At 73.3% G+C, this 222,187-nt stretch carries 217 protein-coding genes and 9 pseudogenes (2 of these 226 only partly in view); 113 read left to right on the forward strand and 113 right to left on the reverse strand.

The window, feature by feature from the left end; genetic code table 11:
• The 4 genes from ACFY0O_RS00885 to ACFY0O_RS00900 form a co-directional block, all read right to left on the reverse strand.
• Positions 1-2,645 carry the 5' portion of an NHLP bacteriocin export ABC transporter permease/ATPase subunit gene (locus ACFY0O_RS00885; RefSeq protein ID WP_388941031.1) on the reverse strand. 244 nt of this gene lie to the left of the window's left edge, so 2,645 of the gene's 2,889 nt are visible here — the first part of the coding sequence; it begins with the start codon at positions 2,643-2,645; its stop codon lies off the left edge, out of view.
• A gap of 1 nt (position 2,646) precedes the next feature.
• Positions 2,647-4,764 (reverse strand): NHLP family bacteriocin export ABC transporter peptidase/permease/ATPase subunit, encoded by a 2,118-nt coding sequence (locus ACFY0O_RS00890; protein WP_388942213.1) that lies wholly within the window; start codon positions 4,762-4,764, stop codon positions 2,647-2,649.
• A gap of 110 nt (positions 4,765-4,874) precedes the next feature.
• The gene (locus tag ACFY0O_RS00895) at positions 4,875-5,681 is read right to left on the reverse strand and encodes a hypothetical protein (protein ID WP_388941034.1); all 807 of its coding nucleotides are present in this window, start codon (positions 5,679-5,681) and stop codon (positions 4,875-4,877) included.
• 82 nt (positions 5,682-5,763) lie between these two features.
• Positions 5,764-5,982, reverse strand: coding sequence for a hypothetical protein (locus ACFY0O_RS00900; protein WP_388941036.1), 219 nt, complete (start codon positions 5,980-5,982; stop codon positions 5,764-5,766).
• A gap of 528 nt (positions 5,983-6,510) precedes the next feature.
• On the opposite strand from ACFY0O_RS00900, the gene cutA reads away from it, so the two are divergent.
• Positions 6,511-6,858 carry a divalent-cation tolerance protein CutA gene (gene cutA, locus ACFY0O_RS00905; protein ID WP_388941039.1) on the forward strand — a complete coding sequence of 116 codons (348 nt, stop codon included), beginning with the start codon at positions 6,511-6,513 and terminating at the stop codon, positions 6,856-6,858.
• Positions 6,859-6,941: 83 nt separating this feature from the next.
• Here cutA and ACFY0O_RS00910 read toward each other — a convergent pair whose 3' ends face one another.
• Together ACFY0O_RS00910 and ACFY0O_RS00915 are read right to left on the reverse strand one after the other, a co-directional pair.
• Positions 6,942-7,514, reverse strand: a complete 573-nt coding sequence (locus ACFY0O_RS00910) for an AAA family ATPase (RefSeq protein WP_388941042.1) — start codon at positions 7,512-7,514, stop codon at positions 6,942-6,944.
• A 796-nt stretch (positions 7,515-8,310) separates the two neighbouring features.
• On the reverse strand, positions 8,311-8,991 hold the full coding sequence (locus ACFY0O_RS00915) for a hypothetical protein (protein ID WP_388941044.1): 681 nt from the start codon (positions 8,989-8,991) through the stop codon (positions 8,311-8,313).
• Between the two features lie 403 nt (positions 8,992-9,394).
• Here ACFY0O_RS00915 and ACFY0O_RS00920 point away from each other — a divergent pair, with 403 nt between their 5' ends.
• From ACFY0O_RS00920 to ACFY0O_RS00935, 4 genes are all read left to right on the forward strand, one after another.
• The gene (locus tag ACFY0O_RS00920) at positions 9,395-10,411 is read left to right on the forward strand and encodes an MBL fold metallo-hydrolase (RefSeq protein WP_388941047.1); all 1,017 of its coding nucleotides are present in this window, start codon (positions 9,395-9,397) and stop codon (positions 10,409-10,411) included.
• Between the two features lie 81 nt (positions 10,412-10,492).
• Positions 10,493-11,029: a metallophosphoesterase family protein gene (locus tag ACFY0O_RS00925; protein WP_388941050.1), complete on the forward strand. Its 537-nt coding sequence runs from the start codon at positions 10,493-10,495 to the stop codon at positions 11,027-11,029.
• 318 nt (positions 11,030-11,347) lie between these two features.
• Entirely contained in the window at positions 11,348-11,986 is a 639-nt protein-coding gene (locus ACFY0O_RS00930; protein WP_388941053.1) for a ClpP family protease, read from the forward strand.
• Between the two features lies 1 nt (position 11,987).
• The gene (locus ACFY0O_RS00935) at positions 11,988-12,590 is read left to right on the forward strand and encodes a ClpP family protease (RefSeq protein ID WP_388941055.1); all 603 of its coding nucleotides are present in this window, start codon (positions 11,988-11,990) and stop codon (positions 12,588-12,590) included.
• Between the two features lie 84 nt (positions 12,591-12,674).
• Here the strand turns inward: ACFY0O_RS00935 and ACFY0O_RS00940 are convergent, their stop codons facing one another.
• Positions 12,675-13,094 (reverse strand): helix-turn-helix domain-containing protein, encoded by a 420-nt coding sequence (locus ACFY0O_RS00940; protein ID WP_388941058.1) that lies wholly within the window; start codon positions 13,092-13,094, stop codon positions 12,675-12,677.
• A 203-nt stretch (positions 13,095-13,297) separates the two neighbouring features.
• Between ACFY0O_RS00940 and ACFY0O_RS00945 the strand changes: the two genes are divergently transcribed.
• From ACFY0O_RS00945 to ACFY0O_RS00960, 4 genes and pseudogenes are all read left to right on the forward strand, one after another.
• Entirely contained in the window at positions 13,298-13,798 is a 501-nt protein-coding gene (locus ACFY0O_RS00945; RefSeq protein ID WP_388941061.1) for a VOC family protein, read from the forward strand.
• Between the two features lie 339 nt (positions 13,799-14,137).
• Positions 14,138-14,536 (forward strand): annotated as a pseudogene (locus tag ACFY0O_RS00950) (hypothetical protein); the annotation flags it as partial.
• 645 nt (positions 14,537-15,181) lie between these two features.
• Positions 15,182-15,676, forward strand: coding sequence for a DUF4232 domain-containing protein (locus ACFY0O_RS00955; protein ID WP_388941063.1), 495 nt, complete (start codon positions 15,182-15,184; stop codon positions 15,674-15,676).
• Between the two features lie 903 nt (positions 15,677-16,579).
• Positions 16,580-17,164, forward strand: coding sequence for a DinB family protein (locus ACFY0O_RS00960; RefSeq protein WP_388941065.1), 585 nt, complete (start codon positions 16,580-16,582; stop codon positions 17,162-17,164).
• Positions 17,165-17,286: 122 nt separating this feature from the next.
• Here ACFY0O_RS00960 and ACFY0O_RS00965 read toward each other — a convergent pair whose 3' ends face one another.
• From ACFY0O_RS00965 to ACFY0O_RS00985, 5 genes are all read right to left on the reverse strand, one after another.
• Entirely contained in the window at positions 17,287-17,700 is a 414-nt protein-coding gene (locus tag ACFY0O_RS00965; RefSeq protein WP_388941067.1) for a DUF6924 domain-containing protein, read from the reverse strand.
• A 126-nt stretch (positions 17,701-17,826) separates the two neighbouring features.
• A complete protein-coding gene (locus ACFY0O_RS00970) occupies positions 17,827-19,386 on the reverse strand; it encodes a mucoidy inhibitor MuiA family protein (protein WP_388941070.1) in 1,560 nt (519 codons plus the stop codon).
• An 8-nt stretch (positions 19,387-19,394) separates the two neighbouring features.
• A complete protein-coding gene (locus ACFY0O_RS00975; protein ID WP_388941073.1) occupies positions 19,395-21,542 on the reverse strand; it encodes a DUF4139 domain-containing protein in 2,148 nt (715 codons plus the stop codon).
• Between the two features lie 271 nt (positions 21,543-21,813).
• On the reverse strand, positions 21,814-22,494 hold the full coding sequence (locus ACFY0O_RS00980; RefSeq protein ID WP_388941077.1) for a response regulator: 681 nt from the start codon (positions 22,492-22,494) through the stop codon (positions 21,814-21,816).
• A complete protein-coding gene (locus ACFY0O_RS00985; protein ID WP_388941080.1) occupies positions 22,491-23,729 on the reverse strand; it encodes a sensor histidine kinase in 1,239 nt (412 codons plus the stop codon). The genes ACFY0O_RS00980 and ACFY0O_RS00985 overlap by 4 nt, the downstream gene beginning before the upstream one ends.
• A gap of 396 nt (positions 23,730-24,125) precedes the next feature.
• Here ACFY0O_RS00985 and ACFY0O_RS00990 point away from each other — a divergent pair, with 396 nt between their 5' ends.
• Positions 24,126-25,652, forward strand: coding sequence for an alpha/beta hydrolase family protein (locus ACFY0O_RS00990; protein ID WP_388942216.1), 1,527 nt, complete (start codon positions 24,126-24,128; stop codon positions 25,650-25,652).
• Here the strand turns inward: ACFY0O_RS00990 and ACFY0O_RS00995 are convergent, their stop codons facing one another.
• Both ACFY0O_RS00995 and ACFY0O_RS01000 read right to left on the reverse strand, forming a co-directional pair.
• Positions 25,653-26,084: a pyridoxamine 5'-phosphate oxidase family protein gene (locus ACFY0O_RS00995; protein WP_388941082.1), complete on the reverse strand. Its 432-nt coding sequence runs from the start codon at positions 26,082-26,084 to the stop codon at positions 25,653-25,655.
• Positions 26,085-26,124: 40 nt separating this feature from the next.
• Positions 26,125-27,171, reverse strand: coding sequence for a saccharopine dehydrogenase NADP-binding domain-containing protein (locus ACFY0O_RS01000; protein WP_388941085.1), 1,047 nt, complete (start codon positions 27,169-27,171; stop codon positions 26,125-26,127).
• Between the two features lie 71 nt (positions 27,172-27,242).
• Here ACFY0O_RS01000 and ACFY0O_RS01005 point away from each other — a divergent pair, with 71 nt between their 5' ends.
• From ACFY0O_RS01005 to ppk2, 4 genes are all read left to right on the forward strand, one after another.
• Positions 27,243-28,193 carry a helix-turn-helix domain-containing protein gene (locus ACFY0O_RS01005; protein ID WP_388941088.1) on the forward strand — a complete coding sequence of 317 codons (951 nt, stop codon included), beginning with the start codon at positions 27,243-27,245 and terminating at the stop codon, positions 28,191-28,193.
• Between the two features lie 218 nt (positions 28,194-28,411).
• Positions 28,412-28,639, forward strand: a complete 228-nt coding sequence (locus tag ACFY0O_RS01010) for a hypothetical protein (protein ID WP_388941090.1) — start codon at positions 28,412-28,414, stop codon at positions 28,637-28,639.
• A gap of 897 nt (positions 28,640-29,536) precedes the next feature.
• Positions 29,537-29,755 (forward strand): hypothetical protein, encoded by a 219-nt coding sequence (locus ACFY0O_RS01015; RefSeq protein WP_388941092.1) that lies wholly within the window; start codon positions 29,537-29,539, stop codon positions 29,753-29,755.
• Between the two features lie 9 nt (positions 29,756-29,764).
• Positions 29,765-30,811, forward strand: coding sequence for a polyphosphate kinase 2 (gene ppk2, locus ACFY0O_RS01020; RefSeq protein ID WP_388941095.1), 1,047 nt, complete (start codon positions 29,765-29,767; stop codon positions 30,809-30,811).
• A gap of 102 nt (positions 30,812-30,913) precedes the next feature.
• Here the strand turns inward: ppk2 and ACFY0O_RS01025 are convergent, their stop codons facing one another.
• The 3 genes from ACFY0O_RS01025 to ACFY0O_RS01035 form a co-directional block, all read right to left on the reverse strand.
• A complete protein-coding gene (locus ACFY0O_RS01025; RefSeq protein ID WP_388941098.1) occupies positions 30,914-31,756 on the reverse strand; it encodes a hypothetical protein in 843 nt (280 codons plus the stop codon).
• A gap of 50 nt (positions 31,757-31,806) precedes the next feature.
• Positions 31,807-32,346: a DM13 domain-containing protein gene (locus ACFY0O_RS01030; RefSeq protein ID WP_388941101.1), complete on the reverse strand. Its 540-nt coding sequence runs from the start codon at positions 32,344-32,346 to the stop codon at positions 31,807-31,809.
• A gap of 112 nt (positions 32,347-32,458) precedes the next feature.
• Positions 32,459-33,103 (reverse strand): LysE family translocator, encoded by a 645-nt coding sequence (locus ACFY0O_RS01035; protein ID WP_388941104.1) that lies wholly within the window; start codon positions 33,101-33,103, stop codon positions 32,459-32,461.
• A 234-nt stretch (positions 33,104-33,337) separates the two neighbouring features.
• Between ACFY0O_RS01035 and ACFY0O_RS01040 the strand changes: the two genes are divergently transcribed.
• Positions 33,338-34,213 (forward strand): DUF4253 domain-containing protein, encoded by an 876-nt coding sequence (locus tag ACFY0O_RS01040; RefSeq protein WP_388941107.1) that lies wholly within the window; start codon positions 33,338-33,340, stop codon positions 34,211-34,213.
• A gap of 1,378 nt (positions 34,214-35,591) precedes the next feature.
• On the forward strand, positions 35,592-36,245 hold the full coding sequence (locus tag ACFY0O_RS01045; RefSeq protein ID WP_388941109.1) for a hypothetical protein: 654 nt from the start codon (positions 35,592-35,594) through the stop codon (positions 36,243-36,245).
• Between the two features lie 192 nt (positions 36,246-36,437).
• Here ACFY0O_RS01045 and ACFY0O_RS01050 read toward each other — a convergent pair whose 3' ends face one another.
• The gene (locus ACFY0O_RS01050; RefSeq protein ID WP_388941111.1) at positions 36,438-36,998 is read right to left on the reverse strand and encodes a DUF6817 domain-containing protein; all 561 of its coding nucleotides are present in this window, start codon (positions 36,996-36,998) and stop codon (positions 36,438-36,440) included.
• Positions 36,999-37,107: 109 nt separating this feature from the next.
• On the opposite strand from ACFY0O_RS01050, the gene ACFY0O_RS01055 reads away from it, so the two are divergent.
• The 3 genes and pseudogenes from ACFY0O_RS01055 to ACFY0O_RS01065 all read left to right on the forward strand — a co-directional run bounded on the left by ACFY0O_RS01055 (position 37,108) and on the right by ACFY0O_RS01065 (position 40,020).
• A complete protein-coding gene (locus tag ACFY0O_RS01055) occupies positions 37,108-37,569 on the forward strand; it encodes a hypothetical protein (RefSeq protein ID WP_388941114.1) in 462 nt (153 codons plus the stop codon).
• 205 nt (positions 37,570-37,774) lie between these two features.
• Positions 37,775-39,423: pseudogene (locus ACFY0O_RS01060) on the forward strand (purine-cytosine permease family protein).
• A gap of 231 nt (positions 39,424-39,654) precedes the next feature.
• On the forward strand, positions 39,655-40,020 hold the full coding sequence (locus tag ACFY0O_RS01065) for a hypothetical protein (protein WP_388941117.1): 366 nt from the start codon (positions 39,655-39,657) through the stop codon (positions 40,018-40,020).
• Positions 40,021-40,263: 243 nt separating this feature from the next.
• Here the strand turns inward: ACFY0O_RS01065 and ACFY0O_RS01070 are convergent, their stop codons facing one another.
• On the reverse strand, positions 40,264-40,860 hold the full coding sequence (locus ACFY0O_RS01070; protein WP_388941120.1) for an NADPH-dependent F420 reductase: 597 nt from the start codon (positions 40,858-40,860) through the stop codon (positions 40,264-40,266).
• A gap of 46 nt (positions 40,861-40,906) precedes the next feature.
• Positions 40,907-41,749 (reverse strand): inositol monophosphatase family protein, encoded by an 843-nt coding sequence (locus ACFY0O_RS01075; protein WP_388941122.1) that lies wholly within the window; start codon positions 41,747-41,749, stop codon positions 40,907-40,909.
• A gap of 146 nt (positions 41,750-41,895) precedes the next feature.
• Here ACFY0O_RS01075 and ACFY0O_RS01080 point away from each other — a divergent pair, with 146 nt between their 5' ends.
• Together ACFY0O_RS01080 and ACFY0O_RS01085 are read left to right on the forward strand one after the other, a co-directional pair.
• Positions 41,896-42,822: a LysR family transcriptional regulator gene (locus tag ACFY0O_RS01080; RefSeq protein WP_388941125.1), complete on the forward strand. Its 927-nt coding sequence runs from the start codon at positions 41,896-41,898 to the stop codon at positions 42,820-42,822.
• 438 nt (positions 42,823-43,260) lie between these two features.
• Positions 43,261-43,989 (forward strand): SDR family oxidoreductase, encoded by a 729-nt coding sequence (locus tag ACFY0O_RS01085; RefSeq protein WP_388941128.1) that lies wholly within the window; start codon positions 43,261-43,263, stop codon positions 43,987-43,989.
• Here ACFY0O_RS01085 and ACFY0O_RS01090 read toward each other — a convergent pair.
• From ACFY0O_RS01090 to ACFY0O_RS01115, 6 genes are all read right to left on the reverse strand, one after another.
• Positions 43,968-45,377: an amidase gene (locus ACFY0O_RS01090; RefSeq protein WP_388941131.1), complete on the reverse strand. Its 1,410-nt coding sequence runs from the start codon at positions 45,375-45,377 to the stop codon at positions 43,968-43,970. The genes ACFY0O_RS01085 and ACFY0O_RS01090 overlap by 22 nt on opposite strands.
• Positions 45,364-45,582, reverse strand: a complete 219-nt coding sequence (locus ACFY0O_RS01095) for a hypothetical protein (RefSeq protein WP_388941133.1) — start codon at positions 45,580-45,582, stop codon at positions 45,364-45,366. Before ACFY0O_RS01095 ends, ACFY0O_RS01090 begins: the two co-directional genes overlap by 14 nt.
• A 54-nt stretch (positions 45,583-45,636) precedes the next feature.
• Complete coding sequence (locus ACFY0O_RS01100) at positions 45,637-46,575, reverse strand: MBL fold metallo-hydrolase (RefSeq protein ID WP_388941135.1); 939 nt, start codon at positions 46,573-46,575, stop codon at positions 45,637-45,639.
• Between the two features lie 114 nt (positions 46,576-46,689).
• Positions 46,690-47,271: a TetR/AcrR family transcriptional regulator gene (locus ACFY0O_RS01105; RefSeq protein ID WP_388941138.1), complete on the reverse strand. Its 582-nt coding sequence runs from the start codon at positions 47,269-47,271 to the stop codon at positions 46,690-46,692.
• Positions 47,272-47,320: 49 nt separating this feature from the next.
• A complete protein-coding gene (locus tag ACFY0O_RS01110; protein ID WP_388941141.1) occupies positions 47,321-47,917 on the reverse strand; it encodes a TetR/AcrR family transcriptional regulator in 597 nt (198 codons plus the stop codon).
• Positions 47,918-47,975: 58 nt separating this feature from the next.
• Positions 47,976-48,854, reverse strand: coding sequence for an SDR family NAD(P)-dependent oxidoreductase (locus tag ACFY0O_RS01115; protein WP_388941144.1), 879 nt, complete (start codon positions 48,852-48,854; stop codon positions 47,976-47,978).
• Positions 48,855-49,253: 399 nt separating this feature from the next.
• Between ACFY0O_RS01115 and ACFY0O_RS01120 the strand changes: the two genes are divergently transcribed.
• The 4 genes from ACFY0O_RS01120 (at position 49,254) to ACFY0O_RS01135 (ending at position 52,396) form a co-directional block, all read left to right on the forward strand.
• Positions 49,254-50,147, forward strand: a complete 894-nt coding sequence (locus ACFY0O_RS01120) for an SDR family oxidoreductase (protein WP_388941147.1) — start codon at positions 49,254-49,256, stop codon at positions 50,145-50,147.
• A 231-nt stretch (positions 50,148-50,378) separates the two neighbouring features.
• Positions 50,379-50,939, forward strand: coding sequence for a hemerythrin domain-containing protein (locus ACFY0O_RS01125; protein ID WP_388941149.1), 561 nt, complete (start codon positions 50,379-50,381; stop codon positions 50,937-50,939).
• Positions 50,940-51,114: 175 nt separating this feature from the next.
• A complete protein-coding gene (locus tag ACFY0O_RS01130; protein ID WP_388941152.1) occupies positions 51,115-51,618 on the forward strand; it encodes a hypothetical protein in 504 nt (167 codons plus the stop codon).
• Positions 51,619-51,754: 136 nt separating this feature from the next.
• Positions 51,755-52,396: a nucleotidyltransferase domain-containing protein gene (locus ACFY0O_RS01135; protein WP_388941155.1), complete on the forward strand. Its 642-nt coding sequence runs from the start codon at positions 51,755-51,757 to the stop codon at positions 52,394-52,396.
• An 87-nt stretch (positions 52,397-52,483) separates the two neighbouring features.
• Here ACFY0O_RS01135 and ACFY0O_RS01140 read toward each other — a convergent pair whose 3' ends face one another.
• The 3 genes from ACFY0O_RS01140 to ACFY0O_RS01150 form a co-directional block, all read right to left on the reverse strand.
• The gene (locus ACFY0O_RS01140) at positions 52,484-54,439 is read right to left on the reverse strand and encodes a fructose-specific PTS transporter subunit EIIC (RefSeq protein WP_388941158.1); all 1,956 of its coding nucleotides are present in this window, start codon (positions 54,437-54,439) and stop codon (positions 52,484-52,486) included.
• A gap of 125 nt (positions 54,440-54,564) precedes the next feature.
• On the reverse strand, positions 54,565-55,509 hold the full coding sequence (gene pfkB / locus ACFY0O_RS01145) for a 1-phosphofructokinase (protein ID WP_388941161.1): 945 nt from the start codon (positions 55,507-55,509) through the stop codon (positions 54,565-54,567).
• Positions 55,506-56,267, reverse strand: a complete 762-nt coding sequence (locus ACFY0O_RS01150) for a DeoR/GlpR family DNA-binding transcription regulator (RefSeq protein WP_388941164.1) — start codon at positions 56,265-56,267, stop codon at positions 55,506-55,508. Before ACFY0O_RS01150 ends, pfkB begins: the two co-directional genes overlap by 4 nt.
• A gap of 340 nt (positions 56,268-56,607) precedes the next feature.
• Between ACFY0O_RS01150 and ACFY0O_RS01155 the strand changes: the two genes are divergently transcribed.
• From ACFY0O_RS01155 to ACFY0O_RS01165, 3 genes and pseudogenes are all read left to right on the forward strand, one after another.
• A complete protein-coding gene (locus ACFY0O_RS01155) occupies positions 56,608-56,880 on the forward strand; it encodes an HPr family phosphocarrier protein (protein ID WP_388941166.1) in 273 nt (90 codons plus the stop codon).
• On the forward strand, positions 56,877-58,535 hold the full coding sequence (gene ptsP / locus ACFY0O_RS01160; RefSeq protein WP_388941169.1) for a phosphoenolpyruvate--protein phosphotransferase: 1,659 nt from the start codon (positions 56,877-56,879) through the stop codon (positions 58,533-58,535). Before ACFY0O_RS01155 ends, ptsP begins: the two co-directional genes overlap by 4 nt.
• 173 nt (positions 58,536-58,708) lie before the next feature.
• Positions 58,709-59,008 (forward strand): annotated as a pseudogene (locus tag ACFY0O_RS01165) (endo-1,4-beta-xylanase); the annotation flags it as partial.
• On the opposite strand, the pseudogene ACFY0O_RS01170 reads toward ACFY0O_RS01165, so the two are convergent.
• Both ACFY0O_RS01170 and araD read right to left on the reverse strand, forming a co-directional pair.
• Positions 58,951-60,550, reverse strand: a pseudogene (locus ACFY0O_RS01170) (glycoside hydrolase family 9 protein); the annotation flags it as partial. The pseudogenes ACFY0O_RS01165 and ACFY0O_RS01170 overlap by 58 nt on opposite strands.
• Positions 60,551-60,833: 283 nt before the next feature.
• Positions 60,834-61,571 carry an L-ribulose-5-phosphate 4-epimerase AraD gene (gene araD / locus ACFY0O_RS01175; RefSeq protein ID WP_388941172.1) on the reverse strand — a complete coding sequence of 246 codons (738 nt, stop codon included), beginning with the start codon at positions 61,569-61,571 and terminating at the stop codon, positions 60,834-60,836.
• Positions 61,572-61,804: 233 nt separating this feature from the next.
• On the opposite strand from araD, the gene ACFY0O_RS01180 reads away from it, so the two are divergent.
• On the forward strand, positions 61,805-62,881 hold the full coding sequence (locus ACFY0O_RS01180) for a LacI family DNA-binding transcriptional regulator (RefSeq protein ID WP_388941175.1): 1,077 nt from the start codon (positions 61,805-61,807) through the stop codon (positions 62,879-62,881).
• A gap of 83 nt (positions 62,882-62,964) precedes the next feature.
• On the opposite strand, the gene yjfF is transcribed toward ACFY0O_RS01180, so the two are convergent.
• The 4 genes from yjfF to ACFY0O_RS01200 all read right to left on the reverse strand — a co-directional run bounded on the left by yjfF (position 62,965) and on the right by ACFY0O_RS01200 (position 67,779).
• The gene (yjfF, locus tag ACFY0O_RS01185; protein WP_388941177.1) at positions 62,965-63,987 is read right to left on the reverse strand and encodes a galactofuranose ABC transporter, permease protein YjfF; all 1,023 of its coding nucleotides are present in this window, start codon (positions 63,985-63,987) and stop codon (positions 62,965-62,967) included.
• Positions 63,984-65,084, reverse strand: coding sequence for an ABC transporter permease (locus ACFY0O_RS01190; protein WP_388941180.1), 1,101 nt, complete (start codon positions 65,082-65,084; stop codon positions 63,984-63,986). Before ACFY0O_RS01190 ends, yjfF begins: the two co-directional genes overlap by 4 nt.
• A complete protein-coding gene (locus tag ACFY0O_RS01195; RefSeq protein ID WP_388941183.1) occupies positions 65,081-66,652 on the reverse strand; it encodes a sugar ABC transporter ATP-binding protein in 1,572 nt (523 codons plus the stop codon). The genes ACFY0O_RS01190 and ACFY0O_RS01195 overlap by 4 nt, the downstream gene beginning before the upstream one ends.
• Positions 66,653-66,768: 116 nt before the next feature.
• Positions 66,769-67,779 (reverse strand): ABC transporter substrate-binding protein, encoded by a 1,011-nt coding sequence (locus ACFY0O_RS01200; protein ID WP_388941186.1) that lies wholly within the window; start codon positions 67,777-67,779, stop codon positions 66,769-66,771.
• A 285-nt stretch (positions 67,780-68,064) separates the two neighbouring features.
• On the opposite strand from ACFY0O_RS01200, the gene araB reads away from it, so the two are divergent.
• The 3 genes from araB to ACFY0O_RS01215 all read left to right on the forward strand — a co-directional run bounded on the left by araB (position 68,065) and on the right by ACFY0O_RS01215 (position 72,105).
• Complete coding sequence (gene araB, locus ACFY0O_RS01205; RefSeq protein WP_388941189.1) at positions 68,065-69,759, forward strand: ribulokinase; 1,695 nt, start codon at positions 68,065-68,067, stop codon at positions 69,757-69,759.
• Between the two features lie 76 nt (positions 69,760-69,835).
• Positions 69,836-71,347: an L-arabinose isomerase gene (araA, locus tag ACFY0O_RS01210; protein WP_388941192.1), complete on the forward strand. Its 1,512-nt coding sequence runs from the start codon at positions 69,836-69,838 to the stop codon at positions 71,345-71,347.
• A gap of 119 nt (positions 71,348-71,466) precedes the next feature.
• Entirely contained in the window at positions 71,467-72,105 is a 639-nt protein-coding gene (locus tag ACFY0O_RS01215; protein WP_388942219.1) for a cellulose binding domain-containing protein, read from the forward strand.
• 116 nt (positions 72,106-72,221) lie between these two features.
• On the opposite strand, the pseudogene ACFY0O_RS01220 reads toward ACFY0O_RS01215, so the two are convergent.
• Positions 72,222-72,641 (reverse strand): annotated as a pseudogene (locus tag ACFY0O_RS01220) (LacI family DNA-binding transcriptional regulator); the annotation flags it as partial.
• 208 nt (positions 72,642-72,849) lie between these two features.
• On the opposite strand from ACFY0O_RS01220, the gene ACFY0O_RS01225 reads away from it, so the two are divergent.
• Both ACFY0O_RS01225 and ACFY0O_RS01230 read left to right on the forward strand, forming a co-directional pair.
• Entirely contained in the window at positions 72,850-73,851 is a 1,002-nt protein-coding gene (locus tag ACFY0O_RS01225; protein ID WP_388941193.1) for a carbohydrate ABC transporter permease, read from the forward strand.
• A 106-nt stretch (positions 73,852-73,957) separates the two neighbouring features.
• Positions 73,958-74,665 (forward strand): annotated as a pseudogene (locus tag ACFY0O_RS01230) (glycoside hydrolase family 1 protein); the annotation flags it as partial.
• 20 nt (positions 74,666-74,685) lie between these two features.
• Here the strand turns inward: ACFY0O_RS01230 and ACFY0O_RS01235 are convergent.
• On the reverse strand, positions 74,686-75,906 hold the full coding sequence (locus ACFY0O_RS01235; RefSeq protein ID WP_388941195.1) for an ROK family protein: 1,221 nt from the start codon (positions 75,904-75,906) through the stop codon (positions 74,686-74,688).
• The gene (xylB, locus tag ACFY0O_RS01240) at positions 75,903-77,351 is read right to left on the reverse strand and encodes a xylulokinase (RefSeq protein ID WP_388941198.1); all 1,449 of its coding nucleotides are present in this window, start codon (positions 77,349-77,351) and stop codon (positions 75,903-75,905) included. The genes ACFY0O_RS01235 and xylB overlap by 4 nt, the downstream gene beginning before the upstream one ends.
• A gap of 93 nt (positions 77,352-77,444) precedes the next feature.
• Here xylB and xylA point away from each other — a divergent pair, with 93 nt between their 5' ends.
• The 4 genes from xylA (at position 77,445) to mmsB (ending at position 82,831) form a co-directional block, all read left to right on the forward strand.
• Positions 77,445-78,617 (forward strand): xylose isomerase, encoded by a 1,173-nt coding sequence (gene xylA / locus ACFY0O_RS01245; RefSeq protein WP_388941201.1) that lies wholly within the window; start codon positions 77,445-77,447, stop codon positions 78,615-78,617.
• A gap of 295 nt (positions 78,618-78,912) precedes the next feature.
• Positions 78,913-79,974, forward strand: a complete 1,062-nt coding sequence (gene chvE / locus ACFY0O_RS01250; protein WP_388942222.1) for a multiple monosaccharide ABC transporter substrate-binding protein — start codon at positions 78,913-78,915, stop codon at positions 79,972-79,974.
• 70 nt (positions 79,975-80,044) lie between these two features.
• Positions 80,045-81,592, forward strand: a complete 1,548-nt coding sequence (mmsA, locus tag ACFY0O_RS01255; protein ID WP_388941204.1) for a multiple monosaccharide ABC transporter ATP-binding protein — start codon at positions 80,045-80,047, stop codon at positions 81,590-81,592.
• Positions 81,593-81,595: 3 nt separating this feature from the next.
• Positions 81,596-82,831 carry a multiple monosaccharide ABC transporter permease gene (mmsB, locus tag ACFY0O_RS01260; protein WP_388941207.1) on the forward strand — a complete coding sequence of 412 codons (1,236 nt, stop codon included), beginning with the start codon at positions 81,596-81,598 and terminating at the stop codon, positions 82,829-82,831.
• A 24-nt stretch (positions 82,832-82,855) separates the two neighbouring features.
• Here mmsB and ACFY0O_RS01265 read toward each other — a convergent pair whose 3' ends face one another.
• Together ACFY0O_RS01265 and ACFY0O_RS01270 are read right to left on the reverse strand one after the other, a co-directional pair.
• Positions 82,856-84,121: a hypothetical protein gene (locus ACFY0O_RS01265; protein ID WP_388941209.1), complete on the reverse strand. Its 1,266-nt coding sequence runs from the start codon at positions 84,119-84,121 to the stop codon at positions 82,856-82,858.
• Positions 84,122-84,334: 213 nt separating this feature from the next.
• Entirely contained in the window at positions 84,335-85,243 is a 909-nt protein-coding gene (locus tag ACFY0O_RS01270) for a LysR family transcriptional regulator (RefSeq protein WP_388941212.1), read from the reverse strand.
• A 250-nt stretch (positions 85,244-85,493) separates the two neighbouring features.
• Here ACFY0O_RS01270 and ACFY0O_RS01275 point away from each other — a divergent pair, with 250 nt between their 5' ends.
• The 5 genes from ACFY0O_RS01275 (at position 85,494) to aspA (ending at position 91,054) form a co-directional block, all read left to right on the forward strand.
• Complete coding sequence (locus ACFY0O_RS01275) at positions 85,494-86,285, forward strand: gamma-glutamyl-gamma-aminobutyrate hydrolase family protein (RefSeq protein WP_388941214.1); 792 nt, start codon at positions 85,494-85,496, stop codon at positions 86,283-86,285.
• A gap of 85 nt (positions 86,286-86,370) precedes the next feature.
• Complete coding sequence (locus ACFY0O_RS01280; protein ID WP_388942224.1) at positions 86,371-87,048, forward strand: FadR/GntR family transcriptional regulator; 678 nt, start codon at positions 86,371-86,373, stop codon at positions 87,046-87,048.
• Positions 87,045-88,484: an amino acid permease gene (locus ACFY0O_RS01285; protein ID WP_388941217.1), complete on the forward strand. Its 1,440-nt coding sequence runs from the start codon at positions 87,045-87,047 to the stop codon at positions 88,482-88,484. The genes ACFY0O_RS01280 and ACFY0O_RS01285 overlap by 4 nt, the downstream gene beginning before the upstream one ends.
• Positions 88,485-88,567: 83 nt before the next feature.
• Positions 88,568-89,584 (forward strand): asparaginase, encoded by a 1,017-nt coding sequence (locus ACFY0O_RS01290; RefSeq protein ID WP_388941220.1) that lies wholly within the window; start codon positions 88,568-88,570, stop codon positions 89,582-89,584.
• A gap of 60 nt (positions 89,585-89,644) precedes the next feature.
• On the forward strand, positions 89,645-91,054 hold the full coding sequence (aspA, locus tag ACFY0O_RS01295; RefSeq protein ID WP_388941222.1) for an aspartate ammonia-lyase: 1,410 nt from the start codon (positions 89,645-89,647) through the stop codon (positions 91,052-91,054).
• Positions 91,055-91,074: 20 nt separating this feature from the next.
• Here aspA and ACFY0O_RS01300 read toward each other — a convergent pair whose 3' ends face one another.
• Positions 91,075-91,599 carry a peptidylprolyl isomerase gene (locus ACFY0O_RS01300; protein WP_388941225.1) on the reverse strand — a complete coding sequence of 175 codons (525 nt, stop codon included), beginning with the start codon at positions 91,597-91,599 and terminating at the stop codon, positions 91,075-91,077.
• A 344-nt stretch (positions 91,600-91,943) separates the two neighbouring features.
• Between ACFY0O_RS01300 and ACFY0O_RS01305 the strand changes: the two genes are divergently transcribed.
• From ACFY0O_RS01305 to ACFY0O_RS01325, 5 genes are all read left to right on the forward strand, one after another.
• Complete coding sequence (locus ACFY0O_RS01305) at positions 91,944-92,972, forward strand: YihY/virulence factor BrkB family protein (protein WP_388941228.1); 1,029 nt, start codon at positions 91,944-91,946, stop codon at positions 92,970-92,972.
• 28 nt (positions 92,973-93,000) lie between these two features.
• On the forward strand, positions 93,001-93,417 hold the full coding sequence (locus ACFY0O_RS01310) for a phage holin family protein (RefSeq protein ID WP_388941230.1): 417 nt from the start codon (positions 93,001-93,003) through the stop codon (positions 93,415-93,417).
• Entirely contained in the window at positions 93,414-93,731 is a 318-nt protein-coding gene (locus tag ACFY0O_RS01315; protein ID WP_388941233.1) for a DUF3618 domain-containing protein, read from the forward strand. The genes ACFY0O_RS01310 and ACFY0O_RS01315 overlap by 4 nt, the downstream gene beginning before the upstream one ends.
• Positions 93,728-93,994: a DUF4235 domain-containing protein gene (locus ACFY0O_RS01320; RefSeq protein ID WP_388941235.1), complete on the forward strand. Its 267-nt coding sequence runs from the start codon at positions 93,728-93,730 to the stop codon at positions 93,992-93,994. Before ACFY0O_RS01315 ends, ACFY0O_RS01320 begins: the two co-directional genes overlap by 4 nt.
• Positions 93,995-94,120: 126 nt before the next feature.
• A complete protein-coding gene (locus ACFY0O_RS01325; protein ID WP_388941238.1) occupies positions 94,121-94,624 on the forward strand; it encodes a hemerythrin domain-containing protein in 504 nt (167 codons plus the stop codon).
• An 88-nt stretch (positions 94,625-94,712) separates the two neighbouring features.
• Here the strand turns inward: ACFY0O_RS01325 and ACFY0O_RS01330 are convergent, their stop codons facing one another.
• The 16 genes from ACFY0O_RS01330 to ACFY0O_RS01405 all read right to left on the reverse strand — a co-directional run bounded on the left by ACFY0O_RS01330 (position 94,713) and on the right by ACFY0O_RS01405 (position 106,039).
• On the reverse strand, positions 94,713-95,108 hold the full coding sequence (locus ACFY0O_RS01330; RefSeq protein WP_388942227.1) for a gas vesicle protein K: 396 nt from the start codon (positions 95,106-95,108) through the stop codon (positions 94,713-94,715).
• Positions 95,045-95,317 carry a gas vesicle protein gene (locus tag ACFY0O_RS01335; RefSeq protein WP_388941241.1) on the reverse strand — a complete coding sequence of 91 codons (273 nt, stop codon included), beginning with the start codon at positions 95,315-95,317 and terminating at the stop codon, positions 95,045-95,047. Before ACFY0O_RS01335 ends, ACFY0O_RS01330 begins: the two co-directional genes overlap by 64 nt.
• The gene (locus ACFY0O_RS01340; protein ID WP_388941244.1) at positions 95,314-96,126 is read right to left on the reverse strand and encodes a GvpL/GvpF family gas vesicle protein; all 813 of its coding nucleotides are present in this window, start codon (positions 96,124-96,126) and stop codon (positions 95,314-95,316) included. The genes ACFY0O_RS01335 and ACFY0O_RS01340 overlap by 4 nt, the downstream gene beginning before the upstream one ends.
• Entirely contained in the window at positions 96,123-96,548 is a 426-nt protein-coding gene (locus ACFY0O_RS01345; RefSeq protein ID WP_388941246.1) for a gas vesicle protein, read from the reverse strand. Before ACFY0O_RS01345 ends, ACFY0O_RS01340 begins: the two co-directional genes overlap by 4 nt.
• A 40-nt stretch (positions 96,549-96,588) precedes the next feature.
• Positions 96,589-97,533, reverse strand: coding sequence for an SRPBCC family protein (locus ACFY0O_RS01350; RefSeq protein WP_388941249.1), 945 nt, complete (start codon positions 97,531-97,533; stop codon positions 96,589-96,591).
• Positions 97,526-98,071, reverse strand: a complete 546-nt coding sequence (locus ACFY0O_RS01355) for a hypothetical protein (protein ID WP_388941252.1) — start codon at positions 98,069-98,071, stop codon at positions 97,526-97,528. Before ACFY0O_RS01355 ends, ACFY0O_RS01350 begins: the two co-directional genes overlap by 8 nt.
• Positions 98,072-98,111: 40 nt before the next feature.
• Positions 98,112-98,369: a gas vesicle protein GvpG gene (locus tag ACFY0O_RS01360; RefSeq protein WP_388941254.1), complete on the reverse strand. Its 258-nt coding sequence runs from the start codon at positions 98,367-98,369 to the stop codon at positions 98,112-98,114.
• A 53-nt stretch (positions 98,370-98,422) separates the two neighbouring features.
• Positions 98,423-99,136 (reverse strand): GvpL/GvpF family gas vesicle protein, encoded by a 714-nt coding sequence (locus ACFY0O_RS01365; RefSeq protein ID WP_388941256.1) that lies wholly within the window; start codon positions 99,134-99,136, stop codon positions 98,423-98,425.
• 3 nt (positions 99,137-99,139) lie between these two features.
• A complete protein-coding gene (locus ACFY0O_RS01370; RefSeq protein ID WP_388941258.1) occupies positions 99,140-99,577 on the reverse strand; it encodes a gas vesicle structural protein GvpA in 438 nt (145 codons plus the stop codon).
• 54 nt (positions 99,578-99,631) lie between these two features.
• Positions 99,632-99,928, reverse strand: a complete 297-nt coding sequence (locus ACFY0O_RS01375; RefSeq protein ID WP_388941259.1) for a gas vesicle protein — start codon at positions 99,926-99,928, stop codon at positions 99,632-99,634.
• 213 nt (positions 99,929-100,141) lie between these two features.
• On the reverse strand, positions 100,142-100,513 hold the full coding sequence (locus tag ACFY0O_RS01380; RefSeq protein WP_388941261.1) for an STAS domain-containing protein: 372 nt from the start codon (positions 100,511-100,513) through the stop codon (positions 100,142-100,144).
• Positions 100,514-100,521: 8 nt separating this feature from the next.
• Positions 100,522-100,980, reverse strand: coding sequence for a response regulator (locus ACFY0O_RS01385; RefSeq protein WP_388941262.1), 459 nt, complete (start codon positions 100,978-100,980; stop codon positions 100,522-100,524).
• A complete protein-coding gene (locus ACFY0O_RS01390) occupies positions 100,977-102,527 on the reverse strand; it encodes an ATP-binding protein (protein WP_388942229.1) in 1,551 nt (516 codons plus the stop codon). The genes ACFY0O_RS01385 and ACFY0O_RS01390 overlap by 4 nt, the downstream gene beginning before the upstream one ends.
• A gap of 104 nt (positions 102,528-102,631) precedes the next feature.
• Complete coding sequence (locus ACFY0O_RS01395) at positions 102,632-103,924, reverse strand: PP2C family protein-serine/threonine phosphatase (protein WP_388941264.1); 1,293 nt, start codon at positions 103,922-103,924, stop codon at positions 102,632-102,634.
• Positions 103,925-104,108: 184 nt separating this feature from the next.
• Entirely contained in the window at positions 104,109-104,681 is a 573-nt protein-coding gene (locus ACFY0O_RS01400) for a MarR family winged helix-turn-helix transcriptional regulator (RefSeq protein ID WP_388941266.1), read from the reverse strand.
• A 143-nt stretch (positions 104,682-104,824) separates the two neighbouring features.
• A complete protein-coding gene (locus ACFY0O_RS01405) occupies positions 104,825-106,039 on the reverse strand; it encodes a PP2C family protein-serine/threonine phosphatase (RefSeq protein WP_388941268.1) in 1,215 nt (404 codons plus the stop codon).
• Between the two features lie 101 nt (positions 106,040-106,140).
• On the opposite strand from ACFY0O_RS01405, the gene ACFY0O_RS01410 reads away from it, so the two are divergent.
• On the forward strand, positions 106,141-106,641 hold the full coding sequence (locus ACFY0O_RS01410) for a MarR family winged helix-turn-helix transcriptional regulator (RefSeq protein ID WP_388941270.1): 501 nt from the start codon (positions 106,141-106,143) through the stop codon (positions 106,639-106,641).
• A 6-nt stretch (positions 106,642-106,647) separates the two neighbouring features.
• Here ACFY0O_RS01410 and ACFY0O_RS01415 read toward each other — a convergent pair whose 3' ends face one another.
• Entirely contained in the window at positions 106,648-107,085 is a 438-nt protein-coding gene (locus ACFY0O_RS01415) for an ATP-binding protein (RefSeq protein WP_388941273.1), read from the reverse strand.
• Positions 107,086-107,152: 67 nt separating this feature from the next.
• A complete protein-coding gene (locus tag ACFY0O_RS01420; protein ID WP_388941276.1) occupies positions 107,153-107,500 on the reverse strand; it encodes an STAS domain-containing protein in 348 nt (115 codons plus the stop codon).
• 318 nt (positions 107,501-107,818) lie between these two features.
• Here ACFY0O_RS01420 and ACFY0O_RS01425 point away from each other — a divergent pair, with 318 nt between their 5' ends.
• The 3 genes from ACFY0O_RS01425 to ACFY0O_RS01435 all read left to right on the forward strand — a co-directional run bounded on the left by ACFY0O_RS01425 (position 107,819) and on the right by ACFY0O_RS01435 (position 111,020).
• Positions 107,819-109,405 carry a PP2C family protein-serine/threonine phosphatase gene (locus ACFY0O_RS01425; protein WP_388942232.1) on the forward strand — a complete coding sequence of 529 codons (1,587 nt, stop codon included), beginning with the start codon at positions 107,819-107,821 and terminating at the stop codon, positions 109,403-109,405.
• A 146-nt stretch (positions 109,406-109,551) separates the two neighbouring features.
• On the forward strand, positions 109,552-110,583 hold the full coding sequence (locus tag ACFY0O_RS01430) for a B12-binding domain-containing protein (RefSeq protein ID WP_388941278.1): 1,032 nt from the start codon (positions 109,552-109,554) through the stop codon (positions 110,581-110,583).
• The gene (locus ACFY0O_RS01435) at positions 110,580-111,020 is read left to right on the forward strand and encodes an STAS domain-containing protein (RefSeq protein WP_388941280.1); all 441 of its coding nucleotides are present in this window, start codon (positions 110,580-110,582) and stop codon (positions 111,018-111,020) included. Before ACFY0O_RS01430 ends, ACFY0O_RS01435 begins: the two co-directional genes overlap by 4 nt.
• A 154-nt stretch (positions 111,021-111,174) precedes the next feature.
• Here the strand turns inward: ACFY0O_RS01435 and ACFY0O_RS01440 are convergent, their stop codons facing one another.
• Entirely contained in the window at positions 111,175-111,480 is a 306-nt protein-coding gene (locus ACFY0O_RS01440) for a hypothetical protein (protein WP_388941282.1), read from the reverse strand.
• A 102-nt stretch (positions 111,481-111,582) separates the two neighbouring features.
• The gene (locus tag ACFY0O_RS01445; RefSeq protein ID WP_388941285.1) at positions 111,583-112,275 is read right to left on the reverse strand and encodes a VC0807 family protein; all 693 of its coding nucleotides are present in this window, start codon (positions 112,273-112,275) and stop codon (positions 111,583-111,585) included.
• Between the two features lie 219 nt (positions 112,276-112,494).
• Between ACFY0O_RS01445 and ACFY0O_RS01450 the strand changes: the two genes are divergently transcribed.
• Entirely contained in the window at positions 112,495-113,259 is a 765-nt protein-coding gene (locus ACFY0O_RS01450) for a formylglycine-generating enzyme family protein (protein ID WP_388941287.1), read from the forward strand.
• A 172-nt stretch (positions 113,260-113,431) separates the two neighbouring features.
• A complete protein-coding gene (locus tag ACFY0O_RS01455; RefSeq protein WP_388941288.1) occupies positions 113,432-113,782 on the forward strand; it encodes a DUF1330 domain-containing protein in 351 nt (116 codons plus the stop codon).
• 91 nt (positions 113,783-113,873) lie between these two features.
• On the opposite strand, the gene ACFY0O_RS01460 is transcribed toward ACFY0O_RS01455, so the two are convergent.
• The 5 genes from ACFY0O_RS01460 to ACFY0O_RS01480 all read right to left on the reverse strand — a co-directional run bounded on the left by ACFY0O_RS01460 (position 113,874) and on the right by ACFY0O_RS01480 (position 116,220).
• Positions 113,874-114,047 (reverse strand): CsbD family protein, encoded by a 174-nt coding sequence (locus ACFY0O_RS01460; RefSeq protein ID WP_388941291.1) that lies wholly within the window; start codon positions 114,045-114,047, stop codon positions 113,874-113,876.
• A gap of 81 nt (positions 114,048-114,128) precedes the next feature.
• Positions 114,129-114,656 (reverse strand): DinB family protein, encoded by a 528-nt coding sequence (locus ACFY0O_RS01465; protein ID WP_388941294.1) that lies wholly within the window; start codon positions 114,654-114,656, stop codon positions 114,129-114,131.
• Positions 114,657-114,777: 121 nt separating this feature from the next.
• Positions 114,778-115,182: a DUF2267 domain-containing protein gene (locus ACFY0O_RS01470; protein WP_388941296.1), complete on the reverse strand. Its 405-nt coding sequence runs from the start codon at positions 115,180-115,182 to the stop codon at positions 114,778-114,780.
• 87 nt (positions 115,183-115,269) lie between these two features.
• Entirely contained in the window at positions 115,270-115,665 is a 396-nt protein-coding gene (locus ACFY0O_RS01475; protein WP_388942234.1) for a DUF2267 domain-containing protein, read from the reverse strand.
• Between the two features lie 120 nt (positions 115,666-115,785).
• Positions 115,786-116,220 carry an Hsp20/alpha crystallin family protein gene (locus ACFY0O_RS01480; protein ID WP_388941297.1) on the reverse strand — a complete coding sequence of 145 codons (435 nt, stop codon included), beginning with the start codon at positions 116,218-116,220 and terminating at the stop codon, positions 115,786-115,788.
• A gap of 129 nt (positions 116,221-116,349) precedes the next feature.
• On the opposite strand from ACFY0O_RS01480, the gene ACFY0O_RS01485 reads away from it, so the two are divergent.
• The 6 genes from ACFY0O_RS01485 to ACFY0O_RS01510 all read left to right on the forward strand — a co-directional run bounded on the left by ACFY0O_RS01485 (position 116,350) and on the right by ACFY0O_RS01510 (position 121,853).
• Positions 116,350-117,012: an HSP18 transcriptional regulator gene (locus ACFY0O_RS01485; protein ID WP_388941299.1), complete on the forward strand. Its 663-nt coding sequence runs from the start codon at positions 116,350-116,352 to the stop codon at positions 117,010-117,012.
• Positions 117,013-117,096: 84 nt separating this feature from the next.
• Positions 117,097-117,480 (forward strand): STAS domain-containing protein, encoded by a 384-nt coding sequence (locus tag ACFY0O_RS01490; protein ID WP_388941302.1) that lies wholly within the window; start codon positions 117,097-117,099, stop codon positions 117,478-117,480.
• A gap of 98 nt (positions 117,481-117,578) precedes the next feature.
• Entirely contained in the window at positions 117,579-119,507 is a 1,929-nt protein-coding gene (gene htpG / locus ACFY0O_RS01495; protein WP_388941304.1) for a molecular chaperone HtpG, read from the forward strand.
• A gap of 233 nt (positions 119,508-119,740) precedes the next feature.
• Positions 119,741-120,103: a PRC-barrel domain-containing protein gene (locus tag ACFY0O_RS01500; protein ID WP_388941306.1), complete on the forward strand. Its 363-nt coding sequence runs from the start codon at positions 119,741-119,743 to the stop codon at positions 120,101-120,103.
• 86 nt (positions 120,104-120,189) lie between these two features.
• Positions 120,190-120,840 (forward strand): VanZ family protein, encoded by a 651-nt coding sequence (locus ACFY0O_RS01505; protein ID WP_388941309.1) that lies wholly within the window; start codon positions 120,190-120,192, stop codon positions 120,838-120,840.
• 281 nt (positions 120,841-121,121) lie between these two features.
• Complete coding sequence (locus ACFY0O_RS01510; RefSeq protein ID WP_388941312.1) at positions 121,122-121,853, forward strand: dienelactone hydrolase family protein; 732 nt, start codon at positions 121,122-121,124, stop codon at positions 121,851-121,853.
• Positions 121,854-121,950: 97 nt separating this feature from the next.
• Here the strand turns inward: ACFY0O_RS01510 and ACFY0O_RS01515 are convergent, their stop codons facing one another.
• The 5 genes from ACFY0O_RS01515 to ACFY0O_RS01535 form a co-directional block, all read right to left on the reverse strand.
• The gene (locus ACFY0O_RS01515) at positions 121,951-122,511 is read right to left on the reverse strand and encodes a TIGR00730 family Rossman fold protein (protein ID WP_388941315.1); all 561 of its coding nucleotides are present in this window, start codon (positions 122,509-122,511) and stop codon (positions 121,951-121,953) included.
• 92 nt (positions 122,512-122,603) lie between these two features.
• The gene (locus tag ACFY0O_RS01520; protein ID WP_388941317.1) at positions 122,604-122,960 is read right to left on the reverse strand and encodes a hypothetical protein; all 357 of its coding nucleotides are present in this window, start codon (positions 122,958-122,960) and stop codon (positions 122,604-122,606) included.
• 123 nt (positions 122,961-123,083) lie between these two features.
• Complete coding sequence (locus tag ACFY0O_RS01525) at positions 123,084-123,722, reverse strand: hypothetical protein (protein WP_388941320.1); 639 nt, start codon at positions 123,720-123,722, stop codon at positions 123,084-123,086.
• Positions 123,723-123,923: 201 nt separating this feature from the next.
• The gene (locus tag ACFY0O_RS01530; RefSeq protein ID WP_388941323.1) at positions 123,924-124,247 is read right to left on the reverse strand and encodes a DMT family transporter; all 324 of its coding nucleotides are present in this window, start codon (positions 124,245-124,247) and stop codon (positions 123,924-123,926) included.
• Positions 124,244-124,438, reverse strand: coding sequence for a hypothetical protein (locus ACFY0O_RS01535; RefSeq protein WP_388941325.1), 195 nt, complete (start codon positions 124,436-124,438; stop codon positions 124,244-124,246). The genes ACFY0O_RS01530 and ACFY0O_RS01535 overlap by 4 nt, the downstream gene beginning before the upstream one ends.
• 113 nt (positions 124,439-124,551) lie before the next feature.
• On the opposite strand from ACFY0O_RS01535, the gene ACFY0O_RS01540 reads away from it, so the two are divergent.
• Together ACFY0O_RS01540 and ACFY0O_RS01545 are read left to right on the forward strand one after the other, a co-directional pair.
• Positions 124,552-125,112 carry a TetR/AcrR family transcriptional regulator gene (locus ACFY0O_RS01540; RefSeq protein ID WP_388941326.1) on the forward strand — a complete coding sequence of 187 codons (561 nt, stop codon included), beginning with the start codon at positions 124,552-124,554 and terminating at the stop codon, positions 125,110-125,112.
• Positions 125,113-125,261: 149 nt separating this feature from the next.
• Complete coding sequence (locus ACFY0O_RS01545) at positions 125,262-127,784, forward strand: MFS transporter (protein ID WP_388941329.1); 2,523 nt, start codon at positions 125,262-125,264, stop codon at positions 127,782-127,784.
• 155 nt (positions 127,785-127,939) lie between these two features.
• On the opposite strand, the gene ACFY0O_RS01550 is transcribed toward ACFY0O_RS01545, so the two are convergent.
• A complete protein-coding gene (locus ACFY0O_RS01550; protein ID WP_388941331.1) occupies positions 127,940-128,095 on the reverse strand; it encodes a hypothetical protein in 156 nt (51 codons plus the stop codon).
• 114 nt (positions 128,096-128,209) lie between these two features.
• On the opposite strand from ACFY0O_RS01550, the gene ACFY0O_RS01555 reads away from it, so the two are divergent.
• Entirely contained in the window at positions 128,210-128,725 is a 516-nt protein-coding gene (locus ACFY0O_RS01555) for a DUF1203 domain-containing protein (protein ID WP_388941334.1), read from the forward strand.
• 351 nt (positions 128,726-129,076) lie between these two features.
• On the opposite strand, the gene ACFY0O_RS01560 is transcribed toward ACFY0O_RS01555, so the two are convergent.
• From ACFY0O_RS01560 to ACFY0O_RS01575, 4 genes are read right to left on the reverse strand one after another with little or no spacing between them, the layout of a single operon-like run.
• Positions 129,077-129,424: a VOC family protein gene (locus ACFY0O_RS01560; RefSeq protein WP_388941337.1), complete on the reverse strand. Its 348-nt coding sequence runs from the start codon at positions 129,422-129,424 to the stop codon at positions 129,077-129,079.
• A gap of 30 nt (positions 129,425-129,454) precedes the next feature.
• On the reverse strand, positions 129,455-130,129 hold the full coding sequence (locus ACFY0O_RS01565; RefSeq protein ID WP_388941340.1) for a response regulator: 675 nt from the start codon (positions 130,127-130,129) through the stop codon (positions 129,455-129,457).
• Positions 130,126-131,340 carry a sensor histidine kinase gene (locus ACFY0O_RS01570; RefSeq protein ID WP_388941343.1) on the reverse strand — a complete coding sequence of 405 codons (1,215 nt, stop codon included), beginning with the start codon at positions 131,338-131,340 and terminating at the stop codon, positions 130,126-130,128. Before ACFY0O_RS01570 ends, ACFY0O_RS01565 begins: the two co-directional genes overlap by 4 nt.
• A 2-nt stretch (positions 131,341-131,342) precedes the next feature.
• Positions 131,343-131,870: a hypothetical protein gene (locus ACFY0O_RS01575; RefSeq protein WP_388941344.1), complete on the reverse strand. Its 528-nt coding sequence runs from the start codon at positions 131,868-131,870 to the stop codon at positions 131,343-131,345.
• A gap of 263 nt (positions 131,871-132,133) precedes the next feature.
• Here ACFY0O_RS01575 and ACFY0O_RS01580 point away from each other — a divergent pair.
• The 4 genes and pseudogenes from ACFY0O_RS01580 to ACFY0O_RS01595 all read left to right on the forward strand — a co-directional run.
• A pseudogene (locus ACFY0O_RS01580) lies at positions 132,134-132,388 on the forward strand (oleate hydratase); the annotation flags it as partial.
• A gap of 65 nt (positions 132,389-132,453) precedes the next feature.
• The gene (locus ACFY0O_RS01585) at positions 132,454-132,747 is read left to right on the forward strand and encodes a hypothetical protein (RefSeq protein ID WP_388941346.1); all 294 of its coding nucleotides are present in this window, start codon (positions 132,454-132,456) and stop codon (positions 132,745-132,747) included.
• Positions 132,748-132,776: 29 nt separating this feature from the next.
• Positions 132,777-133,247, forward strand: coding sequence for a hypothetical protein (locus ACFY0O_RS01590; protein WP_388941348.1), 471 nt, complete (start codon positions 132,777-132,779; stop codon positions 133,245-133,247).
• 171 nt (positions 133,248-133,418) lie between these two features.
• Positions 133,419-134,213, forward strand: a complete 795-nt coding sequence (locus ACFY0O_RS01595) for a maleylpyruvate isomerase N-terminal domain-containing protein (protein WP_388941351.1) — start codon at positions 133,419-133,421, stop codon at positions 134,211-134,213.
• A 90-nt stretch (positions 134,214-134,303) separates the two neighbouring features.
• On the opposite strand, the gene ACFY0O_RS01600 is transcribed toward ACFY0O_RS01595, so the two are convergent.
• Together ACFY0O_RS01600 and ACFY0O_RS01605 are read right to left on the reverse strand one after the other, a co-directional pair.
• Positions 134,304-134,930 (reverse strand): hypothetical protein, encoded by a 627-nt coding sequence (locus tag ACFY0O_RS01600; RefSeq protein WP_388941354.1) that lies wholly within the window; start codon positions 134,928-134,930, stop codon positions 134,304-134,306.
• Positions 134,931-135,278: 348 nt separating this feature from the next.
• A complete protein-coding gene (locus ACFY0O_RS01605) occupies positions 135,279-135,899 on the reverse strand; it encodes a nucleoside/nucleotide kinase family protein (RefSeq protein ID WP_388941356.1) in 621 nt (206 codons plus the stop codon).
• A 414-nt stretch (positions 135,900-136,313) separates the two neighbouring features.
• Here ACFY0O_RS01605 and ACFY0O_RS01610 point away from each other — a divergent pair, with 414 nt between their 5' ends.
• Both ACFY0O_RS01610 and ACFY0O_RS01615 read left to right on the forward strand, forming a co-directional pair.
• Positions 136,314-136,523 (forward strand): hypothetical protein, encoded by a 210-nt coding sequence (locus tag ACFY0O_RS01610; protein ID WP_388941358.1) that lies wholly within the window; start codon positions 136,314-136,316, stop codon positions 136,521-136,523.
• Between the two features lie 2 nt (positions 136,524-136,525).
• Positions 136,526-137,866, forward strand: a complete 1,341-nt coding sequence (locus ACFY0O_RS01615; RefSeq protein WP_388941360.1) for a cytochrome P450 — start codon at positions 136,526-136,528, stop codon at positions 137,864-137,866.
• A 39-nt stretch (positions 137,867-137,905) separates the two neighbouring features.
• Here ACFY0O_RS01615 and ACFY0O_RS01620 read toward each other — a convergent pair whose 3' ends face one another.
• From ACFY0O_RS01620 to ACFY0O_RS01635, 4 genes are all read right to left on the reverse strand, one after another.
• Positions 137,906-139,441 (reverse strand): FAD-dependent oxidoreductase, encoded by a 1,536-nt coding sequence (locus tag ACFY0O_RS01620; RefSeq protein ID WP_388941363.1) that lies wholly within the window; start codon positions 139,439-139,441, stop codon positions 137,906-137,908.
• A gap of 147 nt (positions 139,442-139,588) precedes the next feature.
• On the reverse strand, positions 139,589-142,672 hold the full coding sequence (locus ACFY0O_RS01625; protein WP_388941366.1) for a patatin-like phospholipase family protein: 3,084 nt from the start codon (positions 142,670-142,672) through the stop codon (positions 139,589-139,591).
• Between the two features lie 95 nt (positions 142,673-142,767).
• Entirely contained in the window at positions 142,768-144,156 is a 1,389-nt protein-coding gene (locus ACFY0O_RS01630) for a hypothetical protein (protein ID WP_388941369.1), read from the reverse strand.
• Between the two features lie 59 nt (positions 144,157-144,215).
• Complete coding sequence (locus tag ACFY0O_RS01635) at positions 144,216-145,922, reverse strand: thiamine pyrophosphate-binding protein (RefSeq protein WP_388941371.1); 1,707 nt, start codon at positions 145,920-145,922, stop codon at positions 144,216-144,218.
• Between the two features lie 293 nt (positions 145,923-146,215).
• Between ACFY0O_RS01635 and ACFY0O_RS01640 the strand changes: the two genes are divergently transcribed.
• From ACFY0O_RS01640 to ACFY0O_RS01660, 5 genes are all read left to right on the forward strand, one after another.
• A complete protein-coding gene (locus ACFY0O_RS01640) occupies positions 146,216-149,062 on the forward strand; it encodes a peroxidase family protein (RefSeq protein WP_388941374.1) in 2,847 nt (948 codons plus the stop codon).
• 89 nt (positions 149,063-149,151) lie between these two features.
• Positions 149,152-150,597 (forward strand): hypothetical protein, encoded by a 1,446-nt coding sequence (locus ACFY0O_RS01645; protein WP_388941376.1) that lies wholly within the window; start codon positions 149,152-149,154, stop codon positions 150,595-150,597.
• 112 nt (positions 150,598-150,709) lie between these two features.
• A complete protein-coding gene (locus ACFY0O_RS01650; protein ID WP_388941377.1) occupies positions 150,710-151,987 on the forward strand; it encodes an AAA family ATPase in 1,278 nt (425 codons plus the stop codon).
• Positions 151,984-153,312: a VWA-like domain-containing protein gene (locus tag ACFY0O_RS01655; RefSeq protein ID WP_388941380.1), complete on the forward strand. Its 1,329-nt coding sequence runs from the start codon at positions 151,984-151,986 to the stop codon at positions 153,310-153,312. Before ACFY0O_RS01650 ends, ACFY0O_RS01655 begins: the two co-directional genes overlap by 4 nt.
• Before the next feature lie 93 nt (positions 153,313-153,405).
• A complete protein-coding gene (locus ACFY0O_RS01660; RefSeq protein WP_388941382.1) occupies positions 153,406-154,470 on the forward strand; it encodes an NAD-dependent epimerase/dehydratase family protein in 1,065 nt (354 codons plus the stop codon).
• A 118-nt stretch (positions 154,471-154,588) separates the two neighbouring features.
• Here the strand turns inward: ACFY0O_RS01660 and ACFY0O_RS01665 are convergent, their stop codons facing one another.
• Positions 154,589-155,701, reverse strand: coding sequence for a sensor histidine kinase (locus ACFY0O_RS01665; protein WP_388941385.1), 1,113 nt, complete (start codon positions 155,699-155,701; stop codon positions 154,589-154,591).
• Positions 155,698-156,441, reverse strand: a complete 744-nt coding sequence (locus ACFY0O_RS01670) for a response regulator transcription factor (RefSeq protein WP_388941387.1) — start codon at positions 156,439-156,441, stop codon at positions 155,698-155,700. Before ACFY0O_RS01670 ends, ACFY0O_RS01665 begins: the two co-directional genes overlap by 4 nt.
• Positions 156,442-156,565: 124 nt before the next feature.
• On the opposite strand from ACFY0O_RS01670, the gene ACFY0O_RS01675 reads away from it, so the two are divergent.
• Genes ACFY0O_RS01675 through ACFY0O_RS01700 form a run of 6 tightly spaced genes read left to right on the forward strand, consistent with a single transcriptional unit; the run spans position 156,566 to position 162,002 of the window.
• Complete coding sequence (locus ACFY0O_RS01675) at positions 156,566-157,279, forward strand: glycosyltransferase family 2 protein (RefSeq protein ID WP_388941390.1); 714 nt, start codon at positions 156,566-156,568, stop codon at positions 157,277-157,279.
• Positions 157,276-157,905 carry a DUF2064 domain-containing protein gene (locus ACFY0O_RS01680; RefSeq protein WP_388941393.1) on the forward strand — a complete coding sequence of 210 codons (630 nt, stop codon included), beginning with the start codon at positions 157,276-157,278 and terminating at the stop codon, positions 157,903-157,905. Before ACFY0O_RS01675 ends, ACFY0O_RS01680 begins: the two co-directional genes overlap by 4 nt.
• A complete protein-coding gene (locus ACFY0O_RS01685; RefSeq protein WP_388941396.1) occupies positions 157,902-158,648 on the forward strand; it encodes a class I SAM-dependent methyltransferase in 747 nt (248 codons plus the stop codon). Before ACFY0O_RS01680 ends, ACFY0O_RS01685 begins: the two co-directional genes overlap by 4 nt.
• Complete coding sequence (locus ACFY0O_RS01690; protein ID WP_388941399.1) at positions 158,645-160,051, forward strand: glycosyltransferase 87 family protein; 1,407 nt, start codon at positions 158,645-158,647, stop codon at positions 160,049-160,051. The genes ACFY0O_RS01685 and ACFY0O_RS01690 overlap by 4 nt, the downstream gene beginning before the upstream one ends.
• Before the next feature lie 32 nt (positions 160,052-160,083).
• Positions 160,084-161,457 carry a molybdopterin-dependent oxidoreductase gene (locus tag ACFY0O_RS01695; protein ID WP_388941402.1) on the forward strand — a complete coding sequence of 458 codons (1,374 nt, stop codon included), beginning with the start codon at positions 160,084-160,086 and terminating at the stop codon, positions 161,455-161,457.
• Complete coding sequence (locus ACFY0O_RS01700; protein WP_388941405.1) at positions 161,454-162,002, forward strand: hypothetical protein; 549 nt, start codon at positions 161,454-161,456, stop codon at positions 162,000-162,002. Before ACFY0O_RS01695 ends, ACFY0O_RS01700 begins: the two co-directional genes overlap by 4 nt.
• A 19-nt stretch (positions 162,003-162,021) precedes the next feature.
• Here ACFY0O_RS01700 and ACFY0O_RS01705 read toward each other — a convergent pair whose 3' ends face one another.
• The 3 genes and pseudogenes from ACFY0O_RS01705 to ACFY0O_RS01715 form a co-directional block, all read right to left on the reverse strand.
• Positions 162,022-162,561, reverse strand: a complete 540-nt coding sequence (locus ACFY0O_RS01705; protein ID WP_388941408.1) for a GNAT family N-acetyltransferase — start codon at positions 162,559-162,561, stop codon at positions 162,022-162,024.
• 290 nt (positions 162,562-162,851) lie between these two features.
• Entirely contained in the window at positions 162,852-163,505 is a 654-nt protein-coding gene (locus tag ACFY0O_RS01710) for a maleylpyruvate isomerase N-terminal domain-containing protein (protein WP_388942236.1), read from the reverse strand.
• 141 nt (positions 163,506-163,646) lie between these two features.
• A pseudogene (locus tag ACFY0O_RS01715) lies at positions 163,647-164,042 on the reverse strand (PPOX class F420-dependent oxidoreductase); the annotation flags it as partial.
• 202 nt (positions 164,043-164,244) lie between these two features.
• Here ACFY0O_RS01715 and ACFY0O_RS01720 point away from each other — a divergent pair.
• Together ACFY0O_RS01720 and ACFY0O_RS01725 are read left to right on the forward strand one after the other, a co-directional pair.
• Positions 164,245-164,537: pseudogene (locus tag ACFY0O_RS01720) on the forward strand (hypothetical protein); the annotation flags it as partial.
• Positions 164,538-164,685: 148 nt separating this feature from the next.
• Complete coding sequence (locus ACFY0O_RS01725; RefSeq protein WP_388941411.1) at positions 164,686-165,606, forward strand: DNA/RNA non-specific endonuclease; 921 nt, start codon at positions 164,686-164,688, stop codon at positions 165,604-165,606.
• A gap of 120 nt (positions 165,607-165,726) precedes the next feature.
• Here the strand turns inward: ACFY0O_RS01725 and ACFY0O_RS01730 are convergent, their stop codons facing one another.
• Positions 165,727-166,299 (reverse strand): type 1 glutamine amidotransferase domain-containing protein, encoded by a 573-nt coding sequence (locus ACFY0O_RS01730; RefSeq protein ID WP_388941413.1) that lies wholly within the window; start codon positions 166,297-166,299, stop codon positions 165,727-165,729.
• A gap of 320 nt (positions 166,300-166,619) precedes the next feature.
• Here ACFY0O_RS01730 and ACFY0O_RS01735 point away from each other — a divergent pair, with 320 nt between their 5' ends.
• From ACFY0O_RS01735 to ACFY0O_RS01745, 3 genes are all read left to right on the forward strand, one after another.
• On the forward strand, positions 166,620-167,096 hold the full coding sequence (locus ACFY0O_RS01735; RefSeq protein ID WP_388941415.1) for a hemerythrin domain-containing protein: 477 nt from the start codon (positions 166,620-166,622) through the stop codon (positions 167,094-167,096).
• A 50-nt stretch (positions 167,097-167,146) separates the two neighbouring features.
• Entirely contained in the window at positions 167,147-167,554 is a 408-nt protein-coding gene (locus tag ACFY0O_RS01740; RefSeq protein ID WP_388941417.1) for a hypothetical protein, read from the forward strand.
• A gap of 83 nt (positions 167,555-167,637) precedes the next feature.
• Positions 167,638-168,333, forward strand: a complete 696-nt coding sequence (locus ACFY0O_RS01745) for a DUF6766 family protein (RefSeq protein WP_388941420.1) — start codon at positions 167,638-167,640, stop codon at positions 168,331-168,333.
• 21 nt (positions 168,334-168,354) lie between these two features.
• Here ACFY0O_RS01745 and ACFY0O_RS01750 read toward each other — a convergent pair whose 3' ends face one another.
• Positions 168,355-168,732: a hypothetical protein gene (locus ACFY0O_RS01750; RefSeq protein WP_388941421.1), complete on the reverse strand. Its 378-nt coding sequence runs from the start codon at positions 168,730-168,732 to the stop codon at positions 168,355-168,357.
• Between the two features lie 173 nt (positions 168,733-168,905).
• Here ACFY0O_RS01750 and ACFY0O_RS01755 point away from each other — a divergent pair, with 173 nt between their 5' ends.
• Positions 168,906-169,319 carry a cytidine deaminase gene (locus ACFY0O_RS01755; protein WP_358894088.1) on the forward strand — a complete coding sequence of 138 codons (414 nt, stop codon included), beginning with the start codon at positions 168,906-168,908 and terminating at the stop codon, positions 169,317-169,319.
• 8 nt (positions 169,320-169,327) lie between these two features.
• Here the strand turns inward: ACFY0O_RS01755 and ACFY0O_RS01760 are convergent, their stop codons facing one another.
• Positions 169,328-169,729: a cupin domain-containing protein gene (locus tag ACFY0O_RS01760; RefSeq protein ID WP_388941423.1), complete on the reverse strand. Its 402-nt coding sequence runs from the start codon at positions 169,727-169,729 to the stop codon at positions 169,328-169,330.
• 52 nt (positions 169,730-169,781) lie between these two features.
• Here ACFY0O_RS01760 and ACFY0O_RS01765 point away from each other — a divergent pair, with 52 nt between their 5' ends.
• Entirely contained in the window at positions 169,782-170,777 is a 996-nt protein-coding gene (locus ACFY0O_RS01765) for a GlxA family transcriptional regulator (RefSeq protein WP_388941426.1), read from the forward strand.
• A gap of 646 nt (positions 170,778-171,423) precedes the next feature.
• Here ACFY0O_RS01765 and ACFY0O_RS01770 read toward each other — a convergent pair.
• The gene (locus ACFY0O_RS01770; protein ID WP_388941428.1) at positions 171,424-171,879 is read right to left on the reverse strand and encodes a hypothetical protein; all 456 of its coding nucleotides are present in this window, start codon (positions 171,877-171,879) and stop codon (positions 171,424-171,426) included.
• A gap of 89 nt (positions 171,880-171,968) precedes the next feature.
• Positions 171,969-172,316, reverse strand: a complete 348-nt coding sequence (locus tag ACFY0O_RS01775) for an STAS domain-containing protein (protein WP_388941430.1) — start codon at positions 172,314-172,316, stop codon at positions 171,969-171,971.
• Between the two features lie 209 nt (positions 172,317-172,525).
• On the opposite strand from ACFY0O_RS01775, the gene ACFY0O_RS01780 reads away from it, so the two are divergent.
• Positions 172,526-172,876: an STAS domain-containing protein gene (locus ACFY0O_RS01780; protein WP_388941433.1), complete on the forward strand. Its 351-nt coding sequence runs from the start codon at positions 172,526-172,528 to the stop codon at positions 172,874-172,876.
• A 61-nt stretch (positions 172,877-172,937) separates the two neighbouring features.
• On the opposite strand, the gene ACFY0O_RS01785 is transcribed toward ACFY0O_RS01780, so the two are convergent.
• Positions 172,938-173,546, reverse strand: a complete 609-nt coding sequence (locus ACFY0O_RS01785; RefSeq protein ID WP_388941436.1) for a phosphatase PAP2 family protein — start codon at positions 173,544-173,546, stop codon at positions 172,938-172,940.
• Positions 173,543-174,226: a DedA family protein gene (locus ACFY0O_RS01790; protein WP_388941439.1), complete on the reverse strand. Its 684-nt coding sequence runs from the start codon at positions 174,224-174,226 to the stop codon at positions 173,543-173,545. Before ACFY0O_RS01790 ends, ACFY0O_RS01785 begins: the two co-directional genes overlap by 4 nt.
• Before the next feature lie 125 nt (positions 174,227-174,351).
• Between ACFY0O_RS01790 and ACFY0O_RS01795 the strand changes: the two genes are divergently transcribed.
• The gene (locus ACFY0O_RS01795; protein ID WP_388941442.1) at positions 174,352-174,729 is read left to right on the forward strand and encodes a BlaI/MecI/CopY family transcriptional regulator; all 378 of its coding nucleotides are present in this window, start codon (positions 174,352-174,354) and stop codon (positions 174,727-174,729) included.
• A 27-nt stretch (positions 174,730-174,756) separates the two neighbouring features.
• On the opposite strand, the gene ACFY0O_RS01800 is transcribed toward ACFY0O_RS01795, so the two are convergent.
• Together ACFY0O_RS01800 and ACFY0O_RS01805 are read right to left on the reverse strand one after the other, a co-directional pair.
• Positions 174,757-175,623, reverse strand: a complete 867-nt coding sequence (locus ACFY0O_RS01800) for an NAD(P)H-binding protein (protein ID WP_388941445.1) — start codon at positions 175,621-175,623, stop codon at positions 174,757-174,759.
• Positions 175,620-176,060, reverse strand: coding sequence for a nuclear transport factor 2 family protein (locus ACFY0O_RS01805; RefSeq protein ID WP_388942239.1), 441 nt, complete (start codon positions 176,058-176,060; stop codon positions 175,620-175,622). The genes ACFY0O_RS01800 and ACFY0O_RS01805 overlap by 4 nt, the downstream gene beginning before the upstream one ends.
• Positions 176,061-176,176: 116 nt before the next feature.
• Between ACFY0O_RS01805 and ACFY0O_RS01810 the strand changes: the two genes are divergently transcribed.
• The gene (locus ACFY0O_RS01810) at positions 176,177-176,758 is read left to right on the forward strand and encodes a TetR/AcrR family transcriptional regulator (RefSeq protein WP_388941448.1); all 582 of its coding nucleotides are present in this window, start codon (positions 176,177-176,179) and stop codon (positions 176,756-176,758) included.
• Positions 176,759-176,800: 42 nt separating this feature from the next.
• Here the strand turns inward: ACFY0O_RS01810 and ACFY0O_RS01815 are convergent, their stop codons facing one another.
• Complete coding sequence (locus ACFY0O_RS01815; protein WP_388941451.1) at positions 176,801-177,757, reverse strand: protein kinase family protein; 957 nt, start codon at positions 177,755-177,757, stop codon at positions 176,801-176,803.
• Positions 177,758-178,099: 342 nt separating this feature from the next.
• On the opposite strand from ACFY0O_RS01815, the gene ACFY0O_RS01820 reads away from it, so the two are divergent.
• The 5 genes from ACFY0O_RS01820 to ACFY0O_RS01840 all read left to right on the forward strand — a co-directional run bounded on the left by ACFY0O_RS01820 (position 178,100) and on the right by ACFY0O_RS01840 (position 185,389).
• Positions 178,100-179,635, forward strand: coding sequence for an aldehyde dehydrogenase family protein (locus ACFY0O_RS01820; RefSeq protein WP_388941454.1), 1,536 nt, complete (start codon positions 178,100-178,102; stop codon positions 179,633-179,635).
• Positions 179,632-181,224 carry a GMC family oxidoreductase gene (locus ACFY0O_RS01825; RefSeq protein WP_388941457.1) on the forward strand — a complete coding sequence of 531 codons (1,593 nt, stop codon included), beginning with the start codon at positions 179,632-179,634 and terminating at the stop codon, positions 181,222-181,224. The genes ACFY0O_RS01820 and ACFY0O_RS01825 overlap by 4 nt, the downstream gene beginning before the upstream one ends.
• On the forward strand, positions 181,221-182,276 hold the full coding sequence (locus ACFY0O_RS01830) for a glycine betaine/L-proline ABC transporter ATP-binding protein (RefSeq protein ID WP_388941459.1): 1,056 nt from the start codon (positions 181,221-181,223) through the stop codon (positions 182,274-182,276). The genes ACFY0O_RS01825 and ACFY0O_RS01830 overlap by 4 nt, the downstream gene beginning before the upstream one ends.
• Before the next feature lie 73 nt (positions 182,277-182,349).
• The gene (locus ACFY0O_RS01835; protein ID WP_388941462.1) at positions 182,350-184,419 is read left to right on the forward strand and encodes an ABC transporter permease subunit; all 2,070 of its coding nucleotides are present in this window, start codon (positions 182,350-182,352) and stop codon (positions 184,417-184,419) included.
• A 1-nt stretch (position 184,420) separates the two neighbouring features.
• Positions 184,421-185,389, forward strand: coding sequence for an ABC transporter substrate-binding protein (locus ACFY0O_RS01840; RefSeq protein WP_388941466.1), 969 nt, complete (start codon positions 184,421-184,423; stop codon positions 185,387-185,389).
• Between the two features lie 97 nt (positions 185,390-185,486).
• On the opposite strand, the gene ACFY0O_RS01845 is transcribed toward ACFY0O_RS01840, so the two are convergent.
• Together ACFY0O_RS01845 and ACFY0O_RS01850 are read right to left on the reverse strand one after the other, a co-directional pair.
• Positions 185,487-186,086, reverse strand: coding sequence for a hypothetical protein (locus ACFY0O_RS01845; protein ID WP_388941469.1), 600 nt, complete (start codon positions 186,084-186,086; stop codon positions 185,487-185,489).
• Between the two features lie 85 nt (positions 186,087-186,171).
• On the reverse strand, positions 186,172-186,621 hold the full coding sequence (locus tag ACFY0O_RS01850; RefSeq protein ID WP_388941472.1) for an SRPBCC family protein: 450 nt from the start codon (positions 186,619-186,621) through the stop codon (positions 186,172-186,174).
• A gap of 213 nt (positions 186,622-186,834) precedes the next feature.
• Between ACFY0O_RS01850 and ACFY0O_RS01855 the strand changes: the two genes are divergently transcribed.
• Positions 186,835-187,029, forward strand: a complete 195-nt coding sequence (locus tag ACFY0O_RS01855) for a DUF6381 family protein (RefSeq protein ID WP_358894071.1) — start codon at positions 186,835-186,837, stop codon at positions 187,027-187,029.
• 12 nt (positions 187,030-187,041) lie between these two features.
• Here ACFY0O_RS01855 and ACFY0O_RS01860 read toward each other — a convergent pair whose 3' ends face one another.
• Positions 187,042-187,548 carry a GNAT family N-acetyltransferase gene (locus ACFY0O_RS01860; RefSeq protein ID WP_388941475.1) on the reverse strand — a complete coding sequence of 169 codons (507 nt, stop codon included), beginning with the start codon at positions 187,546-187,548 and terminating at the stop codon, positions 187,042-187,044.
• 124 nt (positions 187,549-187,672) lie between these two features.
• On the opposite strand from ACFY0O_RS01860, the gene ACFY0O_RS01865 reads away from it, so the two are divergent.
• From ACFY0O_RS01865 to ACFY0O_RS01875, 3 genes are all read left to right on the forward strand, one after another.
• Entirely contained in the window at positions 187,673-187,795 is a 123-nt protein-coding gene (locus ACFY0O_RS01865) for a hypothetical protein (RefSeq protein ID WP_388941477.1), read from the forward strand.
• 363 nt (positions 187,796-188,158) lie between these two features.
• A complete protein-coding gene (locus ACFY0O_RS01870; RefSeq protein WP_388941479.1) occupies positions 188,159-189,598 on the forward strand; it encodes a cryptochrome/photolyase family protein in 1,440 nt (479 codons plus the stop codon).
• A gap of 60 nt (positions 189,599-189,658) precedes the next feature.
• Positions 189,659-190,276 carry an RNA polymerase sigma factor gene (locus tag ACFY0O_RS01875; RefSeq protein ID WP_388941482.1) on the forward strand — a complete coding sequence of 206 codons (618 nt, stop codon included), beginning with the start codon at positions 189,659-189,661 and terminating at the stop codon, positions 190,274-190,276.
• Positions 190,277-190,392: 116 nt separating this feature from the next.
• Here ACFY0O_RS01875 and ACFY0O_RS01880 read toward each other — a convergent pair whose 3' ends face one another.
• A complete protein-coding gene (locus tag ACFY0O_RS01880) occupies positions 190,393-191,448 on the reverse strand; it encodes a MerR family transcriptional regulator (RefSeq protein ID WP_388941485.1) in 1,056 nt (351 codons plus the stop codon).
• A 156-nt stretch (positions 191,449-191,604) separates the two neighbouring features.
• Between ACFY0O_RS01880 and ACFY0O_RS01885 the strand changes: the two genes are divergently transcribed.
• Both ACFY0O_RS01885 and ACFY0O_RS01890 read left to right on the forward strand, forming a co-directional pair.
• Positions 191,605-192,840 carry an NAD(P)/FAD-dependent oxidoreductase gene (locus tag ACFY0O_RS01885; RefSeq protein WP_388941486.1) on the forward strand — a complete coding sequence of 412 codons (1,236 nt, stop codon included), beginning with the start codon at positions 191,605-191,607 and terminating at the stop codon, positions 192,838-192,840.
• Between the two features lie 164 nt (positions 192,841-193,004).
• Positions 193,005-193,949, forward strand: coding sequence for an AraC family transcriptional regulator (locus tag ACFY0O_RS01890; RefSeq protein ID WP_388941489.1), 945 nt, complete (start codon positions 193,005-193,007; stop codon positions 193,947-193,949).
• Positions 193,950-193,997: 48 nt separating this feature from the next.
• Here the strand turns inward: ACFY0O_RS01890 and ACFY0O_RS01895 are convergent, their stop codons facing one another.
• Together ACFY0O_RS01895 and ACFY0O_RS01900 are read right to left on the reverse strand one after the other, a co-directional pair.
• Complete coding sequence (locus tag ACFY0O_RS01895; RefSeq protein ID WP_388941492.1) at positions 193,998-194,540, reverse strand: hypothetical protein; 543 nt, start codon at positions 194,538-194,540, stop codon at positions 193,998-194,000.
• Between the two features lie 145 nt (positions 194,541-194,685).
• A complete protein-coding gene (locus ACFY0O_RS01900) occupies positions 194,686-195,603 on the reverse strand; it encodes a MerR family transcriptional regulator (protein WP_388941495.1) in 918 nt (305 codons plus the stop codon).
• Positions 195,604-195,737: 134 nt separating this feature from the next.
• Between ACFY0O_RS01900 and ACFY0O_RS01905 the strand changes: the two genes are divergently transcribed.
• Positions 195,738-197,435 (forward strand): carboxylesterase/lipase family protein, encoded by a 1,698-nt coding sequence (locus ACFY0O_RS01905; protein ID WP_388941497.1) that lies wholly within the window; start codon positions 195,738-195,740, stop codon positions 197,433-197,435.
• 160 nt (positions 197,436-197,595) lie between these two features.
• Here ACFY0O_RS01905 and ACFY0O_RS01910 read toward each other — a convergent pair whose 3' ends face one another.
• Positions 197,596-199,800, reverse strand: coding sequence for a helix-turn-helix domain-containing protein (locus ACFY0O_RS01910; RefSeq protein ID WP_388941500.1), 2,205 nt, complete (start codon positions 199,798-199,800; stop codon positions 197,596-197,598).
• A 183-nt stretch (positions 199,801-199,983) separates the two neighbouring features.
• Here ACFY0O_RS01910 and ACFY0O_RS01915 point away from each other — a divergent pair, with 183 nt between their 5' ends.
• Entirely contained in the window at positions 199,984-200,508 is a 525-nt protein-coding gene (locus ACFY0O_RS01915) for an EF-hand domain-containing protein (RefSeq protein ID WP_388941503.1), read from the forward strand.
• A gap of 16 nt (positions 200,509-200,524) precedes the next feature.
• On the opposite strand, the gene ACFY0O_RS01920 is transcribed toward ACFY0O_RS01915, so the two are convergent.
• The gene (locus tag ACFY0O_RS01920) at positions 200,525-201,736 is read right to left on the reverse strand and encodes a D-alanyl-D-alanine carboxypeptidase family protein (protein ID WP_388941506.1); all 1,212 of its coding nucleotides are present in this window, start codon (positions 201,734-201,736) and stop codon (positions 200,525-200,527) included.
• Positions 201,737-201,832: 96 nt separating this feature from the next.
• Positions 201,833-202,678: a dienelactone hydrolase family protein gene (locus ACFY0O_RS01925; RefSeq protein WP_388941508.1), complete on the reverse strand. Its 846-nt coding sequence runs from the start codon at positions 202,676-202,678 to the stop codon at positions 201,833-201,835.
• Positions 202,679-202,824: 146 nt separating this feature from the next.
• Here ACFY0O_RS01925 and ACFY0O_RS01930 point away from each other — a divergent pair, with 146 nt between their 5' ends.
• Entirely contained in the window at positions 202,825-203,832 is a 1,008-nt protein-coding gene (locus ACFY0O_RS01930; protein ID WP_388941510.1) for a GlxA family transcriptional regulator, read from the forward strand.
• A 128-nt stretch (positions 203,833-203,960) separates the two neighbouring features.
• A complete protein-coding gene (locus tag ACFY0O_RS01935; RefSeq protein ID WP_388941513.1) occupies positions 203,961-204,830 on the forward strand; it encodes a 4Fe-4S domain-containing protein in 870 nt (289 codons plus the stop codon).
• A 165-nt stretch (positions 204,831-204,995) separates the two neighbouring features.
• On the opposite strand, the gene ACFY0O_RS01940 is transcribed toward ACFY0O_RS01935, so the two are convergent.
• Positions 204,996-205,895 (reverse strand): GNAT family N-acetyltransferase, encoded by a 900-nt coding sequence (locus ACFY0O_RS01940; RefSeq protein ID WP_388941516.1) that lies wholly within the window; start codon positions 205,893-205,895, stop codon positions 204,996-204,998.
• A gap of 316 nt (positions 205,896-206,211) precedes the next feature.
• Here ACFY0O_RS01940 and ACFY0O_RS01945 point away from each other — a divergent pair, with 316 nt between their 5' ends.
• The 4 genes from ACFY0O_RS01945 to ACFY0O_RS01960 all read left to right on the forward strand — a co-directional run bounded on the left by ACFY0O_RS01945 (position 206,212) and on the right by ACFY0O_RS01960 (position 210,457).
• Positions 206,212-206,655 carry a peptidase inhibitor family I36 protein gene (locus ACFY0O_RS01945; RefSeq protein ID WP_388941518.1) on the forward strand — a complete coding sequence of 148 codons (444 nt, stop codon included), beginning with the start codon at positions 206,212-206,214 and terminating at the stop codon, positions 206,653-206,655.
• A gap of 35 nt (positions 206,656-206,690) precedes the next feature.
• Positions 206,691-207,128, forward strand: a complete 438-nt coding sequence (locus tag ACFY0O_RS01950) for a peptidase inhibitor family I36 protein (protein WP_388941520.1) — start codon at positions 206,691-206,693, stop codon at positions 207,126-207,128.
• Positions 207,129-207,158: 30 nt separating this feature from the next.
• Complete coding sequence (locus ACFY0O_RS01955; protein WP_388941523.1) at positions 207,159-207,596, forward strand: peptidase inhibitor family I36 protein; 438 nt, start codon at positions 207,159-207,161, stop codon at positions 207,594-207,596.
• A gap of 140 nt (positions 207,597-207,736) precedes the next feature.
• The gene (locus tag ACFY0O_RS01960; RefSeq protein WP_388941526.1) at positions 207,737-210,457 is read left to right on the forward strand and encodes an ATP-binding protein; all 2,721 of its coding nucleotides are present in this window, start codon (positions 207,737-207,739) and stop codon (positions 210,455-210,457) included.
• 47 nt (positions 210,458-210,504) lie between these two features.
• Here ACFY0O_RS01960 and ACFY0O_RS01965 read toward each other — a convergent pair whose 3' ends face one another.
• Both ACFY0O_RS01965 and ACFY0O_RS01970 read right to left on the reverse strand, forming a co-directional pair.
• A complete protein-coding gene (locus ACFY0O_RS01965; RefSeq protein WP_388941529.1) occupies positions 210,505-211,569 on the reverse strand; it encodes an alpha/beta fold hydrolase in 1,065 nt (354 codons plus the stop codon).
• 82 nt (positions 211,570-211,651) lie between these two features.
• The gene (locus ACFY0O_RS01970; RefSeq protein ID WP_388941532.1) at positions 211,652-214,480 is read right to left on the reverse strand and encodes an AAA family ATPase; all 2,829 of its coding nucleotides are present in this window, start codon (positions 214,478-214,480) and stop codon (positions 211,652-211,654) included.
• 386 nt (positions 214,481-214,866) lie between these two features.
• Between ACFY0O_RS01970 and ACFY0O_RS01975 the strand changes: the two genes are divergently transcribed.
• On the forward strand, positions 214,867-215,841 hold the full coding sequence (locus ACFY0O_RS01975) for an LLM class flavin-dependent oxidoreductase (RefSeq protein WP_388941535.1): 975 nt from the start codon (positions 214,867-214,869) through the stop codon (positions 215,839-215,841).
• Positions 215,842-215,903: 62 nt separating this feature from the next.
• On the opposite strand, the gene ACFY0O_RS01980 is transcribed toward ACFY0O_RS01975, so the two are convergent.
• A complete protein-coding gene (locus ACFY0O_RS01980) occupies positions 215,904-216,641 on the reverse strand; it encodes a CAP domain-containing protein (protein WP_388941537.1) in 738 nt (245 codons plus the stop codon).
• 481 nt (positions 216,642-217,122) lie between these two features.
• Here ACFY0O_RS01980 and ACFY0O_RS01985 point away from each other — a divergent pair, with 481 nt between their 5' ends.
• Positions 217,123-218,082 carry an aminoglycoside phosphotransferase family protein gene (locus ACFY0O_RS01985; protein ID WP_388941540.1) on the forward strand — a complete coding sequence of 320 codons (960 nt, stop codon included), beginning with the start codon at positions 217,123-217,125 and terminating at the stop codon, positions 218,080-218,082.
• A gap of 16 nt (positions 218,083-218,098) precedes the next feature.
• Here the strand turns inward: ACFY0O_RS01985 and ACFY0O_RS01990 are convergent, their stop codons facing one another.
• On the reverse strand, positions 218,099-218,389 hold the full coding sequence (locus tag ACFY0O_RS01990) for a DUF6296 family protein (RefSeq protein ID WP_388941542.1): 291 nt from the start codon (positions 218,387-218,389) through the stop codon (positions 218,099-218,101).
• 81 nt (positions 218,390-218,470) lie between these two features.
• Positions 218,471-219,139 (reverse strand): hypothetical protein, encoded by a 669-nt coding sequence (locus tag ACFY0O_RS01995; RefSeq protein WP_388941545.1) that lies wholly within the window; start codon positions 219,137-219,139, stop codon positions 218,471-218,473.
• Between the two features lie 388 nt (positions 219,140-219,527).
• Here ACFY0O_RS01995 and ACFY0O_RS02000 point away from each other — a divergent pair, with 388 nt between their 5' ends.
• Both ACFY0O_RS02000 and ACFY0O_RS02005 read left to right on the forward strand, forming a co-directional pair.
• Entirely contained in the window at positions 219,528-219,698 is a 171-nt protein-coding gene (locus tag ACFY0O_RS02000; protein WP_388941548.1) for a hypothetical protein, read from the forward strand.
• A gap of 362 nt (positions 219,699-220,060) precedes the next feature.
• Entirely contained in the window at positions 220,061-221,590 is a 1,530-nt protein-coding gene (locus ACFY0O_RS02005) for an MFS transporter (protein WP_388941550.1), read from the forward strand.
• 170 nt (positions 221,591-221,760) lie between these two features.
• On the opposite strand, the gene ACFY0O_RS02010 is transcribed toward ACFY0O_RS02005, so the two are convergent.
• A protein-coding gene (locus ACFY0O_RS02010) for an NCS1 family nucleobase:cation symporter-1 (protein WP_388941553.1) crosses the window boundary here: on the reverse strand, positions 221,761-222,187 show its 3' portion. 1,106 nt of this gene lie beyond the right edge of the window; 427 of the gene's 1,533 nt are visible here — the last part of the coding sequence; its start codon lies off the right edge, out of view — the gene reads right to left on this strand; it ends in the stop codon at positions 221,761-221,763.

Genomic DNA, 222,187 nt, shown 5'->3' on the forward strand with positions numbered 1-222,187 from the left:
CGCGGCTTGCGTATGAGGGCCTGGGCGATCATCAGGCGCTGGCGCTGGCCGCCCGAGACGGTGCCGCCGCCGTCGGAGAGGATGGTGTGCATGCCCATCGGCATGGCCTTGATGTCCGCCGCCAGGCCCGCCATCGCGGCGGCCTCCCACGCTTCGTCCGGCGAGTACGTCTCGGCACCGCTGATGCAGTCGAGGATCGAGCCGGAGAAGGGCTGGGCGTTCTGCAGGACGACCCCGCACTGGCGGCGGACGGCCGCCTGGTCGAGGGCCGCCAGGTCCTGGCCGTCGTACAGGACGCTGCCGGCGGTCGGCCGGTCGAAGCCGATGAGCAGGCGCAGCAGGGTGGATTTGCCGCAGCCGCTGGCTCCGACGATCGCGACGAACTCACCCGGGCGAATGTCCAGCGACACGCCGTCGAGGACCAGGGGGCCGTCGGCGCTGTAGCGGTAGGAGAGGTTCCTCGCCTCGATGGCGCCGCTCAGCTCGCCGGGCATGGTGGAGGATCCGCAGACCTCGGGGGGCTCGGCGAGGAGCGGCCTGAGCTGTTCGAACATCGGCTGTACGGCGGCGGCGGAGAGGAGCGCGCCGGTCAGCTGCGTGACCGAAGCCAGCATCATCGTCACGGCGGTGCTGAAGGTGAGGAAGTCACCGGCGGACATGCTGCCCCGGGCCGGCCCGGCCAGCAGCATGAACATCACGAGGGTGCACAGCGGCAGACAGACCGCGTTGAGCACGGTGACGGCGTTCTTGATCCGGCCGATGCGCTGCTGGAGCTCGCGGGTGCGCGCGAACTCCTTCGCCCAAGCGGCGTAGGCGAAGCTCTCGGCCATCGCCACGCGTAGCTTGGGCAGCCCGCGCAGGGTCTGGAACGCCTGGTTGTCGAGCCTGTGCCCGAGCTCGATCAGCTGTCGCTGGTAGCGGAGCTGCCACAGCCCCAGGCCCAGGAACACGGCGGCGATGACGAGCAGCATGGCGATCGCCGCCAGCGCCAGCGGCACGCTGAACGCGAGGAGCAGCGCGAGGTTCACCGCGGCGACGGCACCGGCCTGGACGCACACCGAGCCGATGCCGGACAGGGCGCTGCGGATGGCGCCGATGCCCAGGGCGGCGCCGGCCAGTTCGCCGGTGGAGCGGCCGGCGAAGAAGCTCACCGGCAGCCGCAGGAGCCGGTCCCATACGGCGGGCTGCAGGGTGGCCTCGATACGGCCCTCCATACGCAGGACGGAGACGTTCTGCAGCAGGATGAACGCGGCCGAGACGAGGCTCGTCGCGATGAGCGCCAGCGCGGTCTGCACGATGAGGCCGCCCTCGGCGCGGGGTACGTACTCGCCGAGCACCTTTCCGGTGGCGAGGGGTACGAGGGCGCCCAGGCCGACCGCGACCACCCCGCCCAGGAGCAGTCCGCGCAGCTCCCTGCCGGTCCCGCGCAGGCTGAAGCGCAGCAGCCGCGGCAGGCTCGGCTCCCCCTCGGGCAGCGGACGGTAGAACATGAGGCCGCGTGCTTCGAAGGCGGACGCGGTGTCCTCGTCCACACGCTCGCGCGTTCCGCGGGCCGGGTCGACGGCCTCGTAGCCGCCGCGCCGCCACAGCAGGGCCACCGGGGTCCCGTCCGCCTCACGCCGGCCGACCAGGGGCCCGCTGTCCTCCCGCCACCACCGGCCGCCCAGGCGGACCGTACGGGTACGGATCCGCGAGGCGAGCGCGAGCTGCTCGACGGGGTCGGTACGTCCGGAGCCGGAGGCGGCGGCGCCCGTCGCACGCCCCTCGGACAGTGCGATGCCGGCCGCGGCGGCGACCAGTCGGCACACGGCGAACGTCGCGTCGTCGCTCGCGCCGCGCCGCGGGCCCCGGCCCGAGCGGCCGATGGACGCCAGCAGCGTGCGGTCGGCGCGGGTACGGGCGGCCTCGCCGGCCCGGATCCCGGCTGCCGCGCGGTCCTCGTGGGTGCGTTCGAGCTGCTCGATCCAGTCCCCCAGGGCGTCCAGCAGCCGGTGCTGCTGCTCGACCATGCCCTGCCACAGCGTCGCGTCGAGGAGGAGGGCACCGGTGGCGCCGTACCCCTCGTACGCGGCGCCGTATCCCACGCTGCCCGGGCTGACCGGGATCCACAGGATGTCGTCGTCCGTCCCGCCCCGGGAGGTGCCGGCCCGGTTTTCCAGGGGTGCCTGGTAGAGCACTCGCAGGCCCCGGCCGACGCCGAGCGCGAAGGCGTACTCGAGGGGGCTCAGCGGCGCGGCGTCGTAGGGTGCGCCGTACTGGCCCTGGTCGTACGACCACGGGTCGGCGTACGGCGTGCTCCCCAGCTCGTGGAGCTCGATGCGGTGCAGTCGGCAGCCGTGCAGGGGGCGGCCCACCAGCGTGTGCCCGGGGCCGTCGGGCGGGCCCAGCAGGAGGGTGCCCGTCTCCAGCCGGCCCAGGAAGTGCCAGTGTCCGGCCTGCGCGGCGTCGACGGCGAACAGGTCCAGGTCACCCTCGACGACGAGCCACAGGACGAGCGGCCCCTCCAGGGACAGACTGCGCACACCCGCGCAGTCGACGGCCGCGCCGAGTCCGCCCAGGGCCGCCACGACCGGGTCCGGGGCGACGACGGCAACCGGTTGGGCGTGGGCCGGGTACGGGTACGGGTACGGGTACGGGGATGCCACCTCAGTGCTCCTTGACCAGTTCGGCGTACGGGCCGCGCGCGGCCAGCAGCTGTTCGTGCCGCCCGCGTTCGACGACCTTCCCCCGGTCGAGGACGAGGATCTCGTCGCTGTCGCGCACCGTGCTCAGCCGGTGGGCGATGACCACGCACGCGCAGCCGCGTCGCCGCAGGTTGTCCATGACGGTCTGCTCGGTCGCCGCGTCCAGGGCGCTGGTCACCTCGTCCAGGACCATGACGCTGGGGCGGCGCACCAGGGCCCGGGCGATCTCCAGTCGCTGGCGCTGGCCGCCGGAGAAGTTCCGGCCGTCCTGCTCCACCCGGCTGTGGATGCCGCCGGGCCGCCGCGCGACGACCTCGTAGACGGCCGCGTCCTCCAGGGCGGCGATCACGGCCTCGTCGGGGATGGAGGGGTCCCAGAGGGCGACGTTGTCGCGGACCGTGCCCTCGAAGAGGAAGACGTCCTGGTCGACGAAGGAGACCGACGCGGCCAGCGCGCCGCGCGGGATGTCCTCCAGGCGCATGCCGTCGATGCGGATCGTGCCCTCCCAGGGGGTGTACAGGCCGGATATCAGCCGGGAGACGGTGGACTTGCCGCTGCCGGAGCCGCCGACGAGCGCGACCTGCCGGCCGGGGCCGACTGAGAGGGAGAACCCCTGGAGGAGCGGGGCGTCCAGCGGGCTGTATCCGAAGGTGATGCCCTCCAGTTCCACCCGGCCGTGGAGGCGGCGCGTCGCGGCGGGGGGCTCACGTCGGGTGTAGAGCGGGTCGACGGGGAAGTTCTCGACGTCCTTGAGGCGGGCGACGTCGGCCGCGAAGTCCTGGATCCGTCCGGCCACGCCGTTCAGCCGGGTGATCGGCGCGGTGAAACTCGTGACGAGTGCCTGGAAGGCGACGAGCAGGCCGACCGAGAGGTGTCCCTCCACCGCCCGCAGGCCGCCGATCATCAGGATCAGCGCGCTGTTGAGCGCCGCCAGCGTGGGCGCGACGACCGCCAGCCAGGCGCTGGGCATGCCGAGGCGCTGCTGCACGTCGAGGGTGACGGCGTGCCGGCCGGCCCAGCGGCGGAAGAAGCCGTCCTCGCCGCCGGTGGCCTTCATCGTCTCGATGAGCTGGAGACCGCTGTAGGAGGTGTTGGTGAGCCGGGCGTTCTCAGCGCGCAGCTTCTGCGTACCGGTGGCCCGTACGCGGATCACGATGCGCATGGCCACGAGATTGAGCAGGGCGACGCCGATGCCGACGACGGTGAGCTGCGGATCGTACGTCCACAGCAGCACCGCGTAGAGGACGACGACCACCGCGTCCACACCGGCGGCGGCGAGGTCCCTGGCCAGGGTCTCGGCGACCGCGTCGTTGGACTGGAGGCGCCGGACCAGGTCTGCCGGGCCGCGCTGGGAGAAGAAGGCGACCGGAAGCCTGAGGAGGTGCCGTAGGAAGCGGGCGCTGCCCAGGGTGGAGGAGATGATGCGCCCGCGCAGCAGGTTGGCCTGCTGGAGGGCGGTGAGCACGGCCGTCAGGACTAGGGTGGCCGCCATCGACGCGAAGAGCACGCCCAGGAGCGAGGTTTGCTCGCCGATCAGGAACATGTCGATGTACGTACGGCTCAGCGCGGGCACGGCCGCGCCGACGGCCACCAGGAGGAGGCTGGAGAGCACGGCCGCGAGCAGGGTGCCCGAGGTGCCGCGCAGGCGGCCCGGCAGGGCGGCCAGGACGCCGGGCTTGCGGCCGGTGCGGCGGAAGCCCGGGCCGGGTTCGAAGGTGAGGACGACGCCGGTGAAGCCGGTGTCGAACTCCTCCATGGGAACGAAACGCCGGCCCTTGGCCGGGTCGTTGACGTGGACGCCCCGGCGGCCGAAGCGGCGGCCCATGCCCTCGTAGACGACGTAGTGGTTGAACTCCCAGAAGAGGACGGCCGGGGGCCGCACCCCGGCGAGCGCGGCCAGGTCCATCTGCATGCCCTTGGCCGCGAGCCCGTAACCCCGTGCCGCCTTGAGCAGGTTGCTCGCGCGGGAGCCGTCTCGGGAGACCCCGCAGGAGACCCGCAGCTCTTCCAGGGGGACGAAGCGCCCGTAGTGGCCGAGCACCATGGCCAGCGCGGCCGCGCCGCATTCCACCGCCTCCATCTGGAGCACGGTGGGGGTGCGTACGGGCCGGGGCGTACGGCCTCGCGGGGCGGAGACGGGACGGCGGCGCGAGGAGCGGCGACCGGTGCTCCCCCGCCGCTGCGGGGCGGTCACGGCAGCAGCCAGTCGATCGGCCGCTGCGCGGCGAGGTGGACGGCTCCGGTGACCGGCGTCGCGGAGTCGACCGGGTAGGGGGGACCGTCCTGGGAGGACCAGCGGTAGCCGGACGCGGTCGCGGACGAGCGCTCGAGCCGCACGACCACGGCGACCGGATTGCCCTGCCGGGTGAACTGTGCGGCGAGCCGGCCGTCACCGAGGAAGCCGCCGATCTGCGCCGCCGTCTGGGGCGCCCGGCCCACCGCCTGGACGCGGCCGCGCAGCACCCCGTACCGGGGCTGGGGAACGGACTGGACGGTGAGGTCGACCGCGGCGCCCACGGGGATGGCCGCGCCGCTCGGGCCGGATACGTAGAGCACGGCGTTCAGCGGCTCGGCGGGGTTCTGCACGCGTTCCACGGTCGCGACGTCCGCGCCGGTCGTCAGGACCGAACCGGTCTTGGCGACCAGCGTCGTCACCCGCCCGCCGGCCACCAGGCGTACGACCTGCTCGCCGCGGTCCGTGGCGACCCGGACGAGGGGCGCGCCGGAGGGCAGCAACTGGCCCTCCTTGGCGAGGGCTTCGGTGACTTGTCCCGCATACGGGCTTTGCAACAGGTAACTGCCCTCGGGGTGAGTGAGGATTCCGGGTGCGCTCAACTTCGCGGACACGGATCCGGTGCATGCCCAGATGCTCGCGGCGGCCATGACGACCACGGTGACCGCCAGCACGAGTCGGCCCTGCGGGCGCGCGAATCGTACGGGCAGATCGAGTTCTTCGGGCGACTGCAGCTTGGAAAGCGCCTTTTGGCGGAACTGCACGGACTATTCCTTCGACTGCGTGAGCCGCCGTGAACCCCGGAACGGCTGCGTTCCGGGGTTCACGGGCGACAACCGGCCCTACTCAGAGACCGGCCACGCCGACCTGCACGCCGGCGATGCCGGTGACCTGACCGGGCAGGGCCGTGGCGGCCTGGACGGTGCCCAGGGAGGTCACGGTGCCCAGCACGGTCTGGACGTCGCCGAGGACGGCGCCGGCGAGGCCACCGGAAATCGCCACACCGCCGGCGACGGCGTCCAGTTCGGTGTCGTCGATCTCGCGGGTCTCGATGTCGTTACGCATGGTTGCGCACCCTTCCTTCAGATGAGAATTCGTCAATTGCCGTGACTGCAAGGGGAAAACGGCCACGGATACACCCGCCGCCGCAGCCCGGGCCCGGGTCAAAACCCGGGCGGGCCTTCCGAGAACCGGAGCGGCGGTGGGCAGATGTAAGCACGCGAACGAGTGGTCATGCCAACTGTGTTGACGCGCGCCGCCACCTGGGGCACGAACTCAGGTGAAGGGCCTCCCCATTCATTCGCCGGATCATCGCAACGCCTTCACAAGATCGAGTAACGAATACGCGGAGCCCGCGAACCTCACCCGACATACCGGGACACATAGCCATCAAACACCTTGGACATTACGGTCATATCGCGGTGCGGCGGGGAAACGGGCGCCCCTCCGGTAGCAGGTGTGAAGATTTGCCGAAGTGGTGCACCACCAGCGGTGATGGTCCCCAGGCTCGGTGTCGAACCGCCGTGGTCGTGGCACGCGGACTCTCACAAGCCAGTGGGTAGGGTCGCTGAGAACCCGATCAAGGAGGCTGCGGTGCCGGACGTCGACAACCCGATCGTGATCGCGCAGACCACGGAGGACGACGAGGAGAGGGCGTACGGGTTGGCACGTGGCGCAGTGGAGGCCCGGCTGGCCGCCGGGGCTCACGTGGACGCCAGGATGACCGCGTTCTACTGGTGGAAGGGCGAGGTGCAGCACGAACGCGAGTACCGGGTCTCCTTCAAGACGACGCGAGACAGGGTGGGTGCCCTTCAGGAGTGGGTCCACGCGAACCACAGCTACGACGTACCGCAGTGGATCGTGCTACCGACGGTGGGGGCGTCGGAGTCGTACCTGGCATGGGCGCAGACGGAGACGCAGACGGAGACGCGTCAGCGGTAGGAGGTGGTCGCAGCGTGCAGGAGTCGGAGAGACGGAGCGGACCACGTCAGTCGGTTGCCCCGTCCGTCGCCGCGGTGGGGCCTTCAGCTTGCGGCTTCGCGGCCCGGCCCCAGCACGAATCTCCGGATCTCCGCCATGCCGGGCGCGTAGCCGTCGGAAGTGTCGACCAGCAGGCTCGGGGCGCGCAGGCTGATGGGGACGAACCGGTCGGGATCGTAAGTGCCGGCCTCCATGTCCGCGAGCAGGGCCCTGTCACCGTGGGCGGCCCTGTGGCTGTCGCTCTGGACGCGGTCGGTGATGCGCCGGGCGATGGTCGGCGTGGGGGTGGTGCACCGGATGACCCGCAGGTCGGCGAACTCCGTCAGCGGCTCGAGCCCCGGACGCCAGAGACGGTCCTGGAAGGCGGCTTCGGCGACGACGGTCGTACCCGCTCGGACGAGTACGGCGATCGTCGCGAAGAACGCTTCCAGGGCCGGGAGATTGAGTGGGTCGTCGCCGTCGGGGTCGTGACCGGGGTGGTTCATGACCATGCCCTGCTTGATCTCGTCGCGCAGGATCGCGCGGCAGCCCAGGTGCTGGGCGAGCGCTCGGGCGAGGGTGGTTTTGCCGGACGCCGGCTGGCCGCTGATCACGGCCAGGGTCGGGCGAATGTGCACGGGTGGACTCCGGGGTCGGGTCGTTGAGGCGGCTGGGGCGGGCGGGCCACGGATCTCAGGGTGTCGCATGCGGAGCCGGATGGCCATGGAGCCGGGCGAGTGGGTCAGTTTCCCGCATGCGGGCGGCCGACAGCCCATACGCCCTTCGGCCCCGGCCCCGCCGCTCTCCCCCGCCGCGGCGGTAGCCGTCGGGTGTTGGCCGCCCCACCCCGCCCGCAGAACTCGGCCCGGTGCGCCGGGCGACCGTCGCCGACACACCAGGACCGACGGCGAAGCCCGGTGAGCCGCGGCCTCCTCACGCCAGCCGGGCCGGCGCGTTCCGTCGTAAAACGCCCCCAGCAGCGGGATCACCACCGTTCAACGCGAAGACCCCTCCCACGATGTCGTGGCCGACGACAAGACCGGTTCGCGGGATGCCAGCCCGGGTCGATCCAGCGCGTCGGACCGGCCAGGTGACGCAGAAAGCCGGGTGAGAGCGACGCGCCGAAGCCGTCCGGCCCATGGTCGTGTACGGCCTGGCTGGGCATGGCGCTGGCGACAACGGCGTGACCGGTGAAAGCGACCGAGCACTCGAGTCCACCGGCCGCCGGCGGCAGCACCGTCACACCCCCGTCGGCAGGCGGAAAGCAACCGGCTGCGGCCGCCAGGAAGCATGTCAGGAGCGGGTGGGATTCGCCCATGGTCCTCTGCCCCTCGGTCGAGGTGTGAATGTGCGGTCGTGGTGGAAGTGGTGGGGCGTCAGCTCGCGGCTGTGCTCCTGATGCCCGGTCGGATCCGCGCGCGTCACGGCTTGGGGTCACCCGCACTCGCGCACCGGGCAGAGCCCGACCCCGCGGACGCCGGGCAGGTTGGCGATCTCCTTCCTGAGGCTCTCGCGCTCCGACGCGGAGAGCACCTCGGGAAAGCGGACTTGCAGGTAGGCACCCTGGTCGGACTCCGACCCCGTCACCCGCGTCGCCCCGAAGGGCTTGAGGCGGTCCTCGGTGTTCCCGAGGCCGTGGCGGAACCAGCTGGGATCGACCTGAGCCCGGTAGGTGTGAGGTTCGGCCATGGCGGGGCCGATGTAGAAGTCCCAGGCAAAGGCACCGCAGCCCGCGAGCGCCGCCGCTGTCAGCACGGCACCGAGACCGGCGATCACCTTGCCGGCCACCGGCCGACGGCGCGGATCCGCGAACGCGGCGAACATCAGGAGCAGCGCCGACGGCCAGAACAGGAACATCTCCACCAGGACGCCGAGCACCCCCCACCCGAGAAGCGCGCACGACACGACCAGAGAGGCGGAGCCGAACCCCTGCGGCGCGCGCAGGCACACCAGCGGAACGGCCACGACCAGGCCCGTCACCAGGAACACCACACCGAACCCCAGGAAGAACCCCCAGACGACGACCGGCACGGCGAGGGCCAGCGCGGCCACGGCCAGACCCTTCTGGAACCAGTGGACGGGTACGACGGCACCCCGGACGCGGACCTCATTCATGACTTCCCCCATAATCTGAACATGTTCAGTTGAACGCGTTCAATGTAGCGGATCGGCGGCGAGCCCACCAGCGAATTGGGTCATCGCATCCCGGCAGCGATCGTGTACGCCCACACCGGCGTCACCCCGTGCGGCCGGGGCCCGATGCCGGTCAGGCTTCGCAGCATCACGCCGTTCATGTGCGGCACAAGTCGGTAAAACAGGGCACAGCGTGGCTCATCTGTGAAGCGCGGTGCAGCCCCTAGGTTTGCCCCGTCGGCAGGAGGGCTGCACACCGTCGATTCGTCCACATTCTCTGGGAGAGGCCATGACGACAGTTCCTGGCGGGGGACCCGTTCCTCCCGTCGCTCACGACCCGGCCGGCCGTCGCAGTTTCCTCAAGTACTCGGCACTGGCGGCATCGGTGCCCGTGCTGCAATCCGTACGCGCGAACCCCGCTGCGGCCGCTGCCGCACCGGGCGCGTACGCGCCCGTTCCGCCCACCGCGATCGGTCCGCAGATCCCTGCGAAGGGCTATCTGGTCCAGGAGATCGGCAAGCGGCTGTACTGGCTGACGGACGGCTTCTACCAGATCATGTTCCTGGTGACCGAACGTCACCACGGCCAGGGGCGGCGTGTCATCGTCGTGGACGCTCCGCCGACGCTCGGGGGCAACATCCTGCGCGCGATCGAGGAGGTGGCGCCGGGTGCCCGTATCAGCCACCTGGTGTACTCCCACCACCACGCGGACCATATCGGCGCGGCGGCCAAGCTCCGCGACGCGAGCCTCCCGAATCCGGTGATCATCGCCCACGAGCAGACCGCCCACCTGCTCAAGCGGGTACCCGAGTCCAGCCGGCCGCCGCTGCCGAACCGCGTCGTCTCCAGCAGCTACCGTCTGGAGGTGGGCGACCAGGTCCTGGAGCTCCACTACAAGGGCCCCAACCACACCCCGGACAACCTGTTCATCCACGCGCCGCGCCAGAGGGTCCTGAACGTGGTGGACATCGTCTACCCCGGCTGGGTCCCGTTCAGGAACCTCGTCGTGTCGACCGACATCCCCGGCTGGATCAACGCGCACGACCAGCTCCTGGAGTTCGACTTCACGACCTACATCGCGGGGCACCTGACCCGTCTGGGTACCCGGCAGGACATCAAGATCCAGCAGGAGTACCTGCGCGACCTGGAGTACTACGGCAGAAAGGCCATCACCGAATTCACCGACGTGGGGCCTCTTTTCGCCAAGTACCCGGACAACCCGTGGGCCGTGTTCAAGGAATACCTCGACATCCTCACCCAGACCACGGCCGACGCAGTCACCCCGGCCTGGACCAGTCGGCTCGGCGGGGCCGATGTCTTCACCTACGACAACGCCTGGACCATGGTCGAATCCCTGCGGCTCGACCGCGGCGTCCTCGGCCCCTTCGGCACCCGCCCCTGAGCCCGAATCCGCCGGAACGGGCGCAGCGACAGGCCGGAGCGGCGATGGAGCGGCACCCACCGCAGCGGCTAGCGTGGGTCCGTGGAGCTGCTGCTGGTGTCGGACACGCACATTCCCGCGCGGGCCAGGGTGCTGCCGGCGGAACTGCTCGAACGCGTCCCGCGCGCGGACGTCGTCATCCATGCCGGGGACTGGACCGACACGGCCACGCTCGACCTGCTCCAGGAGCGGGCGCGCCGGTTGATCGGTGTGTACGGGAACAACGACGGGCCCGGGCTCCGGGCACGGCTGCCCGAGGTCGCCTACGCGGAGCTCGGCGATCTGCGCGTCGCGGTGGTGCACGAGACGGGCCCGGCACAGGGCCGCGAGCAGCGTTGCGCCGTGCGGTTCCCGGACGTGGACGTGCTGGTCTTCGGCCACAGTCACATCCCGTGGGACAGCACGGCGGGAGACCGGCTGCGGCTGCTGAACCCGGGCTCCCCGACGGACCGGCGCCGGCAGCCTTACTGCACGTACATGACGGCCCGGGTCTCTGACGGACGGCTCACCGAGGTCCGCCTGCACCGTTTGCCGCGCCCGCCCCGCCCGTCCCGCCCGGAGCCAGAGCGCCCGTCGTGATCGCTCCTCGGAGCGGAGGGGGGCCAGGCAGGGGCGCGGATCGTAGGCCGCCTGGTCGGTCACGAGCCGGTCGATCAGCGGGGTGGAGTCCAGGAGCTGACGTGCCGTCCGGTCGATGAGGGCCTGCCCGGCCCCCGGCCGGTACCAGTGCGGAACCGGGTCGGCCAGGGTGCCGGCGGGGTGGAAGCCTTCCAGGTACGAGGGCCGTGACCTCGTGTCCGCCCGTGGCGGATCTGCCAGGGGCAGAGGAACGGCGTCCGGGGGGTTCCCGAGGTCGAGAGTGGAGTCGACGGCATCCCGCCTCGACAAGGAGAAGAGATGATTCCCCTCACCATGCTCGCGCCCCGCGCGGAGGAGGGCGGCACACCGCCCGGCCACTTCGACGACCACCTCGCGGCGAGGCTGCTCGACCAGCGGATCGTCTTCCTCGGCACCCAGGTCGACGAGGTGTCGGCCAACCGGGTGTGCGCGCAGCTGCTGCTGCTGTCGGCGCAGGACCCGCGCTCCGACATCAGCCTGTACGTCAACAGCCCCGGCGGGTCGGTCACCGCGGGTCTCGCCATCTACGACACGATGCGGCTCATCCCGAACGACGTCTCGACGCTGGCGATGGGCTTCGCCGCCAGCATGGGCCAGTTCCTGCTGACCGTGGGGACGCCCGGCAAGCGGTTCGCGCTGCCGAACGCGCGGATCATGATGCACCAGCCCTCGGCGGGAATCGGCGGCACCGCCTCGGACATCGAGATCCAGGCGGAGAACCTCCAGTTCACCAAGAAGGCCGTCGAGCGGATCACCGCCCAGCACACCGGGCAGAGCGAGGAGACGATCGCGCGGGACGGCGACCGGGACCGCTGGTTCACGGCCGAACAGGCCAGGGAGTACGGGATGGTGGACCGGGTGGTGGAGTCGCTCGCCGACATCCGTCCGGCCACGCCGCGCCGACGGGCGGGGCTGTGACATGGGGTCGTACACGGTTCCCTACGTGATCGAGCGGACCGCGCAGGGCGAACGGTCCTACGACGTCTTCAGCCGGCTGCTGAACGAGCGGATCATCTTCCTCGGCACAGAGATCGACGACGGGGTCGCCAACGTGGTCATCGCGCAGCTCCTTCACCTGGAGTCGGCCAACCCGGAGCAGGAGATCTCGATCTATCTCAACTCGCCGGGCGGTTCGTTCACTTCGCTGATGGCGATCTACGACACGATGACGTTCGTGCAGGCGCCGATCTCCACCTTCTGCGTCGGTCAGGCGGCGTCGACGGCGGCGGTGCTGCTGGCGGGCGGAGATCCCGGGCGGCGGTTCGTGCTCCGGCACGCGCGGGTGCTGCTCGGCCAGCCGGCCAGCGGCGGCCGGCAGGGGACCGTCTCCGACCTCAGCCTCGCGGCCAAGGAGATGGTCCGCATCCGCTCGCAGGTGGAGGAGGTCCTGTCCCGGCACACACAGCACGACGTGGCTACGCTGCGCGCGGACATGGACCGGGAGAAGGTGTTCACCGCCGAGGAGGCCGTGGCCTACGGGCTCGCCGACGAGGTGCTGAGCCGACGGTTCGCGTTGGTCTGAGCGCGCGCGGCCGTGGCCGAGGGCCGGCGAGCCGGCCGGTAGGACGGGGGCCCGCCCCGTCCTACCGGCCGTGGCCCGGTCCGGTCAGGCGGCCAGGCAGAAGCCGTCGTACTGCGCCGTGGGTGACGTGCGGCCCCGGACCACCCGGCTCCGGGCGTGCCGGGCCAGCTCGTCACCGGCGAGCAGCAGCAGGTCGGCGAGGCCGAGCCCGAGGGCTTGGGCGGCGGCCGCGAGGACCTCGGAGGATGCCTCCTTGCGTCCGCGCTCCACCTCCGACAGGTACGGCATCGAGATCCGGGCCGCCTCCGAGACGTCCTTCAGCGTGCGCTCCTGGGCGATCCGCTCGCGCCGCAGCACGTCGCCGACGAGGTCACGCCACAGAGGCTCCCTCGGCGCACCGCTCGCGGGTCGCCGCGGGGCACTGGCCGCCCCGCCGGAACCAGGCGACGGGGCCTGCGGGCGCAGGGAGGTGACGCGGGACTCGTTCGACGTATGAGTGCTCACCCCCTCACCTTAAGGATTTGGGGCGCGGGGCGAAGGGAGTGGCCTTCCGCCCTGGGCGAAGCCTCGCCGGTGCCCGGGCCGACGCGGGTCCTGAACCCAGACGGGGCTGGGGGTCGGTCCGGCCGCTAGTTGTTCAAATTCGAATCACTCGCTATCTTCGAAGCTATTCGATTCAAGTTTGAACTTTGCAAGGGAGAACCCCGATGCCGGTACGCCGCCTCAACCACGCGGTGCTCTACGTCCGCGACGTCGCGAGCTCGGCCGCGTTCTACACCGAGGTGCTGGGCTTCAAGGTCGACACCGAGTTTCCCGGCCGGGCCGCCTTCCTCAGCGCCCAGGAAACGTCCAACGACCACGACCTCGGCCTGTTCGCGATCGGCGCCGACGCACCCGGCCCGCAGCCGGGCCGGGTCGGCCTGTACCACCTGGCCTGGGAGGTCGGCACGCTGGGCGAGCTGGCCGAGATCGGCCGGGCACTCGGCGAGCGCGGGGCGCTGGTCGGCGCCACCGACCACCACCGCTCCATGTCCTTCTACGCCAAGGACCCGGACGGCAACGAGTTCGAGGTGATGTGGCGGGTACCGCGCGAGGGCTGGGCGGCCGCCGGCGAGGCACCGAAGACGGGCCCCCTGGACCTGGAGGCCGCCATCGCCCGCTGGGGCACCGACTTGGCCACCGGCGCCGCCGCCGGCTCCGCCACCTGAGGCTCACGGTGTGACTCGCCGCTCCCCTCAGCCATGGGTCCGGAACGGTCTTGTCCTGGGAGCCCGGGCCGGGCCCGCTGGGGTGTCGGGATGACCCGGGGAACGGCACTGCACGCCGGGCAGCCACCCCACGATCGCCGCCCAGTCGAACTGCGGGTACACCCCCGTACCGCCGACCGGGGCGGGGAAGTCGTCGTGACGGCGGCGCCAGTACACTGCCGCGACCCGGCCCGCCCGGGCCATGCGTGCCACCTCCGCGAGCAGGACCCGGTACCGGCCTGGAACGACCGGGGTGAGAGCGGCGAGCGGGGAGCGGGCGCCAGCCGGGCAGCATAGACGGGCGGCCGCCCGCCCAAGCGCGGTGGCGAGTTCGCCTTCGGCCGTCCAGAAACCTGGCGCGAGACCGCGGTGGGCACCGTGACCGACACCGAGCGGTACGCGGCGGCGACCGTGCAGGCTTGGGTACTCGGCTGGACCCGTCCCAAGCTCCGGGACTCTGCAGCGGTCGACCGATGGATCCGGCTTGTCCTGGCCGCACACGCCCAACTCCGTCTCGCCCGGTCACTTGCGCGCGCCGTGGGAACGACCAGCGGAACCGAACAGCCTCACCCCCGCCCGAGTGCGAACCTGCGCGAAGACGGCACGCCAGCCCGTGCCCCGAAACCCAGCCGGCTCGGCCCCGGCCGCCCGCCCGGATCGAAGAACAAGCGGCCAGTCACCCGCTACGACGTCGGACGAATCCTCGCCACCGGCCAGTTGCGGCCCGACTGGGGCATCCTGATGGGGATCGTGCTGCTGAAGACCTTAGAGGGCTGGCGCCACAGCGTCCTCACCATGGAAGGCGGCATGCTCTGCGGGCGTCTGAACGTGCCGATCAACATCGACTGGCAAGACGCGCGAGCCGCGGCGGCCCAGAGAGTGACGGAACTCGCGCGCGACTTCCACGACACCGACGTCGCAGTGAGCTGGGATCCCCCTCAGGAGCCCTGGTCATGAACCGCTCAACTCACCCTCGCCGCCGGAACCGAACCTGCTCCGCGGGACACCGAAGATCAAACGGCAAGCTGAGCTTGTCGTCCCGCTGCCGCGACCTCGCCGGAACGGCGCCGATGCCCACGCCGGCCGTAGCGGATCATTGAGGTCGACTCGTCCCGGCAGCGCATCACGCAGAGGCGGTGCCGAAAGGACGCAGGGGCGCCGGGTCGGTAGAATGGTGCCACCGGGCACGCGCCGTTCAGCCACAGGATCACGCCGGCGGGTCGAACCTCGGCGAGAGCACTGGGCATGTTCCCCGGTCGGCCCGCGCTACGAAGAGCCGGATACCTCCCGGCCCCTTGACTGTCACCGGATGGGCATTTCTTCGCCGACACGGGAGTTGGCGCTATGAGCAACATCCTGACCCGGGGCGCGACCATCGCTTCCGCGGCCCTCCTGGCAACCACCGGCGCCTCGGTCGGCGCAGCCCAGGCGTCGACCCTGCCAAGGACCACGACGTGCCATGTGGCCGACCTGGACCTGGCCGTCGGCGACCCGGACGGCGCGGCGGGGTCGCTCTACTACCCGATCCTGTTCACCAACACATCGACCCACACCTGCGCCTTGCGCGGATACCCGGGCGTCAGTGTCGTGGACGTACGACACCGCCAGATCGGCACTTCGGCGATCCGAACCGGCGAGCCGGTGGAGACGGTGTCCGTTGTCCCGAGTGAGACCGTGACTGCCGTTCTGCGCACCAACAGCCCGGGCGTGGCGAGCTGCCGGGCGACCGCGACGTACGTCAAGGTCTATCCGCCGAACAGTTTCCAGGCCGAGCAGATTCCCTACCAACTACGGGTATGCGGAGCCTTCGAAATAAGCCCGGTGCAGGCGTCTGAATGACCGCCGACAGCGTCCGGCCCGGGCATCGGGCGCAGCGCGGAGTCGCCATAGACGACGAACGACCGTGATCCGTTCGTGCCCGGGTCGGCGTTGACCATTGCCAGCAGGGCGCGTCCGTAGAGGCGGCGCGCCGGTCGGGTCGGACGGTGCGTGCGGCAGGCCACCGGCAGTTCGTCCTGCAAGGCGTCCGGGCTTGCTGCGGCGGCCACAAGGACGGTTCGCGGTGTTGTGCGCGGCGGGCGGGATGGGCAAGACAACGGTAGCCGCGCAACTCTGTGCGCAGGCCGACTCGGCGGGCTGGCGAGTGTTTTGGGTGCGTTGGCGCGATTCCCCCGAGCTGGGGCAGCAGATGGTGCAGGTGGCGCTGGCTTGTAGACCGCCCGAGGCGGAGCTGGAATCCGCGCGGGCAGGGCTGGCGAGTCTGCCCGACATCGTGTGGCGGCAGTTGAGCCGGGCGCGGCGGTGGTTGCTGGTGTTGGACAACGCCGACGAGCCTCTCCCGACAACGCCAGCCCGGCGTTGGGCAGCAGCGGCGCGCCACGGGCCTACCGCCGTACTCCTCGTCCCTCACCTGCCGATGCTGCTCGACATCCCGGACATCCGTGTGCTGGGGCCTTACCCGCACACCATGCGCACCCGCGACGACCTGGAGGCAGCTGCGACTGCCTGGCGTCCTACACCCCGGCGACAGGCCTGGCATCGCCGGTTGCGACGCTAGGAGTGGTACTCCTCCCACGTGGCAAAGCCCTCCGGGCCCGTCGGCACGAGCGATATCAGGGCCGGCCCTGTTCATCTCCCCAGGTCGGGAGCTCCGCACGTTGTCGGGAGGAAGCGTCTCCCGATCGTCGCTGACCGCGTAAGGGATCTTGAGGCCGCGAGTTGTCCATGGCAGGCTGATGCCACATGATCGACGAATTCGCCAAGGACAACCTGCACGGAAGACTGCGTCGGGACCGCGAGGCGCTGCTCTGGAAGCTCGACGGCTTGTCCGAATACGACGCCCGCCGCCCTTTGACAGCGACCGGTACCAACCTCCTCGGCCTGGTCAAACACGTGGCCAGCGTCGAGGCCAGGTACTTCGGCGAGGTCTTCGACCGCCCTTCCCCGGAAGCGTTGCCGCGGTGGCAGGACCATGACGGCAGCGATCTGTGGGCGACTGAGGACGAGACCCGCGATCAGATCATCGAGTCCTACCGACGCACGTGGCAACACTCGGACGCGACGATCAACGAGCTTCCCCTCGACGCCCCCGGCCACGTGCCGTGGTGGCCGGAGCCTCATCACAACACGAACCTGTTCGCCATGCTGGTCCACGTCCTCGGCGAGACCAACCGCCATGCCGGGCACGCCGACATCCTGCGCGAAGACATCGATGGCCGAACCGGGATGCGGCCCGAACACGAGATGCAGATCGATGAGGAAGCCCGCAACGCTTATTACGCGAAGATCGAGCAGGCGGCCAGATCGGCCGCATCGATCAAGCCATAGGGGGCTGTGCCACGTGGCTGCCGTGCGGGCTGATCTGTCGAAAAAATGGGGGCTCGCTGACTGGGCCGGCTACCGGCCATCCCTTCCCGGCGTGGACCCCGTCGCAGCCGACCGGTCCCGTGTCAAAAGCCGTGGAAGGTTCCCGATGCATCAGTGGCATCGGCGAACTCGGCAAAGTCCATGTTGGCGATGCTGAGGTTGGCCGAAACATCAGGGAACCACTGAGCAGGGAGCCTGAACGTCCGTCCAGGCTCTTCGGAGAGGTCCACGGCCAGGAGCGCATGATGTGGATCCTTCATCGTGGCCGCGTCGGCCAGGAAGACGTGCATGATCTGGTCTTCGTCATCCGCAGCAACCTCTTCATCCATCAATGCCTGCACCTCCACGCCGGCGAAGCGGGGCTCGCTGACATACGTGGCATGGCAGTACTCGTCAGCGGCGTCGAGTGCGGCTCGAACCGCGCCCCAGGCTCCGTCGTCGTCGAATTCGGTACGCAGTACCAGCGAGGTCAGATCGTCAGGCTGAGGCAGAGACATCCCCTGATCCTCTCACCCGACGCTCGAGGGCGAACACTGGTGGTGCCGAGCGGTTGGGCCGGGTCGGCTCACCCTCGGCCGCCGCGCCGAGGGACAGCCAGGTCGAACGTCGGGGGCGCGCGGTGCTCAGAGTCCCGTGACCTTGGAGCTCGCCGAGAGCTCGTACACCAGGTTGACCGTCCTGCGGCCGCCGGGCGGGAGGGGGACGTTCCAGTGGACGATGCCCTCGGAGTCGACCGCGTCGGGGGCCGGGGAGCAGGCGTCCTTGCGGAGGCGGACCTCCACGGCGGAGACCTCTGAGACCGGTATCCGCTCGCGGACGACCACCACGCGGTCGCCCTGGTCGCCGGGTGCGGAGAACCGGGACAGGTGTACCTGCACGGTGCGCGTGACCACGGTTTTCTGCAGGAGCCCCGTGGTGTCCCGGGTTTCCTCCGTGTGCCGGAGCACCGCGTGGTCGTCCCGGCTGCCGTAGGCGAGTTCGACGGGGGCGCCGGGCGTGGTCATGTCGAGCATGCCCCGGCCGATGAACCCGCCGGCGCGGACCAGGTCCACGGGACCGGACAGCAGGGCGTGACCGGAGAGGTTGTCGAAGCGCACCACCTGGGTGACGAGGGGCGCCGCTTCGGGGCTGCAGGCGTACTCACTGACCGTCGCGGTCGTGAAGGCGGAGAGCGGCACTCGGTGGGCGCGTCCGTCTCCCGGGACGGACACCGCTGAGGGGGCGCTCAGAACGCGTGTCTCGCCGCCGTCGTCGACACCCGGCAGGCCCGGTACCGGCGTCGGCCCGAGGTCGGCCGTCTCCTCCTCGCGCAGCTCGATGTCGACCGTGCGGCGCTCCTCCGGGGAGCGGTCGGTGAGGGTGAGCCTGTCCTCGCCCAGCCGCGGCGGGGTTGTGGTCCGTGCCGAACGGGCTGTGGACAGGGTCAGGCGTACGCCGGACCAGTCCTCGCCGGTGCGCTGCCAGACCATGGCGTCGGTCTCCAGCGTGAGGGCGTCCCCGTCGAGCACCGCCCGGTAGGCGGGCCGCCACATGGCGCACGGGGAGAGGTGTGTCAGGCGCAGTTCGGCCGGGCCGGCGGTCTCGGCGTGGACGGTCAGCTCGATGTGGCCGACCAGTTCCGCGGGCTCCGGCTCGGTGGCGAGCATCGCGCGCCGGGTGGCGTCGAGTTCGGTTTCGAGTGCGGTGAACCGGGCCTGGAGGGTGTGCAGTCGCTCCCCGTGGGTTTCGCGTTCGCTGTCCACGCGGTCCAGTTCGGCGGCCCAGCGGGTCGGGTCGGTCTCGCCCGCGCCGGCGCCTTCGGAGATGTCCCGCAGGAGGTCGGCGGCGAGGTGGCCGAGCGCGCCGAGGCGGGCCTGCAGCCGGTCCCGTTGCAGGTCGAGGGCGTTTCGCTCCTCTTCGAGTGCGTGGACGCGCAGACGCAGGGCGGAGTCGTCCCCGGCAGGCCGCGGCCCGCGGGGCGTCCAGGTCCGGACGATCCGCGCGTCGAGCACGCTCGCGGGGAAATCGGCGGTCAGGGCTGCGTGGAGCGTCCGGTCGACGGCGAGCGCGCTGACGGGGCCGAGGCGCAGCCTGCGCACACCGGCGTCCAGGTCGAGGACTGCCGACCGTTCGACGTGCGCGCGGTCCTCCAGGCAGGTGACGGCGGTGACGGGGAGGGCGATGGGCTTCGGGGCCGTGGTCATGGCGGTTGTCAGCTCCTGCGGTTTCCGCCGGCCAGGGCCTTGCCGGTCGGGATGCGGATCTCGTAGCCGCCTTCGAGGGCGGTGGTGGCGCCTGCGGGCAGGTCGAGCCGCCAGAGGCGGGTGCCGGGGGCGTGGTCCTCGGGGCCCGTGCCGGGCTCTGGGGCCGTCCAGTCGGCGCGGTCATCGATCCGGACGTCCGGCTCCGAGGTGACGGGTATCCGTTCGCGGACCTCGATGGTGACGGGTCGGGCGAGTCCGTTGGCCAGCTCGACGTGGACGCGGTGGTGGAGCACGGTCGTGTTGTTGCGCAGGCCCGACGTCGACTCGTTCAGGTGGGTGCGGCGAGCGACCCGGATGCCCTCGGCGGGGCCGAGACCGACCCGTCGGACGGCGCCCGGGGCGAGCGTGGGCAGGGCCGCGGTCAGCAGGAACTCACCGTCGACGACGACCTCGACCGGGCCTGCGAGCAGGGCCTGGTCGGTGGTGTTGGACAGCACCGCCGTCGCGTACACGGTCTGCTCCACGGAAGGAACGGTGAGGTACTCGGTGCGCAGCCCTACGGGTGTCTCCATGACCGTGACCGTGTGCCAGGTCCCGTCCGAAGGGATGTCGGTGCGGGCGGCGGCGTCGAACCGGTGGTCGAACGAGCCCGCCGACTCGCGGGGTCGCACGGCGTGGCCGGGCAGCGGCAGCGAGGCGACCGCCTCGGCGCGCCGACGGTGTGCCTGCGCCACCGGATCGGCGGGGGCTCCGGGAAACAACCGGCCCCGGCGTGCGGCCGGTTCGTCCGGGCCGCTGAGGACGAGGGCCGCGTAGTCGAGATCGGCTCCGCCCGGCCTCGGGGGTCCCACCACCGCCGTCGGGGGCGCGGCGGGTGCCGGGAGACCGCCGGGAGCCGCGGGCGGCCCCGCCGGGCCGGGTGCCCCAGCGGAGGAGGCCGCGCCGCCGGCGTGCGGTCGGCCCGCGGACCGCCGCACGCGGGCCTGCGGGGCGGGGACGGGCGCGCCACCGTAGCCCTGCGGGGCAGGGGCTGGTGGGAGTAGGGGCGCCGGAGCGGCGCCCCCTGCCGGAGCGGCCGGTGCGGCGGTTCCGGTTGGAGCGGCGGGGGCCGGTACGGGCCCGGCCGCCGCGGGCCGGGCTCCGAAGCCCGCGGGCGTTCCTGCGGTCGGGGCCGGTCTCACCGCGTCTGCCGGGCGGCGGCCCGCCGCGTCGTATCCGGAGAACAGGTCCCCCAACCCGGCCGGGGGCTCGCGCCAGCCGGACGGTGCGGGGGCGTCCTGGCGTCGGCCGAGTCGGATGGAGCGGAGCCTGGGGAGGTCGTTGCCGCGCCGGAGATCGGCGGTGGCCAGGGCGACGCGTACACCGGACCAGTCCTCGCCGGTGCGCTGGGCGACCGAGGCGCGCATCAGGAGACGGCCGGTGGTGTCGCCCTGGTGGCAGGTGAGCCGGTAGGTCGGCACCCACAGGGCCCCCGGGACCGTGTACTCCAGCTCCAGCTCCAGCTCCAGCTCCATGCCCGGCGCCGCTGCGGATGCCGTTTCCGCTTCCGCCTCGGCCGCCAGGGCGTCGCCGGAGTGCGTGCTCGCTCCGGCTCCCCCGGTGAGATCGAGGGCCAAGACCGCGCAGACCGTCGTCTCCACGTGTGCCGAGGGTGCGTCGGTCGACGCGCGGGCCAGGCGGTCGGCGGCAACGGCGAGCTCGTGCTCGACGGTACTCAGCGCCTGCTCCAGCTCGACGAGGCGGGAGTGCAGGCGCTCCAGCCGCTCGTCGACGAAGTCGGCGAGGTCCAGCCATGAGTCGACCGGGGTCCGGCGGTGCGGTTCGTCATCCCTCCGTGCGGGTGCGACCGGCTTGAGCCCCCTGACCTCGGCGATCAGGCCGAGCTGCCGGTCCCGGCGGGCCCGCGCCGCCGCGTGGGCGCCGGTCAGCCGCTCCACCTCGCCGCGCAGCCCGTCGGGGGTCTCCGCACGGGGTGCGGCGGCTTCGACCTCCGTTCGCGCCTCGGTGACGCGCACTCCGGAGGAGCCCAGGACGCGGGCCCGCAGCGAGCCCGGCTCCAGCGACCGGGGCAGTCCCGTCACCCGCACCTTGCCGTCGGGGGGCACGATGCCGTGCGCCAGGCGACGGCAGACCGCACCCCTCGCGTACACCACCACCGCATCGAGAGTCGACTCCCAATGGCTTCCTGCTGCTTCCGATTTCATGCGCACCGCCCCCGCCGTGTCCGTCCTGGTGGAAGCGTACGCAGAAGACGGCACGGGCTCACCTCACCTACCGGGCCCTGTGGACAAAGCGCCGAGGCAGCGCCACGGACAGCGGTGCGCTGTGCGGCCAGTAGCTGAACGGTGTGCCACCACAGGGCGGGCCGCAGCGGCCGCGTGGGGTCCTGTCCCACGGGCGATCGGTGCGTGCCCGTCACACCCCGTCCTACGCCGGGTGGACCAGGCGGCTCTCGTAGGCGAAGACCACGGCCTGGATCCGGTCGCGGAGTTCGAGCTTCGGCAGGATCCGCCCCAGATGGGACTTCACGGTCGCCTCCGCGAGGTGCAGGGTGGCCGCGATCTCGGTGTTGGACAGGCCCCGGCCCACCTGGACCAGCACCTCGCGCTCCCGCGCGCTGAGCCGGGCCAGCCGCTCGGCGTGCTCGGACGGGACCGCGCGGGCGCCGCCGCTGCCCTCGGGGAGGTGCGGGCGCAGGCTCTCCAGCAGGCGCCGGGTGATCCGTGGGGAGACCACCGCGTCCCCGGCGGCGACGTTGCGGATCGCCGTGAGGAGCTCCTCGGGCCTGGTGTTCTTCAGCAGGAAGCCCGAGGCCCCGGCGTGGAGTCCGGCGAAGGCGTACTCGTCCAGGTCGAAGGTGGTGAGGATCAGCACCCTGCTCCCCGGCGAGACCTCGACGATCTGCCGGGTCGCCTCGATGCCGTCGGTCCCGGGCATCCGGACGTCCATGAGGATGACGTCGGGGCGCAGCTCCCGCGCGAGGCGTACGGCCTGGTCGCCGTCGGCCGCCTCGCCGACCGGTGTCATGTCGGGCTGGGCTTCCAGGACGGTGCCGAAGGCCATCCGGAGCAGCGCTTCGTCATCCGCGACGAGGATGCGGATCGTCATGCGGACACCGCCCCACAGCTGTCGAGGAGGAGGCGGGTTCCGACCCCCCAGCCGCCACCCGGGAGCGGTCCGGCCCGCAGCTGCCCCCCGTAGGCGGCAGCGCGCTCGCGCATGCCGGACAGGCCCTGGCCGGAGGGTGCGGCGGCGGGCGGCGGCAGACAGGGGCCGTTGTCGGTGACGTCCACGGTGACGGCCGCGGTCGAACAGTGGACCCGTACCTCTGCGGTCGTGCCCGGCGGTGTGTGCTTCAGGGTGTTGGTCAAGGCTTCCTGTACCAGGCGGTAGACGGTGAGTCGGGCCGTGGCGGGGACGTGCTCGTGGCTTCCGCGGACCTCCAGCCGGGTCGGCAGGCCGGCGGCGCACATCTGGTCGGCGAGGGCCTCCAGTTGGGCGATGCCGGGCAACGGGTGGCGCTCCGCGTCGGGTTCACCGGTCCGCAGGAGGCCCAGCGAGCGCCGCATGTCGGTCAAGGCCTGCCGGCCCGTCTCGGAGATCTGGAGCATCGCGGCGGTCGCCCGCTCGGGCGACCGGTGCTGCGCGTAGACCGCCGCGTCGGTCAGCGCGACCATGACGGAGAGGTTGTGGGTGACGATGTCGTGCATCTCGCGGGTGATCCGGGTCCGCTCCGCGGCGGCGGCCAGGCGTGCCTGCTGCTGCTGTTCCCGCTCCAGGCGTTCGGCCCGTTCCTCCACCGCGGCGAGGTAGGCGCGCGTGGTGCGTACGTTCACGCCGAGGACGGCGGCGGCGACGACCGTCGCGGTCACGGCGACGAAGGGCGGCAGGAACGCGCCTTCCGACGCCCAGCGCAGGCTGGCCAGCAGGACCCCGACCTGCACGACGGCGCCGGCCAGGAGCGTGCCGCGACGGCCGGAGTTCGCGGCCACCGTGAAGAGGGCCACCGGCAGAGCGATGTCCGCCGGGAGTGGGATGCCCACCAGCCACTGGACGAAGGCCGCGGCAGTGACGGCGGCGAACACCGCGCGCGGGGCGCGGCGCCGCCACGGCAGGGGAAGTGCGAGGGCGGCGGTGAGGACCACGGCCACCGGGAGTTCCGGCGGCGCGTACGTGGTCAGGACGTGGACGAGGAGGAGCGCCGGCAGCAGCGAGTCCCACACCAGGGGCGGTAGCCCGGTGGCCCGGCGCGCCACCGCGAACGCCCCCGCCGACCGGGGCCGGCCCCGGTCCGGTCGGCGCACCCGGAGGGCACTGCCGGCTTCCGCTGCCGCCTTGGTCATCCAACGTCCCTGTCGATTCGGCGCCGTGGCGCCCCCGGTCGGGGCCGCCGCCGCGGGCGGCCGGATCCGGGCCGCCCGCGGATCACCCGCCTCGCGCGGCCCGGCCGGTACCGCGGCCCTGACACGGTAGAGCGCGGGCCCCTCGCGGCGCATGCGCCCACCGTCTGATGACGACGGGCCGGGATGCGACCGCAGGAGGACCCCCGGCCCCTCCCCCGGTCGCACCGCGGACACCGTCGCGGTGTGCCCGGTTGCCACTGCGGTGGCACCGGCAGCCGTCGCGGACTGCGACCCCGGGCGCCCCCGGCGGCCCGCGAGGGCGACCCGGGAGCGATGTGGCGGCACGCACGCGGCGCCGACGATGACCGGGTGACCGAGATCATCCCGGGACTGTCCATGTCCCCCCTCGAATCCCTCGTCCTGTCGAGTGCCGTCGCGCTGGTGGCGGCGCGCTGGCTCCCTCCGGCCGCCCGTTCGCGCGTCACGGTCGCGGCGGGGGCACTGCTCGTGCCGTCCGCGCTCGTACTGGGGTTGACGGGCGTCCGCTGGCAGCTGCTGCCGGTACTGGCGGGCGCCGGCTGCGCGCTGCCGTTCGCCTGTGCCCCGCTGCTGCGACGCCGGACCGGGGGGCCCACGTGGCGGGCCCGCTGGTGGCTGGCGCTGCCGGGATCGGCGGCCTGCCTGGGGCTGATCGCCGCCGGCCCGGTGGCCGCCTGGGCCTTCCCGGTGCCGGTGTTCCCCGAGCCGACGGGCGACTTCGCGGTCGGCACCCGGGTGGTGCAGTGGACCGATCCGCGGCGCCCCGAGACCTTCACCGCCGATGCGGACGACCGCCGCACGGTCGTCGTCCAGCTCTGGTATCCCGCGCGGAAGAGCCCCGACGGCGTACGGCGGGCCCAGTACCTCGGGCGCACGGCGGAGGAGGCGCGCACCGTCTCCGAGTCGCTCGCCCGCGGGGTCGGGCTGCCGGGCTTCCTGATCGACGGTGTGCCGCGGGCCCGCAGCCGTGCGGTGTTCGACGCCCCGGTGGCCGATGGGGGCGGGCGGTTCCCCGTCGTACTGTTCTCACCCGGGTCGAGCGGGGTGCGCACCCAGAACACCGCCTGGGCCGAGGAACTGGCCAGTCACGGCTACGTGGTCGCGGCCCTCGACCACCCGTACGACTCGGCCGCCGTCGTCCTCTCGGACGGCCGGACGGTCACCACCGCGACCCGCTCCTCCGGCGACGCGGACGAGGACGCGAAGCTGGCGGCCGGCTGGACGGCGATCCGGGCCGCCGACCTCGGCTTCGTCCTCACCCGGCTGACCGCGCTGACCGGTCAGGACGGCCAGGCCCAGCAGGGCGGACAGGTCGCGCAGGGCAGCCAGGTCGCGCTCGGCGGACAGCCGGGGCAGGGGCCGGACGGGACCGCCGACCCGCTGACCGGACGCCTGGACACCGGCCGGGTCGCGGTGGCCGGCCACTCCATGGGCGGTGCCGCCGCGCTCCAGGCGGCCCGGCAGGACCCCCGGTTCGCCGCCGTCGTCGATCTGGACGGCTTCCCGCACGGCCCCGCCACGCCCGCCCTCGACCGGCCGGCGCTCGCGCTCACCCAGGAGGTCACCACGGGGACCGATCCGCGCTACCTGCCCCGCCTGACCGGGGCACTCGCCGCCAACACCGCGACGAGCTACCGGCTCACCGTCCCCGGCGCCGCGCACCTCACCTTCACGGACGGCCCCCTGTACCTGCCGCCGGTGCCCACGATCGTCGGCTCCCTGGGCCGGACCCGGAGCCCACGCGTCGTCGCCGGGGCCACCCTGGCCTTCCTGGACGCCGTGCTGCGCAACGGGTGGGACGGGCGGGGCGGACCGGGCGACCCGGCCGACGCCCTGCGGGCCTACGGCGAACTCAGCGCCCACCGACCGGGCGGCGGTCGCTGATCAGCTGTTCGGCTCCTCAAGGTCGAGCATCCGCCGGAAGTCGAAGGTGTTCCACCGTTCGGGCCGCATGTGGATCGCGACGTAGTCGGCCGCGGACTCCTCCGTCGCGTTCACGTAGCCGGTGGCGGCGTCGCCCATGTAGCGCGCGGCCATGTCGAACCGCTCCTGCTTCGAGGTCGGCCTGATCTCGGTCACCGGACCTTCCACCGACACGTACCGGTAGTCCTCGACATCGGCCACCTGCGCGCACAACGCGAACCGGCCCGCCTCCTCGATGAGCCGGGCCTTGCGCGCGCCGGGGGCGGTGATCACCTTGACGACCCCGCCCGGCTGGTACTCGTACCAGATCGGGGTGGTCAGCGGGGCACGTTCCGGCTCGGCCACGCGTAGGTGGCGGCCGCCGACGACCTCACCCTTGACACCCCCGTACACGCCCAAGGGAGTCCGTCGAAGTGCGGCCTGGAGGTGTCGGTCAGCGGCGCCACCAGGTGATGTCGGCGAGCGACGAGAGGAAGTCCTCGGCGTCGAAGACCTCGCCCGGGGCGCGCATCCCGGAGGCCGTGCCGCTCGGCGGGGTCCGGTCGGCGAGGATCCGGACGGCCGCCTCGGCGACCACCGGGGCGGTCACCGCGTAGATGTCCCGGCCGGCCGCAGTGGCGGCACGGCGCTGGGCCCCGCGGCTGACCACGACGTCGATCAGCCACGACTGCGCGGAACGGCCGTCTTCGGACACGGCGGTGGGCGCCGGCGTGCGCGGGTCCCGAAGGTCGGCCAGCGGCGCCTCGTTCATGAACGCCCGGACCTCGGGGGCCTTCAGGTGCCGTGAGATGGTGATCTGGTCGGCCGTCCCGAGCGCGCGCACGGGCTGCCTGCCCACCGGTGCCGGGAAGTCCCAGTGCGCCGGCACGTCCTGGTCGTCGTCGAAGGGCACCAGGCGACCGCCGCTCACCGTCACCCGCTTGCCCGCGCTGCGCGCCCCCGCCTTGCGGGTACCGGCTGTCGGGTGCCAGCTGTCGAGCGCGAACGCCACCGAGATGTCGTCCGCGGCCGCCCAGTCCCCCATCGCCGCGGTGGCCAGCAGGTCCGGCAGACCTCCGAAGAAGCCCAGTGCGGGCAGGAACAGCCGGCCGCTGTCCGCCAGTGGGTCCCGGTAGGTCTCGAAGTCGTGGCGGGTGACGGGCTGCTCGCCGGTGATGTCGATGTAGTGGATGCCGGCGCGCAGCGCTGCCTCGATCAGCGGCCCGGTGGTGTCGCCGAACGGGCCCGCGGCATTGACCACCAGCGCGGCGCCCGCTACCAGCGCGTCCAGGGAACCGGGTTCGTCGACGGTGGCGACATGGATGCGGGCGTACGGGTGGACCTCGGCCAGGGCGGCCATGCGGACCGGGTCGCGGCCCCCGAGGGAAAGACCCAAGCCGCGCTGGTGGAACTCGTCGATGAGGAAGCGGGCCGTGTGGCCGTAGGCCCCGAAGATCGCGACGGTCCGCCGCGCTGCGTTCGTGTTCGCGTTCGTGTTCATGGCATCGAGCTTGGGAGCAAACGGCCATCCGCACGAGTGTCGGGAAGGACGCCACCCGTACACTTTCGGACATGACGTTGGTGGCGATGCCGGTGTACGACGGGGCGATGTTGTTCGAGGCGGCCATCGCCATGGAGATCTTCGGCGAGGACCGCGTACACCTGGCCGACCCCTGGTACGAGTTCGCGGTCTGCGGACCGCGGGACGCCCGGCTGGGCGGCCTGCTGCGCGTCGACACCCCGCACGGGCTCGACATAATCGGCCGGGCCGACACCGTGATCGTGCCGTCCTGCGACGACATCGAGGCCGATCCGCCCGGAGAACTGCTGGACGCGCTCCGTGACGCCCACCGGCGCGGCGCCCGTATCGCGTCGCTGTGCACCGGCGCGTTCGTCCTCGCCGCCGCCGGACTGCTGGACGGGCGCGAGGCCGCCACCCACTGGTTGCACGCGGCCCGGCTCGCGGAGCGCTATCCGCACGTGCGCGTCAACGCCGATGTCCTCTACACCCACGACGGGCAGATCCTCACCGCCGCGGGCAAGGCCGCCGCCCTCGACCTCAGCCTCCACCTGGTGCGCCTCGACCACGGCGCCGCAGTCGCCAACGCGCTCGCCCGCGTCCTGGTCGTGCCGCCGCACCGCGCCGGTGGCCAGGCCCAGTACATCGCCGCGCCCGTCCCGGCTCGAAGCGGTGACGGATTCACCGCTCTGCAGGACTGGATCCTCGACCGGCTGCACGAGCCGTTGACCGTACAGGACCTTGCCGACCGCGCGGGGATGAGCACCCGTCACCTGGCGCGGGTCTTCCAGCAGAACACCGGCCTCACCCCGCTGCGCTGGCTGCACGTGCAGCGCATCAGGCGGGCGCAGGAGCTCCTGGAGACCACGGACACTCCCATCGAACGGATCGCCGTGCACGCCGGCATGGGCACGGCGACCACCCTGCGCCGGCACTTCAGCCGCGCGGTTGGCGTGCCCCCGGACACGTACCGGCGCACCTTCCGCGGTGACAACGACTCATAGCCCATCCTCCGGAGCCCCGCGTCCCGCCGGACTCATGCCGCAGCGACGTCCCAGGCCGCCACCGGGACCACTACGGCCGGCACATGGCCCGGGTCCGGGTAGGCCATCGCGCCCGGGTGCGCCAGTCGGCATCGGGCCGCGACTGCATCCTTCGGTCTACTGTGCTTTCGGCCCTGCGAAGGACGCTCTCACGGCCCCGTCCGCGAGAGGCTGGACCCGTGCGAACAACCATCGGATACACGCTCGAAAGCATCGGCTACGTCATAGGGGCCCAGGGGGCCCTCAGCTTCGTCTCGCAGACGTTCTTCGGCACGGAGTGGGGCTGGCTGCACAAGGTCGTCGACCTTCCGTCCACCGCCTACCTCGGCGTCGTCGCCGTGGGGCTGGCGCTCGTCGTCAGCGGGGTGAGAACGCGGAAGGCGGCCGGGCGCCGGAGGATCGCCTGAGCGGAGCGGGCCCTCGGACGGATCCAGGAGAAGCCGGTCAGCCGGCATTGACCTCGTCTTCGTCGGGCCAGCCCGCTGTGACGTGGGCGATCACGCCGGGTCCGACGAGGAAGTCCACCGGGGAGACGGGAGACATGAACGGTCGCAGTGGCACGCGGCGCGAACAGCTCTCCAGCCGGGGCAGCGGTTGCTTCGGGAGGGCATGGGGAACGCCAGGTATGAGGCGGCCATCGCGGCTTCGTACGGCGAGAACTGCAGGAGGAACGTGCTCAGCGGCTCCTGTTCGGGGGCCGGCTCGTCCCCTTCGGTGAGCCGGACTTCCGGGGCGGCGTCGGCGGCCTCGAGATCCCAGGGGATCGACCAAGCCCATCCGTTCTGTCCTCCGAGGATCGCCGGTCGCCTCTCGGCGAGGCGGTAGAAGTCGGCCAATACCGGCGGGACGGAGCCGGGTATCGCGGCGGCGGGAGGGGGTTCCGTTTCGGTGGGATACCAACCGGTGATGAAGAGCTCCATGGCCTTACCGGGTGCGGTCGGCACATGGTCGAGCCACCTGAGGCCCGGCAGGATGGGCGGGGTACCTGTGGGCTGGACCCCGGCCCACAGCCACGGCGGGATGGAGGCCATGTTGACCCCGCCCAGTCCGCCCGTTGCGAACCCGCGGGACGGGCTATTTTGAACTTGTTCAATTGAACGCGTTCAAGGGGGTCGTCGCCGGGGCGCTGCCGACGTGGGGCACGATGACGTGGCTCCTGGCCGCGCACAGCGCCGGGCAGGGCATGTCGTTCCTGGCCTACGTGATCGGCGCCCCCGCCGCCACCGCCCCGATCCTGAGGGCGGCTCCGAGGTCGTCGCGGGCTTCGAGGTCCTCGCGGTGCCCTCCTCGCCCGGCTCGACTCCATGAGCCGCTTCCAGGACCGGGATCTCAACCTCCGCAAGGAGGGGCTGCGGGACTTCGGCGCACTCGACGCCGGAATGGTCGAGATGGGGTCCGGCCGCCCCCGCTGCGGCCTGCTCCTACTCCTCCGGCTCCCAGGCGCGGCGCAGGTCGAGCACTCCTGCGTCCGCCCCGCCCAGCTTGTGGCCCCGGAGACGGTAGTGACTCGGGAGGGCGGGTAGGCGACCGGCGTGAGCGGACGGAAAGAGCGTGGGCAGGAGAGGCAGGACGCGCTGCTCGCAGGCCTGAGCGTGGATACGAGCCGGCCCGAGCAGCCGGTGCTGCTGGACGGTGGCGGACAGCCGATCCGTACCTGGCGGGAGAACTACCCCTACGATCACAAGCTGCGGCGGGCCGACTACGAGCGGGCGAAGCGGATCCTGCAGATCGAGCTGCTGAAGCTGCAGCGCTGGGTCAGGGACACCGGTGCCCGTGTGGTGGTGATCTGCGAGGGCCGGGACGCGGCGGGCAAGGGCGGGACCATCCAGCGTCTCACCGAGCGCCTCAACCCCCGCGGCGCCCGCATCGTCGCCCTGGACAAGCCCAGCGAGCGGGAGGCAGGGCAGTGGTACTTCCAGCGCTACGTCGCCCACCTTCCCGGGCCGGGGGAGATCGTGTTCTTCGACCGCTCCTGGTACAACCGGGCGGGTGTGGAGAAGGTCATGGGCTTCTGCACCGACGAGCAGTACCGGCAGTTCCTCGCCCAGTGTCCGGCCTTCGAGGCCATGCTCGTCGAGGACGGCATCGTGCTGGTGAAGTTCTGGTTCTCCGTCTCCCGCGCCGAACAGCGCACCCGTTTCGCCATCCGTCAGGTCGACCCGGTGCGCCAGTGGAAGCTCTCATCCACCGACCTGGCCTCACTGGACCGGTGGGACGCCTACACCACCGCCAAGGTGGAGATGTTCCGTGCCACCGACACCGTCCACGCACCCTGGACCGTGGTGAAGAGCAACGACAAGCGGCGCGCCCGCCTGGAGGCGATGCGCAGCCTGCTGTGGCGCATCGACTACGCCAGCAAGGACGAGGCGGCGGTCGGCCGCCCGGATCCCTTGATCGTGGGAGCCGCGGATACCCTCCTGGAGACCGGCGAAGATCCCGCTGCCCTTTCCCCCACCCCGCTGGCCGAGCTGACCGGCGGCCCGGGCCAACACCCCGGTTTTCCCCAGGACGGCACCTTCGCCGCAGGGCGCCGTGCCGACGAGGCCGGCGAGCGGCATGGGGGCCTCGACCACGTGTAGGGGAGCCGGCTGACGGTCGGGGGACCGCAGCGTGCCGCTCGGACCGTACGGGGGCGGGCGGCCCACGGAGGAGTGAGGCCCGCGGTACGGCCGTGCGGCGTGTCAGTGGGCGCCGATGGACCAGAAGACCCCGACCTCGTCACCGGACACGGCCACGACGCCCAGCTCTTCGTGGAGGTCGAGGCCGTTGACGTACGCGTCGGTGAGGAACCGGTGGGCCCTCGTGCCCTTGAGGCCGGCGCGGACGAAGTCCCGGGCGGGGTCCGATGCCGCGTCCCGGGCGTTCGTCCAGAACCGGGCGTCCGGCCCGTACCGCTCCAGCAGGAGCCGTGCCGCGTCCAGCAGGGCGTCACGATCCGGCCGGTGCCTCACGGGCCGGTCGCCGTCCCATTCCTCCGCCATGACGGCGAGCGCGGTGACGGCCCCCGCCGGCTCCAGCTCGTGCAGGCGGTCCTGGAACCCGGCGGCGGGCGGCGGCTCGAAGGGGTACGCCGGCACGGCGTGGCCGGCATCGCTGGTGCGGTCGGGGTCGATCCGCAGCCAGCCACGCGGGTCCGGGACCTTCCGGTGCATCAGGGCGATCACGTCCTCGGCCCAGTCCTCGTGTCGGCGCGGGCCCGTGGCGAGGAAGACGTACGGGTCCGCCAGCAGGCGCAGGGCCGCCGCGTTCCAGGGGCTGCGGCGGCGACGGAGCTCCATGACCGTGTCGCCGACCCTCCGGGCGAACACCTCGGCCGGCGCGCGGGGGATGCCGTCCAACTGCCCGTACCCCCATCGCAGGAGCGCCGTGGCCGCGCCGTCCGCGGCGGCGTCGGCGAGCTCGCGCGGCGCCCGGGGGACGACGGCCCGGTTGCCCCTCTGGAGTTCGACGGCCGCCCGCCACAGGTCTTCCAGGTGGGCGTCGAGGAGGTCGAGGGCGATGCGGTCGTGGTCGGCCGTACACATGGACCGACCCTACCGGGCTGTCCCCTGCGTGCGGCCGGGCCGGTGGCGGGTCAGGCTGCGGTGAGGGCGGCCGCGCCGAAGGACACGTCGAAGCGGTCGCACCAGATGGTGACGCTGCGATAGTCGGCCAGGTTCACGTCGGTGGGGATCTCGTAGTTCTGGTCGCCCTTGTTGCCCTTGAGCCTGCCCAGGCTGGTGTGCTTGCCGTCGTCGAAGACGGACCACCCGGCCACCCCTTCCTTCACCGGGGCGTCGGTGAGCCAGACGCGCAGGTCCGGGCCGTTGCTGGTGTCGAGGTCCTCCAGCCGCAGGGTGCGGGAGCCGTCGGGGAGCCGGATCAGCTCCACAGTGCCCGTCGTGGTGTGCTCGTGGCTGATCAGCGTGCCCCGGGCCAGGGTCTGGGGGCCGGGAGGCAGCGCCGAGGACGGGGGCGCGGGTCCCTGGGCGGAGGTCGTGGGGAGGGCCTCGTGGACGGTCGCGTCCTGCCACAGCTTCCACGGCTGGAACCAGTACGCGCCGAGGCCCAGTACCAGCGCGGCCGCGGTCGCCGGCGTGGCCCGCAGCCGTCCTCGTCGCTTCGTCTCCGTCACTGAACTGCCTTTCGTCGCCGGTCCGTCACCCGTCATTCAACGCGGCCGCGACGGCTGTCACCAGCTCTGACCTGGTGACGAAAGTCTTACGGGTGCCGCACGGCACGAGCGGTCAAGGGGCGGCGGGGGTCTGGGACAGCGCGGTGCGCACGGCGAAGGCGCCGAGCAGGCCGCCTGCGGCGAATCGCTGGGCGGCCATGACGCGGGGCCGGGTGGCCAGGAACCCTGAGACGCGTGCCGCGCCCAGCATGATCAGTGCGTTCACGGCGATGCCCACGACGATCTGCACGCCGCCCAGTTGGAGCAGCTGCGCCCAGGGCGGGCCTGCCTGCGGGTCCAGGAACTGGGGCAGCAGTGCGGCGTACATCAGGGCGATCTTGGGGTTGAGCAGGTTGGTCAGCAGCCCCATCGAGAACAGGCGGGCGTCGGAGACCGGGGGCAGGTCGTGCCGGGGGGTGAACGGCGAGCGGCCGCCTGGCTTGAGCATCTCCCAGGCGAGGTAGGCCAGGTAGGCGGCCCCGGCGAGCTTGACCACGGTGAACGCCACCGGCACCGCGGCGAACAGGGCGGACAGGCCGGCAGCCGCCGCCACCAGGTAGCACAGGAACCCGACGGCGGTCCCGCTGAGGCTGACGATGCCCGCCCTGCGGCCCTGGGTGATGGCGCGGGAGGCTAGGTGGATCATGTTCGGTCCCGGCGTGAGGGCCATGCCCAGTTCAACCAGGGCAACCCCGCCCGCCGCGGTCAGGGTGATCACCGGTCAACCTCCTGGTCGTTCCTGAGGCACCGACACCTCAGAGCGTGGGAGCCGCCCACGGCGCCCCAGGGCCTCGCCTGACGCATCAGGATCACCCGACGCACGCTTGCAGAGTACGTGTCGGCAATGCGCGGCCTTCAGGCACCCCGGGACGATGCGGCCGGAAGGCAGACCGGCGCTGTCAGTGGTCTCTGTCAGGATGCGACGGTCAGAGCACCAGAACCGGGGGGAAACGTGGGGACTTGGAACGTCGGCCCGTTCGACGACGACAGCGCAGCCGACTTCCGCGACGCCCTCATCCGGGCGCCGGCCGTGGCTGACGACCTCGACACCCCGCTCCCACCCGGACGAATGATCACATCCGACGAAGGTCATGGAGACGTGCAGCCGCTGTGGTGCAGCGATCGGCCGGCCACTGCTGGACTGTGGGCCCGGGTGCATGCCGAGCACTCCCGCTCCGGCCTGTGGCCGTTGCTGCTCGACGCGCTGGATCCGGAGGACGACGAGTTCCGGCCGTGGGGCTCGGGCGAGCTCATGCCGGAGCGGATGTCCTCTCCGGCGAGCCACTCCCCCGCCGGTCTCCTGGAGCAGTGGTGGGCGACGTACACCGCCGTCGATGAGGACGCCATGCTCTCCGCCAAGAGACGTCTCGCCGTCACGGCCCCCTTCGGGCAGGACTGGCCGGGCACCGCCCCCGCGCGGTCGGCCACGAGCGATCCCGATGAACTGGCGGCCGAGTACGCGCAGGTGTTCCTCGCCGGCCGGCCGTGGTCCCGGCTGGGACTCGTCGCGGCTGCGTCCGGCGCCGAGGCCCTCGCGGTCGCGGGCTGGTGCGGACCTCTCAACTACGACAACGACACCGCCAAGTTCTCCGCGGTCATCCGCGACTGGGAGCACCGGTTCGGCGCCCGTGTCGTGGCAGCCGGCTTCTCCACCGTGCACCTCAGCGTCGCCGCGCCGCCGATGAACGAGGAAGACGCCCTCCTGGTCGCGGCCGAGCACTTCGCCGTCTGCCCCGACAACGTCTGGCAGGGCTGCCGGCCGAACACGCTCAGCGCGTACGCCGGGCGGATCATCGGCGCCCGCGGCTGGGACTTCTGGTGGGACTGATCCGTCACCGACGGGTCGTCTGTCCGCGAGCGCCGATAAACGAGTACGCGGTGAGCGCGCGGTTGCCGTTGGGCTTGGCGGTGGCCCGTAGGGCGTCGGCCTGGCTCAAGCTGGTCCCCACGCCGACCAGGGCCGCCCGCCTTACGCGCCCGTAGGTCACGGCCGCACTCGAACGAGCCGGTCAAGCCGGAGGTTTCACCCAGGGAGCCAGACGTTCCCCGGCCGTGAGGTTCTCGCGCCAGTAGCGGAAGACGGTTCCCTGGACGATGTCGAGCTGCCCAGCCGCGACCAGGCCGGAAGCGAGGCTCGGGCCGCCTGCGTCGGCCTCGAAGGCAACCAGTACGGGGGGGGGCCTCGCCGACCTGACGTGCGATGAGCCGGACCTCGTCAGGCGTCGGCGCACGAAACACAGGATCCTGCAAGGCGGCGGCCCCAGGCGACGATGTCCCAGTCCCACCATGCCCCTTCGGGAAGCTCGATCCGCGCGGACCAAGAGATCATCCCGAAACGGAGCCCCGCTCGCTACGACGGTCCAAGGCTTCCTCGCATCGCGCATGCGCTCCGCGTCCACCTTGAACAGCACCGTCACACCCTGCTCTGCTCCATCGCATCCCCACCCCCCGCCCGCAGCGCTGTGGGTCGCCGACCGGTTGCACCAAAGCCGCACATGTACTGGTCCACCTCGGCCAGGCTCCCCGCCAGCACCGGCGAGCTGCACCGGCTGGCGGGGTGGGGCCCGCAAAAGTAGTCCGGTCTGAGTTTTGCGGGTGGAACTGCATGGTCTGCGCACGCTGCCGCCGGTTGGCTGAAGGCACACGCACAGCACGGCTCCGGCAGCCGCCGGGGGAGAGAGAGTTCCCTGATGAGCATCCGAAGCGGCATCGCGGCCGCCCTGACCGCGATATGCGTGAGCATCGCGCCGGCGCCCTCGGCTCAGGCAGCCGATCCCGGCTCCAGGGACTTCGCGACATCTGCTCGCACCGTCCCCTGCCCCACCGACGCAGTACGGGGTAAGGGAATGGCCCCGAGGCATCGGCTACAGCCGGAAAGCCTGGTCCGACACGGGCACGTCCCCTCGGCTCGGATGCCGCGGACAAGGCCTGTCCACGGCCGGCCACGGCGGACCACCGGTACCGGGGCAAGGTGTCCTACCGCAGCTTTCCCACGTGTCGTCATGGCCCAGGATGACGGACGTGCCGGCACGACACGAGATGCGCGGCTACCGGTCAGAGCACCACTGGACGCCGCAGTCCTTGGTCCCCGGACGATTCCGTTGACGTGCAAGGACGTGGTGCGCACGCGACCGTGCACAGGGGCGCACCGTCGATGACTTCCCGCGAAGCAGCCCTGGAACGCGATACTTCAGAGAGAGAAAACGATGAAAGCGAGAATCGCCACGGCCGCCATCGCGGTTACCGTGCTCGCCGCCGGCTCCGGCGCCGTGATCACCGTCGCCACCGCCTCCGCTTCGGAGACCGCCGACGTCGCCGTCGCGGCCGAGGCCGCGACGGTCGCCGCAAAGCCGGCGGCCACGGTGGTGGCGGATCCGGACGCCACCGTCGCGGCGGAGCCGAACGCCACCGCGGTGGCGGAGCCGGTCGGCTCCACACTGGCTCCGCAAGCGGGCGGTACGACGGCGCCGCCGCCGAGGCCGAGTAAGACGCCCGCTCCGTCGGGCAGCCCGCTGCCGGGCAAGACCACGACTCCCTCCCCTCAGCCGGACAAGCCGGGTGAGACCTACAAGGGCTCCGCGACCTTCTACTCCCCCGGCCTGGGTGCGTGCGGGAAGGTGATCAAGGAGAGCGACCTCGCCGTCGCGCTCGACCCCACCATGTTCGGGCCCGGGTACCCGTCGAGCAACTGCGGGCGCAAGGTCGTCATCACCTACAAGGGGAAGTCCGTCACGGCGACTGTCCTCGACGAGGCTCCCGGAGCGGGCCGACACGGTCTCGACCTCACCCCGGGGGCGTTCAAGGCACTCGCCCCGCTCGACAAGAGCAAGCTCGACGTCACCTGGCGCTTCGCGAAGTAGCGCGTCGGGCGGGTCGAACGCCGGCCAGGTCGGTGAGTGCGGCGCGGCGAGGAGTGCTGACACCCCGACTCTTGAAACCGCCCGCGTGTCGTGCGCACCGCGCGGTTCCGGACGAAGCGCGGCGGGGCGCCGACCCGTAGCAGACCGGGACGAGGGCACGCGTCGTGAAGGCCGGTGCGAGGTCGGTCGGTCTCAGCCGAGGACCGCGGTCACCTCCCGGCGGGCCGCTTCCGACAGGAGGGGCGCCCAACGCGTGAACAACTGGAGCAGGCCCGCCCCGTTGCGCTCGCGGAAGGACTCGTTCACCTTGGCCAGGTCCAGTTCGTTGGCCACCGTGAGCTCGGCGAAGTCGCGACGCTGCCGCAGGGACGGTGTGAACTCCTCACCGGTGAAGCGGTCCCGGAAGGTCACCGGCTCCCCCTCCGGCGCGGCGAGGCTGGGGTAGGAGGCCTTGCGGTCGCAGCTGGCGTAGAAGTACACGAGCTCCTCCGCCTCCCTTCCAATCGCCGCGGCCAGGCGATCCCGCTCGGACAGCTCCAGGAGTACCAGCGGTAGCCCGTCGGTGCCGTAGAAGGCGTGACACAGTGCTGCGGTCTGCAGTGCGGGCCGCGCACCCCACTCGGCGAGCATCGCCTCCACGCGCAGCAGGTGGGTCAGGAGCGTGCCCCCGGAGTGCTTGGCCGTCTCCGCTCCCAGCTCCTTGAGCAGGGTTATCGCCGGCGAGTCGGGGAGCTGGTCGTCGCTGTGCATCATGAACCCATGATGACGAGGTCCCCGTGCCGACGTACACCCGGACCGGCATGCGGACACCGCGACGGCGCCCCCTGAATGCTCGCGGCACGGCGCATGGAAGTCTGTCCGCATGGACACATTCGCGGATCGACTCGACGGTGGCTGGGCGTGGTGGGAGGCCGCCATCGAAGAAGCGCAGGAAGGGCGCTGGGTCCGTGACGCCGTGGAACGGCAGGTCATCAAGGACATCGCTGCCGCCACGAACCCTCTCCACGGTGGGCGGATGGCCCCGTTCACCGAGGACTCGTGGCATGTGCGCATCGGGAGGATCGCGAACTGGGCCGGGGTGCTGCGGCTCGCGGCCCGGTCAGGTGGCTGGGTGCTCCAACCGGTCGTCGGGCGGAGCCCTTCACACCCCGCCGGCATGGCCGAGCTGCTGTCGGCCATCTATGCGGTCGGGGAGCAGGGCGAGATCTGGATGCAGCAGCTCCTGAAGGGCGTACGGCCACCAGAGGGCGAGATCGCGAAGGCTGAGGGTTTCCTCACCGGGCCGGGGTCCATCGAGGACCTTGAGCTCTTCTTCTACGACTGACGGGCGGGGTCGGCGATCGGGGGCTTGTCAGGTGGAGCGGGCTCTCACCGTTCCGTTCTGTGCTTGCTGGGCGCCGTGCGCGCGCAGGCGGGCCGGCCCCGGCAACATGGTGTTCACCGCCCCGCGCGCCCGGGGTAACAACCGCTTCCTAGCGTGGCCGACCGCAGCGCAGCGCTGGCAACCACCCCCACCGGGAGGCGTCTCCATGAGCACCACCGAGTCACCCCAGGCCGTGCCGGACACGGCGAGGACAGCTCCCGACCAGGCGGTCGAGGAGACGCTGGAGGACTACACCCTCCGTTTCGCACCCCGCAGTTACCGCCGCTGGACGCCCATGGTCGTGGCCACCACGGCCCTCGGCGGCATCGCCTACATGGCCGACTTCTCCATCGGCGCCGGCATCGGGCTGGCCCACGGCACGGCAACGCCCTCGTGGCCATCGCCGTCGCCGCGGTCGTCATCTTCGTCACCGGCTTCCCCCTGGCCCATTACGGCGCGCGCTACAACATCGACCTCGACCTCATCACGCGCGGCTCCGGTTTCGGGTACTACGGCTCGGTCCTCACCAGCGTCATCTTCGCCAGTTTCACCTTCATCTTCTTCGCCCTCGAAGGCTCGATCATGGCCCAGGGCCTCCAGCTCGGTCTCGGGCTGCCGCTGTGGCTGGGCTACGCCGTCTCCACCCTCATGGTGATCCCGCTGGTCGTGTACGGCATGAAGGCGCTCAGCAGACTCCAGGTGTGGACCACCCCGATCTGGCTGCTGCTCATGGTCGGCCCGCTGGTGTACCTGGTCGCCGAGGACCCCGGCACGGTCGGACGGTTCCTGTCCTACGCCGGTACGGACGGCGACGGCGCCGTCAGCACCGCCTCCGTCATGCTCGGAGCGGGCGTGTGCCTGTCCCTGATCGCGCAGATCGGCGAACAGATCGACTACCTGCGCTTCATGCCGCCCAGGACCGAGGCGAACAGGCGCGCCTGGTGGACCGCGGTGGTCCTGGCCGGTCCCGGGTGGGTGCTGCTCGGCGCGCTCAAGCAGGCCATCGGCGTCTTCCTCGCCGTCTACGTCCTCGCCGAGGCCGGACCGGCCGCCGCGCCCGAGCCCATCCGGCAGTTCCGCGGCGCCTTCGACGCCATGATGCCGCCCTGGGCCGTCGTCCCGCTGGCCGTGGTCCTGGTGGTCATCAGCCAGATCAAGATCAACGTGACGAACGCCTACTCCGGCTCGCTGGCCTGGACGAACGCCTTCACCCGCGTCACCCGCCACTACCCCGGCCGCATGGTCTTCGTCCTGGTCAACCTCGGCTTCGCACTGGCCCTGATGGAAGCGGACATGTTCAGCTTCCTGGGCGGCGTCCTGGGCTTCTACTCGAACTGCGCGATCGCCTGGGTGGTCACCGTCGCCACCGACATCGGCATCAACAAGTACGTGCTGAAACTGTCCCCGCTCCAGCCGGAGTTCCGCCGGGGCATGCTCCACGCCGTCAATCCGGTCGGCGTCGTGTCCTTCGTCTCCGCCTCCGGCCTGTCGATCGCCCTGTATTTCCACCTCTTCGGAGACAGCCTCCAGCCGTACTCGCCCGTGGCGGCGGCCCTCATCGCCTTCGTCGTCACCCCGCTGGCGGCGGTCGTCACCAAGGGCCGTTACTACCTGCGCCGCGCCGACGACGGCATCGCCGAGCCCCTGCTGGACGTCGACGGCAACCCGAGCTCGGTCACCCTGGACTGTCACGTCTGCCATCAGCCCTACGAGCGCCCCGACCTCGCGGCCTGCGTCGCCCATGCCGCGGTCGTCTGTTCCCTGTGCCTGAGCACCGACAAGACCGGCGAACACGTCCTGCCGGCCGCCGTGTAGAGGCGGATGCTCCGGCCTCGACTGCGTTGCGGGGCGGCGCGGGTGACGAACGGTGCGCGCGGGGGGTCGAGCGGCGTAGCGTGGTGCGGTATGAGTGAGGTTGTGGAAACCAGGGGTCCAAAGGTTCGGCCGCATTTTCCTCCGAAATCTCCGCCGCAGAAGAAGCCCGTCGAGGCTCCGCGGCCGCAGCCGGTGACGCAGCCGGCGTCTGCCACCGGGCGGCGGGCGAGGGTGCTGACGTTCAGGGCGGATCAGTGGGCGCCGCGGAAGGCCGCCGGGCAGGCGGCGCTCGCGGTCGCCGAGTGGCACTATCCGCTCCTGGACGAACACGACTTCCTCAAGGCCGTCCACGGCCTGGTCGAGGCCGCGGTCGCGGCCGGCGGGAAACGTGTCAGCGTCCACCTCGCCGACCAGGACGCCAAGGTCCTCGTCCTGGCCCTCAACCACCAGGCCGGCGAGGCGAGCACGGGGATGCCACAGGAGGTGGCGCTGCTGCGCACCGTCGACGCCTGCGGGACCCACGCCGACCACGACGGGCACGCCTGGTGGGCCCTCCTCGACGCCGCACCCCGGCCGAAATCACGTCTGCCCCGGTAGACAGCCTGCCCGACATGAGCCGGCCCGTGGACACGGGCAGGCCCCCGCGGCGGACGTTCCCGTCGTGGGAGCCTGCCGTCACCGGTTCAGAACGTGCGCTGGGTGAACCAGGTCGCCTGGCTGGAGGGTCTGGTGCAGGTACCAGACCCCGCCCGCGTTGAACGCGGGGGCCCGGGCGGCGGAGCGCGCGCCTCGATCTCGCGGGGAAATTCCCGGACGGCCGCCTGCGGTGCGGGTGCGGGGTCAGCGGGCGAGGGAGAGGGCGAAGGGTGCCAGTCCGCTGGAGCGGATCACGGGCGGCACGAACAGGATCGCGGCCTCCGTGGCGCGGGCGGTCCGGATCCCGCCGAGGTCGCTGATCCACTGCTTCCTCCAGCCGAGGTCGGTGAGCAGGTCGTGGACGGTCTGCTTGGCCTTGGGGTCTTCGCCGGAGAGGAAGGCGGTGGGCGGGTGGGTGAGGATGGCGGGCGCGGTCATCACCGGGAAGAGCATGGTGTTGAGCGTCTTGACGACATGGGTTTCGGGGAGCGCCTCCTGTAGCCGCTCGGCGAGGCTGGAGCCGGGGTAGAGGAGGTGTGCGGGCAGGCCGTCGGGGCCGTCGGTGGTGGCATTGGACACGTCGATGAGGATCTTGCCCCGCAGTTCCTCTCGTAGGGCGGTGAGACGTTCCAGTGAGCCGGCGCCCGGTGTCGCGTTGATGACGATGCGGGCGCCGCGTGCGGCGTCGGCGGCGGCGCCCGTCCTGCGGCCCGCCACGGTGATCCGGTGCCCTGCTCGGGTCAGGGCGGCGGCCAGGTTGGCGCCGACGCGGCCGTTTCCCAGAACTGCGATGTCGGTCATGGCTATTCGTCTCCTGTCGGCTTCTCGGGTGGGTGGGCTGTTGGCGTCAGGGTCGGCGGGAGAGGGTCGATACGGCTTGGGCGTGGACGCCGGGTGCGGCAGCGAGGAAGCTGTGGCTCTGCGGGGTCCAGGGACGGCCTTCGGCGTCGGAGATCCGTCCGCCGGCCTCCCGGACGAGCAGCGTCCCGGGAAGCAGGTCCGCGCGGGCTCCGGCGAACTGCCAGAAGACGTCGGTCCTGCCGGCGGCCACGTTCGCCAGGTGCAGGGTAGCGGGGACCGCGGTCCGCACGACGAGGGCGTCGAAGAGCATCTCGGTGATCGAGGCGCCGACGCGCCGCACGACCTCCTCGTCTTCATCGGGCCTGGCCTGGCTGGTGGCGACGATGCCCAGGCCGAGGTCGGCGGTCCGCGAGACGTGCAGCGGCCGTCCGTCGAGGTGGGCGCCCGCTCCGGCGAGCGCGGTGTAGGTCTCGCCGGTCAAGGGGAGGTGGACCACGGTGAGCAGCGGCTGGTTGTCGCGTACGAGGGTGGCGGTGACCGCCCATTCCGGCAGGGCGTGCAGGTGGTTGACGTTGCCTTCGGCCGGGTCGACGACCCACCATTCGCCGGCGGGCAGTGCTCCGCCGTCGAGTTCGTCCTCCACCCAGCCGGCTTCCGGGCGCAGCCGTGTGAGGCGCGGGCGCAGGATGTCGAGGGCCAGGTCGTCGTTGGCGGCGAGCGCGCGCATCAGCTGCTCCCGGGTCTCGTAGCGGACCACCTCGCCGAAGCGCTCGCGCAGCGCCGAACCGGCCGCCTGCACGGCGATCACGGTCTGGGCCAGCACGTCGGCGTCAGAAGCGGCGGCGGTGAAGGCAGCGGCGGTGGCGGTGGTCTGCGGTGTTTCGGGCATGGCGGTGCTCCTGACCGGGAGGGGTGGGGTGGGACGGGTGACGCGTCCGGGTCGAGCCGGGTGTTGCGTCGTGCGCTCGTGCCTCAACGGTATGGAGTCCCAGAGTTGACTTCAACTGCATGTCAGGCACGTCTAGGCTTACTGGCATGCAATTGGATTTGAACCTGCTCACCGCCCTCGACGCGCTGCTGGAGGAGGGCAGTGTGGCCGGGGCGGCCGCGCGCCTGCATGTCACCGCCCCCGCGATGAGCCGGAGCCTGGGCCGGCTCCGGCGCACGACCGGGGACCAGATCCTGGTGCGCACCGGCCGCACGATGACCCCGACGCCGTACGCGATCGCCGTGCGCGCCCAGGTGCACGAGCTCCTGCACCAGGTCCAGGGGGTCCTCGCGCCGAGCCGTGAACTCGATCTGGCCACGCTGGAGCGCACGTTCACGCTGCGCTGGCACGACTCCCTGGTCGCCCTGAGCGGACCCGCGCTGCTCACGTCCGTGCGCGCACAGGCGCCCGGCGTGCGGCTGTGCTTCATCGGGGAATCGAGTGTCGACACACCTGAACTGCGGCGCGGGGAGGTCGACTTGGAGGCGAACGCCCACCGTCCCAGCGCGCCGGACATCCGTACCGAGAACGCGGGCGAGACCCGCCTGGTCGTCGTCGTGAGGCGGGGCCACCCCCTCGCGCGCGCCGGGACCCTCACCGCGCGGCAGTACGCCGCAGCCGAGCACGTCACCGTCTCACGACGCGGAAACCTCGACAACGCCCTCGACAAGGCCCTCGCCCCGCTGGGCCTGAGCCGCCGCGTGGTGGCGACGGCACCCACGGAAGCAGCCGCGTTCGCGTTCGCGCGCGACTGCGACCTGGTGATCAGCGTCCCCGAAGCCGCCACCCGCTCCGCGGTCGCCGACCTGGGCCTGGTCGTCCTCCCGCTGCCCCTCGAACTGCCGTCGGCGCCCGTGTACCTGTCATGGCATCAGCGGTACGACACCGACAGCGCTCATGCCTGGCTGCGCGGGCTGGCACGCGACGCACTGGCTTCGGCCACCGCCGCGCCGGGTCGTCCCGGTCCGCCCTGACCCGGCGCCGGGCCTGGACGGCAGCCGCCCTCCGCGGGCCGGTGCGCGGACGGGTGCGGCAAGTGGGTTGCAAGCGGTCGGCAATGCGGCTCCGAAGACTGGCTGGCATGACCACCCAAGATGTTTCCGGCCCCACCGTCCACCCCTACACCCGCGAGATGGCGATGATCCACCAGGTGTTCCGCCGCGAGTCGCGCCTGCCGGCCGAGCTGGTCCAGGAGGTCCGGTCCGCGGACACCGGACGGGCCCGCGTCCTCGTCGGCGGTCCACGGTTCGTCCGCGAACTCGGCGTACGGTCCCTGCCGCCCCTTGGCACGCACTTGGCACCGACTTGCCGTCCCCGCCCCGGCCCTTGTCGGCTTGTCTCGGCGCCGCTTCCGTGCTTGCGGAATGGTTCATATGCCATATTCGCGCTGTGGCTCCGACGAAAGGCCTGTCATGAAGATCGCCGTCATCGGTGGTACCGGACTGATCGGGTCTCAGGTCGTCGAGAACCTGGACTCCGCCGGGCACGAAGCCGTTCCGCACTCGAAGTCCACCGGTCTGGACGTCGTCAGCGGCCAGGGACTGGGGGCGGCGGTGGCGGGCGCGGACGTCGTGGTCGATCTGACGAACTCCCCGACCTTCGACGAAGCCTCCCGGGCCTTCTTCCAGACCTCGATGGACAACCTGCTGGCCGCTGCTCGAGAGGGAGGCGTCGGCCACGTCGTCATCCTCTCGATCGTCGGCACGGACCAGGTGCCCGAGCTCGACTACTACCGGGCCAAGCTGCTCCAGGAGAACCTCCTGGCCGCCGGTGAGATCCCCTACTCGATCGTCCGGGCTACGCAGTTCATGGAGTTCATGGACGCCGTCATGTCCTGGACCGCCGACGCCGACACCGTCCGGTTGCCTTCCACACCGATCCAGCCGATCGCCGCCAAGGACGTGGCCGCGTCGGTGGCGGAGGTCGCCGTGGGCGCCCCGCTGAACGGGATCCGCAACATCGCCGGCCCCGAGATCTTCACCCTCGACGAGCTGGGCCGGATCACCCTGGCCCACAAGGGCGACCCTCGCACCGTCGTCACCGACCCCACCGCCGGGATGTTCGCCGTCGTCCAGGGGGACGTCCTCACCGACAAGGGCGCCCACCTCGCGCCCACCCGCTACGAGGACTGGCTCTCCTGAGTGGAGGTCACGAGGGCCCGGCTGGGGTGGGTCTGTTCGTAGGCGTGGCCGACCCGCAGGAGCGCGGGCTCTCCGAGGGGCCGGCCGAGCAGCTGCATGCCGATGGGCAGGCCCGTCACGTCGTGGCCGACCGGAAGGGTCAGGGCGGGCACCCCGGTGATGTTGGCGGGGGCGCAGAGGCGTACGTAGGCGTCGGAGACGCTCTCGACGGTGCCGTCGGGCCAGGTGACGGTCTCCTCGCCGGCCCGTACCGCGGTCATGGGGACGCTCGGGGCGGCGATCACGTCGACCTCCTCCAGCATCCGTGCCCACTGCGCGCGCATGAGCGTGCGCGAGCGCTGGGCGCGCAGGTAGTCGCCGGCGCTCATCAGCTCGCCCGCCTCCAGGAGGATGCGGACGTCCTGCTGGTACCGCTCGGGGACCGTGCGCAGGCTGCCCTCGTGGTAGGCGCCGGCTTCGGGCACCATCAGGCCCCACTGGGTGGCCTGGACGTAGCGGGTCATCGGGATGTCGACTTCGACGATCCGCGCGCCCAGGGCTTCCAGCTGTGCGACGGCGTGCCGGACGGTGGTCTCCACCTCGGGGTGGACGTGGTCGAAGTAGTAGGTGCGCGGCATGCCGACGCGCAGCCCGGTCAGGTCCGTTCCGGCCGGAGGCCGGTAGTCCGCGGCGGGCACGGGCAGCGAGGCGGGGTCGCGCGGGTCGTGTCCGGCCAGCTCGGTCAGGACCAGGGCGGCGTCCTCGACGGTGCGCGTGATCGGGCCGACGTGGTCCAGCGACCAGGACAGGGAGGTGACGCCGTGACGGGGGACGAGCCCGTAGGTCGGCTTGAGGCCGACGACCCCGTTGAGCGCGGCGGGCACCCGGATGGACCCGCCGGTGTCGGTACCCAGGGCGAAGGTGGCGGTGCCCGAGGCCACGGCGACCGCGGAGCCGCCGCTGGACCCGCCGGCGATGCGATCGCGGTCCCAGGCGTTGCGGGTCTGCGGGGTGGTCAGGCCGAACGCGAATTCGTGAGTGTGGGTCTTGCCGAGCAGGATCGCACCGGCCGCGCTCAGACGTGCGGCGACCGTGCTGTCCGCTGGTGCGTGGTGGCCGGCGCGGACCCGGGAGCCGGCCGTGGTGGCCATCCCCTCGACGTCGATCAGGTCTTTGAGCCCCATCGGGATGCCGTGCAGCGGTCCCCGGTGGCGGCCGTGCGCCACTTCGTGTGCGGCTTCGCCGGCCGACCGGCGCGCCTGCTCCGCCGTGACCGTGACGTAGGCGCCGAGGTGCGGATCCGCCTCCGCGATGCGGTCGAGTACGGAGTCGACCAGTTCGACGGGGGACAGCTGCCGGGCACGGATCGCGTCCGCGGCGGCGGCGAGGGACAGTTCATACGGTCGCATCGGGCTTCTCCTCCTCGTGCGGTGCGGCGCGGTAGGCGGCGGCGGGCGGGACGTCCCCGAAGTCCAGCTCGTGCAGGACCTTGACGACGCTGTGGATGTGGTTGGCGACCGCGGCGACGGCCGCGTGGCGTTCGGCGGGCAGGACCAGTCCGGTTCGGGCGGCCCAGCGGGCGGCCTCGGATGGGGTGAGTTCGTCAGCGGCCATGGGGTTCTCCCTCTCGGGGTGGGGTGGGGGACGGCGTGGCGGACGGCCGCGCGGTCAGGGCGCGCCGACGGGGAGCTCGGCTCCGTGCTCGGCGAGGAACCGGTAGCGGCCGTTCTCCCGGCGGACGGTGCCGCCGGTGGGCTGCGGGAAGTGGGTGCCCAGGAGCAGCGCGTCGGTGTCCGCCAGGGCGTCCAGGAGCCGGGAGCGGGTGCGGACGGCCCGGGCGGGGTCGACGTCGACGCAGCTGTTCACGTGGGGGTGGGACAACTGGACGGGGTGGTGGATGCTGTCGCCGGTGATCAGCGCGCGGCGGTCGCCGCCGCGCAGTTCCACGGCGACCTGTCCCGGGGTGTGGCCCGGGGCGGGGAGGAGCAGGACCCCGGGGGCCACTTCGTGTCCTCGCGCGGGCACGTCCACGAGGTCGTACTGTCCGGCGTCGCGGACGGGGGTGACGGAGTCGCGGAACATCTGGCGTCGGGGCTCGTCCAGGTCGGCGGTGGCCCAGTGGTCCCATTCGGTGCGGCTCGCGAGGTAGCGGGCGTTGGGGAAGGTGGGTACCCAGTCCCCGCCGGTGAGGCGGGTGTTCCAGCCGACGTGGTCGGTGTGCAGGTGCGTGGTGATCACCAGGTCCACGGACTCGGGCGGGAAGCCGGCCACCGCCAGGCGCTGCGGGAAGTCGGTGTCCAGGCCGTTCCAGGCGGGGTTGGCACGCGGCTTGTCGTTGCCGATGCCGGTGTCGATGACGATCCGCAGCCCGCCGGCCTCCACGGCGAAGCTGTGGCTCGCCAGACGCGGCACGTCGGCGTCGGCGAAGTCGGGGCGCAGCCACGGTGCTTCGTCCAGGACCTCCTTGGTCGCGTCGGGCAGCAGCCAGGACCCGGTCTGGCGCGGCAGTTCGATCTCGTCGACGCGTCGCACGACGATGTCGCCGAGGTCCCATCCCGTGCTGGTGCGGGAGGCGGCCGGAGGGGGCGTGGCGGTGGCGCTGGCCATCGGCGGGTCCTTTCGGATGGGCGCGCAGGAGGGCACCTCTTCCTCAGGCAAACGCGAATCCTTTGCTTTTGCCTGAGGTGAGAGTAGGCCCCGCTTCCACCAAAACGCAAACGGTTAGCTTTTAGGCACCCAGGCGGGTCTCGGGTCGAGCGCCGTGGCCACGAGGCGGTCGGTGTAGGTCGAGGACAGGCCCGAGGGGCGGAACAGGATGCGGTACAGGAGGGGGGCGACGACGACGTCCAGCAGGGTCTCCACGTCGGGGACGGCCTCCCCGCGCCCGGCCGCGCGCACCCCGATGGCCTTCAGCTGTTCGGCGGCGTAGTCGGAGCAGCGCAGCGCATTGCCCTGCTCGGGGTCCCCCAGCAGGGCGTCGCGGACGTATGTGCGGCCCGCCGCGGAGGACATCTCCTCCGCGAACTGCACCGCCCACGCCGCGAGGTCCGCCCGGAGATCACCGTGGTCGGCGGGCGGGGCGTCCGGGCGCAACCGCTCGACGGCCACGTCGGACAGCAGCTCCCGCAGGTCCCCCCAGCGCCGGTAGACGGTGGAGGGAGTCACTCCCGCACGGGCGGCGATCAGCGGCACGGTGAGCGCGTCCCGCCCCACCTCGGCCTCCAGATCGCGGACGGCCTGGTGCACGGACTGCTGGACGCGGGCGCTGCGCCCGCCGGGGCGCGAGGTGGGTCTGGCACTCATGCCCCCAGCTTAATGCGAAGGAGTTGCGTCTGCGTCGGACCTCCCGGCGCTACGGAGCGACGCGGTCGGCGCGGTCGGCGCGGTCGACGAGTACGCCTTCCAGGAGCGCTGCCAGGTAGCGGCGAGCGGTCTCCGCGCGTGCCGCGGGGGCCGTATGGACGTTCGCGGCGTAGGCGATGCCGCACATCAGCGGTACCAGGTCGTCGGCGGTCACATCGGCGCGCACGGCGCCGGCGTCGAGGGCCCGACGGAAGAGCTGCCGCCCGACGGACGACAGGGTCTGCTTCAGCTCGGTGGTGCGGGGCAGCGCGTCGGTGGGCGCGGCGGTGACCGCGGAGAGCGAGGCGTCGGTGACCTGCGCTTCCACCGTGCGGGTGAGGAAGCCGGTGAGGGCGCGGGCGGGGTCCTCGTCAGCCAGGGCCTGTTCGCCGTGGGCGGCGAGCGCCTCCAGGCCGGGGGCGGCGACGGTTTCCAGGAGCGCCTCGGCGGTGGGGAAGTGGCGGTACACGGTCCCCACGCCCATGGAGACACGGCGGGCGACGTCGTTGAGTTGCAGCGGTGCGCCCCCGTCCACCACTTCCCGGGCCACGGCGACGATCCGCTCCCGATTGCGGGCAGCGTCCTTGCGCAAGGGGGCGGTCGTCATGCCTGAAGTCTAACCGGATGACCCATCCGCCCCCGGGGTGCGGCGGTAGGCGCCCTGCTCACGCCGTCCCGACGGGGGCGAGGCGCTCGCTGAGCCGGCGCACGGCCTCGGCGGTGCGGGGGTCCCTGGCCGCGCGCGAGGGGGGCACGGGAGTCACCCGGGGTCCGATGACGAGGCCGGTCAGACCGGCCAGGGAAGGGGCGGTGGCGGCGTGGATCGAGGGCTTTGCCGCCGAGGAGGCCGGACCGGATGTGGAACGTTCGAACGTGCGCCACACCAGGGGCCACAGCAGTCGCAGCCGCGGGGAGACGATGCGTGGATCGTCCATGGTGCCGCGGGTCATGTCGGTCGCGGCGCCACCGGGGTCGGCCGCGAACACCGAGACGCCGGTGCCGTCGAGGCGCTCGGCCAGTTCCAGGGTGTAGGCGAGGTTCGCGAGTTTGGCGCGGCCGTACCAGTGGAAGCCGTAGTAGCCGCCCGGCGGCTCGACGGCGTCGAACGCGCGCTTGCCCACCCTGACGGCGCCCGAGGTGACGTTCACGATCCTGCCGGGCGCACCGGCTTGCAGGACCGGGAGCAGCAGTTCGGTCAGCAGGTACGGCGAGAGGTGGTTCACCGCGAACGACGCCTCGATGCCGTCGGGCGAGTCCTGCCGGCGGGGGAACATCGCTCCGACGTTGTTGACCAGGACCGACAGCGGGCCGTCGGCGGCCACGCGCCCGGCGAGGGAGCGGACCGCGTCGAGCGAGGCGAGGTCGGCGGCCAGGAACCGCGCGGAGTACCGCGGGGCCGTGGCGTTGATCTCCTCGACCGCCCGCGCGCCCCGTGCGGCGTCCCGCCCGACGACGGTCACCGCGAGCCCGGCGGCGGCCAGTCCCAGGGCGGTCTCCAGTCCGATACCGCCCGTTCCGGCGGTGACGAGCGCTGCCTGCTTCATGGGGAATCCCGTTCTGCCTATGTGGATAAACTATCCGTTTGATTGACGATAGCAGATGCGGATGACTTATCCGGTTTGGCCTGGAGTCCCGCCCTGACGGCGCGGCACGGCCAGGCCGTCGGGGCGGGGGTGGGGGCTGTCGCGCGGGTGGAGGGCCGGTAGCCGCCCGCTGAGGCAGAGCGCCTCCTCGACCGGTGGGTATCCGGTCAAGCGGGATACGGCCTGACCTTCGGGGTAGCCGGACCACATGGGCACTCCCCGCGACACCACGCCGCTGCGCGCCGCCGCGCCGGTCCGTCCGGGGTCTGTCCTGCGGGAAGGCCGCGGCCATGGCCGCCTGAGGGCCCCCGCCCACCCGTCCACCACCTGACCCCGTGAACCTGCCGGAAGGAGACCGTGATGCCCTCCCAGGACCAGCCCCGTCTCACCGATCCCGTCTCGCTGCACGCCCGCCCCCCGTTCCCCGAGCAGGACCAGGAGCATCCCGGCTCCACCGAGGCGATGGATCCCCGCCCCGACCACGGCGAGGACTCCTACCAGGGGCACGGCCTGCTGGTCGGCCGCAAGGCGCTGGTCACCGGCGGGGACTCCGGGATCGGCCGGGCCGTCTGCCTGGCCTTCGCGCGGGAAGGCGCCGACGTCGTCTTCACCCATCTGCCCGAGGAAGCCGGCGAGGCCGACGAGACCGTCCGCCTGGTCCGGGAGGCCGGGCGCACAGCGGTGGCCGTCGCCTGCGACATCCGGCACGAGAGCGAGTGCACCGCCCTCGTCGACAAGACGGTGGGCGAACTGGGCGGCATCGACCTGCTGGTCAACAACGCCGCCTACCAGATGGCCCAGCCCGACGGGATCGAGGCGATCACCACCGAGCAGTTCGACCGGGTGATGAAGACCAACCTGTACGGGATGTTCTGGCTCACCAAGGCCGCACTGGCCCACATGCCGCGCGGTGCCTCCGTGATCAACACCGCCTCCGTGCAGGGCTACCAGCCCAGCCCGCACCTCCTCGACTACGCCATGACCAAGTCCGCGATCATCTCCTTCACCCACAACCTCGCCCAGATGCTCGCCGAGCGCGGCATCCGGGTCAACGCCGTGGCGCCGGGTCCGGTCTGGACACCCCTGATCCCGGCGACGATGCCCGACCCCACGAAGTTCGGCGAGCAGTCACCCCTGGGCCGACCCGCGCAGCCGGCGGAGATCGCGCCCGCCTACGTCTTCCTCGCGTCCGGCCAGGCCTCCTACATCACCGGCGAGATCGTCAACGCCACCGGCGGAACGCCCCTGCCGTGACCGTGGCCCGGTTCGACGCCGATGCCGTCTTCACCGTCTGCGCGGCGGCAGGCACCGCCGTGGACACCGGCAGGGCGCCGGCTCCGCCCGCGCGGCGGGGACCGGCGGCGGCGCCGGCCGCCTCCCCCGAGCGGGTGAGAGGCCCCGCACGGCCGGGCGCCCGCGCATCGGGCGGGGAACCGATGCATCGGGCCGCAGCGGCCCGACCCGGACCACGCACACGGAGATGACATGGGACACGGCGGAAACGTGATCGACGAGCTGATGGCCGACCACCGGGAGGTGGCGGAGATGTTCGGCCGCATGCGGAGCACGGCCGGCGGCGGTCAGGAGCTCCGCGACCTCATCGACGAGGTCACCATCGAGCTGGTACGCCATTCGGTCGCCGAGGAGCAGTACCTCTACCCGGCGGTGCGCGAGCACGTCGAGGGCGGCGGGCCGATGGCGGACAAGGAGATCCAGGACCACGCCCGCGTCGAGAAGATCCTCAAGCAGCTGGAGAAGATGCCGACCGACGACGCGCAGATGAGCCCGCTCCTGCGGCAGCTCATGGAGGAGGTCACCGCGCACGTCCAGGACGAGGAGACCAACCTCTTCCCGATGCTGAGAAGGGCCTGTACCCCGCAGCAGCTGGACGAGCTCGGCGACAAGATCCGCCGTGCCAAGTCCATGGCCCCCACCCGCCCGCACCCCTCCGCGCCCAGCAGCCCCACGGCCAGCAAGCTCCTCGCGCCGGGCGCCGGCCTGGTGGACCGGGCGCGCGACTTCATGAGCGGCCGCGGCAGGTCCTGACCTGCGGCCCGGGGCGGCCGTCGTGCGGCCGCCCCGGGCGGACCGTGACGTGCGTCATGCCGCAGGCCTGCCGCCGCGGGCTACGCTGGTCGGCCACCAGCGGAGCGGCGCAGCTTCGCGCCGCAGCTCGCGGACCCGGCACCGGCCGGGGCGAGCACGCCCCGAGGAAGCCGCCGTGTCCGCCGATCTCACCCCCGTCATAGCCGCCGGCACCCGCTGGCTGCTGACCGCCTTCCCACCCGCCCCGGGCGCCTTCAGCCAGGCGCTGGCCGAGGCCCAGGCCCGGCAAGCCGTCACCCTCGCCGCCGCCCTGCGCTACCCGACCGCACTGGACGCGGAGCTCCTGCACCTCCTCGGCCCGGGCGGAAGCGCCCGACTCGACTGGCTGACCGGCGCCGACCAGGGCGACGACACCGGCGACGGCTGGCGGACCTGGGTGGACGAGACCGTGGTCAGCTGGGCCGCCTGCCTCCTCGCCTCCCCCGGCCTCGCCGCCGACGCCCAGCACCTGGCCGATCACGGCCAGGCCGGCGAGGTCACCCGCCTGACCCGCCCCGGCGCCCGTGAACACGACGCCGCACCCCTGCTGCGCCACCCCGACCTGCTCGAACCGGTCGCCGCCCTCCACCGGGCGCAGTTGCTGGACCTGCTGGACTACGAGAACGTCGCCCTGGGGTAAAGGCGGCACGTAGGTCCTCACCTCCACCTTCCACGCCGGCCAGATGACCCGGCGAGCGCGCCGTCGAGCGCGAGTTGGGGCTCGAGTCAGACCCTTGGCCTGGGGCTCTCTTCCAGACCGCTGATAGATTCCTGCGATGAGCGAGCAACTGCCCAGCGGCGGCATCGAACTGTTACCCGGCGGGATCGAGGCGCTCCACGCCAGGTGGTCTTCCTGCTGGACCCCGAGTGAGGTCGCGCAGCAGCTGGCCGGGATCGGCACGCCCTGGTACGTGGCCGCGGGCTGGGCGCTGGACCTGTTCCGTGGTAGGCAGACGCGCGCTCATGGGGACATCGAGATCGCGATTCCGGCCGCGAGCTTTCCCGAGGTCCGCCACCGCTTCCCCGGATACGTCTTCGACGCGGCAGGCAGCGGCCGGATCTGGGAGGACGCCGCACCGGAGGCGCTGGCGGCGGTACATCAGACGTGGCTCCGCGATCCGGCCACCGGCAACTACCTGCTCGACGTGTTCCGCGAACCGCACGACGGCGACACCTGGATCTGCCGGCGCGATGAGAAGGTCCGGCTTCCCTACAGCGACATCATCGAGCACACCCGAGACGGCATCCCGTATCTGGCGCCTGAACTGGTCCTGCTGTTCAAGGCCAAGCACGCCCGCCGAAAAGATCAAGCAGACTTCGACGCGACCGTCCCTCACATGTCCCCGGTTCAGCGCGAGACCCTGGCCGAGCTACTCGAGCGCATACACCCCGGGCATCCCTGGATTGCGGATCTCTAGCTGACTACTGGTGCGCTCGCTCCACTGTCGCTGGCGCCCACGACCCCCGTCCCGCACCACCGAGCGCGGCTCCGGCACCCGGGCCCGCTACTCGCCGTGCCGGGGGCCGGGCGGGCCCACGGCCAGGGCCGCGCAAGTTGCCGGTGTCCGCATGCCCTTCAGTGCGACCACCACCGCCGTGGTGACCAGCGTGCCCGCGGTGATCGCGACCAGGTACGGCAGCGGTCCGCCGATCAGCGGGAGGACCCAGATGCCGCCGTGCGGAGCACGCAGGGTGGAGCCGAAGGCCATCACCAGACCGCCGGCGGTCATGCTGCCGGCGATGCCCGCCGGGATGACCCGCAGCGGGTCGGCCGCCGCGAACGGGATCGCGCCCTCGGTGATGAACGACGCGCCGAGCACCCAGGCGGCCTTGCCGTTCTCGCGCTCCTCGGGGGTGAACAGCCGGCGCCGGAGGACGGTCGCGAGGGCCATGCCCAGCGGCGGGGTCATACCGGCGGCCATCACGGCGGCCATCACCTTGAGGCTGCCGGCGTCGGGGGCGGTACCGGCGGTGGTGAGCGCGCCCGCGGCGAAGGTGTAGGCGACCTTGTTGAGCGGGCCGCCCATGTCGAAGGCCATCATGGCGCCGAGCAGCGCGCCGAGCAGGACCGCGTGGGAGCCGGAGAGGCCGTTGAGCCACTCGGTGAGGGCGTTCATCGCCGAGGCGATCGGTGAGCCGACCGCCACGAACATCAGGAAGCCGACCACGGCCACCGACAGCAGCGGGACCACGACCACCGGCATGATCCCCCTGACCGCCCGCGGGACGTTCCACCGGAGCATCCACAGCACCAGGAAGCCCGCGATCAGACCGGCCACGATGCCGCCGAGGAAGCCCGCCCCCACGGCCACCGAGACGGCGCCGCCGGTGATGCCGGCGGCCAGCGCCGCCCGGTCGGCGATCGCCCAGGCGATGTATCCGGCCAGTACGGGGACCAGGAAGCCGAAGGCGGCCTTGCCGGTCTGGAACAGCATCGCCGCCCAACTGTGCGGGGACGACCAGGTGAAGTGGCCGAGGACGGACGGGGCGGAGGCGATCTCGTAGCCGCCGATCGCGAAGGCGAGGGCGATCAGCAGGCCGCCGGCCGCGACGAACGGGATCATGTAGCCGACGCCCGTCATCAGGTACCGGCGCAACCGCCGGGCCCCGTGCTCCCCCGCCGGCGTCGCCCCTGTGGCGCGGACGGTCCCGCCGCCGCTCCCGGCGGCCAGCCGGACCGCCTCGGCGACCAGGTCGTCGGGCCGGTTGACGGCGGCCCGCACACCCACGTCCACGGTGGGCTTGCCCGTGAAGCGGGCCCGGTCCCGGACCTCGACGTCGTGGGCGAGGATCACCGCGTCGGCGGCGGCGATCGCGTCGGGGGTCAGTGGCGTCGTCCCGGCCGAGCCCTGGGTTTCGACCTCGATCCGGGCGCCCGCCCGGGCGGCGGCCAGTTCCAGGGCCTTGGCGGCCATGTAGGTGTGGGCGATGCCGGTGGGGCAGGAGGTTACCGCGACCAGCCGCGGCCCGTCGCCGGTGGAGGCCGCCGCCGGTCCGTCGGCCGGTGCCTCCTCGCCGTTGATCCGGGCCGCGACCTCGCCGGGGCTCCGGGCCTCGCGCAGGGCGCCGGTGAAGGCGGGGTCCATCAGGCGGCGGGCCAGGTCCGCGAGGATCCGCAGATGGGTGTCGTCCGCGCCGGCCGGCGCCGCGATCATGAAGATCAGATCGGCGGACCGTCCGTCCGGCGCGTCGAAGTCCACGCCCCTGACGCTGCGGCCGAAGGCCAGGCTCGGCCGGGTGACATGGGGTGATCTGCAGTGCGGGATGCCGATGCCGTCCCCCATCCCGGTCGGGGCCTGGGCCTCGCGGGCGGCGACGTCGGCGAGGAAGCCGTCGAGGTCGGTGACCCGGCCCTCGGCGACCAGCCGCTGGGCGAGGGCGCGGAGGGCTTCGCCCTTGTCCTCGGGGGCGAGGTGCAGATCGACGAGTGCGGGGGTGATCAGTCCGCTGGGGTCGCTCATCGTGTCAATCCTTCAACTGGTGGCTGACGGTGTTCCGTTGCCCCCGGAACATGGCGGCCCTGCCGTCCCACACGGCGGGGCCGAGCGCCGGCGTTCGGTGTGCCCGTCCGCCCGGCGGGTCGTGCTCAGCCGCGAAGCGGTCGTTCCCGCGGGATGTCCGCCGTCACGACCACCGCGGCCGGGTCCAGGTCAGCCGGGGCGGGCATGACGCTCCCCGGCAGGCGTACGGCCGCGGCGCCGTGCGCCACGGCCGCCGCGAGCGCCCCGGGGCCGGTGCCGCCGGCGCCGAGGAAGCCCGCGAGTGAGGCGTCGCCCGCTCCCACGTCGCTGCGGACGACGGCGACCGGTGCGCTGCCGTACCAGCAGCCCTCTTCGGCGACCAGGAGCATGCCGTCCGCGCCCAGGCTGGTGAGGACCTGCCGGGCGCCGCGGCCGCGGAGTTCGTGCGCCGCCTCGACGGCGTCGCCGACGGTGAGGACCGGGCCGCCCACGGCCTCCGCGAGTTCCTCACGGTTGGGCTTGACCACGTCGGGGCGGGCCGCGAGGGCGGCCAGCAACGCCGGTCCGGAGGTGTCCACGGCGATGCGGGCGCCACCGGAGTGGACCTGTGCGACCAGTTCGGCGTACCACTCGGGTGCCAGCCCGCGGGGCAGGCTGCCGCAGCAGGCCAGCCAGCCCGCGCCGCTCCCCCCGCGGTCCTCGCGGACGAGCGCCAGCAGCGCCGCCGACTCCGCGGCGCTGAGCTCGGGGCCCGGCGCGTTGATCTTCGTGAGCCGGCCGTGGGCTTCGGCGACGGAGACGTTGATGCGGGTGTCACCGGCGATCGCGACCGAGGCGACCTCGATGCCCTGGCGGCGCAGCAGTTCGCGCAGCAGCTGCCCGGAGAATCCGCCCAGGGGCAGGACGGCGCGGGTGCGATGGCCGGCGGCCGCCAGGGCGCGGGAGACGTTGACGCCCTTGCCGCCCGGGTCGAGCCGGTCGTGGACGGCCCGGTTCACCTCGCCCGGGGCGAGGGCCGCGAGCTCGTAGGTGCGGTCGAGGCTGGGGTTGGGGGTGACGGTGACGATCACGCGCGGACGACTTCCGGTCCGCGGTCCTCGATCTCGGCGGCCTGCTCGTCCGTCAGTCCGGTGTCGGTGACCAGGACGTCGACCTGGTCCAGCGTGCCGAACCGGGCGAAGTGGCGGGTGCCGAACTTGGAGGAGTCGGCCACCAGCACCACCCGTCGGGCACTGCCGAGCATGGCGCGTTTGACGGCCGCCTCGGTGAGGTCAGGCGTCGACAGACCGTCCTGCCGCGAGAAGCCGTTGGTGGCGACCACCGCGACGTCCGCGTGGACGTCGGCCAGGTCGCGCAGCGCCCAGGCGTCGACGGAGGCGTGGGTGCGGTGCCGCAGCCGGCCCCCGATCAGGTGGAGGGAGAGTGCGGGGTGGTCGGCCAGCCGGGCCGCGACGGGCAGGGCGTTGGTGACGACGGTGAGGGCGCTGTCGACGGGCAGCAGCGCGGCCAGCCGGGAGACGGTCGTCCCCGCGTCCAGGATCACGCTGCCTTCGGACGGCAACAGGGCCAGCGCCGCCTTGGCGATGCGTTCCTTCTCGGCGGCGGCGGTGGAGTCCCGTTCGGCCAGACCCGGCTCCAGGTGCAGGGCGCCGACGGGCAGGGCGCCGCCGTGCACCCGGTGCAGCAGGCCGGCCCGGTCGAGGGCGCTCAGGTCTCGCCGGATGGTCTCCTGCGTGACGCGGAACTCCTCGGCCAGCGCCGGCACCTCCACCCTGCCGCGCTCCTGGGCCAGGTGGAGGATCTGTTGCTGCCGCTCGGGTGCGTACATGTGGGATCGAGTCCGTTTCATGTCTGTTCACGTCTGATGAATGCCGACCTTACGCACCTCCAGAGAAAAGGCAAGGCTCTGAGCTGCGCGACTTTCCCGGACTTCCCTATGCCCGAATGTGTTGACATCGCTCTGTCGGCGGACGGAGAACCAAACAAAACAACACGGACACGGGCGTGAAACCACCCGTGGCCCGGTCCTCGGCCAACGCCCCCGGACGCGAGGACCGGACATGAAGCACGGCCGCCCCCACCGCACCTCCGTGCGGGGGCGCCCTGCCACCCCCCCTGCCGGCCCGGCTCCCACCCGGGCCCGCGACCCTCTGCCCAGAAGGAATCCCATGCATTCGATCCAGGTCACCGTCCGCTCCGAGAACGGCCTGCACGCCCGCCCGGCGTCCCTGTTCGTCCAGGCCGCCGTCCGGCAGCCGGCCACGGTCACGGTCGGCCGCCCGGGCCAGACGCCGGTCGACTCCCGCAGCCTGCTGTCCGTCCTCTCCCTGGCCGCCGGGCACGGCGAGACCCTGGAGCTCACCGCCACCGGCGACGGGGCCCCCGAGTCCCTGGAGGCGCTCGCCTCCCTGCTCGCCTCCGACCTCGACGCCACGGCATGAGCCGGCTCCTCCACGGGATCGGCGTCGGCACCGGCAGCGCCGCCGGACCCGTCGCCCGGATGGCACCCCCACCGGCGCTGCCCGCCGCGCGGCCCGTCACCGACCCGGCGGCCGAGGCCGCGGCGGTCCGCGAGGCCCTCGGGGCGGTCGCCGGCGACCTGTACGAGCGCGCCGCCCGGGCCGGCGGCCCCGGCGCCGAAGTCCTCGCGGCCCAGGCCATGATGGCCGCCGATCCGGTCCTCGCCGACCGGGCGGCCGCCCTCGCCGCGGAGGGCACCGACGGCGCCCACGCGCTCGCCGCCGCCTTCGAGGGCTTCCGCGCCGCGCTGGCCGGCGCCGACGGGCACTTCGCGGAACGCACCGCCGACCTCGACGACCTGCGCGACCGCGCGGTGGCCCGCCTGCTCGGCCTCCCCGACCCCGGCCTGCCCGACCCCGGGCACCCGTACGTCCTGGTCGCCGACGACCTGGCGCCCGCCGACACCGCCCTGCTCGACCCCCGGCGGGTGCTGGCCCTGGTCACCGTCCGCGGCGGCCCCACGAGTCACACCGCCATCCTCGCCAAGGCGCTCGGCCTGCCCGCCGTGGTCGGCTGCGCCGCGGCCGCGCGGCTGGAGAACGGCCGGCGGGTCCTCGTACACGGCGCGGACGGGGTGATCGAGCCCGATCCCGGTCCGGAGGCGGTGGCGCGGGCCGCCCGCGCCGAGCGCCGGCGCCGCGAGCTCATGGCCGGCTTCCGGGGACCGGGCCGGACCGCCGACGGCCACCCGGTCGGGCTGCTGGTCAACCTCGGCGCACCGCACGAGCTGGCCGGGGCGGCCGCCGCCGACGCCGAGGGCGTGGGTCTGTTCCGCACCGAGTTCCTCTTCCTCGACCGTACGCAGGCGCCGGACCTCGCCGAACAGGCCGCCGCCTACCGCCAGGTCTTCTCGGCCTTCGCGGAACGCCGGGTGGTCGTCCGCACGCTGGACGCGGGCGCGGACAAGCCGCTGCCCTTCGCCACCCGCTCCGACGAGGAGAACCCGGCCCTCGGCGTCCGCGGCCTGCGGACGGCCGCCCGGGACCCGCAGCTCCTGGAGACGCAGCTCGCCGCCATCGCGGCCGCCGCCGAGGACAGTGCGGCACAGGTGTGGGTGATGGCCCCGATGGTGTCGACCCCCCAGGAGGCCGCCGCGTTCACCGAGCGGGCCCGGGCGCACGGCCTGCCGGTGGCCGGAGCGATGATCGAGGTCCCGGCCGCTGCCCTGCGGGCGGACCGGCTGGCCGAGGTCTGCGACTTCTTCAGCATCGGCACCAACGACCTCGCCCAGTACACCTTCGCGGCCGACCGGACCCTCGGCTCCCTCGCCGAACTCCTCGACCCCTGGCAGCCGGCCCTGCTCTCGCTGGTCGCCACCGCCGCCCGGGCGGCGGCCGCGCACGGGCGTCCGGCCGGTGTCTGCGGAGAGGCCGCGGCGGACCCGGCGCTCGCCCTGGTGCTGGTCGGTCTCGGCATCACCAGCCTCTCCGCCGCCCCCGCCTCGCTCCCCGAGGTGCGGGCGGCGCTGGCCGGCCGCACCCTGGCCGAGTGCCGGGAACTCGCCGACCTGGCCCTGCTCGCGGACGACGCCGGCGACGCCCGCCGCACGGTCCGGTCGAGGCTCGGGGGAGGCTGATCCAGCCCGCAGGGGCTCGGGGCCCGCGCCCTCGGACGACGGCACGCCCGGGGCGGACGGGTTCGCAGCGCCGCGGTGTCAGCGCCGCTGCGTCAGCAGACCGGGCCGGTAGGGCCACACGCCGTCCGCGGTGCGGCCAGCGTGCTGGCGGCTCCCCCGGCCGCACAGGCCGCCGAGGGCACGCTCGGTGGCGCGGCGGGGCGCCGGGCCAGGCGATGACCAGCCACATCAACGGGGTGATGGCCCACTACAAGGGCAAGCTCGCCCAGTGGGACGTCGTGAACGAGGCCTTCGCCGACGGCAGCTCAGGGGCCCGGCGCGACTCCAACCTGCAGCGCACCGGCAACGACTGGATCGAGGTCGCGTTCCGCACCGCGCGCGCCGCCGACCCCGGCGCCAAGCTCTGCTACAACGATTACAACACCGAGAACTGGACGTGGGCCAAGACCCAGGCCGTGTACGCCATGGTCCGGGTCTCCGCCGCGCAGGACACCGACGCCGCCGTCGCCCAGTTGGCCGGGGTGAACACCAGGGCCGCGGACGCCGCCGGGGCGCCGCGCCGCTCGGCGGCGAAGGCCGCCAGCCAGGCCAGCGAGGCGTTCCAGTTGATCGCCACCTCGTTGGTGGAGTAGGAGCCGATGTCGTCCACGTAGCACGCCGCCGGCGCGCAGCCCGTGAGCCTCTCCTTGGCCACCGGGTCCTCCAGTGCCGCGTCCGGGCCGCCCGCGAAGGAGCCGGCCGGCGGGTGGGGCAGCGAGGCGTCGTTCTGGTGTGCCCAGAACCGGTGGTGCTGGTTCTCGGAGTGGCGTTCGCCGTAGCCGGTGACGTAGGAGAGGTCGAGCGCGTTGCGGCCGAGCAGATAGTCCAGGGACTCCAGCGCTCCGGCTCGGTAGCGCTGTTGGCCGGTGAGCTCGTACGCGACGGCCGTCACCATCGCGTTGTTGGCGACGGAGCCGTTGGAGCCCCACGCGTACCCGGTGGCCGGGAGCGGCACCGGGTAGCCCTGTCCGGCCATGGTGGAGAGGTGGCCGTCGGCGGCGGAGGTCAGCAGACCGCGCAGCCGGGCGATGTCGTCGGCGGGCAGGCCCTCGCCGGTGCGAGCACGTCCGGGTCGGCCTTGGCGGCCGTCCAGGCGCGGCGGGCCGCGTCCAGGCAGCGCGCGGCGAAGGAGGCGTCGTACGGTGCGTACACCCGGGCGCACTGCGCGGCCGAAGCCGCCAGGTTCAGCGTCGCGGCGGTCGACGGCTTGTGCAGCTCACGCTGCTCGGCGTCGAGATCGGGGCGGGTCGGCAGGGCGGTCCACCGGGCGCCGTGCAGCTTGTGGAAGGCCATCCCGGCCATCGGCCGACCGGCCGGGACCTGCATCCGCAGCAGGAACTCGAGCTCCCAGCGGGCCTCGTCCAGCACGTCCGGCGTGCCGTTGCCGCGCTCCGGTATCCGCAGCGTCGCATCGCCGAGCGCCGCGTCGCCGCCCGTACGGCGTGCCCGCTCGAAGGAGTTGACCATCTCCCAGACGGAGATGCCGCCGTTCACGACGTACTTGCCGTGGTCGCCCGCGTCGTACCAGCCGCCGCGGGCGTCCGTGCGGTGGTCGCACGCCCCCGCCTGGCAGGGCACGTCGCTGTCGCCCGTGTTGGGGGCGACGCCCAGGTGTCCGGCGGGGCGGGCGCAAGCGCTGCCGCCCGCCAGGGCGGCGTCGATCGCGATCCCGCTGCGCTGCTGGTAGAAGAACGACATGCTGTCCGCGCGCAGGGAGTCGTACAGCGACGGGGAGATGTCGTGTAGCCGGGGCCGGCGCCGGTGTACGCGCCGAAGTCCACCAGGTGCGTGGACTGGCCGGACGCCTGGTCCGCGCCGCGCACGGTGGTGGTGCCCGTGGCGACCACCGTGCCGGCGGCGTCGCGCAGTTGCCAGCCGAGGGGGGTGGTGGAGGCGCTGACCACGGTGGCCCGCTTGGGGCCGTCGGGCAGGTAGCCGAGCTGGTTGACCCGGACGGGTGTGCCGGCGACGGCGGCCACGGGGCGGCGGCCGCTGCCGGAACGGTGAGGGCGGTCGTGGACAGGCCGCCGGCGGCGAGCGCGAGGCCGGCGAGTACGGCGGGGCGCGCCGCGCGGGCGCGCGGGGGGTGACAGGAGGCACGGACGGAGCCTTCCTAGACCGGGGTGTGGGAGCGCTCCCAATTAGCCGGCAGCCGGAGGGGTCCGTCAAGTGCGCTTACAGCCAAGGGTGTTGATGTGCCTCCTACCGCGCAGGGGCGGACGGGCGGCGTCCTCGTGCCGTGCGGGGCGGTGCGCGGTCTCAGCTCCCCGCGGTGCGGCGGGCGTTGCCGTAGTAGGCGTCCGGTCCGTGCTTGCGGGTGAAGTGCCGCTCCAGAAGGTGCCGCGGCGGCTCGGAGACGCCCCCGAGGCGGAACCCCAGCGCCAGCGTGTGCAGCGCCATCTCCGCCACGGCCTCGCAGACGACGGCGTTCTCCAGTGCGGCCCGCGCGGTGGCGCCCCAGGTGAAGGGGCCGTGTCGGGAGACGAGCGCTCCGGGAACCTCTTCGGCCCGGCGGGGGTCGGCGCCGATCCGGGCGACGATCACCTGGCCGGTGTTGTACTCGTAGTCCTTCGCGCACTGCTCGGCGGTGAGGTCCTCGGTCACGGGGACGGGGCCGTTGAAGGTGTCGGCGTGCGTGGTGCCGAGCACCGGGATGGGGCGGCGCGCCTGGGCGAAGGCGACGGCGTGCGCCGAGTGGGTGTGGGTGACGCCCCCGATGGAGGGGAACGCCCGGTAGAGGCACCGGTGGGTTTCGGCGTCGGTGGACGGCCTGAGGTGCCCGTCGACGACCCTTCCGTCCTCCAGCGCCACCACCACCAGGTCCTCCTCGGTGAGGTCGGCGTAGGCGACCCCGGACGGCTTGATGACGAAGACGCCGGCGTCCCGGTCCACTCCGCTGACGTTCCCCCAGGTGAGAGTGGCCAGCCCGGCCTCCGGGATGCGAAGGTTGGCCGCGAGGACCTCGCGACGGAGCTCCTCGAGATGGGTCTCGCTCACTGCGCTCTCACCGTCTTTCCGCCACCTGACCGATCGCGGGCCGCGTCGGCACCGCGACTACGCTGCGGTTGCCGCCCCTGAGATTGTTAACGCTAACAATAGATAACCTCAAGATGTTGCGAGGAGATTCCCGCTCACAGCCCATGACGAACGCTGCATAATGTGAGCGCGAACATCGATACTCCGCCGACCGTCTCCCGGCCGGTTTCGGTACCTTGAGGGAAGGCCGCTCGATGGGGAAAGGAAGAGAGTTGACCCAGCTCCCGGACGTCTCGCGAGCGCCCACGATGACGGACGTCGCGCGCGTCGCAGGCGTGTCCCACCAGACCGTTTCCCGGGTGCTCAGCGACCACCCGAACGTCAGCGACAAGACCCGGGCCGCGGTGACGCAGGTCATCGAGCAGCTGGGCTACCGCCGCAACTCGGCGGCCCGGGCCCTGGCCACGCGCCGGACCCACACGCTGGGCGTCATCGCGGTGAACACCACGCTGCACGGGCCGGCCAGCACCGTGGCGGGGGTGCAGGAGGCGGCGCGCGACCGCGGCTATCTGACGTCCGCCGTCACGCTCCGGACGGCCACGCAGACGGCCCTCGCCGAAGCCATGCAGCACCTCGCCGGCTGGGGGGTGGAGGGGATCGTCGCCGTCACCCCGCAGCGCGCCGCGGTGAGGGCCCTGGCGGCGTTGGAGGCACCGTGCCCGGTGGTCACCGTGGAAGGCGGCCACACCCTGGCGCTGCCCGGCGTGTCGCTGGACCAGAACCTCGGCGCCCGCATGATCACGGAACATCTCCTCGCCTCGGGCCACTCCACCGTCTGGCACGTCGCGGGCCCCTCGGACTGGCTCGAGAGCGAGGCCCGCACGCAGGGGTGGCAGGACGCGCTGCGGGATGCGGGAGCCGAGGTGCCGCCCCTGCTGCGCGGCGACTGGAGCCCCCTGTCGGGATACCAAGCCGGGCAGCAGCTCGCGGGGCGGGTCCGGGCGTCGCGCGGAGCGGGAGCGGGCCTCACCGCGGTGTTCGTCGCCAACGACCAGATGGCCCTCGGTGTCCTGCGCGCCTTGCGGGAAGCCGGGCTGCGCACGCCCGAGGACGTGGCGGTCGCCGGGTTCGACGACATCCCCGAGGCGGAGTTCTTCCCGCCCCCGCTGACGACGATCCGGCAGGACTTCGCCTCGCTGGGCCGCGACAGCATCGGACTGCTCCTGGACCACATCGAGGGCCGGGCCGACGAGCCGACGCACCTGGTGGTGGCACCCGAGCTCATCGTGCGCGCCAGCACGGCCCGCAGGATCGCGCTCCCCGGCGGGTGACCCCCGGCGGGTCCGGTGCCCGGCCGGGGGGCCGGGCACCGGACCCGCCCGCGGGAGGACACCGCCGCGCACGCGGCCCGGAGTCAGCGCGCGACGGGCCCGCGGCCGCCCATCAGGCGTTGCAGCACGATGAACACGAGCAGCAGGGCACCGATGACGATCCGGGTCCACCAGGAGCTGAGCGTGCCCTGGAAGTTGACCAGCGTCTGGATCACGCCGAGGACCAGCACGCCGAGAGCGGTACCCAGGACGAAGCCGGAGCCCCCGGTCAGCAGCGTGCCGCCGATCACGGTGGCGGCGATCGCGTCGAGTTCCATGCCCATGGCGTGCAGGGCGTAGCCGGAGAGCGTGTAGAAGGTCAGCAGCAGGCCGCCGAGCGCGGAACACAGGCCGCTGACGCCGTACACGGCGATCTTGGTCGTGCCCGTCGGCAGACCCATCAGCCGTGCGGAGGACTCGTTGCCGCCCAGCGCGTACACGTTGCGGCCGAAGCGCGTGTGGTGCAGGACGACGAAGGCGGTCACCAGCACCGCCAGGGCGATCAGGACGGGGATCGAGACGAACAGTCCGCCCGGGCCGTAGAGCCTGGTCTGGGCGACCCCCGCGGTGACCGGATCGCTGATCGTGAGGGATTCGGTGCTGATCGTGTAGCAGAGCCCCCGGGCGAGGAACATGCCGGCCAGGGTGACGATGAACGGCTGGATCTCGAAAGTGTGGATGATCCAGCCCATGAGCGCCCCGCCCCCGGCGCCGACCAGCAGGACCAGGGGGATCACGGCGGCCAGGGGCCAGCCGTGCGACTCGACCAGCCAGGCGGTGATCATGGTCGACAGGGCCGCCATGGAGCCGATGGACAGGTCGATGCCCCCGGTGAGGATGACGAAGGTCGCGCCGACCGCGACGACCAGCAGGAATCCGTTGTCGATCAGCAGGTTCAGCACGACCTGCGCGGAGAGGAACCCCTCGTAGCGCACCGACCCGACCCCGAACACGACGACCAGCAGCAGCGCGGTGACGACCAGGGGGAGCCGGGTCCGGGTGCGCGGCGAAACGGTCGCGAAGGGGCGGCCCGTTCGCGCGGCGGCGTTCACGGTGGCGGTCCTCATGCTCCTGCCTCCTGCTCCTGCGGGGTGGTGCCCGCCGTGACGGGGGATCCGGGAGTGGCCGCGCCACGGCGGCGGACGACCTTGGCCCGGAACACCGGGGACTGCACGAGGCAGACGATGACGACGACGAAGGCCTTGAAGACCAGGGTGGTCTCGGGAGGGACGCCGAGGGTGTAGACGGTGGTGGAGAGCGTCTGGATGATCAGGGCTCCCAGGACCGTCCCGCCGAGGGAGAAACGCCCTCCGGTCAGGGTGGTCCCGCCCGCCACGACGGCGAGGACGGCGTCGAGTTCGATCCACAGGCCGGCGTTGTTGCCGTCGGCACTGGAGACGTTCGAGCTGATCATCAGCCCGGCGACGGCGGCGCACAGGGCGCTGAAGACGTAGACCAGGGCGAGCAGACCACCGGCCCGGATGCCCACCAGCCGGCTGGCGGCGGGATTGCCGCCGACGGACTCGATCAGCAGGCCGAGGGCGCTGCGGCGGGTGGCGAAGGCGGTGAGCGCGACGAGGACGGCGGCCAGCAGGACGGCGAACGGGAGGAGCAGCCAGGAGCCGCCCCCGATCATCTTGTAGGGGGCGCTGGTCACCGTGACGATCTGGCCGTCCGTGATCAGCTGGGCGACGCCGCGGCCCGCGACCATGAGGATCAGGGTGGCCACGATGGGCTGCACCCCCAGACCGGAGACCAGCAAGCCGTTGGCCAGGCCCAGCAGGAGGGCGACCCCGAGCGCGAGGCCGACGGCCGTGAGCGTGGTGGCGACGCTGCCGGGACGCGCCGCGGTGGAGATGTACCCGCAGGCGAGCGCGCCGGCGATGGCGACGGTGGAACCCACCGAGAGGTCGATCCCGCGGGTGGCGATGACGAGGGTCATCCCGAGCGCCACGAGGACGAGGGGCGCGCCGAAGCGCAGGATGTCGACGAGGCTGCCGTAGAGGTGGCCGTCACGCACCCGGACCGAGAAGAAGTCGTGGTGGAACGCGAGGTTGCCGAGGAGCAGGGCGAGCAGGACGAGCGCGGGCCACAGCAGGCGGTGGCCGGCCGTTCTCCGCCCGGTGCCGCCGCCGGCCCCGGATGTGGCGGGCTGGTGGGTCATGAGTCCGTTCCGGTGGCGATGGTCGTCAGCAGGCGGTCGGGCGTGACGGTGTCGTCGTTCGCCAGGGTGGCCACCAGGCGGTGGTCGCGGAGGACGGCGATGCGGTGGCTCAGGCGCAGCACCTCTTCGAGCTCCGCCGAGACGAACAGCACGGCGGTGCCCTCGTCCGCCAGGCGGGCCACGAGTTTCTGGATCTCCGCCTTGGCCCCGATGTCGATGCCCCGGGTGGGTTCGTCGAGGATCAGGAACCGGGGCTCGGTCAGCAGCCAGCGCGCGAGGAGGACCTTCTGCTGGTTGCCTCCGCTGAGGTGGCCCACCTGTGCTTCGGGGTCGGCGGGGCGGATGTCCAGGGCTCCGATCCAGTGGCGCGCCAGTTCCTCCTGTTTCGCACGGGTCAGCGGCCTGGTCCAGCCGCGGGCGGCCTGCAGGGCGAGGACGATGTTCTCGCGGACCGTGAGATCGCCCACCAGCCCCTCGGACTTGCGGTTCTCGGAGCAGAACGCGATGCCCCGGGCGATGGCGTGGCGGGGGCTGCCCAGGAGCACCTTCCGGCCCTCGATGCTCACCTCTCCGGCGTCCGCGCCGTCCGCGCCGAAGAGCAGGCGCGCCGCCTCGGTGCGGCCCGAGCCCAGCAGGCCGGCCAGTCCGATGACCTCGCCGGCGTGGATGTCGAGGTCGTAGGGCTCGATCGAGCCCTGACGGCCCAGCCGTCGCGCCCGGAGGAACGGTTCGCCCGCCGCCCGTTCGGCTCCTGGCCCGCGGCCCCGGCCTCGACCCCGGCCCGACAGCCGGTCGAGGGCGGCCAGTTCACCGCCGATCATGCGCTGGACGAGCGTCACGGGGGTGAGCTCGGCGATGGGGTACTCGCCTTCCAGGCGGCCGCCACGCAGGACGGTGACGCGGTCGCAGAGGTCGAACACCTGGTCCAGGAAGTGCGTGACGAACAGGATGGCCACACCGCGGTCCCGCAGGCGCCGCACCAGCCCGAAGAGCTGGGCCACCTCCTCGCGGTCCAGGCTGGAGGTGGGTTCGTCCAGCACGAGCACCTTCGCCGAGACGTCCACCGCCCGGACGATGGCGACGAGTTGCTGCACCGCCAGGGAATGCGCGCCGAGCGGGCCGGCGACGTCCAGGTCGAGCTCCAGCCCGGTCAGCAGCTCGGCCGCCCGCCGCCGCAGCGCGGACCAGTGGACGAGGCCGAACCGGCGCGGCTCGCGCCCGATGAGGATGTTCTCGGCGACCGAGAGGTTGGGGCAGAGGTTGACCTCCTGGTAGACGGTGCTGATTCCGGCCCGCTGCGCCTGGAGGGGGGCCGTGAACGAGTGGGGCCGGCCGTCGACGAGGACGGTGCCGCCGTCGGCGGGGTGGGCTCCGGTGAGCACTTTGATCAAGGTGGACTTCCCGGCGCCGTTCTCGCCCATCAGGGCGTGCACCTCGCCGGGGAAGAGCCGCAGGGCGACTCCGTCGAGGGCGAGTACGCCCGGGAACCGCTTGCGGATGCCGTGGGCTTCCAGGACCGGCCGCGGGCCGCCGGTGCCCTTGGGCGGCGGCGTGGACGGAGGTGTCATCCGCCCTCCTCTCGTGTGCGGGTGGAGCGGGCTCGGTCGCCGGGCCTCGCGGACCGGCGGGACCGGGAGGGGACGGCCGGGGCCGCGGAGACTCCGGCGGCGGGGGCCGCCGCGTGTCAGTACTTCCGGGACGGCAGCGCGGCCGCGGCCTTGTCCTGCGGGAAGACGCCCTCCTGGGTTTCGACCCGGGCGGGCACGCTCTCCCCCGCGACGACCTTCTCGGCCAGTGCCATCAGCTGGTCGCCGAGGAGCGGGTTGCACTCCACCACGACGTTGATCTTGCCCTCGGCCATCGCGACGAAGGCGTCCTTGATCCCGTCCACCGAGATCACCTTGATGTCCGTACCTGGCTTCTTGCCGGACTCCTCGATGGCCTGGATGGCGCCGAGGGCCATGTCGTCGTTGTGGGCGTAGAGGACGTCGATGTCCTTCTGGGACTTCAGGAACGCCTGCATGACCTCCTTGCCCTTGGCACGCGTGAAGTCACCCGACTGCGAGGCGACGACCCTGAACCTGCCGTCGGCCCGGATGGCTTCGGCGAAGCCGGCCTTGCGGTCGTTGGCGGGGGCGGAGCCCGTGGTGCCCTGGAGCTCGACGATGTTGACCGGCTCCTGCCGGCCGGCGTACGCGGCGGTGAGCCACTCCCCCGCGGACCTGCCCTCCTTGACGAAGTCGGAGCCCAGGAAGGTCTTGTAGAGGGAGGTGTCCCGGGTGTCGACGGCCCGGTCGGTCAGGATGACCGGGATGCCCGCGTCCTTGGCCTCCTTCAGCACCGTGTCCCAGCCGGACTCCACGACCGGGGAGAAGGCGATCACGTCGACCTTCTGCTGGATGAAGGTGCGGATCGCCTTGATCTGGTTCTCCTGCTTCTGCTGCGCGTCGGAGAACTTGAGTTCGATCCCGGCCTTCTTCGCCGCCTCCTGGACGGACTTGGTGTTGGCGGTGCGCCAGCCGCTCTCGGCGCCGACCTGGGCGAAGCCCATGGTGATCTTGCCTGTGGAGCCCGCCTTGGCCCCCGCGGCCGGGCCCGGGGCGGGGCCGGCCGCGGGGCCCTGGGTCGAGCAGGCGGTCAGCGCCGAGGAGGCGAGGAGTGCGGCGGTGAGGACGAGGACTGCTCTGCGCGCCATGACGGGTGTCCTTTCGGGGCCTACGGCAGGGGCTCCGCACGGCGGTGGGCGCGGCGGGGCCGAGTGCGGCGACACGGGGCCGCCGCTGAGGAGGGGAGCCGTCGCATTGTGAGCGCTAACAAGTGTGGTTCTCAACCCTCTTGCTCACGTTACCTGTCTGTTATCGCGCCGGACGCGAGATCGGGCGCCCTGTCGCGCGATCTGGACGCACCCTCTTGCCCTCGACATTGTTAGCGCTCACACTGCATGGCGTTCGACACCACCACCCCTTCGAAAGGCATTCAGTTGACATCACCCGACCCCCTCACGCCCACCCCCCGTTCCGGCGAACCGGAGCGCTACACGGTGGGTGTCGACTTCGGCACCCTGTCCGGCCGCGCCGTGGTGGTGCGGATCCGCGACGGGCAGGAGCTGGCGGCGGCGGTCCACACCTACCGGCATGGCGTGCTGGACCGGCACCTGCCGCACGGCGGTTCGCCACTGCCTCCGGACTGGGCCCTGCAACACCCCGAGGACTGGCGGGACGTACTGCGCCGCGCCGTCCCGGCGGCCGTGGCGGCGGCCGGAATCGATCCCGCGGCGGTGATCGGCATCGCCACCGACTTCACCGCCTGCACCGTCCTGCCCACCCTCGCCGACGGGACCCCCCTCGCCGAGACGGAGCTCGCCGGACGGCCGCACGCGTGGCCCAAGCTGTGGAAGCACCACGCGGCCCAGCCGTATGCCGATCGCATCAACGAACTCGCCCACGCCCGCGGGGAGAAGTGGATCGCCCGCTACGGCGGCCGGATCTCCGCCGAGTGGCAGTTCGCGAAGGCCCTCCAGGTGCTGGAGGAGGATCCGCTCGTGTACGACAGCTGCGCGCGGTGGATCGAGGCCGCCGACTGGATCGTGTGGCAGCTCACCGGAACCGAGTCCCGCAACGCCTGCACCGCCGGATACAAGGGCATCCACCAGGACGGCGCCTACCCGAGCGAGGCGTACCTGGCCGGGCTCAACCCCCGGTTCGCCGACTTCGCCCGCACCCGCCTCGCCTTCCCGCTCTCCGCGCTCGGCTCACGCGTGGGCCCGCTCAGCGCCGAGGCGGCGGCCTGGACCGGGCTGCGCCCCGGGATCGCCGTGGCCGCGGGCAACGTCGACGCCCATGTCACCGCGGCCGCGGCCCAGACGGTCGAGGACGGCCAGCTGCTCGCCGTCATGGGAACCTCCACCTGCCACGTCGTGAACGCCCCCGTCCTCGTCGACGTCCCCGGCATCTGCGGAGTCGTCAGCGGCGGCGTCATCGAGGGAACCTACGGCTACGAGGCCGGCCAGAGCGCGGTCGGCGACATCTTCGCCTGGGTACTGGACCAGGGAGTCCCGCCGGACTACCTCGCCGAAGCCGCCGAGCGCGACGAGGACCTGCACACCCTGCTGACCCGGAAGGCCGCCGGCCAGCCGGTCGGCGGCCACGGCCTGGTCGCCCTCGACTGGCTGGGCGGCAACCGTTCGGTCCTCGTCGACCACCGCCTCTCCGGAGTCATCGCGGGTCTGACCCTCGCGACCCGCCCCGAGGACCTCTACCGCGCGCTGCTCGAAGCCACCGCGTTCGGCACCCGCGTCATCGTGGAGGCCCTGGAGGCGGGCGGCGTGGCGGTGCGCGAGTTCGTCGTCGCGGGCGGACTGGCCAGGAACGGGCTGCTGATGCGGATCTACTCCGACGTGCTGCGCCGCCCCGTCTCCCTCGCCGCGTCGGACCAGGCACCCGCCCTCGGGTCGGCCATCCACGCCGCCGTGGCCGCGGGCGCTTACGGCGACGTACGGGCGGCCAGTACCGCCATGGGCCGTCGGCTTCCGGCCGTCCACACGCCGGACGCCTCCCGGGCCGACGCCTACGACGCCCTCTACGCCGAATACCGGCTCCTGCACGACCGCTTCGCGGCCGACGGCCAGTTGCACCGCCTGAGGCACATCCGCGACACGACGCACACGGCGAGCTGACCCGCGCCGCCGCCCGCCCACCCCCGCCCGCCCGCCCGCTTCGACGCGTGGCGGGACGTCCCCTCCAGGAGTCCATGTGCCCAGCCGAACGCCCCCCGCCCGGGAAATCTGGTTCCTCACGGGCAGCCAGCACCTCTACGGGGAGGAGACGCTGAAACAGGTCGCCGAACAGTCGCGGCAGCTGGCCGCCGCGCTGGACGACGCCTCCGGCATCCCCGCACCCGTCGTCTGGAAGCCGGTGCTCACCGACCCCGACTCCATCCGCCGCCTGTGCCTCGACGCGAACGCCGACGACCGGTGCACCGGGCTCATCGCCTGGATGCACACCTTCTCGCCGGCGAAGATGTGGATCGCCGGACTGGACGCCCTGCGCAAGCCGCTGCTGCACCTGCACACCCAGTCGAACGTGGCCCTTCCCTGGGGCACCATCGACATGGACTTCATGAACCTCAACCAGGCCGCCCACGGGGACCGCGAGTTCGGGCACGTCCAGGCCCGCCTAGGGGTGCCCCGCAAGACCGTGGCCGGACACGTCACCGACCCGGGGACGATCGCGCGGGTGGCCGTCTGGGTGCGGGCGGCCGCCGCGCGCTCCGAACTGGCCACCCTCAAGGCCGTCCGCTTCGGCGACAACATGCGCGGCGTGGCCGTCACCGAGGGGGACAAGGTGGAGGCCCAGCTGCGCCTGGGCGTCTCCGTCGACACCCACGGCGTCAACGACCTGGTGGAGGTCGTCGACAGCGCGCAGGAGAGCGACGTGGCCTCGCTCGTCGGGGAGTACGCGGACCTGTACGACCTGGCGCCCGAGCTCCGGCCGGGAGGCGAACGGCACGAGGCGCTGCGCTACGCGGCCCGTGTCGAAGCCGGTCTGCGCACCTTCCTCGAAGCGGGCGGCTTCCGGGCCTTCACCACCAACTTCGAGGACCTGGGCGGACTGCGCCAGCTGCCCGGCCTCGCGGTCCAGCGGCTCATGGCCGAGGGATACGGCTTCGGAGGGGAGGGCGACTGGAAGACCGCCGTCCTGCTGCGCGCCCTCAAGGCGGCCGCCACCGGCCTCCCCGGCGGAACCTCCTTCATGGAGGACTACACCTACGACCTGACACCGGGCAACGAGCTCATCCTCGGCGCACACATGCTGGAAGTGTGCCCCACCCTCGCGACCGCCCGACCCCGCTGCGAGATCCACCCCCTGGGCATCGGCGGACGGGAGGACCCCGTCCGGCTGGTGTTCGACGCCGCCCCCGGTCCGGCCGTGGTGGTCGGCCTCGCGGACCTCGGCGACCGCTTCCGCCTGGTGGCCAACGACGTCGACGTCGTGGCGCCCCCTCACCCGCTGTCGGCCCTGCCCGTCGCCCGCGCGGTCTGGCGGCCCCGCCCGGACCTGCGGACCTCCACCGAATCCTGGCTGACGGCAGGCGGGCCCCACCACACCGTCCTCAGCACCGCCCTGACCTCCGACCACCTCGACGACCTCGCGGAAATGCTCCGCGTGGAACTGCTCCTCATCGAGGAGAGCACCACGCCCAGGCAGTTCCGGCGCGAGCTGCGCTGGAACCAGGCGTACCACCGGCTGGCACCGGGGTTCTGACCCGGCGAGCGGAGCCGGGGGAATTCCCGGACGAAAAGCTGTCGGTCCTCCCCGTACCTTGACGCGGCCGGGCGCCGTCCGCACAGTGGGAGCGCTCCCACCGGTCCCGCACCGCGTTACTGGCGGCCCTCGGCCTCGTCACGGCCACCGTCTTCGGCGCCCCCGCCGGCGCCGCCACCGCCGGCTGCAAGGTCGAATACCAGATCACCAACCAGTGGAACACCGGGTTCGGTGCCCAGGTGGTCGTCACCAACACCGGGGACCCCCTCGCCGCCTGGACCCTGGAGTGGAGCTACGCGAACGGCCAGCAGGTCACCCAGGGCTGGAACGCCGCGATCACCCAGTCGGGAGCGGCCGTGACGGCCAAGAGCCTCTCGTACAACGGGTCGCTGGCCACCGGAGGTTCGACCTCCTTCGGGTTCAACGCCTCCCACAACGGCACGAACGCCGTGCCCCCGACGTTCAAGCTCAACGGCAACCAGGCGGGAGCCGGGCTGGGCGAACGGCCGCAGGCGGCACCGGCCCCCGGCATCGACGCCTACGTGTGGATGAAGCCGCCGGGCGAGTCGGACGGGGCGAGCAAGGAGATCCCGAACAACGAGGGCAAGGGCTTCGACCGGATGCGCGACCCCACCTACACGGGCAACGCCCGCAACGGCAACAGCATGTCGGGCGCGCTCCCGGACGCACCGCTCGCCGGACAGTGGTTCTCCGCCCAGTTCCAGGAGCTCATGAACAACGCCCACCCGGCCCTGTGACGGACCGCCGGTGAAGGGGCCGGAGCCGCACGGGAACCACCCGGTTTCCGTACGGCTTCGGCCCGCACGCGCCCGGGCCCCGGCAGCGTCCGGAGCCGGCGCACGTCCCCCACCGCTCAGGAGGATTCCCGCACGATCAGCTCCGTGGGAAGGACCCGCAGATGCCCCTCCCCCGCCGCCGAGCCGGCTCCGGGGCCTTCGGCGATCTTCTCCAGCAGCAGCCGGGTCATCGTGCGGCCCATCTCCTCGATGGGCTGGCGCACGCTCGTCAGGGGCGGATCCATCAGGCGCGCCACCACCGAGTCGTCGACGCCGACGAGGGCCACGTCCTCGGGGACCCGTCGGCCGGCCTCGCGCAGCACCCCGCGCGCTCCGGCCGCCATGACGTCGGAGGCGGCGAAGACCGCGTCCAGCCCGGGGGCGCGTTCCAGCAGTGCGCGCATCGCCAGCCCGCCGCCCTCCTCGGTGAAGTCCGCGATCGCCACGAGCGACTCGTCGGGCGCGATCCCGGCCTCGGTGAGGCCCGCTCGCAGGCCGCGGCCGGCATCACGCCCGCCCCGATCAGCCGCTGGGACGGGCAGGTGAAGACCTTCCTCACCGACAACGGAATCCTCGACATCGAGCAGCGCGGCACCGATCCGGCGAAGGCCTGGGAGAACGTCAGGAAGCTGGTCGCCGACAAGATCGACCGGTAGGCCGCCGTCCCTGACAGCACCGCACGCATCCACCTGGAAGGAAGCCCCCGTGGCCACCTCCGTACGGGCGGCGGGCGACGGCTCCGCGCCGCCCGCCGCACCAGTCCGGGGCGGCAGCGGCCGCCGGCGGCCCCCCGGCCGCGTCGGTTGGCGCAGCACGCTCCACCGCCTCGACCTGAAGGCCGTCCCGTACGTCTTCGTCGCCCCCTTCTTCCTCACCTTCGCCGCCTTCGGCCTCTTCCCCCTGATCTACACGGGCTGGCTCTCGCTCCACCGGGTCGAGCTCGGCGGGCAGGCCCAGTGGAAGGGAACGGCGAACTACAGCTCCCTCGCGACCAGCGAGTTCTTCTGGAACGCGCTGGCCAACACCTTCACGATCGGTCTGCTCTCGACCGTGCCCCAGCTGCTGATGGCCCTGGGCCTGGCCCAGCTGCTCAACTACAAGCTCCGCGGCCGCGGGTTCTTCCGGGTCGCGGTCCTCGCCCCGTACGCCACCTCCATCGCGGCGGCGACGCTCGTCTTCGCCCAGCTGTTCAACACCGACTACGGTCTGATCAACTCGGTCCTGGGCTGGGCCGGATTCGCCCCGGTGGACTGGGAGTCCTCCAAATGGCCCGCGCAGATCGCGATCTCGACGATCGTGACCTGGCGCTGGACGGGCTACAACGCCCTCATCTACCTGGCGGCGATGCAGGCCGTACCGCGGGACCTGTACGAGGCCGCGGCGCTGGACGGGGCTTCGCGCCGGCGCCAGTTCCTCAGCGTGACCGTCCCTTCCATCCGGCCGACGATCCTCTTCACCGCCGTCGTCTCGACCATCGGGGCCACCCAGCTGTTCGGCGAGCCACTGCTCTTCGGCGGCAGCGTGGGGATCAGCGGCGGCAGCGGCAACCAGTTCCAGACCCTGAGCCTGCTGATGTACGAGAAGGGATGGGTGACCGGCGCGCTGGGCCAGGCCTCCGCCATCGCCTGGGTCATGCTCCTGCTCCTCCTGCTCGCCGGCGGCCTCCGGATCCTGATCTCCCGACCGCGCACGAAGGCGGGGAGCTGACCTCATGGCCCGCACACCCGACACCACCGTCCCCAGGGCGCCGCGCGCGGGGCGTCTTCGCCCCTCGGCCGGCCGTCAGCACCACGCCGGACCGCTGACCTACGTCCTTGGGGCGGCCCGCCGCATCGACGCCGTCGGCAACCGGATCTGGCTGGGGCCGATGCTGGACGGCTCCTACCCCCGAGACCTGTTCGCGGACACCGCGCACCTGACCGACTGGTCCTTCGTCCGGGACGGCGACGCCGCGACGGTCCACCAGCCGCTGGACCTCCTCGCCGTGAACTACTACACCCCGACGGTCGTCTCGCACGCCGCGCCGGGCGCCGAGCGGCCGCAGGACGACGGCCACGGCGACAGCGAGCACTCGCCCTGGCCCGGCGCGGACGACGTCGCCTTCCACCGGGCGCCGGGCGAACGCACCGCGATGGGCTGGTCGGTCGACCCGGGCGCGCTCTACGACCTGCTCACCCGCACCGCCGCCCGCTATCCCGGCCTGCCGCTCGTGATCAGCGAGAACGGCGCCGCGTTCGCGGACGAGGTCGGTCCCGACGGCAGGGTGCACGACCTGCGGCGCGCCGCGTACGTCCACGCGCACCTGGAGGCCGTGCACCGGGCGATCACGGACGGGGCGGACGTGCGCGGCTACTTCCTGTGGTCGCTGCTCGACAACTTCGAGTGGTCCTACGGCTACGCCAAGCGCTTCGGCGCCGTCCACGTCGACTACGACACCCTGGAGCGCACGCCCAAGTCGAGCGCGCTCTGGTACTCCCGCGTCGCCCGGACGGGACGCCTGCACGCCCCGGGCGAGGCGTAGGCCCGGGGGCCGCGGAGGACTCACCCGGCCTGGTGGACGGGCAGGCGGGTGGGGTCGGCGATGATGCGCTGCACGGTCGACCACGCCGCACCCAGTACCGGTCCGCGGCGCCCCAGGGCGGAGGGGCGCACCGCCTCGGGGTTCCAGGGCCTGACGGTGACCCGGGCCGCGAGTTCGGCGCGTATCGGCGGAAGGAGCCAGTCGGCGAGTTCGGCGTAGGCACCGCCGAGGACGAGGCCGTCCGGGTCGATCAGGTCGACCGCCGAGACGAGCGCGAGGCCCAGGGCCCGGCCGGCGCGGTCCAGGGCGCGCAGGGTCGCCGCGTCCCCGGCGGCCGCCCGCCCGGCCAGTACGGCCACCGGGTCGCCGGCGTCTGCCGGCCCCGCCTCGCGCAGCACGGCGGCTTGGCCCGCGTACTGCTCCAGGCAGCCGCGGGCCCCGCAGGGACAGGGTGCGCCCCGCGGGTGGACGGGGAGGTGGCCTAGTTCGCCCGCGAAGCCGCGGGCGCCGCGGAAGAGCCGGCCGCCGATGACCAGTGCGGCGCCGATTCCGGCCTCGGCGGAGACGTGGACGAAGGTCTCGGCGGGGTCTCCCTGGCGCCACTGCTCGGCGAGGGCTCCGAGGTTGGCCTCGTTCTCCGGCTCGGGCACGGTGTCGGGGTCGGGCCAGTGGTCGGCGGGCCGGACGTCCTTCCAGCCGAGGTTGGGGGCGTGGGCGACCACTCCGCCGGGGGCGTTCGGCACCACTCCCGGGACGGCCAGGACGCGGCCCTCGACGCGCAGGCCGAGGGCGGCGGCCTCGGCCTGCGCGTCGGCGGCGAGGGCGGCGGCCTCCTTCAGCACCCGTCCGGCGGGCCGGCCGGCGTTGGCCCGCTCCAGCCGGCGCCACACCCGGGGTTCGCCGCGCAGGTCGACGACGCAGGCGGCGAGGTGGGTGACGCCGATCTCCAGGCCGAGGCCGGCGGGGCCCCGGTCGTTGAGGGCCAGGGCCCGCCCGGGGCGGCCGACGCGTCCGCTCGGTGCGGTCTCCGTCTCGGTCAGGGCGGCGCGGCCGATCAGCTCGTCGGCCAGGGAGGAGACGGCCGGCCTGGTCAGGCCGGTGTGTCCGGCGACGTCCGCCCGGGAGAGCGGGCCGTGCGCGGCGACGGCGCCGAGCACCGCGGCGAGGTTCTGCCGGCGCATCCCCTGCTGGGAGGCGGGGGCGGTCCGCGCGCCTCCGGCCCGCCTGCCGAGCCCGGTCATCGGTCCCGTCCCCCCTGTCGTTCGTCCGGCGGGACCTCCTGCAGGGCCCGTGCCCGGCGCAGCGTACCGGTGATCCGTTCGAGCGTGTCGTCGTCACGGGGTACGGCCTCCAGCACCTTGCCCTCGGCGGTCCGCCAGCGCCGGGCGACGGCGTCGGCGGGCTCACCGGTGAGCAGGGCGGCGGCCTGCGCGGCGGCCCCGAGCGCGACGAGTTCCCGGGCCTCGGGCACCTGGACGGGCCGGCCGGACAGCCGCAGGACCGTGTGCTGCCAGGCCCTGCCCGCGGCTCCGCCGCCGATCAGCAGCAGGGGTTCGTCCGCTCCCGGGTCGTCGCCGCAGGCGCGCAGTACGTCGTCCAGGGCCGTGAGCAGGGCGTGGGCGGCGCCGTCGTAGGCGGCTTGGAGCAGCTGGCCCGGTGTCGTGTCGTGGCGCAGCCCGTGGACCAGACCTGAGGCGCCCGGGAGGTCCGGGGTGCGCTCGCCGTCGAGGTAGGGGAGCACCACCACCGTGCCGCCTTCCTCGACGTCCTCGCGGTCGCGGCCGGCGAGGGCGGCGAAGCGGTCGACGGCGAGGGTGCAGTTGAGCGTGCAGGCCAGCGGCAGCCAGCCGCCGAGGGCGTCGGCGAAGCCGGCGACGGTTCCGTTCGGGTCGGCGGGCCGGGTCCGGCCGACGGCGTAGACGGTGCCCGAGGTCCCGAGGCTCAGCACCGGGCGGCAGCGCGTCAGGCCCAGTCCGAGGGCGGCGGCCATGTTGTCACCGGTCCCGGTGGCCACGAGCGCGCCCTCGCGCAGTGGCGTCCCGGCCCGGACGAGGCCCGCCCGGGCGCCGGGCGCGAGGACGTGCGGCAGCAGGCCGGAGTCGAGCCCGATCCGGGCGAGCACCTCCCGGTCGTAGCCGTCAGGGCCCCACCAGCCGGTTCCCGAGGCGTCACCGCGGTCCGTCACCGCCTCGCCGGTCAGCCGCTCCGTCAGGAAGTCGTGTGGAAGCCGGACCGCGGCGACGCGGTCGGCGGCGGCGGGTTCCCGCGCGCGCAGCCAGGCCCACTTGGCGGCGGTGAAGGCGGCGGTCGGGACGCTGCCGGTGCGGCGGGCCAGCTCCGCCGGGCCGAAGGCGGCGGTGAGGGCGGCGGCCTGCGGGGCGGATCGGACGTCGTTCCACAGCAGTGCCGGGCGCACGGGCCGGCCCGCCGTGTCGAGGGTGACCAGGCCGTGCTGCTGGCCGGCGATCGAGCAGGCGGCGGCCCGGTCCGCCCAGCCGGTGGCCGCCGTGGCCTCGCCGAGCGCCCGCCACCACTGTTCGGGGTCGCTCTCGCGTCCGGGGCCCTCGCTCACGGTGTGCGCGGCGCGGCCCTGGCCCAGTACGGCGCCGGTCTCGACGTCGACGGCCAGGGCCTTGGTGGACTGGGTCGAGCTGTCGACACCGATCACGACGCGCTGTGCGGGCATGGGGTCCCTCCGGTGGGGTTCCTTCTGGCGTCTCGGCATACTAATTTGTTTTTCGCCCTTACAAATAGACCTCGGCCCGATCCGGAGCGCCTCATGAGCAGCGACCCGCTCGTCCCCACCCCCGCGCACAGGTTCACCTTCGGCCTGTGGACCGTCGGCTGGCAGGGGCGGGACCCCTTCGGTGACGCCACCCGGCCCGCCCTCGACCCGGTCGAGACCGTGCACCGGCTGGCCGGGCTCGGCGCCTACGGGGTCACGTTCCACGACGACGACCTGATCCCCTTCGGCGCCGGCGACGCCGCCCGCGAGCAGGCGGTCAAGCGCTTCCGCACCGCCCTGGACACGGCCGGGCTGAAGGTGCCGATGGCCACCACCAACCTCTTCACCCACCCGGTGTTCAAGGACGGCGCGTTCACCGCCAACGACCGCGACGTGCGCCGGTACGCACTGCGCAAGACGATCCGCAACATCGACCTGGCCGCGGAACTCGGCGCCTCGGTCTACGTCGCCTGGGGCGGCCGCGAGGGCGCGGAGTCGGGGGCGGCCAAGGACGTGCGCACGGCCCTCGACCGGCTGAAGGAGGCCTTCGACCTGCTGGGCGAGTACGTCGAGGAGCAGGGCTACGACCTGCGCTTCGCGATCGAGCCCAAGCCCAACGAACCCCGCGGGGACATCCTGCTGCCCACCATCGGCCACGCCCTGGCCTTCATCGGCACGCTGGACCGGCCCGAGCGGGTCGGCCTCAACCCGGAGGTCGGCCACGAGCAGATGGCCGGACTGAACTTCCCGCACGGCATCGCCCAGGCCCTGTGGCACGGCAAGCTGTTCCACATCGACCTCAACGGCCAGAGCGGGATCAAGTACGACCAGGACCTGCGGTTCGGCGCGGGCGACCTGCGCCAGGCGTTCTGGCTGGTCGACCTGCTGGAGTCGGCGGGCTACGACGGCCCACGCCACTTCGACTTCAAACCGCCGCGCACGGAGGACCACGCCGGCGTCTGGGCTTCGGCGGCCGCCTGTATGCGCAACTACCTGCTCCTGGCGCAGCGCGCCCGCGCCTTCCGGTCGGACCCGGAGGTCGAGGCCGCGCTCGCCGCCTCCAGACTGCCCGAACTCGCCCTCCCCACGGCCGAGGACGGCCTGGCCGGGCTCCTGGCCGACCGGTCCGCGTTCGACGGGTTCGACGTCGAGGCCGCGGGCCGCCGCGGCATGGCCTTCGAACAGCTGGACCAGCTCGCCCTCGAGCACCTCCTCGGCGCCCGCTGACCCGGGGCGCCCACAAGCCGGACCGGGAGAAAAATGTTAGCGCTAACACTCAACGGCCCCAGCCCGCTGACGCCCTCGCGAACCTGCCCGGTCCAGATATAGCAGGCTGAGCAAGGCCTCTCTCCCGCAACCCAGTTGACCCTGCACGACGATGCGCACAGACCCTTGACGACTCTCTTGTGAGCGTTAACACTCAGGATCTCCAGGCCGGAGACGCCGGGGCGCGCCGTGCCGGTCGCGGACCATCACTGGAGGAACTGTGCGGAAGCTTTCAGCGGGCCTCGCCGCCCTGGGCATGACGCTGGCGCTGGCGGCCTGCGGCCAGAGCGCCAACGGAGCGGGCGACGGCGGGGGCGGTCGCCACGCCGAAGGCGGGCTCGTCGGCATCGCGATGCCGACCAAGTCGTCGGAGCGCTGGATCAACGACGGCGCCAACATGGTCAAGGAGTTCCAGGCCAAGGGCTACAAGACGGACCTCCAGTACGGCGACAACGTCGTGGAGAACCAGGTCTCCCAGGTGGAGAACATGATCACCAAGGGAGCCAGGCTGCTGGTGATCGCCGCCATCGACGGTTCCTCGCTCACCAACGTGCTGCAGCGGGCCGCCGACGCCCACGTTCCCGTCATCTCCTACGACCGGCTGATCCGCGGCACCGGCAACGTCGACTACTACGCGACCTTCGACAACTTCAAGGTCGGCGTCCTCCAGGGCGGTTACATCGTCGACAAGCTCGGCCTGAAGGACGGCAAGGGCCCCTTCAACATCGAGCTGTTCGCCGGCTCACCCGACGACAACAACGCCGCGTTCTTCTACAACGGCGCGATGAGCGTCCTCCAGCCGTACATCGACGACAGGAAGCTGGTCGTGCAGAGCGGCCAGACCTCCCTCGCCCAGATCGCCACGCTGCGCTGGGACGGCGGTCTCGCCCAGTCCCGGATGGACAACCTGCTGAGCAAGTCGTACACGGCCGCCCGTGTCGACGCCGTGCTCTCGCCGTACGACGGCATCTCGATCGGCATCATCTCCTCGCTGAAGGGCGTCGGCTACGGCACACCGGGCCGGCCCCTGCCCGTCGTCACGGGTCAGGACGGCGAAGTGGCCTCGGTGAAGTCGATCATCGCCGGCGAGCAGACCCAGACCGTCTACAAGGACACCCGCCAACTGGCCAAGGCCGCGGTCCAGATGGGCGACGCCGTGCTGACCGGCGGCAAGCCCGAGGTCAACGACACCCGTCAGTACCACAACGGCGTCAAGACCGTTCCGGCGCAGCTGCTCCAGCCGGTCAGCGTCGACAAGGAGAACTACCGCGAGGTCCTGGTGGACAGCGGCCAGTACACAGCGGACCAGCTCAAGTAGCAGCCGGCGGGTGCGGTGCCCGGCAAGGCCCGCGGGCACCGCGCCGCCCCGACGATACGGACGCGCAGCCATGGCCCGACCCGTCCTCGACATGCGGTCGATCAGCAAGACGTTTCCCGGTGTCAAGGCCCTCTCGGAGGTCAGCCTGACCGTCGCCGCCGGCGAGGTGCACGCCGTCTGCGGTGAGAACGGCGCCGGCAAGTCCACCCTGATGAAGGTGCTCAGCGGGGTGTATCCGCACGGCGCCTACGAAGGCGAGATCTACTTCGAGGGCTCCCCCTGCCGGTTCCGGGACATCCGGGCAAGCGAGCGGCGCGGGATCGTGATCATCCACCAGGAGCTCGCGCTGGTGCCCTACCTGTCCATCGCCGAGAACATCTTCCTCGGCAACGAGCACGCCACCCGGGGCGTGATCGACTGGCACCGGACCCTGACCCATGCCGCCGACCTGCTCCGGCAGGTCGGACTCGACGAGAGTCCGCACACCAGGGTCGCCGAGCTCGGCGTGGGCAAACAGCAGTTGGTCGAAATCGCCAAGGCGCTCGCCAAGAAGGTCAAGCTGCTCATCCTGGACGAGCCGACGGCCGCCCTCAACGACGAGGACAGCCGCAAGCTGCTCGACCTGATCCTCGAACTCAAGGCCCGCGGCATCTCCTGCGTCCTCATCTCGCACAAGCTGAACGAGATCGCCCGGGTCGCCGACACCGTCACCGTGCTGCGCGACGGGCGGAGCATCGAGACCCTCGCCATCGGCCCCGGGGGCATCTCCGAGGAACGGATCATCCGCGGCATGGTGGGCCGCGACCTGGAGCACCGCTACCCCGAACGCACCCCGCGGATCGGCGGGGTGGCCTTCGAGATCGAGGACTGGAGCGTCGGGCATCCGATCGACCACCGGCGCAAGGTGGTCGACGGGGTCTCGCTGAACGTCCGGCGAGGCGAGATCGTCGGCATCGCGGGCCTCATGGGCGCCGGCCGCACCGAACTGGCCATGAGCGTCTTCGGCCGCTCGTACGGGCGTTGGACCGGCGGCCGGGTGCGGCTGGACGGCCGCGAGATCCGGACCCGGACGGCGGCGGAGGCGATCGGACACGGCATCGCCTACGTGACCGAGGACCGCAAGCAGCTCGGCCTCGACCTCAACGCCGACATCAGCCGCAACATCTCGCTGAGCGCCCTCGGCAAGGTCGCCCGGCGCGGCTGGGTGGACCGGCACGAGGAGGCGCGGTCCGCCGAATCCTTCCGTCGGACCATGAACATCAAGGCCCCCTCGGTGTTCGCGGAGACCGGCAAGCTCAGCGGCGGCAACCAGCAGAAGGTCGTCCTCAGCAAATGGATCTTCGCCGAGCCGGAGGTGCTGATCCTCGACGAGCCCACCCGGGGCATCGACATCGGCGCCAAGGCGGAGATCTACACCGTCATCGCCCAGCTCGCCGCCCAGGGCAGGGCGGTGCTCGTCATCTCCTCGGAACTCCCCGAACTGCTGGGCCTGTGCGACCGGATCTACGCCATGGCCGCCGGCCGGATCACCGGCGAGGTCAGACGTGCGGACGCCACCCAGCAATCCCTCATGCGGCTCATGACCATGAGCGCGGCATCCCCCGACAAGCAGGTGTGAGGCATGGCGCAGACCAAGACCACCCCGGATTCCACGCCCGGCACGCCGGAGACCGGCCGACGGCCTTCGGCCGGCGCCGTCCTGGCCCGAGCGCTGCGCGGCAACCTGCGCCAGTACGGGATGCTGCTCGCGCTGGCGATGATCGTGCTGCTGTTCCAGTTCTGGACGGGCGGGATCCTGCTCCAGCCGCTCAACGTCACCAACCTGATCCAGCAGAACGGCTACATCCTCATCCTGGCCATCGGCATGATGATCGTCATCATCTCCGGGCACATCGACCTGTCCGTCGGTTCGCTCGCCGCCTTCGTCGGGGCGGCCGCGGCGGTGATGATGGTCGAGCACGGCACGGCCTGGCCCGTGGCACTGGTGGCCGCGCTGCTGATCGGTGCCCTCGCCGGAGCCTGGCAGGGATTGTGGATCGCCTACCTCGGGATCCCCTCGTTCATCGTCACCCTGGCCGGCATGCTGCTGTTCCGCGGCGGGACCCAGATCCTCCTCCAGGGCCAGTCGGTGGCGCCGTTCCCCAAGGGCTTCCAGAACATCAGCAGCGGCTTCCTCCCCGAAGTCGGCCCCCACACCGACTACCACAACCTCACCCTCCTGCTGGGCCTCGCGGTGCTGGCCGTCGCGGTCCTGCAGGAGGTGCGCGAGCGGCGGCGGGCCGCCTCGTACGGGCTGCGGCCGCTCCCGGCCGGTCTCTTCCTGGTGAAGCTCGGCGCGATCACCGCGGCCGTGGTGACCTTCACCCTGCTGCTGGCCAGCTACCACGGCGCCCCGATCGTCCTGCTGCTGCTCGGCGTCCTGCTGGCCGTCTTCGGATACGTGATGCGCAACTCGATCCTCGGCCGCCACACCTACGCCGTCGGAGGCAACGAGGCGGCGGCGCGACTGTCCGGGGTGAAGAGCAAGCGGGTCGTCTTCCTGGCCTTCGTGAACATGGGCGTCCTCGCGGCCCTTGCCGGGATGGTGTTCGCCGCGCGGCTCAACGCCGGTACGCCGCAGGCCGGCATCAACTTCGAGCTGGAGGCGATCGCCGCCGCCTTCATCGGCGGCGCCTCCGCGAGCGGCGGTGTGGGCACCGTCCTCGGTGCGCTCACCGGTGGTCTGGTGCTCGGCGTGCTGAACAACGGCATGTCCCTGGTCGGCGTGGGCACCGACTACCAGCAGGTGATCAAGGGCCTGGTCCTGCTGGCGGCCGTCGGCTTCGACGTCTACAACAAGCGCAAGGCCGGAGCCTGACGCCTGGTCGAAGCCGGGCGTGCTTCACGGCCCGGGGGGCGTGGGGGTCTGTTCGTCGTTCAGGCGGGCTCGCCACTGGCTGACGTGTTCATCGGGCAGGGAGGCCAGGCGGGCGATCTCGGCGTCGCCGCGTCCGTCGGACCAGGCCAGGATCCGTGCCACGGTGCGGTTCCGTCCGGCACGGAAGTCCTTGAGCAGGTTCTCGAGGCGTTCGACTTCCTCGCCTTCGAAGCGGAGCTGGCGGTCGACGCCGGCGCGTTCCTCGGCGCGCAGGGTGCGGAGGTAGGTGTCGAGTCCGGTCAGGACGAGACCGTGTTCGCGCGCGGTGTTCTGGAACCTGTCGGTCAGGTCGATCAGCACGCAGTCGGAGACGTCGGCGAGGTTGGCCCCGGGGGGCTTGGCCGCTTCCCAGGTACTCTTGCCGGTCTCCGTGGTCTCCAGCCAGGCACGGGCGTCGGTCGGGGTGCGGTTGCCGGACGCCTGTGCACGGTAGGCGTACAGGGCGGCGCGGTGGCCGTAGAAGGTGAAGCCGTCCTCGATGTGCCTCCCGGCGAGGTGGCAGATCCTGCCTGGTACTCCTCCGTAGCCGGTGGTGGGGTGGTAGTCGGCGTAGGCGTCGAGTTCGGCGTCGGCGGCCACGGCCCAGGAGGGTTCGCACAGCTCGGGGTTGGCGTCCAGGAAGGCGCCGACCTCGACGCGCCAGGCCGGGACCGGTGTCATGCGCGGCCGGGGCCAGCGGAGTTCCCCGGAGGGGTCGAAGGCGGGGGTCGCGGCCTGCTCGATGTCGTCCCAGGCGGTGGCCGCCTCGGCCGACCATTCCAGCTCGCCTTCCGGCCCGATCCGGTGGATCGAGTCCACGAGTCGCTGCACGGCGGGCAGGACGCGCTCCGCGAGCGCGTGCAGTTCCTCGGCGCTGAAGAAGTGCCACGTGCAGCCCCGCTGTTCGTCGTGGCTCAGGTGGCCGAGCAGCTGCACCATGATTCCGGGGCCGGGGACGGTCCCGTCGCCGAGTGCCCTGCGGGGGATGCCCGGGATGCGGCTGCCGGGGGACTCCTGCGGGGCCCGCCAGTCGGTGTCGCCGAACCAGACGGCGCCGTCGCGTGCGTCCACCGCCAGCCACTGCCGGTAGCCGACTCCGGGTCCGTAACGCCCGTCCTGCTGCTCGGCGTTCTCGTCGTGCCATACGTATTCGGCCGGGGGCGGGTCCAGCTCTGCGGCCATGAAGCCGTCCTCGGGGCGGTAGCCGGTGAGGACGCGCGCCGTTCTGGGCGCGCGGTCGGCTGAGGTCATGAGGGGTTTCCTCTCGGTGGAACGTCAACCGCGGCAAACATAGTGGGCCCGTCAGACAATAGTTTAACTTTCAGCCACCGCGTCCGATAGTCGGACACGGTGGGAAGTCCGGCATGCCGGTGGGGTCTACGCGCGTGCGACGGCCGTCAAGTTGGCCGCTTTTCACGTGGCGTCCGCGATCCGTTCACCCGCACCGCTTCGGAACGCCGTGCTCTACGAGAGCGCGGCCAGCGCCTGCGCGGCGAGCATCCCTTCCAGGTCCAGGACAGCCCGCGGGGTGTGCCGGGTGTCGATGCGGACGGCGTAGATGAAGCGCGTCAGCTGCGGCTCGGCCAGGGGGCGCGCCACGACCTGGGTGTGGGTGCGGGGCAGGGCGAGTCGCGGCATGACGGCCACGCACAGGCCCGCGGCCACGAACCCGAGCACGGTGTTGAAGTCGTCCCCCTCGTATTGCAGGCGGGCCTGGAAGCCGGGCGTTTTGGCAATCTGTGAGAGCAGTTCCAGGCGCAGCGCGGCCTCCGGAGCGGCGATCCACGTCTCCGAGGCGAGGCTGGCCAGGTCGATGACCTCACGGCCGGCCAGGCGGTGGTGCGCCGGGACGACGGCCACCACCGGATCCCGTGCGACCAGCGTCCGGCGCAGCGTCCGGGGCGGCGGGACGGGGATGAAGTCGTAGTCGTAGCTCAGCGCCAGGTCCATGTCCCCCCGCTTGAGCCGGTTGTAGCCGGCCTCGGGCTCCAGCTGGCTGAGGCTGACCTGCACGTGGGGGTAGACCGCGTGGAGCCGGGCCAGCGCCTGCGGAACGATGCCGGTGGCGGCCGAGGCGAAGGCGCCGAGCCGGATCCGCCCGGCCGTACCGGCGCGCATGGCGCCGAGTTCGGCCTGGGCCGCCGCCAGCGCGCTGCGGACGCCCTGCTCCGCGCCGAGGAGGACTTCGCCGGCCGGTGTGACGCGAACGGGGCGGCGTTCGAGCACCCTGAGGCCGGCGCGGCGTTCGAGTTCGGCGATCTGCTGGGAGACGGCGGGGGCGCTGTAGCCGAGTTCGCGGGCGGCGGCGCTGAAGGAGCCGTGCCGTACGACGGCTTCGAGGGTGGCGAGCAGGCGGGGGTCGAGTCCGTGCACGGGGTTAAGGCTCACTTATCTGTCGCGAAGATGTGTTTTCTTGTGATTGGAGATGAACGCCAGGAGGATTCTTGCCAGCGGCAAGAAAAACGCAAGCCTGCGCCCTTGGCCCGCGAACACCCCTCCCCCGCCGACCCGGTGACCTCCGCCAGTACCGCCTCGCCCTCCGCCGCAGCCTGCCGTGGCGGGGCGTTCCTCGGTACGGCTCGGGCCGCCGACGGCCACCCCTCATGCCCCGAAAGGAAGTGGTATGCCCCAGCCACCACTCATCGGACTCACCACCTACCTCGCCCAGGCGCAGTGGGGTGAGTGGGACCTGCCCGCCGCGGTGCTGCCCGCGGCCTACGCGGACTGCGTCCGGGCCGCCGGCGGCCGTGCCGTGCTGCTGCCGCCGGACGCGCCGGAGGCGGCGGCCGACGTGGTCGAGCGTCTGGACGCGATCCTGCTGGCAGGGGGCGAGGACCTCGATCCCGCACTGTACGGGGCCGTGCCCCATCCGCGTACCGGGCCGCCGGTGCGCGAGCGCGACAGGTGGGAGCGGGCCGTGCTGGCGGCCGGGCTCGCCCGCGACATACCCGTGCTCGGGGTGTGCCGGGGGATGCAGTTGATGAACGTACACGAGGGCGGCACCCTCATCCAGCACCTGCCCGACCGCGTGGGCCACGACGGCCACAACCCCTACCGGGGCCACTTCTGCGCCCACGCGGTGACCACGGTGCCCGGGACGCGCATCGCCGCCCTCATGCCGGGGACGCACCAGGTCGCCACGCACCACCACCAGGCGGTGGACCGCCTCGGCGCGGGGCTGGTCGTCGCCGCCCGCGCGGCGGACCGCACCGTCGAGGCGATCGAGAGCACCCGGCACCGCTTCGCCGTGGGCGTCCAATGGCACCCGGAGATGGGTGTCGGCACGCGGGTCGTACAGGCCCTGGTGGCTGCGGCGGGCTCCCCCGGACGAGCCGGTCCCGCCCGGACGGCCGGACGCGATACGCGTACGGTGCGCAGCGCCCCGGGCCGGATTTTCCCGACACAGGTGTCTTGACACCCCGGGGCACACCCCGCAGGATCACAGCGTGAACCTGTCAGACAGCCAGACAGGTGGCCCCCTTCCGCGGCGCGTCAGCGCCATGGAAGCGGTCTTCGGCCACCTGCGCAGCGCCATCGAGCGCGGTGAGTACGCCGTAGGCGACAAGCTCCCCTCCGAAGCCGAGTTGTGCCGCACCCTCGAAGTCAGCCGGCCCGTACTGCGGGAGGCCCTGCGGGCCCTGCAGGCCATGGGGCTGACCGTCTCCAAGAGCGGCAAGGGCACGTTCGTGCTGGCGAACACGGTCGAGGACCCCACCTTCGGCGACTACGCCGCCAGCGACCTGCTGGAAGTGCGCCGGCACGTCGAGATCCCGGTCGCCGGGTACGCCGCGCTGCGCCGCACCCCCGAGGACCTGGACCACCTGGCCCATCTGCTGGACCGGATGGAACAGGAGACCGACACCACCGCGTGGGTGGCGATGGACACCGTCTTCCACCTGGCGGTGGCCGAGGCCTCCCGCAACCCCGTCTTCCGCCGCGTCATCGAGGAGATCCGCGACGCACTGGCGCGGCAGTCGACCTTCCTCAACGAACTGGGCGGCCGGCGCGAGCAGTCCAACTGCGAGCACCGGGCGATCCTCGAGGCGCTGGTCGACGGCAGCGAGCACGACGCGGTCGAAGCCATGTCCCACCACCTGCTACGGGTCGAGACGACCCTCACCGACATCGTGCGCCCCCCGCGCACCACCACCCCTACGGAAGGCAGACCCGAGGCGTGAGCGAGCAGTTCCTCAAAGACGAGAAGCGCCCCACGACCCGTCACGTCGACGCCGGCGACACCGGCTACAGCAAGTCCCTGAAGCCCCGGCACGTCAACATGATCGCCATCGGCGGTGCGATCGGTACCGGACTCTTCCTCGGCGCGGGCGGCCGCCTCGCCGACGCCGGTCCCTCCCTGTTCGTCGCCTACGCGGTCTGCGGGATCTTCGCGTTCCTCGTCGTGCGCGCGCTCGGCGAGCTGGTCCTGTACCGGCCGTCCTCCGGCGCCTTCGTCTCCTACGCCCGGGAGTTCCTCGGGGAGAAGGGCGCCTACACCGCGGGCTGGATGTACTTCCTCAACTGGGCGACCACCGGCGTCGCCGACATCACGGCCGTCGCCACGTACACCCACTACTGGCACCTGTTCTCCGACGTCCCCCAGTGGGTGATCGCCCTCATCGCCCTGGCCGTGGTCCTCACCGTGAACCTCATCTCGGTGCGGATCTTCGGCGAACTGGAGTTCTGGTTCGCCATCGTCAAGGTCAGCGCCCTGGTCGTCTTCATGGGGATCGCCATCTTCCTCCTGGTGACCCGGCACCCCGTCGACGGCGCCGTCCCCGGCCCTGCCCTGATCACCGACCACGGCGGGATCTTCCCCAACGGCCTGCTGCCCATGCTGCTGATCATCCAGGGCGTCGTCTTCGCCTACGCCTCCGTCGAACTGGTCGGCGTCACGGCCGGCGAGACGGAGAACCCCGAGGCGATCATGCCGAAGGCGATCAACTCGATCATGTGGCGCGTGGGCCTCTTCTACGTCGGCTCGGTCGTCCTGCTGTCGATGCTGATGCCCTGGAGCAGCTACAGCGCCGGCCAGAGCCCGTTCGTGACGGTGCTCTCCCACATCGGCGTCCCGGCGGCCGGCGACGTGATGAACCTGGTCGTCCTCACCGCCGCCATGTCCTCGCTCAACTCCGGCCTCTACTCCACCGGCCGCATCCTGCGCTCGATGGCCGTCAACGGCTCCGCCCCGCGCTTCACCGCCCGGCTCAGCCGCACCCAGGTCCCCTACGGCGGCATCCTCCTCACCAGCGGCATGTGCGTCCTGGGCGTCGGGCTCAACTACGTGGTCCCCGCGGACGCGTTCGAGATCGTGCTCAACCTCGCCGCGATCGGCATCCTCGCCACCTGGGGCATGATCATGGTCTGCCACCTCCTCTTCTGGCGGAAGACCCGCAGCGGCGAGCTGACCCGCCCCGCGTACCGCCTGCCCGGCTCCCCGTGGACCGAACTGGTGACGCTGGCCTTCCTCGCCTCCGTCCTGGTCCTCATGTACGCCGACGGAGGAGCCGCGCGCACCACCGTGCTGTGCGTACCGCTGATCGCCGCGGCGCTGGTCGCCGGCTGGTACGCGGTCCGCGGCCGCGTGGCGCGCGCCGCCGCCGGGAGCGACGGCTGAGCCGGACGCCACCCGTCCCCCTGCGCCGGGGGCGGCGGTCGCCGCCCCCGGTCAGCAGCGACCCACCACAGAACGAGGCAGTGATGCGCAGCAGTTTCCCCGCGGACGCGCCCGCGATCCGCGAGCCCCGGCACGCCCCCGTCGCCCACGTCGTGCGGGGCGGGGTGACCGAGGGAGTCCACTACGGTTCCGTCGTCGTCCTCGACGGCGACGGCGAGGTCCGGATGGACATCGGGGACATCGAGGCCGCCTGCTATCCGCGCTCGGCGCTCAAGCCGGTCCAGGCCGTCGCGATGGTGCGGGCCGGACTGCCGCTCGACGGAGGCCTGCTCTCCCTCGCGATGGGCAGTCACTCCGGCGAGGAGCACCACCTGGCGGGTGCCCGGCTGATCCTGGAGCTGGCCGGTCTCACCGAGGCCGACCTGCGCAACGTCCCCGACCTGCCCTACGGGCCGGCCGTCCGGGACGCCTGGGTGCGTGAGGGCCGCGGGCCGTCCCGGCTCGCCCAGAACTGTTCCGGCAAGCACGCGGCGATGCTGTACCTGTGCAGGCTGTCCGGCTGGCCCCTGGAGAGCTACCTCGACGCGGACCATCCGCTCCAGCGGACGATCGCCGAGGTCGTCGAGGAACTCACCGGCCAGCGCGTCGCGAACGTCACGGTCGACGGCTGCGGATCCCCGCTGTTCGCCGTGTCACTGCACGGCCTGGCCCGCGCCGCCGCCCGCATCGCCACGGCGGCGCCGGACACCGCCGAGCACCGGGTCGCGGGCGCGCTGCGCGTCCATCCGGAGATGGCCTCGGGCACCGGGCGGGACACGGCCGAGCTGATGCGCGCGGTGCCCGGGCTGCTGGCCAAGGACGGTTTCGAGGGCGTCCAGGTCGCCGCGCTGCCCGACGGCCGGGCCGTCGCCGTGAAGATCGCCGACGGGGCGGACCGGGCACGCGTCCCGGTGACGGCCGCGGCCCTCGCCCGTGCCGGAGTCGAACCGGGACTGCTCGCCGGTTTCGCGGGCGAGCCGGTGACCGGCGGCGGCCGGACCGTCGGCGGCGTACGGCCGGTGGCGGCACTGACCCCGCCCGGCGCCCCCGCCACCGCCTGACTCCCGCCCTCCCCTCCCCCACTTTGACCCACCCACCTCAGGAAGAGGATTCGCACACCCATGACCGCCTCCAGCCGCAGCGAACACGACCTGCTCGGAGACCGCGACGTCCCCGCCGACGCCTACTGGGGCGTCCACACCCTGCGCGCCGCCGAGAACTTCCCCATCACCGGCACGCCGATCTCCGCCTACCCGCACCTGATCGACGCCCTCGCCGCCGTCAAGGAGGCCGCGGCCCTCGCCAACGGGGAACTCGGCCTGCTGGAGCCCGCGAAGGCGGCCGTGATCGTCGCCGCCTGCCGTGAGATACGCGGCGGCAAGCTGCACGACCAGTTCGTCGTCGACGTCATCCAGGGCGGCGCCGGCACCTCGACCAACATGAACGCCAACGAGGTCGTCGCCAACCGCGCGCTGGAGCTGCTGGGCCACGCCAAGGGCGAGTACCGGCACCTGCACCCCAACGAGGACGTCAACCTGGGCCAGTCCACCAACGACGTCTACCCGACCGCCGTGCGGGTCGCGACCGTCTTCGCGGTGCGCGGCCTGCTCGACGCCATGGCCGTCCTTCAGGACGCCTTCGCCCGCAAGGCCGCCGAGTTCCACGACGTGCTGAAGATGGGCCGCACCCAGCTCCAGGACGCCGTGCCGATGACGCTCGGACAGGAGTTCTCCGCCTTCGCCGTCATGCTCGACGAAGACCGCAGCCGGCTCGCGGAGGCGCTCGGCCTCATCCACGAGATCAACCTCGGCGCCACCGCCATCGGCACCGGTCTCAACGCCCCGGCCGGATACGCCGAGGCCGCCCGCCGGCACCTCGCCGACATCACGGGCCTGCCCCTGGTCACCGCTCCCGACCTGGTCGAAGCCACCCAGGACTGCGGGGCCTTCGTCCAGATGTCCGGCGTCCTCAAGCGCGTCGCCGTCAAACTGTCCAAGACCTGCAACGACCTGCGCCTGCTGTCCTCCGGGCCCCGCGCCGGACTCGGCGAGATCAACCTGCCGCCGGTCCAGGCGGGCTCCAGCATCATGCCCGGCAAGGTCAACCCGGTGATCCCCGAGGTCGTCAACCAGGTCGCCTTCGAGGTGATCGGCAACGACATCACCATCACCATGGCCGCCGAAGCCGGACAGCTCCAGCTCAACGCCTTCGAGCCGGTCATCCTGCACTCGCTGTCGAAGTCCGTCACCCACCTGCGCGCCGCCTGCCTGACCCTCGCGGAACGCTGCGTGAGCGGCATCACCGCCAACACCGAGATGCTGCGGGCCACCGTCGAGAACTCCATCGGCTTGGTGACCGCCCTCAACCCGCACATCGGATACACCGCCGCCACCGACATCGCCAAGGAGGCCCTGGCCACGGGCCGGGGTGTGGCCGAGCTCGTCCTGGAACGGGGTCTGCTGCCGGCGGAGCGGCTCACCGCCCTGCTGCGGCCCGAGGTACTCGCGGGAACCGGCCCGGCCCCCATCTGAGCGGCCACCTCACGGACGCGTCAGTACGGCCAGGACGGCCGGACCCGGAACAGCTCGGTCCGCAGTGCGGGTGTGCCGTCGACCGGCGCCGGGTTCTCCGCGGTCGGCTCGATGCCCGCGGCCGCGACCCTGTCCAGCGTCGCCAGGCCGTCGGCGCCGACCGTGCCGAACACCGTGTAGTTCGGTCGCAGCGCGGAGTCGCCGTAGACGACGAAGAACTGTGAACCGTTCGTGTCGGGACCGGCGTTGGCCATCGCCAGCAGGCCGCGCCCGTACAGACGGCGGGTGCCGGTCGGGTCGGTCGGTGCCGGCGGCAGGTCGACCGGCAGCTCGTCCTTGTACTTGTACCCGGGGCCGCCCTCACCGGTACCGGTCGGGTCACCGCACTGCAGGACCTTCAGCGTCGGGTACGCCGTCAGACGGTGGCACACCGTGCGGTCGTAGAACCCGTGCCGTGCCAGGTGCAGGAAGCTCTGGACCGTGCACGGCGCCTTGGACCGGTCCAAGCGCAGCGGGAGCGGGCCCTGGCTGGTCGGAACAGCCATGTCCACCGTGCCGCGGCTGGGGGTGCGCCGCGGGTCGGGCGGCAGCGGAACGGGGCGCGCCGGCGGCTCGTCCGGGGTCTGGGTGTACTGACAGGGGCCGTGCGTGGTGCGCGGCGGAGCACCTTCGGAAGCCGTGGCGGCGCTCCCCGCTGACACGACTAACGCCACAGCCGCGCATACGCCGACCAGTACCCGTTTCATCTCGCACGCCCTCTCGATGATCGCCCGATCCTGAAGCGGTCGCAGTCTAGGGCGTGGGTCCGGTCCGCGGGAGGGGGCGACGGCAGAAGGCTCGCGTGCGTCGCGCGGGGCATGGGTACGGCAAGAGTGGACATGCGCCGAACATGGAACCCACGAGGACACCCGAGCCCGGGGACGAGCGGCCCGGCGGCGAGGCCGCGGGACCTGGCCGGCAGGTCGAGGAGCGGGCGCCGGACCGGCCCTCGGCGCTGCCGAAGCGGTCCTGGAAGGCCGTGCTGCGCGGGACGCTGAAGGAGTTCAAGGACGACGAGCTGGCGGACCGGGCGGCGGCGCTTACCTATTACGGGGTGCTGGCCCTCTTCCCCGCCCTGCTGGTCCTGGTGTCGCTGCTGGGCGTCGCGGGCGACTCGGCGACCCAGCAGGTGCTGGACAACCTGCAGAGGCTCACCCCCGGGGCGGCGCGGGACGTGATCAGCAACGCGGTGCGGCAGTTGCAGGGCAACGCCGGAGTCGGCTCGCTGCTGGCGATCGTCGGGGTACTGGTCGCGCTCTGGTCGGCCTCGGGGTACGTCGCGGCGTTCGTCCGCGCCTCGAACGCCGTGTACGACATGCCGGAAGGGCGGCCGGTGTGGAAGGTGCTGCCGCTGCGCGTCGGACTGACGGTGGTGCTCATGGTCCTCGCGGTGGCCAGTGCGCTGATCGTGGTGTTCACCGGCGCTCTGGCCAGGCAGGCGGGCTCGGCGCTGGGGGTGGGCGACACCGCCCTGACGGTGTGGTCGGTCGCGAAGTGGCCGGTCCTCCTGCTCCTGGTCACCGCCATGATCGCGCTGCTGTACTGGGCCGCGCCCAATGCGAAGGGCCGCGGCTTCCGGTGGGTGACCCCGGGCAGTTTCGTGGCGTTGGCGATCTGGGGGATCGCCTCGGCCGGGTTCGCGTTCTACGTCGCGCACTTCGGCTCGTACAACAAGACGTACGGCACGCTCGCGGGCGTGATCATCTTCCTGGTGTGGCTGTGGATCACCAACCTGGCCGTCCTGCTGGGCCTGGAATTCGACGCCGAGCTGGTGCGCCAGCGTGCGATCGCAGGCGGGCTCCCCGCGGATCAGGAGCCCTACACCGAGCCGCGCGACACCCGGGAATGGAGCGAGGAAGACCGTCAGCGCCTGCAGTGAGCAGCGAGTGGAGGAAGGTGAGGAGTCGATGAGTCCGTTTGGACGCCGTACCAGGCACGACGGCGACGCGCCGGTGGGTGAGCTCGTGACCCGGGCGTCGCGGCAGATCTCGGAACTGGTCCGGGAGGAGATGCGGCTGGCCCGTGCCGAGATGACCCACAAGGGCAAACGCTACGGGTTGGGCGGCGGTCTGTTCGGGGGCGCCGGCCTGTTCGGTTTCCTGGCCGCCCAGGCGGTGGCCGCCGCCGCGATCGCGTCCCTGGCCCTGGTCCTGCCGGTGTGGGCATCGGCCCTGATCATCGGCGGCGCGCTGGCGGCCGTGGCCGCGGTGCTGGCCGCGGCCGGGAAGAAGCAGGTCGCCCGGGCCGGCGGTCCCGTCCCGGAGAAGACCATCGACAGCGTCAAGGCCGACGTGAACGAGATCAGGGAGAGGACACACCGATGAGCCATCAGACTCGGGGCGACGGGCACGCACCGACCCCGGAAGATCTGCGCGAGCAGGTCGAGCGTACCCGCGACGAGCTCGGCCGGACCGTGGAGGCACTGGCCGCCAAGGCCGACGTCCAGGCACGGACCAAGGCGAAGGCGGCCGAGGTCAAGGAGCAGGCCGCCGACCGGGCCGCCCTCCTGGCGGGCCGGCTTCGGGAGGAAGCCGTCTCGGCCGCCGTGGCGGCGCGGACCCACCGCACCCCGCTGCTGGCCGCTGCCACAGCGCTGGCCGTCTTCCTCCTCCTGCGCCGCGGTAGGAGGAACAAGTGAAAGCGTCCGAGATCGCCTACAAGCCCGTCGGGTTCGCTCTCGGCGCCGCCGGCGGCATGGCTGCGGGTATGGCCTTCAAGCAGGTCTGGCGGATGATCGGCCACGACGACGACGCCCCGGACGCCACCGACGAGGACCGCACCTGGCAAGAGGTCCTGCTCGCCGCGGCGCTGCAGGGCGCGATCTTCGCCCTCGTCAAGGCCGCCGTCGACCGGGGAGGAGCCACGGCCATCCGACGGCTGACCGGAACCTGGCCCGGCTGACCCGCTCCTCGCCGTACGGCCCCCTCGCCCGGGAGCCGGCACGCCCCGGAAGACCCCGAGGGGGTTTCAGCGGGCCGCGAGCGAGCACGCGAGCGACGACGGATCCCCGACCGAGGAGTAGTGCACATGACCGCGGACCGGCAGGAACAGGACGTCGTCGAGGTGATCCTCGAGGACCACCGGACGATGGAGGAGCTGTTCCGGCAGATGCGCAGCGTGGAGGCCGACCGCGCGGGAGCGCTGAAGAGGTTCTCCGCGCTGCTGATCGCCCATGGCGAGGCGGAGGAGAGCGAGGTCTACGGTGCGCTCAAACGCTTCAGGAAGGTGGACGACGAGGAGGTCGAGCACGGCGTGGAGGAGCACGAGGAGGGCAACAAGGCGCTCCTGGCCCTGCTGGAGGTCGACGAGGTCGGCTCGGACGAGTGGGATGCGAAGCTGGAGGACCTGGTCGAGGCCGTCACCCACCACCTGGACGAGGAGGAGCGGACGATCCTCAACGGCGCCCGCGAGAACGTCCCGGACGAGCGCCGGGCCGAGCTGGGAGCCGCATTCCTGAAGGAGCGCGAGAGGCTGCTGGAGTCCGACTGCGGCAGCATCGAGAACGTCCGCGCCGTCGTCGGCGCCAGCTGAGACACGGCCCGAGGGCCGACCCGAGCGGTCGGCCCTCGGGCCCTGCGGGGGCCCTGAGGGGACCCGCCCTACCCCGGTGCCCGGAAGTTCACGGGCCGGGGTTTTCTCGTGGGAGAAGCGAGCCCAAGGGGCCCAGGTCCAGGTTGAGATCGTCCATGGTCAGGCCGTAACGCCTGCACAGTTCTTCCATGCGCTCATGCAGGATCATCAGCGTCACGCCGATGCGCTCCTCCTCGTCCTCGGCGAGATCACCTTGGTCGACGCGGTGGATGGCGGTGCGTTCCATCAGCTGGCGCAGCAGTTCGACAACGGTCAGTACGAGCTTGATCAGGTCACGTTCCACCGTGTCGGGGTCGACGGAAAGCCGTTGGGCCACGGCGTTGCCGCCTCCGCCTGTGGTGGGGTGCGGGTCCTGCACGGTCACCTCCTGGGTGCTGTGGCGCGGTGGGCGAGGGCGGCGTCGGGGCTGAGGTCCCGCGCCCAGGGGCCGGGCTCGTCGCCGGTGATCGACCGGATGACCGCACGCAGGTTGATGTGGACCAGGTCCACGTCGGCGATGGAGAGGACGAGGTCCCCCGTCAGGACGGCGCCGCCGGTCAGCAGCCGGTCCAGGAGGTCGATGAGTGCGACCGGCGGACCGGACAGCCGCTCCGGCTCCTCGTGCGAAGGGTCGTTCGGGAACGGTGTGCTCATCGCGGCTCCCCGTCCGTTCGCGGCCCTGGGGCGGCGGTCGCGAAGGAGTACGGCGCCCAGGGGCCGGTCACCTCCACCTGCACCCCGGCCACAGGTGTGGTCGCCGCCTGTACCGCCTCGCGGAAGCGCTCTTCGGCGTCGGCGGGCACGAGGTGGGCGTGGTTGGCGATGTTGGTCTCGTGCCGGCCGGACAGCCCGCTCTGCTGGGGACGGTGCACGACAGTCGCTGTCGCGAGCGCCCGTGCCGCGCGCTCGACCTCGTCCGCGACCGCGCCGGCGGCACGGTGGAGGTCCTCGGTGCTGTGCCGTTTCCGCCTGCGCTGCTGCAGGTAGGCGCGGCCGGGGCTCGGCGCCGGCGGCTCAGCGGTCTGGGCGGGGACGGCCTGCGCCGCGGCGGCGGCCGGATCGACGTGGACCTTCACTCCGAGCTCGACGTGGCCGTCGAGCCACGCCAGCAGCGGGGCGAACCGGTCGCGGTGTTCGAGGAGCATGTCCGCCACCCGGGGCTCGTCGAGGTAGACGGTGGCCAGCCGGAGCGGCAGGAACACCGCCTCACCGAAAGCCGCGTCCACCACGGCGTGGTGGGCCCGGGCCAGCTCCTCCAGCGTGCCGAGGTCCCCCAGGCGGTGCGGCAAGGCGATCTCGTCGAAGGCGTCGGGCGGCACGGCCGACACCAGGGCCACGAGACCGCCCGCGGCGACGATCGCCACGGCGTGGCCGTCGACGCCGGTCACCGAGCGGGCGAGAGCGCGCAGCTCCTCCCCGTCCCAGCCGACGCCGTACACGTAGGCCATCGGAGGTGTGCTCACCGCGTCTCCTCCGTCCGTGCCTGCCGGTCCTGGGAAGGGCCGGAGCGCAGGCGCTCGAGTTCGCCGCGCAGGCGCTCGTTCTCCTGTGCCAGGAGCTCCTCCCGGCTGCCGCCGCCCCCGCCCCTCCCGCCCCCGCTGTCGAGGGGGCGGGAGGGGCGGGCACGGGAGGAGAGGGAGGGGTCGTGCTCCCACCAGTCGATGCCCATCTCCTTCGCCTTGTCGACCGAGGCGACCAGCAGGCGGAGCTTGATGGTCAGCAGCTCGATGTCGAGCAGGTTGATCCGGATGTCTCCGGCGATCACGATGCCCTTGTCGAGCACGCGTTCCAGGATGTCCGCGAGGTTCGCGGAAGAGCCCTGGTGGTGACTGGGCACCGCGGCGTGCGGTGCGGCCGGAAGGCGTCCTGCGAAGGATTCGGACACGGTGGCGCCCCTGTTCTCTGGTGTGCTCTGATGTCACCGCTCAGCGGTCAGCGTCGGCGGGCTCGTCGTACTTCTCGTCTTCGTCGTACTTCTCGTACTCGTCGTACTCGTCGTCCTCGAAGGCGCCTTCGGCGTCGGCCTGCTCCTCCTGCCTGACCCCTTCGTCGTGGCCGACGACGACCTCGCCGTCGCGGATCTCGCCCCGCCAGCCGCCGGTGGCCTCTCCGCGCAGCATGAGGAACGAGCGGTAGAGCTTGAGATCCAGCCGGGCACGCCTGCCCTGTGCCCGCCACAGGTTGCCCGTCTTCTCGATCAGGCCCTTCGGGGCGTACTCCAGGACGAGCAGAACGCGGGTGAGGTCATCGGTGAGCCGGTGGAAGGTCACCACCCCGCGGACCGTCCCCTTCGCGCCGTGGGTGGTCCAGGCGATGCGCTCGTCGGGGATCTGCTCGGTCACGTTCGCCTGCCAGCTGCGGGTCGACTTGGCGACCTTCACCTTCCAGTTGGTGGTGGTGTCGTCCGCCGTCTCGACGCTGACGACTCCCTTGGCGAACGTGCTGAACTCCTGGAACTGCGTCCACTGCCCGTACGCCTCGCGGACGGGGACGCCGACGTCGATGTCCTCGACGATCGTCACGCTCTTCGCGGTGCCGCCACCGGACGTGCGGCCGGCGCCGACCAGGCTCTTCGCCTTCTCCCGCAGGGCGTCCTTGAAGGCGGACGTCCCCGCCGCGAGCGCGGCCCGCGCGGGGGACTTCCCCTCGCTGAGGGCTTTGCCCCCCTCGACGAGGCCCTTCGCGAAGCCGCTCTTCGCGGCTCCCGGCTCGCCCAGCCGGGCGACCCGGTCGCCGAGGTGCTCCCCGAGCCGGGTGACGGCGTCTTCGGCACGGGCCGTGAGGTAGTGGCGGAGCTCCTCCTTGAGCCGCTCGGTGGCCTGGTTTCCCGCCACGTCGTTCTTGATCTCGGCGAGTACGGAGTCACTCATCGCTGTCCCCCCTGCCCTTGCTGCTCTTGCGCGTGCTTGAGGCGGTGGACTTCCGCGGGGCGCTCGTACGCTTGCGGGCCGCTGTCGGCTTGCCGGCGCCGCGGCCGGAGCCACCGCTGGACGAGGGGGCACGGCCGGTGGTCTTCTTGCCGGCGGTCTTCGTCGCGGCCGTCGAGCGTGTCGGCTTGCGCGGTTCGGGTCCGTCATCCGCGTCGGCCTCGGGGGCGTCGGGGGCGTCGTCGCGGCCGAGCGCCTGCGTGCGCTGCTGCAGTGAGTCGGCGAGGCCTGCGGCGCGCCGGGTGAGGGCCTGGGCCGCGGCCGACTTCGTGGCCTCGAACAGCTCTCGGCGGATCTGTTCGCTCAGGGCGCCCGTCACGGGCGAGGCGGCGAGCAGCTTTCCGATGCGCCGCGGGTCGAGGTCCAGCCTGCGGCCGGCGAGGAACATCCCCACCCCGATGGCCATCTTGGCCTTCTTCGTCCGCCCCAGGAGATAGCCCCCGACGAGGGCGGCTGCCGTCGTGGTGTTCTTCGGTGTCACCGGTGTACCTCGTTCCGCCTCGCTTGATCACTCTGATGCGTCATGAGCCGTCTCCTGTCTGGCTTCGGTGGGCCTCGATCTCGTCGAGTCGGTCCAGGAGCGCGTCCTCGCGCCGGTCGAACTCGGCCGCGTCCACGCGGCCTTCGGCCAGGTCCTCCACGAGCGCCGCCAGTTGCTCCCGGACGGGGGCGGGGTCGTAGTACTCGCGCTCCGCCGCGATCAGCACCTGGTCGACCACCCAGGCCGTGCCGCGCAGTGGTGCGATGGGCAGGGTCAGGATCGTGGTGAGGAACCCCATGGGCCGGCCTCCTTCCCCGGTGCGCCGGGCACCTGGGGTGCCCGGCGCACCGGTCAGACGAAGCTGTACGGGGGCAGCGGTCCGGTCAGGGTGAAGGTGTAGGCCTCACCCCGGCGGTCCGCTTCCTCACGCACGGCCTTCACGAACTCGTCGGCGGTCTCCGCCGGCACGAGGAAGGAAGCGTTGAGGAAGTGGCCGGTGGCCGGCTCGGCGCGCGCGACGCGCGCCGCGGCCGGCTGCAGCTTCTCCAGGGTCTCGCGGGCCTGCTCGTCGTGGCGTTCGGCGACTTGGCCCGCGACGAGCTCACCGAGGGCGATGCGATCGTCCTGCCCGGCCGATCCCGTCCTGGTGCGTTCGTTGAGTTCCCGGATCCGGTCGGACTCCGACACGATTTCGAGCAGCAGGTCCTGCTCGTCGCGGGCCGCCTTGAGGTTGAACTCGGCGTGCCCGGCGAGCTCGGCCAGGCGGTTGCGGTACGCCGCGCCTTCCTGCTCCAGCACCCGGGCCACCTGGTCGTCGTCCGGTCCGAGCAGTCCGAAACGCATGGGCAGCGTCGCCCCGTCCGCCATCAGGGACTCCAGGACGGCCTCGTGGGCCAGCACGTCGCGGCGCTTGGCGCGCAAGCCCTCGGGGGCGTCGCTGACGACCGCGGCGACCCCGCCGGCCCGCACCGTCCGCAGGGGCGTCGCCGGTTCGCCCACTCCCTGGAGGTCGGCCAGGCGCAAGGGGTGGTCCGTGGTGGTGATGGCGTAGATGTAGGTGGGCACCTGCTACTCCTCCCGGCGGGCGGCGGACGAGCGGCTGGACGTCGGCTTGCGCGCCGGCCGCTTACGGGGTTCTTCCTCGGACTCCTCGCGCTTGCTCTGCAGGGAGTCGGTTATCGCCTCGACGGCGCCGGTCAGGGCGCCCTTGGACTTTCCCTTGGCGCCGTTCTCGGTCATCTCGCCGACGATGTCGGTGAGTTGCGTGGGTGCCTTCCGTCCGGATTCCAGGTCGAGGCGGTTGCACGCCTCGGCGAAGCGGAGGTAGGTGTCCACGCTGGCGACGACGACGCGGACATCGATCTTGAGGATCTCGATCCCGACCAGGGAGACGCGTACGAACGCGTCGATCACGAGGCCCCTGTCGAGGATGAGTTCCAGGACGTCATAGAGATTTCCCGAGCCGCTTCCGCCGCTCGTTGCACTGCTCTGTTGGACGAGTGCCACGGTGAACTCCTTCCGATGCAGCGTCTGTCGACGCTTTCGGGCGCTGCCGCCGCCTCAGCGGCGGTCGATCTGGCCCCGGGCGTAGCGCCGCGTGCGCTCGTACCCCACCAGCCGGCCCTCGCTGTCGAGGGCCACGTGATAGGAAGCCATCACGCTCATGGTGTCCGGGACCTTCTCCAGCTCGACGATCTCCACCTCTGCCGTCCAGCCGTCCTCGGTGGCCTTCACCGCGGAGACGGAGGCGGGTTCGCACCGCAGGAGCTCGGCGAGCTGCTCGGTGGCGAGGCGCATCGCCGTGGCGATGTCGAGCCTTTCGGGCGTCTTGTGTTTCTCGTCGTCTGTCGCGCTCATGTTCCCGCCTGTGAGGCATGGACGGCGGCTCGGCAGTCGAGCTTCAGCGCCGTGTGGACTCACGTTCGCCTGCCCGCCCTTGCCGCCCGCATGCATGACGGATCGACAGATGCGCCCCGACCCCACCGAGACGAGCGCGCAACGGCAGACGCCCGCCCTTCGTCCTCGGGTCGTGAGGACGAAGGGCGGGCGCGGTTGGGCGGGGAGGGGCGGTCAGGGGTGCCGGGGTGGTGGGGGCGCGGCTGTGGCCTCGGCCACGTTGGGGGCGGTGGCGAAGGCCTGGTGGGCGCCGGTGATCTCCAGGAGGCGGGCCAGTCGGCGGGGGACGGGACCCGCCAGGACCACGGGGTGGGTCAGGTTCGCTTGCAGCATGATGCTGAGCGCGGTCGAGTCGATGAAGGTCACCTCGGCGACGTCCAGGACGAACCGGGTCACGCCGGGGGCCGCGGGATCCATCGCGGTCCGCAGGCCGGCCGCGTTGTCCATGTCGAACTCCCCCGCCATCACGACGATGCGTGCGTCCCCGTCGCGGCGGGTCTCGACGCGGCCGCGTGCCTCGGCGTCGTGCGGGTCCATGCTGTTCATGTCCGGCCTCATCTCGTGCGGGGGAGCTTGACCACGGTGACGAAGAAGTCGTCGATCTGCTGGATCGCCCGGATGAACTGGTCGAGGTCCACCGGCTTCGTGACGTAGGCGTTGGCGTGCAGTTTGTAGCTGCGCAGGATGTCCTCCTCGGCCGCCGAGGTGGTGAGCACGACCACGGGGATGTGCTTCAGTTCCGGGTCCGTCTTGATCTGTTCGAGGACCTGCCGTCCGTCGTACTTGGGCAGGTTGAGGTCGAGCAGGATCAGGTCGGGGCGCGGGGCCTCGGCGTACTCGCCGCGGCGGTACAGGAAGTCCAGGGCTTCGAGGCCGTCCCGCACGACGTGCAGCACGTTTCCGATCTTGTTGTCCTCGAAGGCCTCCCGGGTCATGAGCTCGTCCCCCGCGTCGTCCTCGACCAGCAGGACTTCGGCGGGGGTGGCCTGGGGCCGGTCGGAGGGAGTGCTCATCGGGGGGTTCCTTCGGTGGGTTCGGGAACGGGTTCGGGTGCGCGTGCGGGTGGCTCCGTGTCGGCGGCGGACTCGGCGCGCGGGAGGGTGAAGACGATCCGGGTGCCTTCGCGGTGGTCCGGGTCGATGCGGATGCGTCCGCCCGCGTGCTCGACGATCTTCTTGCAGAGCGCGAGGCCGATTCCGGTGCCGCCGTAGGTCTCCCGGCCGTGCAGGCGCTGGAAGATGACGAACACCTTCTCGGCGAACTCGGCCGGTACGCCGATGCCGTTGTCCGTGACGGTGAAGGTGTGGAAGCCCGGCTCGCCGGCCGGGTCGTCGGCCACGGCGACCTCCACGCGCGGAGGCCGGTCGGGCGAACGGAACTTGACGGCGTTGCCCACCAGGTTCTGCCACAGCATGGTCAGCAGCGTCGGGTCGCCCACCACGTCCGGGAGCCGCTCGGGACGGGTGATCTGCGCGCCGCTCTCCTCCACGGCGGCCGCCAGGTTGCGCAGGGCGCGGTCCAGGGGGGCGTCCATCGCCACCGGTTCGCGCGTGTCCTGGACGCGGCCCACCCGGGAGAAGGTCAGCAGGTCGTTGATGAGGACCTGCATCCGCTTGGCCCCGTCGACGGCGAAGGCGATGTACTGGGTGCCGCGCTCGTCGAGCTGGTCCCCGTACCGCTTCTCCAGCAGCTGGCAGAAGGAGGCCACCTTGCGCAGCGGCTCCTGGAGGTCGTGCGAGGCGACGTACGCGAACTGCTCCAGCTCGGCGTTGGAGCGGCGCAGCTCCACCGCCTGGGCGTCGAGTTCGGCGGCCGTGCGGTCGAGCCGCTCGGCGTTGCGCAGCGAGGTGTTCAGTTCGGCCACGGTCCGGTGCCGCATGGCCTCCACCGCCCGGGCCAGTGCCTTCAGGTCGGAGGGGCCGCGCAGGGGGATCTCCTCGTCGAAGGCCCCGTCCGCCACGCGCTGGGAAGCGGTCCGGACCCGGGCGAGCGGCTTCAGGACGCCCATGTGGAGCAGGACGGCGAGGGCCGCGCCCGCGAGCAGGAAGGCCACGACGATCGCCAGCAGGACGCGGTCGCGCTGCGTGCGGGCTTCGCCGAAGGTGGTGCGGGCGTCGTTCTGGAGCCGGTCCAGGCGTGCCTGCTGCGCGGCGACGCGGCGGCGGACCTCGTCGAAGCGGTCCTTCCCGGCCTGGGCGGAGGGCGGCGCGGTGCCGTCCTTGACGGAGGCGAGGGCGGGCGCCGCGAACTCCTGCCGCCAGGTCCGGGCGGCCTGTTGCACGGCGGTCAGGTCCTGGCGCACCCCCTCGTCGCCGTCGAGGACCGTCGTCAGGCTCCGGGCGGCCCCGGCCTCGTCGGCCAGACCTCGTTCGTACGGCTCCAGGAGGGCGGGCTCGTGGGCCAGTAGGTAGCCGCGGACCCCGTTCTCCTGGTCCAGCAGGGCCGTCTCCAGTCGCAGGGCGTCCCGCTGGGCGGGGAGGATCTCGTCGACGAGCCGGTTCCCGGCCGTGGTGGTGCGGGACAGGAGGGCGGCGCCGAGCGCTCCCGTGCCGACGACCATCAGGGCGAGCACGACCAGCACGGTGGTCAGCCAGGTCCGCAGACTCGGACCGTGACGGTCCGGGGCTCGTCCGGCGGAGGGTGCGGCGGGCTGTGCGGGGGAGGTCACGAGGACGGGTTCCATTCGAGGTGGAGGACGGCGACGTCGTCGGCCAGGCCGCCCCAGTCCGCGGCGAGGTCCTGCGCCGTCCGGATGAGGGTGTCGACGAAGGGTTCGGCGGGGAGATCGGCGTGCTTGCGGGCGATCTCCAGGAGGCCCTCCTCGTCGAGGCGGTCGGAGCCGGGGCCGACCCGCCCTTCGATCAGGCCGTCCGTGAAGAGCATGACGGCGCCGCCCTCCTCCACCGCGACCTCGCTGACGGGCCAGCCGTCGCCCCAGCCCGGGAGGATGCCCAGGGCGGGCCCTCCCGGGACGGTACGCAGCTCCACGCCGGCCGCGGAGCGGAGCAGGAGGCCGGGGTGCCCGGCGCGCTGGACGGACACGGCGCGGGTGCCGGCCGGACGGGTGAGGGAGACGAGGGTGGCGAAGATCTCGGGGCCCGATCGTTCGGCCACCAGGATCCGCTCCAGGAGGGCGAGCAGCTCGGCGCCCCGGGCTCCGGCCATGACGAAGGACCGCCAGGCCACGCGGAGGCAGACGCCGAGTGCGGCCTCGCTGGGGCCGTGGCCCGATACGTCGCCGACCACGGCGTGGGTGGCTCCGTCGGGGGTCTGGACGACGTCGTAGAAGTCGCCGCCGAGGAGGGTCTGGGCACGTCCGGGGTGGTAGCGGGCGCATACGGTGACGTTGTCGGCCGCGTCGTCGAGCAGCAGCGGGGTGGGGAGCAGGCCGCGTTCGAGGCGGGCGTTCTCCTCGGCGCGCAGCCGGCCCGCCTGGAGGGCGGCGGCGGCCAGCTCGGTGCGCTTGCGCTGGATCGCGTAGCGGATGGCCCGTATGAAGACGTCGGCTTCGAGACGTCCCTTGACCAGGTAGTCCTGGGCTCCGGCCGCGACGGCCGTCAGCCCCGCCCCCTCCTCCGACAGGCCCGTCAGCACGACGACCGCGGTCTCGGTGGACAGGGCGAGGACCTTCTTCAGCCCGTCCAGGCCCTGGGCGTCGGGCAGGTGCAGGTCCAGCAGGACGCAGTCGGGGGTCCTGGCCTTCAGCAGGTGGACGGCGTCGGCGAGGGAGCGGGCCCGGGCGAGTCTGAGCTCGGTTCCGCTGTCCTCCACGAGTTCCTCGACGAGCACGGCGTCGCCCTCGTCGTCCTCGATGAGCAGGACCTGCGGCGGTACGCCGTTCCACAGCGCCAGCGAGTCGTCCGGCTCTGCCGGGGAGGCCTGCCGGGGCCGGATCACCGGCTGCTGCGCGGCGGGGGCGGGCGGGTGCTGGGCCCCGAGCCCGGACGTGCTCACCATGGCGTCGGGTCTGTCCCTTCTCAGTTCGGACGGCGGACGCCCGGCGGACGCGTGTTGCGTCGGACAAGCCTAGGGTGATCATTTGCCGTTGGGCAATATTTTACGGACTCAATGATTCAGCCTTCCCGTCGGGCCTGGCCGAAAACCGCGCCCGGGGCCGGAAGCCGGGGACGGAGCCCGCCCGTCAGGCTCCGTCCGGCAACCGAGCCGGCGCGGCCACCGGCCCGACGCCGGTGTCCGTGGCCGGGGTCGGGGCCTCGTCCGAGGCCGGGCCTGGGGGCGGGGGTGGGGGTGGGTCGTCGGGGCGGGGAGGGGGCGCGGCTGCCTCGTGGAACGCCGTCAGGCCTGCCATCAGGGCGTCCACCGCGCCGGGAGCCATCCGGCCGAGCACCGACGAGAGCTCCCGCAGGCGGATCGCCTGCCGCTCGTCCAGGAGCGTCCGCGCCCGGGGGGTGAGCCGCAGCTCCACCTCGCGCCGCCTGACCGGGTGGGGCGAGCGGGTCAGCAGCCCCATGGCCTCCAGCCGGTCGCAGAGCCGGGTGACCGACGGCGGGCGGGATCCGAGCACCTCCCCCAGGGCCCGCAGGTTGATGCCCTCGGCGCCCTCCACGGCGAGCAGCGCCCGCAGCTGCGACGGCGACACCGGCGGTGTCACACCGTCCTGCCCCCGGGCGTGCAGCACCGCGAGGAAGTCCGCCGCGGCGGCGAGGACCGCGGCCGGGTCCTCGTGCGCGCCGGAGCGGCCGGGGCGGGGCATGCCACCTACTGTGCCACCGTCCGGCGCGGCCGGCCCCCGCCGCCCTGGCCTGATCCGACCCTTCGCGCCGGATCAGGCCAGGGCCGGCGGCGATCATGCGTGCCGGCGGCCCCGGTCCCGGCGGGAAGGCCGGCGGACGGGCCCTATCGCCCGCGGCCGTCGGGACGCGTGCCGGGCCTGCCGTGCCAGTCGAGGCAGACGACCATCGCGTCGTCGACGGCGTCGACGTCGCCCCGGTAGCCCGGCAGCTCTTCCAGGAGCGCCCGCGGCACCTGCGCGGGCGGAAGCAGCCGCGTGTTCATGACCGCCCTGGTCAGGGCGTGCAGGCCGTACGGTTCCCCTGCCGGGGAGAGGACGTCGTAGACGCCGTCGCTCAAGAGGACCAGCCGGTCCCCCGGCAGGACCTGGAAGCGCTGACAGGTGTAGACGGTGTCCTCGAACATGCCGAGCGGCAGCTGGGCCTCCAGCGCGACCGGCTCCACGATGCCGCCGCGCAGCCGCCAGAGGCGGGGCGATCCGGCGTCGACGACCTCGACCTCGCCGGTGTCCAGTTCGAAGCGGAGCAGCAGCATCGCGAGGTGCCGGCGCCCCTGGTAGTGGCCGTACAGGGCCTGGTCCGCCAGCGCCGCCTGGTCGGCGAGGCCGAGGCCGGCCCGCCGGGCGTTGCGCAGGGCGCTGACGGCCAGACTGGTCAGCAGCGCCGCCTCCACGCCCTCGCCCATGCCGTTGTTGACGGTCAGGGTCAGGTGGTCGGCGGAGGCCGACCAGTCGAAGCTGTCGCCGAAGATCGCGTAGGCGGGCTCCAGCTGCGCGCCGAGGTCGTACTCCGGCCGGGAGCACGAGCGTCCCGGCAGCAGTTGCCACTGCATCTCGGCGGCCAGGGTCAGCCTCCTGGCCCGGCGCGCCTGGAGGAAGAAGTCGGTGTCGCGGTCGGCGACGAGGATCTCGTGGGCCAGCGCGTCGGCCACGTCCTGCAGCCGGCCGAGGAGTCCACCGACCGGGACGCCGGCCGGGAAGCGGACGCTCAGGACCCCGAGCCGGTCGCCGCGGACGGTCACCGGCAGGTGCACGGTGCTCCCGCTCTCCCCCGTGACCACGTACGGCTCCTGGGCGCCGAAGGCCCGCCCCTCGGCGCCGTTGTGCGCCGACACGGACTCCGCGGTGTAGGGCTGAGCGGTGACGGGCTGGAGCCGTGCCGAGGCGTAGTCGGCCATCAGCAGCTCGGCACCGGCCGCCCCGTGGTCGCGGACCAGGATGCCGCGGACCTCCTCGAACACCTCGTGCGGGGCGGCGCCGCGCAGCACGCGCTCGACGCCACCACCTCCCCCGACACCCTCGTCGTGTACGACTTCGGTCACCGGCCCCGTACCCGCCTCTCTCACAACTGCCAAGATGGGGGACGACGAAGCCGCCGGTCCACCGAGGAAGGGCCGCCCGTACGTCCGGTAGGGAGTGTCACATGAGTCAGCGGTCGATCGGCTCCGCCGGGCCCGTCGCCCCGGCCGTGGCGGAGATGAGCGAGCTGATCGAGCTGCTGGAGGTGGTCTGGGAGCGGAGCCGGGACACCGCCGGCGCTCCGCCCGTCTCCTCGGCACAGGCCCGGGTGCTCTTCCTCGTCGAGGCGAACGGCCAGCTGAACCTGAGCGAGCTCGGCAGGCTGCTGGAGGCGGCCCCGCCGTCCGCCACCCGGCTCTGCGACCGTCTTCAGGCCGTGGGGTTCCTCGAACGACACCCCGGGGCCGGCGACCGCCGCGAGGTGCTGATCCGGCTGACCCCCGCGGGCCTGACGTACCTGGAACGGCTGCGCATCCGCAGGCAGGAGGTGCTGGCCGAGGCGATGGCCGGGATGCCGGAGGCCTCCCGGGCGGCCCTGGCGACGGGGCTCGCGGCCTTCTGCGCCGCGGTCGCGAAGCCGTTGCGCCTCCCGTCGCCGGAGTCCCTCACCACCAGGACGGCCTGAACCCGGTCAGCTCAGGCGGACCGCCGTAGTGATGGTCTTGCCGTCGGCGCGGGTCGTGCAGTCGACGCGCTCCGCCAGCCGCTGGACGAGGGGCCAGCCGTATCCGCCGGGCCGGTCGACCGTTCCCGTACGGGCCGTGGGCGGCCGCGGGTTGGCGTCGGTGATCGACAGGCTCAGGACGCCGTCCGCGACATCCGCCCGGAAGGCGGTGACGCCGTGTCCGTGCCGTATCGCGTTGGTGACCAGCTCCGAGGTGACGAGCAGCGCGTCCGCGGCCGGAACGCTGTCGAGGCTGACACCTGCGAGGAGCAGCAGTTCGCGGACGTGTTCACGGGCCGCGGCCGCGGACTCGGGCGGGGGTGCGGCGTGCAGGTCGCCGGCTCCCTCCTCGCGGTGCCGCTGCGCGCCCCGGGGGGAGCGTGACGGCGGGGGTGGGTGGTTCATGCTCATCGCCTGCCCCCGGCCGTACGGGTCGTACCGCGGCGCCCCGTACGGGGGCGCCGGTTGCCGGTCAGCATGTCATCGCGGCGGCCAGGCTGTCGGCCAGACGGAAGGCCGGTGCGGCTCCCGTGACGTCCAACAGCCGCCGGACGGCGGTGTGCAGGGGGCCGGCGAGTACGAGCACCGAGCCGGACGCCGCGTGGGCCCGCTGGGCGGTCAGCAGCGCGTGCAGCACGGACGAGTCCACGAAGGAGGCGCCCGACAGGTCGACGACGGTGCGCGGCGGGCCGCCCTCGGACGCCTGCGCGAGGGCGCGGGCCAGCAACGGAGCGGCCTCCTCGTCGACTTCGCCGCGCAGGCTGATGACGGTCGTGTCGCGTCGTCCGGTCGTCGTGACGACCGCTTCCCCTTCGGTCACCGGTCCATCCTCCTCCATCACCTGCCCTACCAGATACCGGGGGCTCACATCGCGCATGGTCGCGTTCGTCACTCCTGGGGATGAACCTTCGCTACCGCGTCCCCCCGGGGTGCGGTTGCGAGGTGTACGGCCCATGGAGGATGGTTGCCGGAGGACAACTGTTGTTCCGAGATCTTTTCCGACGTCTTTTCCGACGTGATGAACGCGATGAAGAGGTGAGGGGTCCGCGCAGCGGGCCTTCAACGATTGGCTGCTACCACCGAGACGACGTCCAACCCGCCGCCTGCGGCCCGGCCGTGGAGCCAGGCACCCTACCCGGTGCTGGTGGCCGACGCCGACGCGGTCGTGGTGCACGCCAACGAGGCGGCCGGGCTGGTGTTCCCGCGTGCCCGCCCGGGCTCGTCGATGGCGGACGCGGTCCCCGGCTGGCTGGTGTCCGCGCACGCGCGCTGCGTCACCCCCCTCCCCTCGCCGCGCCCGCCGGCCGATGCCGCACCCGTCCAGGGGCGGGTCGGCGACCGCTCCTACGAGGCGCACCCGACACCCCGTGACGACGGCACGGTCGTGTGGTGGCTGATCGACGACACCGACCACCGCCTGGCCCGGGAGGCGCTGTGCGCGGAGCGCAAGCGCACCGAGTTCCTGGTCCGCTCCTCCAACCTCCTGCTCTCGTCCCTGAACCTCGACCGCTGCATGGACGTCACGGCGCAGATGGCGGCCGACCACCTCGCCGACGCCGCCCTGGTGATCGCTCCCGCACAGGGCAGCGAGCTCCCCGTCGTCTCGTGCGTCCGCGGCGGCAGCCCGTCCCTGTCCCGCGCCGCCGTCGACCCCGGGGCGGTACCCGGGCTGGCCGAGGCGCTCCAGGGGTTCCCGCCCGTCCCCTCCCGGTGGCTCGACCCGGCGGCCGCGCCGGCCTGGCTGGTCCCGGAGGGCCTCGACGCCCTGGGGTCGATCGTCATCACTCCCCTGCCCGGGCACGGCGTGCCCGCGGGTGCCCTGGTGCTGCTGCGCAACGAAGCCACTGGCGCGTTCACGGAGGGCGAGGAGGTGTTCGCCCGCCTGTTCGCCGCTCGCGCCGGCGCCGCGATGTCGGCCGCCCGGCTCTACGCGGAGCAGGCGTCGATCACCGACACCCTGATGCGCGAGCTCCTGCCGCCCTCGCTGCGCCAGGTCTCCGGGGTGGAGTACGCCGGCGGCTACCGGCCGTCTCAGGACCACGAGCGGGTCGGCGGCGACTTCTACGACGTCCACCCCGCCGCCGACGAGGGCGCGCCCTCCCTGGTCGTCCTCGGAGACGTGTGCGGCAAGGGGCTGGAGGCCGCGGTGATGACCGGCAAGATCCGCAATACGCTGCACGCCCTCCTGCCGATGGCCGAGGACCACCACCGGATGCTCAGCCTCCTCAACACCTCGCTGCTGAACACCGAGAACGCCCGCTTCGCCACCATGGTGCTCGCCTCCGCGGCCCGGGACGGCAACGCCGTGCGGCTGCGCCTGACGAGCGCGGGGCACCCCGCGCCCCTGGTCCTGCGCTCCGACGGCCGGGTGGAGGAGGTACGCACCAAGGGCACCCTGGTGGGTGCGTTGCCCGAGATCACCACGCAGACGGCCCGTGTGACCCTCGCCCCCGGGGACACATGCGTGCTGTACACCGACGGAATCAGCGAGGCACGGGGAGGACCCATGGGCGGGGTGATGTTCGGGGAGGAGCGGCTGTGCCGCGCCCTGTCGGAGTGCGCGGCGATGCCCGCCGAGGCGGTGGTGGAGCACGTGCAGATGCTCACCTCCGAGTGGGTGGGGTCGGGCCGCCACGACGACATGGCCGTCGTGGTGATCTCGGCGCCGCGCACCAACCACCTCAGCGCCGTGGACGGCCACACCCGCGGACGGTTCACCGCGTGAGCCCGTACGACACCGCTGTACCGGCGCCGGCCCCTGCCGGTGCCACCACGACTTCCGCGTCGGCCCCGGTTTCGGCTTCGGCTTCGGCTTCGGCTTCGGCTTCGGCTTCGGCTTCGGCTTCGGCTTCGGGTGAACTCCGGGCACGGGTGTGGGAGTCGGTGACGGCCTTCGACGAATCCGCCGCGATCGCCTCGGTGGTGCGCGCGCTCGACGAGGGCGTGGGCGCCGAGGAACTCCTGCTCGACGTCATCGCCCCCGTCCAGGCGCGGGTCGGCCGGGAGTGGGAAGCCAACCGCCTCACCGTCGCCCAGGAGCACGCCGCGACCGCCATCAACGACCGGGCCGTCACGGCCGTCGCCCTGCACCCCTCGGTGCGGACCGCGCCGACGCGCGGCCGGATCGCGGTGGCGTGCGTGGACGGCGAGTGGCACGCCCTGCCCGCCCGGCTCCTGGCCGAGGTACTGCGCGTCAGGGGCTGGCGCGTCGACTACCTCGGGGCGCGGGTGACCGCCCCGCACCTCGTCGCGCACCTGCACCGCACCGGGCCGGAGGCCGTCGCCCTCTCCGCCTCCCTCGCGACCCGGCTGCCCGCCGCGCACGCGACGATCACCGCCTGCCAGGCCGTCGGGATCCCCGTGATCGTGGGCGGGGCCGCCTTCGGCCCCGGGGGCCGCTACGCCCGTCTGCTGGGCGCGGACTGCTGGGCGCCCGACGCCCGCGCCGCCGCCGACGAGCTGGCCTGCGCCCCGCTGCCGCGGGTCCGGCCCGGCCACCAGCCCATCGACGACCTGCCTCACCTGAAGGACCAGGAATACACCCTGGTGGCCCGCAGCCGCCGGCGGCTGGTCGGCTCCGTGTTCAGGCGGCTGGCGGACTCCTACCCCGCGATGCGCGTCTACACCGAAGTCCAGCGCGAGCGCACGGCCGAGGACCTCTCGCACATCGTCGAATTCCTCGCCGCCGCCCTCTACACCGGTGACGAGGACCTCTTCTGCGGCTTCCTGGTGTGGACCGCCGGGGTCCTGGACGCCCGTGGTGTTACCGCCGCCCCGCTCCTGCCCGCCCTGGAGCTCCTGGAGCGGGAACTGCAGGACTTCCCCCGTGCCACCGCCACCCTGCGGGCCGGGGCCGCCCGCCTGACCCGTGCCGCTTCCCTCACTGCCGGGACCGCCGAATGACGAGCCTGCCCTCCGCCCCGCTCGGCCTGACGTGCTCCGCCTCGCACGACACGGTGCGCATCGAGCTGAGCGGCGACCTCGACCACCTCCACGCCGACCTCCTCGTCGAAGCCGTGGACCGGGCTCTCAGCGAACATCCGGGGCTGGGCGACCTGTGGCTGGACTGCGCCGGGCTGTCGGCCGTCGACTCCAGCGGCCTGGCGGCGCTCCTGATGGTCCGCCGGCGCACCGGCGGGGCGGGCGCGGGGCTCCACCTCGACGCGCGGCCCGTTCAGCTGGACCGCCTGCTGGAGATCACCGGCACACTGGAGTACCTCACGGCGTCCGGTACCGGCGCGCAGGCCCTGCGCCGCACCGGTTCCAGCGCCGCGCGTGGTGGTCCGGCGGACGAGGACCAGCCCGCCGCTCCCTCCGGCCTTGCGGAGCCGCACGCCTGACAGTGGGCCGGCGGGCTCAGTGCGCCGAGCACATCGGACGATAGCGGCGCGCCCGCTGACCCGCGGCCGTGCCGACGAAGACGAAGGGGAGCGCCCGGCGGTCGACCCGCCGGGCGCTCCTCATGAGGCGGTGGTACGGGTCCGTGGACCCACCTCAGTTGCCGATGCCGGCGGTGCCGACGCCCGAGTTCCCGATGCCGTGGCTCCCGACGCCCGTGTTGCCGACACCAGCGGTACCCAGCCCCCAGTTGGCGAACCCGGCGTTCCCGACACCGCCGTTCGCGACGCCCGCGTTGCCGACGCCTTCGTTGCCGACGCCCGCGTTGCCGACGCCTTCGTTGCCGATGCCGGCGCTCCCGACACCGGGGTTGCCGATGCCCGAGCTGCCCACACCATCAGCGCTGGCCGCCGCGGCTCCGCCGAGGGCCAGTGCCGCCGCGGCACCCAGGGCCGTCGTCACGCGGAGAAGAGTTGCGTACATCGCCACATACCTCCTGCATCAGGGATCTTTAGGGACTATCCCTAACATAAGACAGCGGTCGATATCGGCAGCCTCGGCCTGCTACGGCGTGGCGCCCTGGTGCTCGGTGTGCTCCCGCTCCCTCTTCATCGAACGGACGGTCCACAGGACCAGGGCGCCGATGAAGGTGAACATGAGCAGTTGCGACACGTTGGAGGCGACCGTGATCGGGAGCAGGTAGACGGCGGCGATGCGCAGCGAGGCGTCGATCAGGAGCGTGGTGCCCCAGACGAGCGTGACGCGGCGCCAGCGGGCCCGCATGGTGGGCGTGTCCGCCCTGGCCTGGAACTCGGCCGCCTGCCGCGTCCCGGCCTGGCGGGCGAAGCGCAGCGCGGCATGGTAGGCGAGGGGGCGACGGACGGCGCAGCTGCCGAGGAGCACGAGACCGGCCACGGCGGACTGCGCGGAGTCCTTGGCCAGGATGAACCTGGCTCCGCCACTGGTGAAGCTCAGTGCCAGGCCCGCGCCGAACAGGAACAGCAGGAACAGTGCGAACGGGTCGACCCGGCGCTGGCGTACCGCCACCCAGAGCATGCGCGCGCCGGTGACGAGGGTGCCGGCCAGCAGTGCGACGTAGGTGGTCGCACCGAGCACCTCGGCTGCGAAGTACGCCATGAGGGACAGGCCGATGTCGTAGAGGAGCGTGGTGACCATCGCACGCCTCAGGGCCCGGGACCGCGCGGTGCCGGTGCTGTTCTCGCCGTGGCGTGCGGGGCTGGACGGGGTGGTGGACATGGGAACCCCCGGTTGCGGAAGGGAGGGAGGAAGTCGGCGTTCAAGGCCGTCTGGGCACGACGCTAGGGCGGCCCCGGCAGCCTGTCCTCAGCCGTCGGGAGCAGATCCGGGTGGAGATGTCTCTCCACCCGGCCGGCTACGCCTGCGCGGACGCACTGGTGACCGCCCCGGCCGCTGGGACGATCATGGGAGGGTGTCCGATCGAGGCGGGGAGGGAACGTGCGGGTGGAACGGGTAGGAGAGGGCGGGCAGCCGGATCCGGTGGACTGGGTGGAGGTGCCGGCCGGGGTGCTGCAGCGGGGGACGCGGGCGGACGCGATCGCCGAGGTGGCACGCCGGTACGCCGATACCGGGGTGCCGGAGGCGTGGTACCTGAAGGAGGCCCCGCGCGCCCTGGTGCGCGTGCCCGCCTTCAGGATCTCCCGGACCCAGGTCACGGTCGGCCAGTGGGCGCTCTACGCGGCGGCCACCGGCAGGCCGGTCCCCGAGGCACCGGCCGATCATCCGGTCATCGGCGTCGCCTGGGACGAAGCGGTGGCCTACTGCCGGTGGCTGGGAGAACGGCTCGGCGGGCTGGAGGTGCGGCTGCCCACCGAGGACGAGTGGGAGCGCGCGGCCCGGGGCGACGACGACCGGGAGTTCCCGTGGGGCGCCGAGTACCGCCCCGGCCTGGCCAACCTGCACGACCTGGGGATCGGGACGACCACTCCGGTCGGCTCGTTCCCCGAGGGCGCCAGTCCCTTCGGGGTGCTGGACATGGCCGGGAACGCCGACGAGTGGACGTCCACCTTCTACGCCCCCTACCCGGGCGCTCCCGACGAGGTGCCGCTGACGGAGGACTGGGCCTTCGACCGCCACGTCACGCGCGGTGGCGCCTTCCGGCACGACCGCGACCTGGCCCGCTGCGCCCGCCGGCACGGCGCGTACGAGGAGGACCTGACGGCGATCGGCGTGGGCTTCCGCCTGGCCGCCCCGCCCGCCTGACGAGACGTCGTCCAAGGATGCCTGGAGGTGGTCGTCATACCCGCCGTCGTCGCCAGGGGCTGGGCCGGCCCCGGGGATTACCTCTGCGGTAATGGTCGCGGCCGGACCGCGCGGCTACGTTCAACACGTCGTCCCGCACGGGGACGCGGACCGAACGACGAAGGAACGCGACATGCCCGCATACGGGTTCGCGCATCTGCGCGACCGTCGGCACCACCCCGACATCCTGGAGTACCTGGAGCGCATCCAGGCCACCCTCGACCCCTTCGGCGGCCGTTTCGTCATCCATGGGCCGCCGGCCCGGGTGGTGGAGGGGAGCTGGCCCGGCAGCATGGTGCTGATCGAGTTCCCCGACCTGGCCGTGGCGCAGGCCTGGTACGACTCCCCCGCCTACCAGGAGATCCTGCGGCTCCGGACCGACCACATCGAGGGGGACCTCCTGTTGATCGAGGGCGTCGGGCCGGCGTACGACCCGCGCGCGAGGGCGGCGGCCCTTCGCGCGAGGGCTGCCTGCGCGCCGTGAAACAGCAGCCGGGCCCCGGCCGAGGGGGAGGACGGCCGGGGCCCAGGTGCCGCGTCGCGGCGTTCGCCGCGCGGTTCAGCGGTGTCGCGGTCTAATGACGGAAGGTGTCCTTGACGTCTTCCTTGGCGTGGCGCGCGTTGCCCTTGGCCTGCTCGGCACGGCCTTCGGCGGTCATCTGCTCGTTGCCCAGCGTGCGCCCGAGCGCCTCCTTGGCCTTGCCCTTGGCCTGCTCGGCGGCCGCCTTGCCCTTCTCCGTACCCGACATCGGGGACCTCCTCGTCAGTGGCGGATGGTTCGTGTCCGCTCATGTGCTCGCGATCGCCGGACCCAAACCCGTCCGCGGCCCTCAGTCGTCAGCGGCCGGCGGCGGACCCGGCAGCTGACGGTGGACGTCGAGCAGGTGGTGGCGCAGTTCGTGCAGCGTGTGCACGGCGAGCCAGCGCAGGGACCGCTCGGCGGGTTCCGGGTAGGTGTAGACGAGGGTGCGCTCCCAGTGCGCGGGCGGCAGCCGGTCCAGGACGTTCCCGAACAGCGAGGCCGCGTCCGTCAGTTGCCGGGCGACATCGGCCGGGTCCTGGAAGGCGTACCCCTCGTGTTCGGCCCGCTCGTCGCGGCCCATCGGAGTGGCCACGGGGGTCTCGGTGCGCCGGGCGGAGAGTACCCGCTCACGCTGGACGAGCAGGACGTCCCGCACGTGGCAGGCGTATTCGAGCGGCGACCAGACCCCGGGCGCGGCCCGCCGGGCCAGTGCCGCCCGCTCGGCCCGCAGCAGGAACTCGGCGAACCGCGCCGCGTACTCGCCGGCGAGGGAGGCGGCCGAGGGCGCCAGTTCCAGGTCGTAGACGAAACCGCATTCCGCACAGTCCTCAGTCACGCCCCCACGCTAGTGACCCGAGTGGCGGGTTCGCCGCTGGTTCGGCAGGAATCGCCGCGCGTCCTCAGGGCCGGAGCCGCCGGGCGGTCCCGGCCCTGGTGTCGGCGTGCGCGCGGCTCGGTCAGGCGGCCGGCTGGCGTTGGCGCAGTTCGGCCTGGCCGAAGAGGAGGGCGTAGCCGTCGGGGAGTTGGCGCAGGATCCTGGCGAGGAGGTCGGGTCCCGCCAGGCGGCTGACGACGGCGAGTACCGCGCCGGTGTCCCAGCGGGTGGTTGCGGGGGTCGCGCCGGTGCGGGCGGCCAGGTCCTTGACGAATCCCCATCCGGTGAGGGTCCGGGTGTCGGGGATCTGGGCGGTCAGGGTGAGGGCGGCCTCGACGGGCAGGCACCGGGCGAGGTCGGCGCGCTCGTCGCCGGTGAGGCGGCGGCCCAGGGCGGCCAGAACCTGGTGGACGGCTTCCGCGGCGCGTTCGCGGGTGGGGTAGGCGCCCTCGTAGCGCACGCTTTCCAGCATCTGGTCGAACGTCATGAGGGTGCGGGACGAGTTCGGTCGAGGCTGGTCGTACACGGCTGTGGCTGCCTTTCTGTGTGAAGGATCCGGTGTGCGGCCGGTGGGTCAGGAGGGCTGGGGGTGGCCGAAGAGGATGTCGTAGCCGGGCGGGAGCTGGAGCAGGACCTCACGGGTAAGAACGTCGCCCGCGGCCGCGGCGGCGGTGGACAGGACCGCCCCGATGTCCCACAGGGCCGTTTCTTCGGTGGCGCCCTCGATCCAGGCCGCCGTCGCGCGGACGAACCGCTCCGGGGAGAGCGGCTCGGCGGCCTGCAGCGGGTTCAGGAGGATCAGGGCGTAGGCCTCGGGGAGCCGGGCCGCCAGCTCGGCCCGTACCGTGCCGACCAGGTGCGCGCCCAGCAGCGCCAGGACCACGCGGGCCACACGGTCGGCTTCCTCGGCGCTCTCGTACTCGCCGCGTTCCTGCACGTGGGCCAGGAACGACTCCCTGCGCATCGACATCGGCATCGACATCACCTCCGGAAAGCGAAGGGCGGGATGATCAAGGCGGACGATCAAGGGGGCGGAGGGCGGGTGCCGGAGGGGGGACTCCCGCCCTCCGCGGCCCGATGTGCGAAGGGGTCAGCCGGAGATCTGCTTGGGGCCCGCTTCGCCGCCGATGCTGATCTTGCGGGGCTTGGCGCGCTCGGCGATCGGGATCCGCAGGGTCAGGACGCCCGCTTCGTAGTCGGCCTCGATGCGCTCGGTGTCGAGGGTGTCGGCGAGCACGATCTGGCGGGAGAAGACGCCGAGGGGCCGTTCGGACAGTTCCATCTGCACGGAATCGCCCTTGGCGGCCGGGCGCCGCTCGGCCTTCACGGTCAGCATGTTCCGCTCGACGTCGATGTCGATCGCCTCGGTGTCCACGCCTGGCAGGTCGAAGGCGATCACGTACGCCTCACCCTCGCGGTAGGCGTCCATCGGCATGACCGACGGCTTCGACCAGGTCCCGGACGTACCCGAGAGCTGCTGGACGATCCGGTCGATCTCGCGGAACGGGTCGGTGCGCATCAACATCGCGAAACACCTCCAGTGGGTTCAGGCAGGAACTGCCAATGCGCTTCAACGTGCTCCTGTTGTAACATGTCATCGAAACGATGACAAGCACAGCGTCATCCAGACGATGACACAGCAGACGGAGGTGCCATGACCGAAGCAGACCCGCCGACCGCACGGGTGTCCTTCCATGCCGCCGCGGCGGCGCTGGAGGCCATCACCCGGGCCGTGAAGGACGCGCAGCAGTCCTCACCGGGCACCTCGACGGCACCGCCCGCGGGCGACCGCGGTCCGCACCCGGCCCTCGCCGCGCTGCTGATGCTCCGCGAGGCCCGCGAGCAGCTCGCCGGCTGGGAGAGCGTCCTGATCGAAACGGCCCGCGGCCGGGGCGCCAGCTGGGCCGACCTCGCAGGACCCCTCGGCGTCGCCAGCCGGCAGGCCGCCGAACGCCGCTACCTGCGCCTGCGCCCGGGCGCCGCGGGAAGCACGGGTGAACAGCGGGTCCAGGCCACCCGGGACTCGCGTGCCGCCGACCGCTCCGTCACCGCCTGGGCCCGCGACAACGCGGCCGATCTCCGGCGCCTCGCGGGACAGGTCACGTCCCTCACCGGCCTCCCCGCCAGCGCGGACGGCGCGATCGGCGAGCTGAACCTGGCCCTCGCCGACAACGACGCCGCCCGACTCGTCGGGCCCCTGACCGCGTCCCGGGACCATCTGCGGCCCCAGGACGCGGGCATCTCGGACCGCATCGACGCCATGACCCGCCACACCGACCGGCTCCGCCAGGACAGCAACGACCAGCGCAGCTCCTGAGCCGCCACGAACCGACCGGGCCGCACGGACCGCACCAGGCACGGGCCGCACCAGGCCCAGGCCGCACACCATGGAGGTACCGCCGTGACCGAGAGAGGCAACTCCTACAACGGCACCCAGCCCGTCGTGGAGATCGTCGGCCGCGTGGCCACCGTCCGGCCCACCGGCGAGATCGACATCACCACCGCACCCGCCCTCAGCCGCGCCCTCGACGAAGCACTCGGCCTGCTGCGCGCATCCCGGGCCGACCACATCGTCACCGACTGCAGCCAGGTCACCTTCTGCGATTCCTCGGGGCTCAACGCGCTCCTCGCCGCACGACGCGAAGCGGCCAGGACCAACACCGAGATCCACCTCGCCAACCCGGCTCCTCAGCTCCGCCGGCTGCTCCAGATCTCCGGGACGGACGTCCTCTTCCCGCCACCGGACGAGCCACCCCCGGGCGCCCCTCCGACGGCCGGTACCTGACGGTCGACGCCGACGAGGGCCGACGCCGACGACGGGCAACCGTCCGTCCCGGTCCCAGTCCCCATCCGTTCATGACGATCCCACAGAAAGAGACCCCCATGGGCAGCAGTGTCGAGACGCTGGAATTCCAGGCCGAAACCCGCCAGTTGCTCCGCCTGGTGATTCACTCGATCTACTCGAACAAGGACATCTTCCTGCGCGAGCTGATCTCGAACGCCTCCGACGCCTTGGACAAGCTGCGGCTGGAATCGCTGACCGACTCCAGCCTCACCGATACCGACACCACCGACCTGCACATCTCACTGGAAGTCGACCGGAACGCCCGTACCTTGACCGTCCGTGACAACGGGATCGGCATGACCCGGGACGATCTGGTGGACCTGATCGGCACGATCGCCAAGTCCGGCACCGCCGGCCTGCTGGAGAAGATCAAGGAGTCCAAGGACGCCGCGACCGCCGAGAGCCTGATCGGGCAGTTCGGCGTCGGCTTCTACTCGGCGTTCATGGTCGCCGACAAGGTCACCCTGCGCACCCGGCGGGCCGGGACCGACTCCGGCACCCGGTGGGAGTCCGACGGCGAGGGCACCTACGCCATCCAGGCGGTCGACGGCCTTCCCGTGGGTACCTCGGTCACCCTGCACCTCAAGCCCGCCGACAGCGAGGACGGGCTCGCGGACTACCTGTCCGAGTCGAAGATCCGGCAGATCGTCAAGCGGTACTCGGACTTCATCCGCTGGCCGATCCGGATGGTCACCCCGGACACTGAGGACGCCGGCACCGAGCGCGAGACCAGCGGCGACGGCGACACGCTCAACTCCATGAAGGCGCTGTGGGCCCGGCCGCGCGCCGAGGTGAGCGAAGACGAGTACCACGAGTTCTACCAGCAGATCAGCCACGACTGGCTGCCCCCGGCCGAGACGATCCACATGCGCGCCGAGGGCACCTTCGAGTACGAGGCGCTGCTCTTCATCCCCTCACAGGCGCCCTTCGACCTCTTCTCCCGCGAGACCAAGCCCGGCGTGCAGCTGTACGTCAAGCGGGTGTTCATCATGGACGACTGCGAAGCGCTCATGCCCAACTACCTGCGCTTCGTGAAGGGTGTCGTCGACGCCCACGACCTGTCGCTGAACGTCTCCCGCGAGATCCTCCAGCACGACCGCCAGATCCGCGGCGTGCGCCGGCGCCTGGTCAAGAAGGTCCTCGGTGCCCTCAAGGACATGCAGGCGAAGGACGCCGAGCGCTACGCGAAGGTATGGGCCCAGTTCGGCCGGGCGCTGAAGGAGGGCCTGGTCGAGGACACGGACAACACCGATGCCCTGCTCCGGCTGGTGTCGGCGGCCTCCACCCACGACCCCGACAAGACCACCACCCTGCGCGGGTACGTCGAGCGCATGAAGGACGGCCAGGACACGATCTACTACCTGACCGGCGAGAGCCGCGCGATGGTGGAGAACTCCCCCCACATGGAGGCCTTCGCCGCCAAGGGCTACGAGGTCCTCATCCTCACCGACCCCATCGACGAGGTGTGGGTCGACCAGGTTCCCGCCTTCGAGGGCCACCGTCTGCAGTCCATCGCCAAGGGGCAGGTCGACCTCGAGGAATCCGCCGACGGGGAGAAGGAGAGCGACGCCGACAAGGCCCGGCGGGAGCAGGACTTCGCCGCACTGCTGCCCTGGCTGACCACCACCCTGTCCGAACAGGTCAAGCAGGTACGCCTGTCCTCACGCCTGACCACCTCGGCGGCCTGCATCGTCGGTGACGCCCACGACGTGACGCCCACCCTGGAGAAGATGTACCGGGCGATGGGGCAGCAGATGCCCACCGTCAAGAGGATCCTGGAACTCAACCCGGACCACCCGCTGATCATCGCGCTGCGCACGGCACACGCCGCGGGCGCCGACGAGCCCGCGCTCGCGGAGATCGCCGAGCTGGTCTACGGCAGCGCGCTGCTCGCCGAAGGGGGCGACCTGCCCGACCCGGCCCGCTTCTCCCGGCTCCTCACCGACCGGTTGACCCGCACCCTGTAGCCGCGACTCCCGCGCGCCCCTCCGCCCCGGTACCCCGCACGGGGGCCGGGGCGGACCGGTGTCGGCCACTCCCTGCGAGGCGGCCTGGAACCGGCGTGCGTCGATGCGCCGATCCGGGGCAGGCGAGGCGCAGGGCGACCCAACAGCCGGGCGCGAGCCGCCGACTGCCGGCGGGGCGCTGCCCGGCCGGGGCGCCCGCGTACCGCCCACCACCGAGAAGGGAACCCGCACCCGTGAACGACAACATCTGGGCCTACCACCTGACCGTCGCCCACTTCGAGGACAGGGACCTCACCGGCTACAAGGTGGAGGCCCTCGACGGCGCCATCGGCAAGGTCGACAAGCACTCGTACGAGACCGACGCCTCCTGGATCGTCGTCGACACCGGCCCCTGGATCTTCGGCAGGGAAGTGCTCCTGCCGGCCGGCACGATCACCCGTGTCGACACCGCCGAGGAGAAGGTCTACGTCGACCGGACCAAGGAACAGATCAAGGACGCCCCGGAATTCGTCAGGGACACGCACCTCGGTGACGCCGCCTACCACCGGGAGGTCGGCGGCTACTGGGGCGACACCGTACGCCGCCAGCAGCAGTGACGGATGGACGGATGGTCCCGGGGTGGTCTCGCCGAGCTGCGGGACGAGCCGGCGCGGAACGAAGCCGAGCACGGAGGGAGCGGTCGATGGACCTGCGCGGGAAACTCGCCGCGGTGCGCCAGGCGCAAGGGAAGCGGCGGGCGGGGAGGACGGGCCGCACGGGGACGGCGGAGCGGGTCGAGAGGGCGCGGGAGCCCGCGTCCCTATCCCGGCCTCGCGCCCGGCCCGTGGTACGGGTGCTGGCGATGCTGGCCGCCTTCGCCGGGACCGTGCTGTTCAGTCTGGTCCTGGCCCACGTCACCCTGGAGCCCTCGGCGGCCTCGGCCGGACTGGTGCACAGCAACACCCGCCCGGGCGCCTCGATCGGCCCGTACCTCGACCACGCGTCCATCAGCGAGGCCGTGAAGCAGCTCGGCGGGAACGTCCTCCTCGGCGTTCCCTTCGGGGTGCTGCTGCCGGTCCTCCTCCCCCCGGCTCGCGGACTGTTGAGGGTGGCGGCGGTGACGGCCGTGGTGATGACGCTCGTCGAACTGATCCAGGGCGCCCTGGTGACCGGGCGCGCCTTCGACGTGGACGACGTCATCCTCAACACCGCGGGAGCCCTGCTCGGCTACCTCCTCCTGGGCCGCCGGATGGGCCGGGCCGTCCACCCGCGCCGCCACCACTGGTGGCAGCGCCTGACCCGCCGCAACGGCCCTGCCCCCGCCGACCGGTCCCCGGCGCCGCCGGCCCTGTAGGAGGGGGACGCATCCGCGCCGAGCCGAGGTGAACTCCGCCCTACGCGTGTCACGGCGGCGGATGGTGATGCTGGTGCCGGCCTCGGGCCATGGTCTACGTTGGGGCCATGACCACCGGGACGGCATCGCGCCACACACGGATCGGTGACCCGGTGCTCCGCTGAGCACCGTGCGGGACGGTCTGGTCCCGCCGGCCGATCCAGGATCGTGCGCTGCCGCGCGGGGTCCGCCCTTCGTCGTGTTGATCAGAGGTTCGCCACATCAACCACGACAGGAGATCCATGCCCATCACGACACTGCTGATCCCCACGGCGGACGGTCAGGCCGACGCGTTCGCCGCCTTTCCCGACAGCGGCGGGCGGCACCCGGGGGTTCTGATGTACTCGGACGGGTTCGGCATCCGGCCCGTACTGCGGGAGCTGGCCCGCGAGCTGGCCGAACACGGCTACTACGTACTCGTCCCCCACCTCTTCCACCGGCACGGCCCGGCACCGGTCATCGAGCTTCCCGAGCACATCGGGGAGGAGGCCCGCCCCCGCGTCATGGCCCAGCTGATGCCCCTGATCCGGGCACACACCGTCGAACGCGTCCTGAGCGACGCCGACGCCTACCTCGACTTCCTCTCCGCCCGGCCCGAGGTCGACGCCGGCCCGGTGGCGGTGACCGGCTACTGCATCGGCGGGCTCCTGGCCATGCGCACCGCCGCGGCCCGCCCGGACCGGGTGGCCGCCGTCGCGGCGTTCCACGGCCCCGTGGGCGCCGACGGGCCCGGCCTCTTCTCGACGATCTCCGCCCGGGTCCACCTCGGCCATGCCGAAAGCGACCTGACGCCCGAGGGGCTCCAGGAGCTCAACCAGGCCCTGGACGCCGCGGGTGTCCGCTACACCTCCGAGATCTACCCCCACACCGTCCACGGCTTCACCATGTCCGACACCGACGCGTTCAGCGCCGCCGGGCTGGGGCTCCACTGGGACCGGCTGCTCCCCCTCCTCGACGGCGCCTTCGCGCCCTGACCGGTCGCTGAGGCCGGGGTCCGACGGCCGAGGGAGCCTGCGGCCGATCGAGCACCGGCCGCAGGCTCCCCGGCAGGTCGGCGTTCTCCTCGTGGAATCAGGCGCTCTGGACGGTGTGTTCCAGGTGGGTGTGTTCCAGGTAGGTGAGCGCGTCGGTGGGTTCGTCGGCGATGAACACCAGCTCCGCCAGGGGGATCGGGAGGAAGCCCTCGTCCTCCATGCGGCGCAGCTGCTCGCGCAGGCCGTCGTAGAAGCCGGCCGTGTTCAGCAGGACGACCGGCTTGACGGTCCGGCGGTGCTTCCTCAGCTCCAGGATCTCGGTGGCCTCGTCGAGCGTTCCCATGCCGCCCACCATGATCACGAACGCGTCGGCCCGCTCCATGAGCGTCGCCTTGCGCTCCGCGAGGCTGTGGGTGACGAGCATCTCGTCGGGGGCGGAGACCGGGCGCGCCTTGGCCGCCAGGAAGTCGACCGAGACGCCCGAGAGCCTTCCGCCCGCGCCGCTGACGCCGTCCGCGACGACCTTCATCAGACCGGTGTCGGAGCCGCCCCAGACGAGGGTGTGACCCGCCTTGCCGAGCAGCTCGGCGAACCGGCGGGCGGGCTCGGTGTAGCGGACGTCGAGGTCGGCGGCGGAGAGGAAGACACAAACGTTCACTCGCCCACGGTAAGGGCACCCCCGCCCAGGGCGGCACCCGGCCCTGCCTGCCCGGACCTGCCTCCGGGGGCCGTCACCAAGCCGCCGCCGACTCAGCGGAACTCGTGGACCACCTCGATCTCGCCGACGATGTGGGCGTTGAAGTCGTCCAGCTCCTCGGCCGGCACCCACAGCTCGAGGATCGTCCGCCCGCCCGCCTGCTGGACGGGGTAGCGGCTCAGGAACTCCGCGTCGACCTCGAACCGGGTGACGAAGCCGACACCGCTGTGCTTCACGTTCCAGTCGCGGGCGATCTTGATCGCGTAGTCCTCGTTGAGGACCGGGTAGAAGATCGGCTGCTCGGGGAGCCGGGGCGGCCAGGCGCGCCAGTTCAGCTCGCGGACCAGTTCCAGCTCCTCGGGGCCGGTGGGGCGCCATAGGGTCGTCGTGCTCGCCTGCCGGCTGGTCATGGGAATCGCCCTCTCGACGGGGGAGGCCGCAGGTACGGCTGCTGGTCCGAGGGCGGACGATACCGGCGCCGGGCTCTCGGCGGCTCCACGGGGGCGGTGCCGGCGTGGGCACGGCTTCCTTCCCTATGGCCCGCCGGCCAGGGTCGCGGCCGCCGCCGCCGGCACCGTGCGGCGGCGGCGCCCCACCGGCCGGGAGTGCGGCGCGGCGCCCGGCGGTTCGGCGGCGGTGCGGGACGCCCCGGCCGGGCCCGGGTGCCGGTGTGGGCGTCGGCCTCGGCCTTCCGTTCCCCGACCATCTCCACGAGGGTGGGCGGCAGCCAGTCGCCCGGCTCCGGCCCGGCCCCGTACCAGCTCGCCGAGGGCCGGGCGGGCCCGCGGGTCCTTGGCCGGGCAGGCGGCGATCAGGCCGTGCAGCGGGTGCGGCACGCCCGCGAGGTCCGGCTCCTGGGTCACCACGCGCAGCAACGCGTCGGAGCCGGGTCCGGCGCCGAAGGCGTTGCGGCCGGTGGCGGCGTACGCGAGCACGGCGCCGAGGGAGAAGACGTCGGAGGCCCTTACGGCCGCGCCGGTGCGGACCTGCCCCGTCGCGAGGAACACGCCGCCGGGGGTGAGGCTCCCGTGCAGCAGACCGGCCGCGTGCACCGCGGTCAGCGCCTCCGCCAGCCCGGCCCCCAGCGCCCGCAGCGCCTCTTCCGCAGTGGCCCGTGCGCCGCCACCGCCTCCCGCAGCGACGGGCCGGGGAAGTGCTCGCTGGCCACCCACAGCACGAGCCCGTCGGCGGCGGCGCCCACCCGCCGCGCGGAGGCGGTCAGCTCCGGCGCGACCACCCTGGGCGCCACCGGCCGGCCGCTGCGGGAGCGGCCGAGGTGCCGAACGTGGCGGTGCGCAGGCGGTCCGGATTGGACGAATGTGACCTCGTACCGGAGAGCGGGAGGTTCCGGTGGTCCGCCGGCAGCCGGTTCCTCACTCGGTCGGGGCGGTGGCGTGCGACAGCGCCACGCCACCGATGATCAGGGCCAGGGCGAGGAGGCGGCCGAACGTCACCGGCTCCTTGTGGACCACGAGGCCCAGGGTGATGGCACCGGCCGCGCCGATTCCGGTGAAGACGACGTAGGCCGTGCCGACGGGCAGGCCCTTCATCGCCAGGGACAGCAGGTAGACGGCGACGGCGGCCAGCACGAAGCAGAGCAGGGTGGGCAGCGGACGGGTGAAGCCGGCCGTCGGCTTGATGCTCTGCGACCAGGCGACCTCCACCAGCCCGGCGGCGGCGAGGAGAAGCCAGTTCACAGCGCGGCCCCCGTCCGGCGAGCGGCCTCCCGCGCGGCCCTGCGGGACGCGGCGGACGCTGCGCGGCGGCCGGCGAGGGCCGGAGCGGGGAAGGGGTCGACCGGTCCGGCTCCGGCTCCGGCTCCGGCTCCGGCTCCCGGGGAGTTCTGACGGCGGCGGGCTCTGGCGTCGAGGTGCGGCAGCGTGGTCATGACGGGGCTCCCAGGGTAGCGGCGGAATCGGTAACCGGACGCGGTGTCCGGTTATGGCGAACGAGAGCCACAACCGGACATGGCGTCCACTTATTCCGGTAGGCTGACGACCCATGGACACGAGGGAACGCGCGGACGCGGCCCGCAACCGGGCCAAGGTGCTCTCCGCCGCCGCCGAGCTGTTCGCCGCCGGCGATCCGCGGTCGGTCACGATGGACGACATCGCCCGCGCGGCCGCCATCGGACGCGGCACGCTCTACCGCCGCTACCCGGACGTCACGTCCATCGCGGCGGCCCTCCTCGACGAACACGAACGCCGCCTGCAGGAAGACCTGTTGCGCGGCGCTCCCCCGCTGGGCCCAGGAGCGCCGCCGCGGGAACGGCTCACCGCGTTCTACGCCGCCATGGTCGACCTGCTGGAGACCCACGGCCACCTGGTGCTGGGCGCCGAGACCGGCGAGAAGCGCTTCACCATCGGGGCCTACGGCTTCTGGCGCACCCATGTCCTCGTCCTGCTGCGCGAGTCCGGCATCCCCGACCCGGAAGCCCTGGTGGACAGCCTGCTCGCGCCGCTGGCACCCGAGGTCTTCCTCCAGCAGCGCGCCCAGGGGGTGACGCCGGAGCGGATCAAGGCGGCACTGGCACGGCTGGCGGGCGCGCTGCGAGCCGTGTGAAGGGGGCCTCCGGCCGCCCTCGCCCTCCCCGATCCGGAACGTCACCACCCCGCGGGACAGCAGGGGCCCGGCGCTCTCCTCAGCCTGCCGCAAGCCCTTCCGACGGGCCCGGGTTCATTCCCGCCGGACTGTTGGCATACTTCGTCCCCGTGGACCAGTTGATCGCAGCAGACCCGACCCACATCGGCCCCTACCGTCTGATCGCCCGGCTGGGCGAGGGCGGTATGGGCCTGGTCTATCTGGGCCGTTCCGAGGGCGGCCGGACCGTCGCGGTGAAGGTCGTGCAGGCCGAGTACGCCGGGCACGCCGAGTTCCGCAGGCGCTTCGCCCGTGAGGTGGCCGCCGCCCGGCGGGTGGGCGGGGACTGGACGGCGGCGGTGCTCGACGCCGACCCGGCGGCCGCCGTGCCGTGGGTGGCGACGCAGTACATCCCGGGGCCGGACCTGCGCACCGTGGTCGCCGAGGACTTCGGGCCGCTGCCCGAGTACTCGGTGCACACCCTCGCGAACCGGCTCGCCGTCGCCCTGCGGGCCGTACACGAGGCGGGCCTGATCCACCGTGACCTGAAGCCCTCCAACGTCCTCGTCACCATCGACGGCCCCCGCGTCATCGACTTCGGCATCGCGCGGGCGATGGACAGCCTCACCGGGGACAGCCTGCACACCCGCACCGGCATGCTCATCGGCTCCCCCGGATTCATGTCCCCCGAGCAGGTCCGCGGCCGCGAACTCACCCCCGCCAGCGACGTCTTCTGCCTCGGCGCCGTCCTCGTGTACGCCTCCACCGGCCGGCTGCTGTTCGGCGCCGACGACTCGGGGCTGAACGCCCATCTCTTCCGGGTGGCCGAAGAGGAACCGGACCTCACCGGCGTTCCGCAGGCGCTGACCGGCCTCGTGCGGGCCTGCCTGGAGAAGGATCCGGCCGCCCGGCCGACCCCGCAGGAGGTCGCCGACCGGACGGCGCTCGAACAGGCCGGGGAGTGGCTTCCGGGCACGATACTGGCGCAACTCGGCCGCCGTGCCGCGAGGTTGCTGGACTGGGCGCCCGAGACTCCCGCCGCAGCGTCCCAGCGGGACCCCCGTATCCCGTCCGTGCCGCGCCAGCACCAGCACCAGCAGGCGGTCGTGCCTGCGCCCCCCTACGCGCCCACGCCCACGCCCTCGGCCGCGGAGCAGCCCGTATCCCCTGGCGCGGAGGAGCCCGGCGCCGCGCAGGGCTTCGGCCCGCCTCCGGCCGTCCTTCCCGACCCGGCGGCACCGCACCCCAGGCGTTGGTGGGGCCTGGGCGTGATCGCCCTGACGCAGCTGCTGGTGCTGCTCGACGTGATGGGCTTCAGCACCGCCCTGCCGACCGTCGAGGCCGATCTCGGCGTCGCCGACGACGGGTTGAACGCGGCCACCGCCTACGCGGTCGCCTTCGCCGGGCTGCTGCTGCCCGGCGGCTATCTCTGCGACCGCGTGGGCGCCAAGCGGGCCCTGATCACCGGTCTGGCCGGCTTCGCGCTGGCCTCCGCGCTTTGCGGCTCGGCCGGTGGCCCCGGTCTGCTGATCGCGGCGCGCGTGCTGCAGGGCGCGTTCGCCGCGTTGCTGGCACCGGCCGCGCTGTCCGTCGTGTCCACCGGTTTCACCGACCCGAGGGAACGCGCCCGGGCCTTCGGGATTTACGGAGCGGTCACGGCCGGCGGCGGGGCGCTCGGTCTGCTCACGGGCGGCTGGCTCGCGGAGCTGGCGTCCTGGCGGATGTCGCAGTTCGCCTCCGTCCCGCTCGCGGCGCTCGCGGTGGCCGGTGCGGCCGCCCTGCTGCCGGGCGTCCCGCCCGGCGGGGGTGGCCGTTTCGACGGGCTCGGCGTGCTGTTCGGTTCCGCCGGACTCGCCGCGCTGGTCTACGGCACGGACGAGGGCGGGCGGCTGGGCTGGACCAGTCCCCTGGCTCTGGGCCTCGTCGCAGCGGGTGCCCTGCTGCTCGCGGCGTTCCTGAGGCGGCTGACCGCGACGGCGGGCGCCGAGTCGGCCGGGTACCCCGGCGGGCAGCCCGACCGCCGCGACCGTCTCGGCTGCGCCCTGACGATGGTCCTGACCGGCGCCGGGTTCCTGGCGCTGCTCCCCACGCTGAGCGTCTACCTGCATTACGTCATCGGCTCCACACCGGGCATGACCGGGGTGATGGTCCTGCCGCTGGCCTTCGCGGCCGTCATCGCCGCCACGCAGGTCTCGGCGCGCCTCCAGGACCGTGTCGCGCCCGGCGTGCTGATCGTGTCGGGGCTGGTCACCGCCGCCGCCGGGACGCTGCTGCTCGCCGGCATCGACTCCAGCGCCGCGTACGGGCCCCGGGTGCTGCCCGGCATGCTCCTCGCGGGCTTCGGCGGCGGCCTGGCCTTCGGGCCGCTCTTCGCCACCGCCACCGCCGACGTCGCCCTACGGGGCTCCGGCGCTGCCTCGGCGGTGGTCTTGACGGCCCAGCAGGTGGGCGAGTCGATCGGTGCGGCACTGCTCGTGACCCTCATTGACGCCCGCCTGGCCGATTCGTCGGACGAGACCGAGTCCGCGCAGTTGATGCACGGCTACAGCGACACCCTCTGGTGGGCCGGCGGCTCCCTGCTGCTGGCGGCGCTGACCGCCGGCTTGCTGATCAAGGCCCGGGCGCCCAGGGAGTCCGGCGTCCACACCGTATGACCAGGGGCCGGGGCCCGTCACGGGCGTGCGAGCCTGAGGCCCGGCCAAAGCGCCCACAGCGACCGGCGCCGCCGACACGGCACCCCGGGTAGGTGGCTGGGTCGCCTCTTTCGGATCTTGGCGGCGCGGGCCAGGCAAGATCCGGAAGAGACGGCCTAGGCGTGACCGCGTAGGCGGTCGGCGGTGCGGGCGATGTTCGCGAGGCCGCCCGAGGCGAGAGCCTGCCGGTAGAAGGCTGCCGCGTCGTTCTCACCGCTGTCCGGGGACGGCAGACCACCGCCGACTGCTGCCGCCCGCTGAGGGTGCCCCACTCACCCCGCACTCCCCCACAGGCAGGGGCCTCCGCTCGTCCCGGGCCGGGCGCGACCGAACGTGAGGTCGGATATCGGCCAGCGCGCACGTACTTCGCCGCGCAACCTGAGGGCATGACCACACTGACCTTCCGGCCGGCGGCCATCGCTCCGCACGTTCTGCGGGAGCTCCGCGACCACGACGACGCAGGCGTCGTCCCTCGCCCCTACGCCCTCGACCCGGCCGGTGCGCCTCTGCGCTGCTGTCTGCGCCGCAGCCGTGCCGACGAGCGGATCTCGCTGGTGTCGTACGCTCCGCTGCGCAGGTGGGCGGCGGAGGTGGGCGCCGAACCGGGAGCCTATGACGAGACGGGCCCGGTCTTCCTGCACACCGGCCCCTGCGAGGGGCCGGATCCCGCCGCCGCCCTCCATCCGTTCGCCGAGACGGGCGCGCTGCGCGCGCTGCGCCGCTACACCGCCGAGGGCCATATCGCAGGCGGAGGGATCGTACGGTTGCCCGACGATCCCGCGCGGGTGCAGGAGGCCGTGGACCAGGCCCTGCGCGCGGCCTTCGCCTCCCCGGAGGTCGCGCTCGTGCACGTACGGGCGGTGGAGTACGGCTGCTTCCTCTACGAGGTGCGCCGCCCTTGAGCGGAGCCCGGTCCCGGCGGCGGCGGGGCGCTCGGGGTGGCCGGGCCACCGGAAGTGGCGGCCCGTCAGGAGAACCACGCCGGAGGCGAGCAAGGAGCAGGACGGCGGTGCCGGCGACGACGACCCCGGCGGGCCGGGCGGCGACGGCCCGGCCGATGCGCTGCCACGTCCCCGCCGGTCTGACGTGACCGGGTCGCCGGTCTTGGGGACGAACGGCCAGAAGAGCCGGCGGCCCGGGAGGGCCAGGGCCGCGGGCAGCACGACCTGTCCGGCAAGGCCGGAGGACGGGGTGTCCGGCCGGTCTGGCACGTCCGCCGGCCATGGCCGTGCGGGGGCGGCCGCCGGGGGGCGTCAGGGGTGGGAGAGGACGTTGATCACCCGGCCGTTGGGGTCGCGGACGAGGAAGCGGCGTACCCCCCATTCCTCGTCCTGCAAGGGGTGGACGATCTCCGCGCCGCTCTCGCGGACGGCCGCGTAGGCCGCGTCCACGTCGTCCACCTCGACGCTCAGGTCGGGAGTGACGGGTGCCGTCCTGTCCTCGGCCATGAAGCTGATCTGTGCCGTCGGGCTGGACGGTGAGGCGAGCGTCACGATCCAGCCGTGGTTCATGACCTCCTCGAAGCCGAGCAGGCCGTAGAACTCCCGGCTCTCCCTGACGGCCTCCGAGCGGACATTGGGTACGACGCGGCGGACGGACATCGGCGACTCCCGAGGGGGTGACAGGTCAGGTCAGGCCAGGCCCGCCGCGATGGCGCGGCGGACGGCGTCCGCGCGGTCGCGGATCCCGGCCTTGGCGAACAGGTTGTTGATGTGCGTCTTGACCGTGGCCTCGCTGATGAACAGCCGCTCGGCGATGCCCCGGTTGGGCAGGCCCTCGCCGATCAGGGCCAGGACCTCGCGTTCGCGCGGGGTGAGGTCCTCGGGCAGGAGACGCTCGGGCGAGGGCGCGTGGGTCCTGGCAGTGGCGAGGAGGCGGCCTTGGACCTCGCGGTCGAGTACGGACTGCCCGGCGGCCGCGGCCCGGATCGCGCGGGTGATGTCCTGGCGTCCGGCGTTCTTGGTCAGGTACCCGCGGGCTCCCGCGCCCAGCGCGCCGAGGATCGAGTCGTCGTCGGCGAAGGTGGTCAGGACCACCACCGCGACCTCCGGGTGCTCCCCGGCCAGCCGGCGGGTCGTCTCGATCCCGTCCATGACGGGCATCCTCAGGTCCATCAGGACCACGTCCACCGGGCCGGCGGCGACGGCCGCAAGCACCTCGGTGCCGTTCGCCGCGGCTGCGACGACCTCGATGCCGTCGGCCAGGGCGAGGACCGCGGCGAGCGGCTCGCGGACGGCGGCCTGGTCGTCGGCGACGACCACCTTCACCTGCTGCTCCTGTGCTGCGTGTCCGGTCGATGAGGTCATTGCGGGATCACTGCCTCCACTTGCCAGTCGCCCTGGTGCGGGCCTTCGGTGACGGGGCCCGCGGTCAGCGTGCCCCCCAGCAGGGCGACGCGTTCGCGCATGCCGATCAGTCCCATCCCGCTGCCGGCGTCCGGGACCGCCGGGCGGGTGGCGGGGCGGTTGCGGATCCTCAGCGCGGTCGCCGCCGGGGCGAACTCCAGCTCCATGGAGACGGCTCCCCCGGGCGCGTGCCGGGCGGCGTTGGTCAGGGCCTCCTGGGCGATCCTCAGCAGGTTCCGGACCGCCTGGGCGGGCACCTCGCGCACGGTCCCGATGACGGTGAGGACGTCCCCGTGGCCCGAGGAGGCCAGCATCGAGGCCAGGGTCTGCTGAAGCGGCAACGCGTCCTCACGCAGGGCGTGCACGGTCCACTGCGCCTGCTTCAGGCTCTCCTTGACGAGGCTGTGGGCCTTGGCGTGCGCCTCCCGGACCTTCTCCAGGTCCCCCGTGTCGATCAGCGCGTCCGCCAGCTCCAGCTGCATGTTGATCCCGGCGAGGGAGTGCGCCAGGACGTCGTGCACGTCCCGGGCGATCCGGCCCCGTTCGGTCAGCACGGCGGTGCGCGCCTCGGCGCGGGCGGCGCGTTCGGCCGACTCCGCCGCGTCGATCGCCGCCCGTACGGCCTGCCGCTGGCTGCGGTTGAGGATGCCCATCAGGACCGGGGCGCCGGTGGTGAGGCCGAACACCCAGGGCAGCATCTCGTGCCCCGGTCCCAGGTGCAGGTACAGCACGGCTCCGCAGAGCAGGCTGCAGAACCCCGCCAGGACGAGGGCCTGCCTGGTCTCCAGCCGGTATCCGATGTGGCCGGCGACGAAGAACGCGAAGAGGTAGCCCGTTCCGCTGCTGCTGAGGCCGATCAGGGCGGCCGCCGCGACGACCCCGAGCGTGAGCCAGACGACGGCGACGCGCGGCGGGACCTTGTGTTCGGGCAGCCGACGGACCAGCAGCGCGGCGGAGTTGAGCACGAACAGGGCGGCCACGGCCAGGCCCCGGCCGCTCGGCCCCATGGGCCGGATCGTCAGGAGTCCCACGAGGACGACCGCGAGGGAGACCGCCCACTGCACGCGCACGTCGTGCCCCGGGACGGGGCGCGTGCCCGCACCGCGGCCGGTGTCGTCGTCGCCGTGGTGCGGGGCGCTCTGGTCTGCGGGCACAGGCCGAAGATACGGCACGGTCAGACCGCGGTGCCGAGCACGGGGCGGGTCCCGGCCGTCTCCGCGGCCCGTCGGCTGCGTATGTAGATGGTGGCCACCCGGGTGACGACCTCGGTGAGGGCCATCAGGACGAAGGCCGCGACCCAGGCCTGCTGACTGGTGATGTGGTGGGCGAGGCTGAACCGGGCCACGTCGTCGGCGCCGCCGCCGTGCTGCACCCAGGTCTGGAAGCCCATCCGGGCCCCCATGCCGACGATCCAGAGGACCGCCGACACGGCGCCCGCCTTGATCAGGAGGTCTCCGTCGAGGCTGCGGATCCGGGTGTAGATGCCGCCGGCGATACCGAGCGCGGCGCCCACGGCCGTCAGGGCGCCGATCAGGACGAGGTCGTTGCCGTCGGTGGGGACGGAGTCCAGGTACGAGTACCCCACGAAGGCCACGATCGCCAGCGGGAGCAGGAAGGTCTTGTGGTCGAGACGGCCCTCCCGCAGCTGCCGGAAGACGATCAGGACGAGGGCGATGTCGGTGATCCACTCGGTTGCTGTCATGCCCTCCAGACTGCTGCGGAGTCGCCTTCCGCACCTGGACCCGGAGGTGGAGAAGGGGGTGGAGATCCGGGTGGGGGGAGTCCGCGGCCGACGGCCCGCCCGGCGGGCGGCGCCCGTGCTGGGCCGTTCCGGGGACCTGGAGGCCGCTGCGGTGTCGCGCCGGGGCGAGCCGGGGAACCCATGGAGGGCTCCTCCGCCCGAGGCGGCCGCGTTCCCGCGGCCCCGGGCAGGGCGGCGGCGGGCTTCGGACGGAGGGACGGGCAGTGGCGAAGGCGTATCTGGTGGGCAGCGGGATCGCGTCGCTCGCGGCGGCGGCGTTCCTGATCCGCGAGGGCGGGTTCTCGGGCAAGGACATCGTGATCCTGGAGGAACAGGACCGCGAGGGCGGGAGCCTGGACGCGGCGGGATCCCCCGAGACCGGGTACACGATGCGCGGCGGCCGTATGTTCGAGATCCACTTCGACTGCACCTACGACCTGCTGTCTTCCATTCCGTCGCTGGACGACCCGGCCGAGTCGACTTGCACCGCCGCTGACCACCGAACCCGTCGCCGGGCAGGGCGATCATCTCCTAGGGTAGAAGCGTGATCAATCTCCAGGTCCGCAGTGAGGCCGGCACGATCAAGGCTCGGGCCGAGCATGGTGTGGTCTGGGGGTCCGAACTGGCCGATCTCGATCAGTCAGCGTTTCCGATGCTGGGCCACCTGTCGCCGGATGCAGACACCGTCTTCAACAGCCGTCAGGTGGCCACCCTGCTGAAGGAAGTACCGCGCCTGCCTCCGGGCGTGGTCACCGAGGAGTTCGCGCGTGAGCTTCTGGACCTGGGCCAGAAGGTTCTTGACGGACAGCACCTCCACCTGTGGTTCCTCGGGGACTGAGACGGCAGGTCCACTTCGATGATCGAACGATGTTGAACGTCACCGGCGCGGACGATGCCGAAAGCACGGCTCTCCTGCTGACCACGACGCACCGGCTGCACCGGCAGCTGGACGGCTTCACCACGCAGCTCTACCTCGTGCACGATTTCGGGGATGAGTCCGGGCTGGTGCCTGCCGTCTTGATCGAAGATCATGCCGCGGGACCTGAACTGCGGCTCCACCACCGCATCAGCTTTTTCGCGGAGGGCGATGCGGATGTCAGTGAGCTGCGATTCTCGGCAGGTGTGACCATCACCTCGGCCGGATGCGTCGTTCAAGCCATGGTGGATGTCGTCCTTGAGCGACCCTTCGGAGAGTTCGGCGCCGGCGTCCACACCCTCTATTTCGAGCGGATCGGTCAACTTTCCCTCAGGGACGCCCTGAGCCGCTTGCAGGAGCAGGTCACGGCGCTCTGCAGGATGGGCGATGTCCCGTGCCGTCTGGGTTTTCATACACGCTGATCGAAGAACCACAGCCGCCGCTGGTGTGCGGTGCGGGTGTGCGGCAGCCGCACCGGGAGTACGGGCTCGGGGGTGAACTCCGCAGGGGTCCCTGCCCTTTGCGGTGGGCCGGTGCCGGAGTGACGCGGAAATGCTTGGTGGGGCAGCGGAGTTGGGTGATAGACAGTCCGGGTGGAACATGATCTCGAATTCTCCGGCCTGCTGCGGCTGATCGACGAACGGTCGGCCGCCTTCCGCGCCGCTGTCACCGCCGCGCCCGACCTCGACGCGCGGGTACCCGGCTGTCCTGAGTGGACGCTGTTCGACCTCGCCCAGCACCTGGGCGGGGGCGACCGGTTCTGGGCCGCCGTCGTCGGTGCGGGGCCTGCCGGAGAGCCTCCGGCCGAGGCCGTCGCCATGCGCGCGGCCCTGACCGCGCCGCGGGAGCGGGAGGCGCTGTCGGACTGGCTGGACGAGTCGACGCGGGCGCTGCTGAACGCGCTGCGGGAGGCGGGTTCGGAGCGTGGGTGCTGGACGTGGTGGCGGGCGTCGCAGTCGCCGCAGACCTCCGGCAGTGTGGCCCGGCACCGGGTGCAGGAGACGGCGGTGCACACTTACGACGCCCAGGCCGGCTCTCTGGCCGCCCCGCAGCCGTTGCCGCGGGAGGTTGCACTCGACGGCGTCGACGAGTTCCTGTCCACCTGTGTCGCGACGCCGTGCGCCTGGCCGCACAGGCCCACCGCCTTCCACTTCCACGCCACCGAAGGCCGCTCCTGGCGGCTGACGGTCGACAGCGACGGCGCGCGGTTCCGTCGCCTGCCCGCCACCGACGACGGGCCGGAGCCGGAGCCGGCGGGTGTCTCCGTCCGGGCAACGGCCAGTGAACTGGTTCTTTTCCTCTACGACCGCGTCACGGCGGACTCCGTACGGATCGACGGGGACGGCGGGCTCTTCGACCTGCTCCGCGCCTGGGAGCCGGAGGAGTAGCCGACCGCCCCGCCTCGGCCTCGGAGCAGGTCGGATCAGCCCGGCGGGGAGGGTGGATCCGGCCGCGCGGCGCAGGGCCGGTGAACTCGGCTAGGCCGCCGTCCCGGAGGGGGACGTCAGCTGCCAGGGCCCCCAACTACCGCCCGGCGCCGATTGCCAGCTCTCCCACGTGCGGTCCCTGTTCCACTCGCGTGCCGCCACGTGCAGCCTGCCGTCTGGCAGTTGTTCCACGGTGCTCGGTTGGCTCAGGCCCACGCCGGCGTCCGGGACCTGGCCCATGGACCGGGTCGGGCCCCAGCCGGCGGCCGCGTTCTGCTGGTGGCGCAGTTCCATCGAGCCGGCGCCGTAGGCGCCGGAGGCGAAGGCGTCGATACTGCCGTCCCGCTCCTTGAACAGCACGACTCCGCCGTGGTACGGCGTCGGTGCGAGGCCGAAACCTTCCACAGCGCTCCAGCCGCCCGCGCCGCCGGCGTCCTCGACCGTGTGGCAGAAGACTCCGTAGGTGGAGAACAGCAGTTCCAGCTTGCCCGCCGAGTTCTCGATCGCCGTCATGGCGTAGCTCTTGGGGCCCACGGTCGCCGCGCTCACCCGCTGCCACCCGCCGTACGCGCCGCCGGGTCCGTTCTGCTCGCGGCGCCAGACGAAGGGCAGACCTCGGGTCGCGGTGGCGTCGTAGAAGAGCTGGAGCTGCGCGATCCGGCCATCCGCGCGCCGCACGGACACCAACGTGTCTGACACCGGCGAGCTCGCCAGGCCGGTGGCCCCGGTGTCGGTCGAGCAGGCGGCGGCGGTCTGCGCCACCGCCGTGGGAGCCGGCGCGGCCCCGGTGCACAGCAGCGTGATCGCGACCGCGGCGGGCGCACACGCCCGGACGCGCCTGTCCCGTGAAGCTCTCCCGCGTGTTCTCATCCGTCCCCCGCTCTTCGGACCCGCCCGTGTCGGCCGCAGAGAATCCTCCTGAGGCACGGCGGTTCGCGCCAGCCTGCGAATCCGGCCAGTGCCGAGGGCCGGATCAGGCCTCGCCCAGGGGGTGGCATCCTGGGCGCCGGGGTCGTCCCGATGCGTTCAGCCGGTGTCGACGACCAGGTCGGCGCGGTGGCGGCCGAGGGCGACGAGGCGGGCGTTGGCCTCGTCCGACCGGGCCACCCAGGCACGCGCGCGGTCCGGGTCCTTGCCGTGCCTGACGTGCCGGGCGATCAGCCGGTCCAGGCGCAGGCCGTCGTCCGGGGCGAGGTACCAGACCTCGTCCAGCAGCGGGCGTACCAGGGCCCACTCCCCCGCGTCGTGCAGCAGGTAGTTCCCCTCGGTGATCACCAGCGGCACGTCCGGGGCGACGGGGACGCTGCCCGCGATCGGCTCCTCCAGCGCGCGGTCGAAGGCCGGCGCGTAGACCGTGGAGCCCGGCCGCGGTGCGCGCAGCCGCTGCAGCAGGGCCACGTAGCCGGCGGCGTCGAAGGTGTCCGGGGCGCCCTTGCGGTCGGCGCGGCCGGTGCGTTCCAGTACGGCCTGCGCGAGGTGGAAGCCGTCCATCGGGACGACCACGGCCCGCTCCGGCCCCAGCGCCCGCGCGATCGCCGCGGCCAGGGTCGACTTGCCGGCCCCCGGGGGTCCCGCGATGCCGAGGACGCGCCGCTCCCCCGAGGCGGCCAACGCCTCCGCTCTCGATGCCAGTTCCGTCGTGCGCATCCGTCCATCCTGCCCGAGGGGCACGAGCCGGCCGGCGTGGGGTGCGCGGGCGAACCCGCGTCGAGGTGTGGTCCGCGGCCGGCCGGGTGACCATGGCTGGGAGCCGGGAAAGGCCTGCGTACGGGCACCCGGCAGGCCCGTCCGACCGGGAGGACACGTGCACCTGGACGAATCGGCCCGAGCCTGGGCCATGATCATCGGCACCGTCGGCGTCATCCTCGCGAACCTCACGGCGATCATCCTGATGAACGTGGTCGGCAGGTAGCCGCCACCCCCAGGGGCGGTGATTGTGCCAGACGCGGAGGGCGGGGGCATGTCCCGTGTCCTCGTGACGTGCCCGGGGCGGCTCCTCAGGGCGGAATGGAGGCACAGACCAGGCGGAGACACCGCCCGGCGCCTCTGAAAGGAACACCCATGGCTGCCCTGATCCCCCTGCGCAAGTCGCTCCTCGTCGCGATCTCCGCCGTCGCCGCGCTCCTCGGCGGGGGTTCGGCCTTCGCCGCCTCGAACGCGGCCACCCTGGCCAATGATCCCTCCGGGGCGAAGATCCAGCGCTCCAGTCCCCTCGCCCCGCTCGGGGCGGATCGTGGCAGCGCGTATTACTACCACTACGTACAGGGGTAGTCGTGACGCTGCTCCGTGTGCCGTCCGGCCCCACCGGGGCCGGGCGGTACGGCAACCGACGCGCCTTCGAACGCGACCAGCTCGGCTTCCTGCTCCGCCAGCGGCAGTACGGCGATCTCGTCCGCGTCGACGACGGCCTGTACCTCGCGAACTCGCCGGCCCTCGCCGAGGAGGTCTTCAAGCACACCAACACCACGTACGCCATCAGCCGCGACCTGCTGGGCGAGGAGACCGACGGGGGCCGGGCCTCCGAGGACCTGGCCCGGTGGATGCGGGCCCGCAGCGTGGCGGGACGGGGCCTGAACCGCACCGGCATGCGCGCCGCCGAGGACCGCCTCGCGGCCACGGCCGCCCGGCACGCACAGGGCTGGCGGGCACGCGGCACGGTCGAGGCGGTCCCCGCGCTGGAGGACCTCAGCGCGCACCTCATCGCCGAGTTCTGCCTGGGGCCCGACACCGGCCGGGTGCCCGCCCTCCTGGCCCGGTTGCAGGACGCGCTCCTGCCCCCCGTACTGCCTCTGCCCGCCCGCTGGCGCGTCCTGCGCGGGCGGCGCCTGCACCGCGTCAGCCGTGACCTGGCGGCCGAGGTGTCCCGGCTGGTCGACCACCGGCGCGCGGTCCACCGCGACGACTCCCCGCACACGGTCGCGGACCTGCTGAACACCGCCCGTGACGAGGGCGCCATCACCCCTCAAGGGGCCACCGGCATCATCGTCGCCAACCTGTTCGCCGCCCACGAGACGACCGCCGCGGCACTCGCCTGGCTGTTCCTCCTCCTCGACCGGCACCCCCGCATCCGCCGTCAGGTACGGGACGAGGCCGAACGCGAGCTCGCGGGCCGCCTCCCGACCGCCGCCGACGTCCCGCGCCTGACCGTCACGGAGTCCGTCGTGAAGGAGACGCTCCGGCTGTACCCGCCCCTGTGGCTGATCGAAAGGACCGTCGAGGAACCGACCGAACTCGCCGGCTACCCGCTGCGCCCCGGGCAGCGCGTCGCCGTCAGCCCCTTCGTCCTCCAGCGCGACCCCCGCCACTACCACCAGCCGACCGCGTTCCGACCCGAGCGCTGGAGGGAGCGCTCCCCCGCCGATCCCCTGCCCAAGTACGCGTTCATGCCCTTCGGCGGCGGACCGCGCACCTGCCTGGGTACCCACTTCGCCATCGCCGCGATGACCATCACCACGGCCACCCTCATCAGCAGCTACCAGGTCACCCGTACCCCGGGCACCACACCCGTCTTCCGTACCCGCACCATCCTCCAGCCCCACCAACTCACCCTCGACATCACCGACCACCCGCCCGGCCCCCGCCCCCGCCCCCGCCCCACCGGGACAGCGGATTAGACGGCCGCGGCCTCGGGGGCCGCGGCCGTCACCGGCGTCTCAGGAGGGAACGGGTGCGGGGGCCGGGGCGCCGAACCAGCGGCCGGCGGCCTCCTCGAACTCCGCGCGGTCAGGGTGGGGGTCGCCCGCCCAGGCGACCACGCCGTCCGGCCGCACCAGTACCGCGCCGCAACCGAGGTCGTCCGCCGCCGTCCCGGCCGCGTACCGTATCCGGCCCTCCCAGCCGGCCGCGGACGCGTGCAGGCGCCGGCGGGTGCTGAAATCGAGCACGACACCCCGCCCGTCCGCCATCAGGTCGCCGAGGCGCGTGCCGTCCTCGAAACGGAAGTCGGGGGCGCTGCGGCCGACGAGCGGATGCTCACTGCCGAGGTCGTACCGGATCCACGCCCCCGACAGCTTCTGGTACACGTAGGTCGCCCCGTCCCGGGTCCCGAGGAGGTCGCGGACCACCGCCTGGATCGCCCGGGCGTACGGTTCCGGCCTCAGGGTCGCGACCTGGGCGCGCGACCAGTCGAGCACCGCCGCACCGATCGGATGGCGTTCGCCGGTGTACGTGTCGAGGTGGCCGTCCGGGGCGTACCCGTGCACGGTCGCCGCGAGCTTCCAGCCCAGGTTCACGGCGTCGCCGAGGCCGGTGTTCAGCCCCTGGCCGCCGAGGGGGGAGTGGATGTGGGCGGCGTCGCCCGCGAGCAGGACGCGTCCCCGCCGGTAGGCCGTCGTCTGCATGGCCCGGTCGGTGAAGCTCGAGGCGAGGTGGACCTCGTCTATGGTCACGTCGATGCCGGACACGCGGCGCAGAACCGTCTGGAGGTGGTCGCGGGTCAGCGGCTGCGAACGGTCGAACCTGCCGCCGTCGAAGTCCATCATGGCGATGTGCCGGTCGCCGGGCAGCCGGAGGTACATTCCCGAGCGTGTCGGGTGGAACCCGGTGCGCAGCCGCTCGGGATCGGCGAGCGCGGCCCGCATCGTGTAGCCGGTGAACTGCGGCTCGGTACCCACGAAATCGAAGCCCGCGAGCCTGCGTACCGTACTGCGCCCGCCGTCGCAGCCGACCAGCCAGCGGGCCTCGTGGACCTCCTCGCCGGCGCGTGCGGCCACGCTCTGGCCGTGCTGTGCGACGGCCGAGACCGTGACGCCGCGCCTGATGTCCACGCCGAGCTTGGACGCCTGCTCGGACAGCAGCGTCTCGACCGCTTCGAGGTCCGTCATCACGGCTTCGGGCGACGGTCCGGGGAGCCGGAAGGGGAGGGCGGCGGCGTCGACCCGGTCCCCGTCGAGCATCATGCCGGCGAAGTGGCCGACGAACCGGGGGCGTCCCGGTTCAGCCGCCTCGGGGGCCGCGCCGAACACCTCCTGGTCACCCGACGCCCTCAGCAGCGGTTCGAGCAGCCCGCGCCGGTAGAACGCCTCCGCCGACGCGGCGGACAGCCCACGCCTCCCGAGCGGGGCCGCCCGTAACGGCGAGCCGAGCCCCGGCTCCCGTTCGAGTACCAGTACGGAACAGCCGGCGAGGCCGAGCTCGCAGGCCAGGGCCAGACCCACCGGGCCGGCTCCCACGATCACCACGTCATGCACGAGAGATCCCCTCCTCGGACTCAGGGCCGGACGGCTGTCCGCCCCGGACCTCTCCCAAGGTGTCAGCCCACACCGACATCACACCGACAGCACCGGCAGCCCACCGACGGACGACCTGCCCCGCCACCCCTTCGCGGCGGGCGGGTGCTACGCGGGCGGGGTGTCGGGGTGGAGTTCGGCGGCCTTGGTGCCGAGGTGGTGGCCGAGGGCGCGGTAGGCGTCGAACTGGGCGTGGTCGAACCACTGGTCGAAGGTGGCCTGGCGGGGGAAGGCCGGCTCGCGCAGGGCGTAGCTCAGCAGGTCCTCCGGCATGTCGGGGGTCAGGGTGGCCTTCACGAAGACGATCGTCCCCTTCGTGGTCTTCGGGGTGCCCGGGGAGAACTCGACCTCCTCCGGGTACTCGATCGTGCCGCGCACCACGCCGGTGGCGGAGAAGCGGGCGTTCAGGGCGGCCATCGGCGTCTCGGGCGAGAGCGGTGCGCCGCTGCCGGGTACCAGGTCCAGCAGGTTCCGGCCCTCCTCCCGGTCGAACGTGATCTTCACGCCGAGGTCCTCGTAGGCGAGCGTCACCGCCTGTGCGAGGGTGGTGGGCAGGGGCGGGCTGTCCCCGGAGGCGTCGATGACGTAGACGGTCCGGCAGCGCAGCCGCAGCATCTCGACCAGGCCGAGGTTGTCGAAGTGCCCGCCGTCGGTGCACAGCAGCAGGGGCGTGGTGTCCGAGAACCAGCCCACCAGTTCCTGGAGCTGGTAGCGCAGCCGCCGCACCCGGGGCAGCCGCGGCATGATCCGGTCGGGCCCGTACTTCGCCAGTTCCGCGATGTAGAGGGGGTTCGGAACCCAGGTGCCCAGCCGTACGTTGGACAGCGCGAGCAGCCGTTCCATGAACGTCGTCTGGGTGCCCATCGCCGAGGCGAAGGCCGCTCCGGACACGGCGACGGCCGACTGGACGGTCAGGTCGCGCCCGATGATCTCCGGGGCGGTCTTCTGCAGGGTGTCGGTGCGGACCCAGCCGGTGTCGGGGCCGCCGCAGTAGTCGGAGGCGAAGGTGAAGGGCACGGCCGGGCGCCCGGGCGCGGTCCGGTTGCGCAGCGAGACGGCGGCCGACGCGGCGAAGATGACCTGGGGGAAGCCGGCCACCCGCTCCGCGTAGGGGTGCAGCGGGGTTGGTTCCCGGTTGTAGTCGTACGGCAGGGCGCCCACCGAGCCGCCCTTCAGTACCGCGCGGCGGACGGCGAAGGCGCCGGCCAGCCGCTGGCGGTAGAAGGGGTGCAGGCTGAAGGTGGTCTGGTCGATGACGAGCGACAGCACGATCAGGGCGATGGGGATCCCGGCCTTCCACCAGATGTTCCACATGCCCGAGTAGACGGCCGTCCAGGTCATGAGGGCGAGGTAGAAGAAGGCGACGAGGAACAGCACCAGCCAGCACACCGCGGCTTTGACCCAGCCGCCGCCGACCTGGACGACGAGGGAGGGGCCCTTGCGGAACGGGCCGGCCTGTGTGCCGGCGGGCGTCAGCTGCTTGACCGTCTTGTGCACGACGGTGAACCAGGTGCCGACCGCGGTCACCGCGCCGGTGAGTGCGGCGAGCAGGGACAGTCCCCTGCCGTCGTTGTAGACCACTCCCTGTTCGTGGGCCAGCCAGGCGAAGAACCAGATCACCGCCGGGAGGACGATGGAGAGCACGGCGACCGCGACGGCCAGCGCCACGATCGCCTTCACGATGCTGCGCAGCCAGGAGGGGCGGGAGGCCTTCGTCCAGGCTCCGCCGAAGGCGAAGGCCACCGACACCAGGCCCGCCAGGCCGAACAGGATGAGGACGGGCTGCCAGGCGTCCGGGTACAGCTGGAACGGGGGCAGGAAGGTCTCCGGCGGCCCGGGGCACACCGGGAGCGCCGGGTTCCGGCAGGTCGGTACGAACACCTTCGGCCGCGGGACGAAGCGGTGGAGGTCGGTGAGGGGCAGCCGCGAGTAGAAGGCGTTCAGGCACTGGCCCACCACGGTGAAGAGCAGGGCCAGCATGCCGAAGGAGACCGCCATCCCCCGCAGCACCGCCCCGAGGGCGTGCAGCCTCTCCTTGGGGGCGTCCGCCAGGTACTTCGCGTGCCGGCGGATGTGGTCCTCCTCCGGGCTGCCCGGCGCGAACGCGTCCGCGGGCCGGGCGAGGCCGGGCCGCGCCACCGTGGGCCTGCCCTTCGCGTCCACGAACCGGGCGTCGGTCAGGGCCAGTTGGAGGGCGCCGGCCGTGTACCCGCCGCCGGACACCGCCACCAGGTAGTCCGCCTTCAGCAGTTCGGGGCGCAGCGCCTGGAGGGCGCCGAGGGCGACCGAAGCGGACCGGATGCCGCCGCCGGAGACGCAGAAGCCGACCTCGCCGGGTTTGCGGGAGGGCAGCTGGTAGCCGCGGGTGCGCCAGCGGGCCGACGCGGTGTCCCCCGGGTCCGCGGCCAGCCGGGGCCTGGCGGGGTCGGGAGCGGTCCACTCGGCCAGGGGTTCCCAGTCGTGGGGCGCGGCGGGCGGGAGGATCACGTCCGGCAGGTCGGTCCGGCCCGGGACGGGCTGGTCGACGTACCCCACGAGGGGACGGGGGCGGTCCTCGGCCGGGCTCCGCACCAGGGAGGGGGTCAGCAGGCGGCGGGAGCAGAGGGTGGCGACGGTCAGCAGGGCCGCGGCCACCAGCGGAATGACCAGCGCCCATTTCAACTGGGCGAAGTGCCCGGCCCATTGCAGGCTCCGCTCCAGATCAAGCTCCGGGCCGCCGTCCAGGACGCCGGTCAGGGGCGGCCGGGGGCCGGCCGGATCGGCCTTGATGCGGTCCATGGCCTTCCAGAGGAAGACGTTCTCCACGCAGTCCGCCGCCACCACCACGGGGGTGAGGAAGAGGGCCCGCAGGGACCACAGCCGCGTGGCCTTGCGGTAGAGGAGCAGGCGCCCGAGTCCGAAGGCCCCGGCGAGGGCTGCGGCGTAGCCGGGGATGAACCAGCACCAGTCCAGGACGAGCCCGTCCTGGAAGCGCCCGGCGCCGCCCCCCGCCTTGACGATGGCGCGGGCCCGCGCGGGGGTGCCCGCGAACTGGAGCAGCAGCTCGCCGTCCCCCGGGGGCCTGGCTCCGAAGGGCACGGCCGTGCCGTACCAGAGGACCATCGTGAGACCGACGGCGAGCCCGAACAGGCACAGCCCCACCGCCCAGCCCGGCACTTCTCGCAGTTTCAGTTGCTCCTGCGCATTCGGCATGTACGCACAGTAGTGGGCTGGGTGCGCTTGGTGACGAAAGCGGTGGGTCCGGCGGGGGAACAGGACCCGCTCGGCCCCACCCCGCGCATGCCGGGCTACGGGCCGTGCCAGTCGTGATCGTGTGTGCGGTGGGTCTCGGTCAGTCCGTCGCGGAAGAACCGCTCGTAGTAGCCGTTCTCGACGTGGTGGGCCTGGAGCCAGACGCCCGGCACGTGGATCGTGTCGCAGTGTGCGGGGAACCGGCCGTGGGTCTCGTGGATGTAGGTGCAGATGTCCCGCGTGCAGGCGATGACGTCGGCGGAGTAGTCGCCGGCCTGGTGCAGGTACCGGCTGCCGAAGTCCCCCCGGTAGATCCGGGCGAACAGCGCCTCGTCGGCGTAGATGCCCTTCGGCCCGAACTTGCCCGCCACGACGGCGTCGACCGCTTCCGCCATGCTGGCGTAGTTGGGCGGGCACATCGCCTTGATGAGGTACTCGCCGTCGTGGCGCAGGGCGACCGGGGCCGCGCGCAGGTTCGCGTAGCGGGGCAGCGGCACGTGCCAGCGCAGGATGTCCGCCGGCCTCCAGCGCGGGACGGTCCAGTCGAAGCCGAGCATGGGGCCGTAGGCGGCGCGGAACTTCGGGTCGCCCAGGGCGATGGGCGGCGCGAGCGAGGCGTGGATCCAGGCTCCGAGGCCCATGGCGTCGGCGGTGAGCATGAGGTTCTGCAGGAGCAGGTCGGCCTCGATCTGGGTGCGCATGGCCCAGATGGCGCCCAGCGGCAGGGTGACGTCCTTGTTGAGGAAGCCCGACTTCACCCATTTGCGCACGCCGGCCGGCCGGTAGAGGTTGCGGTCGTCGACGATCGTCGGCCGTGCTCCCTCGGGCTGGGTCAGCAGGTACATCAGGCCGTTGATGTACTGCCGTGACAGGTCCACCACGGGGAGGAGGACCGTGGTGCCGGGCAGGTTCGACAGGAAGCGGTTGGAGTCGAGGTAGGCGGGGAAGTCCCGTTTCCCCTCGGGCACGTCGAGGCGGTGGTCGAGCAGCCGCACCTTCGCCTCGGCCGCGCGGGCGCACAGGGTCGCGGCGTCGAACGCCGCTGCCGGACCGTCGGCGGGCGGGGGGAGGGTGCGCAGGAAGTAGGTGCCCGTGTCGTTGATCAGGAAGAAGTGCGTGCCCTGGGCGTTGTCGGGGCTGCCGGCTGTCCTGCCCCGCATGTTGAGGTTGGGTTTGGCCATGATGGGCGTGCCGGTGCGCGGGTCGGCGAAGGGGCGGTCCGGCATGGTGAGGCCGGAGCACCCGGTCAGGGCGATCAGGACGGCTTCTTCGAGCTCCGTGAGCGGGGTTCTCGGTGCGCTGGAGGTCCAGCTCATCGAACCGGCCTCGACCGAGCTGCCCCGGCTGACGCGGTGGGTGCGGCGGTGCCAGATCGACGGGAGCAGGGGCCGGTTCATCAGGGCCTCGAATCCGGCACGGCCGCGGGTGTCCAGCGGGTCGTTCATACCTCGGTCCCTTCGCCATGCCCCGCCGCGTCACGCCAGGCCGGTGCCCGTGGCGGGCGTCAGTCGCGCGGGCGGGCTTCGGCCGTCTCCACCAGTGCGGCGATGACGCCGTCGGGGGACGGGCTGTAGTGGGGAACGGCCCAGCGCGTGATCCTGGCGTCGATCAGGGTGGGCCGGCCGGAGTCCAGGGCCGCGCGGAAGGCCGTCTCGAACGCCTCGATCGTCTCGACGCGGTGGCCGTCGGCGCCGCATGCCCGCGCGTACGCGGCGAAGTCGGGGTTGCGGAACTCGACGAGCGCCGCCTCCCCGTAGGTGGCGAGCTGGAAGAGTTTGATCAGCTTGAATTCCTCGTCGTCGAAGACGACCCAGATGACCGGGATCTCGTGTTCGACGGCCGTCATCAGCTCGAAGCCGGACAGCGCGTAGCATCCGTCGCCGCATCCGACGACGACGGTCCGTTCCGGGTGGGCGAGCTTCACTCCGATGGCGCCGTTGACATGGCCCGCCATCGGGCCGAAGGAGCCGGCCTTGCGGAAGTTCTGGCCCTCCTCCAGTTCGACGTAGTAGCCGAGCCAGGCGAGGTGGGCTCCCGCGTCGGCGAGGAGGACGGCCTTCGGGGGCAGCAGCCGTCCGATCGCCCGGGCCAGCTCCCCCGGATGGATCTTCCCGTCCAGGTGGACGAGGGGCCGGGCCTCGGTGTCGCGGCCCGCCACCTCGGCCGCGGGCACCTCGCCGACCTTCCTCTCCAACGCCTCGTGGAGGGCCGTGACGGCCAGGCGCGCGTCGGAGCGCAGCGGGTGGTCCGGCGTGTAGGCCTTGTGGAACTCGGCCTCGGAGATGTTCACGTGGACCAGTACCTTGCCCGCGAAGAGGTCCTCGCGGTAGTTGAACGTGGCGTGCTGGTTCAGGGAGTTGCCGACGCACAGCACCACGTCGGCCTCGCGGAAGGCCTTCCATGCACTGGAATGGCCGCTGTCGGCGAAGACGCCCACGGCCAGCGGGTGCCTCTCCGACACGATGCCCTTGCCGTCGAGCGTGGTGAGCAGCGGGATCCGGAACCGTTCGATCAGCCGCCGGATCTCGGCTCCCGCCCCGCTGCGGACCGCGCCGAAGCCGACGAGCGCCACGATCCGCTTCCGCTGCGCGAGGGCCTCGGCCAGCATCGACGCGATCTCCTCCACGCGCGCCGGATCGGGGACGACCGGCGGCACGTCCAGCCGGATGTCGCGGAAGTTCCGGACCTCGACGCCACGGTGGGTGAGGTCCTCGGGGACGTGGATGTGGACCGGTCCGGGTCTGCCCTCGAACGCGGTGTTGACCGCTTCCTCGAGCACGTCGCACGTGTCCGCGGCATCGGTGAGCAGGAAGGACTTCTTCGTCGTGGCCGCGAACATGGCGCGCGAGTCGGGCGTCCGGTTCAGGCCCGAGGTCTCGTTGAGCGAGCCCCATCCCTCCCAGGCTCTCGACGCGTAGCCGGACACGGCCAGGACCGGGTAGGAGTCGGACAGGGCCACGGCGAGGCCGGAGAACAGGTTGAAGGCGCCCGGTCCGGCCGTCGCGAAGCAGAAGCCGAGTTCACGGGTGTACATCGCGTACCCGCAGGCCATGAAGGAGGCGGCCTGCTCGTGCCGCGTGATGACCGGCCGGATCCGCCGGGAGTGCTTCAGCGCCAGCATCAGGCCGGCGGCGTTCTCTCCGGCGCCCCCGAAAGCGGCCCGCACCCCGATTCCTTCGAGTCCCTTGACCAGGGCTTCGTAGACTCTCATCGCCCTTCCTCGGTTCCCTCGCCCCGCAATCCAGCTTGCCATCGGTCGACGCATCCCGCTCCCGCACGCGGTGGGGCCCGAGCGGGTGACGGGCCCGGGCCGCGCGGCCTCGGCGCGGGCCCGCCGCCACCCGTCCGCGCCGTTCCGCGTGCCGCGCCCGCGTCGCTGCGTCAGGGTTGCCGTGTGGAACGGAGGTGCCCGCCGGCTCGGTCGCGGGCAGCCGCGCAGCGTCGCCCCGGCTCGGCCCCACTTCACGTCCGGCCGGCCGGGGACGCCTTGGCGAAGAGGCACACATGGACGAGATCGGCCGGTACGAGCAGTACGTGGGCGGACACCCGGATGCGGAACGGCTCCTCTTCGAGCGGCTGGCCCGGGACCTCATGAAGGTCCAGCTCAAGGCCAGGAAACGCAGCGGCGCCGCCGACATCGCGCGGACGTTCCACGCCAAGGGGGTCCTCGGCGTGGAGAACGCGCGCCTGAGGTTCGTCGACGACCTGCCGCCGGAGCTGCGGACCGGCTTCGCACGTCCAGGCGCCGAGTATCCCGCCACCGTACGGCTCTCGAACGCGAACGGTGCGCGGCAGCCCGACCAGGCTCCCGATCTGCGCGGGGCGGCCGTGCGCGTCACGGCGGGGCCGGAGGAGGCGCACGACCTCCTGATGACGAGCCATCCGGTCTCGCACGCACGCGACGCGCGCGAGTTCGTCGCGTTCGCGAAGGCGATGGCGGGCGCCGACTCCACGCCGCGCAAGGCCTTCGCGCTGTTCGTCAGGCTGCCGCTCGCGGTGGGATGGTCCACCGCCGCGCGCATGCGCCACAACGTGCGGGCCGGTACCCGCCGCACCGTCCGCAGCCTGGCGCTGGAGACGTACTGGAGCCGCGGCGCCATCCTGTGGGGCGACGCCGGACCGGTCCGGTACCAGCTGCGCCCGGCCGGGGACGCCGCGCCGGCCCCGGCGCCCTCCCCCGGCGACCCCGACCACCTGCACCGGGAACTCGCACAGCGGCTCAAGGGCGGGGACGTCGTCTTCGAGCTGTACGTGCAGCGCTACGTCGACGACCGCCGCACCGCCGTCGAGGACGGCACGGCCGAGTGGAAGGAGCACGACACCCCTCCCGTCCGGGTGGCCACCCTCACCGTCCCGCGCCAGGACATCGACTCCGCCGAGGCCCGGACCGCGGCCGCTCGCGTCGAGCAGCTCGCCTTCAACCCGTGGAACACGACGGAGGAGTTCCGGCCCCTCGGCAACCTCAACCGCGCCCGCAAGGCCGCCTACGAGGCCAGCAGCGCCCACCGCCTGGGCCGGCGGTTCGCCAACGTCCAGCCCCGCCGCAACGCCGTCCTGGGCGTTCCGCTGCGCGGCGCCTTCGACGTCCTCAACCGGTTCGTGCCCTGGCACCGGCTCCCCGTACCCCTCGGGCTGCTGAACCTCGTGGCCCTGCGGCAGCGGCTGCGGCGGTCCAACCTGATCGACACCGACCTCCACGAGGCCCCGCCCAGGACCCGGCCCGTGCCCGCGGCCATCGACGAGAGCATGCGGGTCGCGCGGAGCTACGACGGCACCTACAACGACCTGTCCGCGCCGAGCATGGGGGCCATCGGGTCCGCCTTCGGCCGCAACCTCCCCCCGGTCTACCGGCCGGACCTGTTCGACGTGCCCAACCCGGTGACGGTCAGCAGGCAGCTGCTGCACCGCGACGCCTTCCTCCCGGCGCGGTCCCTCAACATCCTGGCCGCCGCCTGGATCCAGTTCCAGGTGCACGACTGGGTCAACCACAAGCGCTACCCCACCGGTACGAAGGCCGTCGAGGTACCGCTGCCGCCCGGTGACACGTGGCACAACACACCGGGCGGGCCGGCGGAGAAGGTGATGCGCTTCGCCGAGAACGAAGGGCTGCACCCGGCCGACGGCGACGGGCCGCCCGTCCTGTTCGCCAACGCGGCGTCCCACTGGTGGGACGGCTCGGAGATCTACGGCGGTGACGAGAAGACGGGCAGGTCGCTGCGGGAGGCGGACGGCGGCGCCACCCTGCGGCTGGACGACGGTCACCTTCCGGTCGGGCCGAACGGCCTTCCGCTCACCGGGTTCGCGGAGAGCTGGTGGTTCGGCCTCAGCGCGATGCAGACCCTCTTCGCCCGCGAACACAACGTCGTGTGCGAGGCGTTGCGGCGGGAATACCCGCGCCTGGACGAGGAGCGCGTCTACCAGACGGCGCGCCTGGTCGTCTCGGCCCTCATCGCGAAGATCCACACCGTGGAGTGGACCCCGGCGATCCTCGCCACCGAGGTGATCGACATCGGGCTCAAGACCAACTGGCAGGGCCCGCCGCAGAAATGGCTCGACCAGCTGGGCCTGTGGCTCTTCGAATCGCATGCGCTGACCGGCATCCCCAAGACCCTGCCGGACCACCACACCGCCCCGTACTCGCTCACCGAGGACTTCGTCACCGTCTACCGCATGCACCCGCTGCTCCCCGACGACTTCGAGATCGTGGACCACCGGCTCGGCCGGCGTCTGGATACCCTCGGGTTCACCGACGTCCAGGGCTCCGCCACGGAGCCGCTGATGCGCAGGACCGGTCTGGCCAACTCGCTGTACTCGCTGGGCACGGCCCATCCCGGCGCGATCACCCTGCACAACTACCCCCGGTCCCTCCAGGCGTTCGAGCGGGACGGGGAGCTCATCGACCTGTCCGTGGTCGACCTGGTACGGACCCGGCGCCGCGGGGTCCCCCGGTACAACGACTTCCGGGTCGGCCTGCACAAGCCGCGTCTGCGGCGGTTCGAAGACCTGTCCCGCGACCCTGAGACGGTCGCCCGCCTCAAGGAGGTCTACCGCGACGTCGACCACGTCGACACCATGGTGGGTCTCTTCGCCGAGAACCCGCCGCACGGCTTCGGCTTCAGCGACACGGCCTTCCGCATCTTCATCCTGATGGCGACACGACGCCTGCAGAGCGACCGCTTCCTCACCGTCGACTTCAGACCCGAGGTGTACACGCCCCTGGGCATGGACTGGATCGAACGCAACGGCATGACCAGCGTGGTACTGCGGCACTGCCCCGAACTGGCGGGATCCCTGCCGCGCACGGCCAGCGCTTTCGCGCCCTGGCGCGCGGTCCCCGCGAAACCGGGCTGACAGATCATCCTGGGCCTGCCTATGATGCCGCCGATGACTACCTTCTCCTCTACCGGATTGGGGGAATCGTCCACGCAAGGTGAGTGCTGATGGCAGCTCACTTCGCGGAAACGATTCCCGCCCGCCTGCTCATGTGGCAACGCGTACGCGAGTACGCCGTGCCACCGTCCATGATCGAGAACGCGACGGCGCGCCGAGCCGTCGGTGACTGGGCGGGGGCCTGCGCCGCCGCCCGGATCGACGTCGACCTCGATCTGCGCGCCGTGCGTGCTCGCCACGGCACCGACCTCGCCTCCCGCCTGCGGGCCGATCTGCGCCGTCTGGCGCCCGATCTGCTGCGCTGGCACATGCCCCGCACCGCCCCGGACGGGCGGCTGCGGCCCGGCCTCACCCTCTGTCTGGCCCGCTACGAGGCCCCCGGCCGGGCCGGGCCCCGGCTCGTGGTGCGGACACCGCCCGCCTGGGCGGACGCCGGCCAGCGGATGTCCCTCGCCCTCTGGGAAGGCGCCCGGGACGACGCACCCGCGCACCATCCCCACCCCCACCCCGACCGGCGCTTCCGGCTCGACCTGCACCGCCACCTGTGGGACGGCACGCGCAGCGCCGAGCTGGCGGGGAGGTGCTGGGCCCCGCCCACCCCGGACGGGCCGCAGGGACGCGCGCCGGGGGAGCACGCGCCCGGACCCCTGCCGGACCACTGGGCCGCCGAGGCCGAGCTCCTGCTGCGGGCCGACGGGCACCCGCCCCGGGGCCGGCTCACCGTACGGTTCGGTGCCCGCAGCCACGGGGTCTTCGAGCTCGTCGCCCCCGACGAGGGCCACGCCCCGGCGCTGCGGCCGGTGCGGGAGCTGCCGTCGGCATCGGCGGCGGCCGCGCTGCCGGTACTGCCGGAGGCCGCGGCGAGGCCGCTGCCCGACCTCGAGCTGCTCCGCGCCGGCCTGCTCCGGGCCGACCGCCTGCACCCGCTCGTCGCGCGGGTGCTGGCGGGGCCGGGTCCCGTAGGGCCTTCCTTGCCCGTGCCGGCGGCCGGCCCGGCCGCCGCCACGGGTACGGACCCGCACCGGGTGGACTGCCTCGGGGAGGTGCACAGGATCGCCCTGCGGGACGGCACGCTGACGGCGGTGGACCACGAGCCCGCCCAACTGGCCCGTGAGGAACTGCTCATGGCGCTCGGCGGCCCCGGCCTGCCCTGTCTACGGGCGATCGACGCGGTGCACCGCAGCCCCGAGGCACTGCCCGCCGTCCGCGAGCGGCTCGGCCACGGCGATGTGACCGGCGCCCTGGCCGTGGTAGAAGGGCTGCTCGGTCCCGGCGCGGCGCTCCGTGAGGGTCCGCTGCGGGAGGCCCTGGAGGCGGCGGTGGCGGGCCGCCTGGACCAAGGGCTGTTCCGCGCGGGGCTGGTACCCGTGCATCCCGCCGCCGCCCTCGCGGAGGGGCTCGCCGGCCACCGTCCCCGGCTCGACCGCACCCTGCCCCGGGAGCTGCGCCGCAAGCGGGGCTCCCGCAGCCGCCCCCGAAGCGGCCTCCCCGCCTGACCCGCCCCTTCTCTCCCTCTCACGCCCGTCGGCGCGCGCGTACGGCCCGCCGCCGACGACGACGCCCCGACGGACGGATCCGCCGTCCCCGAACCCCTCCAGGTGATGCCCCATGTCTTCCAGCACCCTCCTCCCCGACCGCTCTCCCGCCCTTCCCGCCGCCGACTCCCGGCCCCAACTCTCCGTCGCGGCGGATCTCTTGACCCTCCTGCGGACCACGACCACGGAACCGCGCCCCGACGAACAGCTCGAAGCGCTGACCCTGGCCGTGGCGGCGGACCTGCCCGTCCTGCTCTGGGGCGAGCCCGGCATCGGGAAGACGGCCGCGCTGACCCAGCTCGCCGCCTCCCTGGGCCTGCCCCTGACGACCGTGATCGCGAGCGTCCACGAGCCGACGGACTTCTCCGGCCTGCCCGTCCTGGGCGAGGACCCGGCCCGGAACGGGGTGCCCATGGCGCCCCCGCAGTGGGCCGTGGAACTGGTCCGCGCCGGGCGGGGGCTGCTCTTCCTCGACGAGCTGTCCACCGCCACGCCCGCCGTGCAGGCCGCGCTGCTGCGCGTCGTGCTGGAGCGGAAGGTGGGCGCGCTGCAACTGCCGCCCGGCGTACGGATCGTGGCCGCGGCCAATCCGCGCGCCTCGGCCGCCGACGGCTGGGAGCTGAGCCCGCCCCTGGCCAACCGCTTCGTGCACCTCTACTGGGTCCACGACCGGGAGGTGGTGGTGCGTGGTCTCGGCGGGGTCTGGCCGCGTGCGGAGCTGCCCCGGCTGGACCCGGCGGGGCTGACCGAGGCGGTGGCGTTCGCCCGCCGCGCGGTCTGCGGCTTCCTGCACGCCCGGCCCACGCTGATCCACCGGCTGCCGACCACGGAGACCCGGCGCGGGGGTGCGTGGCCCTCGCCCCGCAGCTGGGAGGCCGCGATGACGCTGCTCGCCTTCGGCACGGCCGCCGCCGTCTCCCGCGACGTACTGGCCCTGCTGGTCAGGGGCGCGGTCGGCGACGGTCCCGGGCTGGAACTGCTCGCCCACATCGACCGGATGGAGCTGCCCGATCCGGACTCCCTGCTGGCCGACCCTGCCGCCGCCGAGCTGCCGGAACGCGGCGACCTGCGCCAGGCGGCCCTCGAAGGCGTGGTCGCCGCCGTCGGGGCGCGCCCGGAACGCGAGCGGTGGGAGGCGGCCTGGGCGGTGCTCGTCAAGGCGCTGGAGACCGGGGCGCCGGATCTGCTGGTCGGCCCGGCGAAGGCACTCGCCGCCCTGCGGCGCGACGGGTGGGAGGTCCCCGAGGCGATGGAGCGGCTCGCGCCGGTGGTCGGGCTCGCCCGGCGGGCGGAGAACTCGGTGGCCCGCACCGCGAAGGCCGCCGGCGGCCGCGCGGCGGTGCGCCGATGACCACCCCGGCCCACGCGCGCCCGCGTCCGCGCCCCATGGCCCCTCCCCCGCCGCCGCGCCCCGTGCGGGCGGCGGTCCCCGGCCCACCGCCCGGCGGCCCCACGGTCCCGCTGGACACGGAGAAGCTGCTGGCCGCCCGGCTGCACGCGGCCACCGTCCGGCCGTACCTGGCCGGGGCGCTGTTCGCGCTGCACGTGGTGGAGGACCGGTCGGTGCCCACGATGGCGGTGGACGCCCACTGGCGCTGTTACGTCTCCCCGTCCTTCGTGGCGCGCACCCCGCTGGAGCAGCTGGCCGGGGTGTGGGTGCACGAGGTCTCCCACCTGCTGCGGGACCACCACGAGCGCGGCGAGCGGTACGCGCGGGAGCACGGGGAGAGCGGTCCGGGGCAGCGGCTGCGGCAGAACATCGCCGCCGACTTCGAGATCAACGACGACATCTTCGGCGACGGCCTGCCCGTGCCCGCCGGGGCCGTGCGGCCGGCCATGATGGGCCTGACCGACGGGCTGCTGATGGAGGAGTACCTGCGCGGCTTCTCGATGAGCGACCCCACCCCGCAACTGGCCTGGCTGGACTGCGGCAGCGGCGCCGACGGCTGGGCGCGGCCCTGGGACCGGGGACCGGACGGCGCGCACGCGCTGAGCCGGCAGCAGCGGGACGCGGTCCGCTTCCGGGTGGCCGAGGCGATCACCGGCCGGCCCGGCGACGCGCCTGAGGGCTGGCGGAGGTGGGCCGACGAGGCCTTCCATCCCCCGCAGCCGTGGCGGCAGCTGCTCGGCGCGGCGGTCCGGGCGGCGGCGGGCGGCCAGGGGGCGGCCGAGGACCACAGCTACCGGCCTCCGTCGCGGCGCTCCGCCGGGGTTCCCGGTGTCGTGCTGCCCAGCCTGCGGCGGATGCCGCCCCGGGTCTGCGTGGTGATCGACACCTCCGGGTCGGTCAGCGACGCCGAACTCGGGACCGCGCTGCTCGAGGTCGCGGCGATCTCACGGGCGGTGGGCGGTCGGCGCGATCTGGTCTCCGTGATCTCCTGCGACGCGGCGGCGGGGGTGGCGGTACCGCTGTGCCGTGCCGAGAACCTGGAGCTGATCGGCGGCGGCGGTACGGCCCTGCGGTCGGGCTTCGCCCGGGCGCTGCGCTCCCGGCCCCGCCCGGACGTGATCGTCGCGCTGACGGACGGGCAGACCCCGTGGCCCTCGGCCCAGCCGTCCTGCCGCACGGTCGTGGGCCTCTTCCCCCGCCCGGCCACGGCCGACGACGAGAACGAGGAGGACCCGGACCGCCTTTCGGGGCCACCCCCGTGGGCCCACGTCGTCCACCTGGGCTGAGGCCCGGCGCGTCCTGGGGGGAAGGGTGACGGAAGTCTTACGGGCCGGTGCGGGAGCCGTCGGTGGGGGGCGGGGTTCCGTAGCGTGGCCGGCATGCGGGTACTTGTCACAGGAGGAGCCGGGTTCATCGGCTCGCACGTCGTCACCGTCCTCTCGGCCGAGGGGCACACACCGGTGGTGCTGGACGCGTTGTTGCCGACCGCCCATCCGGGGCCTCCCGAGGTGCCGGACGCCGAGTTCGTCCGGGGGGACGTCCGGGACGCCGAGGCGGTGGGGCGGGCTCTGCGCGGCGTGGACGCCGTGTGCCATCAGGCCGCGATGGTGGGCTTGGGGAAGGACTTCGCGGACGCGCCGCAGTACGTCGCCTGCAACGACCTCGGGACGGCGGTGCTGCTGGCCGGGATGGCGGAGGCCGGGGTGCGGCGGTTCGTGCAGGCGGGGTCGATGGTGGTGTACGGGGAGGGGCGGTACGAGTGCCCCGAGCACGGGGTGGTGCGGCCGGGGCCCCGGGCGGTCGCGGATCTGGAGGCGGGCCGGTTCGAGCCGCGGTGCCCGCGCTGCGGGGCCGGGCTGGTCCCCGGGCTGGTGGGCGAGGACGCGCCGGCGGATCCGCGGAACGTGTACGCGACGACGAAGCTCGCGCAGGAGCACCTGGCCGCCGCTTGGGCGCGGTCGACCGGTGGTACGGCCGTGTCGCTGCGCTACCACAACGTGTACGGGCCGGGGATGCCGCGGGACACCCCGTACGCGGGTGTGGCGTCCTTCTTCCGGTCCGCGCTGGCCCGGGGCGAGGCCCCGCGGGTGTTCGAGGACGGCGGGCAGCGGCGGGACTTCGTGCACGTGCGGGACGTGGCGCGGGCGAACGCGGTGGCCCTGGCCGGTGCCCGGGGCCTGCCGGAGGGCGGGCACCGGGCGTACAACGTGGGCAGCGGCGATCCGCACACCGTGGGGGAGATGGCCGCCGCGCTCTCGGCGGCGCACGGCGGCCCGGCGCCCGTGGTGACGGGCGAGTTCCGGCTGGGCGACGTCCGGCACATCACGGCGGACTCGTCCCGGCTGCGAGGTGAGCTGGGCTGGCGTCCGGAGGTGGCGTTCGCCGTGGGGATGGCCGAGTTCGCCCGGGCCGGGCAGCGGGCCCCCGCCCGCGCCGTCGGGTAGCGGGGGCGGGGCGGGCGGTTCAGACGCCGCGGCCGGGGCCCCTCGTGGCGGAGCTGCTCGGGCGTCCCGGCCGTGCGGCGAGCGTGCGTGCCTGGCCGGGCAGCCCCGGCGGGGGTGGTCAGACGGGCCCCAGGGGCAGGGTGACCTCGAAGCAGCAGCCGCCGGGCACGTTGTGGACGCGCGCCCGGCCGGAGTGGGCCTCGACGATGCCCCGTACGATCGCCAGCCCGAGCCCGGCGCCGGCGGGGGGCGTGCGGGCGGGGTTGCCGCGCCAGCCGGTGTCGAAGACCTTCGGCAGGTCCGCCTCGGGGATGCCGCCGCAGCCGTCGGTGACGGACAGGACGGCGGTGTCCTCGTGCCGGTCGACGCGTACGGCGACGGTGCCGTCGGCGGGGGTGTGGCGGATGGCGTTGACGAGGAGGTTGGCCAGGACTCGGGTCATCTCCTTGCCGTCCACCTCGACCGGGACCGGGGCGATCTCGGCGCCGCACAGCCGTACGCCGCGCTCGCGGGCGAGCGGGTCGGCGCCCAGGAGGGCGTCGGCCGCCAGGTCCCGGAGGGAGACGCGGCCGGTGGTCAGTTCGAGGGCCCCGGCGTGGATGCGGGAGAGCTCGAAGAGGTCGCCGACCATCGTGTCGAGCCGTTCGACCTCGGTGCGGATCTGCCGGTGGTAGCGGGCGGGGTCCGCGGCCATCCCGTCCTCCAGGGCCTCGGCCATGGCCCGGAGCCCGGCGAGCGGGGTGCGCAGGTCGTGGGAGATCCAGGCGACGAGCTCGCGGCGGGAGGACTCCAGGGCGCGCTCGCGCTCCCGGGAGGCGGTGAGCCGGGCGCTGGTGGCGGCGAGTTCACGGGTCACCTCGGCCAGTTCGGCGGTGGCCCGGGCCGGGGGCACGGCGAAGCCGCCGCCGTCGCCGAAGTCGCGGGCCGCGCGGGCGAGGTCGCGGCCGCGGGCCACGACCCACCGTCCGAGCGCCAGGGCGGTGGCCAGGGAGACGACGGCGGCCATGGCGACCACGAGGGTGACGACGCTCAGGTCGTGCGGGGAGAGGAACATCGCCCGGGCGACGGCGAGGGTGCCCGCGAGCATGGCCGTGACGGCGACCGAGGCGACCACGATCAGGGAGACGGCGACGGACCGGTGCCGCAGCAGGCGCAGGGCGACCGCGCCCAGCAGGCCTGCGCAGGCCGCGCCGCCGAACGCGAAGGCCGCGATCAGCAGGATGTCCTTCATGCGGAGCCCTCCCCCGCGCCCGCCTCGAAGCGGTACCCGACGCCCCAGACGGTCTGGATGAGCCGGGGCGCCGCCGGATCGTCCTCGATCTTGGCGCGCAGGCGGCGTACGTGGACGGTGACGGTGGACAGGTCGCCGAACTCCCAGCCCCACACGTCCCGCATCAGCTCCTCGCGCCCGTGGGCCCGGCCGGGATGGGTGAGGAAGTGTGCGAGGAGGTCGAACTCCCGCAGGGTGAGCGTGAGTTCCCGCCCGTGGCGGACGGCCCGGCGGGTATGCGGATCGAGCCGGATCCCGGCCCCGGTCAGCGGTGCGCCCGCGCCGGAGGCCGCCGGTGCCGCGGCCCGGCTGCGGCGCAGGACGGACTCGACGCGCAGGACCAGCTCGCGCGGGCTGAAGGGCTTGGTGACGTAGTCGTCCGCGCCGAGCTCCAGGCCGGCGATCCGGTCGTCCTCGTCTCCGCGCGCCGTCAGCATGATCACCGGAACGGGTCGCTCGGCGCGCAGCCGCCTGCACACCTCCAGCCCGTCGATGCCGGGCAGCATGAGGTCGAGGACGACCAGGTCCGGCTCGTGCCGGGCGGCGGCGTCGAGGGCCGCGGGGCCGTCGGCGGCGTGGTGGACGCTGTGGCCGGCCCGGGTGAGGTAGCCGGTGACGACCTCGGCGACGGTGGGGTCGTCGTCGACGACGAGGACCCGGGCGGGCGGGGCGGGCCGGGGCGTGCGGGTGGCCGTGCTCATGGCGGCAAGCCTCCCACCCGGGGGCCGCTCCGTCTGCGGCGGCCGGCCCCCGGACGGCCGACGTCCGCGTTTCGTAAGGAGTCGATGTCCGCTATGTCCCCGGGGAGTTCCTACGGTGGCAGTCGTGACCGAACTTTCCGTGGACGTCGTCCTGCCCTGCCTGAACGAGGCCGAGGCCCTGCCCTGGGTGCTCGCCCGCATCCCCGCCGGCTGGCGGGCCCTGGTCGTGGACAACGGGTCCACCGACGGATCCGCCGACATCGCCCGCTCCCTGGGCGCCACCGTGGTGCCGGAGCCCCGGCGCGGCTTCGGGGCCGCCTGCCACGCCGGGCTCCTGGCCGCCGAGGCCGAGTACGTCTGCTTCTGCGACTGCGACGCCTCCCTCGACCCCGGCCTGCTGAGCGGATTCGTCCGGGCGGTCGCGGCCGGCGAGGCCGACCTGGTGCTCGGCCGCCGCCGCCCGCAGGGCCGGGGGGCCTGGCCCGCGCACGCCCGGGCGGGGAACCTCGCCCTCTCCCGGATGCTGCGCCGCCGCACCGGTCTGCGCCTGCACGACCTCGGCCCCCTGCGGGCCATGCGGCGCGAGGACCTGCTGCGCCTGCGGCTGACCGACCGGCGCTCCGGCTACCCGCTGCAGATGGTCGTACGGGCGGCGGACGCGGGCTGGCGGGTGCGCGAGGAGGACGTGCCCTACCTGCCGCGCAGCGGCAGGTCCAAGGTCACCGGCACCTGGCGGGGTACCTGGCACGCGGTCCGCGACATGCGCGCCGTCCTCGCCGAGCCCCCGTACGTTCCCGCCGTCCCCGGCCGGGCCGAGTGGCCGGGGGGCGCGCGGTGACCAGCCTGATCGTGATCGCCAAGGCTCCCCTGCCCGGCCGGGTCAAGACCCGGCTCACCCCGCCGTTCACCCCAGAGCAGGCGGCGGGCCTGGCCGAGGCCGCGCTCGCCGACACCCTGGCGGCGGCTGCGGCCACCCCGGCCGGGCGGCACGTCCTGGTGCTGGACGGCGCCCCGGGGCCGTGGCTGCCGCCCGGTTTCGAGGTCGTGCCGCAGCGCGGCGGGGGCCTCGACGAACGCCTCGCGGCCGCGTTCGCCGACTGCGCCGGGCCGGCGCTGCTGATCGGCATGGACACCCCGCAGGTGACCCCGGAGCTCCTGGCGCCCGCGCTGGCCTTCGACACGTGCGACGCCTGGTTCGGCCCGGCCGCGGACGGCGGGTTCTGGGCCCTGGGCCTGGCGGCGGCGGACCCGGCGCTGCTGCTCGGCGTGCCCATGTCCGTGCCCGAGACCGGGGCGGTGCAGTTCGAGCGGCTGCGCGCCGCCGGGCTGCGCACCCGCCTGCTGCCCCGGCTGCGGGACGTGGACACCGCCGCCGACGCCGCCGAGGTGGCCGCCCTGGCGCCCGCCGGCCGGTTCGCCGCGCGGTACCGGCGGCTCAGCGCGCGGACGCCGGTGGTCCGATGAGCGCCCGCGCCGCCTCCCGGCCGCCCACCGCCCCGCGGACACCCGCCCGCCCGGGTCCCGGCCCCGGCCCCGGACCCGCCTGGCGGGCCGACCCGTACGCCCTGGCCCTGCGCACCGGGCAGGGTCCCCTGTTCCTGCGGCGGGCGGACGGCTGGCTGCTGCCCCTGGACGTCGAACGCTGGTGCGCCGGGACCGACGCCGCCGACGAGAGCGTGCTCGCCCGCTGCCGCGGAAGCGTCCTCGACATCGGCTGCGGACCCGGCAGGCTCGTCGCGGCGCTGGCCGAACGGGGCCACCGCGCCCTCGGCATCGACGTCACCCCGGCCGCGGTGACCCGGACCGTGCGCCGCGGCGGTACGGCCCTGTGCCGCTCCGTCTTCGAGCCCCTGCCCGGCGAACGCCGCTGGCACACGGCCCTGCTGATCGACGGCAACATCGGCATCGGCGGCGACCCCGGCGCCCTGCTGGAGCGCACCGCGGCCCTGCTCGCGCCCGGCGGGCGCCTGGTCGCCGAGACCGCGCCCGTGGAGGTGGACGAGCGGTGCGAGGTGCGTCTCGACGACGGGCGCGGCACGCTCGGCACCCCCTTCCCGTGGGCCCGGGTGGGCCGCCGGGCGCTGCTGCGCCACGCGGAGGCAGCGGGCTGGTGCGCCGCAGGGAGCTGGACGGTGGCCGGCCGGCACTTCGCCGAGCTGGTCGCCGGGGCGCGGGCCCGCACCACCGCCCCGAGGGCCGGCCGGTGATCCGGCCGGCCGCCGGTCCCGCACGGGCCACCGCCGCCACCGCCGTCCTGGTGACCGCCCTGGTCACGCTGCTCGTCCTCACCGTGCGCGAGGACGGCTACTTCACGGACCCGGCCGGCCTGTCCTGGCTGTACGCCGCCTGCTGGGCCCTGTTCGCGGCGGCGGTGTGGTCCCTGCGCCGGGTTCCCGCCCGGCACGCCGCCGCCCTCGTCCTCGCCGGCGGCCTCGCCGTCGCCGCGACGGGCCTGGTCGCCCCGCCCCGCACCAGCACCGACTCCTACCGCTACGCCTGGGACGGCCGCGTGCAGGCGGCGGGCGTCTCGCCCTACGACCACGCCCCGGCCGACGCCGCCCTCCTGCCGTACCGCGACGGCTGGCTGTTCCCCACCGGGAAGGCGTGCGCCGGGCCGGACCTGGCCGCGGTGTCCCCGGGCGTGTGCACCCGCATCAACCGGCCCCGGGTCCACACGATCTACCCGCCGGCCGGCGAGCTGTACTTCCTCCTGGTCCACGCCCTCTCCCCCGACGGAGTCCGCCACAAGGCCTTCCAGGTGGGCGGCGCCGTACTCGCCGTCGCCACCACCCTGGCGCTGCTGGGCGTCCTGCGCCGGCGCGGAGACCCCCGCCGCGCGGCGTACTGGGCCTGGTGCCCGGCGATCGCGGTCGAGGCCGTCAACAACGCCCACGCGGACGTCCTCGCCGTCCTGCTGTCCGTCCTCGCCCTGGGTCTGACGGTGCGCCACCGGGCCCGGGGCGGCGCGCTGCTCGGCCTGGCCACCGCCGTCAAGCTCCTGCCCGCCGTCCTGCTCCCCGGCGCCCTGTCCGGTGTACGCCGGGTGCGTGCCGCCGCCGCCGTCCTGCTGCCGTCCGCGGCGGTCCTCACCGCCCTGTACCTGCCGTACGTGCTGCTCTCCCGGTCCTCCGTCCTCGGCTACCTCGCGGGATACGCCGACGAGGAGGGCTACCAGGACCCGTCCGCCGGCGACCGCTACGCGCTCCTGCGCCTGCTGGTGCCCGGCTCCTGGGCCGTGCCGTGCGTCGTCGCGGGAATGGCCGCCGTCAGCGTGTACGTGATCCGGCGGGGCGACCCCGGGCGCCCGTGGAGCGGTGCCCTCCTGGTCACCGGGACCGCGTTCCTGCTGACCACCCCCGGCTACTCCTGGTACGCCCTGCTCCTGATCGCCCTGGTGGCGCTGGACGGCCGCTGGGAGTGGCTCGGCGTCGCGGTCGCGGGCGCGGCCGCCTACCTGACGGGCCGGGTCGTCCCGCACGCCGGCACGGCCGGGTACGCGGCGGCCGCGCTGGCCGTCCTCTGCGGCTGGGCGGTGCGCCGGCGCCGCCTGCCGCGCAGCCGTCCGGACCGCGTGCCGGAGCCGTGCCCCACACCGGGAGAGCACCGGTGAGCCCCCGCGAACGGAACCTGTGGAGGAACCCCATGGACGCGAAGAACGGCCCGCGGGCCGCATCCCCCGGCCCGGCGCGCGGGGAGGAGGAACCGGAACCCGGCGGTGTCGCGCTGCGGCTCGCCCGGCTGCGGTCGGGCCTGGGGGCCGCGTGGGCGGCCGGTCCGCCGCGCGGCCCCTCCCGGCCGGAGTTCTGGCGCAGCCCGCTGCGCGGCCCGTGGCTGACGGCGGTGTTCGGGATGGTCCTGCTCCTCGGCGTCACGGTCCTGTTCGCCACGGGCCTGCTGTCGTACGCCGCGTACGAGCCCGGCCTCGCGGCGGTCAACGACCAGACGCCGGGCAAGGGCTTGCTGGGCTTCTACCTCTTCTCCTGGCCGACCTCCCCGTACTGGCTCTACCGGGTCACCCAGGGAGTGCACGTCACGCTCGGGGTCGTGCTCGTGCCGGTGCTGCTGGCCAAGCTGTGGTCGGTGATCCCGAAGCTGTTCGCCTGGCCCCCCGTGCGGTCGCCCGCCCAGGCCCTCGAGCGGCTCTCGCTGCTCCTGCTGGTGGGGGGCGCGGGGTTCGAGTTCGCCACCGGCATCCTCAACACGCAGCTCCACTACGTCTTCCCGGGCTCCTTCTACACGCTGCACTTCTACGGGGCCTGGGTGTTCATCGGCGCCTTCGCGGTCCACGTGGCCCTCCGGCTGGGCCGGGCCGTGCGGGCCCTGCGTGCCGGGCCCCGGCAGCCGGCCCCGGACAGCGAGGAGGCGGCCGGCCTGGTCTCCCCCGCCCCGGCCGCGCCCACGATCTCGCGGCGGGGCGCGCTGGGCATGGTCGGGCTGGGCTCCCTCGCGCTGCTCGCCGTCACCGTCGGACAGAGCCTGGGCGGCCGGCTGCGCCGCACGGCCCTGCTGGCGCCGCACGGCCAGGAGCCGGGCTCCGGCCCCAACGGCTTCCAGATCAACAAGACGGCCGCCTCCGTCGGCATCCGCCCCAGCGACACCGGCCCGGCCTGGCGGCTGACCGTGCGCGGCGGGGGCCGGCAGGTCGACCTCACGTACGCCCGGCTGCTCGGGCTCCCGCAGAACGAGGCGCTGCTGCCCATCGCCTGCGTGGAGGGCTGGTCGACCGCCGACCAGCTCTGGAGCGGTGTGCGCCTCACGGACCTGGCCGCTCTCGTCGGCCTGGGCACGGACACCCCGCAGGCCCTGGTCGAGTCCGTCCAGCGGGGCGGTTCGTTCGCGTCGGTGGTCCTGAGCGCCCCTCAGGTCCGGGACGGGCGCTCGCTGCTGGCCGTGCGCGTCAACGGGGCGGTCCTGTCCGCCGACCACGGCCACCCGGCCCGGGTGATCGTCCCCGGGGCACCCGGCGTCCACAACACCAAGTGGGTCACCCGCCTGACCTTCGGAGAGCCGTCATGAAGCAGACCCCCGCCGCGGCCCCGGCCGGCTTCCGCCGCCGTTACGGCTCCTCCCCGTTCCACCTGCTCCTGCTGCTCGCCTCGTTCGCCCTGGCCTGCTACGCGGGGGTGCGCCTGCTCACGGGAGACACCCTCGGGGTGGCCGTGTGGTTCGTGGGGGCCGCGCTCCTGCACGACCTCGTGCTGCTCCCGCTGTACGCGCTCGCGGACCTGGCCGTCCAGCGGCTCCTCGGGCGGGGTGCGGAGGGTGGGTCGCGGATGCCGCGAGCCGGCGTCAACCACGTCCGGGTGCCCGCCTTCGTCTCCGGCGTCCTGCTGCTCGTGTACTGGCCGCTGGTCCTGGGGCGGGTCGACCACTTCACGAGCAGCACCGGCCTGCCCTCGGACGTGTTCCTGGGGCGGTGGCTGCTGATCACCGCCTGCCTGTTCGCCGCGTCGGCGGCCGTCCTCGCCGTGCGGCTGTGGCACGGGGGCAGGGGCGCGCGCAGGCAGCGGGCCCGCGCCCGCCGCGCCGCGCGCCGGGGGACCGCCGCGGGGTCCCGCTGAGGGGTCCCGCTGAGGGGGGTCAGGTGGCGTGGGCCGGGCGGTGATCGCCGTCGGGGCGGTCCTGCTCGGCCGTCCAGGCGATCTCGAAGTACCTGACGCGTTCGTCGTGGCCGGCCGTTCGCATGCCCGCCGCCGTCATCACGTGGTGGGAGGCGGTGTTGTCGAGGTCGGCGTCGCCCTTCACCCTGGCGGCGCCCCGGGCACGCGCGAACCGCAGCAGTTCGCGGAGGGCTTCGGAGGCGTATCCGCGGCCCCGGGCCGAGGAGACCAGGCCGTACCCGATGGTGACGCTGCCGGCCGCGTCCGGGGGTCCGTGGAACCCCACGCCGCCGATCGCCCGGCCGTCCGCCCGGAGGCGGATCTCATAGTTGCCGAACGGGTGGGGATCGCCGGTGTCCGCGCAGGTGTCCAGGAAGCGCCCGGCGGCGAGGACGTCCCCGTCGGCGGGGTATCCGGGCGCCCAGCTGGCGCGGTCGTCCGGCGTGCCCGCCACGACCGCCTCGGCCTCGCCGACGGTCATCGGGTGCAGCACGAGCCGCTCGGTCACGAGATCTCCCATGACACGGAGGAATATCACGCGGGGCGACCGGACCGCACCGGGATTTCCCGCGCCTGTCGGGGCCCCTGCGCGGGCCGCGGGCGCCGACCTCGCGCGGGCCTTCTCCGACTGCACGTCGTACGCCTACGAGCTGGACAGCCCCGCACCTCCACCCTGCGTGCCACCCAGGTGTACCGCAGGCAAGCCGGCGTCTGGGCGGTGGCCCACCGGCACGGGGACACCCTGACCCCGTAGACGACCTTCGCCGGACGGGGCCGGGTACGCGGATCCGGCCGGCGCCGCCGTGCGGTTCAGCCGAGCACCAGCGGGAGCCCGGCGGCGAGGGGGCCCAGCGCCGCCCGCTCGGCGGCGGTCGGGACGCGGCGGCCGGTGCCGACGAGCAGGGCGTCCCGGTCGGGGAGCGAGGCGGGGAAGGGGGCGCCCGCGATCCGCTCCAGGGCCGTGCGGGCCGCCGCGAGGGTCTCGGCGGGCGGTGGCGGGGCGGCGGGCAGGTGCGCGATCAGGTCGAGGTGGTGCAGGGTCCATTCCAGGACGTACGCCGACAGGTAGTCGGCGACGGTGAGCACCTCGCCCCGGGTGCCGACGCGGGCCGCCGGATCGGCGAGCGAGGCCGCCCGGCCGGCGGCCGAACCGGCGTCGTCGAGGTGGAACTTGAGCCACCGCGGCTCGCCGTAGGCCGCCGCCAGCCGGGGGATCAGCGCGTCGAGCGGGTCCTCTCCCGTCGGGGGGTCGACCAGCTTCCAGTAGGTGACCGCGTCCACGGTCGGTTCCGTCACAGCCGGGGTGACCAGGGTGATCAGGACGTCCTGGGCGTCGATGACCAGGTGGCACACCAGGTCCCGCACGAGCCAGCCGGCGCAGCCGGACGGCCGCTCGAAGTCCTGGTCCGGGAGGTCGGCGACCGCCGCCCGCAAGGCCGTCCATGAGCGTGAGAAGAGGTCCATCACGGGACGGTAACCCGATGGCCCGGTCCCGCGCGGGTGCCGGGAGCCCGGATTCGGGCCGGAGGGCCCCTCCGTCACGCGGAGGGGCCTGGGACGCGGAGGGGCCCTGGGGTGCAGAAGCCCCGTGCCGCTGCCTCCCTGTCCGACGATCTTCCGCGGGGTGATCCGGACGACCACGCGCGGGACGTCGTCGACCGAACTCGGGTTGAACTCGCGGTACTTCTTGCCGGTGTACTTGACCGACAGCTCGTCGATGAGCTCCTGGCCGCCCTCGGTGGTGAGCTGGGCGGTGCCGCGGATCTCGGCGTAGGTGTAGGGGGCGTCGAAGGGCTGGAGCAGCACGGTGACGCGCGGGTCACGGCGCATGTTCAGCTCCTTGCGCCGCCCCACGGTCGTCGAGACCAGCACGTCGTGGCCGTCCCGCTTCACCCAGACCGGGGACACCTGCGGGCTGCCGTCGGTCTGGATGGTGGCGATGTTCACGAAGACGGGGCTGTCGAGCAGCTCCATGAGCCGGTCGCTGAGCTCAGCGGACACGAGGGGTCCTTCCGTACGGGGTACGGATGTTGCGTGCCCCATTAGTTCAGCCCGACGCCCGATTCGCGGCACCCGCTAGGCCGTCGGAGTGGCGGCCGCACCGCTGCCGCGGGGCAAACCGGATGCCGGGCGGTGTCCGGTGTGCCCCCCACGTCCCCGCCCGTGCGGGCCGCCGTCAGCGTCACCCCCGCCCGGATCCCCGGAGGTGTGCGACCGGATCGCCGGCGACCTGCGCCCGCGGATGCGGCGCCTGGCCACCCTGCGCGGCAAGGGGGCCGGGGGCATCCTGGGCGAGCCGCACGCACACGGCGCGGGGCGTCCGTACGCGGAGGCGCGCCGCCAGGCGTCGACCCCGGACATCCCGCGCGGGCCGGTACTTCCCGGCCCGGGGAGACGGCCCGCTGCACCTTCGGCGTGGTGCTCGACACCTCCCGGTCGATGAACGCCGCCCTGCTCAGCAAGGGACTGGGCGCGATCGCCGCCGTTCGGACCGCCCCCGGCCGCCTGGCGCGCTCGCCCCGCCGCCCCGCCGTAGGCTGGACGTGCACGCGCACCGCGAGGGTACGTGCGTGCTCTCGGCGCGTCAGTTCGCTTCAGTTTCAACCAACTCGGGGACCCGACTCCTTTACGGAAGGAGACCCCGATGACCGCCAAGACCCGCGCCCACGGATCCGGCTCCCTCCAGGACCCCGGCATCCCCTCGATCGGCGTCGGCCTGGACCCGCCGGCCCCCGCCTCCCCGCAATCCCCGAGCACCGGGTACGACCCCGGGTTCCTCACCGTGCCGGTACCCACCCCGTCGCTCGGCCCCGCCATCCAGGACAGCGCCGTACGGCTCGACGGCTCCGAGGTGATCCCGTACACCCACTTCTCCCTGGCGCTGAGCAAGCCGCGGCGCTTCGCGATCTGGGTGGCGTGGAACATCGACGGCGGCGCCCTCAAGGCCCTCACCCGCAAGGGGATCGACTTCGTCACGGACCCGCGCCTGCCGGCCGAGGACCAGGTCGACAACACGCTCTACCAGGGCGCCGACAACCGGCTCGACCGCGGCCACATAGCCCGCCGTGCCGACCTCTGCTGGGGCCCGCTGCCCGAGGCCGAGAAGGCCAACCACGATTCGTTCTTCTACACCAACATCACTCCGCAGATGGACGACTTCAACCAGAGCAAGCGCGACGGCCTCTGGGGCAGGCTGGAGGACGCGGTCTTCGCGGACGTGGACGTGGAGGACCTCAAGGTGAGCGTCTTCGGCGGGCCGGTCTTCCAGGACGACGACCGCGAGTTCCGCGGCGTGCGGATACCGCGCGCGTTCTGGAAGATCATCGTCTTCTCCGAACAGGGCACGCTCAAGGCCAAGGCGTTCCTGCTGGCGCAGAGCCTGGTCCTGCCCGAGTCCCTCGACCTGGACGAGTTCCGTGTCTTCCAGGTCAAGGTCGACGAGGTCGAGAAGCAGGCCCACGTCCGCTTCCCCACGGTGATGACCGACGCGGACACCTTCGTGGTGCCCCGGTCGCTGGGGCTGCGCAGGCCCCTGGAGAGCCTGGAGGGAATCGACTGGAGCTGACCCGGCCGGCCACACCGTCGGACGGATCAGCCTGGTCCGGTGCGAGACACCGCGCGACCGGGTGACCACCGCGCGTGGCGTCCGGTGGCCGCCCGGCCGGGGGCGCCGGGCGGGGGGCGGTCAGGACCGGTGCGGTCCTGCGGCCATCTCCTCGATGATCTTGTTGCAGAACGCCGGGAGGTCGTCCGGGCTGCGGCTGGTGACCAGCCCGTTGTCGCTGACGACCTCCTGGTCGACGACCGTGGCCCCCGCGTTGCGGAGGTCGGTGCGCAGGCTGGGCCAGGAAGTCAGGGTCCTGCCGCGGACGACGTCTGCTTCGATCAGGGTCCACGGGGCGTGGCAGATCGCGGCGACCGGCTTGCCCGACGCGACGAAGTCGTGCACGAACGCCACGGCCTTCTCGTCCTGGCGGAGCTTGTCGGGATTGACGGCGCCGCCGGGCAGGATCAGGGCGTCGAAGTCGTCGACCGACACGTCGCCGACCATGGCCTCGACGGTGAAGAGGTCGGCGGGCTCGATGTCGGAGCGCATCGCCTGCACCTTCCCGTCCTGGACCCCGCCGTCGACGGACACGAGGACCGTACGGGCGCCGGCGGCCCGGACCGCGTCACGGGGCTGCACCAACTCGTCCTGCTCGACCCCGCTCGCGGCGAGGATGGCGACCTTCTTGTCCGCCAGAAGCGCACTGCTCATGACCGGCCTCCTTCAGCCGTGGGAGACGGCGCCCGGCCACCGGGCGCCCTTCCTGCCGCCTACCCACCCCGGCGCCGGCCATGGTGACTCCGGCGCGGTTCCTCGCCGCACGCGGCCCGCTCCCGGGCGCCGCTCGGCCTCCTCGTAGCGGCGCGGGTCGGCCCGCGCCGCCTCCACCCGGGCCTGCGAATGGCGTCGTGATCCGCCCTCGGACGGGTGAGATCACCGACGCGGCCGGGAGAGGTCCTGTGGGCGGGGAAGGCTCGGCAGCGGAGATCCGACGACGGCGGCCGGTGCCGCCCAGGCGGGAGGAGACGCTGTTGGACGCCATCGTGCTGCTGCGCGAAGACCACAAGACCGTCGAGAAGCTCTTCAAGCGGTTCGAGAAGACCGACGACGAGGACACCACCGAGCGGCGCCGGATCGCCGACGAGGTGATCGAGGAGCTCACGGTTCACGCCTGGATCGAGGAGCAGTACTTCTACCCGGCCGCCCGCGAGGCCGCTCCCGACACCAAGGACCATGTCCTGGAGAGCATCGAGGAGCACCACGCGGTGGTGTGGATGCTGTCCGAGCTCAAGTCCATGGACGCCGCCGACGAGCGGTTCAAGGCCAAGATGACCGTGCTGATGGAGCAGGTGCGCCATCACGTCGAGGAGGAGGAGCAGGACTGGTTCCCCGACGTCCGCAAGGCCATGGGCCGTAACCGCCTCGTCGACCTCGGCCTGCAGCTGGAGGAGGCCAAGGGGCAGGCGCCGCGGGATCCGCTGAAGGTACCCAGCGCGGCCTCCGGATGATCATCGTGCCGGCACCCCGGGGCACGGGCCGCCGGACACGGGGCCGCCGGGTGAGCGGGGCGGGGGCCGCGCTCCTGGCCGTGGCGGCCGTCGTGGGCCTGGGTGGGTGCGGGGCGCCGGGGCCGCGCGCGGACGACGCGGTGTCCGCCGCGCGTGCGTTCGAGAGCGCCCTGGGCACCCTGCGCTTCGGGCAGGCCTGCGCGCTGCTGGCACCGCAGACCCGCCAGGAGCTGGCCGCCGGGGAGGAATGCGCCCGCGCCCTGGCGAAGGAGCGGCTGCCGGCCGCCGCCGGTGAGGCCTCTGGCGGGACGGCGCAGGTGTACGGGCGGCAGGCGATGGTGCGCGTCGGCGGGGACACGCTGTTCCTGTCCCAGTTCGACCGGGGGTGGAAGGTCACCGCCGCCGGCTGCACGGCGCGGCCCGAGCTGCCCTACGACTGCCGGGTCAAGGGGGGCTGAGGCGTGCGCGGACTGTTCGTCACGGTCCTGGCGGTCATCCTCGTCGGGCTGGGCTACTTCACCACGATCGGGCTGCTGCAACGATGACCACACGACCGAGCCGGCCGCGCGGCTTCTGGCGGGACAACAGCCTCACCCTGGCCTTCGGCGCGGCCTTCCTGATCGTCCTGGCCTGCCAGGCCATCGCGGGCCGGGCCGAGTTCAACGAGCAGCTCGCCACCGCCGGGCTGCAGCAGGTCACCTTCCCCGAATACCTGACCTCGTCCGACTTCGCCGTCGACGTGACGGAGAACTGGCAGTCGGAGTTCCTACAGTTCTTCCTTTACATCTTCGGCACCGTCTGGCTGCTCCAGCGCGGCTCCCCCGAGTCGAAGAAGCTGGACGAGGCCGGGCCCGAGAGCGAGGAGAAGCAGCGAATGGGCGAGCACGCCCGCGGCGATTCCCCGGCGTGGGCCGGGGCGGGGGGCTGGCGTCAGACGCTGTACTCGCGCTCGCTCGGCATCGTGATGGCCCTGCTGTTCCTGCTGTCCTGGCTCGCGCAGTCCATCGCCGGCACGGCGGCCTACAACGCCGAGCAGCTGCGGGAGCTGTCCGATCCGGTCAGCTGGGCCGCCTACCTGGCGTCGGCCGACTTCTGGAGCCGGACCCTGCAGAACTGGCAGTCCGAGCTCCTCGCGGTGGCCGCCATGGCCATCCTCTCGGTCTACCTCCGCCAGCGCGGATCCCCCGAATCCAAGCCCGTCGGCGCTCCGCACCACGCCACCGGCGTCGAAGGCTAGGGCGTCGCGGGAGCGCGGGCGTCATCCCTTGCGCAGCTTCCCGGTGCCCTTCCCGGTGTCCACGCCGGTGTAGGCCTCGTCGGTCTTGCCGCCGCTGGGGCGCTGGGAGCGGCCGCGGGGCCCCAGGTCGTGGTGGCCCTTGGAGGATCCGTCCTTGGCGAGGTCCTCGCCGCTGCGTGAGGTGCTCTCCACGGGTACCACCTCGTCGGCGCCGTCGGAGGGTGCCTTCCTCGTCCGGCGCGGGGACTTCCCCGGCGGTGTGTCGAAGGAGCGCCGGGCGCTGGGGTTGTCCTGCGTACGGGTGGAGTCGACGTCCGGCGACCAGCCGTGCTGCTCGGTGCCTTCGTGCCGGCCGGGCCCCTCACCGTGCGGAACGTGTGACTTCGGGCCTGTGCTCATCAGGTCGCCCTCCTCGGATCGACGTGGAAGCCTCGGTCCTCGCGCCTGCCCCCTGGGGAGCCGCCCAACCGGGGAAAGGGGGAGCGGTTGCCGACACGCACGCTGCCGATATCCGCTTGTGGTCCCCCGTCACGCGGGTCAAGATCGCGTGACACCTGACGAAGGCAGAGACGATGACCACGCAGACCCCTCCCGTCGACCACGAGCTCATCCAGGCGGCCGCGGACGTCGCTCGCACCCGCTGTCGGGGCGACAATCACACCATGGCAGCCGCGGCCCGCACCCAGGACGGTCGGATCGTCACCGCGGTGAACGCCTACCACTTCACGGGAGGGCCCTGCGCCGAGCTGGTCCTCATCGGCACGGCGGCAGCGCAGGGCGCCTACGAGCTGAGCACGATCGTCGCGGTGGGCGACCGCGACCGAGGGGTCGTTCCCCCGTGCGGCCGGTGCCGCCAGGTCCTCCTCGACTACTTCCCGACCCTCAGGGTCATCGTCGGCGCAGGCGACCGCATCCGAACCGTCCCCGTCGCCGACCTGCTGCCGGAAAGCTACGTCTGGGCCGACCACCAGCTCGACGCCGAGTAGCCGCGTCGTCAGATGTCGAGTGCGTGGCCGGTCGTCGAGTCGACGTGGTCCGGGATCTCGTCGTGGCGGTCGCCCACGGTCGGGGTCCCCGTGGGTTCGAACATGAGGATCGCGGCGCCGGACGGAGCGTACGGCTTGTGCTCGGTGCCACGGGGGACGGTGAAGACCGCTCCCCGCGGAAGCCGGACCGTGCGCTCCCCGTCGGGCTCGCGGAGGCAGATGTGCAGTTCGCCGTCGAGTACCAGGAAGAACTCGTCGGTGTCGTCGTGGGCGTGCCAGAGGTGTTCGCCCTCGACCTTGGCGATGCGGACGTCGTAGTCGTTGACGCGCGTGACGACGCGGGGGCTCCACAGGGCGTCGAACGAGGCGAGGGCGTCGCTCAGGGCGATGGGTTCGTTGTCGCTGTTCATGGGCTCATCCTGAGCCGTTTCGCGTGACGGCGGTGAGTGCTAGGAATTGCACATGCCGAAAGAATCCTCGCACGCACCTCGCGCGGCGGACCTACACCGGGTCGTCGTGATCGTGGACGAGAACTCGAACCCCTTCGAGCTCGGCTGCGCGACCGAGGTCTTCGGTCTGCGCAGGCCCGAGACAGGCCGGGACCTCTACGACTTCAGGCTCTGCTCCCCCGAGCCCCGCACCCTGATGCGGGACGGATTCTTCACGCTCACGGGAGTCGCCGGTCTCGAAGCGGCCGACTCGGCGGACACCCTGATCGTCCCCAACCGCCCGGACACCGAAGTGCCGCGCCGTCCCGCCGTACTCGAGGCCGTCCGCAGGGCGCACTCCCGGGGGGCCCGCCTCGTCGGCTTCTGCAGCGGCGCCTTCACCCTGGCCGAGGCCGGAGTCCTGGACGGGCGGCGGGCCACCGCGCACTGGCAGTGGGCGGATTCCTTCCGGGCCCGCTTCCCCTCCGTCCGGCTCGAATCGGACGTGCTGTTCGTGGACGACGGTGACATCCTCACCGCGGCGGGGAGCGCGGCCGCCCTCGATCTCGGTCTGCACGTGGTGCGCCGCGACCACGGCGCGGAGATCGCCAACTCCGTGAGCCGGCGCCTGGTCTTCGCCGCGCACCGGGACGGCGGGCAGCGGCAGTTCGTGGAGCGTCCCGTGCCCGATCTGCCGGACGAGTCCCTGGCGCCTGTCCTGGCGTGGGCCCAGGAACGGCTGGACTCGCCGCTCACCGTCTCCGACCTGGCGGCACGCGCGGCGGTCAGCACGGCGACGCTGCACCGCCGCTTCCAAGCGCAGCTGGGCACAACGCCCTTGTCGTGGCTCACGGGGGAACGGCTGGCGCTGGCATGCCGGTTGATCGAACGGGGGGAGTCCCGGTTCGAGGTGGTCGCGCGGCGCAGCGGGGTGGGGACCGCCGCCAATCTGCGCCTGCTGATGCGCCGCGAGACCGGCATCACGCCGTCGGCGTACCGGCGTCGGTTCGGGGCCGGGGGGTCCGTCTAGGACCTCCGGCACGGGCGAACGGGGGGCCGGGCCGGTGGCCTGGTACGTGCTGGAAGGGGTGCCGGCAGGCAGGGCGGAGTTGCCCGGCCTGCTGAGCGGACTGGTGACGGCCGGGCAACCCCAGAAGTGGTGGCTGCGGTTGGAGGACCGACTCGGCTGGAGGCGGCACGTGCTGCCACTGATCACGCACCGGGCGGCGGGCGTGCGGACCGGCGCGGCCTGGGTCCTGCGCGGGTGTGCGGGGCGGCCGGCCGGGCGGGCGCCGGGCAGCCGGTGCTGCGTTATCTGGCCCGACCTCGGCCCGCAGGCCGCGCAGCATGCCGATGCGGTACGGCCCTTGCTGCGGTACGGCCCTTGCTGACGTGCCCCGGCCGGTGGAGCCGGGTCGGCGCGGCCGAGGCCTGGTGGCGGATCACCGGCGACGCGACAGCGGCCGTGGAGGCCTTGCTGCCGGAGCCGGCACCGTTGGCCCGGCATTCGGCGACCCCGCTGGTGCGGCGGACCGTCCGGGTCCTGGGCTCGATCGGCGCACCGAGGAACTCCTCCGGGTCAGGCGGGAGGCGCTGAGGGCCATCGGGCGGACGTAGAGGGATACAGGTCGGCTCGGAGTCCCTGGCTGTACGCCCGGGCCTGCGCGGCGGGCGGGTCAGGGGGCGGCGTCCGGCTCCTGGTGCGGGGCGGGCGCCGGGGTGAAGGTGCCGCCGGCGCGGGCCAGGGCTATGCGTACGTGGCGGACGGCCCGCTCGGCGTCGAGGAGTTCCGCCGGCGTGGGGACGACGGTGCCGAAGGAGGTGCGCTGGTCGGCGGTGAGCGTGCGCCATTGCAGGACCGGGGCGAGGGCGGTGCTGGCCCGGGCGAGGAACCAGGCCAGCTGCCCGTGGATGCGGGCGGTGCCCAGGGCGAGGACGGCCAGGGCCTCACGGAGGTGCTCCAGGCGTTCGATGGCCGGCAGCTCTTGCCGCCCGTCGCCCGGGCCGACGGCCTCCGCCAGACCTGCGGCGGTCCGGCGGGCCACCTCCGCCGCCTCCGGCCCCGGCATCCACGTCCCGTCGCGGATCAGCGCTTCCGCCTCGGCGGCGAGCAGCGCGACCTGCGCGTACATGCCGGGCGCGGGTGGGGCAGGGCGAGGGAAGAGCTGACGTGAACGTACGTTCGGATGCATGGGCTGCCGATTCTGGTCGGGACGCCGGGTCAGGCGGAGGCGGGCGGGGCGTCGGGAGTGACGGTGAAGACCGTGTCGGTGCCGGTGATCTGCAACAGTCGCGTGACCTGGGAGGAGGGGGCCGCCAGGCGGAAGGCGATGCCCGCTGCGATCGCTCGGCGGCGGGCGCCGAGGAGGGCGTTCAGGCCGGAGGACGAGCAGAAGCCCACGCCCGCGCAGTCGACCACCACGGCCTCCGGTGCGGGCAGGTCGGCGAAGGCCTCGCCCAGGGCGCGGGTGAGGGCCGACTCGGTGTCCAGGTCGGCATGGCCGGCCAGGACGAGCATGTACGTACCCACTCGCGCCGGGCCGCGGCTCGCGCTCAGACCCGTGACCAAGAGCGGTCCCCCTTCCGGCATCGCCGCGGACAGCGGCCCTGGTACCACTGTGTCCGTACCGGTCTGCTCCGCTCTGCCCTCAGAACGAAGCGGTCCGCCCGGACGGTCCCGGAAACGAAACCGGGCCCCTCGGGGCGGAGAACGGAGGGGGCCCCGCAGGGGGGTTCCGTCCCGGGGGCTGGGTAGGCGCCTGCTACTGGAGGTGCGTCATGATCAGCGACGAGGACCGCACCCGCACGGCGGCGCGAGACGTCTCAAGTCCGGGTCCGCACGTCGTCCGCATCAGCGGCGAGATGGACTACGACCACGCCGAGCAGCTCGACACGGTGCTCCGCGCGGCGGTGGTGGAGGCGGCCGACGGCTCCGACATCCTCATCGACCTGCGCGACTCGTCCTTCTGTGACTCCGTGGGCCTCAACGCCCTGCTCACGGCCCGTCGGCAGGCGCGGGCCCAGGGGCACCTCCTCGTGCTCGCCGCACCCAGCCACCAGATGATCCGGCTGCTGGAACAGACCGGAGCCACGGACCTCTTCGGCCTCTCCCCCGCACCCCCGAACTGACCCCCGGCGCCAGGGGCCGCTCAGCCGCCCGCCGCGGTGCCGAGCGGCGGGCCGGGGGTCCTCACCGGGAGGTGACCAGCAGCCGCAGGGCGGTGCCGTCCAGCCGTCGCACGAGGGGGGCCGCCCGCCGGGCCCGGCGGGTCAGCAGGCCGCCGATCACCGCCCCGACGGCCAGGCCGAGCACGACGTCGTGGGGGTAGTGCGCGCCCACCCAGACCCGGGAGAAGGCCATCAGCAGGGCGGCCGGCACGGCGATGGCCGCGAGCCGCCGATCCGTCATCCACAGGGCGGCGGCGGTCGCGGCGGCGATGGCGGCGTGGTTGCTGGGGAACGACCAGTCCCCCGGCGGCGGGCAGGCCTCCAGCGTGACGGTGTGGAGCGTCCGGCAGGGCCGCTGTTCCCGGAAGACCGACTTGACGGCGGTGTCGGCGAGGAAGGCCACCACCACGACGAGGGGCGCCGCCAGCGCCATGGCGGTCCGCGCCGGATCGGCGGCGGCCCGGGCCCGCCACCAGGCGGCCGTCATCAGCAGGGCGAAGAGGGCGAGGCCGTAGCCGGACCAGTCGCCGAGCGGGCCGTCGAGCCAGGCGGGGGCCCGCCGGGCGAGGCCGGTGATCCAGGTGTACAGACTCCCGTCGACGGCGGGGCCGTCCAGGGCGAGCGGGCTCAACGCGAGCCTCCGTTCGAGGTGCGGGGGCCGCGCCGGCGGAGCAGTTCCACGGCGAGCGGCGTGAGGGAGACGAGGACGACGAGCGCGACGATCGGCAGGAGGTAGCGGTCGACGTCGGGCACGGAGGCACCGAGCGCGTAGCCGGCCAGGACCAGCCCCACGGTCCACACGAGCCCGCCGGCGACCTGCCACAGCGCGAAGGTGCGGGCGGGGACGCCCAGGGCCCCGGCCATCGGGTTCAGGACGGTGCGCACGATGGGGACGAAGCGGGCCAGGACGATGGCCTTGGCATGGCCGTAGCGGCCGAGGAGCTCCTCGGCCCGGGCGGCGCCCTCGTGGAGTTTGCGGCTGCGGCTGCGGGCCAGCAGGGCGCGGCCGCCGCGCCGGCCGAGGAGGTAGCCGGTCTGGGCCCCGATCAGGGCGCCGGCCACGGCCGCGCACAGGACCTGCGGGAGCGAGAGGTGGACCGGTCCGTGGCTGCCGGGGACGCAGAGCAGGCCGGCGGTGAAGAGGAGGGAGTCGCCCGGCAGGAAGAAGCCGACGAGCAGGCCCGTCTCGGCGAAGAGGACGGCCGCGACACCGAGCGTGCCGAAGGCCGACAGGAGCGAACCGGCGTCCAGCGGGTTCAGGGCCTGCGGACCGAGCACCTGGGGTGCTGCGGCGAGAATGGTCAGGGCCATGTCGAACAGCTCCCATAGAGTGAGGGGGCAAGGGCTCGGGGCGACACCCTTCCGGCCTTGCGACTACAGATCCGTAGACGGTCTACAGCACTGTAGACGATAGAGCGTGTGGAGAAGTGCACCCCATGAGCGACAAGAGCGGCGAGCGGCGCCCGGCCGGTGAGCTGGAGGCCGATGTGCTGGCGGCGCTCTGGGCGGCGCACGGCCCGCTGACGCCGGCCCAGGTGCAGGAGACGCTCGGCGCGTCCCTCGCCCGGACGACGGTGACCACGATCCTGTCCCGCCTGCACGAGAAGGGCGCCGTGACCCGGAGGCGGTCGGGCCGCGGGTTCGCCTACGTGCCCACCGAGGACTCCTCCGGGCTCACCGCCCGGCGGATGCACGCGGAGCTGGCCAAGGACGAGGACCGCCAGGCCGTGCTGAGCCGCTTCGTCTCCCAGCTCAGCGACGAGGACGAACGCCTGCTCCGCAGCCTGCTCGACGGCGGAGCGGACACCCCCTGATCCACCCCCACCCCGAGCGGACGGGTTTCAGCCGCCGTGGCCCCTTTCCCGTTCCATGACGGAGCGGAAGTCGCGCGCGGGGCGCCCCGTGACGGCCCGGACGGTGTCGGTGACCCGGTCCTCGGCGCCGGCGGCGATGGCCTCGTCCATGGCGGTGAGCATCGCGGCGAACTCCTCCGGCATCAGCGCCGCCAGCCGGGCACGTAGCCGTTCGGGGGGCAGCGGACGATGGACCACCGGCCGCCCGGTGACCTCCGCGACGATGTTGGCGACGTCGTCGTAGCCGAGGGCCTCGGGTCCGGTGAGCACGAGGTCGGTGTTGGGGGCGTGCCGGTCGGTCAGGGCACGGACGGCCACGGCGGCGATGTCCCCGGCGTCGACGAATCCGACGCGGCCGGTGCCGGTGGCGGTGTGGATGACCCCGTCGGTGCGGATGCCCTGCGCGTGCAGATGGCCGCCGGTGAAGTTCTGCATGAACCAGGACGGCCGGAGCACCGCCCACTCGTCGAAGACGCCCGGCAGCGCCGCGTGGACCTGCCCCACGGCCGGACCGCCCTCCTCGATGGAAGAGGCGCTCAGCAGCACCGCGCGCCGCACTCCGGCGGCGCGGGCCCGGCGCAGGAAGGGCAGGACGACGGCCGCGGGGTCGGGGTCGCCCACGGGCGGGACGACGTACACGCGCCCGACGCCGTCGAGGGCGGCGGCGTGGCCGGCGGCGTCGTACCAGTCGAAGGCGACCGGTTCGGCGCCCGCCACGGGGGTGGCCCGGCGGCCGGCCGCCCTGACCGCTTGACCGGCCGCCGCCAGCTCGGCGCAGAGGCGGCTGCCGGTGGTGCCGGTGGCACCGATGACCAGCGTGGTGCCGGGGAGGGGGGTGTGGCCGTTCCGCGTCATCGGACGCCCTCCGCGTCGGCGTCGAGGGCGGCGAGCGGGTTCCAGTAGTCGCGGTAGGCGGTGAACTTCCCCTCCTCGACGGTGACCACGGCGATGTACGCCATGTCGAAGGGGCGGCCGGACCCCGCGAACCGGCCGACGCCGCGCATCTCGGCCACGATCGTGCGCGGGTCGGCGGTCTCGTGGATGCGGAGGTCGGCCTCGGGGAAGTCGTGCAGGTCGATGCGTTCGGGGTACGGGCGCATGTACGCGGCGACGGCCGCGCGCCCCTCCAGCCGCCGGGGCCAGCCCGGGGGCGCGAACGGGAACTCCATCACCCCGCCTTGGGCCCACAGGCCGACCCAGCCCGAGACGTCCTTGTCGAGCAGGAGTCGCAGGCCGTGGCGGTAGAGATCCGCCGGGGAGACGGGCACGGGCGGGGACGCGGGTACGGACATGGGTGCGGGCACGGGTGGGGGTATCCTCTCCTCAGGAAAGCGGACCTCAGGTCCGCTTTGAGGAACGATACGGACCCGGGGTCCGTTTTTCAATCCGCGCGATGGGAAGGAACGGCGTGACCGAGCGCAAGCCCCGCAAGGACGCGGCCCGTAACCGACAGGCCCTCCTGGAAGCCGCCGATGACCTCTTCGGGCGCTCCGAGTCCCCCGAGGACCTCACGATGGCCGACGTCGCGGCGGCGGCCGGGGTCGGCAAGGGCACCCTCTTCCGCGCCTTCGGCGACCGCGCCGGCCTGCTCCGCGCGCTGTACGAGGCCCGGATGGAACCGGTCCGGGAGGCGGTGGAGACGGGCCCGCCGCCGCTCGGGCCCGGCGCGCCGCCGCAGGAGCGGGTGCCCGCCCTGCTCGACGCCCTGCTCTGCTTCAAGCTCGACAACCGCCGCCTGGCGCTGGCCCTGGAGGAGAACGGGGGCACCAGCCCTTACGGGACCGCCCACTACGGCTGGTGGCACGGCGTGCTCCGGTCCGCGCTGGAACAGGGCCCGGTCCCGGACGACGCCGGCTTCACCGCGCACGCCCTCCTCGCCGCCACCCGGGCTGACCTCGTCGAGCACCTGGCCGGCCCGGACGGGGTACCGCGCGAGCGCCTCCGCGCCCAACTGGCCGATTACGCCGCCAGGTTCCTCACCGCTCACTGAGGCGGCGCCCGACGCGCGCACCGGAGCGAGCCGAGGCTCCGCTCAGCCGCGGTGCGGGGCGTCCGCCCGGAGGGCCCGGAGGAGTTCCTCCAGCGGGTACGGGGTCTGCCTGCTCTCGTCCTGGATCCTGCCGTAGAAGTCCGTCATCACCACGGCGAGCGGTGCGTGGCGGGAGAGGATCGCCCTGACCCCTCCCGGCCCCTCCGGCGGGGCCTCCCCCGCCGCGCAGGCGCGGATGAGCGCCTCGCGTTCCTCGCGCCCGTATCCGTAGACCTTCGTGATCAGCCGGTTCACCAGCCAGCTGCGCGTGTAGCAGCGGTCGTAGAGGATGTTGTGGAAGTGGGCGTCGAAGTGCAGCAGTCCGCGCGCGTTCATGAAGGACGTACCGGCCTCCAACTCGGCTTCCACCAGGGAGCAAGCCCGGTCGGCGGACTCCTCCCCGGCCCGCAGCCGTTCGGTGAGCCACTCGTCGAGCGTCCGGGGGATGTACTCCAGGAACAGCACCAGGGCCGCCGAGGACCGCCCGAGGGCCTCGATGCGACGACCCACCTCCGGCCTGCCTCCCCAATAGGCCACGGCCCGCTCCACGTCCGCGAGTTCCTCGGGAAGCACGGCCGTGTCCGGCAGCACGCGCCAGTGGTACATCATCGGGAACCCCTGGTGTTGCCCCGTGAGCACCCAGTTGGTCGTCATGGCGTGGACGGCGAGCTCCCGCCACGCCCCGAAGCCGGGCCCGCCGACGCCGTATTGACAGTAGGCGGGAAGCCCGAACAGGTTGGCCGTCGAGCGCGCGTGCTCCGGCAGCCGTTCCAGGTCCGTGAGCGGCACCCGCATCACGAAGACGGGCTTCCCGTCGACCTCCAGTAGCGCGGACCTCCCGCCGACGCCGGAGCCGAGGGGCACGGCGGCGTCGAGGGACTCGGCCAGCCGGCGGTCGCTTCGCAGGGCGAGGGAGGTGGAGAGCGCGCCGTAGGCGGCCAGGCGCGTACTTTCCGGCATTTCCGGACGTATCGCAGCCAACCCCATCGGACGCCGCCCCCGTCTCCGCCGTGCACTCCGGGCCCGCCGCCCCCTGCCTGCGCACTGTACGCGAAGGCCGACGGGGCGGGGCGGTTCGGGCGCGGGCGCGGGCCGCTGCGTTCCGTGGCCGAAAGCAGGATGATGTTCGCCCTAAATGTCTGGTTCTGCGTAGATATCACCCGTGAAGTGGATCACTCTGTGGAGTGCTTTCCACATGCATCCCGGCGCCCGGGGCAGCCGGGCCTTCGGGCGGCCGGCAGGTCGCCCCGGTTCCCCGCGTGACCAGCGGAGGGCCTGAAGGAACGAAAGGCAATACCCGACGTGACCGCAGCACAACAGACCATCCACGTGGGCGGCGAGTGGCGAGCAGCGCTCTCCGGCGACACCCGCCAGATCATCGACCCCGTCGACGCCACCGCCTTCGCGGTCGTCGCGGAGGGCGGGGTCCGGGACACCGACGACGCGGTGGCCGCCGCCCGGGCCGCCTTCGACGCGGGCTCCTGGCCCCGTACGCCGGTCGCCGAGCGCGCCGCCGTGCTGCGCCGGGTCGCCGCTCTCCTCGAACGCGACCGCGAGCGGCTCGCCGCCCTGGAGAGCCGGGACGCGGGCAAGACGCTGGAGGAGGGGCGCACCGACGTCGACTGCGTCCGCGACGCCTTCCGGTACTTCGCCGGCCTGGTGGAGGAGGAGAGCGCGGAGCGCGTCGTCGACGCCGGTTCGCCGGACGTGCGCAGCGTCGTCGTCCACGAGCCGGTGGGCGTCTGCGCGCTGATCACGCCGTGGAACTACCCGCTCCTGCAGGCCAGCTGGAAGATCGCACCGGCCCTGGCGGCGGGCAACACCTTCGTCGTCAAGCCCAGCGAGATCACCCCGCTGAGCACGGTCGCCCTGGTGGAGTTGCTGCTGGAGGCCGGGCTGCCGCTCGGCGCCGCCAACATCGTCACCGGGCCCGGCCCCACCGTGGGCGCGCGGCTGGCCGAGCACCCGGGCGTCGACCTGGTCTCGTTCACCGGCGGACTCGTCAGCGGCACCCGGGTCGCGCGGGCGGCGGCCGACAGCGTCAAGAAGGTCGCGCTCGAACTGGGCGGCAAGAACCCGAACATCGTCTTCGCGGACGCCTGCACCACGCCCGAGGGCTTCGACACCGCCGTGGACCAGGCCCTGAACGCCGCGTTCATCCACAGCGGCCAGGTCTGCTCGGCCGGCTCCCGCCTCATCGTCGAGGAACCGCTGCACGACCGGTTCGTCACCGAACTGGCCCGGCGGGCCGAGCTGATCCGGCTGGGCCGCGGCACCGACCCGGGTGTGGAGTGCGGGCCGATGGTCTCCGCCGCGCAGCGGGAGCGGACCGAGGAGTACGTGGCCTCCGCGCTCGCCGAGGGCGCGGTGCTCCGCGCCGGCGGGGCCCGGCCGCCGGGTCCCGGCTTCTTCTACCGGCCCACCGTGCTCGACCGGTGCCACCGCGGGATGCGCGTGGTGCGCGAGGAGGTCTTCGGGCCGGTGCTCACCGTGGAGACCTTCCGTACCGAGGAGGAGGCCGTCGCCCTCGGCAACGACACCGAGTACGGCCTGGCCGGCGCGGTGTGGACGGCCGACGCGGCCCGCGCCGACCGGGTGGCCGCGCTGCTGCGGCACGGCACCGTGTGGATCAACGACTTCCACCCGTACCTCCCGCAGGCCGAGTGGGGCGGCTTCGGCAAGTCCGGGATCGGCCGCGAGCTGGGCCCGACCGGTCTGGCCGAGTACCGCGAGGCCAAGCACGTCTACCGCAACCTCTCTCCGCGCCCGGTCCGCTGGTTCGCCGGCGGCCAGGACGACGGCGGCGCACGGAACGAACAGCAGAAGGAACGGGCATGAACCACCGGCACGAGCAGTACGGCCAGCACGACGGGCAGGACCGCCGCGACGGGGGCCCCGGGGACGGCGGGCGGCAGGTGTACGACTACGTCGTCGTCGGCGGCGGGACCGCCGGTTCGGTGATCGCCTCCCGGCTGACCGAGGACCCCTCGGTGAGCGTGGCCGTCATCGAGGGCGGACCCAGCGACGTGGGCCGTGAGGACGTCCTCACCCTGCGCCGGTGGATGGGCCTGCTCGGCGGCGAGCTGGACTACGACTACCCCACGACAGAGCAGCCGCGCGGCAACTCCCACATCCGGCACAGCCGGGCACGGGTGCTCGGCGGCTGTTCCTCGCACAACACGCTGATCTCGTTCAAGCCGCTGCCCTCCGACTGGGACGAGTGGGCCGAGGCGGGGGCCGAGGGTTGGGACGCGGCGTCCATGGACCCGTACTTCGACCGGCTGCGCAACAACATCGTCCCGGTCCACGAGGACGACCGCAACGCCATCGCCCGGGACTTCGTGGAGGCGGCCCAGGGCGCGCTCGGCGTCCCCCGGGTCGAGGGGTTCAACAAGGCCCCCTTCCACGAGGGCGTCGGCTTCTTCGACCTGGCCTACCACCCGGAGGACAACAAGCGGTCCTCGGCGTCGGTCGCCTATCTGCACCCCTTCCTGGACCGGCCGAACCTGCACATCGCCCTGGAGACCTGGGCGTTCCGGCTGGAGCTGGAGGGGAGGCGGGCCACCGGGGTGCACGTGCGCACCGCGGACGGCGTCGAGCACGTGGTGCGGGCCCGCCGCGAGGTGCTGGTGTGCGCGGGCGCCGTGGACTCGCCGCGGCTGCTGCTGCACTCGGGCATCGGACCGCGCGCGGACCTGGAGAAGCTCGGCATCCCGGTCGTGCACGACCTGCCGGGGGTGGGTGAGAACCTCCTCGACCACCCGGAGTCGGTCATCGTGTGGGAGACGAACGGTCCGATACCGGAGAACTCGGCCATGGACTCGGACGCCGGGCTGTTCGTCCGCCGGGACCCGGCGGCCCAGGGGCCGGACCTGATGTTCCACTTCTACCAGGTGCCGTTCACCGACAACCCGGAACGGCTGGGCTACGAACGCCCCGCGCACGGCGTGTCGATGACCCCGAACATCCCCAAGCCGCGCAGCCGCGGCCGGCTCTACCTGACGAGCGCCGACCCCGAGGTCAAACCGGCCCTGGATTTCCGCTACTTCACCGACGAGGACGACTACGACGGCCGGACCCTGGTCGACGGCATCAAGATCGCCCGGCGGATCGCGGCGACCGAGCCGCTGGCCGGATGGCTGGGGCGCGAGGTGTGCCCCGGCCCGGAGGTCACCTCCGACGAGGAGCTCAGCGCGTACGCCCGGCACGTCGCGCACACCGTGTACCACCCGGCCGGGACCTGCCGGATGGGCCGGGAGGACGACGAACTCGCCGTCGTGACGCCTGATCTGAGGATCCGCGGACTGTCCGGCATCCGGATCGCCGACGCGTCCGTCTTCCCGACCATGACCGCCGTCAACCCGATGATCGGGGTGCTGATGGTCGGGGAGAAATGCGCCGAACTGCTGGGAGGTACCGCCCGATGAACCAGTCCGACTCCGTCTTCTCCGTCCGGAACCTGTGGAAGGTCTTCGGACCGAAGGCGGAACGCGTTCCCGCCGATCCGGAACTGGCTTCGCTGGACGCCGCCGCGCTGCGCGAGCGGACCGGCTGCACGGCAGCCGTCCGCGACGTCTCCTTCGACGTCCGCAAGGGCGAGGTGTTCGTGGTGATGGGCCTGTCCGGATCCGGCAAGTCGACGCTGGTCCGCTGCCTGACCCGGCTCATCGAGCCGACCTCGGGCACCCTCGCCATCGACGGCGAGGACGTGTTGGCCATGGACCCGGCCCGGCTGCGCGAACTGCGCCGGCACCGGGCGGCGATGGTGTTCCAGCACTTCGGGCTGCTGCCGCACCGCACCGTCCTCGACAACGTCGCCTACGGCCTGGAGATCCAGGGCGTGGGGCGTGGCGAACGGCGGGAGCGCGCGGCCGAGTTCGTGGCGAAGGTCGGTCTGGACGGTATGGAGCGGCGCCGGCCCGGACAGCTGTCCGGCGGGCAGCAGCAGCGCGTGGGGCTGGCCCGCGCGCTGGCGGTGGACCCCGAAGTGCTGCTGTTCGACGAGCCGTTCAGCGCGCTCGACCCGCTGATCCGGCGGGACATGCAGGAGGAGGTCGTCCGGCTGCACCGTGAGGAGGGCCGCACCATGGTCTTCATCACCCACGATCTCGGTGAGGCGCTGCGGCTCGGTGATCGGATCGCGCTGATGCGCGACGGCCGCGTCGTCCAACTGGGGACGCCCGAGGAGATCGTCGGCTCCCCCGCCGACGACTACGTCCGCGACTTCGTCCGGGACGTGCCGCGCGAGCAGGTGCTGACCGTGCGTTCGGCGATGCGCCCGGCGCGGGGCGAGGAGGCCGGGGCCGGGCCGGCGCTGGCGCCGACCGCGACCGTCCACGAGGCCATCGAGGCGGTCGCCCGCTCCGGGGAGAACGCGCGCGTCGTCGAGAACGGGCGGTGCCTGGGGGTGGTCGACCAGTCGGTGCTGCTGGGCGTGGTCGCCGGGGTACCCGCCGCGGCCGGAAGGGCGGTGGCCTGATGTATCCGCATACCACCTGGCCGCCGCCGTGCGCCGGCCCGCACACCACCGCCGGCCGGGGGCGGTGCGGCCGATGAGCGCCACGACCACCCCCACCTCCGCCCCCACCCCCGCCGGACCCGCGGCCGCGCCGGAGAAGACGGCTGCCGGTGCCGTCACCCCCGCCTCCCCCGCCCCCGCGACCGGCGGCGGTCCGAGGAGGGGCTCCGGCGGACTGCGGAGCCGGTTGCGCGACCACCGCGGCCGGCTGATCGGTACGGGCGCCGCGCTGCTGCTCGTCCTGGGCGCCGTCCTGCTCGGCGGCGGAAGCTGGCCCGCCGGGCTGGTCGCGGACCTGTCCGGGCCGCTGGACCGCGTCGGCGACTGGATCATCGACCACCGCGACAGCCACCCGTTCTTCCTGTACTTCCTCGGGCACGTCAGCAACGCCGTGGTCGTCTCCGTGCGCGCCGTGTACCTGCTGCTGCTCGCCCTCGGCTGGGCCGGGGTGACCGCCGCCGCCGGACTGGTGGCCTGGCGGCTCGCGGGGGTGCGCCTCGCGCTGGTCTCCGTCGCCGCGTTCGCCGTGTGCGGGCTGCTCGGCATGTGGGTGCCCACCATGCAGACCCTGGCCCTGATGGTCGTGGCGGTGCTGGCGTCCGTCCTGCTCGGCGTGCTCCTCGGGCTGGCGGCCGGCCTGTCGGACCGGATGGACCGCGTGCTGCGTCCCGTTCTCGACACGATGCAGGTGCTGCCCGCCTTCGCCTACCTGCTGCCGGTGGTGCTGGTCTTCGGCATCGGCGTGCCGGCCGCCGTCCTGGCGACCGTGGTCTACGCGGCGCCGCCGATGGCCCGCCTCACCGCGCTCGGGCTGCGCGGCGCGGACGCCGGGGTGATGGAGGCCGCCGCCTCTCTCGGTGCGACCGGCCGGCAGCGGCTGCTGACGGCCCGGCTGCCGCTGGCCCGCAAGGAACTCCTGCTCGGCGTCAACCAGTCGATCATGATGGCGCTCGGCATGGCCGTGATCGCCTCCGTGATCGGCGCGGGCGGTCTCGGCGACCGCGTCTACCAGGCGCTGGCCTCGGTGGACGTCGGCGCGGCGCTCGCCGCGGGCGTGCCGATCGTGCTGCTCGCGGTGGTCCTGGACCGGGTCACGGCCGCCGCGGGCGCCCGGCTCGGCTCGGCGCCGGGCCGCCCGGCCGGACCCGGCCGCGCCGCGGCCCTGGCGTCGGCCGCCTCCGTCGCCGGGGTGGCCGTAGTGGCCGTGGCCGGTCACCTCACCGGGCGGCTCGGCTGGCCGCAGGCCTGGACGGTGGACACCGCCGGCCCCGTGAACCGGGCCGTGGACTGGATGACCGCCCACCTCTACTCCGGCGTGCCCGTCGTCGGCGGCACCGCAGACTGGGCCGGGCACTTCACCACCGGGGTCCTCAACCCGCTGCGCTCCGGCCTCCAGTGGCTGCCCTGGTGGTCGGTCCTGCTGGCGGTCGGCGCCCTCGCCCTGCTCATCGGCACCTGGCGGACCGCCGCCACCGCGGTCCTCGCGATGGCCGCGATCGGCGTCCTCGGCGTGTGGGGGCCCGCCCTCGACACCCTCTCCCAGGTGCTGGCCGCGGTCGCCGTGACCCTGCTGCTCGGCATCGCCCTCGGCGCGGCCGCCGCGCGCAGCGCCCGGCTGGAGCGTGTGCTGCGGCCCGTCCTCGACGTGTTCCAGACGATGCCGCAGTTCGTCTACCTGATCCCGGTGGTCGCGCTGTTCGGCGTGGGCCGCGCCCCGGCCGTCGCCGCGGCCGTGGTGTACGCGCTGCCGGCGGTGGTGCGGATCACCGCGCAGGGGCTGCGGGCGGTCGACCCGGGCGCGATGGAGTCCGCGCGGTCCCTGGGGGCGACCTCGCGCCAGCAGCTGCTCCAGGTCCAGCTGCCGCTGGCCCGGCCGGCGCTGCTGCTCGCCGTCAACCAGGGCGTGGTCCTGGTCCTCGCCGTGGTCGTCATCGGCGGCCTGGTGGGCGGCGGGGCGCTCGGCTACGACGCCGTGTTCGGGCTCGCCCAGGGCGACCTGGCGACCGGTCTCGTGGCCGGTGCCGCGATCGTCTGCCTGGGGCTGGTGCTCGACCGGACCACCCAGCCGACACAACGCCGCACCCGCTCCGGAAAGGGGGCCTGAGATGACCCGCGCCCGTATCACCGCCCTGGCCGCCGCCGCGGCCCTGACCGCCGGGGCCGGTCTCACCGGCTGCGGCGCCGCCGACATGACCCGCCAGTCCTCCCCGTACGCGGACGCCGCGGGATCGCGGACGGTGACCCTGTCCGTGCAGTCCTGGGTGGGCGCGACGGCGAACGTCGCCGTCGCCCGGTACCTGCTGGAGCACGAGCTCGGCTACCGCGTGGACACCGTGCAGATCGACGAGGTGCCCGCCTGGGACGCGCTCAGCCAGGGGCGGGTGGACGCCATCCTGGAGGACTGGGGGCACCCGGAGCAGGAGGCGCGCTACGTCGACGGGAAGGGCACCATCGCCCGCGGCGGCGACCTGGGGGTCACCGGCCACATCGGCTGGTTCGTGCCGACGTACTTCGCGCAGCAGCATCCCGACGTCACGGACTGGAAGAACCTCGGCAAGTACGCGGACGGGTTCCGGACGGCCGAGAGCGGCGGCAAGGGGCAGCTGCTGGACGGCTCCCCGTCGTACGTCACGAACGACAAGGCGCTGGTGAAGAACCTGGGGCTGGACTTCCAGGTGGTCTTCGCGGGCTCCGAGGCGGCCCAGATCACGCAGATCAAGCAGTTCGCCAAGGAGCGGAAGCCCTTCCTGACCTACTGGTACGAGCCGCAGTGGCTGTTCGAGAAGGTGCCCATGACGGAGGTGAAGCTGCCCGACCACGAGAAGGGCTGCGACGCCGACCCGGAGAAGGTGGCCTGCGCGTACCCGCACACGCCGCTGCAGAAGTTCTTCAACGCCCGCTTCGCGAAGGACGGCGGTGACGCGGCGGCCTTCCTGAAGAGGTTCCACTGGACGAAGGACATGCAGAACGAGGTCGCGCTGATGATCGCGGAGGAGAAACTGCCCCCGCAGGAGGCGGCGGCCCGCTGGGTGAAGGAGAACCGCGCCACGTGGCAGGCCTGGCTGCCCGCCTGACGCCCTGACGACGCGCGGCACTGTCGTGCCCGGGCCGCCCCGGGGTGCCGGGGCGGCCCGGGCCGGGCGGGGGCTGCCCGCCCGGGCCCGCCGGGCCTCAGTCCTTGTAGTAGTCCGTGAGGACGCAGCCCTTGATCAGGGCCGGTTCCTTCCGGAAGCCGCTCGGGGGGTTGAAGCCCGCGTGGCAGTTGAGCATGAGCAGCCCGGCCTGCGGCTGGAGCAGGGCGGCCATGGCGTCCGCGCTCCGGGATCCCACGGCGAAGTCCCGGCCGACGACGATGCCGCTGTTGGGGTTCCCGCCGCCGTTCTTCTCCATCTCGGCCTTGAAGGCCGTCTGGAAGGCCTTGGGGTCCTTGTACATGACGATGGTGGTGCCGTTGCGCCGGCCGCAGTATCCGGTCTCGGTGACGGTATAGGCCGGGCCAAGCTTGGCGTCCTCGCTCGGTCCGTCCTCCCCGGGCGAGGTGCTGACCTGGTCGCACTTGGTGTAGCCGTTGACGAGGCGGGCGGCGGCGGCCATGCTCCCGGCCTTGGGGAGCTTCTGGAACGCCGTGCCGTTCTCGGGGGCCTTCCCGTTGGCCGCGAACGGGTCCCCGCCGAGGGCGTCGGCCTGGCTCCCGTCCCCTCCGCAGGCTGTGGTGAGGGTGAGGAGAGCCGAGACGGCCGTGAGAGTGGTGATGATCGTCTTGATGCGCACGAGCTCACTCTAGGCCCAGTGATCATGTTCGCGGCAAACCAGTCCGGAGGGCCGGCCGGCTTGGACGAACGCGGCCTCGTCCCGGTCAGACGGTGCCGCGCCAGGCGCCCGTCTCCATGCCGCGGTTCTCGATGAAGTACTTGAACCGCTTCAGGTCGCCCTTGACCTGCCGGTCGACGAAGCCGAGCTTGTCGCCGATGCTCTCCGCCAGCCCCTCCGGATCGAAGTTCATCACCAGCGTCACCTCGGTGAGGGACCGATCGATCGGCCTGAACGTCACCAGACCCGACTGCTCGCTCTGGCCGCCCACGGTCACCCAGGCGACCTTCATGTCGGGGATCTGCTCGATGATCTCCGCGTCGAACTCCCGCCGCACGCCGGCTACGTTCGTCACCCAGTGGGTGAGGGTGTCGCCGCGCTGCTCGATCCGCTCCACCCCCTCCATGAACTCCGGAAACGACTCGAACTGCGTCCACTGGTTGTAGGCCGTGGTCACCGGCACGTCGACCTCGATCGACTCCTTGACCTGCGACATGAAACCCAGCCCCTTCCCGTTCCGGGCCATCGCCCGCGTCGGACGACGGCCGGGGCACCCTGCCCCGCCGTCTCGCCTGCCCCGTGCCCGCCCGTCGACACCACCCGCCCGCCCGGGGCCCCGCCCCCGTTCGGTCCGGCTGCGGTGGCGGGCGCGGGCCGTTGCTGATTGGGTCGGGGTGCCCACGTTCTTCCCCCGCACCGAGGAGCGGTCATGAGCAGCAGGAACGACAGCGGACCGAGCGAGCGAGCCCGGGAGATGCGAGACAAGGCCCAGGAACTGGAGCAGGCGGCCCAGCGGGCGACGGATCCCGCCGAACGGCAGCGGCTGCTGGACAAGGCCCTGCACATCCGCAGCAAGAGCGAGGAGCAGAACGGCCCGGGCGCCGGGACCATGGATCCGATGTAGGGCGGGCCCGGCTCACCTGCCGGCCGGGGGAACCGGAGCCCCGGCCGGGGCGGCCACCGCCGGGCGAAGCCTTCGCGTCATGAAGGTGCTGTTCGTGTCGGGCAGGTAGTCCGCGAAGGGCTCGCAGGGAACGAAGCCGAACTTCTCGTACAGCTTCCTCGCCGGCCGGAAGAACTCGGCGGAGCCGGTCTCCAGACTCAGCCGGGTGAAGCCCATGCGGGTGGCCTCGGTGACGATGTGCTCCAGCAGCAGGGACGCGATCCCGCTCCGCTTGCGCGTCGCCGTGGTGCGCATCGACTTCAGCTCGGCGTGTTCGGCGTCCAGCTTCTTGAGCGCGCCGCAGCCCACCAGGACGTCCTGGTCGCGCACCGTCCAGAACGTGATCTCGGGTGCGCGGAGGGCGTCGAGGTCGAGGGCGTGCTTGCTCTCCGGAGGCGAGATCGACCGCATCTGCCGGACGTGCTCGTCGAGGAACCCGGCGATCTCGGGCCCGGAGAGGTCGTCTGTCGCGATCTTCATCCTTGCTCCTCCTTCTTCTTCAGGCCGAGTGTGCCATGCGCGAAGTCCGCGGCCGCCTGGAGGAGTTGTCGGGCGGGGGGCGGACGCACCGTGTCACCGCCCGGTACGGGGGCATGCGCGTCCCATGACTCCGAACACGACAGTGCCCGGGGCGTGGGCCGCCCAGTCCGGTCCCGTCTGGATGCACCTCCTGGTGATGGCTTTCGCCGTCCTCGTCCTGGTGGCGACGCTCATCCGGGACAGGTAGTCCTCCCATGCTGTTCCTGGCCCTGCTCGTGCCGCCTCTGCTGATGTGTGCCGTGCTGGGTCTCGGCCGGTACGAGGAGTACATGCTGGGTCCGACCGCACGGAGCGGCCAGGCCCCTGCCTCCGCCCCTGCCCCCGCCCCCGCCCCCGCCGCGTCGGATGCCGCTGCGCGGCGCAGGGCGCCCGGGTATCCGGCGGCGGCACGTCCCGGCGGCAGACACAGGCGTCCCGCGCACACCTGAGCCGGCCGTCCTGGGCATGGTTCCCGGCAGAAGGTGCATCCGCCGGCGGGGGGCGGGCGGAAGGGTCTGTACGTGCTCCGTACGTGCTGCCCCGATCCGCCGGACCCCCTGGAAGTGGCCCCATGACCGTCTCCGTAGTGCTGTTCACGTCCGATCTGCGTGTGCACGACCACCCTCCGATGCGGGCCGCCCTGGAGGGCGGCGGGGAGGTCGTGCCGTTGTTCGTGCGTGACCGGGCCGTGGACCGGGCCGGCTTCGCGGTGCCGAACCGGCTGGCCTTCCTCGCCGACTGCGTCGGCGACCTGGACCGGGCGCTGCGCGGCCTGGGCGGCCGGCTGATCGTGCGTTCGGGCGGGCTGGTCGAGGAGGTGTCCCGGGTGGTGCGCCAGGCGGAGGCCGACGAGGTGCACATGGCGGCCGGGCACACGGCCTTCGCACGGGCCCGCGAAGGGCGGCTGCGGCGCGCGCTGGAGGCGCAGGGGTGTCGTCTGCACGTCCACGAGGGCGTGGTCACCGCCGTGCCTCCCGGCGACGTCACCCCGCACGGATCGGACCACTTCGCCGTCTTCACCCCGTACTTCAGGCGCTGGCAGGCACAGCCGCTGCGCACCCCCCTGCCCGCACCGCGGGGGCTGCGGGTGCCCACGGGGCTGAGGTCCGAGGAGCTGCCCGGCCTGTCGGGGCTGTCCGGGGTGTCGCCGGGGCTGGCGCGCGGCGGCGAGCGGGAGGGCCGCGAGCGGTTGCGGTCCTGGCTGGCGCACCACGCCGACGCCTACGAGCAGCGGCACGACGACCTCGCGGGGGACGCAACCTCCCGGCTCTCCGCCCATCTGCACTTCGGGACGCTGTCGGCGGGCGAGGTGGTGTTCCGGGCGAGCCGGGGCGGGGGTGCGGGGGCCGCGGCGTTCGTCCGCCAGGTGTGCTGGCGGGACTTCCACCAGCAGGTCCTCGCGGCCCGCCCGGAGACCGCCGAGCAGGACTACCGCTCCCGTGACGACCGCTGGCGGCGGGGGCGGGAGGCCGCGGCGGACCTGTCGGCCTGGCGGGAGGGCCGGACGGGGTACCCGATGGTCGACGCCGCCATGCGCCAGCTCGCCCATGAGGGGTGGATGCACAACCGGGGCAGGCTCGTCGCGGCCTCGTTCCTGACCAAGACCCTCTACGTCGACTGGCGTGAGGGCGCCCGCCACTTCCTGAGCCTCCTGGTGGACGGGGACGTGGCCAACAACCAGCTGAACTGGCAGTGGGTGGCCGGCACCGGAACGGACAGCCGGCCCAACCGGGTCCTCAACCCCGTGCTGCAGGGCCGCCGTTACGACCCGGACGGGGCGTACGTACGGCGCTGGGTCCCCGAACTCGCCGGAGTCGGCGGACTCGACGGCGCGGCGGTCCACGAGCCCTGGCGTCTGACCGGTCTCGACCGGGCCGCCTGCGGCTATCCGGAGCCGCTGATCGCCCTCCCGGACGGCCTCGCGAGGTTCCGGCACGCCCGCGGCCTCCTGCCCCCGGGATCATTCGATGCGCAAACGATGCGAGTTGCCCCGGCCGCTCCCGCCCGGTGACCCTGGGCACATCGCGTCCACGGACGCGGTGTGCGGGCGCGATCCGGAGGAGGCTGCGTCATGACCGCATCGGGTGCCGGCGACGAGTACGCCGGCTGGCCGGCCGCCCGGGCCGGTGCGCGGCCACAGGAGCGGGGCCAGGACGCGGAGATCGTCTCGCTGCTGCTCCGGGGTGACGACCGGTGGCTCGCGCCGGCGCACCGCCGCTGGAGCCGTCTCGTCCACGCCCATGCCGTGCGGGTCCTGGGTGACGCCCGCGAGGCGGAGGACGTCGCACAGCAGGTGTTCGTCGCGGCGTGGCGCGGCCGGCGCGGGTTCCGTCCGGACCTCGGGACGCTGCCGGCGTGGCTGATGGGCATCACCCGGCGCAAGACGGCCGACGCCCTGAGCGCGCGGACCAGGCGCCTGGAACTCGTGGCCGCAGCGGGGGCGCAGGTCCGTGACGAGACGGCCGGGGGCGTGGAGCAGGTGATCGACCGGGTCGTGGTCACCGAGGAGCTGGCCCGGCTCCCGCGCGTCCAGCGCGACGTCCTCGCGCTCACCTACTTCGCCGACCTCACCCAGGTGCAGATCGCCGACCGCACCGGGATGCCGCTGGGCACCGTCAAGAGCCACGCCCGGCGGGGCATGCGACGGCTGCGGCTGCGCGCGGTCGCGACCGCAGCAGCACCGCAGTGATCGGGGCGGCCGTGTCCGGCCTCACCGCCGCCCACGTCCGGCGCGCCTCCGGGGCCACGCGCACACCCACGAGGTACCTACCCGCATCTGCTGCGGCTGTTCCCGGACGCGGGCCGTCACGGCGGCGGGGTGCCGGGGACGGCCGGGTCCGGGTAGAGCGCGGAGATCGCGTCCAGCGCCTCCCGCAGCCCGCGCGGGCGCCTCATCCCCTCGCTCACGGCCCGTGCGGGCCACCCCGGGCCCGCGAGGAAGACGACGGGGGCGGTCCTCGCCCCTCTGAGGCCGAACGCCGTCGACCCCACCTGCCGGGCCAGCGCACCGTCCGCCGTCGTGCGGGACTGCGACCACAGCACCACGGCCGCCGGACCCGACCGGCCCACCGCCGCCCGCAGCGCCTCCGCGGGCACGGCCGCGCCGAACATCCGCGCCGGCAGGCCCCGTTCGGCCAGACCCGCGGCCAGGGCCTCCAGGGGCAGCGTGTGCTGCTCCCCCGGCAGACAGGCCAGCACCACCGGCGCCGCGCGGGCCGCCGCCGGGGGGACGGTGACGGCCGCCCGCCGCAACTCGGTCGACACGTGCCACGACAGCAGGTGCTCCACCTCGACGTACCGGTCCCGCGTGGACTCCCACTTGCGTCCCACCGCGTGCAGGGTCGGCACCATCACCTCCTCCCAGGCGGCCACCAGCCCGTGGGCCCGCACCGTCCGCTGGAGCAGGGCCTCCATGGCCGGGCCGTCGAGCCGTACCGCGGCCCGTGCCAGCCCCCGGCACTCCTGCCGCACCTCCCCCAGGGGCAGCCCGCCCCCGGGACCGCCCCGGCGGCCCGCCGCGCCCGGCGGCACGACCGCCTCCGCCGCCACGACCGCTCCGGCCGGCACGACCGCTCCCGCCGGCCGGGGCGCCGACGTGCCGCGCCGCTCGGCCGCGTCCGGCCGTCGGCGCGCGGCCGCGGCCGCGCGGGCGGCCTCGGCCGGGGGGACACCGGAGGAGGTGAGCCGGCACATCTCCTCGAGCATGGCGATGTCGGCGGGCGTCCACCGCCGGTGCCGGCCGCCCTCGCGGACGGCCGGCCCGATGCCGTAGCGCTGCTCCCAGGAGCGCACGGTCGTGGGCGACACGCCCAGGCGCCGTGCCACCGCGCCCGTGGTGACGCCGAGGGCCTCTTCGCTCATGCCTCCCAGATTACGACGCGGAATCGATGCGAGCGGGGAAAAGCCCGGGGCGGCGCATCCGGCGCGCGGGCGGTGCCGGAAGACACGTACGCGCGGGCAGCCGTCCGTCCGGCGAGGGGGGCGACAATGATCCACCGTCACGGAGAGAGGGCGTTCATGGCCGAGACACAGGACGACCGGCACGACGTGGCGGTCGTCGGCGCGGGGGCCGCGGGCCTGGCGTGCGCGTCCGACCTCGCCCGGGCGGGCCTGCGGGTACGTCTGGTGGAGGCGCAGGACACGGTGGGCGGCCGCATCCGCACCGACCGCGTCGCGGGCTTCACCGCCGACCGCGGCTTCCAGGTGTTCAACACCTCCTACCCCCAGGTGCGGCGTCGCCTCGATCTGCCGGCCCTGTTCCTGCGCCCGTTCACCCCGGGGGTGCTCGTCCACACCGACGGCGGGCGCCTGCGTCTGACCGACCCCACGCGGCGGCCGCGCGACGCGGTCGCCCTGCTCGGGGGCGGCCGGGTCAAGCGGCGGGATCTGCTGGCCTTCGGAGTCCTGTCGGCACGCGCCGCGCTCGCACCCGCCTCGCGCCTGCGGGCCGGACCCGACCTCACCACCCGCACCGCGCTGGCCGACGCGGGGTTCTCGGAGGAGTTCGTCGAGACGTTCTTCCGGCCCTTCCTGTCAGGGGTGTTCCTGGAGGACTCCCTGGAGACCTCGGCCCGTTTCTTCCATCTGGTGTGGCGCAGCATGCTGCGCGGCACGCTCTGTCTGCCGCGCGACGGCATCGGCGCCGTGCCGGCCCAGCTCGCCGCCGGCCTGCGCCCGGGGGTGCTGCGCACCTCGTCGCCGGTGACCGGCCTGACGCCGGAGGGGCTCCTGCTCGGCGGCCGGGAACTGCGCGCGCGGGCCGTCGTCGTCGCCACCGGAGCCGGCGCCGCGGCCCGTCTGCTGCCCGGCCTCACGCCGCCCGCGGGGCGGACCGTCACGACGCTCTACCACGCCGTCGCACGCTCGCCGCTGCCCGAGCCCACGCTGCTGGTCGACGCCCGCCGCAGGTTCCTCAACACGTGCGTCCTCACCGAGGTGCAGCCCGGCTACTCCCGGGACGGCAGGGCCCTGGTGTCGACCTCGGTGCTCGGCGCACCGGGCCCGGTGGAGGAGGCGGCCGTGCTCGGTGCCCTCGCGGAGGCGTACGGCACGGACACCCGTACCTGGGAACCGGTGCACCGCGTCACGGTGCGGGGTGCGCTGCCCGCCATGACCCCGCCCCTGCCGCTCTCCCGCACGACCCGCTTCGCCCCGGGCCGCTACGTCTGCGGGGACCACCGGGCGACGGGCTCCCTGCAGGGCGCCCTCGCCTCGGGCGCCCGCGCGGCCCGTGAGGTGCTCGCCGACCTCTGAGCGAGCGCCAGGCTCCGCCGGGTCAAGGTGTCGGTGGGAGCACCCCCCGGCCGGTGCCCGGCGCGTGTGCCGAGGCGGTTTCGCGGCGGACCGCGTAGCGTCGGGGGGTGGCGGTCGCGCGGAAGCGGCCGCGGTGGGCGCCGTGGAATGGAGAGTGGCGGGTCGTGGAGCAGTTGTCGTTCGCCAGCGAAAGCCTGAGCGAGACGGAGGCGTTCCTCTCCGACGCCTACACCCCGATGCAGATCGGCGGCCGTCCGGAGCGGACCGGGACACGGGTCGAGCGGCGTACGGCCGGAGGCCTGATCGTCGACGAACTCGCCTTCGACTACACGATGTCCTACGACGCCGGCTGCCTGGAACGGATCTGCCTGCTGACGATGCATCAGGGCACCGTCGCCGACACCACCGGGGGCAAGGAGGAGATCCACGGTCCCGGCGAGACGTTCCTGATCGCCCAGCCCGACCGGCCCTACACCGGCGAGGTCCGCGGCGCCGCCTACACGATCACCATGTTCGACCCCGGCCTCCTCACCGCCGTCGCAGGCGGCCCCGACGGGGGCCCCGTACGCCTGACCGGGCAGCGGGCGCTCGACGCCGCCGGCAACCGGATCCTGGAGCGGACGGTCGCGTACCTGCGCGACGACGTCATGGCCGGACCTGCGGCCGACCAGCCGCTGGTCGTCGCCGGTGCGGTCCGCCTGCTGGCCTCGGCCGCCCTCTCCGCCTTCCCCCACACCGACCTCGTCACGACCCCGGCCCGGATCGACCGCGGCGACGCCACCAGCGACACGCTCCGGCGGGCGATGGACTTCATCGAGGCCAACGCCGACCGGGACATCGGCCTCGCCGAGATCGCCGCCTCCATCCCGCTCACCCCCCGGGCCGTGCAGTACGCCTTCCGGCGTCACGCGGGCACCACCCCGCTCGCCCACCTCCGCCGGGTCCGCCTGGCCCGCGCCCACGACGAACTGAAGACCGCCGACCCGAGCACCAGCTCGGTCATCGCGATCGCCGCCAAGTGGGGTTTCGGAAACCCAGGCCGGTTCGCGGTCGAGCACCGCGCCGCCTATGGCGTCAGCCCCGCCACCCTGCTCCGCGCCCGCAGGTGACCGGCCGCGCGGGCAGCCGGGCGTCCCGGTCGAGGGGGCCCGCCGGGACTACGTACGGCTCCCGTCGGCGCAGACGACGGTGAGGGCGTCCAGACGCACCGCCCGCGGTGTTCCGTTCGCGCCGATGACGGCCTCGACGAAGTTGCTGTTGTCGCCCTCCCCCGTCCAGTCGACCTGGACGAGCCGGTAGTCGCCCGCGGTGAGCCAGGGGGCGGTGCTGATGAGCTGCTTGCCCTGGGGGGTCCAGACCCTCAGTTCGAACTGGAGGTCCTGGTCGGGCCTTACGTAGATGCGGGCCGTGCAGAAGCGGAAGGCCCCGTCGAACGAGGCCCAGGTGCCTTCGCGGGCCCATCCCCGGGTGGCGGACAGCCGACCGTTGCCCTGGCCGGTCAGGGCGGTACCGGTGCCGATCTCGAAGCCCGCCCGGCCGTCCCCGCCGGCGAGGCGGTCCCACGTGCCGATGTCGGATTCCTCGAAGCCGTTGTAGAGACCCCGCGCGTCGGCGTGTGCCGGCGCGGCGGCCATCAGGGCCGCCAGCGGCAGCAGGGCGAGCGCGGCCCACCTGGCCCCGATCCGAGAGCGCTTGCGCATGCCGGCCTCCGTCGTCGTACGGGTGAACGCGCCGCCCAGACTGGCACCGCCGCCCGGGGCACTCCAAGTCGAGAACACGCCGAACTCGACACCCGTGGACGGGCGATGGCGCCGGCCCCAGGTCGGCAGCCGGTCTTTCGGGGGGCTAACGGGCCGAGGCCGTCAGGGACTTCGACAGGCCTTCGGTCAGCCACCGGTGCGCGACCGTCATGTTCAGTCCCCGGCCGCCGGTCACCGTGTCGACGAGGCCCCAGTAGCGTTCCAGGCGGGGATCGAATCCCGAGGAGCGGGACACCAGCCCGTGCAGGAACGTGCGGAAGGCGGGGGTGTCGAGCTCCCGCCGGGCCCGGGCGTGGGCCGAGACGAACGCGTCGACCGCCGCCCCCGCATGGGGCGGCCGTCCCTGGAACACCGCGGCGGCCGTCAGCGCCGCGGCGTCGTCCAACTCCGCGTAGAGCGCGGGGGCGCCGCGCATCTCCTCCTCGTGGTCCTGCGTCCAGCGGGTGAAGCCGGGGGTGGAAATGAGCAGGTGGAGTTCGGCGTAGGCCAGCGCGGAGTCAGGGCCGGGGTCGTTCGGCGGCTCCGGGGAGAGCATGGCGACCATGCGCTCCAGGCGGTGGCGGGGCATGGTCCCGGACAGCTCGCGGAACCAGTGGTCGGTGAGGGCGCGGTGCGCCTGCGGGAGCCGCTGCACCCGGGCGAGGATCTCCAGGCGGTGCAGCCGCTCCCCGCCCGGGCAGTCGTCCAGGGCCTGGAGCGTGGCCTGTCGCCAGCGCAGCTCGACGAGGCGTTCCTGCACGGCCTCCAGCTCGGTTTCCACCAGCTCGCCCAGGGAGCACTCGCCCGTCACCACGCGTGTGACGGTCGCGATCGGAGTGTCCAGCGCACGCAGCCTGCGGATGAGCCGGATCCGTTCCCACGCCTCGGGCCCGTAGCGGCGGTGCCCGCCCGCGCTCCGGGCCGCGACGGGCAGCAGACCGCTGTCGGAGTAGTAGCGGAGGGTCTTCACGGGTACCCCCGTTCCATCGGCGAGTTCACCGATGCTCCACGTGGTCTGCGTCACAGCCTCTTGAACCTCCAGCGCGCGGGAGGTCCTAGCGTAATCCGCAACCGAGCCCGGCCGAGAACACGTTGAGCGCCGGGCCGGGGCCCGTGCGGCGCCTGCCGCCCCACCGCGACCGAGAACGGCGGATACGCATGCCCCCGACCACGCCACCAGGAAGCCGGCGACACCGCAGAGGCGGAGCCGTCACGGCACTCCTCGCCCTGCTCTGCGCCCTCGTGAGCCTCGCCGCCATGACGGCCGCCCCGGCCGCCGCCCTGCAGGCGGCGGACCGGAGCGATCCCGTCGTACGGACCGATCACGGGCCGGTACGCGGCGCGGCGCACGGCTCGTACGCCATCTTCGACGGCATCCCGTACGCCGCTCCCCCCGTCGGCCGGCTGCGCTGGAAGCCGCCCGCGAACGCCGCCGCGTGGCACGGCGTTCGGGACGCGAGGACGGCGGCCCCGCGCTGCGTGCAGATGCCGGCACCGGGTACGGCTGCGGGCGCGGTCGCCGGGTCGGAGGACTGCCTCCACCTCAACGTCACGACGCCGGCTCCGGTGCGGCCCGGGTCCGGGCGGCCCGTACTGGTGTGGCTGCACGGCGGAGCCTTCCTCGGCGGTTCCGGCGGGGACTACGACGCCGGGCGCCTCGCGGCCGGGGGCGGCGCCGTCGTCGTCACCGTCAACTACCGGCTGGGCGTCTTCGGCTACTTCGGACACCCCGGCCTCGGCTCGGCCCCACCGTTCGGCCTGGCGGACCAGCAGGCCGCCCTGCGCTGGGTGCGTGCCAACGCCGTGCGCTTCGGCGGCGATCCGGACCGGGTCACCCTGGTGGGCGAGTCCGCGGGCGCGCTCGGCATCTGCGCGCACCTCACCTCACCGACGGCGGCCGGGCTGTTCCAGCGGGCCGTCCTCCAGAGCGGCTCCTGCTCGATGTCCTTCCCCCGGGGCGCCCTCGGGCCCGGTTCGCCGGCGTACGAGCCCTTCGCCGCGCAGCACGACGTCCAGGCGGCCGGTGTACAGGCCGCCCGGCGGCTGGGCTGCACGGCGGAGCGTGACGAGGACGTGGTGGCCTGCCTGCGCGGCCAGAGCACGGACCGGCTCGCCACCGCGGAGCTGATGCAGTCCTTCAACCGGCCGGCGTACGGCAACGCACTGCTGCCGATGGCGCCGGAGGAGGCGCTGAGGGCGGGACGCTTCCACCGGGTTCCGCTGGTCCAGGGAACCAACCGCGACGAGATGCGCATGTTCGTCGGGCTGTCCCTCGCCGCTTTCCCGATCGGCACCGAGGCCGAGTACCGCGCCCGTCTGACGGACGCCTTCGGGAGCACGGCCCGGGCCGTCGAGGCGGAGTACCCCGCGGCCGGCTATCCCACGCCCGCACTGGCGTGGGCGACGGTGCTCACGGACCGCTCCCTGGCCTGCACGACGCTGGCGGCCGGCCGGACCATCGCCGCCCGCGCGCCGGGACTCCCCCTGTACGGCTACGAGTTCGGCGAGCCGGAACCACCCGTACCCGCGGGCCTGCCGCAGAACCCCGGCTTCCCCTACGGCGCGGCGCACGGCTTCGAGCTGCCGTTCCTGTTCCCCTCCGTACCGACACAGCGGCCCCTGACCGAGGCCGAACGCACCCTGTCCGACCGGATGGTGGCCTACTGGACGGACTTCGCGCGCACCGGCAGCCCGAACAGCCCCGACGCCCCGCCGTGGCCCGCACTGCGCTCCGCGGGGCCCCGCGACCAGCCGGTGCTGTCACTGGCCTCCGGCCCGGGAGGGATCCGTCCGGTCGACGCGGACTCCGCCCACCACTGCCCGTTCTGGGACGCGGCCGACGGCCGGACCGGCTGATCGGGCCGCTGGGGGCGGCACGTGCGCGTGGCGGGGCGGATCCCGAACAGCCGGGTTTCCCCAGCCAGACCGTGACGTCGCCGCCCGTGCTCGTACCGCCCCCGCGGTCCGCGCGTGCCGGCCCTGCCCGGCGGACCAGGCCGGGGGACCGGCTGACCCGTCAGGGCCGGGTCGTGAGCCGGGTGGCCGCCGCGTCGTAGCGGGCCTGGAGGTCCGGGGTCGGCGAGACCTTCAGGAGCGCGCCCAGCGCCCGTACCGCGGCGTCCTCGTTGCCGGACGACTCCGCTTCCCGGGCCGCCAGTTCGAGCTGTCCGATGCCCGCGGCCTCGTAGCCGAGTCCCAGCAGCGCCTCTCCCCGCACGATGAGGAGCAGGATCCGGGGCACGTCGGCCGTGCCCGACGCGTCGCCGAAGGCCAGGGCGTCGTCCGCCGTGTCCAGGGCCTCGCGCCACTGCCCCGCGTCGGCCAGGTGCCGGGCGAGGTGCTGCATGGCCAGCCTCTCGATCGTCCGGTCGCCCGCCTCGCGCGCCAGTCCGACCGCCCGCTCGCACCCCGCCGCGGCCTCGCCCAGGCCGCCGAGCGCCGCCTGTGCCAGGGCCAGGACGACCAGGGCGTTCGCCTCGGCCACCGCGTCGCCGGCCCGGGAGGCGAGTGCGGAGGCCGCCCGCAGGTGGGTGAGGGCTTCGGGGAGGCGCCCCTCCTCGGTCAGGACCCAGCCCAGCACGTTCAGCACCCGCGCCTCGCCGTACTCGTCGGCGTCGGCGCGTGCCGCCTCCAGCCCGGTCTCCAGCAGCGGGACCCAGCCGTCCCGTACCCGCCACACCATCAGCGGCCACAGCGTCAGGACGATCCGCCAGGTCCGGTCGTGCAGCCCGGCGGCGTGCGCCGCGGCCGCCGCCCGCGTGAGGTCGTCCCGCTCGGCCGCGTACCAGGCCACGGCGGCGGCGCGGTCGGCGAACTCCCGCACGGCGGCGGGCTCCCGGAAGTCCGCCGGCAGCGGGAAGCAGTCCTCGTTGCCGGGCTCGGCCGCCGCCACCGCCGCGAGGGCCGTGGCGATGGAGTGGTCGAGCGCGCGCGTGAGCGCGTCCGGCCCGGCGTCCAGGCTGCGGGCGTAGAGGCGTACGAGGTCGTGCATCGTCCACCGGCCGGACGCCGTCTCCGTGACGAGGTGCGCGGCGGCCAGCCGCTCCAGGCAGGCCTCGGCGGCCGCCGGGCCGGTGTCGGCCAGGGCGGCCGCCGCATACCGGTCGACGTGCGTCCCGGGGTGGCTGCCGAGCCGGGCGAACAGGCCGGAGACCTCTCCTGGGAGCTGTTGCAGCGTCACGCGCAGGGCCGCCCGCACGCCGGTGTCCTCCACGTCCAGCAGGGCCAGCCGGCGCGTCTCGTCGGACAGTTCCGCGGCCATCGCGTCCAGCGACCGGTCGGGCCGCTGGGCCAGCCGGGCGGCCGCCACCCGCAGGGCGAGCGGCAGCCCGCCGCACAGCCCGGCCAGCCGTCGCGCGGCCGCCGGCTCCGCGCCTACGCGCTGCGCGCCGAGTACCCCGGCGAGGAGCATCGTGCCGTCGTCCGGCCCGAGCACGTCCACGGCGACGGGCGTGGCGCTGTCGGTGACGATCAGTCCCGGCAGCCGGTGCCGGCTGGTGACCACGGTGACGCAGTGGCGACCGCCCGGCAGGAGCGGCCTGACCTGCTCGGAGTCCCGCGCGTTGTCGAGTACGACGAGGAGGCGGCGCTCCGCGGCGAGCGAACGGAACAGGGCGGCCGCGCCGTTCGCCGACCGCGGCATCCCGTCGTGCGGCACACCGAGCGCGGAGAGGAACTCGCGCAGCACCTCGATGAGGGCGGGCTCGCCCGTGCCACCGAACCCGCGCAGGTCGGCGTAGAGCCGCCCGTCGGGGAATCCGGCCCGGCCGTGGTGGGCCCAGTGCAGTACGAGGGCGGTCTTCCCGACCCCGGCGGGCCCGACCACCAGGCAGACGGGCGCCTCGCCGGTAGCGGCCCGGGACAGGGCGGCGAGCTCCGCCGCCCGCCCGTGGAAGCCGCGCGGCGCGCGCGGCAGCAGATCGGGCGCGCCGGTCCGCGCGGCGGGGGGCGCGACGTCCTCCGTGCGGGCCCGGCGCGGGCGGCCCAGGCTCGCGGTGTGCTCCAGCTCGCGGGCGCCTTCCGCGTCCAGGCCGAGGGCTCCGGCCAGCGCCCGCACCGTGCGGCGCTGCGGCCCCCGGGAGCGTCCGCGCTCCATGTACGAGAGGGCGCGTACGCTCACTCCGGCCGCGTGCGCGAGCTCCTCCTGGCTCAGCCCGGCCGCCGTCCGCAGGCCGTTCAGTAGCGCGCCGAAGCCGCCGGTTGCCGGTGTACCGGTGTCCACGTCTGGAATTTCCCCTGGTCAGTGCGGCCCAGCCGAAACGCCGTACCTCGCCCGCAAAAGTATGCACGAGTCTGCTTGTGCGGGGCCTGGGTGCGCACGGAAGTTCGGGCGCCGTGTGAGCTGTGCGCGGGCCGGGCCGTGGGGAGCATCTCCGGGTCAGTCTGCCGAGGGTGAGGACGCACGATGGCCACCGAGTTCCAGCGCCGGAAGATCGACCTGGCGTTCAGCATGCTCGACGTCGACGGGGACGGGTTCCTGACGGAGGAGGACTTCGCGCTGCTCGGCCGGCGCTGGACCGGCCTTCGTGCCGGGGGCGACGACCGGGTGCTGTGGGAGACGATGACGGGGTGGTGGCGGAGCCTGTCCGCGGCCGCCGGCGGGGCGGACCGGGTGTCGCTCGACGACGTCCTGAACGTGGTCGACGTCCTCCCGGGCATGCCCGAAGCCGTTCACGGCACCGCCGAGGCGATGTTCTCGGTCGTGGACGCCGACGGTGACGGCGCGGTCGACCGGGCCGAGTACCGGCAGATGATCGAGGCGTTCAGCGGCCGGAGCACGGACACCGACACCGCCTTCGGCCGGCTCGACCTCGACGGGGACGGCCGCATCACCCGGGAGGAGTTCCGCACCAGCTGGTACGAGTTCTGGGCGGGCGACGACGCGTCCGCCCCCGGCCGGCTGCTGTTCGGTCCGGGCACCTTCCTCTGACCGCCCCGCCCCCTCCTCACCCCTCGGGGGGCGCCACCGCTGCGGCCGGCCTGCGGCGGCGGCGGAGGCGGTACCAGGCCGTCGCGGCGGTGGCGGCGCCCGTGAGGAGGGCGGTCGGCCACGCGTACCCGGTGCCGGGAGCGGCCGCGGGGGCCGGCCGGGCGGCGGTCGGCGGCGGGGCGGCGGTGACGGCGCGCGCGGGCCGGGGCGGCGGCAGGAGCGAGCCGACCGGCGCCACCCGGCCGGCGGCGGCGAAGCCCCAGTCCAGCAGGGCCCTCGTCTCCTCGTACACCGCGAAGGGGCCGCCCTGCTGGGGGTTCATGACGGTGGCGAGGAGGGTGCGGCCGTCCCGTCGTGCGGCCGTGACCAGGGTGTAGCCCGCCTCGGAGGTGTAGCCGTTCTTGATGCCGACGATGCCCGGGTAGCGGCCGACGCCGTCCTCGCCGGTCAGCAGCCGGTTGGTGTTCTCGATGCCGTAGGTCCAGGTCGGCGTCCCGTCGGCGTCCGTGTCCCCGGGGAACGCGGCGTCGGTGAGGGCCGCGTAGCGGGCGAAGTCGGGGTCGGCCAGTCCGGCGCGGCCGAAGACGGCGAGGTCGTAGGCGGAGGACACCTGCCCGTCGGCGTCATAGCCGTCCGGGGAGACGACGTGGGTGTCGGCCGCCCCCAGCGCGCGGGCCCGGGCCTGCATCTGCGCGGCCGTCCGGGTCCAGCCGCCGTTCATGGAGGCGAGGACGTGGACGGCGTCGTTGCCGGAGCTGAGGAAGACGCCCCGCCACAGGTCGGGGATCCGGTAGGCCAGACCGGCGTAGAGGCCGACGAGGCTGCTGCCCTCGCCCACGTCGGCGAGCTCGGCCTCGGTGACGGTGTGGGTGCCGCTGCGCGGCAGGCGGGGCAGGGCCGTGAGCGCGAAGAGGGTCTTCATGGTGCTGGCGGGCGGCAGCTGCAGATGGGCGTTGTGGGCGGCGAGCACCTCCCCGCTGCCGGCGTCGGCCACCAGCCAGGACAGCGCGGACAGGTCGTCGGGCAGGGCGGGCGCGCCGGGGCGGGGCCGGACCTGCACTCCGGGCCGGTGCAGCAGGGCCGGTTCCGGCGGGGCCTCCGCCCGCGGCGGGGCGGGCTCGGCCAGGGCGGCCGCGCCGGCGGGCGGAGGCATGAGGGCGACGCTCAGACCGGCGGCGATGGCGGTCGCGCCGGAAAGGAGCCTGCGCGCTGACGGACTACGGGTCATCCGGTCACGGTAGGAACTCCCACCGGGGTTCGCAGCCCGGAGTGGGCCGAGCGGCGTAACCCGGCGCAGCCGCCGCCCGGGACGGGGATCCGGACGTCACCCGGTCGGCGGCGAGGGGGATCCGGGGGCGGGGGCGGCCGGGTGCAGGCGGTCGGTGAGGAAGGTGAGGATCTCGTCGCGTGCCCGGAGCGTGGGGTGGCCCGCCTCGTCGACCAGGTGGGCGGTGACGACGCTGTGCGGCGTGCCGACCAGATCGGCGAAGAAGGGCGGCGGTGTCGGGTTGGCGGCGGCGTCCGGCAGGACGCGGCCGTCGAAGGCCTCGCCCAGCAGGGCCCGGTAGGCGGCGAAGCGCCGCCCCGTGCACCAGCGGTCGCCCTCGAAGCGGTAGGCGAGGACGGTGAGTCCGTCGCGCTCCAGGCGGTCGCGCACCGCCCGGGCGTCCGCCGGGTCGAGTTCGATACCGCCGGGGTCGTCCAGGGGCAGTGACGGATGGTTGACCACCGGGGCGATCACGGCCGGCTCCAGGGCCATGGTGAGGGCGAAGTTGCCCGTGAAGCACAGCCCGATCGCCCCCACCCCGGGCCCGCCGCACTCCGCGTGGGCCCGGCGCGCCAGTGCGCGCAGCCAGAGCGTCACCGGGCTGGTGCCTCCCCCGGCGAAGGCCCGGAACTCCGCGCTGACGCAGGCGCGGCGGACGACCTCCCGGCCGCCCTCGACCGTGGGGAAGGCACCGTCCGTCCCGAAGAGGGAGGGCACGAGGACGGTGAAGCCCGCGTCCCGCACCCACCGCGCGAGCCTCAGGACGTCGGGGCTGATGCCCGGCATCTCGGGCAGCACCACGACCGCGGGGCCGGACCCCGCCGCGTACACCGTCTTCGCCACCCCCTCCACGGCCACGGTCCGGCGGGTGAAGTCGGTGATCGGATCGTCGTCGTCGCTCATGGGGCCAGCCTGGCGCGGACCCGGCCGCCGTGTGAGGGGCGGGATCGCCAGGGGCGGGGGCGATCCCGCCCTACCCTGGGAGGGGCCGCGCCGAACGGCACGACGTGCGGCGGGGCAAGGCGAGGGCAGCGGGGGGGGACGGGCCGGTGAGGGCGGACGGCGACGGGCCGGGGGACCTGCGGGTCGGGGTCCTGGCGTACCCGGGCTGCTTCGCCTCGGAAGTGTTCGGCGTGCCGGACCTGTTGACGATGGCCGGGCACGTCGCCGGGCCGGACGCGCCCGGCCACCGGGTGTCGGTGGTCTCGCCGCGCCGCCGGGTCACGGCCTCGGGCGGCGCGGCGCTGGACGTAGGGCCCCTGCGCGAGGTCGACGTGCTCGTGGTGCCCGGCTTCGAGCTGGGTCCGGGCACGGACCTCGACGAGCTGCTCGGCCGGCTCGCCCCGGAGACCGCGGCGATCCGGGACCGGGCCGCCGCCGGCACCGCCGTCGTCTCCCTGTGCGTCGGCGCGTTCCTGCTCGCCGAGGCGGGCCTCCTCGACGGGCGCCGGGCCACCACCTCCTGGCTGCACGCCGGGGAGCTGGCCCGGCGCTGTCCCGCGGCGGACGTGCGGCCCCGGCACCTGGCCGTCACCGACCGGGGGGTGACGACCACGGCCGCGTTCAGCGCGATGTACGACTTCGCGCTGGACCTGATCCGCCGCCACCACGGCGTCGGCGTGGCCCGGACCACCGCCCGAATCGCGCTCCTCGACGAGGTGCGGGCCTCCCAGACCCCGTACGTCGATGCCCGGCTCCTGCCGCAGCCCGGGCGGGAGTTCTCCCAGCGGGTGATGCGGCGGCTCGACCAGAACCTCGCCGCGCGGTACGACCTCGCCGCCCTCGCGGCCGCCTTCCAGGTCAGCACCCGCACCCTGCTGCGCCGGTTCGCCGAGGAGACGGGGCACAGCCCGCTGGTCCATCTCCAGGCCGCCCGGGTCCGCCGCGCCCGCCATCTGCTGGAGTCCACCGACCGCACCGTCGCCGCGGTCGCGGCGGCCGTCGGCTACCAGGACCCCGGCACCTTCGCCGCGCTCTTCGCCCGCCACACCGGGCACCGCCCGAGCGCCTACCGGGCCGCGTTCCGCCGGCGGGCCGCCGGAGGCGGGTCGCGGTGAGAGCGGGTCCGGGCCGGAAGCACAAGATCGGCGGGGTCTACCGGTTCCGGCGGCGGGCGGGGTATCCAGGGAGGGCGGCCCCCTTCGGGCACCGCTCCCCCTCCCCCTCCCTGGAACGGAGACCTGCCGTGGACGGCTGGTACGTGGACGACCGTTGCACCAACTGCGATGTGGCCCGACAGCTCGCGCCCGACCTGATCGGCGAGGTCGAGGGCACGTCGCGGATCCTGCGCCAGCCGGGCGACGAAGCGCAGACGCGGCGCTTACACGCGGCCGTCTTCGCCTGCCCCACCCGCTCGATCCGCCACTCCTCCCGGCGGCCGGACGGGCGGCTGGACCCGTTCCCGATGGAGCTGGACAGCGGCGTGCTGCTGTGCGGGCACAACTCGCGGCACACGGCCGGGGCCAATTCCTACCTGCTCCTGCGGCCCTCGGGGACGGCCCTGATGATCGACACGCCCCGCTGGAGTCCGGCACTCGCCGAGCGGTACACGGCTTCCGGCCCGGTCACCGACGTGCTCCTCACCCATCGTGATCACGCCGCCCACGGCCGGCGCTACGCGGACCACTTCGGCGCCCGGCTGTGGATCCACGAGGGCGACCTCGACGCGGCGCCCGACGCCGACCGGGTGATCCGGGGTGTCGAGCCGCTGGAGGTCGCCGCGGGTGTCACCGCCCACCCGCTGCCGGGCCACACCCCCGGCAGCGTGCTCTACCTCGCCGACGGCCGGTACTGCTTCAGCGGTGACAGCTTCTACTGGTCGCGCACGACGGGTGACCTGGAGGTCGCGGACAGCGTGACCTGGTACTCGATCGAGGAGTTGGCCGCCTCACTGGCCAGGACGGCCGGCCGGATCCGGTTCGAATGGGTCCTCCCCGGCCACGGCGACCGCCGCCGGCTCCCCGCCGACGAGATGTCCCGCCGGCTCGCCGCGCTGACCGAGCGCACCCGGCTGCTGCGCCCCCGACCGATCGACTTCACCGCCGTCCGCTGGTGAACCCGCGGCCCGGCCCCGGTCTGGGGGCTACCGGTGCCGGGGTGTCCCGGCGCACTCCGTACACGAACCCGGACACACGGCCGGCTCGACGGAGCCGACGGGGAGCCGAGCACCCCGGCCCGGGTTCGGGCCGGGGCGCTCGGAGCGTGGTCGGGGTGGTTTTCGTCAGGCCGGTCGGTGGGTCGGGTGGAAGTTGATGCGTTCCCTGACGACGGGGAAGCCGGCCTTGGCGAAGTTCGCGGCCATGGGGAAGTTCCCCTGGTCCGTCGCTCCGGTGACGAACTCCGCGCCCTGCTCGACGAGGAAGTGGGTGCATTCCGCGAGGAGGTCGTAGGCGTAGCCGTGGCCGCGGTGTTCCGGGACGACCCCGATGAAGCCGATGGTCGGGCCGGAGGGGTTGTGGGCCGGGATGTGGATGCCGGCCAGGTCGCCCTCCGGCGTGTAGGCCGTCTGCCACCACTCTCGCGGTGAGGGGCACCAGTGGAAGAAGTCGAGTTCCTCCTGCGCGGCCTGGTCGAGGCCGCCCTCCTCGACGGCCTTCAGCGCGTGGGCGTCCAGGGTGGCGGAGTGGATGCGGCGCAGCGCGTCGAAGAACACGGCGTCGTCGGCTTCGGCGCTGAAGCGCAGGCGGCCGGGCCGCTCGGGCAGACCCCGCTGCGGGGTCCAGCGGTAGAGGAAGCGTTCCACCAGGAGCTCGTACCCCGCCGAGCGTGCGGCCGCGAAACGCGCCTCGGCGGCGGCGCGCAGCACGGGCTCCTCGCGCCAGCCTCCGGGCAGGTTGATCTCGAGGTCGACCCGCCAGGGGACGGAGCGCAGGAGCGCGGCCCCGGCCTCCTCCTCGCCCTCGGCCACGTCGAACCAGTTGATGTTGACGGGCTCCGGGTCGTCGGGGCCGCCCCACCAGGCGCCGCGCGCCACGACCTCGCCGTCGCGCAGCGCGACGCGCTTCCAGTCGGGGCGGAACCGGGTGCGCCGGTGGCCTTCACCGGCGCCGAGGGGGTCGGGGAGTGCGTCGAAGAGAGAGGCGTCGCTCGCGGAGAGCGCGCGGATGACCGGACCGGTCATGGATTCCTCCGGGATCAAAGGCTGCTTGGAGCGCTCCCGGTCAGAACTGGCGGACCACGCCGGGGCAGCGGAAGAGGGAGCGCGGGTAAGGCGTGGACTGCACGGCACTCGCCTCCTTCCGTTCGTCTCAGGGCGTGGAGCCACACCATAGGTGATCTTGCGCGGGTGCGTCCACGGATTTCCTGAGCGCGGCAGAGCAGTCAGATGACTCAAGCCGTCCGGGTGGCCGCGGCGGCACAGTGGTGCTGCCCCGGGAGCAGAGGCCGCGGGGCGGATACGCCGGCCCGGGCCGGCCGAGAAGGCAGAGGAGATCATGATGAACGCGCGGAGGACGGCGATGAGGCTCGCCGTGGGCGCTGCCACGCTGACCGCGGCGGTCGTCGCCACGACGACGAGCGCGAGCGCCTACGTGCTCACCGACATCCAGACCGGATCCGGCAAGTGCCCGGCCAACTGGGTGTGCCTGTGGAGCGAGAACGACTTCGTCCGCGGAAACCCCGCCGGCGGATACGACTTCGGGGCCGTGGGTTCGGACCAGAACGTTCCGGACATGGGGAAGTTCGTCTTCGAGAGCAAGCTGTTCCGCTGGAAGGGCATGCAGGATTCCGCGTCCTCGGTCGTGAACAACACGGGCAGCGGCATCTGCTTCTACGAGCACAACAACTACGGCGGCCTGCAGTTCAGGGTCGGGCCCCGGGAGAAGTGGGCGTCCGTGCCGGGCTGGATCAACGACAGGATCAGCTCCTTCAAGTACTGCTGACCCGGCCCCTCCACCCCCCATCCGAAGAGGAACCCATGTTTGCGAAAAGCAGGATGAAGATGCTCGGGCTGTCCGCGGTCGCCGCGACCGGGCTGCTGGCGGCCACCGCGACGTCGGCGAGCGCCGCCACCGTGTTCGACATCGGCCACGGCGCCGGCTCGTGCCCCAACGGGTACGTCTGCCTCTGGTCGGAAGGCAATTTCATCCAGGGGAAGTTCGTCTACGACCACAAGTTCGGCTCCTTCGCCTCCAACCAGAACGTCGGCGACCTGGGGAAGCTGGCGCGCACGTCCACCGGCGACAAGGGCATGCAGGACGTCACGTCGTCGGTGCTGAACAACACGGGCAGCGGCGTCTGCTTCTACGAGAACAACTGGTACGGCGGCCTGGAGTTCAGGATCGGTCCCCACGAGCAGTGGGCGTCCGTGCCGGGCTGGATCAACGACAGGATCAGCTCCTTCAAGTACTGCTGATCCGGCCCTCCTCGAACCGAAGGGATGTGGATGATGACGACATCGCGCAGGAAGACGGCCCGTTTCGCCGTGGGTGCCGCCGCCGTTGCCGGGCTGGTGATGAGTGCGGCGGCGGCGGCCGACGCCTCCGTGCTCCTCGGCATCGGGCAGGGCGCCGGGGCGTGCCCCTCCGCGCATGTCTGCCTGTGGTCCGAGAACGACTTCGTCGGAGCCACCCGCGGTTCCAAGTTCGGCGCGATCGCGTCGAACCAGAACGTGGGTGACCTGGGGAAGCTGCAACGGGACGGTGCGCTGTGGACGGGGATGCAGGACGTCACCTCGTCCGTGGTGAACAACACGGGCAGCGCGATCTGCTTCTACGAGCACAACGGCTACGGCGGCCTGCAGTTCAGGATCGGCCCCTGGGAGAAGTGGCCTTCCGTCCCGTCGTGGATCAACGACAGGATCAGCTCCTTCAAGTACTGCTGAGGGGCGGCGGGCGGACGGCTCCCGGGTGCGGGGGCCGTCCCCCGGTCTGACCGGATCCATGCAGGTCAGCGGGGCGGGAAGTCCGTAGGATGGGGTGGAGCTCCTCCGGGAGGAAACCCCTGCCCGGAGGTCCCGGTCCCATGCCCCCTCACGCGACACGCCGACTGCTCGGGCGGAGCCGTGAACTGGAGGCGCTGGAACAGCTGTTGCGGGAGGTACGGGAGGGGCGCAGCCGGGTGCTGGTGCTGCGCGGCGAGGCCGGTGTCGGCAAGTCGGCGCTGCTCGGCCGGCTGGCCGAGCGGGCGGCACCGTTGCGGACCGTGCAGGCGGCCGGGGTCGAGGCCGAGTCCGACTTCGCCTACTCGGCCCTGCAGCGGCTGTGCGCCCCGCTGCTGTCCCACCTCGGCCGACTGCCGCCGGTGCAAGAGGAGGCCCTGCGGGTGGCGTTCGGGCTGAGTGCGGGGAACCCGCCCGAGATGCTGCTGGTCGGGCTCGCGGTGCTCGGTCTCTTCGCCGAGGCCGCGGCGGAGTCACCGCTGGTGTGCCTGGTCGACGACGCCCAGTGCCTGGACCTGATGTCGCAGCGGATCCTCGCGTTCGTCGGACGCCGGCTGGACGCCGAGTCGGTGGCCCTGGTGATCGCCGAACGGACCGCCGACGGGGAGGGGTCGGAGGGGTTCGCCGGCCTGCCGGAGCTCACGCTGCGGGGGCTGGCCGACGCCGACGCGCGGGCCCTGCTGGACGGGGTGCTCGCGGCTCCGGTCGACCCCCGGGTGCGGGACCGGATCGTCGCCGAGACCGGCGGGAACCCCCTCGCCCTGCTGGAGCTGCCCCGGGACCTGTCGCCGGCGGAACTGGCCTTCGGCTTCGCCGGTCCCGGTACGGGCCCGCTGGCGTCCCGGGTCGAGGAGGGGTTCCGCCGGCGGGTGGAGGCGCTGCCGGCCGCCACCCGTGGCCTGTTGCTGGTCGCGGCGGTCGAACCGGTCGGCGACGCACCGCTGTTGTGGCAAGCGCTGCGGCTGCTCGGCATCGGGATCGAGGCCGGGGCGGCGGCCGAGGCGGCGGACCTGATCACGCTGGGCGCCCCGGTGCGCTTCCGCCACCCGCTGGTGCGCTCGGCCGTCTGGCGGGGTGCGGACGCGGCCTCGCTGCGGGCCGCGCACGGCGCGCTGGCCGAGGCCACCGACGCCGGGCGCGACCCCGACCGACGGGCCTGGCACCGGGCCCACGCCGCGGTCGGGCCGGACGAGGAGGTCGCCGCCGAGCTGGAGCGCTCCGCCGACCGGGCCCTGGCGCGCGGCGGACGGGCCGCGGCGGCGGCCTTCCTGGAACGTGCCGCCGCGCTCACCCCGGATCCCGGGGAACGGGCGCGACGGGCCTTGGCGGCAGCCGCGGCCCACCTCGCCGCCGCCGTGCCGGCCCGGGTCCCCGACCTGCTGGCCGCCGCCGAACTGGGGCCGCTGGACCCGCTCCAGTCGGCCCACGCGGGCCGGCTGCGGGCGAAGGCGGCGGCGATGACCGCCCCGGGGCTCGGCACCGTCCAGCCGCTGCTCGACGCGGCGGCCCGGCTCGCGCCCCTCGACCAGGCCGCCGCGCGGGAGACCTGCCTGGCGGCGTTCGGAGCGGCCGTCTGGGCCGGCCGGCACGACGAGGGCGGACTGCGGCGGGCAGCGGCGGCGGCGCGCGGCCTGCCGCCCGGCGACGATACGGCCGGGGTCTTCCTCCAGGCCCTCGCCACCTGGACCACGGACGGGCCGGCGGCCGCCTTCCCGCTCCTGGCGCGGGCGGTGCGCTCGCTCACCCGCGACGAGGACCTGGCCGTCCTGTGGCCCGCCGCCAACGCGGCCGTGGAGCTGGGCGACCTCCAGGCCTGGCTGGACATCACCGGCCGGGCGGTGCGCTTCGCCCGTACGACGGGCGCCCTGTCGGTGCTCTCCACGGCACTCCCCTACCGAGCAGCCTCGCTGTGCTACAGCGGGCGGTTCGCCGAAGCCCGGGACCTGCTGGCCGAGCCGCCCGCCGCCGGTGACGCGGTGGGGGTGGCGACGTACAGCGTCTCGACGGCCCTGCTCGGCGCCTACCAGGGGCGGGAGCGGCCCGCGCTGGAGCTGATCGGCGCCCTGGAGAGGGAGGGCGAACAGCGCGGTCTGGGCCGCCTCACCGGCATGGCGGCGTGCGCCCGGGCCGTGCTCCACAACGGCCTGGGCAACTACGCCCTGGCCATGGAGGCGGCGTTGCGGGGCGACGCGTACCAGGACCTCGTCGTGCACCACTGGACGTGCGCCGAACTCGTCGAGGCCGCGACCCGGGCCGGCCGCCCGGACGTCGCGGCCCGGGCTCGCGACCGGCTGGCCGACTGGGGCCGGGCCGGAACCCCCTGGGCCCTCGGCGCGCTGGCGGTGGCCGACGCCCTGACCGGCGCGCCCGAGCGGGCCGAGGACCGCTACCGGGAGGCCGTCGGCCATTTCACCCGGGGCGGGCTCGGGGTGTTCGAGGCGCGCACGCGGCTGCTGTACGGCGAATGGCTGCGCCGCCGCAACCGCCGCTCCGCCGCCCGGGACGAGCTGCGCGAGGCACACGCGGCGGCCTCGGCGATCGGTATGGAGGCGTACGCCGAACGGGCCCGGCGCGAGCTGCTCGCCACCGGTGAGACCGTCCGCGCCCGGACCCCCGGCCCGCCGGTCCTGACCGCGCAGGAGGCCCGGATCGCCCGGCTCGCGGCCACCGGGCACCCGAACGCGGAGATCGGGGCGCAGCTGTTCCTCAGCCCGCGCACGGTCGAATGGCACCTGCGCAAGGTCTTCGCCAAGCTGGGCGTCTCCTCGCGCCGCGAGATCGAGGGGGCCCTGGCCGTCCTGTGAGCGCCGCCGCCCCGGGGCGGCCGTCGCGGTCCGGTGCCCGGCGCGGTTCAGAGGCGGTCGGCGTCCAGGACCGCCCGGGCGAACTCCTCCGGTGCCTCCTGCGGGGCGTTGTGGCCGACGCCGGGCAGGACGCGGTGCTCGTACGGGCCGGTGAACAGGTGCCGGTAGGCCGAGTCGTCGGTGGTGGGCAGGAACGGGTCGAGGGCCGGGGCCAGGGTGAGTGAGGGCACCGTGATGGCCGGGCGGGCGGCGAGCAGCCGCTCGTAGCGGTCGTAGCGGCGTTCTCCGTCGGCCAGGCCCAGGCGCCAGCGGTAGTTGTGGATCACGATGGCGGCGTGGTCGGGCTGGTCGAACGCCGCGGCCGTCCGCTCGAAGGTGGCGTCGTCGAACTCCCAGGTCGGGGAGGCCTCCTCCCACACCAGCCGGCACAGGTCGTACCGGTTGCCCCGGGTCTCCATGGCGGTGCGGCCGCGTTCGGTGGCGAAGTAGTACTGGTACCACCAGGTGCGCTCCGACCTGGGCGGCAGCGGGTCCTTCTGCGAGGGGAGGTGGGTGACGAGGTATCCGCCCACCGGTACCAGGGCCTTGACCCGCCGCGGCCACAGGGCGGCGACGACGCCCGCGGTCCGCGAGCCCCAGTCGAAGCCGGCCAGCACCGCCCGGGGGATCTTCAGGGCGTCCATCAGGGCGATGACGTCCAGCGCGACGGCGGACTGCTGCGCGTTGCGGACCGTCTTCGGCGAGAGGAAGGCGGTGGCGCCGTGTCCGCGCAGGTACGGGACGATCACCCGGTAGCCGGCGTCCGCCAGCAGCGGCGCCACGTCCGCGAAGCTGTGGATGTCGTACGGCCAGCCGTGCAGGCAGAGGACCACCCGCCCGTGCGCGGGCCCGGCCTCGGCGTAGCCGATGTCGAGCACCCCGGCCCGGACCTGCTTGAGCGCGCCGAAGCCGGGGTGCCCGCCGGGGCCGGGGTGCCCGCCGGGAGCGGGGGCGGCCGGGGCCCGGCGCGGTCCGGCTTCCGGCGCGGCGGCCGCCTCCGTCGCGGCGCCGACCGGCAGGGTGGCGGCCGCCCCGAGACCGATCATCTTGGTGAGGGTACGTCTGTCGATCACGTCTGTTCCTTTCCCGGGGACCGCCTGGCCCGTCCACTCTCCACCGGCGACCGGCCGCCGGCATCGGTCAAATGACGCTGTTTCACCCGGCGGCGACGGCCTCGCCGCGGGTCAGCGCGTCGCGCAGCGCCGCCCGGGTCGTGACGCCCAGCTTGGGGAAGACGCGGTACAGGTGCGAGCTGACGGTGCGCGGCGACAGGTGCATCAGCCGACCGATCTCCTTGTTCGTCAGGCCGCTCGCGGCCAGGTCGGCGATGCGGCGTTCCTGCCAGGTCAGCGAGGCGGGGTGGGGCGCCGGGGCGCGGGGCGGGACGACCCCGGTCCCGTGCAGGGCCGCCTGCGCCCGCTCGGTCCAGCCGCTCGCGCCCAGCCGCTCGAACGCCTCGGCCGCCGCGGTCAGTTGGGTGCGCGCCGCGTCCCGGCCCCGGACCTCGCGCAGCCGGAGGCCGTGCGCGAGGCGGATCCGGGCCAGCTCGAACGGGAAGCGGGCGGCGTCCGGATGGGACTGGGCGCGGGCGAACATCGCGGCGGCCTCCCGCTCGTCCTGCGCGGTGATCGCCAGCGCGCCGTAGGTGATCAGGGCCTGGCGGGGTGAGACCGCCGGGAGGCCCGCGTCGCGGGCGGCGAGGGCGTGTGCCCGGGCCTGCCGGGCGCGTCCGCCGGCCCGGGCGGCCTCGACGAGGTCCAGGAGGGTGCGCGGGGCCTGGTACGCGTACGGCCGGAACTCGCCCGGCGGGGTGATGCCGGCGCAGTGGCGGTACGCGGCCTCGTGGTCGCCGCGGCCCAGCGCGGCGGTCGCGGCGGCGGCGTCGGTGAGCTGGGTCAGGAACCCCAGTCCGCGCGGGCGGGCCCAGGCGTCCACCTCGGCGCACAGCTCGCGCGCCCGTTCCGTCCGGCCCCGCAGGGCAGCGAGTTGGGCCAGGTAGGCCCGGCTCTGCGCCGCGAACAGGTGGTGGCCGTGCTCGACCGCCAGGTCCAGGGCGCGCTGCCCGGTCCGCTCGGCCTCGTCCCATTCGCCGGCCGCCGTCCCGTCCAGCGTGATCAGGTGCAGCATCACCATGCCGGCGGCCACGGCCCCGGTCTCCACCTCGTGGTCCACGACGCGCCGCAGGTGCGGGCGCCAGGCGTCGAGGACGTCGAGGTGGTAGGCCGCCACGCCCAGGCGTGCGGCCTCCCAGGGTTCCAGCTCCGGTAACCGCGCGGCGGCCCGCAGCAGCGGCTCGGCCCGGCCGGCCCCGTGCCGGTTCACATCGCTCCAGGTGTCGGCGTACAGCCGGGCCCGTTCGGTGACGAGGCCGCCCAGGGAGGCCAGGAGTGCGCGGGTGCTCTCCCAGACCGCACGGTCCCCGCTGTACTGGCTGATCGCCAGCAGGAGGACCACCAGCCGGGTGAGCACCTCGTCCGGTCCGGTCCGGCCGTCGGCCGCGTGGCCGTCGCGGAGCCCCTCGATCGCGGCCGAGACCTGCTGTCGCGTGGAGCGCACGTCCCCGTCCTGGTAGAGCGCCTGGTAGGCGGCCGCCAGCACCTCGGCGGGGGACTGCGCGGCACCGGGTGCGAGGTCCGCCCGGGCCAGCCTGCGGGCCTGCCCGGGGCGGGCGGCGTGGCCGGCCACGAAGGCCGCCTCGGCCAGCCTGCGGGACCGCTCCGCCGGATTCTCGCTGAGCTCGGCCGCCCGGGTCAGCCAGGTCACGGCCGTCAGCGCGCCGCCGCGCCGGGTCGCCGACCCGGCCGCCGCCTCCAGGACGCCGGCCACCTCCTCGTCGGGGTCGACGGCCGCCGCGGCCAGGTGGGCCGCCCGGCGTTCGAGGTTCCCCCGGTGCGTCCGCGCCAGCGCCAGGTGGGCCGTGCGGCGCTGGTCCGCGGTGGCGCTCTGCACGATCGCGGACCGTACGAGCGGGTGGCGGAAGACGAGTTCGCCGGTGGCCGGGGCGACGTCCAGGAGTCCGGCGGCGACCGCCGCGTCGGCATCGCGCATGACGTGGCGCGCGCCGGGGTGGGCGTCCGCGCGGCCGGGGGCTCCGGCGCCGTCGAGCGCGCCCATCAGGAGCTCGGCCCGGACCCGTTCGTCGAGGGCCGCGATGCGGGAGTCGAAGAGCCGTTGCAGCCGCCGGGAGAGCGGCACGCCGTGCGGGCCGGCCAGGTCTTCGGCGGGGAGGCCGCCCGACGGTCCGGTGAGGTGGGCGGGCAGCTCCAGCAGGGCCAGCGGGTTGCCCCGGGCCTGGGCGAGGACGATGCGGCGCAGCCGGCGGTCCAGGTGCGGGTGGCGCAGGTCGAGCAGGCGGGCCGCGTCCTCCTCGGGCAGGGCCCGCACCGGCAGTTCGGGCAGGGCGGCGGTGTCCCAGCGCGAGGGGGTGTCGGTGCGGACCGCGACCAGCAGTTTCACCGGGCTGCCGGCCAGGCGCCGGCCGACGAACGCGCAGACGTCGGCGCTGGCGTCGTCCAGCCACTGCCCGTCGTCGAGGACCAGGAGGGACGGCCGGTGGGTGCGGGTGTGCGTCAGCAGGCGCAGGACGGCGATGCCCAGGGCCATCGCCGACGGCGGCCGTACCGGGGCCGCACCGGACGCGGTGTCGGACGCGGCGCCGGACGTCGTGTCGGACCTCGTGGCGAACGTCGCGTCGAACACGGCCCGGCTCGCGGCGTCGGGGCGCGCCGGGCCGGCGAGCAGCGGGTGGAGGAACTGGTGCAGCCCGGCGTGGGGCAGCGCGGACTCCGCCTCGACTCCGGCGGCCCGCAGGACGACGCGGCCCTCCTGCTCGGCCAGGGTGGCGGCGTGGTCCAGCAGCGCGCTCTTGCCGACGCCCGCCTCCCCCCGCAGGACGAGTGCCCGCCCGGTCTCGGACGTCACGAACGCCGTGAGCTCCGCCCGTTGCGCCTCACGGCCCACCATCCCCGTGGTGATCGCTTCCATGCCCGTCCCGTCTCCCGCCCGTGTCGCTCCCCCGCGGTGGCGCGGGGTGGTGCCGGCGGCGGATCCCCCCGGAGCCGGCCGGCTCCTCCGCGCCGCGGACACCGGCCGGTGCCCGCTTCCGCTCACGATCCCGTGACCGGGCCCGGGTCGAACCCGTGGCGGACCCTGGCCGGTACCCGGGTCCGTCCCCGGCCCCGGCCCGGGGCCCTCCGGGGGAAGGGGGCCCGGCCGCCGGTGTGTCCGTCGCGATCGCGTCAATGTGGGCGGGCGCGGGGAGCACGACTCCTCACGGCGGACGCATCGTTGCGCAGGACGACGGGCCCGCCGCGTGGCGCGAAAAGGATCACCGTGGTCGGCGGCCGCCGCGTGATCCCTATGCTGGCGGGATGGTCGAGATACCTCTTTCCGCACTCGAAGTCGCGATGGTCCAGACGGGCACCCGGGCCCTGGAGACCCTGCGGGACACCGCCGCCTTCGCCCAGGAGCTGGAGCGGCTGGGCTACCACCGGATCTGGTACGCCGAGCACCACCACTCCCCCGCGATCGGCGCGTTCCCCCCGGTCGTCCTCGCCGCACACGCCGCGGCCTCCACCTCGTCCATCCGGCTCGGCTCCGGCGGAGTGCTGGCGCCGAACCACGCGCCCCTCACCCTGGCGGAGCAGTTCGGCACGCTGGCCGCTCTGCACCCGGACCGCATCGACCTGGGCATCGGCCGCGGCCCCGGGACCTTCGACGAGGGCATCGCGCGGGCGCTGCGACGCGGCGCCGGGCCGACGACGGACGCGGAGTACCGCGACGACGTGGCGGCGATCCTGTCCTTCCTGGTGGACGAGGTCGCGCTGGGCCCGCTGCCGCAGCCCTGGCTGCTGGCCTCCAGCCCCGCCGGGGCCGCCCTCGCCGCCGAGCTCGGCCTGCCGGTCGCCGTCGCGCACCACATCCGGCCCGAGAACACCGGTGCGGTCCTGGAGCGGTACCGGGCCGCGTTCATCCCCTCGCCCTGGTGCGAGCGGCCACGGGTGCTGCTGTGCGTGGAAACGGTGTGCGCGGAGACGGAGGAGGAGGCCCGGCGGCTCGTCGGCCCGATGGACGTCGTCAAGGCCGGGCTGCTCAAGGGGATCAGCGACATCCCCTTCCCCACGCCCGAGGAGGCGGCCGCGCACGTGTTCACCGAGCCGGAGCGGGCCGCCCTGGCGGGCTTCCGCGCCCGGCAGGCGGTCGGCACGCCGGAGACCGTCGTCGGGCGGCTGCGGGAACTGGCCGGGGAGACGGGGGCGGACGAGCTGATGCTGACCACGCCCGTCTACGGCTTCGCGGAGCGCGTCCGCTCGTACGAACTGATCATGAAGCACTACGGGGCGTAGGACGGCGGGGGCCCGGCATCCGTCCGGGGCCCGTCGGCCCCCTCGCCCCGCCGCCCGACGGGTCAGCGCGTCGCGCCGAAGTCCTGCGTCCAGTACTGGCCCGGCTGGGCCAGGCCGATGCCGATCTCCCGGTAGGAGCAGTCGAGGATGTTGCGCCGGTGGCCGGGGCTGTTCATCCAGCCCTCCATCACCTGCTCGGGGGTGTCGTAGCCGTAGGCGACGTTCTCGCCGTACGTCTGCCACTGGTACCCGGCACGGGTGATGCGCCCGCCCGGGTCGGACCCGTCGGAGCCGGTGTGGGACATGGTGGCGTGGGCGGCCATGTCGGCGCTGTGGTCCTGGGCTGCCTGCGTGAGCATCGGGTTCACGGTGACGGCGGGGCACCCGGCGGCGGCGCGCTCCTGGTTGACCAGCGCGACGACCGCGGCCTGGACGTCGGCCGGCGCCCCGGAGGCCTGCGGGGCCGGGGGCGCGGCGGCCGGCTCGGCCGGGGGCGCCGCCGGACGGGGGGCCGCGGGCGGCGGCGGGGTGTCCACGGCCTGCTCGGCCGACGGCTCGTCGACGGGCTCCACGGGTGCCGGCGGCACGGCACGGGGGAGCTCGACGGGGGTGTGCGCACGCGGCTGAGCCTGCGGGCCGCCGAGGGCGGGGTCCCGCCATGCGGCGGCGGCCGTGTGGGCCGGGCCGGTCTCCTGGGGGTCCAGGCAGGCCATGGCGGCGGTGGGAACGCCCACCATGGCCAGGGCGCCGACGGCGACGGCTATTTTCCTGTAGTGCGTCTTCTTTCGGTGCTTCCGCATGCGTGACCTCACTCGGTGATCGCGAAGCTCCCGGCGCCGGGACCGCGGGGGCGCCGGAGGAGCCGCCATTCTGGGAAGGCCCGCGAGGCGATGGCAAGCCCGAGCACGCGCGGCCCGCGCACGCTCCGTGCTCCCGCTTGAAAGGGAGGCGGGATCGTGCATGGCCCCGCTCGGACGGCATCGGCGCGAAGCTGACGCACCGCCGGAACCGGCCCCAGGCAGCCATGTTGGGCACCGACTGATAGAAGTCGACAATTCCGTTTCCGCTGGAGTGCGACCGTCCTACGCAAAATTGGACAAGTACGGAAACGCTCCCGCCCAGACGATCTCCACCCGCCTGCCGGGCCGCCGTAAGCGGTGTGTCTCATGTCACGGAACCGCCGGGCGGCCGGGCCGTCGCGGAGCCCGTCGTACGGCATGCTGGTCCGCGGACGCTCCGCGGACGACTCCACCGACGAAGACGACATCCGGGAGGACACCGGTGGCCGGCAACCGGGCTCGGTTCCAGGTCGAGGTACCGGCGGCCCTCGCCGCCGCGCAGCGGGAGGAGGGCCTGCAGGCCTGGACCGCCGCGCTGCCCGCCCTGGCCGGGGAACTGATGGACCGCTGGGACCTGCGCCTGGACGGCCCGTCGGCCCACGGGGCCGTGGCGCTGGTCCTGCCGGTGCTCCGGGCGGACGGTTCGCCGGCCGTGCTCAAGCTCCAGCCCTTGGACGAGGAGACCCGGGACGAGCCGCTCGCCCTGCGCGTCTGGGGCGAGCGCCACGCGGCCGATCTGCTGGAGGCCGATCCCGAGCGCGGTGCCCTGCTCCTGGAACGGCTCGACGCCGCCCGGCCGCTGTCGGCGGTGCCCGACGACGCCGTGGCCCTCACCCGCCTTTCCGAGCTGCTGTCGCACCTGTCCGCCGTCGCGGCCCCCGCCGGCCTGCGTCGGCTGGCCGACATCGCGGGCGCGATGCTCGACCGGGTCCCCGCGTGCTCCCGGTCCCTGGCGGATCCGTCCGAACGGCGGCTGCTGGCCTCGTGCGCGGCCGCGCTGGGCGAACTGCTCGGCGAACCCGGCGACCGGCTCCTGCACTGGGACCTGCACTACGACAACGTCCTCGCCCCCCTCGCGTCCGCACGGGCGTCGGAACGCTCCCCGTGGCTCGCCATCGACCCCAAGCCCCTCGCCGGCGATCCCGGCTTCGAACTGCTGCCCGCGCTGCGCAACCGGTGGGACGACGTCCTCAGGTCCGGCGACGTCGCCCGGGCCGTCCGCCGCCGCTTCGACCTGATGACGGAGGTTGTCGGACTGGACCGGGAGCGGGCCACCGGATGGACGCTCGGCCGCGTCCTGCAGAACTGCCTGTGGGACCTCGAGGACGGAGCCGTCAGGCTCCAGCCCGAACAGACGGCCATCGCCCGGGCCCTGCTCGGACCCGCGGCCGCCCGCCCGTAGGGCGGCCCGGCCGGGGTCAGCTCCGGCGGCGGCCGGGATCGTCCTCGCCCAGCTGGGCGATCCAGCCGTACGGGAGTTCCTCACCGTCGACGGTGACCGCCTCGACGGCCCTGCTCTCCGGGTCGATCTCGGCCCGGACCCCCTCTCCCTCGTAGCACGGGTAGCCGGACACGCCGGTGGCGCCGGTCGCTTCGACCCGGGCCGTGCGCAGCACGGCGTCATGGCCCTTGGCGTCCTGGACGCCGGGCGGGCCGGGCCGCAGGACGACGGTGTACCGGTCCGGGACGGGGTGGGCCGCGTGAGTCATGGGTCCAGGCTAGGGCCTGTCCGGCGGATCAGTGCCGGACGCCGCGCGGCGCCGGTGTCCGCCTCCCGTGTGGCGTGTCGCTCAGTCGCGGGGGCCGGGGGCGCCGGGACGGCGAGGGTGCGTCCGGGGGTGCGGGTGTGCAGGGAGCCGGTGGCGTCGATCCGCGCGACCTCCCGGCTGCCGGCGGCCAGTTGGTAGTCGTGGCCGGACGGGGCCCGCCAGATCGTCGTGGCGAGGACGTGCTGCCCGAAGCGGCCGCAGGCGGCCGTGGAGCGGGCCCGGGTAACGTCCAGGGAGGGCCCCCGCCGGGGGCCGGATCCGGATCCGGCCGTCGCCCTGGCCGGTCCAGTGGGTGGCGCGGGTGCAGGACCAGACGGCCCGGCCGGGGGTCTCGGGGAGCTCCGTGACGGCGAAGTCCCACAGGTTGACGGCCCGGACCGCCCGTCCGTCCACCGCGTCCAGGGCGCAGGCCTCCTGGGCCCAGCGGGTCAGGGCGGCGGGCCCGGTGGCCTCACGGGGCCGGCGGGCGGGCGGTGCGTCGGACCCCTCGGCGGGAGGCGTGTAGGTGAGGTGGACGGGGAGCAGTCCGCCGCGGCCGGCGAGGAGGAAGGCGTGCTTCTCCACGATGCGCGGCGAGGAGGCGAGCTCCAGCACCGGATGGGGCCCGCAGCCCCCGCCCCGGGCAGGGCCGTCCGGGAAGCCGGTGGTGACCGGGTCGGTGGTGACCGTCCCCTCGGGGCCGATCGGCACGGGCCGGACCGCGTCGGCGGGGGCGGTGAGGTCCCGGATCCCCGCGGTGGCGATCCACGGGGCGAGGAGCCGGCGGGCGGTGCCCCCGTGCCCGGGTCAGGGTGACGGCGGCCGCCGTGGTGACGTCGGCGTCGTCGGTGCGGGCGACGTCCAGGCTCCTGCGGCCGCCGCGCTCGGTGTAGCGGACGACCCGGTCGGCGTCGAGGAACACGACCACCGCCGTCCCCGGCCGGGGGTCTCCCGCGAAGAGTCAGCTGCGGCGGGTGGACCGGCGGCTCCGCCGAGGCCGCGGGCGCGACGGTGACGGCCGTACCGGAGGGCGGTGCGGCCCAGGTGCCGAGGGCCCGCAGCAGGAGGGGCCGGCCCCCCCCCCTCGGCACTGGGCCACATGCGCAGCCCCCACACCCACGGCGGGAACGGCCCGCGCAGCCGTCCGGCCGAGTACCGCACCACCTCGGCCCGTACGGCGGACAGCGGGTCCCCGCCCTGCCGCGCCCGGCGCCCGGCGGCCCGCAGCGAGTGCTGGACGGCGCGGTGGGCGCGCAGCAGTTGGGGGTAGCGCTCGACGGTGATCGCCTCGGCCTGGCGCAGACCGGCTCCGGAGCCTTGACGTTGTCCCACGCCCCGGACAGCGAAGGAATCGTCATATGGTCACCCGCCGGCAGGACCGGCGCAGCCACGAAATCCCTCTTCTGACAAATCCGCCGGAGGGCATGGAATCGCCAGGTTCGCAAATTCGACAGGGGGCATGAAATACGTTTTCGCGCAAGGGACTTGAGCCGGAATTCCAAGCTTGACGGCGCCGTGGTGTTTGCTTATGGTCCGGTCGTCCGGGTTACCGCCGATCGACAGTCAAAGGTATTCATGACCACGCCTCCGACGTTGCCGAAATCCAGGCAGCAATTGGTCCTTTCCGTTCTCATGCTGTGTTCGCTGTTGATCTGGCTGGAGAACACCGTCCTGAGCACCACGCTGGAGACCCTCGCGGACCCGGTCCGCGGGCTGGGGGCCGACCCCGGTCAGCTGCAGTGGGCGACCGGTGCGTACACGCTGGCCTTCGCCACCTTCATGTTCACCGCGGGGTCGCTGGGCGACCGGTTCGGCCACCGCACCGTGTTCTCGGGCGGGTTGGCGGTCTTCGCCGGGGCCTCGCTGTGGGCGGCGTACGCCGGCGACGTGGACCAGCTGATCGCGGCTCGAGCCGTGATGGGTGTGGGGAGCGCGCTGATCACCCCGGCCACCATGGCCATCCTCATGTGGACCTTCACCGGCCCCGCGCGGGCCGGCGCCATCGGCGTCTTCTCGACCTCGGCCGGTGTCGGAATGGCCGCCGGCCCGGTGCTGGCGGGATTCCTGCTCGACCATTTCCGGTGGGGCTCGGTCTTTCTGGTCAACGTCCCCGTGGCGGCATTGGCATGGGTGGGGGTCGCCGTCCTGGTTCCGGATTTCCGCAGCCCCGTTCCGCGGCCCTTGGATCCGGCCGGCATGCTGCTGTCGGCCGGTGGGCTCGTGGCGTTGGCCTACGGGCTGATCCGGGCGGGGCAGGTGGCGGCGTGGAGCGGGGCCGACGTCTGGGGGCCGATCGCCGCCGGTGTGGTCCTGCTGGCCGTCTTCGTCCTCGTCGAACTGCGCGTCGAGGCGCCCGGCTTCGATCCGCGGCTGCTCGCGCGGCGCGCCTTCGGCGGCGGCAACCTGGCGCTCGGTCTGCTGCTCTTCGCCGTGGCGGCCATCACCTTCTACCACGCCTTCTACCTGCAGGGCGCGCTCGGGTTCTCACCGATGCGGGCGGGCCTGGCGAACATCCCGACCGCGCTCGGCGCGCTCGTGGGGGCGCCCCTCGCCACGCGCCTGGTCCGCCGCCTGTCGCTGCGCCTCGTCTGCGTGCCGGCGCTGACCGTGGCCGCGCTGACCATGGGCGGGTACGGGTTCCTCGGGCTCCGGACCCCGTTCGCCGGGATCGAGGCCCTGCTGTTCGTCCAGGGCCTCTCGGTCGGCATGGTGATCGGTCCCGTCACGGCCGCGCTGATCGGTGATCTGCCCCTGGAGCAGGCGGGTGCGGGATCGGCCGTGACCAACACCGTGCGGCAGACCGGCAGTGTGATCGGCATCGCGGTGGGCGGCACCGTGATGTCGATCGTCTACCGGCGGGCGATCGAGCCGTCGCTGGAGGGTGTGCCCGGTCCCGTCCGGGAGCAGGCACGGGCTTCCGCCGAACAGGCCCGCCACGTCGCCACCGCCGCCGGCCGGCCCGCACTGGCTCAGGCCGCCGATGACGCGTTCGTCCACGCCATGCACGTCGGCGCGGTCTGGATCGCGGCCGTCGCGCTCCTGGGAGCGGGCGTACTGCTGATCACCCTGCCCGCCGCCGGGGCGAGGAAGGACCGGGAAGGGGAGCCGGACCCCGAAGCGTCCCGCGGCTCCGTCCGAGCGGGGCGGCCGGCCGGAAGCTGAGCAACCGTCAGCCCCTCGCGTCCGCCCCGTCCAGGAGCGCCCCGGAGATCACCAGGGGACCCGGCCGCCTGCGCGGCGGCCTGGTCACCGCCCCCTGGGGCGGCCGCGCCCTCGACGGGCGGGGGCGGGCCGGCCGGCGCAGCTGTTCCACCGCTCCCCGTTCAGCGCCGTCAGGCCAGTCGGGCGGAGGTGTGGTCGGCTCGCGGCGGGCCGGGGCGTGCTGCGCGCATGAGCGCCGTGTAGAGCAGCAGGGAAGCGGTCAGGCCCACCGCCCAGCCGTAGTCCGCCAGCGGCTTGAGGAAGGGGATCAGGCCCTGTGCGGGGAACGGGCCCTTGCCCGGGGCCGAGTGGGAGCCACCGACTGCCAGGACCCCGCCGACCCCGAAGGCCGCCAGGGCCCGGAGGTTCCAGCCGCCCGTGTACCAGTACGGCCCGCCCTCCCGGTAGAGGTCGGGCAGCGAGAGCCGGGTGCGGCGCACGGCCCAGTAGTCGGCGATGAGGACGCCGGCCACGGCGCCGAGCAGCCCGCCGACCAGGCCGAGCCAGGTGAAGATGTACAGCTCGGGGGTGGACGTCAGCTTCCAGGGCATGACCAGG

Origin of the sequence: Streptomyces sp. NPDC001594 (assembly GCF_042893675.1) — a bacterium.
Taxonomy (GTDB): Bacteria; Actinomycetota; Actinomycetes; order Streptomycetales; family Streptomycetaceae; genus Streptomyces.

Bases quoted from the DNA above. Each gene is read 5' to 3' on its own strand.
- ACFY0O_RS01305 (WP_388941228.1), top strand. From the start codon at position 91,944: ATGGAACCCACGAGGACACCCGAGCCCGGGGACGAGCGGCCCGGCGGC.
- ACFY0O_RS01335 (WP_388941241.1), bottom strand. From the start codon at position 95,317: ATGAGCACACCGTTCCCGAACGACCCTTCGCACGAGGAGCCGGAGCGG.
- ACFY0O_RS01025 (WP_388941098.1), bottom strand. From the start codon at position 31,756: ATGTGTACGGCCGACCACGACCGCATCGCCCTCGACCTCCTCGACGCC.
- ACFY0O_RS01855 (WP_358894071.1), top strand. From the start codon at position 186,835: ATGAGCAGCAGGAACGACAGCGGACCGAGCGAGCGAGCCCGGGAGATG.
- ACFY0O_RS01645 (WP_388941376.1), top strand. From the start codon at position 149,152: ATGGCAGCTCACTTCGCGGAAACGATTCCCGCCCGCCTGCTCATGTGG.
- ACFY0O_RS01895 (WP_388941492.1), bottom strand. From the start codon at position 194,540: ATGCGCAAGCGCTCTCGGATCGGGGCCAGGTGGGCCGCGCTCGCCCTG.
- ACFY0O_RS01535 (WP_388941325.1), bottom strand. From the start codon at position 124,438: ATGACCACGCTGCCGCACCTCGACGCCAGAGCCCGCCGCCGTCAGAAC.
- ACFY0O_RS01765 (WP_388941426.1), top strand. From the start codon at position 169,782: ATGCCGAAAGAATCCTCGCACGCACCTCGCGCGGCGGACCTACACCGG.
- ACFY0O_RS01865 (WP_388941477.1), top strand. From the start codon at position 187,673: ATGACTCCGAACACGACAGTGCCCGGGGCGTGGGCCGCCCAGTCCGGT.
- ACFY0O_RS01115 (WP_388941144.1), bottom strand. From the start codon at position 48,854: ATGAAGCAGGCAGCGCTCGTCACCGCCGGAACGGGCGGTATCGGACTG.
- ACFY0O_RS01100 (WP_388941135.1), bottom strand. From the start codon at position 46,575: ATGGCCAGCGCCACCGCCACGCCCCCTCCGGCCGCCTCCCGCACCAGC.
- ACFY0O_RS01660 (WP_388941382.1), top strand. From the start codon at position 153,406: ATGCGGGTACTTGTCACAGGAGGAGCCGGGTTCATCGGCTCGCACGTC.
- ptsP (WP_388941169.1), top strand. From the start codon at position 56,877: ATGAGCCGGCTCCTCCACGGGATCGGCGTCGGCACCGGCAGCGCCGCC.
- ACFY0O_RS01000 (WP_388941085.1), bottom strand. From the start codon at position 27,171: ATGAACACGAACGCGAACACGAACGCAGCGCGGCGGACCGTCGCGATC.
- ACFY0O_RS00930 (WP_388941053.1), top strand. From the start codon at position 11,348: ATGATTCCCCTCACCATGCTCGCGCCCCGCGCGGAGGAGGGCGGCACA.
- ACFY0O_RS00955 (WP_388941063.1), top strand. From the start codon at position 15,182: ATGAGCAACATCCTGACCCGGGGCGCGACCATCGCTTCCGCGGCCCTC.
- ACFY0O_RS01665 (WP_388941385.1), bottom strand. From the start codon at position 155,701: ATGAAGGACATCCTGCTGATCGCGGCCTTCGCGTTCGGCGGCGCGGCC.
- ACFY0O_RS01875 (WP_388941482.1), top strand. From the start codon at position 189,659: ATGACCGCATCGGGTGCCGGCGACGAGTACGCCGGCTGGCCGGCCGCC.
- ACFY0O_RS01485 (WP_388941299.1), top strand. From the start codon at position 116,350: ATGACCGAAGCAGACCCGCCGACCGCACGGGTGTCCTTCCATGCCGCC.
- ACFY0O_RS01825 (WP_388941457.1), top strand. From the start codon at position 179,632: ATGAACCACCGGCACGAGCAGTACGGCCAGCACGACGGGCAGGACCGC.
- ACFY0O_RS01325 (WP_388941238.1), top strand. From the start codon at position 94,121: ATGACCGCGGACCGGCAGGAACAGGACGTCGTCGAGGTGATCCTCGAG.
- ACFY0O_RS00970 (WP_388941070.1), bottom strand. From the start codon at position 19,386: ATGACCACGGCCCCGAAGCCCATCGCCCTCCCCGTCACCGCCGTCACC.
- ACFY0O_RS01075 (WP_388941122.1), bottom strand. From the start codon at position 41,749: ATGCCCGAAACACCGCAGACCACCGCCACCGCCGCTGCCTTCACCGCC.
- ACFY0O_RS00935 (WP_388941055.1), top strand. From the start codon at position 11,988: ATGGGGTCGTACACGGTTCCCTACGTGATCGAGCGGACCGCGCAGGGC.
- ACFY0O_RS01110 (WP_388941141.1), bottom strand. From the start codon at position 47,917: ATGACGACCGCCCCCTTGCGCAAGGACGCTGCCCGCAATCGGGAGCGG.
- ACFY0O_RS01725 (WP_388941411.1), top strand. From the start codon at position 164,686: ATGACCGCCAAGACCCGCGCCCACGGATCCGGCTCCCTCCAGGACCCC.
- ACFY0O_RS01275 (WP_388941214.1), top strand. From the start codon at position 85,494: ATGCCCCAGCCACCACTCATCGGACTCACCACCTACCTCGCCCAGGCG.
- ACFY0O_RS00980 (WP_388941077.1), bottom strand. From the start codon at position 22,494: ATGACGATCCGCATCCTCGTCGCGGATGACGAAGCGCTGCTCCGGATG.
- ACFY0O_RS01565 (WP_388941340.1), bottom strand. From the start codon at position 130,129: ATGACCTCATCGACCGGACACGCAGCACAGGAGCAGCAGGTGAAGGTG.
- ACFY0O_RS01520 (WP_388941317.1), bottom strand. From the start codon at position 122,960: ATGACCAGCCGGCAGGCGAGCACGACGACCCTATGGCGCCCCACCGGC.
- ACFY0O_RS01410 (WP_388941270.1), top strand. From the start codon at position 106,141: ATGAGTCAGCGGTCGATCGGCTCCGCCGGGCCCGTCGCCCCGGCCGTG.
- ACFY0O_RS01605 (WP_388941356.1), bottom strand. From the start codon at position 135,899: ATGCGCACGACGGAACTGGCATCGAGAGCGGAGGCGTTGGCCGCCTCG.
- ACFY0O_RS01805 (WP_388942239.1), bottom strand. From the start codon at position 176,060: ATGTCCGTACCCGCGTCCCCGCCCGTGCCCGTCTCCCCGGCGGATCTC.
- ACFY0O_RS01700 (WP_388941405.1), top strand. From the start codon at position 161,454: ATGAAGCAGACCCCCGCCGCGGCCCCGGCCGGCTTCCGCCGCCGTTAC.
- ACFY0O_RS01155 (WP_388941166.1), top strand. From the start codon at position 56,608: ATGCATTCGATCCAGGTCACCGTCCGCTCCGAGAACGGCCTGCACGCC.
- ACFY0O_RS01300 (WP_388941225.1), bottom strand. From the start codon at position 91,599: ATGGCTGTTCCGACCAGCCAGGGCCCGCTCCCGCTGCGCTTGGACCGG.
- htpG (WP_388941304.1), top strand. From the start codon at position 117,579: ATGGGCAGCAGTGTCGAGACGCTGGAATTCCAGGCCGAAACCCGCCAG.
- mmsA (WP_388941204.1), top strand. From the start codon at position 80,045: ATGGCCCGACCCGTCCTCGACATGCGGTCGATCAGCAAGACGTTTCCC.
- ACFY0O_RS01050 (WP_388941111.1), bottom strand. From the start codon at position 36,998: ATGATGCACAGCGACGACCAGCTCCCCGACTCGCCGGCGATAACCCTG.
- ACFY0O_RS01090 (WP_388941131.1), bottom strand. From the start codon at position 45,377: ATGCGACCGTATGAACTGTCCCTCGCCGCCGCCGCGGACGCGATCCGT.
- ACFY0O_RS01800 (WP_388941445.1), bottom strand. From the start codon at position 175,623: ATGACGCGGAACGGCCACACCCCCCTCCCCGGCACCACGCTGGTCATC.
- ACFY0O_RS01235 (WP_388941195.1), bottom strand. From the start codon at position 75,906: ATGACCGGGCTCGGCAGGCGGGCCGGAGGCGCGCGGACCGCCCCCGCC.
- ACFY0O_RS01070 (WP_388941120.1), bottom strand. From the start codon at position 40,860: ATGACCGACATCGCAGTTCTGGGAAACGGCCGCGTCGGCGCCAACCTG.
- ACFY0O_RS01400 (WP_388941266.1), bottom strand. From the start codon at position 104,681: ATGCCCCGCCCCGGCCGCTCCGGCGCGCACGAGGACCCGGCCGCGGTC.
- ACFY0O_RS01925 (WP_388941508.1), bottom strand. From the start codon at position 202,678: ATGAGCGACGACGACGATCCGATCACCGACTTCACCCGCCGGACCGTG.
- ACFY0O_RS01730 (WP_388941413.1), bottom strand. From the start codon at position 166,299: ATGAGCAGTGCGCTTCTGGCGGACAAGAAGGTCGCCATCCTCGCCGCG.
- ACFY0O_RS01625 (WP_388941366.1), bottom strand. From the start codon at position 142,672: ATGCCGAATGCGCAGGAGCAACTGAAACTGCGAGAAGTGCCGGGCTGG.
- ACFY0O_RS01795 (WP_388941442.1), top strand. From the start codon at position 174,352: ATGAGCGACAAGAGCGGCGAGCGGCGCCCGGCCGGTGAGCTGGAGGCC.
- ACFY0O_RS01590 (WP_388941348.1), top strand. From the start codon at position 132,777: ATGTTGAACGTCACCGGCGCGGACGATGCCGAAAGCACGGCTCTCCTG.
- ACFY0O_RS01540 (WP_388941326.1), top strand. From the start codon at position 124,552: ATGGACACGAGGGAACGCGCGGACGCGGCCCGCAACCGGGCCAAGGTG.
- ACFY0O_RS01705 (WP_388941408.1), bottom strand. From the start codon at position 162,561: ATGGGAGATCTCGTGACCGAGCGGCTCGTGCTGCACCCGATGACCGTC.
- ACFY0O_RS01970 (WP_388941532.1), bottom strand. From the start codon at position 214,480: ATGGAAGCGATCACCACGGGGATGGTGGGCCGTGAGGCGCAACGGGCG.
- ACFY0O_RS01105 (WP_388941138.1), bottom strand. From the start codon at position 47,271: ATGAGTGCCAGACCCACCTCGCGCCCCGGCGGGCGCAGCGCCCGCGTC.
- ACFY0O_RS01460 (WP_388941291.1), bottom strand. From the start codon at position 114,047: ATGTCGGGTACGGAGAAGGGCAAGGCGGCCGCCGAGCAGGCCAAGGGC.
- ACFY0O_RS01195 (WP_388941183.1), bottom strand. From the start codon at position 66,652: ATGACACCTCCGTCCACGCCGCCGCCCAAGGGCACCGGCGGCCCGCGG.
- ACFY0O_RS01980 (WP_388941537.1), bottom strand. From the start codon at position 216,641: ATGCGGAAGCACCGAAAGAAGACGCACTACAGGAAAATAGCCGTCGCC.
- ACFY0O_RS01395 (WP_388941264.1), bottom strand. From the start codon at position 103,924: ATGGTGAGCACGTCCGGGCTCGGGGCCCAGCACCCGCCCGCCCCCGCC.
- ACFY0O_RS01750 (WP_388941421.1), bottom strand. From the start codon at position 168,732: ATGAGCACAGGCCCGAAGTCACACGTTCCGCACGGTGAGGGGCCCGGC.
- ACFY0O_RS01150 (WP_388941164.1), bottom strand. From the start codon at position 56,267: ATGTACGCACCCGAGCGGCAGCAACAGATCCTCCACCTGGCCCAGGAG.
- ACFY0O_RS01415 (WP_388941273.1), bottom strand. From the start codon at position 107,085: ATGAACCACCCACCCCCGCCGTCACGCTCCCCCCGGGGCGCGCAGCGG.
- ACFY0O_RS01945 (WP_388941518.1), top strand. From the start codon at position 206,212: ATGAACGCGCGGAGGACGGCGATGAGGCTCGCCGTGGGCGCTGCCACG.
- ACFY0O_RS00915 (WP_388941044.1), bottom strand. From the start codon at position 8,991: ATGAATGAGGTCCGCGTCCGGGGTGCCGTCGTACCCGTCCACTGGTTC.
- ACFY0O_RS01950 (WP_388941520.1), top strand. From the start codon at position 206,691: ATGTTTGCGAAAAGCAGGATGAAGATGCTCGGGCTGTCCGCGGTCGCC.
- ACFY0O_RS01510 (WP_388941312.1), top strand. From the start codon at position 121,122: ATGCCCATCACGACACTGCTGATCCCCACGGCGGACGGTCAGGCCGAC.
- ACFY0O_RS01755 (WP_358894088.1), top strand. From the start codon at position 168,906: ATGACCACGCAGACCCCTCCCGTCGACCACGAGCTCATCCAGGCGGCC.
- ACFY0O_RS01955 (WP_388941523.1), top strand. From the start codon at position 207,159: ATGATGACGACATCGCGCAGGAAGACGGCCCGTTTCGCCGTGGGTGCC.
- ACFY0O_RS01860 (WP_388941475.1), bottom strand. From the start codon at position 187,548: ATGAAGATCGCGACAGACGACCTCTCCGGGCCCGAGATCGCCGGGTTC.
- ACFY0O_RS01885 (WP_388941486.1), top strand. From the start codon at position 191,605: ATGGCCGAGACACAGGACGACCGGCACGACGTGGCGGTCGTCGGCGCG.
- ACFY0O_RS01310 (WP_388941230.1), top strand. From the start codon at position 93,001: ATGAGTCCGTTTGGACGCCGTACCAGGCACGACGGCGACGCGCCGGTG.
- ACFY0O_RS01265 (WP_388941209.1), bottom strand. From the start codon at position 84,121: ATGACCTCAGCCGACCGCGCGCCCAGAACGGCGCGCGTCCTCACCGGC.
- ACFY0O_RS01095 (WP_388941133.1), bottom strand. From the start codon at position 45,582: ATGGCCGCTGACGAACTCACCCCATCCGAGGCCGCCCGCTGGGCCGCC.
- ACFY0O_RS01870 (WP_388941479.1), top strand. From the start codon at position 188,159: ATGACCGTCTCCGTAGTGCTGTTCACGTCCGATCTGCGTGTGCACGAC.
- ACFY0O_RS01045 (WP_388941109.1), top strand. From the start codon at position 35,592: ATGAAAGCGAGAATCGCCACGGCCGCCATCGCGGTTACCGTGCTCGCC.
- ACFY0O_RS01770 (WP_388941428.1), bottom strand. From the start codon at position 171,879: ATGTACGCGCAGGTCGCGCTGCTCGCCGCCGAGGCGGAAGCGCTGATC.
- ACFY0O_RS01575 (WP_388941344.1), bottom strand. From the start codon at position 131,870: ATGACAGCAACCGAGTGGATCACCGACATCGCCCTCGTCCTGATCGTC.
- ACFY0O_RS01880 (WP_388941485.1), bottom strand. From the start codon at position 191,448: ATGAGCGAAGAGGCCCTCGGCGTCACCACGGGCGCGGTGGCACGGCGC.
- ACFY0O_RS01630 (WP_388941369.1), bottom strand. From the start codon at position 144,156: ATGAACGACCCGCTGGACACCCGCGGCCGTGCCGGATTCGAGGCCCTG.
- ACFY0O_RS00990 (WP_388942216.1), top strand. From the start codon at position 24,126: ATGTCCCCCCTCGAATCCCTCGTCCTGTCGAGTGCCGTCGCGCTGGTG.
- ACFY0O_RS00965 (WP_388941067.1), bottom strand. From the start codon at position 17,700: ATGTCTCTGCCTCAGCCTGACGATCTGACCTCGCTGGTACTGCGTACC.
- mmsB (WP_388941207.1), top strand. From the start codon at position 81,596: ATGGCGCAGACCAAGACCACCCCGGATTCCACGCCCGGCACGCCGGAG.
- yjfF (WP_388941177.1), bottom strand. From the start codon at position 63,987: ATGAGGACCGCCACCGTGAACGCCGCCGCGCGAACGGGCCGCCCCTTC.
- ACFY0O_RS01835 (WP_388941462.1), top strand. From the start codon at position 182,350: ATGAGCGCCACGACCACCCCCACCTCCGCCCCCACCCCCGCCGGACCC.
- ACFY0O_RS01005 (WP_388941088.1), top strand. From the start codon at position 27,243: ATGACGTTGGTGGCGATGCCGGTGTACGACGGGGCGATGTTGTTCGAG.
- ACFY0O_RS01990 (WP_388941542.1), bottom strand. From the start codon at position 218,389: ATGACTCACGCGGCCCACCCCGTCCCGGACCGGTACACCGTCGTCCTG.
- ACFY0O_RS01505 (WP_388941309.1), top strand. From the start codon at position 120,190: ATGGACCTGCGCGGGAAACTCGCCGCGGTGCGCCAGGCGCAAGGGAAG.
- ACFY0O_RS01760 (WP_388941423.1), bottom strand. From the start codon at position 169,729: ATGAACAGCGACAACGAACCCATCGCCCTGAGCGACGCCCTCGCCTCG.
- ACFY0O_RS01080 (WP_388941125.1), top strand. From the start codon at position 41,896: ATGCAATTGGATTTGAACCTGCTCACCGCCCTCGACGCGCTGCTGGAG.
- aspA (WP_388941222.1), top strand. From the start codon at position 89,645: ATGACCGCCTCCAGCCGCAGCGAACACGACCTGCTCGGAGACCGCGAC.
- ACFY0O_RS01390 (WP_388942229.1), bottom strand. From the start codon at position 102,527: ATGGTCGTCGGCACGGGAGCGCTCGGCGCCGCCCTCCTGTCCCGCACC.
- ACFY0O_RS01830 (WP_388941459.1), top strand. From the start codon at position 181,221: ATGAACCAGTCCGACTCCGTCTTCTCCGTCCGGAACCTGTGGAAGGTC.
- ACFY0O_RS01655 (WP_388941380.1), top strand. From the start codon at position 151,984: ATGACCACCCCGGCCCACGCGCGCCCGCGTCCGCGCCCCATGGCCCCT.
- ACFY0O_RS01940 (WP_388941516.1), bottom strand. From the start codon at position 205,895: ATGACCGGTCCGGTCATCCGCGCGCTCTCCGCGAGCGACGCCTCTCTC.
- ACFY0O_RS01120 (WP_388941147.1), top strand. From the start codon at position 49,254: ATGCCCTCCCAGGACCAGCCCCGTCTCACCGATCCCGTCTCGCTGCAC.
- ACFY0O_RS01125 (WP_388941149.1), top strand. From the start codon at position 50,379: ATGGGACACGGCGGAAACGTGATCGACGAGCTGATGGCCGACCACCGG.
- ACFY0O_RS01445 (WP_388941285.1), bottom strand. From the start codon at position 112,275: ATGTCCACCACCCCGTCCAGCCCCGCACGCCACGGCGAGAACAGCACC.
- ACFY0O_RS01085 (WP_388941128.1), top strand. From the start codon at position 43,261: ATGAAGATCGCCGTCATCGGTGGTACCGGACTGATCGGGTCTCAGGTC.
- ACFY0O_RS01560 (WP_388941337.1), bottom strand. From the start codon at position 129,424: ATGTCCGTCCGCCGCGTCGTACCCAATGTCCGCTCGGAGGCCGTCAGG.
- ACFY0O_RS01375 (WP_388941259.1), bottom strand. From the start codon at position 99,928: ATGAGCGCGACAGACGACGAGAAACACAAGACGCCCGAAAGGCTCGAC.
- ACFY0O_RS01455 (WP_388941288.1), top strand. From the start codon at position 113,432: ATGCCCGCATACGGGTTCGCGCATCTGCGCGACCGTCGGCACCACCCC.
- ACFY0O_RS01180 (WP_388941175.1), top strand. From the start codon at position 61,805: ATGGGGAAAGGAAGAGAGTTGACCCAGCTCCCGGACGTCTCGCGAGCG.
- ACFY0O_RS00900 (WP_388941036.1), bottom strand. From the start codon at position 5,982: ATGCGTAACGACATCGAGACCCGCGAGATCGACGACACCGAACTGGAC.
- ACFY0O_RS01280 (WP_388942224.1), top strand. From the start codon at position 86,371: ATGGAAGCGGTCTTCGGCCACCTGCGCAGCGCCATCGAGCGCGGTGAG.
- ACFY0O_RS01915 (WP_388941503.1), top strand. From the start codon at position 199,984: ATGGCCACCGAGTTCCAGCGCCGGAAGATCGACCTGGCGTTCAGCATG.
- ACFY0O_RS01670 (WP_388941387.1), bottom strand. From the start codon at position 156,441: ATGAGCACGGCCACCCGCACGCCCCGGCCCGCCCCGCCCGCCCGGGTC.
- ACFY0O_RS01480 (WP_388941297.1), bottom strand. From the start codon at position 116,220: ATGTTGATGCGCACCGACCCGTTCCGCGAGATCGACCGGATCGTCCAG.
- chvE (WP_388942222.1), top strand. From the start codon at position 78,913: ATGACGCTGGCGCTGGCGGCCTGCGGCCAGAGCGCCAACGGAGCGGGC.
- ACFY0O_RS01610 (WP_388941358.1), top strand. From the start codon at position 136,314: ATGGCTGCCCTGATCCCCCTGCGCAAGTCGCTCCTCGTCGCGATCTCC.
- ACFY0O_RS02000 (WP_388941548.1), top strand. From the start codon at position 219,528: ATGCGCAGCCCCCACACCCACGGCGGGAACGGCCCGCGCAGCCGTCCG.
- ACFY0O_RS01780 (WP_388941433.1), top strand. From the start codon at position 172,526: ATGATCAGCGACGAGGACCGCACCCGCACGGCGGCGCGAGACGTCTCA.
- ACFY0O_RS01470 (WP_388941296.1), bottom strand. From the start codon at position 115,182: ATGACGTTCGACCAGATGCTGGAAAGCGTGCGCTACGAGGGCGCCTAC.
- ACFY0O_RS01350 (WP_388941249.1), bottom strand. From the start codon at position 97,533: ATGAGTGACTCCGTACTCGCCGAGATCAAGAACGACGTGGCGGGAAAC.
- ACFY0O_RS01650 (WP_388941377.1), top strand. From the start codon at position 150,710: ATGTCTTCCAGCACCCTCCTCCCCGACCGCTCTCCCGCCCTTCCCGCC.
- ACFY0O_RS01055 (WP_388941114.1), top strand. From the start codon at position 37,108: ATGGACACATTCGCGGATCGACTCGACGGTGGCTGGGCGTGGTGGGAG.
- ACFY0O_RS01190 (WP_388941180.1), bottom strand. From the start codon at position 65,084: ATGACCCACCAGCCCGCCACATCCGGGGCCGGCGGCGGCACCGGGCGG.
- ACFY0O_RS02005 (WP_388941550.1), top strand. From the start codon at position 220,061: ATGCTGTGTTCGCTGTTGATCTGGCTGGAGAACACCGTCCTGAGCACC.
- ACFY0O_RS01920 (WP_388941506.1), bottom strand. From the start codon at position 201,736: ATGACCCGTAGTCCGTCAGCGCGCAGGCTCCTTTCCGGCGCGACCGCC.
- ACFY0O_RS01380 (WP_388941261.1), bottom strand. From the start codon at position 100,513: ATGAACAGCATGGACCCGCACGACGCCGAGGCACGCGGCCGCGTCGAG.
- ACFY0O_RS01745 (WP_388941420.1), top strand. From the start codon at position 167,638: ATGACCACACGACCGAGCCGGCCGCGCGGCTTCTGGCGGGACAACAGC.
- ACFY0O_RS01135 (WP_388941155.1), top strand. From the start codon at position 51,755: ATGAGCGAGCAACTGCCCAGCGGCGGCATCGAACTGTTACCCGGCGGG.
- ACFY0O_RS00960 (WP_388941065.1), top strand. From the start codon at position 16,580: ATGATCGACGAATTCGCCAAGGACAACCTGCACGGAAGACTGCGTCGG.
- ACFY0O_RS00945 (WP_388941061.1), top strand. From the start codon at position 13,298: ATGCCGGTACGCCGCCTCAACCACGCGGTGCTCTACGTCCGCGACGTC.
- ACFY0O_RS01960 (WP_388941526.1), top strand. From the start codon at position 207,737: ATGCCCCCTCACGCGACACGCCGACTGCTCGGGCGGAGCCGTGAACTG.
- ACFY0O_RS01685 (WP_388941396.1), top strand. From the start codon at position 157,902: ATGAGCGCCCGCGCCGCCTCCCGGCCGCCCACCGCCCCGCGGACACCC.
- ACFY0O_RS01695 (WP_388941402.1), top strand. From the start codon at position 160,084: ATGGACGCGAAGAACGGCCCGCGGGCCGCATCCCCCGGCCCGGCGCGC.
- ACFY0O_RS01435 (WP_388941280.1), top strand. From the start codon at position 110,580: ATGACGAGCCTGCCCTCCGCCCCGCTCGGCCTGACGTGCTCCGCCTCG.
- ACFY0O_RS01315 (WP_388941233.1), top strand. From the start codon at position 93,414: ATGAGCCATCAGACTCGGGGCGACGGGCACGCACCGACCCCGGAAGAT.
- ACFY0O_RS01360 (WP_388941254.1), bottom strand. From the start codon at position 98,369: ATGGGGTTCCTCACCACGATCCTGACCCTGCCCATCGCACCACTGCGC.
- ACFY0O_RS01475 (WP_388942234.1), bottom strand. From the start codon at position 115,665: ATGTCGATGCGCAGGGAGTCGTTCCTGGCCCACGTGCAGGAACGCGGC.
- ACFY0O_RS01635 (WP_388941371.1), bottom strand. From the start codon at position 145,922: ATGAGAGTCTACGAAGCCCTGGTCAAGGGACTCGAAGGAATCGGGGTG.
- ACFY0O_RS01790 (WP_388941439.1), bottom strand. From the start codon at position 174,226: ATGGCCCTGACCATTCTCGCCGCAGCACCCCAGGTGCTCGGTCCGCAG.
- ACFY0O_RS00985 (WP_388941080.1), bottom strand. From the start codon at position 23,729: ATGACCAAGGCGGCAGCGGAAGCCGGCAGTGCCCTCCGGGTGCGCCGA.
- xylB (WP_388941198.1), bottom strand. From the start codon at position 77,351: ATGCCCGCACAGCGCGTCGTGATCGGTGTCGACAGCTCGACCCAGTCC.
- xylA (WP_388941201.1), top strand. From the start codon at position 77,445: ATGAGCAGCGACCCGCTCGTCCCCACCCCCGCGCACAGGTTCACCTTC.
- ACFY0O_RS01200 (WP_388941186.1), bottom strand. From the start codon at position 67,779: ATGGCGCGCAGAGCAGTCCTCGTCCTCACCGCCGCACTCCTCGCCTCC.
- ACFY0O_RS01385 (WP_388941262.1), bottom strand. From the start codon at position 100,980: ATGAGCACTCCCTCCGACCGGCCCCAGGCCACCCCCGCCGAAGTCCTG.
- ACFY0O_RS01975 (WP_388941535.1), top strand. From the start codon at position 214,867: ATGGTCGAGATACCTCTTTCCGCACTCGAAGTCGCGATGGTCCAGACG.
- ACFY0O_RS01140 (WP_388941158.1), bottom strand. From the start codon at position 54,439: ATGAGCGACCCCAGCGGACTGATCACCCCCGCACTCGTCGATCTGCAC.
- ACFY0O_RS01555 (WP_388941334.1), top strand. From the start codon at position 128,210: ATGACCACACTGACCTTCCGGCCGGCGGCCATCGCTCCGCACGTTCTG.
- ACFY0O_RS01905 (WP_388941497.1), top strand. From the start codon at position 195,738: ATGCCCCCGACCACGCCACCAGGAAGCCGGCGACACCGCAGAGGCGGA.
- ACFY0O_RS01290 (WP_388941220.1), top strand. From the start codon at position 88,568: ATGCGCAGCAGTTTCCCCGCGGACGCGCCCGCGATCCGCGAGCCCCGG.
- ACFY0O_RS01640 (WP_388941374.1), top strand. From the start codon at position 146,216: ATGGACGAGATCGGCCGGTACGAGCAGTACGTGGGCGGACACCCGGAT.
- ACFY0O_RS01840 (WP_388941466.1), top strand. From the start codon at position 184,421: ATGACCCGCGCCCGTATCACCGCCCTGGCCGCCGCCGCGGCCCTGACC.
- ACFY0O_RS01815 (WP_388941451.1), bottom strand. From the start codon at position 177,757: ATGCCGGAAAGTACGCGCCTGGCCGCCTACGGCGCGCTCTCCACCTCC.
- ACFY0O_RS01015 (WP_388941092.1), top strand. From the start codon at position 29,537: ATGAGCCGCTTCCAGGACCGGGATCTCAACCTCCGCAAGGAGGGGCTG.
- ACFY0O_RS01850 (WP_388941472.1), bottom strand. From the start codon at position 186,621: ATGTCGCAGGTCAAGGAGTCGATCGAGGTCGACGTGCCGGTGACCACG.
- ACFY0O_RS01710 (WP_388942236.1), bottom strand. From the start codon at position 163,505: ATGGACCTCTTCTCACGCTCATGGACGGCCTTGCGGGCGGCGGTCGCC.
- ACFY0O_RS00890 (WP_388942213.1), bottom strand. From the start codon at position 4,764: ATGGAGGCGGTGGAATGCGGCGCGGCCGCGCTGGCCATGGTGCTCGGC.